The following is a 187,571-nucleotide window of genomic DNA, read 5'->3' as shown; positions in this document are numbered from 1 at the left end:
GCTCCGCACTTCCTCCCCACACTCGGTCGCCCTGATGCAGTTGCGCTTCGCTTCGTTCGCTGTGATCAACTTACGGGAGGACTTGCACCTCCGGGAGTGCGCCCATGCTGGGCGCACCATGAAAAAAGCCCCGCATCGCGGGGCTTCCTGTTTGCAGCAGCGGGCTGCCGCTCAGAGCTTCTGCGAAGCCATGAAGCTGTCGAAGCGGTTCTCCGCGAAGCGGAACCACAGCACCTGGTCGCGCTGGAAGGCGCGCATGTCTTCGTAGATCTTCTTCCACTCGGGGCTCTTGGCGTCGTTCTCGGCGAACACTTCCATCGAAGCCTTGAACGACGCTTCCAGCACGGCCTGCGAGAAGGGCAGCACCTTGGTCTTGGCGCCCACCAGTTGCTTGAGCGCGGTCGGGTTCAGCGCGTCGTACTTGGCCAGCATGTCCACGCTTGCCGCCGCCGATGCGGCATCGACGATGGCCTTGTTCTCGGCCGACAGCGAATCGAAGGCCTTCTGGTTGATGTAGAAGTCCACTTCCGGACCGCCTTCCCACCAGCCAGGGTAGTAGTAGAAGGGCGCCACCTTGTTGAAGCCGAGCTTCTGGTCGTCGTACGGGCCCACCCACTCGGCCGCGTCGATCGTGCCCTTCTCGAGCGACTGGTAGATCTCGCCGCCCGGGATGCTTTGCGGCACCGCGCCCAGCTTGATCATCACGTCGCCGATCAGACCGCCGCCCAGGCGCATCTTCAGGCCCTTGAAGTCGGCCGCCGACTTGATTTCCTTGCGGAACCAGCCGCCCATCTGGCAGCCCGTATTGCCGCCGGCGAAGCTCACGATGTTGTACTTGGCGTAGAACTCGTTCATGAGCTTGCGTCCGTTGCCGTGCTTCATCCATGCCGTCATCTGGCGTGCATTGAGGCCGAAGGGCACGGCCGAGCCCAGGGCGAAGGCCGGGTTCTTGCCATAGAAGTAATACGGCACCGTGTGCGCCATCTCGACGGAGCCGTTCTGCACGCCATCCACGACGCCGAAGGGCGGCATCAGTTCGCCACCGGCGTGCACGGAGATTTCGAACTTGCCGCCCGACATGGCCTTGACCGCGTTGGCGAAGACCTCGGCACCACCGTAGATGGTGTCCAGCGACTTCGGAAAGCTCGAGGCAAGACGCCAGCGCACCGCGGCCTGCGCATGGACTGCGGGCGCGATGCCGGCAGCGAGGACGCCGGCAATGCCTGCGTTTTTGATGAGGGAACGACGATCCATTAGATAAAGACTCCTTGGTGCGTGGAATGACACGATCGCGGCTCGTGGCCACGTCGACGACCTCGTGGGTGGGTCGCCCGGGATTGTAAAAAATGCTTACAAGGCCCCGGGGCGGGTTTTCCCTGCGGCTTCAGCACAACCGAATCGATGCGTGATCGATTGCTGGATGCCCGCTGCATCGAGGCCGATGCCGGCCAGCAACTTGACCGGGTCGCCGTGCTCGATGAAGCGGTCGGGCAGCCCGAGCTGGAGCACGGCCTTCTGGACCTTCGCGGCCTGCAGGGCCTCCAGCACCGCGCTGCCCGCGCCGCCCATGATCGCACCCTCCTCGATCGTCACGATCGCATCGTGCGTGGCCGCGACCCGCAGCAGGAGTTCGACGTCGAGCGGCTTGGCCCAGCGCATGTTGACGACCGTCGCATCGAGCGCTTCCCCGGCTGCGAGCGCGGGATAGAGCAAGGTGCCGAAGGCGAGGATGGCGATGCGCTTGCCTTCGCGGCGGATCTCGCCCTTGCCGAAGGGCAGCGCGTCAAGCCCGGGCTTGGGTGCGACGCCCGCGCCCGCGCCGCGGGGATAGCGGACCGCCACCGGGTGGTTCTGCTCGAAGGCGCTGCTCAGCAGTTGCCGGCATTCCGCCTCGTCGGCCGGGCATGCGACGCTCATGTTCGGAATGCAGCGCAGGAAGGCGATGTCGTAGGCACCCGCGTGCGTGGCGCCGTCGGCGCCCACCAGACCCGCGCGGTCGAGCGCGAACACCACCGGCAGGTTCTGGATCGCGACGTCGTGAATGACCTGGTCGTACGCGCGTTGCAGAAAGGTCGAGTAGATCGCCACCACCGGCTTCAGGCCCTCGCACGCCAGGCCGGCGGCGAAGGTGACCGAATGCTGCTCCGCGATGCCGACGTCGTAATAGCGATCGGGAAAGCGCTGCTCGAACTCGACCAGCCCCGAACCTTCGCGCATCGCCGGCGTGATGCCGACCAGGCGGCTGTCCTGCGCCGCCATGTCGCACAGCCAGCTGCCGAACACCTGCGTGAAGGTCTGCTTCGGCGCGGTCGCCGGCTTGACCAGGCCCACGGCCGGATCGAACTTGGAAGGCCCGTGGTAGGCCACCGGATCGGCCTCGGCCAGCTTGTAGCCCTGGCCCTTCTTCGTGACCACGTGCAGGAACTGCGGACCGCTCAGGTGCTTGAGGTTCTCCAGCGTGGGCACCAGCGAGTCGAGATCGTGGCCGTCGATCGGGCCGACGTAGTTGAAGCCGAACTGCTCGAACAGCGTGGCCGGCACCACCATGCCCTTGGCATGCTGCTCGAAGCGCTTGGCCAGCTCGAAGAGCGGCGGCGCGGCACGCAGCACGCTCTTGCCCACCTGCTTGGCCGCGGCGTAGAAATTGCCGCTCATGAGCTGCGCGAGGTAGCGGTTGAGCGCGCCGACCGGCGGACTGATCGACATGTCGTTGTCGTTCAGGATCACCAGCAGCTTGCAGTCGCAGACGCCCGCGTTGTTGAGCGCCTCGAAGGCCATGCCGGCCGTCAATGCGCCGTCGCCGATGATCGCGACCGCGTGCCGATCCTCGCCTTTCTGCTTGGCCGCCATGGCCATGCCGAGCGCGGCCGAGATGCTGGTGGAGGAATGCGCGGTGCCGAAGGTGTCGTATTCGCTTTCGGTGCGCTGCGGGAAGCCCGAGATGCCGCCGATCTGGCGCAGGGTCGGCATGCGCTCGCGCCGGCCGGTCAGGATCTTGTGCGGATAGGTCTGGTGACCCACATCCCACACCAGGCGGTCGTGCGGCGTGTTGAAGACGTGGTGCAGCGCGATCGTGAGTTCGACCGTCCCGAGGTTCGAACTCAGGTGGCCGCCGGTGCGCGACACGTTGTCGAGCACGCAGCTGCGCACCTCGTCGGCCAGTTGCTTGAGCTGGGCGCGGTCGAAGTGGCGCAGGGCGGAGGGATCGTGAATGGTGGGAAGCAGCGGAGCCATGGGCTGTGTTGTAGTTATCGGTCGCGGTCCACGACCATGTGGGCCAGCGCCCGCAGCGCGCCGGTATCGGCCAGCGTGCTGCGCTCCAGCGCGGCGAGCGACTGGGCCAGGAGTTCGCGGGCCCGGGTCCGCGCGCCATCGAGGCCGAGGAGGGAAACGTAGGTCGGCTTGTCGCTCGCGGCGTCCTTGCCGGCGGTCTTGCCGAGCGTCTGCGAATCGGCGATGACGTCGAGGATGTCGTCGACCACCTGGAAGGCGAGCCCCAGGGCCGCGCCGTAGTCACGCAGTGCCGCGAGGGCGGCGGGTGCCAGCGCGCCACCGCAGGCCGCCCCCATCTCGACGCTGCCCTGCAGCAAGGCGCCGGTCTTCATGCGGTGCATCTCGCGCAGTTGCGCCTCGTCGAGCGCGAGGCCGACGCTGGCGAGGTCGATCGCCTGGCCTCCCGCCATGCCCTGGCTGCCGGCCGCGCGCGCCAGCAGGCGGCACAGGCTGGCCTGGACGGCGGGCGCCACGTCGCCGCCGGCGGGCGTGAGCAATTCGAAGGCCAGTGCCTGCAATGCGTCGCCGGCCAGCAGCGCGTCGGCTTCGCCGAACTTGACATGCACGGTGGGCTTGCCGCGACGCAGCACGTCGTTGTCCATGCATGGCAGGTCGTCGTGGACCAGCGAATAGGCGTGGATCAGTTCGACCGAGCAGGCCGCGCGCAATGCGGCTTCCTCGGCGCCGCCCGCGGCCTCGCGGGCCGCGAAGACCAGCAGCGGACGCAGCCGCTTGCCGCCGTCGAGCACGGCGTAGCGCATCGCGTCGCCGAGCTGGACCGGCGCATCGACGCCGACCCATCGCGACAACGCGGCCTCCACGCGCGCGAGGTGCGGCTCGCTCCACGCGGCAAGCCGCGCGGCGTCCCAGCGCAAGGTGTCGGCGACCGTCATTCGGCCGCCCAGACCTTGAGGCTGCCCGCATCGAGCACCTTGATCTGGTCTTCGACGGCCGCGAGCCGCTCGCGGCAGAACGCGAGCAGCGCCGCGCCCCGCTGGTAGCTGCCGAGCAACTGGTCGAGCGGCAACTGGCCCGATTCGAGTTCGGTCACCAATTGTTCGAGTTCCTGAAGCCCGGCTTCGTAAGTGGCGGGCAGCGCGCCGGTGTCGGGCGCGGCCGGCGTGGAAGAGGTAGGCACCTTGGGCATTCGGCGATCGTGGATGAAACCGCCCATTTTAGGGCGGGGGCATAAAAGCACCCCGGCGGGTACAATCGCCCCTCTTCCAGGCCGGCCCCCACCGGCGAAGTTCCTCCGGCCGCCGCGCTTGTCCTGACGGCGCCTTCCTTTCTTTTTTCTTTCTCTCCCTGTGGGGAGCTTGGTCAGGTCACCCATGTCTGATTTAAGTCTTCAACTGCAGCAGGCTTCGAGCCAACTCCCGGTTTCCGCGTACTTCGACGAGGCGCTCTATGCCCGCGAGCTGCACACGCTCTTCGCCGCCGGCCCGCGCTACGTCGGCCACCGCCTGGCCGTCCCCGAGCCAGGCAACTACCACACGCTGCCCCAGGAGCAGCAGGGGCGCGCGCTGGTGCACACGCCCAAGGGCGTGGAACTGATCTCCAATGTGTGCCGCCACCGGCAGGCCCTGATCCTGCAGGGTCGCGGCGAGCTCGAATCGCAGGCCGGCGGCAACATCGTCTGCCCGCTGCACCGCTGGACCTACGCCGCCTCCGACCCGCGCACCACCGGCACGCTCATCGGCGCGCCGCACTTCGAGCAGGACCCCTGCCTCAACCTGCACAACTACCCGCTCACGGAGTGGAACGGCCTGCTGTTCGAGAAGAATGCCGGCGGCAAGGGCCGCGACATCGCGGCCGACCTCGCCAACCTCGGCGCCCGCGCGGACCTGGATTTCGAGGGCTATGCGCTCGACCGCGTCGAGCTGCACGAGTGCAACTACAACTGGAAGACCTTCATCGAGGTCTACCTCGAGGACTACCACGTCGGGCCCTTCCACCCCGGGCTGGGCAGCTTCGTCACCTGCGAAGACCTGCGCTGGGAGTTCAACCGGCATTTCTCGGTGCAGACGGTCGGCGTCGCCAACCGGCTCGGCCGCGCCGGCAGCCCGGTCTACCAGAAGTGGCAGGAGCAGTTGCTGAAGTATCGCGAAGGCAAGCCGCCCAAGTACGGCGCCATCTGGCTCACCTACTACCCTCACGTGATGATCGAGTGGTATCCGCACGTGCTCACGGTCTCGACGCTGCATCCGGTCGGCCCGCGCAAGACGCTCAACATGGTCGAGTTCTTCTACCCCGAGGAGATCGTCGCCTTCGAGCGCGAATTCGTCGAGGCGCAGCAGGCCGCCTACATGGAGACCTGCGTGGAGGACGACGAGATCGCCGAGCGCATGGACGCCGGCCGCCGCGCGCTGATGCTGCGCGGCGACGACGAGAGCGGCCCCTACCAGAGCCCCATGGAAGACGGCATGCAGCACTTCCACGAGTGGTACCGCCGCGAGATGCAGCGCTGAATGCAGGCGCTGTGGATGGTGCTGGGCGCACTGATCTTCGCCTCGATGGGCGTGTGCGTGAAGTTCGCCTCGGCCTGGTTCTCCAGCGCCGAACTGGTGCTCTACCGCGGCCTCATCGGCATCGCCTTCCTGTGGCTCTTCGCCAAGAGCCGCGGCGTGTCGCTGGCCACGCGCTACCCGGGCATGCATGCCTGGCGCAGCTCGATCGGCGTGCTGTCCCTGGGCGCCTGGTTCTACGCCATCGCGCACATGCCGCTGGCCACCGCGATGACGCTCAACTACATGAGCAGCGTGTGGATCGCGGCCTTCCTGATCGGCGGAACCTTGCTGGCCTGGGTGCCGATGCCCGGCCGCGACGGCAGCGTGCCGCGCCCGCCCGTGCAGGGGCCGCTGGTGCTGACCGTGCTGGCGGGCTTCGGCGGCGTGGTGCTGATGCTCAAGCCCACCGTCGGCGACAACCAGGGCTTCGCCGGCATGATGGGCCTGCTGTCCGGCCTGACGGCCGCCTTCGCCTACATGCAGGTCGTGGCGCTCTCGCGGATCGGCGAGCCGGAAGCGCGCACGGTGTTCTATTTCGCGCTCGGCTCGGCCGTCGCGGGCGGCGTGGCCACGCTGCTGGGCGAATCGACGCCATGGGCGGACTGGACCTGGGTCCACGCCCTGTGGCTGCTGCCCGTGGGCGTGCTGGCGGCGCTCGGCCAGCTTTGCATGACGCGCGCCTACGCCAGCGCCAGGACCGAAAGCGGTACGCTACTGGTCGCCAACCTGCAGTATTCGGGCATCGTCTTTGCCGCGGCGTACAGCGTGCTGCTCTTTGGCGACCGCATCGACGCCTCGGGCTGGGCCGGCATGGCGCTGATCGTCGCCAGCGGGATCGCCGCCACCGTGCTGCGTCAACGCTCCCTGCCGCGGGCGCCGGCCGAGGAACATTGAAGGAATCCGCATGTACACGACCCTGATCTCCGTCGAAGAGCTGAAGTCCCTGCAGGCCGCCGATGCGCCGCTGATGGTGTTCGACTGCACCTTCGAACTCATGAACCCCGAAGCCGGCCCGCAGCAGTATCGCGCCGCGCACATCCCCGGCGCGGTCTACGCCAATCTCGACACCGACCTCAGCGCCAGGCACGGCGCTCCCGGCGCGCGCGGCGAAGTCGTGGTGGCGCAGGACGACGACGGCCAGCCCGCCTCGGGCGGCCGCCACCCCTTGCCGAGCCGCGAGAAATTCGCGATCTGGCTGTCCAGCGTCGGCTTCACCAACGGGATGCAGGCGGTGGTCTACGACCGCAACGGCGCCAACTACTGCGGCCGGCTCTGGTGGATGCTGAAGTGGGCGGGCCATGAGGCCGTGGCCGTGCTCGATGGCGGATTGCAGGCCTGGCAAGCCGCGGGCGGCGAAGTTACCGGGCGCGAAGAGCCCGCGCATTTCCAGTCGAACTTCGTCACCGGCGCCCCCCTGGCGGCACTCGTCGACACGCGGACCGTGGCCTCGCGGCTCGATCAGCCCGGCCAGACCTTGATCGACGCGCGCGCCGGCGCGCGCTACCGCGGGGAGGTGGAACCCCTGGACCCGATCGCCGGTCACATTCCCGGGGCGCTGAACCGGCCTTTCACGGAGAACATCGGCCCCGACGGCAGGTTCAAGCCGGCCGCGCAACTGCGCGCCGAGTTCGAGACCCTGCTGGCCGGTCGCGATCCGGCCACCGTCGTCCACCATTGCGGCAGCGGCGTGAGCGCCCTGCCCAACCTGCTCGCCATGCAGATCGCGGGCCTCGGCCCGAGCGCGCTCTATGCCGGCAGCTGGAGCGAGTGGAGCAACACACCGGGGCTGCCGACCCGGCAAGGCGCACAGGCATGAATCTCAAGCGGGCTCTCCTCCTCGCGCTGTCGGCGACGCCGATGGCGGTGCCGTTCGCGGCCTCGGCGCAGGCGGCCCAGCACGCGCACGTTCACGGGCAGGTCAAGCTCGATGTCGCGATCGAAGGCCCGACGGTCGTCATCGAGATGCAGTCCCCGCTCGACAATTTCGTCGGCTTCGAGCGCGCGCCCAGGACCGACGACGAGAAGAAGCGGGCGCAAGATGCCATCGCACAACTGCGCGCGGCCGACCAGCTCTTCTCGATCGACCCCTCCGCCAATTGCAAGCTCGGCCCGGTAACCCTGCGCTCCGCCGCGCTGGGCCTGGGCAAGGCGGCGCCGGACGCCAGCGAAGGCCACGCGGACCTGGACGGGACCTTCGCCTTCAATTGCACGAACGCCGCGGCCACCAAGTTCATCGAGCTTGCGCTGTTCGCCGCCTTCAAGAACACGCGCCAGATCGAGGTACAGATCGCCGCGCCACAGGGCCAGTTCAAGCGCACGCTGAAGCGGCCCGCCACACGGCTGACCTGGGGCCAGTGATTCTTCCGTGACGCCGGTTCTTTCCGCCGAGTCGCTGCGCTTCGCGTGGCCCGGCGCCGCGGCGCCTTGCATCGACATCGAGCGGCTCGATGTGGCGGCCGGCGAAGCCGTGTTCCTCCATGGCCCGAGCGGCTGCGGCAAGAGCACGCTGCTGTCCCTGCTTGCCGGCGTGCTGGTGGCCGATTCGGGCCGCGTCACCCTGTTGGGCCACGACTGGGCGGCGCTCTCCGGCGCGGCGCGCGACCGCGGCCGCGTGGCGCATGTCGGCTACATCTTCCAGCAGTTCAATCTGCTGCCCTACCTCAGCGTGCTCGACAACGTGCTGCTGCCCTGCCGCTTCTCGGCCGCGCGCATGGAACGGGCGTCGCGCGAGGGCCCGGCGCGACTGCAAGCCGAACAACTCCTCGACCGCATGGGCCTGGATGCCGGCCTCTGGCGACGCCAGGCCATGCAGCTGTCGGTCGGCCAGCAGCAGCGCGTGGCGGCCGCGCGCGCGCTCATCGGCCAGCCCGAAGTCGTGATCGCCGACGAGCCGACCTCGGCGCTCGACGAGGACCGGCGCGAGGCCTTTCTCGACGTGCTGCTCGCGGCCTGCGAGGCCAGCCACAGCGCGCTGGTGTTCGTGAGCCATGACCGGCGCATCGCCGCGCGCTTCTCGCGGCAGGTGCTGCTGCCTCTGATCAATCGCGCGGCCGGGGTTGCGCCATGAAGGCGCTCTTCGGCATTGCGTGGCGCAGCGCCTGGAACCGGCGCTTCACGCTCACGCTCACCGTGCTGTCCATCGCGCTCTCGACCTTCCTGCTGCTGGGCGTCGAGCGCATCCGCACCGAATTGCGCGAGAACTTCTCGTCCTCCGTCTCGGGCACGGACCTGATCGTCGGCGCGCGCACCGGCTCGACGCAATTGCTGCTGTATGCCGTGTTCCGCATCGGTGCGGCCACCAACAACGTGAAGTGGAAGAGCGTGCAGGCGCTCGCGGCGAACCCGGCCGTCGCCTGGGTGGTGCCGCTCTCGCTCGGGGACTCGCATCGCGGCTTCGCGGTGCTGGCGACCACGCCCCAGTACTTCGAGCGCTTCCGCTACGGCGAGCGCCAGTCGCTGCGGATGCGCGAAGGCAGGCCCTTCGGCGATCTCTTCGACGCCGTGGTCGGCGCCGAAGTGGCCGACAGGCTGGGCTACCACGTCGGCCAGCGCATCACGCTGGCACATGGCAGCGGCGAACTCGATGTCGCCGAGCATGCGGACAAGCCCTTCACCGTGGTGGGCGTGCTCGCGCGCACGGGCACGCCGGTCGATCGCACGGTGCACATCGGACTGGCGGCGATGGAGGCGATCCACCTCGAATGGGTGGGCGGCGCGCCGATGCCGGGCGTGAAGATTCCGGCCGAGCAGGTGCGCAAGTTCGACCTCACGCCGAAGAACGTGACGGCGGCGCTGGTCGGCCTGAAGAACCGCTCGGCGGTGTTCGCTGTGCAGCGCTGGGTCTCCAGCTACGCCGACGAGCCGCTGATGGCCATCCTGCCGGGCGTCGCGCTCGACGAGCTGTGGAGCGTGGTCGGCATCGGCGAAAACGCACTGCTGCTGATGTCCGCGCTGGTCGCGGTGGTCAGCCTCGCCGGCCTCGTGTCGGTGGTGATGGCGAGCCTGAACGAACGCAGGCGCGAGTTGGCCGTGCTGCGCGCCGTCGGCGCCAGCCTGCGCCACCTGCTCGCGCTGCTGGCGCTGGAAGGGGCGCTGGTCACGCTGCTGGGCGTGCTCGTCGGCATTGTCTTCGCGGTCCTCGGGATCGCCCTGCTTTCGCCATGGCTCCAATCGCAGTTTGGGCTGGCGCTGCGGCTGTCGGAACCTACACTCGACGAATGGGCGCTGATCGCGAGCTTGCTCGCGGCCGGCTGGCTGGCGAGCCTGCTGCCCGGCGTACGCGCTTATCGGCTCTCGCTCGCAGATGGTCTATCACCCCGACTATGACAATATGGCTCACACATTGGCTTACTCGCTTCGCGTAGACACCCACCCCCTCGCAGGGGGCAACGCCATCGGCCCGGCGAAGCCGCGGCGTTTCCGGAGTCTCTGGCGTGGGATGGTGGTCGCTGTGCTGGCGGGGAACGCGTTCGCTGCGGAGCCGGCGCCACAGGCGACGTCGCCGGGCAGCCCGCTGGGGGGCAAGGTGGCGGAAGCGAAGGCCGTCCCCGGCCAGCCCCGGCTGATCTCATGGGAAGACCTGGTGCCCAAGGACTGGAACCCGTCGAAGGCGTTCAAGGACGTCGACCTGAGCACGCTCGAGGACGGCGATCCGCGCGCGAACGAGCTGCTGATGAAGATGCAGCAGGCCTCGGACAACGCACCGACCAATCCGGCAATGAACGGCGTCGAGGTACGCATTCCCGGCTTCATCGTGCCGCTCGAGGAGAACAAGGGCGAGATCACCGAGTTCCTGCTGGTGCCCTACTTCGGGGCCTGCATCCACACGCCACCACCGCCGGCCAACCAGATCCTGCACGTGCGCCCGCAGAAGGGCGCGAAGTTCCGCGCCATGGACACGGTGTGGGTCACCGGCAAGCTGGAGACGCTGCGCAACGACTCGATGATGGGCGTGAGCGGCTATCACGTCACGGCCCAGAGCGTGACCAAGTACACCGGCGGCGCCAGGTAACGCGAGGCAGCGCCCGCGGACCCGCCCGAAAGTAGTAGCGGGCGCGGCGCCGGCGCTCACGGCACCCGCCATACGGTGGATGCGCGGGCGCGCGGCAAGACCTACAGTGGATTTTTCCGCCCCCCCAAGGGCGGAGGTCGCAACCTGCAGGAGGTCGCCATGCGGATGCTGCCGATGCTCTTGATCATGGCGCTGTCGAGCGGCGCCTGGCCGCAGAACCAGCGCATGAACACCATGCGGGAGCAGCCGAGCCACGAGCGGGCCGCACTGGAGCGCGAAAGGCCGACGCCACCCCGCGTGGAGCAAGGCGGCCCGCCCACGGACCGCCCGGCAGCGGGAGCGATGCAGCGCCCGGCCCTGGGCATCTTCAAAGGACGCCAGGTACCCGCCGCGAAGCTGCCGACGCCACCCGTGGCGGCGTCCGCGGGCGCGGTGGTGCGCAACCCCGTCGCGGGCGCGGCGCTGGGCGCCGCCGCGGGCGCCTCCCTCGCCATGACAGAGGCCGGCCGGCACAACATGACCATCGAAGCCGATCGCAGCAGCCAGGCGCGAGCCCAGGCGTCCCAATTGCCTGACAGCGTCTACCGCCGCCGCAACGATGCCAGCCTGCATCGCGAACTCCTGACACGCGTCGACGACACGGCCCGGCTGGTTGCGCAGCGCGCCAATGCGCTGCCGCCACGGGACCTGGCGCTGTCGCGCTACTACATCAGCAGCGCCAACGCCGAGGCACGGCGCGTGAACCAGCTGGCAAGCCAGCGCAGCATCGGCAGCGAGGACCTCGAGCGCCTGCGCAGCACGGTGGAGCCGGTGAGGGCCATGCAGGCGCGGCTGGCTCGTGGCGAGACGCCGTTCGAGCGGCGCCAGGTGACGGTCACCGTGCGCAATGCCGACGGGGGCCAACCCGCCCCGCCGCTGCGCGTGTACGTGCTGCCGGCCGGGCTGATCGACAACCCGGACGAGCCCGCCCTGATCCGTGAACTGCTCGGCGAACTCAGCTTCGAGCGCCTGACCTCGCCTTCGACGGGCACCGTGCCCGGCGGCGAGATGCGCCTGTGGGTCGGACCGGACTTCCAGTACGACGCGATGGCAAAGATGGTGGTCGAGCGCCGCCTGACGCGCTACACGCCGGTGCACGGCCATCTCAGCACCGAACCCGATCCGAATCTGCTGTTCGTGGCGCCCGGCGGGGTCACGTTTCCAGGGCCGTAGCGGCGCCGCTTCATGGCCGCCGCTTCACAGCCCTTCGCGAGCCTCGCCGGCATCATCGCGTCCGCCGCCAGCGCGGTCGGCGCCACGCTCCTGCTCTTCAACTCCTTCCTGAAGGAACTGGTCCCGCCGATCGATGGCGCGCAAGAGGCGATCGGCATGGTCTCCTTCGCCACCACGATCGTCCTGCTCGCGCTGAGCCTGCTGATCCGCAAGCGGATCACCGCGCTGCGGCAGCAGCGGCTCGCGATCCTGAGCCTGGTGATGCTCGCCCTCGCCTTCGGAACCTTCCTCGTCTATCGCGACGTGGTGCGCACCTATGTGTTCCAGTATCCGCCCGATGCCCCGTCCGACGAGCGCCGCAGCTACATCCGCGGCGAGCTGCATGCCCAGGGGCAGGAGCGCGCCCGGGGCAAGAGCATCGCCGAAGCGGTGAAGCGCTATGGCGACCCGGCCTTCGTGGCCGAGCACGAGCTGCTCTGGACCGAGGCCTCGCAGCAGGCCGTGGAGCGCCGTCTGGAGAACTGGTACCTGGCGCTCTCCATGCTGCTCACCGTGGCGCTCTTCGTGGTGGCGATCACGGTTTGGCGGGCGTCCTCGTCACGCTCGCGCGAGGCCGCCAAGTAGCACAGGCGATCCACGCCGCCGTCGTGCCCGTCCTACGCGCAACCGATGCCAGCCCCGACAAGCGCCGCGCGGCGCGATTCCTACCGTCGCTCCTGACGCAGCGCGCGAAGGCGCCTGCCGCCGCAACCCATCCCACGATCTCACTCCTTGAAGGAATCAAGACCATGAGCAAAGCCCCTCCCAAGAAGAACGATGCCGTCGACCTGCTGGACGCGGACCACATCGCGGTGAAGAAGCTGTTCCAGGAATTCAACAAGCTGGCCGAATCCAAGGCGCCGGCGGACCAGCGCAAGATGCTGGCCGACCAGATCTGCCGCGAGCTGACCGTTCACGCCCGGATCGAGGAAGAGATCTTCTATCCCGCCGCGCGCGCCGCCATTCACGATGACCCGCTGCTCGACGAAGCGACCGTGGAGCACGGGACGGCGAAGGACCTGATCGCGCAGCTCGAATCGATGGGCGCCGACGAGCCGCTCTTCGATGCCAAGGTCATCGTGCTCGGCGAGTACATCGACCACCACGTGAAGGAAGAGCGCGAGCAGATGTTCGAGAAGGCGCGCAAGTCGAGCATGGACCTGGTGGAGATCAAGGCGCAACTGGCGGCTCGCAAGGAAGAACTCGTGGCGCAACAAGAGGCGACGGCCTGAGGGGCCCGTCGAACGACCCGATCGCGGGTTTCAACCGAGACGCTGGATCCCGCCCGCCTGCCACCATGGCGCGGTTTCCATCGCGAAACCGCGCCTCTTTCTCTGTCTTCAATGTCTCAGGAGAACGCCATGTCCGATCACGTCTACAAGCTCCTTGAACTCACCGGCTCCTCGCCCACGAGCAGCGACGATGCCGTGAGACGGGCGATCGCGAAAGCGAGCGAATCGGTCCGCAACATCCAATGGTTCCAGGTGACCGAAACGCGCGGCCATGTGGCCGACGGCAAGGTGGCGCACTGGCAGGTGACGCTGAAGGTGGGCTTCACCCTCGAGGGCTGATCCCATCGAATCGAACAGCCCGGCTTCGGCCTAGTCCGGGGCCTGCATGACGCGGTCGAACTCCTCGTCGTTCGGCACGTTGTCGGCGTCGAGATCGCTGGCGTCGGTGAGGTCGATGCCGGTTTCCTCGGAGAGTTCGTCCGTGGCCTCGGGCTCGTCCTCCTCGGTGGCCGCATCCGCGTCGTCTTCAGACAGCGCTTCGTCCGGCTCGTCGTCCGCGGGTTCTTCCACAGGCTCTCTGGAACGCGGGGGTGGAACGGCGCTGGTCATGATCTGGCTCCTTGCGATGGATCGCTCTGTGATTCGCTACATGCACTCCGGAGTGCGCGCCTCGAGCGCAGGATGCGCCTCAGCCGTGCGACACCAAGCGTGTCAGAAAGCGCGCCTCGTGTCCATCAATGATCGATCAATGCTTGTGGTCGGCGCTTTCCTGGGCGTGATCGGGCCCGGCGTCGCCGTGCGCGTGCTCGCCGTGCGCCAGCCGGCTCACCACCGTGACGAGCACGATGCCCCCCACCAGCCAGACGATCTGCAGGGCGGTCTGCCGCGCGGGCAGGCGCTTCTGTAGCTGCGGGATCAGGTCCGCCAGCGCAACGTACACGAAGCTGCTGGCGGCCAGCACCAGGAAATAGGGCAGCCAGCCATGGAGCTGGTCGACCAGCCACCAGCCGGCCACCCCGCCGAGCGCGGTCATGGTGCCGGCCAGCGAGACCTTGACCAGCGCGGCGCGCTGGTTGCTCGAACTCTGGCGCAGCACGACCAGATCGCCGATGTGGTGCGGCACCTCGTGCGCGAGCACCGCGATCGCCGCCACCAGGCCCAGGCGCAGGTCGGCAACGAAGGCGGAGGCGATCAGGATGCCGTCGCCGAAGCAGTGAACGCTGTCGCCCGTGAGCACGGCCCAGCCGCCGCTCTTGCGGCCGTGCGCGTGGGCATGTCCATGGTCGTGTCCGTGATCATGTCCCGCATGATCGCCGCCATCATCGGCCTCGCCGTGATGGTGCTCGTGGCCGTGATGCCACAGCTCCGCCTTGTCGAGCAGGAAGAAGAAGACCAGTCCGAACAGCAGCACGCCGAAGAGCAGGCCCGGTTCGATGCGGCTTTCGAAGGCTTCCGGCAGCAGGTGCATGAAGGCAGTTGCCAGCAGGGCCCCGGCCGCGAGGCTCAGAAGGTGCTGCGGATTCACCCCACCGTGGTTGCCGCGCACGCCCACGCGCAACAGCAGCGCGGCGATCCACACGCTTCCGATGCCGGCGACCAGCGTCGCGGCGATGATGGCAAACAGGTTCATGGCAGCTTGCGAATGTGAGCAGATAGTGGACAAAAAGCAAAAGCCGTCCAGGGGACGGCTTTCGATGGAAAGCGGCTCGCGGCTGCGGCTAAGCGACGCCGTTGGCCTTGAACCAGGCCAGCGCGCGATCCCACCCGTCCTCGGCTGCCTGCCTGACATAGCTGGGCCGGTAGTCGGCATGGAACGCATGGCCCGCTTCGGGGTACACGACGAACCGTGAGGCCTTGGCTTGCGGGGTGCCGGTCGCCAAGACCGATTTCATCTTATCAAGCGTGTCAAGGGGGATGCCCTGGTCCTTGCCACCGTAGAGGCCCAGCACGGGCGCCTGAAGGCCGGCGGCCACATCGACGGGATTCCGGGGCGCCAGCTCACTGGGATGGCCGACCAGGCGCCCATACCAGGCGACGCCCGCCTTCACCTTGCCCGTGGCCGCGTAGAGCCAGACGAAGCGCCCGCCCCAGCAGAAGCCGGTGACGCCGGCCTTGCCCGGATCGCCGCCATGGGCGCCCGCGAACTTCAGGGCGCCGTCGAGGTCGGCGAGCACCTGGGCATCCGGCACCTTGCTGACGATGTCCGCCATCAGTTTCGGAATGTCGGTGTAGCTCTTCGCATCGCCCTGCCGCGCATAAAGGTCGGGCGCGATCGCCAGGTAGCCCAATTGGGCGAAGCGGCGGCAGATGTCGGCGATGTATTCGTGCACGCCGAAGATCTCCTGGATCACCAGCACCACCGGCAGGCCGCTCCCGCCGGCCGGCGAGGCGGCATAGGCGGGTACGTCGAAGCCGTCGACCTTGTACTTCACGAAGCCGGCGTTGAGGCCTTCGGCGGACGTGTGGATGGCGGTCTGCGCCATGACCGGCAAGGTCGCGGCGGCATAGCCGATGCCGATGGCGGCCTTGAGCGCGCCGCGGCGGGTGGCGCCCCGCGCCGTGGCATCCCCTGGACGCAGCGAGTCGAAATCGGCCTGCAGCCCGGAGGAGGTCTCGTGTCGAGGCATGGGGCTGACTCCTGAATGATTCGGGGAACAAGGATGACCGGCGCGCGAAGCGCTGGCCGCAATGTAGGCGATCAGGCGAGAGCGTGCGCGGCGGGCACCGATACCCCGCCATAGGCGCGGGTCGCCAGCGCGGATGCGAGCACCTCGGCCGGATCGACCAGCGAGACGCCCGCGACCGCCGGCGAAGCGCGCAGGCCGAGCGGGATCTCGGTGCAGCCCATGACGAGGGTGACCGGCCCGTGGCGATGCACGAGGCGCGCCGCGACCTCGCCGAAGCAGTCCTGCGCGAGGCGCATGTCGCCCGCCTTGACGCCGTCGTAGATGCCGCGCATCAGCATCCGGCGCTCCTCGGCAAGCGGGAGGTGGCACGACACGCGCGCGTCGGCGAGGGCCTGCTCGTAGAGGCCGACACGGTAAGTGCCTGCCGTGGCCATCAGCGCCGCGTCGCGCACGCCCCGCGCCGACAGGTGCGATGCGACTTCGCGTGCCACGTGCAGCAGTTCGAGCCGTGGAAAGCGCGCCTGCAGCGCGGGGTGCCACGCGTGCGCGGTGTTGCACGCGATGGCGACCGCCCGGCAGCCGAGCGCCGACAGCTTGCCCAGCGCGTTCAGCATCGGCTCCAGCGGCTGCGCGGCGCCGGGGGCATCGGATTCGAGCGCGCGGGTGCGGTCGGGCACGGGAACCTGTGCAAGCCAATGCTCCGGATAGCCCTGGTCATGCACCGCCTCGCCGCGCGCGCGCATGCGCCGGGCGCAAGCTTCGACGAAGAGCCGGATGAAGTCGGCTCCCGCGGCGGGCCCCATGCCCCCGAGGATGCCGACGGGCTGCGGCGATGCGAAGGCGTTCATGCGGACCGAGTTTAGGAACGTTCGCGCGCGCGTCACAATTCCTTTTGCACCAGCGGCCATGACCAAAAGTTATGGGGCATTGCCATGCCGGGCATGTGCCTTGGCTATGGCCCGTGAGGGTATTGGCATGGCCCGCCGTTGCAAGGCCGCCCTAGAGTGACGCCATGCCAACCAACAACAGGGGATGCGTCATGCATGTGTGTGTGCTGGGTGCCGGCGTCGTGGGTCTGGCCACAGCCTGGCAGCTCAACCGAGAGGGCTTCGAAGTCAGCGTGATCGACCGCGCGATGCCCGGCGCGGGCGCCAGCGGCGGCAATGGCGCGCAGTTGAGCTACTCGTACGTCCAGCCGCTGGCGGACCCGGCGATCTGGCGGCAGCTGCCCAAGCTGCTGCTCTCGCCCTCCTCCCCGCTCAAGCTGCGACCGCGGCTCGATCCGCTGCAATGGCGCTGGGGCATGGCCTTCCTGGCGGCCTGCAAGGCAGCCACCTCGCACGAGACCACAGCGCGGCTGCTGGCGCTGGCCGCGCTCAGCCGCGAGGCCTTCGACGAGATGCGCGCCGATGTCGCGCCGGACTGCGATTTCTCCGCGACCGGCAAGCTGGTGCTCTACGACAGCGCGAGCGCTCTCGATGGCGCTCGCAGGCAGCTCGAGTTGCAGCGGACGATGGGCAGCGAGCAGCGCCTGGTGACGCCCGAGGAGTGCACGGCCATCGAGCCCGCGCTGGCGAGCTATCGAGGGCGGATCGCGGGCGCCATCCACACGCCGAGCGAATGCGCCGCCGACTGCCTCAAGGTCTGCACCGAACTCGAACGGGTGTTGCGCGCGCGCGGTGTGCGCTTCATGCTCGGCACCGATGTGCGCGGCTTCGACGCGCGAGAAGGCCGTGTCGCCGCGGCGCGGACGGAGGCCGGCGATGTCGAGGCCGATGCCTTCGTCCTGGCGCTCGGCGCGGCCTCGCACCGCCTCGGGCGCCAGCTCGGCGCCGACCTGCCGGTCTATCCGCTCAAGGGCTACAGCATCACGGTCGACGTGGACGCGGCACCGGGCGCGGCGCCGACGGTGAGCGTGACCGACAGCGCCCGCAAGGTGGTGTTCGCCCGCATCGGATCGCGCCTGCGCATCGCGGGCATGGCAGAACTCGTGGGGCACGATGCGAGCATTCCGGCCACGCGCATCGAGGCACTGGTCGAGGCGACGCGCAACGTGTTCCCCGGCGCCAGTCGCCTCGAAGCGCTGCACCCCTGGACCGGCATGCGGCCGGCGACGCCGACCGGCGGCGTATGTTTACCTTGTAAATTCGGGTTCGTTTACTACCATGTAACGCATGTACATCGAGACCGTCCCCAACCGCCACTCCCCACCCGCCGTCCTGCTGCGCGAGGGCTATCGCGAAGGCGGCAAGATCGTCAAGCGCACCCTGGCCAACCTGTCGCACTGGGACGCGCAATTGGTGGAGCACTTTCGTCTCCTGCTCAAGGGCGGCGTGGCCGTGGAGTCGCTCGACGCGGTCATGACCATCGAGCGCAGCTTGCCCCACGGCCATGTGGCCGCCGTGCTCGGTGCAGCGCGCGCCTGCGGGGCCGAGAAGTGGTTTGCCAGCGCGCCCGAGGAGTTGCGATCGGTGCTGCTGGCCATGCTGTGCGCGCGCGTGCTGGGGCCCGCTTCCAAGCTGGCCACCCATCGCATGCTGCATGACGACACCGCCACCAACTCGCTGGGGCGCGTGCTGGGGGTGGGCCAATGCCAGGCCGACGATCTGTACCGCGCCCTGGACTGGCTGCATGAGGCACAGCCCACCCTGGAGCGCGCCTTGGCGCGCAAGCACCTGGTGGGCAGCACGCTGGTGCTTTACGACCTCACCTCGACCTGGCTGACGGGGCACTGCTGCGAGCTGGCCGCCCGGGGCCATTCGCGCGACGGCAAGCGTGACGACCCGCAGATCGTCTTCGGGCTCGTGTGCACGGCCACCGGAGTGCCCATCGCGGTGGAGGTGTTCGCGGGCAATACGGCCGACCCGAGCACCGTGGCCCCCCAGGTGAGCAAGCTCAAGGAACGATTCGGCATCGAGCGCATGGCCTGGGTGGGTGACCGCGGCATGCTGACYTCCGCGCGCATCGAGCAGGTGCTGCGTCCTCAGGCGCAGGACTGGATCACCAGCCTGCGCGCACCCCACATCGCGCAGCTGGCTGCCGAGCACGGCCCCTTCCAGCCGTCGTTGTTCGACGAGCGCAACCTCATCGAACTCACCAGCGGGCAGTTCCCCGGTGAGCGCCTCGTCGTGTGCCGCAATCCGCTGCTGGCCACCGAGCGGGCACGCAAGCGCGGCGAGTTGCTCGCGGCCACCGAGCTGGACCTGGCCAAGATCGCTGCGGCCACCCAGCGCGCGCGCCGTGCGCTGCGCGGCCAGCAGGTCATCGCCTTGCGCGTGGGCCGTGTCATCAATCGCTTTCACATGGCCAAGCACTTCGAGCTGAGCATCACCGACACCACGCTAAGTTGGACGCGCAAGACCGACGCGATCGCCGCCGAGGCGGCGCTGGACGGCCTGTACGTGATCCGCACGAGTCTGGGCGCAGACCAGCTCGACGCCGCGGCCACCGTGGCCGCCTACAAGAGCCTGGCCCATGTCGAGCGGGCCTTCCGCTGCATGAAGACGATCGACCTGCATGTGCGCCCGGTCTTCCACTACAACGCCGAGCGCGTGCGCGCCCACGTCTTGCTGTGCATGCTGGCCTACTACGTCGAGTGGCACATGCGCGAGTGCTTGAAGCCCATCGTCATCACCACCCGCCCCACGCCCATCCAGGCCAAAGCCTTCAAGCTGCTCGGCGTGAACCCCGTCTGTTCCCAGTAGCGCACCCGCACATTTCAAGAATGTCTCGACGAATCAAGGGCTTGTGTGCAGCACTCTTCAAAGCTCGGCCTAATCCATCTCCTCGATCGCCTCCCGCATGAAGCGCGTGATGCTGCGCACGGCCACGGAGTCCGGCTTGCCGGCGAAGCGAAGCGCGCGGATCGGCACGGGAATGTGCGGCTCCAGCGTCAGCACGTCCACCTTGCCCGGATCGGCCGAGCTCGCCGTGCAGGCATCGACCAGCGCGACGCCCAGCCCGTGGTGCGCCATCGCCAGCGCCGCGTGGTAGGTCTGCACCGTGACCACGGCTTGCTGGAAGCCCACGCCGGCCTGCCGGCAGGCCTGGCTCAGGCTGGTGCCGACAGGGTCGCGGCTGTCGAGCCCGACCACCGGTACGCTGACGAGGTCATGCAGCGCCACGGAACCGTTGCGCAGCAGCGCGCGCGGCAGCATGCCCTTGGGCGCGACGCACACCATGCGGCTGTCCGCCAGCGCCTCCTGCGTGAGGGACGGATGCACCGCCGGACTGAAGGCAAAGCCGACGTCGGCCTCCTGCAGCAGCAGCGCCGACATGATCTGCGGCGAATGCAGAGACTCCACCGTGACGGCCACCGCCGGATGCGTCTGGCGGAACTTCTTGAGCGCGCGCGGCAGCACTTCATAGCTGAGCGCGAGCACGGTGAGAATGCGCAGCTCGCCGGCATCGCTGGCCGTGCGCAGGTTGGCCGCGAGGCGCTGCACCTCGTCGAGCTGCGCGAACAGCCGCTCGATGTGCGGATACAGCGCCAGCGCCTCGGTGGTCGGCGCGAGCCGGCCCTTGGCGCGCTGGAACAGCGGAAAGCCGAGCTGGATCTCGGCGTGCTGCAGGGTCCGGCTGACCGCGGGCTGCGTGATGTTGATGAGGCGCGCCGCCGCGCTCACGCTGCCGGTGAGCATGATGGCGTTGAAGACCTCGATGTGACGCAGGCGCATCGCGGGTGCCGAATGATGAATGCGGCTACTGGCTGGCCGCCTTGCCGACCTTGCCCCGGGCGATGTCCATGATCAGCTGGGTCGACAAATAAAGCCGCGGCTCGATCGAATCGAGCAGCACGTACTCGGCATCGGCCGAATGCGCGCCGAAACCCTGCAGCCCGAAGCGCTCGACCACCGCCGCGCGGGTCTTCAGGGCGGCGAAGGCGGCGTCGGTGCCGCCGCCGGCGGCCTTGTCGTCGGCGCCCAGTTCCCGCCCCAGGTCCTTGTAGATCGCCTGCGCGTGCCGGGCCAGCACCAGCGATGCCTCATTGGCTTCCAGCGGCGGACGACGGCGCTCGAACTTCATCTCGACCTTGGCCTGCGGCACGAGCTGCGTCTTCACGCGCTCCTGCACCTGCTTCTCGATGCGGTCGTAGTCGCTCACCTTCAGCACGCGGATGTCGGCGCCGGCGGTGGCTGAGGCCGGGATCACGTTGCGGTTGGTGCCCGCGCGTGCGATGGTCCAGTTCATCTTGAGGCCGGTCGCGGGGTCCGACAGGTCACGCATCTGCAAGACCTGGTACGAGAGCTCGTAGAGCGCGTTCACGCCCAGTTCCGGCGACGAGCCGGCATGCGAGGCCTTGCCCGTGACGTTGAGCGTGACGGACGCGATGCCGGCCGTGGCGAGCGAGAGCTTGTCGCCCCGGATGGGGGCGCCTTCGTAAGACATCACCACGTCGTGCTCGCCGCCCAGGCGCGTGATGAGGTTGCGCGCGCCAGGCGAGCTGATCTCCTCGTCGCCATTGATCAGCACGGTGAGGGTGCCGTATTCCTTGAAGTCCAGCGCCTTGAGCATTGCCACGGTGTGCGCGATGACCGCGATGCCCTGCTTGTCGTCCGCGATGCCCAGGCCGTAGGCCTTGTCGCCTTCGATCCGGAAGGGCTGCCGGTTCAGCATGCCGATCTGGTAGACCGTGTCCATGTGCGCGATCATCATGATCTTCGCGGTGCCCGTGCCCTTGAAGGTGGCGCGCACGATCTTGCCGATCTTCTCCGGCGTGTCCTCCATGCGGTAGGCATCGGCGGAGGGATCGATCAGCTCGACCTGCCCGCCCAGCGCCCTGAACTTCTCGGCCACCAGGTTGGCGATCTTGTCGAGGCCGTCGAGGTCGCGGCTGCCCGACTCGACCGAGACCAGCTGGCTCAGCGTCTCGAGCAGCGCGGGTTTCTCCTTCGCGGCGAGCGAAGCGATGCGCGGATCGGGCGCGGCAAGGGCGCCCGCGCAGGCGGTGGCGAGCACGGCGACCAGGAAGGCCGCGCGGGTCAAAGCGTTCGCAGTAGTCAATTCAGCTCCAGTCGTTCCAAGTCTCGGTTCCAGAAACACCGCGGAGCCGGCTCAGCCGGTCCGCCGGTGTTGCCCCCGGCGAGGGGGAAGGCGAAGCGACACGAAGTGCGCGCGGCCTGGGGGAGAGTTCATCAATGTGCCTTGTCCCAATTGGGACCGAAGCCGATCTCGGCGAGCAGCGGCACCTTCAGATCGGCCACGCCGGCCATCAGCCGCGGGATCTCGGTGCGAACCCACTCGACCTCGTCCTCGGGCACCTCGAACACCAGTTCGTCGTGCACCTGCATGATCATCTTCGTGCGCCGCTTCTCGGCGTCGAGCACATCCTGCACCTTCACCATGCTCAGCTTGATCAGGTCGGCCGCCGTGCCCTGCATCGGCGCGTTGATGGCCGCGCGCTCGGCGCCGCCGCGGCGCGGGCCGTTGGGCGAATTGATCTCGGGCAGGTAGAGACGCCGGCCGAACACGGTCTCGACGTAGCCCTGCCGCTTGGCCAGCGCCTTGGTCTCGTCCATGTAGATCTTCACGCCGGGATAGCGGGCGAAATAGCGATCGATGTAGGAGGCCGCGGCCTTGGTCTCGATGCCGAGGTTGCGCGCCAGGCCGAAGCTGCTCATGCCGTAGATCAGCCCGAAGTTGATCACCTTCGCATAACGGCGCTGCTCGCTCGACACCTGCTCCACCGCCACGCCGAAGACCTCCGCCGCCGTCGCCCGGTGCACGTCGATGCCTTCCTTGAAAGCGCGCAGCAGCGACTCGTCGCCGCTGATGTGGGCCATGATGCGCAGCTCGATCTGCGAATAGTCCGAGCTGGCGATCACGCTGCCCGAGGGCGCCACGAAGGCCTCGCGCACGCGCCGGCCCTCCGCCGTGCGGATGGGGATGTTCTGCAGGTTCGGGTCGTTGCTCGACAGGCGCCCCGTCACCGCGACCGCCTGCGCATAGTGCGTGTGCACGCGCCCGCTGCGCGGATTGGCCAGCTGGCCGAGCTTGTCGGTGTAGGTGCCCTTGAGCTTGGAGAGGCCGCGGTGCTCGAGGATCTTGGCCGGCAGCGGATAGTCTTCGGCCAGCTTCTCCAGCACTTCCTCGTCGGTGCTCGGCGCGCCGCTCGGCGTCTTCTTGACGACCGGCAGGCCGAGCTTGGTGAAGAAGATCTCGGCGATCTGCTTGGGTGAACCGAGGTTGAAGGGCTGGCCGGCGATGTCATAGGCCTCCTGCTCCAGCTCCATGATCCGCTTGCCGAGCTCGTGGCTTTGCGCGGCCAGCGTGGGCGCGTCGATCAGCACGCCGTTGCGCTCGATGCGATAGAGCGTCTCGCTCGAAGCCATCTCGAGCTCGTAGACGAAGCGCAGCTTGTCGTCGGCTTCCAGCCGGGGCCAGAGCGCCAGGTGGACGTCGAGCGTCTGGTCGGAGTCCTCGCACGAATATTCGGCGGCCTTGTCGATGGAGACCTGGCTGAAGGAGATCTGGTGCGCGCCCTTGCCGCACAGGTCTTCGTAGTCGATGCCGCTGCGGCCCAGATGCCGCTCTGCCAGGCTGGCGAGCCCGTGCGGCTTGTGCACTTCGAGCACGTAGCTCTGCAGCATGGTGTCGTGCGCGTAACCCTGCACCTCGATGCCGTGATTGGCGAACACATGACGGTCGTACTTGACATGCTGGCCGAGCTTCTTCCTCGATCCGTCCTCCAGCCAGGGCTTGAGCCTGGCCAGCACCTCATCGAGGGGCAACTGGGCAGGCGCGTCGGCGTAGTTGTGGGCGAGCGGAATGTAGGCCGCCTCGCCGGGCTTCACGCTGAAGCTCAGGCCCACGATCGTCGCGCGCATTTCGTCGAGCGAGGTGGTTTCCGTGTCGACCGCGACGAGCTCCGCCGCCTGGATCTTCGCGAGCCAGGCGTCGAAGGCTTCCCAGGTCATCACGGTGTCGTAGGCCAGGTTGGAGGCCTTGGCCACCGCCTCGAAGCCCGGATCGTCGAACAGGCCGGTGCCGCCCTCGGTTCCCCCCTTCTTCCTGTTCGCCTCGATCATCTCGGGCGACACCTCGTGGGCCTCCAGCGTCTTCACGAGGCTCTTGAAGCCGTACTGCTCGTAGAAGGACTTGAGCGCATCGATCTGCTGCGCCCCGATGGCAATCCCCTCCAGCGCCGGCAGGCCCTCCACGTGGGCGTCGAGATCGCAATCGGTGCGGATGGTCACGAGGCGCCTGCTGAGCGGCAGGCGGTCGAGCGCCTTGCGCAGGTTTTCGCCGGCCTGGCCCTTGACCTCGCCGGCGCGCTCCATCAGCGCGTCGAGCGAACCGTATTCGAGCAGCCACTTGGCCGCCGTCTTCGGCCCCACCTTCTCGACGCCCGGCACGTTGTCGACGACGTCGCCGACGAGCGTCTGGTAGTCGATCATGAGATTCGGCGGCACGCCGAACTCGGCCGTCACGCCGGCGACATCGCGCTTCTTGCCGTTCATCGTGTCGATGATGGTGATGTGCTCGTCCACCAGCTGGCTCATGTCCTTGTCGCCGCTGGAGACGATCACCTCGACGCCCTGTCGCGCGGCCGTGCAGGCGAGCGTGCCGATCACGTCGTCGGCCTCGATCTCCGGCACGCACAGCACCGGCCAGCCGAGGAGGCGGACCACCTGGTGGATCGGCTCGACCTGGCTGCGCAGGTCGTCGGGCATGGGCGAGCGGTTCGCCTTGTACTGCGGGTACCAGTCGTCGCGGAAGGTCTTGCCCGGCGCGTCGAAGACGCAGGCCGCGTAGTCGGCCCGGACCTCGCGGCGCAGCGCCTGCATCATGTTGATCATGCCGCGGATGGCGCCGGTGGCGGGGCTGCTGGCATCCCCCGGAACGGCGCGCAGATCGGGCATGGCGTGGAAGGCGCGGTAGAGGTAGCTCGATCCGTCGACGAGCAGCAGCGTTTTCTTGTCGGTCATCGATGCATTTTGCCGTGCCGCGAACGCGTTCCCGCGCGACGGCAAAGATCGTTCCCCGCTTACACGCGAGATGAAGGACGGCACCTACAATCCAGATCATGTCCTCCATTCAACTCCAGCCCGTTCGCCGCGCCCGCCTGGCTGCCTTGGCTGTCCTGGCATTGGCCTGCGCGGCGCCCATTGCCGTCGTCCACGCCCAAAGCGCGCCTCAGCCCGCGCCATCGGGTCCGGATCCGCAGGAGCGCGCGCAGGAACGCGCGGAAGGCCGAAAAAACCAGAAGATCGAGCATATCCACGTCGAGGACGGCGGGGCGAGCGTCGACGAATTGCGTGTCGGCGGCCGGACGCAGAGCATCACCGTGCAGCCGAAGGCCAAGGTGCCCGCCTACGAGGTGCGGCCGAGCGGCGAAGGCAATGGCACCGACCGCCAGGGACCGGCCGAGACGGGCACCAACGGCAATGGCCCGCGGGTCTGGAACGTCATGAAGTTCTGAGCGGCGGTGGCGGTTTTTACTGAAGTCGGGTTCGACGAGGCCGATGCGCTGGTGCAGCGCCTCGGCCTGGGCCCGCTGCGCGCGCTTCGCGGCATCGAAGGCGGCATCGAGAACACCAACTACTTCGCGACCACGGAGTCGGGCGAATTCGTCCTGACGCTGTTCGAGCGCCTGGGCGCGGAGCAGCTTCCTTACTACCTTTGCCTGATGAAGCACCTCGCGGGGCAAGGCCTGCCGGTGCCCGAGCCTGTGGCGGACCCGGCGGTCGCACCGCCCAAGGGGCATGCGCTCTCCATTCCCCCCAACGCGCCCTGCGAGCTGCTGCACACGGTGGCCGGGAAGCCGGCGGCGGTGGTGCAAAGGCTCAGTGGCAAGAGCGAACTGGCGCCCACGACGGCGCATTGCGCCGAACTGGGCCGGCTGCTGGCCCGCATGCATCTTGCCGGCCGCAACTTCCCGCGGCTCCAGCAGAATCTGCGCGGGCTGTCGTGGTGGAACGACACCGCCCCCGTGGTGCTGCCGCACCTGGATGCCTCGCAGGCGGCGCTGCTTCGCGCCGAGCTGGCCTACCAGAACCACGTGGCCCAGTCTTCGGCCTATGCCGCGCTGCCGCGCGGCCCCGTCCATGCCGACCTGTTCCGCGACAACGCGATGTTCGCCCTCGACGCCGAGAGCCATGCGCCGCGGCTGACCGGCGTATTCGATTTCTACTTCGCCGGCACCGACACATGGCTTTTCGACCTGGCCGTTTGCCTCAACGACTGGGCCATCGACCTGAAGAGCGGGCGGCACGATGCCGACCGCGCCGAGGCCCTGCTTGCCGCCTATGCCACCGTGCGGCCCCTGATCGGCGCCGAGCGGGCCCTCCTGCCGGCCATGCTCCGGGCGGCGGCGCTGCGCTTCTGGATCTCGCGGCTGTGGGACTTCCACCTGCCTCGGGAAGCGAGCATGCTCAAGCCCCATGACCCGACCCACTTCGAGCGCGTGCTGCGCGAACGCGCCCGGGCGAAGCGCTCGCCCTTCGCGCCTTTCGCGGCTACCGCCTCTCCCATGCCCGAGCGCGCCACCGAAACGCTGGCCGAGCAAACTCCCCGATGAAACTCAATCTCGTGCCCGCGCGCACCGGCGTGCTGTGGGTCCGCACCGGGCTCAAGGCCTTCGCACGGCAGCCCTTCGCCTTCATTTCCCTGTTCTTCTTCTTCATGGCGCTGGTGTCGATCGCCTCGCAGATCCCCCTGGTGGGCAGCATCCTCGCGCTGATGCTGTTGCCCACGATGACCCTGGGCCTGATGGCTGCCACCGCGCAGGCGGCGGGCCCCGAGAAACCGCCCGCCGGCACGGTCTTCCTGGCGGCGGTGAACGCGGTGCGCGCCGATGCGCGGCCGATGCTGGTGCTGGGGGCCCTCTACGCGGGGCTGTTCCTGCTGGTGATGGCGATCTCCGCGCTGGCCGATGGCGGGCAGTTCGCCCGCGCCTACCTGTTCGGCGGTCCCCTCACGCGCGAACTGGCGGAGACCACCGAGTTCCAGGTGGCGCTCTGGATCACGATGGCCCTCTACCTGCCGTTGTCCCTGGCGTTCTGGCATGCGCCGGCGCTGGTGCATTGGCACAAGATTCCACCGGCCAAGAGCCTTTTCTTCAGCTTCGTGGCCTGCTTCAGGAATTTCGGCGCGCTCACCGTTTTCGGCCTGGTCTGGGTCGGCGTGTGCATGGCGACCGGCATTGTGCTGAGCCTGGTCGCGAGCCTGCTGGTCGCTGTCGGCGCGATGGGCGCGGGCGACGGGGCATCGGCCGCCGGCGGCGCGGTGATGATCGGTGGCGCGCTGGTGATGGCGGCGATGTTCTTCACCAGCACCTGGTTCACGTTCCGGGACAGTTTCAACGCGGATTGATGCAGGCGCCTGCGGGCGAACGCGAACCCGCGACGCGGGCTAGACCGGCGTCAGCTTCGCCACAGACAGCGCCAGCCACTTCACCCCATGGCGCGGGAAATTCACCTGCGCGCGCGCATCGTCTCCAGAGCCTTCGAGCGCGAGCACCGTGCCTTCGCCGAACTTGTTGTGGAACACCTGCATGCCCGAACGCAGGCCATGCGAGGGCGCGGCCTTCTGCGGCGGCACCGGCGGGCTGGCGAAGCTGTCCTTGGAATAACCGCCACCACCCCCGCCGCGTGTGGTCGCATAGCCGCCGCCGTAGCCGAAGGCCGAGGGCGTGAAGCCCTGGTTCTTCGGCGTCAGCCACTTGAGCGCAGCTTCCGGGAGTTCGTCGAAGAAACGGCTCTTGACGTTGTAGCGCGTCTGGCCGTGCAGCATGCGGGTCTGCGAATGGCTCAGGTAGAGGCGCTGGCGGGCGCGCGTGATGGCCACATACATCAGCCGGCGCTCTTCCTCCAGGCTTTCGTTGTCGCTCATCGAGTTCTCATGGGGGAACAGACCCTCCTCCATGCCGGTGATGAACACGCAATCGAATTCGAGTCCCTTGGCCGCATGCACCGTCATCAATTGCACGGCATCCTGACCGGCCTGCGCCTGGTTGTCGCCCGACTCCAGCGCGGCGTGCGTGAGGAAGGCGGCCAGAGGACTCAAGGTTTCGCCCGTTTCCGCGTCGGGCGCCAGCGGCTCGTCGCTGAGGGGGAGATTCGGGTCGATGCCCTGGCTCGCCGGCGACTGCCGCAGCTCGTCGACCGGCAGCGCCACCGCATCGCGGCCGAAGCCCTCCTGCGTGACGAAGCTCTCCGCCGCGTTCACCAGTTCTTCCAGGTTCTCGACGCGATCGGCGCCCTCGCGGTCGGCCTTGTAGTGCTCGATGAGGCCGCTGTGATCGAGCACCAGCTCGATGATCTCGCGCAGCGACATGCCCTGCGTCTGCTCGCGCAGCACGTCGATCTTGGCGACGAAGCCGGAGAGATTGGTGCCGGCCTTGCCGCCCACCGCGCTCACCGCGTCGTGCAGCGAGCGGCCGGCGGCGCGGGCCGCGTCCTGCAGTTGCTCGATGCTGCGCGCGCCGATGCCGCGCGGCGGGAAGTTGACGATCCGCATGAAGCTGGTGTCGTCGTCCTTGTTCTCCAGCAGGCGCAGATAGGCCAGGGCGTGCTTGATTTCGGCGCGCTCGAAGAAGCGCAGGCCGCCGTACACCCGGTACGGCACCGCCGCATTGAAGAGCGCCGTTTCGATCACCCGGCTCTGCGCGTTGCTGCGGTAGAGCACGGCCATCTCCTTGCGCTCGATGCCCTCGCGCACGAGCTGGCGCATCTCCTCGACCATCCACTGCGCCTCGGCGAAATCGCTCGTCGACTCATAGACGCGCACCGGCTCGCCCGGGCCCTGGTCGGTGCGAAGGTTCTTGCCGAGCCGCTTCGTGTTGTGGCTGATCAGCGCGTTGGCGGAGTCGAGGATGTTGCTGAAGCTGCGGTAGTTCTGCTCCAGCTTGATCTGGTGCGTCACCTGGAACTCCTGCACGAAGTCGGCCATGTTGCCCACGCGCGCGCCGCGGAACGCATAGATGCTCTGGTCGTCGTCGCCGACGGCGATCACGCTGTTGTGGCCCGGCACGAAACGGCCTTCGACGGTCGTGCCCGAGAGCATCTTGATCCATGCGTACTGCAGGCGATTGGTGTCCTGGAATTCGTCGATCAGGATGTGGCGGAAGCGCCGCTGGTAGTGCTCGCGCACCGGGTCGTTGTCGCGCAGGAGCTCGAAGCTGCGCAGCATCAGTTCGCCGAAGTCGACCACGCCCTCGCGCTGGCATTGCTCTTCATAGAGCTGGTAGAGCTCGACCTTCTTGCGGTCGTCCTCGCTGCGGATCTCGATGTCGCGCGGGCGCAGGCCGTCTTCCTTGGCGCCCGAGATGAAATACTGGGTCTGCTTGGCCGGGAAGCGCTCGTCGTCGACGTTGTACTGCTTCATCAGCCGCTTGATCGCCGAAAGCTGGTCTTGCGTGTCCAGGATCTGGAAGGTGGACGGCAGGTTGGCCAGCTTCCAGTGCGCGCGCAGGAGACGGTTGCACAGGCCGTGGAAGGTGCCGATCCACATGCCGCGCACGTTGACGGGGAGCATCGCGCCCAGCCGCGTCATCATTTCCTTGGCCGCCTTGTTGGTGAAGGTGACGGCCAGAATGCCGCCGGGCGAGACCTGGCCGGTCTGCAACAGCCAGGCGATGCGGGTGGTCAGCACCCGCGTCTTGCCCGAGCCGGCGCCCGCGAGGATCAGCGCATTGCCGGCGGGCAGCGCGACGGCGGCGCGCTGCTCCGGGTTGAGGTTTTGAAGCAGCGGCGAATCTGCGGCGGCCGCGAGGTCTGTGAACATCCGTCGATTGTAGAAAGCATGGCGTATGCGGGTTATATGAAGCCGCGGAATGCGGCCGGGAGGCCGGGCGCGTAAACTCAGTCACCGGGCCCAAGTTTCTTGCGTCCGGTTTTTTGTGCGCGTTTTCCGTTGCGAAAACGCCCGAAAGAGCCGGCCGGACCAAGCGCTCGACACCCCGTTTCCACGGGGGCCTTCAGTTCAACAGGAGCTTGGTTCTCATGCAGATATTCGACTACGACAACATCCTTCTGCTGCCGCGCAAGTGCGTGGTGGAAAGCCGTTCGGAATGCGACGCCAGCATCACGCTGGGCAGCCGCAGCTTCCGCATCCCCGTCGTGCCGGCCAACATGAAGACCGTGGTCGACGAGACCATCTGCACCTGGCTCGCGCAGAACGGCTACTTCTACGTGATGCACCGCTTCGACCTCGACAACGTGAAGTTCGTGAAGGACATGCATGCCAAGGGCGTGTTCGCCTCGATCTCGCTGGGCGTGAAGAAGCCGGACTACGACACGGTGGACCAGCTCGTCGAAGCCGGCCTGACGCCCGAATACATCACGATCGACATCGCGCACGGGCATGCCGACACCGTGAAGAACATGATCGCCTGCCTGAAGCAGAAGCTGCCGAAGGCTTTCGTGATCGCGGGCAATGTGGGCACGCCCGAGGCCGTCATCGACCTGGAGAACTGGGGCGCGGATGCGACCAAGGTCGGCATCGGCCCGGGCAAGGTCTGCATCACCAAGCTCAAGACCGGCTTCGGCACGGGCGGCTGGCAGCTGTCGGCGCTCAAGTGGTGCGCGCGCGTGGCGACCAAGCCGATCATTGCCGACGGCGGCATCCGCGACCACGGCGACATCGCCAAGAGCGTGCGCTTCGGCGCCTCGATGGTGATGATCGGATCGCTCTTCGCCGGTCACGAGGAATCGCCGGGCAAGACGGTGGAAGTCGACGGCGTTCTCTACAAGGAGTACTACGGCTCTGCCAGCGACTTCAACAAGGGCGAGTACAAGCACGTCGAGGGCAAACGCATCCTCGAGCCGATCAAGGGCCAGCTGGCCGACACGCTGGTGGAGATGGAGCAGGACATCCAGAGCTCCATCAGCTATGCCGGCGGCCGCAAGCTCATGGACGTCCGCAAGGTCAACTACGTCATGCTCGGTGGCGACAACGCGGGCGAACATCTGCTGATGTGACGCCGCACGGCGCGGCCGCGCTCAGGCTTCGAGGAGTTGCACGGCGTGAGCGTGAAGCCGGTGCGAGGGATCGGCCAGCGCATCGACGATGCTGAAATGGTGCAGCCCCGGCAGCACCTCGCAGACCGGTACCGCGTTGCGGCCCCAGGCCTGGCGGATCGAGGCGTTGTGCCGGATGAACTCCTCGCTCTCGTCCCCGCCCGCCACCGCATAGAGCTGGCCGCGCCGCGGCGCCTGCCACAGCGCGGGGCTGGCGCGCAAGATGTCCGCGTCGGTCAGGCGAAGCACCTTCTCCAGGAAGGGCGTGCGCTGCAAGGGCCGCAGATCGTAGAGGCCCGAGATCGACAAGGCGTTGCGCACCAGGTGCGCCGGCAGATCGGGCGCGACAGCCTTCCAGTCGCAAGCCAGCAGCATCGCCGCCATGTGGCCGCCCGCCGAATGGCCGGCGACGGTGATGCGCGAAGGGTCGCCGCCGTATGCCGCGACATGGCGCCAGGTCCACTCGAGGGCGCGCACCATCTGCAGGACGATACCGGGGACGGTCACGGGCCGGTCGGCGGTGCCGGGGCACAGGTCGTAGTTGGGCACCACCACACACATGCCGCGATCGTTGAACACGGGCGCGACGAAGGAATGGTCGCTCTTGTCCAGCGCGCGCCAGTAGCCGCCGTGGATGAACACCAGCACGGGCGCGTCCGGCACCGGCGCCGGGAAGATGTCGAGCGTTTCCTTCGGCCCGCCGCCGTAGCGCTCGTCGAGCCGGCACGGCACGCTGGCGCGCGCCGCGGCCGAGTCGCGCGCCCAGCGCTGCAGGTAGGCCGGATGGTCCGACACGCGCGCCATGTTGTTGTACATCTCTTCCAGCCAGGCGGGGTCGTGAGAGGCCATGCGCTTGTTCCTTGGATCGAAAGGCGCGCATCTTGGCATGACGGCGTGCGCCGACGCGCCGGTTCCGGTTAAAATTCGACCTGCGTTGGGGGGGTAGCTCAGCTGGGAGAGCGCCGCGTTCGCAATGCGGAGGTCGTGAGTTCGATCCTCATCCTCTCCACCAACACTTCGTCAAAAGGCCTCGGCACCCGCCGGGGCCTTTTCTTTTTCCGGCCTCAGGCGTCGAGCGTCAGATGCTGGCCGTGCAGCGCGGCGGCAGCCGGCGAGGCCAGGAAACCGATAGTCTGCGCCGCCACTGCCGTCGACACCCATTGCGCCGGATTCGCGCCGGGCATGGCCTGGCGGTTGGCCGGCGTGTCGAGCACGCTGGGAGCGACGCTGTTCACGTTGATGCCGTGCGGCGCCAGTTCGACGGCGGATGCCTCGACCAGGCGTTGCAAGGCGCTTTTCGATGCGATGTAGGCTGCCATGGCGGCGGCTCCGCGCGCGGCGGTCTTGGCGGTCACGGCGATCACGCTGCCGGACTTGCGCTCGATCATCGACGGGACCAGCGCCTGCGTCACCGCGACGAAGGACCAGGCGTTGAGGTTCATCATCCGGTCCCAGGACTCGCGGCTCATGGCATGCACCTGCTCGCCCATCTCGAAGCCGCCCGCGATGTGCACCAGCGCGTCGACCTGCTTGAACGCGCCAAGAATACGCTGCGCCGCGTCGGCCATCGATGGCAAGGACGTCACGTCGGCTTGCACAAGCAGATGCTGCGAGTTGTCCAGGCCCGGGAAGGCGCTGAGGAGGTGCTCCATCCGGTGATCGAGCAAGGCGAGGCGGGCGCCCTGCTCGAGAAAATGCTGCACGACGGCGCGGCCGAGCGCGCCGGCCGCGCCTGTCACGACGACGTGCCGGGGCATGATGGCTTCGGTCATTGGATACTCCTGGGTTGGACAGGCATCCTAACGCTCGCGTCAGTGCCGACCGCCCCTGTGCGGCTCGTGAAGATGCGCAACGCGATCCGGAAATCTCGCGCATTTTTGAGCGGGTCCACGGAAAGCCCCCTGACCTGTGGCTATAATCGTGGGATTGCCTGAATGACAGTAATGTGAATCAGGGGCTCTTAGCTCAGTTGGTAGAGCAGCGGACTCTTAATCCGTAGGTCGAGTGTTCGAGTCACTCAGGGCCCACCAGCAATCTCGTATCCAGCATAGGAACGGCGCTATCGATTTCGGTAGCGCCGTTTTCTTTTGCGCGTCTCACGGCCATGGCGTTTCCCGGCCATTGAGCGGGCCACTGTGTGTGCACCGCCGCCTCGCCCGCCTCCTCTTCGAATCCGCAAGCCGCCCGGCGACGCGGTGAACTCGCCAAATCAATTGCCCATTCCGACACCGGACCCGCAATCGATCTATTGAGCGCATCAGCAATCCGAGTTGAATGCATGCACCCAATCGCCTGCAGATGCCAATAGTCCAAATGGACTGCCGGATAGAAAAGTCGGCGCAACGCCAATTAGTTCATGTCGGCACACCCCCGCGCGTGGGGTCTCGCGGAGCTGAATACCAGGTCATTGCAGCGCCTCATGGTCCAGATCCACAGGCCTCATGACGCCAGCGTGACGACCCGCTTCACGGTGTGCCGCACTGTTGCTTCATCACGACTCGCGCCGGCACCGCATTCAATTGAATTAATGCTTTAGATTTAACCAATTGAAGTTACAAGTCAAAGGGTTCGCAATAATTGTAAATAGATGCATACTGCGCTCCGTTCCGGTAACTCGCGCAGTTCTGCGCCGCGTCCCCACCTCGACGAACCACCGGTCCTTCAACCTTTTTCCAGTCAATTCAATCCTTTTCTGAGAGCAAAAAATGTCGAATAGCTTGCAAAAATGGGTCGGACGTAATCGTCCTCCGCGCGTCCAGATCACGTATGACGTCGAGATCGGTGACGCTGTCGAAAAGAAGGAACTCCCGCTGGTTGTCGGCCTCCTGGCCGACCTGTCGGGCCAGCCGGCCCAGCCGCTGCCCAAGCTCAAGGAACGCCGCTTCGTCGAAGTCGATCGCGACAATTTCGACGAAGTCCTGGGCAACATCGCTCCCCGGCTCGACCTGTCGGTGCCCGACACGATGAAGGGCGAGGGCAATCTGAAGATCGAGCTGAACTTCAATGAGTTCGGCGACTTCCATCCCGAATCCATCGTCCGCCAGGTGCCGCGCCTGGCCAAGCTCCTCGAGGCTCGCCAGCAATTGCGCGACCTGCTCGCCAAGCTCGACGGCAATGACGAACTCGACGATCTGCTCGAAAGCGTCGTGCAGAACAGCGAAGACCTCAAGACGGTTCAAAGCCAGGCCAAGGCCGACACGGGCAACGCGGCCGCGGAAGCCCCCGCCGACGTCAAGTCGTCCTCCGAAGCCGAAACCCCGGCAGCGTAATCAACCTGTCGGCCGCTCCGATGGGCGTCCGATACTTTTTTGAATGGTGATAGAGATGGCCACGAAATCCAAAGCCGCCGACGCCGGCGGCACAACAACCGTCACGACCAGCGACATGGGCTTGCTGGACAAGATCGTCTTCGAGGGCAACATGGTGACCGAGCCTTCGCAGAGCCCCTATGCGAAGAAGCTGATCGGCCAGCTGGCTTCGCAGATCCTCGACGAAGGCATGAAGACCAGCCCCGACAAGGGCGTGGTCACGCTGATCAACGAGCGCGTCGCGGAGATCGACCGCCTGCTCACCGACCAGCTCAACGCGATCCTGCATGCGCCCGAGTTCCAGGCGCTCGAAGCCTCCTGGCGCGGCCTGCGCGACCTCGTGGTCGGCACCGAGACCGGCACGGGCCTGAAGCTGCGCCTGCTCAATGTGAGCAAGAAGGACCTGCTCAAGGATCTGGAGACCGCCGTCGACCACGACACCAGCGTGCTCTTCAAGAAGATCTACGAAGAGGAATACGGCACCTTCGGCGGCCACCCCTACTCGCTGCTGATCGGCGACTACTACTTCGGCCGCCATCCGCAGGACATCGCCCTGCTCGAGCGCATCTCCCGCGTGGCCGCCGCCGCGCACGCGCCCTTCATCGCCGCCGCCGCCCCGAGCCTGTTCGACTTCAAGTCCTTCACCGAGCTCGGCGTTCCGCGCGACCTGTCCAAGACTTTCGAGAGCGCCGAACTCGCCGCCTGGCGCGGTTTCCGCGAATCGGAAGACTCGCGCTATGTGTCGCTGGTGCTGCCCAGCTATGCGGCACGCCTGCCCTACGGCGCCAAGACCATCCCCGTGGAGAACTTCAACTACGAGGAAGACGTCGACGGCTCCGACCACTCCAAGTACCTCTGGGCCAACGCGGCCTACCAGCTCGGCCTGCGCATCACGGATGCCTACGCCAAGTACGGCTGGACCACGGCCATCCGCGGCGTCGAAGGCGGCGGCAAGGTCGAAGGCATGGTGGCGCACGCCTACAAGACCGATGAAGGCGACATCGCACTGAAGCCGCCGACGGAAGTCACGATCACCGATCGCCGCGAAAAGGAGCTCAGCGACCTCGGCTTCATCGCCATCGTCAATTCCAAGGGCTCGAACTCGGCGGCCTTCTTCGGCGGCCAGACCGTGAACAAGCCCAAGGTCTACGACAAGGACAGCGCCAACGCCAACGCGTCGGTGTCGGCCCGCCTGCCCTACGTGCTCGCGGCCTCGCGCTTCGCGCACTACCTCAAGGTCATCGTGCGCGACAAGGTCGGCAGCTTCCAGACCCAGGGCGACCTGCAGAAGTACCTCAACAACTGGGTTGCCAACTACGTGCTGCTGAGCCCGTCGGCGCCGCAATCGCTCAAGGCCCAGTATCCGCTGAGCCAGGCGCGCGTGGACGTGACGGAAGTGCCGGGCAAGCCGGGCTCGTACCGCGCCATCGCCTTCCTCAAGCCGCACTTCCAGCTCGAGGAACTGAGCGCCTCCATCCGCCTCGTGGCAGACCTGCCCGCCTCCGCCGCCTGAGCGGCCTGAACCCACACAACATCGACTGACATGAGCAACTTCGCCCTCATCAAGATCCCGACCATCGTCGGCCAGACCACCATCGAAGGCTACAAGGACAACCTCGAAGTGCTGTCCTACAGCCATGGTGTCGCCATGCAGGTCACGCACGGCGTGTCCAACTCGGAACGCACGGCCGGGCGGCCGAACTTCCAGGACTTCACTATCACGCGCTACTCCGACTCGGCCACGCCGCAGTTGATGCAGGCATGCGCGGGCGGCACGACCCTCAAGGGCGACACCGTCTTCACCATCGCTCGCAACGACGAGTCGGCCGCGGTGCTGCCGCTGATCGTCATCACGCTGGCCAATGTCGTGATCACCAGCATCAGCATGTCCGGCGGCGGCGACATGCCGGTGGAAACGGTCACCCTCAACTTCACCCACATGAAGCTGGACTACACGGTGCAGAAGGCCGAAGGCGGCAAGGAAGGCGTCACGCCTTTCGTGTTCAACCTCGCGACGAACAAGGCGGCCTGAGCGCCGTTTCGCATCATCCAGCGGCAGATTCCACGCCATGTCTGAACTCGTCAAGGGCGTGGCCGCCCCCCTGTTCGACCGGTTGGCATCGGACCCGCCGGAGCAGGGCGGTGGCAAGCTCGAAACGATGGAAGCCCTGCAGGCCTCCATCGGCCGCGAGCTCCACCGGCTCCTGAATACCCGTTCCCGCCTCGGCCTCGGCGGCTACGCACAGGGCGATGGCTCGGTGCTCGAATACGGCGTGCCCGATTTTTCGGCGCTCAGCGCGCAAAGCGCCGCCGACATGGGCCACCTGCAAACCGCATTGCGCCTGGCGGTCGAACGCTACGAACCGCGGCTCGCCGATGTGACGGTGGAGGTCGAGGCCTCGCCGCGCGCCCATGAGATCGCGCTCATCCGCATCGGCGCGCAGGCCAGGGTGGGCATCGAAGTGCGCCGCGTGGACTTCGAAATGCTGCTCGGTGCGCCCGACAGCTTCATGAGAGTCGAGTGACAGTGTCCGACATCCAGCACAGTGACCTGCTTCAGTACTACAAGCGCGAACTGTCCTATCTGAGGGGGCAAGGCGCCGATTTCGCGCGCCGCTACCCCAAGGTCGCCTCGCGTCTCGCGCTGCACGGCGGCGAATCGCTCGACCCGCATACCGAACGGCTGATCGAATCCGTGGCCTTTCTTTCGGCGCGCGTGCACCGGGACCTGGACCAGGAGTTCCCCGACATCGCCTACGCCCTGCTGGACAACCTCTGCCCTTCGCTGGTCCAGCCCCTGCCCTCGATGTCGGTGGCGCAGTTCGAGCTCGACCCGACCCAGGGCAAGGTCACGGCCGGCTTTCGCGTCGCGCGCCACACGATGCTGCACGCGCGCACCACCCAATCCCAGGAATGCCGCTTCCGCACCGCGTGGGAGACCGTGCTCTGGCCCCTGCGCATCACGCAGGCCGCCATCGACACCGACGCCGTGCTTCGCCTCACGCTCGAATGCGGCCCGGAGATGGATTTCTCCCAGCTCGAGATCGACAGCCTGCGCATCCACCTGCAGGGCGACTGGATGACCACCATGCCGCTCTACGACGCCCTGGTCTCCGGCGTGCGCTCGGTGAGCGTGGCGCCCGAAGGCGGCGCCCCGCAGATGCTCCCGGCCGACGCCTGGCGCGAAGTCGGCTATGCCGAGGGCCAGGAGGTGCTGCCGCAGCCCGCCAACGCGCAGCCCGCCTATGGCCTGCTGCAGGAGTACTTCGCGTTCCCGCGCAAGTTCCACTTCTTCGATCTGCATCACCTGCGTTCGCGCCTCGGCCGTGGCCGGCGCTGCGAGCTGGTGTTCCAGCTCGACCGTCCCGCCCGCGCCCTGCGGCACGTCGACGCCGACAACTTCCAGCTCGGCTGCACGCCGATCGTGAACCTGTTCCCGCGCGTGAGCGAGCCCATCGTGATGGACCAGCGCCACTACGAATACCTGCTGACGCCCGATCGCCAGCGCGAGGCCTTCACCGAAGTGCATTCCATCGTCTCGGTCGTCGCCTCCGACCCCGACGCCGACAAGCCCATCGACGTGCCGGGCTTCGCCGCGCTGGGCCACATCGACGCCGACAGCGGCTCGGTGTTCTGGACCTCGCGGCGCGAGACCAGCCTGCGCGACAACATCCCGGGCACCGACGTCTTCCTGTCCTTCGTCGACCCCACCCGCGAACCGCGCCAGCCCGCGCAGCCGGTGGTCTATGCCCACCTGCTGTGCACCAACCGGCGCCTGGCCGAGCAAGTGCCGGTGGGTGCGCGCCTCGTCGCCGAAGGGGCGCCCCAGCCCACGCACGTGCGCTGCCTCTACGAGCCCACGGCGCAGCGCGATCCGCCGCTGGGCAGCGAGACGCTGTGGCGCCTGGTGTCGCTGCTCACCCTGAACCACCAGTCGCTGGTCGACGGCTCGACCGGCCGCGAGCAGCTGCGCGAGATGCTGCTGCTGTTCGCCTCGGACGGCCGGCGCGACCACGCGCAGATCCGCGGCATCGCGGGGCTCTCTGCCCGCAGCATCACCGCCCACATGGGCACCGAAGGCTGGCGCGGCTACTGCCGCGGCACGCAGGTCACGCTCGAGTTCGAGGAGGATGCCTTCGTCGGCGGCTCCCCGCTCCTGATGTCGGCCGTGCTCGCGCGCTTCTTCGCGATGTACACCTCGGTCAATTCATTCGTTCGCCTGGTGGTCCGCCAGGGCGATGAAGTGAGGAAGCAATGGGAGCCGATGACCGGCCGCCAGGTCGTGCTGTGATCGACCAGCTCAGCGCCCGTCCGCAGGGCTTCAACCTGTTCCAGGCGATCAGCCTGCTCGAGCGCGCCGCGCCCGAGGCGGTGGCCGTGGGGCGCTCGCAAGGCCCGCGCGAACGCGAGGCCGTCCGGCTGCACGCCTTCGTCTCGCTGGCTTTCGAGGCCAGCGACGTGCGCGCGGTCGGGGGCGAGGCGCAGACCGGGGAGCCCTTCACGCTCAGCACCTCCGCGCTTTCGCTGGCGGGCACCGGCGGCCCGATGCCGCTGTCGTTCACCGAACTCCTGCTGGAGCGCCGCGCGCGCCGCGACCACGCCACCGCCGACTTCCTCGACATCTTCAACCATCGCTTCCTGGCCTTTCTCTACCGCAGCCGGCGCAAGCATCACGTGGCGCTCAGTCCCCGCTCGCCCACGCAGTCCACCCTCGCCACGACGCTCGATGCCGCCAGCGCGCTCGGGCTGCACTCGGGCGTGCGGGCGCCGGACGGCAGCGCCCTGTGGCTGCGCCATGCGGGCCTGCTGGGCGGCGCGCCGCGTTCCATGACCGGGCTGCTGGCCATGCTGCGCGACCGCCTCGGCGTCCAGGTGCAGGGCACGCAGTTCCGCGGCGGCTGGCGCACGCTGGAGCCCGACGCCTGCGCGCGCCTGGGCACGGGCACGCGGCTGGGACAGACGCAGAGCCAGCCCGCCGTGCTCGGCAAGCGCGTCTGGGACCAGGGCGCCGGCGTGCGCCTGGCCTTCAGCGGGCTGAGCCGGCAAGGCCTGCGCGGCCTGCTGCCCGGCGGCGCCGAGCACGCGCTCGCGCAATGGCTGGTGCGCCGCTTCGTGCCGCAGGACCTCGACGTCGAGATGGAACTGAGCCTCGCGCCCACCGAAGTGCGCAGCAGCGTCCTGGGCGCCGCCAACCCGATGCGCCTGGGCTGGACCTCCTGGGTCGCGGGACCGGGCTTCCGCGGCAGCCTGCCCCCCGTTCAACGCAAGCTGGCGGACGCAAGCGCCGCCGGCGCCTGAATTGCATATCCCTTATGGAAATCGACATCCGCACCCTGCTCGGCCGGCTCAATCCGGAATGCAAGCGCGCCATGGAGCAAGCCGCCGAACTGTGCGTGCAGCAGACCCACTACAACGTCGACCTGGAGCACCTGCTGCTGCGCCTGGTGGAGAACGAGGCGCCGGACCTGCTGCTGATCTTCGGCCGCTTCTCCATCCGCCCCGACGCGGTACAGACCCAGTTGCAGAAGTCGCTCGACAGCTTCAAGCGCGGCAACGGCCGCACGCCGACGCTGGCGCCCGACTTCGCGCCGCTGTTCCAGGAAGCCTGGCTGATGAGCTCCATGCTGCTGGGCCAGCAGCACATCCGCTCCGGCACGCTGATCCTCGCGCTGCTCGAGGTGGACCGCCTGCGCGGGCGCCTCGTGGACGCCGCGCCCGCGCTGCTGCAGATCCCGCGCGGCGCGCTGCGCGAGGAACTCGCGGGCCTGCTGCAGTCCTCGCCCGAGGACACGGCCGCGGCCGCGCTGGCCGCGACGCCGGTCGCGCCCGGCTCCACGCCGCGCACCACCGGGGCCTCGCCCGCGCCCGCCGCGGCCGAGCCCGGCGCGCCCGCGCTTCAGATGCCCACGGCACGGCGGGGCGGCTCCTCCACACCCTCGCTGGACCAGTACACGATCGACATGACCCAGCTCGCGCGCGACGGCGCGATCGATCCGATCCGCGGCCGCGACGGCGAGATCCGCCAGATCATCGACGTGCTGCTGCGCCGGCGCCAGAACAACCCCATCCTCACCGGTGAAGCCGGCGTCGGCAAGACCGCGGTCGTCGAGGGCTTCGCCCAGCGCGTCGTGCAGGGCGAGGTGCCGCCCGCGCTGCGCCAGGTGTCGGTGCGCTCGCTCGATCTCGCGCTGCTGCAGGCCGGCGCCGGCGTGAAGGGCGAGTTCGAGAACCGGCTCAAGTCCGTCATCGCCGAAGTCAAGGCCTCGCCCACGCCGATCATCCTGTTCATCGACGAGGCGCACCAGCTCATCGGCGCCGGCGGCGCCGAGGGCCAGGGCGACGCGGCCAACCTGCTCAAGCCCGCGCTCGCGCGCGGCGAGCTGCGCACCATCGCCGCGACCACCTGGGCCGAATACAAGAAATACGTCGAGCGCGATCCGGCGCTGGCGCGGCGCTTCCAGGTCGTGAAGGTCGAGGAGCCGAGCGAAGACGTCGCCATCGACATGCTGCGCGGCATGGTCGAGACGCTGGAGAAGCACCACGGCGTCGAGATCATCGACGACGCCGTTCGCGAGGCGGTCAAGCTCTCGCACCGCTACATCACCGGCCGCCAGCTGCCCGACAAGGCCATCAGCGTCCTCGACACCGCCTGCGCCCGCGTCGCCATCGGCCAGAACGGGCTGCCGGCCGAGCTGGAGTCCGCCGCGCGCGACATCGCCAACGCCGAGAGCGAACTGCGCGTGCTGCGCCACGAGAGCGCCACCGGCGGCGACCACCAGGACGCGATCGTCGCGCTGACCGCCCGCCTGGCCGACCTGCGCCAGAAACAGAAGCGGCTGGCCGACAAGATCGACGAGGAGAAGCGCGCCGTGATGGAGATCGTCGCGCTGCGCCGCAAGATCGCCGCCAGCCTGCGCGAGGACGCGCCGCCGCCCGACGAGGAGAACGAGCCCGCGCTGCTCACCTCCACGCTGCGCCGCCTCGAGAAGGGCCTGGAGGCGCTGCAGAACGACGAGCCCATGGTGCCGGTCTGCGTCGACGGCGGCGTGGTGGCCGAAGTCATCTCGGGCTGGACGGGCATTCCCGTCGGCAAGATGATGACCGACGAGCTGCACACCGTGCTCAACCTCAAGGAGAAGCTCGCCGAGCGCGTCGTCGGCCAGGACCAGGCGCTCGACGCCATCGCGCGGCGCGTGCGCACCTTCCGCGCCGACCTCGACGACCCGGGCAAGCCCGTGGGCGTGTTCATGCTCGTGGGCCCCAGCGGCGTGGGCAAGACCGAAACCGCCTTCGCGCTGGCCGACCTGCTCTACGGCGGCGAGCGCAACGTCATCACCGTCAACATGTCGGAGTTTCAGGAGGCGCACACCGTCTCCAGCCTCAAGGGCGCACCGCCCGGCTACGTGGGCTACGGGCGCGGCGGCGTGCTCACCGAGGCGGTGCGCCGCCGGCCCTACAGCGTGGTGCTGCTCGACGAGATGGAGAAGGCCCACCCCGACGTGCTGGAGCTTTTCTTCCAGGTCTTCGACAAGGGCACGATGGAAGACGGCGAAGGCGTGCAGATCGACTTCAAGAACACGCTGATCCTGCTGACCTCCAACGCCGCGCAGGACGTGATCACCCAGGCCTCGCAGGGCGGGCGCCGGCCCGACCCGGAGGAACTCGTGGAGCGGCTGCGTCCCGAACTGCTCAAGCAGTTCAGCCCCGCCTTCCTGGGCCGCCTGGCGCTGGTGCCCTACCACCACCTCGGCGACGAGCAGATCCGCTCCATCGTCAGGCTCAAGCTCGGCAAGCTGACCCGGCGCTTCGCGCAGAACCACCACGCCAGCTTCACCTGGGACCCGGAGGTCGAGGAGCTGATCACCGCGCGCTGCACCGAGGTGGACAGCGGCGCGCGCAACATCGACCACATCCTGGCCCACGCCGTGCTGCCCGAACTCTCGCGCCAGGTGCTGGAACGCATCTCGATGGCGGCCCCCTTCGACGCCGTCCACATGGGGCTGGACGGCGACGGTGCATTCGCCTTCCGCTTCGACCCGGTGGCGCTGAGCGGATGACGATGCGAAGCGGCTACAGCCAGGACAACGCCTTCCTGTCCGTGCGCACCGCGCTCGGGCCGGACGCGCTGCTGCTCGACGCCTTCCAGGGCAGCGAGGGCCTGTCGCAGCTCTTCGCCTACACGCTCACGCTGCGTTCCGAATCCAACACGCTGAAGGCGGCCGACATCATCGGCACCTCGGCCACGGCCGTGCTGCAATGGGCGGGCGGGCCCGCCCGCTACTTCAACGGCATCGTCTCGCGCTTCACCTACCTCGGCAGCACCAACACCTTCGCGCTCTACACCCTGGAACTCGTGCCGCGCCTGTGGCTTCTCACGCTGGGGCGCGACCGTGTCATCTACCAGAACCTGAGCGCGGCGGACATCGTGCAGAAGGTGCTCGGCGATTTCGGCGTCGTCTTCGACGCCAGGCTCACCGGCACCTACGCGGCGCGCGAATACTGCGTGCGCTATGACGAGACGGCCTTCGACTTCGTCTCGCGCCTGATGGAAGAGGAAGGCATCTTCTACTTCTTCACCTATGCCGACGGCGCACACACCATGGTGTTGGCCGACAGCAGCTCGGTGTATGAGCCCTGTGCCGACGCGGCGACGCTCGAGATGGGCAGCGAGCTCGCCGGCGGCAGGCGCGTCCTCGCGGTCTCGCGCTTCGAGGTCGAGGCGCGCCTGGTGGCCAAGTCGCACGCTGTGGACGACTACAACTTCCTGACGCCCAGCGCGAGCCTGCTCGCGCAGAACGACGGCAGCGACGGCCGCGGGCTCGACTACGAGTACCCCGGCGGCCACCTGGCGATGGCCGCGGGCACGGCGCGCGCGCGCATCCGCGTGGAGGAGCACCACGCCGAGAGCCTGGCCGGCCACGGCGAAAGCCACTGCCACCACCTTGTGCCGGGCACCACCTTCACGCTCGGCGGCCATCCGCGCGAGGAGCTCAACGCCTCCCACGCGCTGCGCCGCGTGCGCCACCACGCCGAAGGCGAGAGCTACAGCAACAGCTTCGACACCGTGCCCCCGACAGTGCCCTTCCGCGCGCCGCGCCTGACGCCGCGCCCGCTCGTCGCGGGCAGCCACACGGCAACGGTCGTGGGGCCCGCCGGCGAGGAGATCTGGACCGACCAGCACGGCCGCATCAAGGTGCAGTTCCCATGGGACCGCATCGGGACGAAGGACGACAAGAGCTCCTGCTGGATCCGCGTCTCGCAGATCTGGGCCGGCGAAGGCTGGGGCGCGCTCTTCCTGCCGCGCATCGGGCAGGAGGTGGTGGTCAGCTACGTCGACGGCGACCCCGACCGGCCGCTGGTCGCGGGCAGCGTCTACAACGGCACGCAGACCACGCCGGTCGGACTGCCGTCGAGCTCCACGCAGAGCACGATCCGCTCGCGCTCGACCAAGAGCGGCACCGCCGGCAACGAGATGCGCTTCGAGGACAAGAAGGACGCCGAGGAGCTCTACCTGCACGCCCAGAAGGACATGCGCGTGGAGATCGAGAACGACCTGGGCACCACGGTGATGGCCGGCAACGAGACCCACACCGTCAGCAAGGGCGACCGCACCGTCAAGGTCGACACCGGCAAGGAAATCCACTCGGTCAAGGGCACGCGCGCGCTGGAGATCACCGGCAACGAGACGCACGTCAACAAGGCCGACTTCACGCAGACGGTCACGGGCAACTACGAGCTCAAGGTCACGGGCAACCTGGTGATCGACGTGACCGGCACCCTCCTCATCAAGTCGGCCCAGACGGTCGACCTGAACGCGGGCACCGATCTCGGCATCAAGGCCACCGCCAACCTCAAGAGCGAGGCCGGCGCCGCCTGGTCGGGCAAGGGCGGCGCCACGCTCTCCAGCGAGGCGCCCTCGATCAGCAGCAAAGCATCGGGCATGCACAGCGTCGAAGGCGGCGGCATGCTCACGCTCAAGGGCGGACTGGTCAAGATCAATTGAACGCCATGGCCCTGCCCACTCCACCCCTCCAGGCCCTGGCCGCCGCGCCGCGGGCCGTGGTGCGCGAAGCCTTCGGCGAAGGCGGCCAGCTGGCCGCGCGCGCCTCCTTCGTCGGCGAGCTGGCGCACGGCCCGATGGAGGTCTTCGGCCCGAACGGCAAGCCCGCGATGGAAGCCGCCTACCAGGCCGGACTGCCCCACGGCCCGATGCGCCTGTTCGACGAGCGCGGCCAGCTGCTGCAGGAGACGCAGCGCCGCGGCGGACTCGCCGAGGGCGTGAGCAAGACCTACTACCCGAGCGGCAAGCTCATGCAGGAGCAGCGCCATGCCGGCGGTCTGCTGCATGGCGAGACGGTCGCCTATGCCGAGTCGGGCGACGCGACGGCCCGGCTGCCCTATGTGGCCGGCCGCCTCGAAGGCGATGCGAGCTATTTCAACGAAGGCCGCCTCGTGCGGCGCGAACGCTACCGCGCCGGGCTGCTCGACGGCGAAGTCCTGGACTACATGCCGCGCGGCGGCCCGGCCCAGTCCGCCACCTACCGCGCCAACCTGCTGCACGGGCCGCTCAAGCGCTTCTGGCCCAACGGCCAGCTCATGGAAGAGATCGCCTACCGCAACGGCAAGCCCCAGGGCAGCCCGCGCCGCTTCGACGAGGCCGGCCGCGAAGTCGTGGCCTCCGCATCCCCCCCCGGCTTCATGAAGAGCCTGGAAAAACTCGTGAAGGGGGCCTGAGGCATGGGCTGCCACGTCTGCATGGGTGCGATGCTGCAATGCAGCTTCGGGGCCGCGCCTTCGAGCCTCGTCGTGCTGCCCGCCAGCGGCGTGATGACGAGCAGCATGCCCGCGGCCAACATCATGGACAACAAGCCCATGGCGAACATCATGCCCTTCGGCATGTGCAACAGCATGGCCAACCCGATGGTGGCCGCCGCCACCGCCGCCGCGCTCGGCGCGTTGACGCCCATGCCCTGCATCCCCGTGACCGCCGCGCCCTGGGCGCCGGGTTCGCCGACGGTGCTGGTCGCCAACATGCCCGGCCTGCAGGACAGCTCCAAGCTCATGTGCAACTGGGGCGGCGTGATCCAGGTGGTCGCGCCCGGGCAGTTCACCGAAATGATTCCCTGACCCTCCAGACCATGTCGCAATACGTCTTCACCATGACATCCCGGATGGTCGCGATCACCGCGACCTGCCTGCTGCTGCTGTGCGTCCTTCTCTTCCTCATGGGCCTGCAGATCGGCAAGCTGCTGGCGCCGCCCGCGGCGACGGCGCCGCTCATGACCCCGCCTGTATCCGCCGCGTCGGGGCCTGCTCCCGCCGCCGCACAGGCGCCCACCGCCTCCACCCAATGACCCACGTGACACTCCGCATGTCGAACGAACGACCCTCCCCCACCCGCCGTCCGGCGCCGGCCGCCGCGCGCGGCGCGCTGCGCCGCCTCCTCCTGCCTTCCCTGCTGGCACTGGCGAGCCTCGCGGGCGGCATCGCCCACGCGGCCGGGCCGATGGCGCAAGGCGCGCTCGCGGCACCCGCGGCGCAGGCCGTGCCGGCCATGCCCGCCGACCCGACCGCGCCCCGGCCTGCCGCGGCCACGGTCCCCAACGGCCTCGTGCGCGTGGCCGACGGGCGCCTGCTGGCACCCGACATCGCCCGCATCGTGAACCGCGGCGAGCTCGTCGTCGCCATGCTCAAGGTCGACACGCCGCCCTTCTTCTTCTTCGACGACAGCGGCCACTGGACCGGCCTGGAGGTCAGCCTGGCCGAGTCCCTGGCCAGGGAACTGGGCGTCAAGCTGCGCATCAACCGCGATGCCGGCACCTTCAATGCCGTGGTCGACCTGCTGGCCAACGGCCAGGCCGACCTTGCCATCAGCAAGCTCTCGCGCACGCTGGCGCGCTCGCAGACCATCGCCTTCAGCGACGCCTACCTCACGCTCAATCATTCGCTGATCCTCAACCGCGTGAAGTTCGCGCAGCTCGCGCACGGGCGGCCGCTGCCGGAGGTGATCCGCAATTTCAACGGCAGCATCGGCGTGATCGCCAAGTCGTCCTTCGCCGACTACGCCCGCACCAACTTCCCCAAGGCGAAGGTCGAGGAGTTCCCCTCCTGGAACGACGTCCTCGCGGCGCTCTACAAGGGCACCATCGTGAGCGCCTACCGCGACGAGTTCGAGGTCAAGCGCGTGCTCAAGGCCGACCCCACCGTCTCCCTCGTGCTGCGCACCGTGACGCTCAAGGACCTGGAGGACACGCTGGGCGTCGGCGTGGCCGTCAGCGACCCGACCCTGCTGGCCTTCGTCAACCAGTACCTCGCCCAGCGCACCGAAAAGCTGGACATCAACAAGGTCCTGCAAGCGCTCGACCGCTGAGCACGCCGGAGCACGCACCCCCATGAATTTCAACAAGTTCTACGCCTTCGTCCTCAACCCCTGGGTCGTGATCGGCAGCCTCGCGGCCGGCGTGGCCTTCGGCATGCTCGCGCCCGCGCCGGCCGTGGGCCTGGGCTTCGTCGGCGACATCTACGTCGACCTGCTGAAGATGATCACGCTGCCCTTCATGGTGTCGGCCGTCATCTTCAGCCTGCAGCGGCTGTTTCGCGACGGCGGCACCGGCAGCCTGCTCGGCCGCGTGGCCCTGGTCTTCCTCGCCTTCTCGGCCTTCGTCGCCATTGCCGGCGCCGCCACCCTGCTGATCCTGCGCCCCGGAGAGAACCTGCCGACCAGCACCATGCAGACCTTCGGCCAGATCGTCGGCGGCGACCTGAGCGCCAGCGACACGGCCATGAACCTGCGCGGCGTCGACGAGGTCAAGAAGACCACGAGCTTCTCCGACGTGCTGGTGAGCCTGGTGCCCGCGAACATCTTCTCGGCGCTGGCCAACGGCGACACGCTCAAGACGCTGGTCTTCGCGCTGCTCTTCGGCCTGGCCGTCGGCCATGTGCCCGCGCGCATCTCCGACGGGCTCACGCAGGCGCTGGAGACGGTCTACCACGCCTGCCAGACGCTCATGCACTGGCTGAGCTTCCCGCTGCCCATCGTGCTGTTCTGCATGAGCGCGGCGCAGTTGAGCAAGACCGGCATCGAGCCCTTGCGCGCCATGGGGCAGTTCGTGCTCGCCTTCCTCGTGGTCTCGCTGATCCTGCTGGCGGTGGCGGCCTTCATCATCTGGAAGCGCTCCAACGGCACGCTGGGGCAGACGCTCAATGCGCTGCGCGGCCCCTTCGCGCTCGCGCTGGCCACGCGCAGCAGCGCCACCTGCATGCCCATCATGATCGAGAGCCTGGTGGAGCGCCTGGGCTTCGCCCGCTCGCGCGTGGAGCTGCTGGTGCCGCTCACCGTGTCGCTGCTGCGCATCGGGCCGGTGGTGTACTACGTCTGCGCCACGCTCTTCATCGCGCAGATCTACGGGCGATCGCTGTCGCCGGTCGAGATCGGCATCGTGCTCATGTCCTCGGTGCTCGCGGGCTTTGCCTCGGCGGGCATGACGGGGCTGGTCACGGTCTCGCTGATCGGCATGACCTGCACCTACCTGGGCCTGCCCTTCGAGGCCGCCTTCATCCTCTTCCTGGCGGTGGACCCGGTGTGCGACATGCTGCGCACGCTGGTGCTGGTCATCGGCAACACCGCCGCCGTCGCGGTGGTGTGCCCACGGCCTCTCAAGATCTAGGCATCGCCATGTCTCGCATCGGCGTTCTCGGCGGCATGGGTCCATCGGCCACGGTGGACTTCATGGACAAGATCATCCGGCTCACGCCCGCCACGCGCGACCAGGATCACCTGCCGGTGATCGTGGCCAGCCTGCCGCACGTGCCCGACCGCTCCAGCGCCATCCTGGGCACCGGCGCGGACCCGCTGGCCGCGCTGCTCGCGGGCATCGGCGTGCTCAACGACATCGGCGTGGGCGTGGTCGCCATTCCGTGCAACTCCTCGCACCACTGGTACCCGCAGATGGCGGCGCGCAGCCAGGCGCCGGTCCTCCACATCGCGCAGGCCTGCGTCGCGGCCGTGCCGGCGGCGACGCATGCGAAGGTGGCCGTGCTCGCCACTCGCGGCGCGCTGGTCTCCGGCTTCTACCAGGCCGCGCTGCGCGAGCGCGGCATCGACTTCCTCGTGCCCGACAGCGCCAGCGGCCAGGACCACGTGGACGCCTGCATCCGCGCCGTCAAGGGCGGCGACGTGGCGGCGGGCACGGCCGCGCTCGACCAGGCCCTCGCGGCCATCGCCGCGACCGGCGCCACGGCGGTGATCATGGGCTGCACCGAGATCCCGATCGCCGCCCGGGCCGCCGCGCCCACGCCGCTCGCGCTCATCGACAGCTCGCTGGAGCTCGCACGCGCCACGGTCGCGTTCGCGCTCGCGAAGGGGTGGAACAAGCCGACATGGGTTTCCTGACGCGCATGTCCCACAGCCTGCTCGCGTTGCTGCTCTGCATGGCGGCGGGCAGCATCGCGGGCGTGTACGCGCCCGCCCTCGGGGATGTGGCCTACGTCGCGGGCCAGGTCTACCTGTCGATCGTGAGCATGGCGGCCATTCCGCTGCTCGTGGTCGCCACCTTCTTCGGCCTGCGCCAGACCATGGCGCTGCCCTTCCCGGGACGGCGCATGCTCATGATCGCCGGCCTGGCCCTGCTGCTGGTGGTGCTGTGCGCCGGCACCGGCCTGGCGCTGGGCTGGATGGACGCGCCCGGCGCGCACCTGGACGGCGAATCCCGCGCCCACCTGGGCGCGCTGGTGCAGCAGGCCGGCGGCGACGGCGGCGACATCGAAATGCGGCTGCAGGGCGACCAGACCGAGGCCACCGCGAGCCCGGAGCACGGCTGGTCCACCCTGCTGCCCGACAACTTCTTCCGCGTGCTGGCCGAGGGACGCGCGCTGGGCATCCTGTCGTGCGCGATCCTGTTCGGCCTGGGCTTCGCCGCGCTCGCCCGCGCGCAGAACAACGCGCTCAACCACCTGTTCGAGGGCGTCTACCGCACGCTGGAGCTCATCATCGCGCGCGCCAACATCCTGCTGCCGATCGTGGCCTTCGGCATGGCCGCGCACATCCTCTCGCAAACCGAGCTCGCGACCATCCGCGCCATGAGCGGCTTCCTGCTGCACTTCTTCGCGCTGGTGCTGCTGCTGTCGGCGGCGGCCATCGCGCTGATCCACAGGCGCGGCAGGCAGCCGCTCGCGGAGGTGCTGCAGCACCTGAAGACGCCGATGCTCGTGAGCCTGGTGTCGTCGAGCACGACCGCCAGCATTCCCCACACCATCGAGGCCATGAGCGCGCGCCTGGGCTTCAGCCGCGGCATCGTGGAGCTGGTCGTGCCCACGGCCTCGGTCTTCCTGCGCGCGGGCTCGGCGCTCTACTACGTGCTGCTCGCCCTGTTCGTGGCGAACCTCTATGATCGCTCGCTCAGCGCGGCCGACATCGGGATGATCTGCGCGGGCGCCACCCTGGCGGCATTCGCATCGGCGGGCAACAACAGCCTGACCAACGTGGGCTACGCCGGCATCGTGCTGTCCCTGCTGCAGTTGCCCATCGAGGCGGCGCTGGCGCTGTTCCTCGCGATCGACCTGATCTGCGAAGGCCCCCGCAACCTCCTGACCCTGCTTGCCACCTGCGTGCTGATCGCCATCGTCTCGGCCGGCCTGCCTTCCGAGCGCGTGACAGCGCCCGACGCGGGCGCGCTGCCCGCCAAGCCCCAGCCGCTGCGCCTGGTGCTCACGCGCGCGCACATCGCCGTGCTGGCGGGCGGCAGCGTGCTGGCCGCGCTGCTGATCGTGCTGATGGGCGTCGCCGTCGGCGCACGGCAGGCCCAGCCCCCACCCACGGCCCTGACCCGCACCGTTGCGTCCCAGGCCGCCCCGTCCTCCGGAGTTTCGCGATGAATCGACAAGCAATCTTGAAATGGATCGCCGCCGCGCTGCTGCTCGCGCAGCTGGCGGGCTGCGCGATGCCGGGCTTCCTGAGCTTCAAGGGAACGCGCGTGGACTGGAGCGAGGTCACGCTCTCGGCCGTTCCCGGCGCCAACCGGAACAGCCCGGTGGCGGTCGACGTCGTGATGGTGCTCGACGAGGCCATGCTCGCGCGCCTGAGCGAGCTCGGCGCGGCCAAGTGGTTCGGCGCGCGCGCCGATCTGCAGAAGACCTTCCCGCAGAGCCTGTCCTACCGCTCGTGGGAGCTGGTGCCCGGCCAGACCCTGCGCGTGCCCGGCAGCAGCTTCGGCTCGCCGCGCGTCGCGGCCGTGCTCGTCTACGCCAACTACGCGACGCCCGGCGCCAACCGGGTGCGCGTGGAAGACCTCAAGGGCGCGATCCTCGCCCGCTTCGACATCCAGAGTTTCGACGTCTCCAGCACGCCATGATGAACAACCTTCCTTCCCCCCGCGCAGGAGACCGCCATGTCTGACATCTCCAGGGCCGCGCCCGTCACCGACCGCATCGAATGGCACGAAGGCATGCTGCTGTCGCCGCAGCACTTCCAGCAGTTCTCCGCCCGCCTCGATTCCCTCATGGCCTGGCAGACCCTGGCGGCCGCGCCCTTCAGCTGGGGCGTGCGCCGCCTGGTGTTCGACCACGGCCTGCTGCCCGCCGGCCTGCTGCGCGTGCTGGAACTCGAGGCCATCCTGCCGGACGGCACGGCCGTCCAGTATTCCGCCGCCGACGCCGAGCACGGCACGCTGGAGCTTTCGCTCGCGCCCTACGCCGAGCAGCTCGCCAACGAAGCCGTCGACGTCTACCTGACGCTGCCGGTGTCCGGCCCCGCGCGCCATCGCAGCGCCACCGTGCGCTTCCGCTCGGTGGCCGGCGCGCCGGTCGAGGACGCGGTGTCCGACGCCGAGCCCGCCGACATTCCCCGCCTGCTGCCCCGGCTGGCGCTCAGCGCGGGCGGCGTGCCGCCCGGCACGCACGTGCACCTGCGCATCGGCAACGTCTTCAAGGACAACGAGGTGATGAAGCTCGGCGACGCCATGCCCCCGCTGCTGGAAGTGGCGCGCGACAACCCGCTGTGGACCACCACCGCGGGGCTGCTCGGGCAACTGCGCGGCAAGGCCGCCTTCGTCGCCAAGCAGACCGCCGTGCCCTCCTCGCGCGTGGACGACCGCCTGGCCCACCTCGAACTCAAGGACCGCCTGCGCAGCCTGCTGTCGGGCCTGCCGCATGCCGAGGCCGTGCTGCGAACGCCGCACCTGCACCCGCTGCCGCTGTACTGGGCGCTGTGCTCGCTGCTGGCCTCGCTCAGCCTGCTGCGCCCCGGCGGCCTGCCGCCCGTGCCGCTGGACTACGACCATGCCGACCCCTCTCTGGTCTTCAAGCCCCTGCTGCTGGCCCTGCAGGAGGCGGTGTCGGAAGTGAGCCAGGAATACCGCGAGCACAAGTTCGAGTTCCGCCAGGGCGCCTTCGAGACCGCCCTGCAGCCCGGCTGGCTCGCCGGCACCCGCCTCGTGGTGGGCCTGCGCGGCCAGTCGGACAAGGACCTCATGGCCTGGATGGACAGCGCCATCGTCGGCGCGCAGTCGGCCTACCCCTCGCTGCGCGAGCGCCGCGTGCTGGGCGCGGTCCGCGCGCAGATCGATTCGGCCGACGAGCTCGGCGTGCGGCCGGGCTCGGGCTACCTGCTCTACGCCATCCAGACCAGCGCGACGCTCACCGTGCCCGGCGAGCGGCTGGTCATCGCCAACGCCAACGAAGGCGCCACCGCGCAGCCTCCGCAGGAAATCGTGCTCTTCATCAAAGACTGACGCACCCAAGCACCCGCTCCACCATGGCACGCCAACTTCCCGACCTCGCGGTCGACGACCACATCACGAGGCAGTTCCGCGCCTTCTACGACGAGATCGTGAAAGCGCGCGACCGCACGGCCGAAAGCCGCGAGACCGATCCCGACGCGGTGGCCCGCGCGCTCTCGCGGCACCTGGAGAACCTGCTCGAACTGCAGACCCTGGAGTCGCGCCGCGAGAGCACGCGCTTCGAGCTCGAGAACGTGGCGGACGCGCGCTACCTCAAGGCCGCGCTCGCCGACGAGATCCTGCTGAACACGCCCTGGATCGGCCGCGAGTACTGGACCCGCCACCTGCTGGAGTCCGCCCTGTTTCGCACCAACATCGCCGGCGACCTGGTGTTCGGCCGCATCGAGGAGCTGCTCTCCGGGCGCGAGCCTTCCCGCCGCGACATTGCGCGCCTCTATCTCTTCGCGCTGGCGCTGGGCTTCCAGGGCAAGTACCGGGGCAGCGGCGAAGATGCCCGGCTGCTCGGCTACCGCGAGGAGCTGTTCCAGTTCGTCTACCAGCGCCAGCGCGACTTCTCGGGCCGCGACCGCGTGGTCTCCGAGCGCGCCTACGCGAGCACGCTGTCGCACATCGCGCCGCGCAAGCTGCCCACGCTCAGCCGCTGGACCGTGCTGTTCCTGCTGAGCGCGGCCGCGCTGCTGGCCATCTCCGAGCTGCTGTGGCTGTGGCAATCCTGGCCGGTGCGCCAGGTGCTCCAGCCCGGCAGCGCCGATTCGTCGGGAGCCTCCCAGCGATGACTCTCTTTCGCCGCCCAACGAAGACGCCGCCATGCTGACGGACCAACTGTTCCTCATCTCCATCGCCGTACTGACGCTTGTCGTACTGCTCGTGCTGGGCATGGTGCTGTATTTCGCCGCCCGCCGCTCGCACGCCAAGCCCTCGAGCGACCCCAAGGTCGCGCGCATCCGCTTCGACTCGCTGCGCAGTTCCTTCCGCCAGGCGGTGGAGCTGATCGAAGGCAACATCGCCTCGCGCGCCGACCGCTACGGCATTCCATGGATCATGGTGCTCAACGAAGGCGACGACCACCGCCAGCTGCCCATCGAGCAGTCCGGCGTGGCCAGCGCGCTCAGCACCGAATCGGCTTCGGCCGCGGCCACGCAGGGCATCTCCTGGCACTTCTTCGACCGCGGCGTGGTCATCGACATCCAGGGCGCCTACCTCGGCTCGCCCGATGACCACGACGCCTCCGAGAAACCCTGGGACGAGTTCCTCGGCATGTGCCGGGCCTACCGGCCGCAGCGGCCTTTCGACTCGGTGGTCATCACCATTCCCGCCGCCCTGCTGCTCGACGACAGCGCCGACGGCCGGCTCGAACTCTCCAAGCGGGCCAAGCTCGCGCACCGGCGCCTGTGGCTGGCGCAGAACCGCTTCGCGATGCGCTTCGCGGTCTATGTGCTGGTCACCGGGGCGGAACAGCTCGAAGGCTTCAGCGCCTTCGCGCGCGCCCTGCCCGAGCCGCTGCGCGCCAGCATGCTCGGCTGGTCCTCGCCCTACGACCTGTCCACCACCTACCAGCCGGGCTGGGTCGACGAAGCCGTGGGCACCGTGGTGCGCTCGGTATCCGACGTGTCCGCCGAGCTCTTCGCCACCGGCACCGCAACCGAGGGCGCCGGCCCGCAGCTGCTGCTGCCCTCGCGCATCGAGGCCCTGCGGTCCCAGCTGCAGCTCTATGCCGACGAGCTGATGCGCCCGAGCGCCTACCACGAGCCCTTCTTCTTCCGCGGCATCTACCTCACCGGCGACAGCGGCGAATCCGCGCAGGCGATCGCCGTCATCGATGCCGAGCAGGACGTCTACGGCCGCCAGGAACCCGGCGGCGACCTGATCGCCCAACTGATGCGCCAGCCGGCCTTCCTGCGCGATCTGTTCGAGAAGAAGATCTTCCTCGAATACGGCCTCGCGCGGCCCTCGCGCACGCAGACGCTGGCGCGCCCGGTGCTGCACCGCGCGCTGCGCTGGACGGCGGTGATCTTCCTGTGCGGCTGGGGCCTGGGCCTGGCGGTGGCGAGCTGGCAATTGCACCAGCACAACAACGCCCTCGTCGCGGCGCTGTCGCAGCTGCAGCACGACGCGCAGTACCGCATGCGCGCGCTGCAGCGCGGCGAGACGGTGCCCTCGGCCTGGTACCGCAACAAGGCGCTCTCGCTGCTGGCGATGAACGAGCGGCTGCGCACCGATGGCACGCAGTCCTTCTTCATGCCCGGCTCGTGGCAGTTCTTCGATGACCTCAACGAACGCGTGATCGAGCGCATCGAGCGCGAGTTCGGCGACATCGCCGTGGGCACCCTGCGGCGCGAACTGCTGAGCCGCGTGAGCCAGCTGAGCGGCGTCGAGCAGGACGAGACGACGGGTGAATTCATCATCGGCGCCAACTGCAGCGTGCCGCCGAGCTTCAAGACCATCGGCGACGCGCCGCGCAAGAACGGCCTGCTGGTGGAAGACCAGCCCGAGTTCGGCGCGCTGCAGCGCTACCTGGCCTCGGTCGACCAGCTGGACGCCGCCTTGCAGGCGGTCGAGCGCCTGCGCCAGCCGGCAGCCAGCAACGCGGAGGACCTGCGCGTGGCGGTGCGCTACGCCCTGGGCGCGGAGCTGCCGGCCGACCTCGGGCGCAGCATGCGCTACTTCCGCCAGGCCGCCGCCGAAGGCAACGCGCTGTCGATCCCGCTGGCGCCCTTGCAGGCCGCGCTGCGCTGCGCGCTGGACAAGGGCACGGCCCAACTCGACGCGCGCCTCTTCGCCAACAACGAGCTGCTGGTGTCCGAGCAGACGCTGGCGCGCCAGTGGCCGGTGCTCGCCGGGGCCGGCAGCTTCGCCGGGACCACGGCCGGCTACCGTGGCGTGATCGCCGCCATCAAGGACCAGGAAGACCTCGTGGCTTCCGGCAAGGGCGGCTGGATGCGCCAGCCCGCGCTCGCGCTGGGCGTCTCCTACGACCGCACCCTCGCGCGCATCGAGCAGGACCGCCTGCTGGGCCAGGAGGCCGCCGAGCAGGTGCGCGGCCGCGCGCAGGACGCCTTCCAGAAGTTCCGCACCGAGTTCAACCTGCGCTTCGGCGGCGCGCAGCCGGGCATCGTCTGGCAGGACAAGGAGGGGCGCTTCGCCCTCGCGCCGGAACGCATCGCGCTGCGCGACGCGCTCACCTCGCTGCTGAGCCAGCCTTTCATGGCTGCCGCGCGCGACCGCGAGATCCCCGGTCCCGGCATCCGCGCGGTGGCTGCCTGGGACCTGCCGCGCCTGGACCAGGCGCTGGCGCTCGGCGAGGTCCGCAAGCGCTACATGAGCGAAGGCATGCCGGCCTTCCCGGCCTCGGTGCGCCCGGGCATCGAGAGCGCGCTGAATGCCCACTTCGCGCAGCTCGTGGTCGACCTGACGGCCGAGGCCGCGACCAGCGCCCCGGCCGATGGCCTGCGCGCATCGGCGACCGACACCCAGGCGGCGGCCTACGAGGCCTCCCGCCAGCGCCTGGTCAAGCTTCAGGCGCTCCTGACCGAACTGGGCGCCGGCCCGCGCGCCGAGGACCTGCGCGCACTGGTCTCGCGTGACGCGCTGGAGCGACTCGAAGGCGTGGACGAAGCCTTCGCCCAGTCGGAGCTCTACGCCATGCGCGGGCGCGACTTCCAGGCCTGGCGCGGCGAACGCGGCCCCGTGCTCGCGGCCTTCGGCGTGCCCGATGCCGCCTCGCTCGCGGCCTACCTCGGCCAGCAGTACAGCCGCGTGGAATCGCTCGGCAAGCTGGCCGACAGCTACATCGCGGCCATCGACGGCCCCGCCGCGGGCTCGGTGCTGGCGCTGCGCTGGCAGGCGATGAATCGCGACCTCGAACGCTACCGGCTGAAGAACCCCAACAGCAGCCTGCTGCTGCTCGAACAGTTCCTGGCCACCACCGGCGCCGAGATCGACCGCGAGACCTGCGCCGCCAAACTGGCCGGCAAGGCACCCGCGGCCCGTGTCGGCGACTACTTCGCCGAGCGCCACGGCCAGATCTACAGCGCGCTGCTCGCGCGCTGCTTCGAGCTGCACTTCGGCGACCAGCAGGAGCTGTGGACCCAGTTCTCGGCGCGCTTCAATCGCTCGCTCGCCGGCCGCGCGCCCTTCGGCACCGCGACGGGCCGCGGCTTCGAACTGGCGGACCCGGCCGACGTGAGCGACCTGCTGCGGGCCTTCGATCCGCTGGACAAGGCGCTGAAGGACAACAAGGTGGAAAGCAACACCCGCTTCGTGCTGCCGGGCCAGGCGGCGCGCCGCTTCGCCGACCAGTTCGGGCGCGTGCGCGACTTCCTCGGGCCGCTGTTCCCCGGCGAGGACGGTGCCGCGCCCGGCTACGACGTGGGCGTGGAATTCCGCGTCAACACCGCCGCGGAGATCGAGGGCAGCCAGATCATCGACTGGTCGCTGGAGATCGGCGACCAGGTGCTCAGGCTGGCCGATCCGCCGCGCACGCTGCACTGGGAGTACGGCATGCCGGTGGCCCTGGTGCTGCGCATCGCGAAGAACTCTCCGCTGGCCGCGCGCGCCGACGCGCAGCAGCCCGCGCTGCTGACCGACGGCCAGACCGTGAGCTACCGCTTCACCGACCCGTGGGCCCTGCTCACGCTGGCGCAGCGCCAGCGCGACCCGGAGTCCTCGCAGCGGCAGGACGGCCGCTCGCAGCTGCTGAAGTTCGAATTCCCGGTGACAGCCGCAGCGGCCGGCGATGCGGCGCTGACGCCGACCGGCGGACGCGCGCGCGTCTTCCTGCGCATCAGCGCGAGCGCCGGGGGCAAGAAGACGCCCGTGCTCTGGCCTGCCGTCTTCCCCGCGCGCGCGCCCGAATGGAACAGTCCCTGATGGCCAGCCTTCCGACACCGGGTTTCGACCCCGATCTCTCTGCTCTGCTTGCGCCGCTGGAGGCCGACGGGCCCGCGGGCCTGTCGCTGCGCTACGACGCCGCCTACGCCCGCATCCGCGACGCCCGTTCGGAGGACGACGCCAGCCTGCCCATGGGCGAATGGACGCGTCCACTCAAGAAGGCCGACTGGCGCGCCGCCGACACGCTGTGCACCGAGGTGCTGCAGCGGCGCAGCAAGGACCTGCAGGTGGCCGCGTGGCTGACCGAGGCCTGGGTGCACCGCCATGCGCTCGACGGCTTCGTCGCGGGCGTGCGGCTGCTCGAAGGCCTGGCCCGCGGCTTCTGGGACAGCGTGCATCCGCGCATGGAGGATGGCGACGCCGACATCCGCGCGGCGGTCTTCATCTGGGCCAACGATACGCTGGCGCAGACGCTGCTGCTGCACGTTCCGCTGGTGCATTGGACGGAGCTCGCGCCGCCCTTCATCAATCTCAACGACTGGCGGCGCGCGCTCACGACCGAATTCGGCACCGGCGCGCGGGCGAATGCGGCCAGCGCGCAGGCGACGTCCGGCGCGCCCGCCACGCCCGCCGCTTCGCGCCAGGACATCCTCGACCAGGCCGGGCGCGACCTGCACGCGCTGGTGGCGATCGACGACCAGCTGGCGCGGGCCGCCGCCGCCTGGGACGATCTGGCGGCGCTGCTCGACGATCGCCTGGGCGAAGCTGCACCCAGCCTGGCCAAGGTCGCGGAGACCCTGGCGCAGATGCGCCAGGCGGTGCGCAGCCTGTTGCACGAACGCGATCCGCGCAACCAGGAACCCGCGGCGCCCGCGCAGCCGCCGGCCGAAGGCGCCGCCGCCGGGACGACGGCGACCGCGACATCGAAGGACGACGACATGAGCGAAGAAGCGCTTCCATCCCCCTCCTCCCCGGCCTCTGCTTCGCAGCCGCTGCCGCACGCCGCAGCGAGCGGGCGCATCGGCAGCCGCGCCGAGGCCTACCAGCTGCTCGAGCTGGCCGCGGCCTACCTGCAGCGCACGGAGCCCCACAGCCCGACGCCGTATCTCGTCAAGCGCGCGGTAACCTGGGGCCGCATGCCCTTGCCGGAACTGATGCAGGAAGTGCTGCGCGAGGAAGGCGATCTCAACCGCTACTTCTCGATGCTGGGCGTGAAGCCCGCGTGAGAGCGGGCCAGCCCCGCGTCGCCTCAGCCGGGCTCGCGCCGGCAGAAGGCCTGGGCTGATTTCGCCAGGGGGTCGTCGCAGAACGCCCGCACCAGCCGCTTGCTCGCGGGCGCCACATAGCCCACGCTCGGCATGAGCTCGAGCAGGTCCTGGAACGAGGACGAGCCCTCGGGGTCCATGCTGGCGAGATCGGCCTTGGGAAAGGTCAGCTCCAGCACGCGCTCGGAGGTCGCGAACCTCTCGCGGCCCTTCACCGGCAGGCGGGCGACGAATCGAACGGAGGTGTTGCCGACGTCGGGAAAGAAGGTCTGCAGCCCCTTCGAGATGAAAAGCGCATCCTTCGCCAGGTCCGTCACCACGCTTGCCTCGTAGAGAGGCGCTCTCAGGTCGAGGCCGATTTCCAGCGCCCCGTCGCGAGCCGCCTTGGGGTCGACCCAGCCGATGTCCCTGTGCAGCTCGGCAATGGATCTCGGGTTCTCTGGAAGCGCTTCCTCTGCGTCCTGCCTTGGCAGCCTCCATGCCGCGCAACACGTCAGGAACACGGCGCCCATCGCCAGCGTGGCCAGGATATCGGCGCGCTTCTGCTTGCGCGCGAAGGGTTCGGCGGTGGCCACGGCGGTCGCGGCTCAGCGCACCCAGCCCAGCCAGAGCGCACGCGCGGCCACGCCGGAGGGCACCTTCTGCCCGATCTTCATGCGGTCCGAGATCTTCCTGGCCAATGCATTGCGTCCCAGTTCCATGCCCGCGGCCAGCGAGCTGCCATCCGCCGGCGACAGGGGCGCGATGCCCAGCGGCGCGAGCGTGCGCGCGTTGAAGTTCTGGATCACCGTCTGGCACTTGCGGCCATAGGCCCTGACGTCGCGCAGATGAATGCCGAACACGTCCTGCCAGGCCCGGATGTTCCGGCCGTACATGAAGCCGGCATCGCTGGCGGTGGGGTCGAGGTTGTCGTAGCCCAGCGCGCGGTTGATGCTGCCGTTGGCCTCTTCCTGGAAGATCATGTTGCCCGCGTTGCCGATGACGCCGACGTTGAAGTCGATGCGGTCGTTGTTGCCCACGAACAGGTCCGCGGCGGTGATCGCGCCCATGCTCAGCCAGGCCTTGGAGTTGTTGCGCAGCTTCAGGATCAGGCTGTTGAGCCTGCTCTTGTCCTTGTCCGAGAGGCTGAGCTCGGATGCCTTGCCGAGAGTGGTGAAGCCCGCGTTGTGCGCCATCTTGAGCATGACCTTCTGGCCGCTCTGCACCAGCGCGAGCCACATCGCCAGTTCCGCCGGGCTCGCCCGGAAGGCGGCGACGGCGGCCACTTCGAGCTCGCTCAGGGGAACGCTGTCGACGCCCGCGCTCACCGTTCCCATGATGTCGTTGATGACGCCGATGTTGTGGCGGGTCATGGGCTTGAGATCGAGTCCGTCGATGGACGATGCATGGTCCTCGACCTTGATGACCAGTTTCGTGGCGCTGTTGCCCAGCGTGACGAGGAACACCGGGTGCCCCGGGGAAATCGCATCGATGGCGCTGATCTGGCTGGTGAGGAGTTCGGGAAGCGCGCTGCCGGTCGCGGGCGCCGGGCCGGAAGCCACGGGGGTCGCGGCCACCGCCGCCGGATGCGGCGGCAAGACCATCGGCGGCGGCGCCGAGCCGGACATCGCGCCCCTGCGCGGGCGGTTCACGATGGCGGTGCTGGGGCGCGAAACGGCGCCGGGGACCCAGGTTTGGTTGTCAGGCATGGAGCTTTCTCTTTTCCTTCCGGTCGGTCGCGCCTTCGGCGCGAGAGGTGCACGAGAAGTGGAGTCTCTCACGCCCTTACACTTTGTAGCACGCCATTGTTGCGCATTGGCCTCGGGGGCCGAGGGGCGCCCAAGCACGTAAATCGCATACGCTGCCTTGGTTTTGTTCGTTGGGCATCGCATGACCCGGCGGTAGCCTTCTTTCATCCCGGCCCGGCATCACGCGGGGCCCATGAATGGAGAGCGCTTCCGCAATGTCCCAGGTCTTTCACAGCCTGCCCGTGCCCGTGGCCGCGAAGGTCGCCACGCCGGCCGAACCCATCGCGCGGCCGGCTCGTGCGCCATCGCCCCCGGCGCCCGAGCCCGGCACGCCGTGGCGGCCCCGCAAGCTTCTCCTGCTGTCGTGGCTGGTGCCGCTGGTGGTCCTGGCGGCGTGGGAGCTGTCCGCGCGCGCGGGCTATCTCTCGCCGCATGTGCTGCCGGCGCCGAGCAAGGTGGCCGCCACCGCATGGCGCCTGGTCCTCGAAGGCCGCCTGGTCAGCGACATGGGCACCAGCCTGCTGCGCGCGGCGACCGGCTTCTTCATCGGCGGCTCGATCGGCTTCGCGCTCGGCACCATCGTGGGCTTCTCGCGCCTGGCCGAAGCGCTGTTCGACCGCAGCATCCAGATGGTTCGCGCCATCCCCTTTCTCGCCATGCTGCCGCTGGTGATCGTCTGGTTCGGCGTGGATGAAGGCGGAAAGATCTTCCTGGTGTCGCTCGGCGTGATGTTCCCCATCTACATCAACACGGTGCTCGGCATCCGTCAGGTGGACCCGAAGCTGCTCGAACTCGGCCGCGTCACGGGCCTCGGCAATGCGGCGCTGATCCGCCGCATCATTCTCCCCGGGGCCCTGCCCTCGATCCTGGCAGGCGTGCGCTACGCACTCGCGGTCGCATGGCTGGCGCTGGTGGTCGCCGAGACGATCGCGACCAGCTCCGGCATCGGCTATCTGGCGATGGACGCGCGCGAGTTCCTGCGCACCGATGTCATCGTGCTGACGATCGTGGTGTATGCGGCCATCGGCGTCGCCTCCGACGCGGTGGCCCGGCTGCTGGAGCGCCGGCTGCTCGCGTGGCACCCGAACTTCGGCGCGGCGGTCAAGCGATGAGCGCGGCGGAGTCTCTTCTGGCGAGCGAGGCACCGGCCGTCGTCGTGCGCGGCCTGCAACGCCGCTACGGCGATCGGATCGTCATCGGCGGACTGGACCTGCGCATCGCGCGCGGCGAGTTCGTCGCGCTGCTGGGCGAAAGCGGTTGCGGCAAGACGACCCTGCTGCGCGCGCTGGCGCGGCTGGATGCCATCGATGGCGGGCTTATCGACGGTCCGCGCCAGCCCGCGGTGGTGTTCCAGGAGCATCGACTTCTGCCCTGGGATTCACTCTGGCGCAATGTGTCTCTGGGCCTCGAAGAAACGCGGGGCAAGGCGCTCGCCCATGCGGCGCTGACGGAAGTCGGGCTCGGGGACAGGATCGACGACTGGCCGCGCAATCTCTCGGGCGGCCAGGCCTCGCGCGTGGCGCTCGCGCGCGCGCTGGTGCGCGAACCGCGCCTGCTCCTGCTCGACGAGCCCTTCGCGGCACTCGACGCCCTCACGCGCATCCGCATGCATGGCCTGGTGAAGGAACTGGTACGACGCCACCGGCCCGGCGTGCTTCTGGTGACGCACGATGTGGATGAAGCCATCGCGCTGGCGGACCGCGTTCTGGTCATGCGCAACGGGGCCATCGCCAGCGAACACCGGGTCTCGCCCGAGGCCAACGCAAGGCGCACGCACCCCGATTCGGCCGCGCTGCGCGAATCCCTGCTGGGCGAGCTCGGCGTGGCGGCCGAAGCTGCGGACACCTGACACCCTTCCCTCATTCCTTTCACTCGAAACTGCCCATGACCTCTTCTTCTCCGGCGGCCTCGCGCCGCAGCTTTCTGCAAACCGCACTGCTGGGCACGGGCGCGATCGCCTCGGCCCTCGCCCATGCGCAACCGGCACCCACTGCCAGGGCGAGCCGCAACACAGACACCGTGCGGCTGACCTGGGGACGCGGCGGGCTGCCGGCGCTTGCAAAGAACCGCGGCGAGTTCGAGAAACTGCTGGCCAGGGACGGCATCAAGGTCCAATGGATCGGCCCCTTCCCGAACCACGCGCCCTCGCTGCAGGCCGTGACCGGCGGCAGCGCCGATTTCGGCTTCGGCGGCAGTACCACGCCGGCCCTGGCCGCCATGCTGGCTGGCTCGCCGCTCGTGTTCACGCAGTTCGCCATCGTCGAGCCGCGCAGCACCGCCATCATCGCGAAGGACGGCTCGGGCATCGACAAGGTGCAGGACCTGGTGGGCAAGTCGGTGGCGGTCAATCGTTCGGGCCTGGGTGAGTTCCTCCTCGTCGCCGCGCTGGAGAAGCACGGCATCGACCGCAACAAGGTGAAGTTTGTCTACCTGAATCCACCGGATGCGGGCCCCGCCTTCGCGCAAGGAAAGATCGACGCCTGGTCGATGTGGAGCCCCGGCGTGGACATCGCGCGCAGCGAATACAAGGCGCACGACATCTTCTTCGAAGGCCGCGACCTCGAGTTCCTGATCGACTTCAATTCCTTCGTCACGCACCGCAGATTTGCCGAGGACAACCTGGCCATCGTGCGGGCCGTGAACGCGGCCTACGCGGCCGAAGCGAAGTGGGTGACCGAGCATGCGGTCGAGGCCGAGACGCTGAACCAGAAGGACGCCGGCTACAGTGACGCGGTGCGCGACACCCTGGTCAGGCTGCAGCGCCGATGGGACGTCCACGGCGTGCAGGACACGAAGTTCATCCAGCAATTCCAGCAGGCCGCCGACTGGCTGTCGGAGCGCAAGATCCTGCCGCAGAAGCTCAGGGTCGGCGACTATCTCGCGCGGACCTGAGCCAGGGCAATCAGCTGCACGCCTTGTTGTGCGAGGCGTGCATGCCCTTGCTCTTGGCATCGGCCTCGCTCATGTACTCGCCCTTCTTCGTCTTGCCGTAGAACTTGTCGCCCATGCAGTGGTAGACGTTGGTGCTGGTATTGGCCCAGACCTTGCCGGCGCCGCCGCCGGGCGCGGCGGCCGTTGGCGCGGCGTCGGTCTTGGCAGGCGCCTTGGCGGCGGGAGCAGCCGCAGGCGCGGCGGCAGCCGGCGTTGCGGGTGCCGCGGCAGCCGCGGTCTTGCCATACCAGGTCTTGATTCCCTTGTGGCCGCGGCAGGCGCCCGACTTGCTGTCCGGCGACGCATAGGTGTCGTCCTTGCACTGGACGGTGGTACCGGGGGGCGCGTCGGCCGGCACCTGCGCCGAGGCGGCAAGCGAGAAGAGGCCGAAGGCGCACGCGGCGAGCAGGGGGCGAAGGGAAAGCTTCATGGGGTGGGGGTTCCGTGGTGGTGCAACACGAGAAGCATTGGTGCGCAATACCAGCAGCAGCTGACTGCGGCCCCGGAACCCTGGTTCGACGCTCGGTCGCCCGGCCCTCCCGGACCTAGCGCCCGAGGTACGGACCTGCGCTGCCGAAATCCAGGAATGCCGTGGAAGCGAAGCCGGTTTCGGCGTCCTCGGCCGGCTCGGCCTGGGGTTGCGGCTGGAGTTCCATGAAGTCCGTGGGCGCAAAGCTGACGTCGCGCCGGGCCCGGGGTTGCGCATGCCGCTCCTTCGCGCTTTCGCGCAGCCGGGCGAGATCGGCCCTGACCTCTTCCAGTGAACGCACCCTCTTCAGTGAGGCCGCCGGCTCCGCCACGGGGACGGGAAGGGCTTGCACGCTTTCAAGAACAGGCTGCAGGGTCAGCAGGGGACTCTTCGGCACTTCGGGTGCGACCGGAATCGACAGCCGGGCGAGCGGCCGCTCGACGGCCGCGACGGTGCCTGGCTGTCTGGGGGCGCGGGGCGGCAAGTCGACCGTTGCCCCGGAGAGGGCCAGGATGCGCGGTGTCGGCATGGTGATGGGCTTGCACAGAAGCGCCCGAAGGCTACCCTGGATTCGAAGGAAGGTGGCGACGAAACGAGATGCGTCCATGACATGCGGGCCCGAAGTTTGGCGCGATTGTGGGACGGGGTCGACGCGACCCGCACGGAACTCGGCGCTCGATATGCCGGCTTCTGCACACAATTGCGCAAACGGCGCGTGTTGTTCCAGACGCCCGCAACTGCGACACTGCCCGCACGATGCGACCGAATCCCCGATCCCTCCCGACCGGGCGGCGAACGTTCCGCCTCTCGAACAGCGTCTCCTCGTGGGGCGCGGTGGCCATGTTCTTTCACTGGCTCGTCGCCGCGCTGATCTTCATCCAGTTCGCGCTCGGATGGCTCGCCACCGGCTGGCGGCTTTCGCCGACGAAACTCGATCTCTTCGTCTGGCACAAGTCCACCGGCATGCTGGTGCTGGCACTGGTCGTCGCGCGCCTGCTGTGGCGCCTGGCAGGCCCGGCACCGGCACTTCCCGCGGACATGGCCCCCTGGGAGCGCACCGCGGCGCGCCTGAGCCATGCGCTGCTCTATGTCATCATGATCGCCATGCCTCTTACCGGCTGGATCATCAACTCCGCGCAGGGTGTGCCGTTTCGCATCTTCTGGCGCATTCCGCTGCCGGCCCTGGGCGCGCCGGACAAGCACACGGAGGCACTCGCCTCGCTCGCGCATTTCTCGCTGTTCGTCGCCCTTGCCGCGTTGCTGGTGCTCCACATCGGCGCCGCGCTGCGTCACCACTTCGTCAAGCGCAACGATGTGCTGACGCGAATGTTGCCGTCGACCGGCGCGCCGGAATGAAGAAGCTCGCCTGTCTTGCCATGCTGCTCGCCGGCGCCTCGGCCCCGCTCGCTCGCGCGGCCGAGTGGAAGATGGACACGGCGGGCAGCCGGCTCGAGTTCGTCGCCGATTTCGAGAGATCGCCGGCGCCGGGCGTCTTCAAGGACTTCGACGTCCGCCTGGGCTTCGACCCGCAGAAGCCGGAGGGCGGCCACCTGGATGTGACCATTCGGGTGGCGAGCGCGGACATGACGAGCGCGGACATCAACAAGGCGATCGCGGGGATCGAATGGTTCGATTTCGCTCGGCACCCGCAAGCCGAGTTCCACGCGACCGACATCCGCCGGGCCCAGGCGCAGGCGAATGCGCCGGCCGGCGGCTACCTCGCGCGCGGCACGCTGGCCCTGAAGGGTGTGCAGCAGCCGGTGGAGGTGCCGTTCACCTGGAACGCCGGGGCCGCGGGCGCGACGATGGAGGGCCAGTTCACCGTCAAGCGCGGACCGTTCGGCATCGGCACCGGCGAGTGGGCGGCGACGGACGTGATCGGCCCCGAGGTCACGGTGAAGTTCCGGGTGCGGCTGCGTGAGACTCCCTGAGGCCGAAATGCCGCGCGCCGCGCCCCTGCTCGCCGCTCTCGCGCTGATGCTCGCGGGGTGCGCGCCGCCGATCCGCGCGCCGGTGCCGCCGCCGGCGCCCACGACCGCGCAGGGACCGGCGGACTTTCCGCGTGGCGACTACGCGCGCGCGGCGGCCCAGGGGCAGCCGGTCTATCGCATCGATCCGGCGCGCTCGCTGATCGCCATCACGGTGCGCCGCGGCGGGTCGCTCGCGCGCCTGGGGCACGATCACATCATCGCCAGTCATCAGGCGCAGGGCTACATCGCGCCGGAACAAGGCCGCGCCGACCTGTACGTACCGCTGGCCGAACTGTCGGTCGACGAGCCGGCGCTTCGCGCCGAGGCCGGGCTGGACACGCAGCCCAGCGATGCCGACATCGCCGGCACGCGCACCAACATGCGCGACAGGGTGCTCGAGACGCAGCGCTTCCCGTTCGCGCTCATCCGCGTGAACGGCGTCGAGAAGATGCCCGCGGGCGCGCGGCTCGATGCCGCCATCACGCTGCACGGGACGACCCGGAGCTTCCAGGTGCCGGTGCGGATGGAGACCGCGGCCGGCGAGATGAGCGTCGCCGGATCGATCGAATTCAAGCAGAGCGATTTCGGCATCACGCCCCTGTCGATCCTGGGGGGATCGATCCAGGTGCAGGACGGCCTGAGTCTGCGGTTCAGCATTCGCGCTGTGCGCGACGCGTCGGCGCCATGACCGGCGCTTCGCGCCTGCGTGCGGCAGCCACGGCCTTGATGCTGGCCTGGGCGCTGTGCGCGCCCTTCGCCGCGACAGCGCAACAGATCAGCGTCGAGACGTCCGGGCACGGAGACTTCATCACGGTGACGGCATTCGCCGACATGCGCGTGGACCCGCACACCGTATGGAACGTGATTTCCGACTACGACCACCTCGCCGAATTCATCCCGGACATGCGCACCTCGCGCGTGATTCAGCGCGATGGCGACAAGCTGGTCGTCGAGCAGACGGGGAGGTTCGCCTTCCTGTTCTTCCATCAGCAGATCGAGGTCAAGCTGTCGGTGGTCGAATCCCCGCAGCGGCGGATCGCGGCGCGCGCGGTGGGCGGAAACCTCCGGGAAATGGAGGGCCTCTACGCGCTGGAGACCCTGCCCACGGGTGAAGTGCGACTCTCTTATTCGGGGCGGCTGATCCCCGAGTTCCCGATGCCGCCCATCGTCGGCAAGATGGTGGTGCGCAGCGTGATGGCCCGGCAGTTCACCGCCATGGTGAAGGAAATCCTGCGTCGCGACGCATCTGCGCGGGATGCGGCCCGGCGCCCATAGATGTCCCGCCGCGCCCGGGCATCGGTCTCTACAATTTCCGCCACACATGGCCAAGCACCGCAAGAACACATCATCCACGCCCTTCATCAGGGTCGCGCCCAGCGGGGTCCATGGCCTCGGCGCCTTCGCCACGCGGGACTTGCCCGCCTTCGCGTTCCTGGGTCTCTACGAAGGCCGGCGCTACTCGCAGCAGGAGATCGCGGAAAAGGCCTGGAACGACCAGCTCACGTACCTGTTCACCCTGTCCAACCAGGAGACGATCGACGGCGCCAAGGGAGGCAACGCCACCCGCCATCTCAACCACGCCTGCGAGCCCAATTGCGAGGCGGTCGAGGAGTACGACGATGCGGGGCGGCTCGTGCTGAAGTTCCAGACGATCGCGAACGTGGATGCGGGCGACGAGCTGTTCATCGACTACTGCCTGACAGCCGACGATGGCTCGCCGGCCTCGGCCTATCCCTGCCATTGCGGCTCGCCGAACTGCCGCGGCACCATGCTGGCGCCCGTCGAAGCCTGCTGAGGCCACGCATGCCCCCGCTCATCGATCGAGCGCAATGGCCAGGCTCTCCTTGATCTCTTCCATGACGATATAGCTGTGCGACTCGGCCGCCACCGGCAGCTTCTTCAGGATGTCGCCCAGCAGGTGGCGGTACTCGCTCATTCCGCGCAGGCGGGCCTTGACCAGGTAGTCGAAGCTACCCGAAACGAGGTGGCATTCCTGCACTTCCGGCACGTGGAGCAGCTCGTTGCGCACCTGGTCGAAAACGTCCCCGGACTTCGACGCCAGCTTGATTTCCACGAACACAAGCAAGCTCTTTCCCAGCGCCTCGGGCGAGAGATGGGCGTGGTAGCCGGTGATGACGCCCTCGCGCTCCATGCGCTTGACGCGCTCGGAACAAGGCGAGGTCGAAAGGCCGATCTGCTCGGCCAACTCGGTCATCGAGATCCGCCCCTGGCGTTGAAGGATGTCGAGGATCTTGCGATCGATGCGGTCGAGGTCGGTCATTTCACTTTCCCAGGTGTCGAAGCGCCAGCAAAACAGGAGAAATCACTGCGGTCTCCCCTAAATTCGAGCGAATTTACTGGATGTTTGGCCATAAATTTAAGGAAATCCACTTCACTTGATGGTTTCCCAATGAAAGTCATTGTTCTGGGCGGCGGCGTCATCGGTACCAGCACGGCCTACTACCTGGCCCGCTCCGGCGCGCAGGTCACTCTGCTCGACCGCCAGGAGGGCCCGGCCCTCGAGACCAGCTTCGCGAACGCGGGCCAGGTGTCGCCAGGCTACTCCACGCCATGGGCGGCGCCGGGGATTCCTCTCAAGGCCATCAAGTGGATGTTCCAGAAGCACGCGCCACTCGCCGTGCGCCTCGACGGCAGCCTGGCCCAGTTGCGCTGGATGGCCCAGATGCTGCGCAACTGCTCGGCCGAGCGCTACGCGATCAACAAGGAACGCATGATGCGCGTGGCGGAGTACAGCCGCAGCTGCCTGCAGCAATTGCGCGCCGACACCGGCATCCAGTACGAGCAGCGCACCGGCGGCACGCTGCAGCTCTTTCGCACGCAGGCCCAGCTCGATGCGGTGCAGCGCGACATCAAGGTGCTGCAGGAATGCAACGTGCCCTACGAGTTGCTCACCCGTGACCAGCTCGCGCAAGCAGAGCCCGGCCTCGCACAGGCCCGCGACCGCCTGGCCGGCGGCCTGCGGCTGCCCAACGATGAAACCGGCGACTGCCACCTCTTCACGACCGCGCTGGCCGGCATCGCGCGCACCATGGGTGTGGACTTCCGCTTCGGCCAGTCGGTCGAAGGTCTGGTGACCGAAGGCGGTCGCATTGCCGGCGTTCGCTCGGGCGGCCAGGTGCTCACAGCCGACCGCTATGTGCTGGCCTTCGGCAGCTATTCGCGCGACTTCCTGGCGCCGCTGGGTCTTGACCTGCCGGTGTATCCCGTCAAGGGCTACTCGCTGACCGTGCCGCTGGTCGACCCGTCGCTCGCACCGCAGTCGACCGTGCTCGACGAGACCTACAAGATCGCCGTGACGCGCTTCGACGACCGCATCCGCGTCGGCGGCATGGCCGAGCTCGGGGGCTACGACCTGCGGCTCGACCCGCGCCGCCGCGCCACGCTCGAGATGGTGGTGAACGACCTGTTCCCCGGTGGCGACGTCTCGCGTGCCACCTTCTGGACCGGCCTGCGCCCGATGACACCCGATGGCACGCCCGTCATCGGCGCGACGCGCTACCCCAACCTGTTCCTCAACACCGGGCACGGAACGCTCGGCTGGACGATGGCTTGCGGCTCCGCCAGGCTGATCGCCGACGCGGTCACCGGCCAGCGCCCTGAGATCAGCACCGACGGCCTGGCGCTCGAGCGCTACGCGCGCAAGCCGGCACGCGGCGTGCGCGGCTCTCCGGCCCCTGCGGCCGCATGAGCCGGCCGTCACGCGCCCGCGTGGACCTTGGCGCGCTGCGCCACAACTACGCGCTGGCGAAGCGGGTGCACGGGGGGCGCGCCCTCGCGGTGCTCAAGTCCGATGCCTATGGCCATGGCGCGCTGCGCTGCGCGCAGGCGCTGGAAGACCTGGCCGACGGCTTCGCGGTCGCCTTCACGGAAGAAGCGCTGGCCCTGCGCGCGGGCGGAGTCGCCGCGCCGATTCTGGTGCTCGAAGGCGTCTTTGCCGCAGACGAACTGAAGGATGTGGCCGCGCAAGGCCTCTGGACCGTCGTCCACCACGAGGCGCAGCTGCGCATGATCGAACAGGCCGCCGACATGCGCCCGATCAAGGTCTGGCTCAAGGGCGACTCGGGCATGGGGCGTGCCGGCTTTGCCTTGGCGGACTTGCCATCCGCCCATGCGCGCCTGGCGGCGAGCGCCAAGGTGGCCGAGATCACGCTCATGACGCACTTCTCGCGCGCGGACGAGCCTGAGCACCCGGCAACCGCACGCCAGCTCACGGCTTTCGACGCCGCCACCGCCGACCTGCCCGGCCCGCGCAGCCTCTGCAATTCGGCCGGCGTGCTGGGCTGGCCCGCCGCGCGGCGCGACTGGGCACGCCCGGGCATCCTGCTCTACGGGGCCGACCCGATGCCGCACGGCGGCAACGGTCTGAAGCCGGTCATGACGCTGGAGAGCGAAGTCTTCGCGGTGCGCACGCTGCAGCCCGGCGACGCACTCGGCTATGGCGGCGCCTTCGTCGCGCCGCAGAGCACCCGCGTCGGGCTGGTGGCGATCGGCTACGCCGACGGATACCCGCGCACCGCGCCGACCGGCACGCCGTTGGCGATCGACGGCAAGCTGTCGCGTCTCCTGGGGCGTGTCTCCATGGACATGCTCTCGGTCGACCTGAGCACCCTGCCCGATGCGGGCATCGGCAGTCGCGTCGAACTCTGGGGCCCGCAGGTCAGCGTCAATGACGTGGCCCGCGGCGCGGGCACGCTGGCTTATGAACTGCTGTGCAACGTGAAGCGAGTCCCGCGGGTCTACCAGGAAGCGCTCAACGGCTGGACGGGAAGCTGAACACCGCCCCCTCGCGGACGCCGGCGGACGGCCAGCGCTGGGTGATGGTCTTGCGCTTCGTATAGAAGCGCACGGCATCCGGTCCATAGGCGTGCAGGTCGCCGAACAGCGAACGCTTCCAGCCGCCGAAGGAGTGATAGGCCACCGGCACCGGCAGCGGCACGTTGATTCCGACCATCCCGACCTGGATGTTGTCGCTGAAGTAGCGCGCCGATTCGCCGTCGCGCGTGAACAGGCAGGTGCCGTTGCCGTACTCGTGCGCGTCGATCATGTCCATCGCCTCCTGCAGCGTTCCCGCGCGAACGACGCCGAGCACCGGGCCGAAGATCTCTTCCTGGTAGATGCTCATGCCGGGCTTGACGTTGTCGAACAGGCACGGCCCGAGGTAGTACCCGCCCTCATGTCCGGGCACCTTGACGCCCCGGCCGTCGACGACGAGCCTGGCGTTCGCCGCCACGCCCGCGTCGACGAAGGCCTTGACCATGTCGAAGTGCGGCTGGGTGACGAGCGGGCCCATGTCGTTGCCGTTGTCCCGGCCGGGTCCGACCTTCATCCTGGCGATCTCGGCGACAAGACCCGCGACCACCGCATCGGCGGTGGGGTCGCCGATGGCGACGACCAGCGGGATGGCCATGCAACGTTCGCCGCACGAGCCATAGGCCGCACCCATCAGCGCGCTCACGGCGTTGCCGATGTCGGCGTCGGGCATGACCACCGCGAAGTTCTTGGCGCCGCCGAGTGCCTGCACGCGCTTGCCGTTCGCGCAGCCGGTGGTGTAGATGTACTCGGCGATGGCTGTCGAACCGACGAAGCTCACGGCCTTGACGCGTGGGTCGGTGAGCAGGACGTCCACCGCTTCCTTGTCGCCGTTGACGATGTTCAGCACGCCCGGCGGAAGACCGGCTTCGAGGGCAAGCTCGGCCACCAGCAGGGTCGACGAAGGGGTGCGCTCGGATGGCTTCAGCACGAAGGTGTTGCCGCAGGCGACCGCCATCGGCCACATCCACAACGGGACCATCACCGGGAAGTTGAAGGGCGTGATGCCGGCGGCGACCCCCAGGGGCTGGAACTCGCTCCAGGAGTCGATGGCGGGCCCGACGTTCTTGCTGTGTTCGCCCTTGAGCAACTCCGGCGCGTAGCTCGCGTATTCGACGTTCTCGATGCCCCGCTGCAGTTCGCCATGGGCGTCGGAGAGCACCTTTCCGTGCTCGGCGGTGATCAGTTCCGCGATGCGATCGGCATTGGCTTCGAGCAGGGTCTTGAGTTTGCCCATGATGCGAGCCCGCTTGAGCGGCGGCGTGCTGCGCCACGCGGGGAAGGCGGCTTGCGCCGAGGCGATCGCCTGCTGCGTCGTCAGCCTGTCGGCAAGCGCGACGCTCCTGGCGGACAGGCCCGTCGCCGGGTCGAACACCGGCTGAACCCGCTCGCCGCCCGTGACGCGCTTGCCGTCGATCAGGTGGCCGATGGTGTCGGTGACTTTCTTGTCGTGTTGCATGTTGGTATCGATGGATTCGCAGGAAGGCGGGATGAAGGTGCGGCTTGCGCTAGGCCGTTTCGGCCAGCGCGTCGCCCAGGCCGTTGACCAGGCGATCGATCTCGGACTTCTCCGCGATGAAGGGTGGCGCGAGCTGGATCGTGTCGCCCCCGTAGCGCACGTAGAAGCCCTTCTTCCAGCAAGCCATGGCGATCTCGTAGGGGCGGCGCGCGGGCTCGCCGGGCAGCGATGCGATGGTGATGCCGGCCGCGAGCCCGTAGTTGCGGATATCGGCCACGTGCCTGGACCCCTTGAGGCTGTGCACCGCGTTCTCGAAATGCGGCGCCAATGCCTTCGCGCGGCCGATCATGTCTTCCGACTGCAGAAGGTCGAGCGCGGCGATGCCGGCGGCACATGCCACGGGGTGCGCGGAGTAGGTGTAGCCGTGCGGAAATTCGACCATGTAGTCCGGGCCACCGACGGCCATGAAGGTCTCGTAGATCTCGCTTTTCGCAATGACGGCGCCCAGGGGCTGCGCGCCATTGGTCACCTGCTTGGCGACGTTCATGATGTCCGGCACGACGCCGAAGGCATCGGCGCCGGTCAGCGCGCCGCAGCGCCCGAAGCCCGTGATGACCTCGTCGAAGATCAGCAGGATGCCGTTGGCGGTGCAGATGTCGCGAAGCCGTTGCAGGTAGCCCTGCGGCGGGACGATGACGCCGGCCGAGCCGGACAGAGGCTCGACGATCACGGCCGCGATGTTGGAAGCATCGTGCAGCGCGATCAGGTCCAGCAGGCGGTCCGCCAGGTCGGCGCCCTGCGCGGGCATGCCCCGTGTGAATGCGTTCGACGCGAGCTGGGTGTGCGGCAGATGATCCGCCTCCACCGCCTGGCCGAAGACCTTCCGGTTCCCGCCGATGCCGCCCACGGAGATGCCGCCGAAGTTGACGCCGTGATAGCCCTTCTCGCGGCCGATGAGGCGGGTCTTGCTGGCCTGCCCCTTGGCGCGCCAATAGGCACGCGCCATCTTGAGCGAGGTGTCCGCGGCTTCCGAACCGGAGCCCGTGAAGAACACATGGTCCAGCCCCGCCGGCGTCAGCTCCTTCAGCTTGCTGGCCAGTTCGAAGGAGAGCGGATGACCGAACTGGAAAGCCGGCGAGTAGTCGAGCTTGGCGATCTGACGGCTCACGGCCTCGGTGATCTCGGCACGGCCGTGCCCCAGGCCCGTGCACCAGAGCCCGGACAGGCCATCGAACACCTTGCGGCCCTCGCTGTCGGTGAAATAGGCGCCCTTGGCCTCCACGATCATGCGCGGATCGGCCTTGAAGTTGCGGTTCCCGGTGAAGGGCATCCAGTGCGCATCGAGCCATGCCGCGTCGGTGCGCGGGGCCTTGGGTCGAGCTTGGGCGGTCAGGACGGACATGGATGTCCCGCGTTTCGGGCGGGCCTCGGCGTGTGGAGATGGCGCATTGTTCGCGGCGGCGTCAGTCTTGAAAATGCTGCAATATCGAACTTCACTTGACGATTCATGCAAGTAAAAATGAACGAAAAAACGCGCGCGGTCCTCGGCCAGATCAGCGACATGGACCTGCGCCTGCTCAAGGTGTTCAAGAGCGTCGTCGAATGCGGAGGCATGGCGGCGGCGGAGCTGGAGCTCAACATCGGAACCTCGACGGTGAGCCGCCACATCAAGGATCTTGAAACGCGGATGGCGCTGGTCCTGTGCCGACGAGGGCGCTCGGGCTTCGCGCTCACCCCCGAGGGCCAGCGGGTGTACGAGGAGACGCTCCGCCTGCTGGCCTCGGTGGACGCATTTCGCGGCAGCATCGACGACATCCACCACCGCATGGGCGGCCAGCTGGAGGTGGCGGTGTTCGACAAGACGGCGAGCAACCCTCAGGCCCGCATCGGCGAGGCCATCGCGCGCTTCTCCGAGCAGGCGCCCGACGTCGGCCTGAACATGCACGTGAGCTCCATCAATGCCATCGAGCGGGGCATCATCGATGGCAGCGTCCACGTCGGGATCATCCCGGCCCACCGCAATTCCAGAAGCCTCGCCTACGCCGAGCTGTTCGGCGAAACGATGCTTCTCTACTGTGGCGCGCAGCATCCGCTTTTCGGCGCGTCACATGGCGGACTCACCTGGGACAAGCTCAGGGCCTATTCATTCGCGGGCCTGGGCTACCACTCGCCCAACATGGAGCTCAGCCACAAGGCGCGCCTCACCCGCAAGGCCACCGGCTTCGACCAGGAGGCGATCGCGACGCTGGTGCTTTCGGGCCGGTACCTGGGCTTTCTTCCGGACCACTACGCCGAGAGCTTCGAACGCAAGGGCCAGATGCAGGCGGTGTCGCCGAAGCGATTTCGCTACGCCTGCAGCTTCGTCAGTCTGCTGCGGCGCTCGCCGGAACCCTCGCGGGCGGCGCAGCTATTCGCGGATTGCCTGGTCGCTTCTCACGGCATTCCATCGGCGGGTCGGGTCAGCTGCAGTCCACGATCCTGAACTCGACCCGACGATCCAGCGCGTCGACCGCGTCGTCGGTGCCGGTACCGACGATGTTCTCGCGAAAGCCCCTGCCGCTGGGCGTGGTGCGCTCACGCAGGACCGTGGCTTCGCCGATCAGCCGCTGGCGGATGTAGCGCGCGCGCTGCATCGACAGCGCGTCGTTGTAGGCCAGCGAGCCCGTGCGGCTGGTGTGGCCGATGATGTCCATGCAGACCTTGGCATCGGCGCTGACCTTGGCGATCTCGCGCAGCCACATCGGGTAAGGGCCGCTGATGCGCGGCTCGGACCAGAACACGGTGCCGCCCGGATTGAACAGGAACTTCACGCCCAGCTGCTGGTTGGCGATGCCATAGGCCACGATCCTGCCGAAGGCCTGCTCGGCCTCTTCCGTGCGGCCCAGCTTCGCCGAACTCAGATAGATGCCGTTGAGCACGCGCAGCTGCTCGCCGGGAGGAGTGCCGCCGGCGGCGTTGTACTGCGCCAGCGCGTCCTGGTAGCGCTCGGCGTTGTAGAGCGTGGTGGCTTCCTTGATCACGGGCGCCACCGATATGCGCTCCATGTAGTACGGGTCGGCCGGCTGGCCGGGCCGGGTGGCGGTGGTGCGCACGTAGCTCTCGATGACCAGGTCCCGAGTGGGCACGGGCGTGTCCTGGTAATAGGGCAGCGGCGTGTGGTCCAGGCCCTCGTCGCGCGCCACGGCCGAGGATTGGGCGGCCACGTCGCGGCTGCCGAGGTCCGTCAGCGCGAGGTTGATTTCCAACGGGCCGCCCGGCTCGCCGACCGACAGGCGCGTCATCGTGCCGGTCAGCAGGTAGCGGGCCTTGGCCAGGTTCGCACTCTGGAAGGGCAGGATGTCGACGGCGTCGTCCCTGGCTTTCATGCGCTCGACGACGCGGTCCTGCAGCATTTGCGTCGCCACGGTCTGCTGCGCGCTGCCGGCATCGATCATCGGGTCGAGCACCACGCCGGACCGGGCACCGATGCCGGCCAGGAATCCTGTCTGCTTCCGGGCCTGCATCTGCATCACAAGACGGTCGGTGGCCTGCGCGGCGGCTTGCTCGAAAGGCAGCGCGGCCTGGGACGCGGCCGGGGGCGGCGGCGTGGCGCAGCCGGCCAGCCCCAGGACAATCCAAGTGACGGCCCAGAATAGCGGCGCCTGCGGCCGGCGAGCCAATGTCGCGATCATCGTTCACACCCCTTCCTCAGGAAGGCGGCTTCACCCGACGTCAGGGGCTCGAGCGAGGCGCGTTGAAGGATGTCGGTGCATCGGCTCTGGCCTTGCGCAATCGCGGTCGGCGCCAGGCGTTCAAGGGCCGGCGGCGCCGCTGCTTCGCTCGCCGTCCGGCGGGCCTCGCGGCGAGGGGCGGGACCGGCGGCATGCACCGTCTTCCTTCGGACCGGCTGCGCCACAACCGGCGCGGGCGCGGGTTCGGGCGCCGACGGCACATCCACGGCACTCGGCAGAGGCGGTGCTTCGGCGGCCTGATCGAGCTCCGGGATGTCGAGCGGCGCTGGCGTCGACTCGGCCTTGGGCACGGCAACCGGCACGTCGACCGGCCGCGCCGCCGGCGCAGGCAATGGCGCAGGCGACGGCCCGGGTTCGGCGGGCGGCGCGGAAAACGCCACGGAGGGGAACGGCGACACCAGGACCGGATCGGGGACGCGGTGATGGCCGACAGCCGCGATGCTCGCCGCGCCCACGGTCGCTGCCAGGAGGGCAAGCTTCGTCCGGATGTCGCGTCGCTGCGCGCGCTCCGGCGTCAGGTTCAGTGGCAATAGTGTGTCGAGGACGGCGGGGCCCGCGGCCGGCGCGGATTCCACCGGTGGCGAGGCTTCCGCCGCCGAGGCCTCACTGCTCAGCCGCGTCCAGAACTCGGCCACGCTCTGGGGTCGATCCTGCGGATACAGCGAGAGTGCGGCGTCGATGGCCGCCAGGAAGGGCGCGCTGTAGCGGCCGCGCGCCAGTTCCGAAAACGGCCGCATCTGGTCGCCCATCAAGCGTTCGACCGCCGGTGGCGGCGGCTGTCCGATGACGGCCGCGTAGACCACGCCGGCCAGCGCGTACAGGTCGGTCCAGGCGCCCTGCTTCATCGAGGCGACGTGGCCATACTGCTCGATCGGAGCGAAACCGGGCTTGAAAACCACCGTCGGCGACGGCCCCATGCCATCGAGCATGCGCCGCGCCGCGCCGAGGTCCAGCAGCACGGGCCCGCTGTCGGTGAGCAGGATGTTGTCGGGCGCGATGTCGCGGTGCAGGCAGCTGACGGCATGCATGGCGCCGAGCGCATCCAGCAGCGGGCGCAACCAGCCCTTGAGTTCGGCTTCGTCGGGCGCTCGTCCGAGTTTCTCCAGCGCGAGCGCAAGTGTCGGTCCCGCGTAGTACGGCATCGCCATGTAGGCCGTGCCGTTGTCCTCCCAGAAGTGCAGCACCTTGACCAGCGAGGGATGATCGAAGCGCGCCAGCATCCGCGCTTCATTGAGAAAGCTGCGCATGCCGACGCGGAAGCTGTCCGCATGGCGCCGCGACTTGACGACGATCGCGGGGGAGACGCTGGCGCGCGAAGCCAGGATGGTCGGCAGGTATTCCTTGATCGCGACGTGCTGCTCCAGCCGATGGTCCCATGCGAGATACACGATGCCGAATCCGCCCTCGCCGATCGGTGCGACGATCTCGTAGTCGAGCAGCCGCCTGCCTTCGGGCAGCGTGTGCGCGGTGTCCGGGGCGATGTCGGCCCAGTCCGGCGTCAGCGTTCGGCATGCGCCGCGGCCGGTCACGGGGCCGGGCGCGGTACGCATGTCGAGGCTGGCCACGCTGTTCATCGAACTTCAAGGCATGCCGACCGGCCGCCTGCCTTTCTTCCAAGCCGTGTACAGCACGAAAAGAACCTGCATCGCCATCATGGGAGACCCCCTGTCCTGGCACCCACTCTACTGCGCCGCGAGCGCGAATTCATTCACCGGAAGCACTAGCCGAACGCCGTACCTCACAGTGGGTGCGTTCGGCGCGAAGCTTCGCCGAGTGCTTGAGCGCCATACGCGGTCTGGCGCTTCTCTGTAGCATTCGGCGCTCACTCCACGCTCACGCCCCAGCCGCCCTTGTGTCGCGCCGGGCACGCTCATCACCCCCGACATGACCTCCAGTTCCAGAACAACAAATCGTCCGCTGGTCATTGTCTCGGTCATGGCTTCCATGGCGATGGTGGCGATCGAGGCCACCATCGTCTCGACCGTCATGCCGCAGATCGCGTCCCAGCTCGGGGGCCTGCATCTCTACAGCTGGGTATTCGCTTCCTTCCTGCTGGCACAGACAGCGATGACGGTCGTGTTCGGCAAGCTCTCCGACCTTTACGGGCGCAAGCCGGTGATGTTCGCGGGCATCGCCGTCTTTCTCATCGGCTCGGTGCTCGCCGGTTTCGCATGGTCGATGCCGGCCATGATCTGCTTCCGCCTGATCCAGGGCATGGGCGCCGGCGCCATTCAGCCGGTCTCGCTCACGATCGTGGCGGACCTCTATCCGGCGCGCGAACGCGGCAAGGTGCAGGGCTATCTCGCCAGCGTCTGGGCCGTCTCGGCAGTGCTGGGGCCGATGATCGGCGCCCTGATCGTGCAGAAGCTGTCGTGGAGCTGGATCTTCTGGATCAACGTGCCCATCGGGCTCGCGGCCGCGACGGGCTTCTGGCTGTTCCTTCGCGAAGCGCCCACCGCGCGGCGTGCATCGATCGACTTCGCCGGCGCCTTCCTCTTCACCTTCGGCATTGCAGCATTGATGATCTCGCTGACGGAATTCGGCGTCGGTCACGACGCGGGCGCCTCGGCCTGGGCCCTCGTCTTCGTTGTCACGCTGGTGCTCTTCCTCGCGCAGGAGCGCCGCGCCGCGGACCCGATGGTCTCGTTCCGTCTCTGGGGCGCACGCGTCATCGCCACGGTGAACGGCGCGGCCATGCTTTCCGGCATGGCGCTGATCGGCATCACGACCTTTCTTCCCATGTTCGTGCAGGTGGTGCTCGGGCGCTCATCGGTCGTCGCGGGTCTGACGCTCACCATGGTGATGCTCGGGTGGCCCATCGGCGCGACGCTCACGTCCCGGATCTTTCACCGCTTCGGCCTGTGGCGCCTGGTGCTCACCGGTGCCGTCCTGATTCCGCTGGGAGCCAGCGCCTTCGCGCTGCTTTCGTCCGAAAGCTCGCCGCTGGTTGCCGCCGTCGGCTCCTTCGTCATCGGCCTCGGCATGGGCATTCTCAGTCTCAGCTCGCTGATCCTCATCCAGGAGTCCGTCGAACTCTTGCAACGGGGGAGCGCCACGGCGTCGAACCTCTTCTCACGCAATCTCGGAAGCGCGCTGGGCGCAACCTTTTTCGGCGCGGTCTTCAACTTCGGGCTCACGCGCCGCGATGGCGGAGTGGCGTTCACGGAGGATCAGCTTCGCCAGCTCCTGCAGGAGGGCTCGGCCCCGGCAATCGGCGAGGCAGGTCTGCGCGCGGCCCTGGGCGGTTCGCTGCATCTCACCTTCGTGGCGATGCTGGTCATCAGCCTGGCGATCGTCGCTCTCGCGCTGCTCCTGCCGAAGGAAGGCCTGGAGCGCGAGCGGGTCACTCCGACTTGAGGATGGTCTCGCCCTTGAGCGCGCCCATGTCGCGGATGTTGAAGCGGTGCTGCTTCCAGCCGAGCATGGTGCGGCGCAAGTTGACCACCGAGATCGCGTAGTAGAGCACCTTGAACATGCGCAGCGCGTGCCACATCGGTGTGCTGCCGTAGATGTCGCCGGCCAGCAAGGACATCAGCGCCTCCTTCACGCGCATCGGATTGCCCGGGTGCATGAACATGTCGCGGATCGTGGGGTTGGTCACGCGGTAGATGAACCAGGAATACTCGCGCGGTCCCTTGCGCATCATGGCTTCGAAGGCCTTGCGGGCACGCGCCATCTCTTCCGGCCGATCCAGCGCCGTGGCCACCACGTCCGCGCCGTCGAAGGCGCTGTGCATGGCCAGGTAGACACCGGAGGAGAACATCGGATCGATGAAGGTGAATGCGTCTCCCAGCATCAGGTAGCGGTCGCCGGTGGCATGCGTGCTTGAATAGGAGAAATTGCCGGTCGCGTGCACCGCATCGTCGACCAGCGTGGCATTCTTCAGCCGCTCGACGAGTTCCGGGCACAGTGCGATGGTGTCGGCGAAGAAGTCCTTGAGCGGCTTGTCGCGCGTCTTCAGGTAATAGGGCCAGCAGACCGCGCCCACGCTGGTCGTGCCGTCGGCCAGCGGAATGAACCAGAACCAGCCGTGCGGGAACCAGCAGATGCTGATGTTGCCTTCCTTCTTTCCTTCGAGCCGCTGCGCGTTGGTGAAGTGGCCGAAGAGCGCGGTGCTGTTGTGGGCCTCGTTCTTCTGCTTGCAGCGGAATTTGTTGGCCAGGAAGGTGTCGCGGCCGGTGGCGTCGACCACGAAGCGCGCGCGCCAGCCGCGGCGTTCGGTCCCGGCGCCGTTGTCGAGTTCGGCTTGCACGGTCGCTCCTTCGGCATCGAAGGCCACTTCGCGAACCTTGCAGCCTTCGAGCGCCCGGGCGCCGCGCGTGGCGGCATTGCGAAACAGCAACTCGTCAAGCTCGGAGCGACGCACCTGCCAGGCCGAGGGCATCGTCTTGTCCCAGGCCTCGGAAAACTCGACGTAGCTGCGATGTTCGTGCTCGGGCGACACGAACTCGATGCCGAACTTGGGCATGCCGATCCTGTCGACCTGGTCGCGCACGCCGAGCTTGTCGAACAAGGCCACATTGGCGGGCAGCAGCGATTCGCCGATATGGAATCGCGGATGGTGCGCCTTTTCGAGCAGCACGACATCGCGCCCTTGCTGGGCGAGCAAGGCGGCAATGGTGGAGCCGGCAGGCCCGCCGCCGATCACCAGGACGTCACAGGAATCGACCGCATCGGAGGGCTTGGCTTGGGGGGCTTGTGGGAGAGGCATGCGGCGCAGCATACCGTGCCCGGGAGGCAGCCCACCGGACTGCCGGGCGATCAGTCGCTAGCCGGCCACGCTGATCAATCCGCTCTGCTCGAGCGATCGGCGGGCCGCGTTCCGCGGGTCCGGGCGCCAGCGCATCGAGGGCAGCGCGAACGCCAGGCCGAGCAACGCGCCCGCCAGGACGTCGAGCACGACGTGCTGCTTGACCGAAAGCGTCGAATAGGCAATGGCCAGGAACCAGAGCCAATTGAAAATGCGCAGGAACAGGGGCGTCCTCGCGCGGCGCAGGACGTCGCCGATGTGGACCGCCGTGAACATCGCCGCCGCCACGTGCATCGAAGGACACGCGTTCTGCGGCGCATCGACGCCGTGAAGCAGCGCGAAGCCGGGGAAGCCCGGCAGGTAGGGCACGATCGGCGGCACCTGGGTCGGCCAGAAGTAGAAGAAACCGAGCCCGGCCATGCACAGCGCCCCGATCCAGAGGGAATAGACGAGCAGTTCGCGAAAACTCAATTGCAGGCCCGGCCCCACGCCCACGTACAGCCACAACGAGAAATAGGCGATCAGCGTCTGCGGCTGAAAAGGGATCCACCGGTCGAGCCAGGTCAAGGGCATGAGCGTGACCGCATGAGGCGAGTGACGCAGCACATGGAAATAGCCGATGAAGAAGATCCAGGTGCCGATGGTCGTGCCGACGAGCTTGAGGAGGAAGTGCCTGCGCATGCGCAGGCCCACCTCGGCCGTCCAGCTCAATGGGGCAGACGCGGGCATGCGCGGGCCGCGATCTGAGAAGCCTGCCTGACGTCGAATGGAAGAGGCGCCATGATGAGTTCCTGGTTTTCCGCCGAAGGAGCATCTCGAAAAAGTCAGCTCCCGGGTGCCCACTTTAACTGGGCTGCTCGCCAAGTGGTCATCAGGGCCGTCCGGGAGCGGTCTTGGCGCACCGACGCTTCGGGCGAGGGCTGTCTACGGGAATACCAGCGGGTGCGCTGGTCGAGCCATTGAGGTCGCAAGAAGTCTGGCGCAACCGCCTGCGTGCGCGACAATTCCGCGATGCCAAACGCTCCAGCGACAACGAGCCCCCAGAACTCGTGCGGCCCCCTGCGCCAACAGACCCTGAGCGACGCCGATTTCCGGCTCATGGTCGAGGCTGTCACCGACTACGCGATCTTTTTCCTGAACCCGGATGGCCTGATACAGAGCTGGAATTCGGGCGCGCGCAAGATCAAGGGCTATGAAGCCGCGGAGGTGCTCGGTCGTCACTTCTCGATGTTCTACCCGCAGGAGTTGCTGGACCGCCACTGGCCAGAGCACGAACTCAGTATGGCGCGCGAGATGGGTCGATTCGAGGACGAAGGCTGGCGCATCCGCAAGGACGGCACCCGCTTCTGGGCCGACATCGTCCTCACGAGGCTGTCGGGGCCCGACGGCGAACTGCGCGGCTTTGCCAAGATCACGAGAGACCTGAGCGAGCGGCGACGCCAGGACGAGCTGCTGCGGATGAGCGAAGAGCGCTTCCGCCTGCTGGTCGAGGGCGTGAAGGACTATGCGATCTTCATGCTCGATCCCAGCGGATACGTCGTGAGCTGGAACGCCGGCGCGCAGAAGAACAAGGGATATGAAGCGTCCGAAATCATCGGCAAGCACTTTTCCGTGTTCTATCCCCAGGACGTCGCGGCCAGTGGCTGGCCCGACGAGGAGCTTCGGATCGCCGTCCGGGAAGGTCGCTTCGAGGACGAGGGATGGCGCGTTCGCAAGGACGGCAGCCGCTTCTGGGCCAGCGTCGTCATCACGTCCCTGGTCGATTCAGCGGGGCGGCATCGCGGCTTCGCCAAGGTCACGCGCGACCTGACGGAGCGGCGCCGGGTCACGGCGCTGGAGGATGAAGGGCGCCGCATCACGACCTTCCTGGCGATGCTGGGCCACGAACTGCGCAACCCCCTGGCACCGATCTCCAACGCCGTGGCGATCCTGGAGCGCGAGACGCTCGAATCCAAGGCGCTGCGTTCCTCGCGCGACATCATCGGGCGCCAACTCAAGCAATTGACGCGGCTGGTGGACGACCTCCTGGAAATCGGTCGCATCACCAGCGGGAAGCTGCATCTGGAAACCAAGCCGGTGAGGCTTCGCGACGCCCTCGAGGAGGCGGTCGAGGCAGTGCGACCCCTGGTGGAAAGCAAGTCGCAGGAACTGGCGATCGATGCCGAAGACGCCGATCCCTGGGTCATGGGCGATCGCGCACGCATCATCCAGATCTTCTGCAATCTGCTCAACAACGCTGCGAAGTTCACGCCGCGCCGCGGCCACCTCAGCATGCGGCTGTCAGCCGCCGCGACGCACGCGGAGCTCAGTGTGCGAGACGACGGCCCCGGCATCCCTCCCTGGGACTTGCAGCGCGTCTTCGAGCTGTTTGCCCAAGGCGACCAGGATGCCGCGCGCTCCCAGGGTGGGTTGGGCCTCGGACTCAGCCTGGTTCAGCAACTGGTGGCGCTCCACGGCGGAGAAGTCAGCGCGTTCAGCAACGGCATGCCTGGCGAGGGTTGCGAGTTCATCGTCCAGTTGCCGACCATCCCCGCTCCGATGGATCATGCCGCCACCGGGATCGGCCGCGCGCGAACCAATAGAGTGCTCGTGGTCGACGACAACCGCGATGCGGCCGAGACCATGTCCCTGTTGCTGGATGCCATGGGCTACAGCCCGAGTGTGGTTCACGACGGACTGGCCGCGGTCGAAGCCATCAAGGCCGATCGGCCCGATGTCGTCCTGCTGGACATTGGCTTGCCCGGGTTGAGCGGCATCGAGGTTGCCAAGCGGATCCGCGCGGAGGTTGTGAACCCTCCGGCGCTCATCGCGGTGACGGGCTACGGGCAGGAAACGGACCGCCAGATCAGCTTCGATGCCGGCTTCTACGCCCACATGACGAAGCCCGTCGACGTCGATCAACTGTCCGCGCTCCTCGAGCGGCTGCTTGGGGCACAGGCGCCGCCGGACCAAGCCTAGCCGAACGCGCAAAGAAAAAGCCCGCGTTCCGGAGAAGCGCGGGCTTGTTTTCCCTTGGAGCCAGGCGGCCGGTCGGCCGCCGTTGCTCAACGCGTCGGCTTGAAGGCGCGGGGCTTTTGTGCGTCGCGCGGCACAAACACCTTGCCGCCACCGCCATGGGCGCCGCCGCCATTGCCGCGGGGCGCGAAGCCCTCGCCACGGCCCACGCCTGCACCGCCGCGCGGACCGTTGTCGCCCCAGCCCGGCTTGCGGCCAAAGCCGCCGCCCTCTTCGCGTGCGCCGCCGAATCCCGCGTTGCGCGGAGCCGGCGCGCCGGGACCGCCACGGGAGGGGCCGCGGTCGTTGAAACCGCTGGCACCGGCGTAACCGCCGCCACCACCACCGCCGCCGAAGCCACCCGTGTTGCCAGCGCGATGGCCGGCGCCGCCACCGAACTTGCGGTCGCGCGAGTGGTTGTCACGGCTGTCGCGGCCGCGGCCGCCGAAGTCGCCTTGCGGCGGACGGGATTGCGGGGACCGCTGTTGCGGTTCGAGTCCGGGGATCACCTCGGCCTTGAACTGCTGGCGGCTGTACGACTCGATGTCGAAGATCTTGCGGCGATCGCGGAACTCGGCAAAGGTAATCGCCAGGCCGTCGCGCCCCGCCCGGCCCGTACGGCCGATGCGGTGGGTGTAATCCTCGGCCTTCATCGGAAGACCGAAATTGAAGACGTGAGTGATGGTCGGCACGTCGATGCCGCGCGCGGCCACATCGGTCGCGACAAGGATCTGCACTTGACCCTGGCGCAGCGCCATCAGGCGGCGGTTGCGCAGGCCCTGGCTCAAGGCGCCATGCAGGGCAACGGCGCTGAAGCCCTCTTGCTGCAGGTCGTTGGCAAGACCGTCGCATTCGACCTGCGTGCTGGCGAACACGATGGCCTGATTGATGGTCGTGTCACGCAGCCAGTGGTCGAGCAGCTTGCGCTTGTGCTGGGTGTTGTCCGCCCAGAACAGCACCTGCTTGATGTTGGCGTGCTTTTCCTGCGGGCTGTCGATGGTCACGCGCTGCGGCTCGCGCATCACGCGCTGCGCAAGCTGCTGGATGCGGGGCGCGAAGGTCGCGCTGAACATCATCGTCTGCTGGCGCTCGATGGTGAGCTGATTGACTTCGGCAAGGTCGTCCGAGAAGCCGAGGTCGAGCATGCGGTCGGCCTCGTCCACGACGAGAAACTTGACCTGGTCGAGCTTGATCTGCATGGAGCGCTGCAGATCGAGCAGGCGACCCGGCGTGGCGACCACGAGGTCGGCATTCTGCAGCTTGGCGATCTGCAACTGGTAAGGCATGCCGCCCACCACATTGGCGATGCGCAAGCCGCGGCAATGCTTGACCAGTTCGATGGCGTCGTGCGCCACCTGCTGCGCGAGTTCGCGCGTCGGGCACAGGATCAACGCGCCGGGGGTGGCCGCCTTGAAATGGCGCGAGTTGGTCGGGTCCTTGCGCTTGGGCTTCTTCAGCGGCGTTTCGCCGCGAGCGGCGGCTTCCGCAGCCTGGCGCTGGAATTCGGCCTTGGCAGCCGCTTCTGCTTCCGCTTGGCGCTGCAGCAAGGTGTGCAGCACGGGCAGCAGGAAGGCGGCCGTCTTGCCACTGCCGGTCTGGCTGGACACCATCAGGTCGACAAAGCGCGTGGCACCGTCCGCATTGGCACTGGCGGACATGGCGAGCGGAATCACCTGCTGCTGCACAGTGGTCGGCTGGGTGAAGCCCAGGTCTTCGACGGCGGCGATCAGTTCGGGGGCGAGGCCGAGCTTGATGAAGCCGTTGGGCGCCTTCGGTTGCTCGACTGCCTCGACCGCGTCAAGTGCCTCGAACGCGAGTTCAACGGTGGAAGAAGAAATGGAATCGCCGGCTTCACTGGCAATAGCAACAGCGAATTCGTCGGATTGCACAGGCGCGAACTCGCCCTGCGCTACAAAAGCGTCGGTCATTGAATGTCTCATACGCGAGCGCTGCCGTAAGCGGCGCTCCGTCGGGTGGTGAAAAACATCAACCATCCAACGACGTTCAGCCGGGGCTTTCGCCCTTGCTGCGGCCCGTTCAATCGGGCGCGATGTGCAAGATAGGGAGATGCAAGAAACGCTGCCTGACGAGGAACCCCGGCAGCGAAGCCAGCGATTATGGCACGGCTCCGGGTTTTTACCTAATCTTGCAAGCGAAGAAAGGTTTCACGGTAGTGCGCGAGTTCTTCGATGGACTCATGGACATCCGCCAGCGCCGTATGGGCCTGCTGCTTCTTGAAGGCGTTGTAGGCGGCTGGCTTCCAGCGCTTGGCCAGTTCCTTGAGCGTGCTGACGTCGAGATTGCGGTAGTGGAAGTAAGCCTCCAGCCTGGGCATGTACTTGACGAGGAAGCGGCGGTCCTGACCGATGGTGTTGCCGCACATCGGAGAGCCGCTCTTGGGGATGTAGCGCGCAATGAACTCGATCAGTTGCTGCTCGGCGGTGAGCTCGTCCAGCGTCGAGGCCTTCACCTTGTCGATCAGCCCGCTGCGGCCATGCGTCCCCTTGTTCCAGGCATCCATGGCATCGAGCAATTCGTCGCTCTGGTGGATGACGAGAACGGGACCGTCGATGCGCGGCGTCAGGTCGGGTCCTGTGACGACGACGGCGATTTCGAGCAGGCGCTCCTTCTCGGGGTCGAGGCCACTCATTTCGCAGTCCAGCCAGACAAGGTTCTGGTCGCTCTTCTTGAGCGTAGGGGTCGGCGTGGCTGCGGTCAGGGCGGTGGATTCGGGCATCAGGCGATTGTCGTCGATGACCCTGAGTCCGAACGGGTGAGCGTGCGGGCTAAACTCAGTTCGCCATGCCCGCCTCCGCCATCTTCACCTATGCCTTTGCCTTCGCGCTGATCGCGGGCCTGCTCGTCAAATTCTGGCTCGCCTCGCGGCAGGTGCGTCACGTGGCGCGGCATCGCAATGCGGTGCCGGCAGTCTTCCAGGAAGCGATCACACTCTCGGCGCACCAGAAGGCGGCCGACTACACGGCGGCGAAGACCCGTTTCGGCCTGCTCGAGATGGCCTGGGGTGCGGCCCTGCTGATCGGCTGGACCCTGCTCGGTGGCCTCGACCTGCTCAACAGGATTCTGCTCGGCTGGATGGGCGGCGGCATGCTGCAGCAACTCGCCCTGCTCGCCGCCTTCGCACTGATCGGCGGACTGCTCGAGCTTCCCTTCACGCTCTGGCAGACATTCAGGCTCGAGGAGCGCTTCGGCTTCAACAAGATGACCTGGCGGCTCTGGCTGCTGGACGCGGCCAAGGCCGTCTTGCTGGGTGCGGTGATCGGCCTGCCGATCGCCGCGCTCATTCTCTGGCTCATGGGTGCGGCCGGCACATTCTGGTGGCTTTGGGCGTGGGCCGCCTGGATGGGCTTCAACATCTTGTTGATGCTCGTCTATCCGACTTTCATCGCGCCGCTCTTCAACAAGTTCAAGCCGCTGGACGACGACGCGCTGAAATCCCGCGTCAACGCGCTGATGCAGCGCTGCGGCTTCGCGGCCAAGGGGCTGTTCGTGATGGACGGCAGCACCCGCAGCGCGCATGCAAACGCCTATTTCACGGGCTTCGGCGCCAGCAAGCGCGTCGTCTTCTACGACACCCTGCTGCGTCAGCTCAATGCCGGCGAAGTAGAGGCAGTGCTGGCGCACGAGCTGGGCCATTTCAAGCATCGGCACGTCGCGAAGCGGATGGCGGCGATGTTCGCGCTGAGCCTGGCCGGGTTCGCGCTGCTGGGCTGGCTCTCTGGCCATTCATGGTTCTACACGGGCCTGGGCGTCCAGCCCAACATGACGGCGCCCAATGACGCGCTGGCGCTGCTTGCCTTCATGCTCGTGGTGCCTGTATTTGGCTTCTTCGTCGCCCCGCTGCCGGTGCGCATCTCCCGCAAGCACGAGTTCGAGGCAGACGCCTACGCCATCGCGCAGACCAGCGGCGCCGACCTTTCGGCGGCATTGCTCAAGCTGTACCAGGACAACGCCTCGACGTTGACGCCCGACCCGGTCTTCGTCAAGTTCTACTATTCGCACCCACCCGCTTCCGAGCGCCTTGCGCGCATGGCGGCCGCCTGACAGACACTGAAAGCCGACGATGAGCAGCATGCTGAAGCCCAGAGACTGGAAGACCGAAACGCGCCGCGCGTTGAGCGCGACGGAGATCGTCGCGAGCCTCGCCCGGCTGGAGGACTGGAAGCTCACCGGCGATGGCGCCGAGGTCGCGATCGAGAAGACCTTCACCTTCGCGAACTACTTCGAGACCATGGCCTTTGTGAATGCTCTCGCGCTCATTGCCCACAAGCAGGACCATCACCCCGATCTCTCGGTGCACTACAACCGCTGTGTCGTGCGCTTCAGCACGCACGACGTGGGCGGCATCTCGGCAACGGATTTCGAGTGCGCGACGCAGGCGGATGCCCTGCTGGCAGCCTGACCCGATGGAACGCTTCCTTGGCTAAGCAGCAACACGGCGGCGCGGCCGGCGTTGAGTTGCGCGATGGGCTCGTCATCGCGAGTCACGGTCGCCACTGCCTCGTCGAAACGCCCGAGGGTGATCGCCGGATCTGCCATCCGCGCGGCAAGAAAAGCCAGGCGGTCGTCGGTGACCGCGTGCAGTGGCAGGCCAGCGAAGACGAAGGGACGATCGAGAAGGTGCTGACCCGAAAGAACCTCTTCTATCGGCAGGACGAGATTCGCACCAAGTCTTTCGCGGCCAACCTGGATCAGGTCCTGATCCTGATTGCGGCCGAGCCGGAGTTCTCTGAGACACAGCTGGCGCGGGCGCTGATAGCCGCCGCGGCCGAGCGCATCACGCCTGTGATTGCATTGAACAAGAGCGACTTGGCGGGGCCCTTCGAGCGAGCATGGGGAAGACTGGCACCCTACCGCCGCATGAACTACGAAGTGCTGCCGCTCGCGCTCACCGCGTCCGGTGAAGCCGATCGCGCCACGCTGACGACGCTGCTTTCGGCAAAGACCACCCTGGTGCTCGGCCCCTCGGGCGCGGGCAAGAGCACGCTCATCAACCTTCTGGTGCCCGGCGCCCTGGCCTTGACGGGCGAGATCTCGCAGGCCCTCAACTCCGGCAAGCACACCACGACCAGCACGACCTGGTATTGGGTGGATGCGCAGCGGACGACGGGGCTCATCGATTCCCCGGGCTTCCAGGAATTCGGTCTGCACCACATCAAGCCCATGCAGCTCGCGCATCTGATGCCCGACATCGCCGCACACGCGAACGATTGCAAGTTCTACAACTGCACGCACTTGCACGAGCCGGGCTGCGGGGTGATCGCGCAGGTGGAGTCTCCCACCCATGCCGGCGACATCAGCGCGTCGCGCTACAGGATCTACGGCGAACTCTTCGCGGAACTGAGCCAGACGCGCTACTAAGAAACTCATGCCATCGAACGCCGAATTTGACTGTGGCCCCGGTTTCATGCCCCGGGGTCAGGCCTGCCTGATGGCGAACTACTGAGGCTGACCCAGAATGACGCCGAGCGCGTCGACCAGCGCCGTGCATTGCTCGCGCGTGCCGATGCTGATGCGCAGGTACTGGGAGATGCGCGGCTGCCGGAAATGCCGCACCAGCACCCCCCGCTGCCGGAGCGACGCCGCGAGTTCGCCGGCATCGCGCGCCGGGTGCCGCGCGAAAACGAAGTTGGCCTGCGAGGGCAGCACCTCGAAACCGAGATCTTCCAGTTGCAACATCAGCCCTTCCCGCGTGTCGATGACGGCGGCGCAGGTCTTGGCAAACCATGCCTCGTCTTCGAGCGCGGCGACGGCGCCCGCGGTCGCGAGCCTGTCGAGCGGATAGGAGTTGAAACTGTTCTTGACGCGCTCGAGCGCCTCGATCAAATGGGCGTGCCCGCAGGCAAATCCGACGCGCAGTCCAGCGAGGGAGCGCGACTTGGACATGGTTTGCACCACCAGCAGATTCGGATGGCGGGAGATCAGCGGCAGCGCGCTCTCTCCGCCGAAGTCGACGTAGGCTTCATCCACCAGCACCACGCGGTCGGGACACGCCTTGAGCAGGCGTTCGATGGTCGCCAGCGGCATGCCGATCCCGGTCGGCGCGTTCGGGTTCGCGATCACGACACCGCCGCACCCCGTCAGCGCCCGCGCTGCGAGGGCCTCGGCGTCGATGCGCAATCCCTCGTCCACCGGTTGGAGCACGCACGCGATGCCGTAGAGCTGCGCATAGACGCGGTAGAAGCTGTAGCTCACGTCCGGCATCAGCAGGGGCTCAGCCTGCTGGAAGAAGGCGAAGAAGGCGTGCGCCAACACTTCGTCGGAGCCATTGCCGGCGAACACCTGTGCGCGCTCCAGGCCGTACCGCGCCGCTATCGCTTCGCGCAGGACGCCCGATTCAGGGTCTGGATAGAGTTCGAGCCCCCGTTCAGCCGCCTCGTGGATGGCGTCGAGCACCCGCGACGACGGAGGATACGGATTCTCGTTGGTGTTGAGCTTGACGAGATTCGGGATGCGCGGCTGTTCGCCCGGTACATAGGGCTCCAAGGCCGCGATGCGGGGGCTCCAGAACGGCGGAACGGTGCTCAAAGCCAGCCCAGCCCGCCTCAACCCAGCAAGCGTGCCAGCGTGAGCAACGCGAGCAGCACCATCCACATCACGACCGAACGCCAGACGAGGCCGACGACGCTGCGCAGATGCGCCGGTTCAGGGTCGCGCCCTGGCGTGCTGCCGCTGTCGAGCCCGCCCCCGCCAGCGAGCGAGTCACCGGCTTGTGCGCGTGGCAGCGGGTCGGTCAGCGGCACCACGCGCAGCGAGCCCCCACCCAGCCTCACGTTCAGCGCCCCCGACGTGGCCGCGAGGATCACACCGTCGTTCTCGCTCGGAAAGCGCCGTGCATCGTTGCGCCAGCAATCGATTGCTTCCTCGAAGCTGCCTACCACGGCGAATCCCAGGGCAGTGATGCGCGCGGGTAGCCAGTCGATCAGCTTCCACGCCCGATCCGCTGCCTGCTGAACCCAGACGCTGGACGGTTGCGTGGACGCGCCGTTCTTGTGGGCCCAGTAGCGCGAGACAAACTCGCTCATGCGATAGAACACCGCGCCGGCGGGACCCAGACCCGCGGCCGCGAGGATCGAGAACCAGGCGAGCACGCCGAACACATGCCGGTGCGCCGCGATCACCGAATGTTCGATGACGTGCCGCACGATCTCGCTACGGGGCAGATCGGCGGCGTCGACGTGCTGCCAATGGGCGAGCAAGGAGCGCGCAAGCGGCTCGTCACCTTCGTCGAGCGCGTCGCGAATGCCCGTGAAATGATGGCTGAACTGCCGGAAGCCCAGCGTGACATAGAGCACCGCGATGCTCCACAGCACGGCAAACGGAAGTCCCAGCGTGAGAATCAACAGCCAATGGATGCCGAGCGCCCCCAGGGTCGGCACCAGCACCGCGAGACACCAGGCCACCCACCCATGGTGCGGCTTCCCGGCGTCGAAGTTGCGGCTGGTCCAGCGCGTCCAGGCGAGCACGGCGCCATACACAGGGTTGTGATACGCAAGCGGCCGCACCTGCTCGATCAGCAACGCGCACAGGATCGCAAAGAAGCTCATCCGCCGATGATAGCGAGTGGCTTCATCGCACTCGCCCCGGCGATCAAGCGGAAAGAAAACGGTAGAGGTTGCGCAGCATGCCCGCGGTCGCGCCCCAAACATAGCGCTCGTGGGTGCCGTCCTGGTACGGGATCGAATACCACTCGCGCGTCTGGTGATCGTCGCCCACGAGCGCGTGGCGCCGATGGTTGGCGGGATTCATGAGATACGAGAAGGGCACCTCGAAGGCGTCCGCCACTTCGTAGGGATTGATCGTGAGCTCGAAGTCCGGACGCACGAGCGCAACCACGGGCGTCACGATGAAGGACGTGACAGTGGTGTAGGTGGGCAGGTTGCCCAGGATCTCGATGTGTTCGGCCGACAGGCCGACTTCTTCCCACGCCTCGCGCAAAGCCGCGGCGGCGATATTTGCATCCTCAGGGTCGACACGGCCGCCAGGAAAGGCAACCTGCCCCGAATGCGTCGACAGATGGGCGGTCCTCTCCGTCAACAGGATGGTGGGCTCATCCCTCATCACGATGGGGACCAGCACCGCGGCCTGCGCGGGCGCACGGTCCGTCATTCGGGGTTCACGGCGCAATTCTGGCGACCAGACCGGGGGCACGGCGAAGCGCGTCCGCAAGGCGCGCGCGGTGAGTTGCTCGGGTGCGATTCTTGGCAGTCCGGTATCCACGCCGATCACCGGCACCTCACGCGGATCGAACGACCGCAGCGCCGTCGGCAGAACAGCGTTGATGGTTTCGACGGGAGATGGGTGCATGGCGGATGGTGAGGTCAAAAATAACTTGGTGTCTTGGTTGAGTAAAGCGCAAAAACCGAGCCAGCGTGATGCGTGCAGCAACAACAAAAGTCACGATTTCTTCGCCGGATGGCGGCACGAATGCAAAAAGCCGCCTGGAACGGCGGCTTTTTGCATGGGATAGGCGCTCTTTTTATTGAGCGGCCGCTGCCGATGACTTGCCGGGGAGCTTTTCCTTGATGCGTGCCGAACGCCCGCTGCGCTCACGCAGATAGTAGAGCTTGGCGCGGCGGACATCACCGCGGCGCTTGACTTCGATGGCGGCGATCAAGGGGCTGTAGGTCTGGAACGTACGCTCCACGCCTTCGCCGCTGGAGATCTTGCGCACCGTGAAGCCGCTGTTGAGGCCGCGATTGCGCTTGGCGATCACGACGCCTTCGTAGGCCTGCACGCGCTTGCGGGTGCCTTCGACGACGCTCACGCTGACGATGACGGTGTCACCAGGCATGAAATCGGGGATCTTCTTGCCGAGCCGGGCGATTTCTTCCTGCTCGAGGGTTTCGATGAGGTTCATGATTTCCTGAATTCGATCTTGCGCGCGCTACACAAAAGGCGTCTTCTCGAGGTTCAGCAATGCTGACGATGGAGGCGACGCGGCCGGCAGAGGATCGGGGAGCCGAAGATTATAGCTTTTTCTGCAGCGCCTTCTCGTCCGCAGCGCTCAGGCGGCCTGCGGATCGGGCGGCAACGATCAGCTCAGGCCGCTCCCGGCTCGTGATGGCAAGGCGCTGATCGCGCCGCCAGCGTTCAATCTGGACGTGATGGCCTGACAGGAGCACCGGCGGAACGCCTGCGCCGTGCCACTGCTCGGGCCGCGTGTAGTGCGGACAATCGAGCAAACCATCGAGCGCCGGATTGAAGCTGTCCTGCGCATGGCTGGCCTCGTCTCCCAGCACGCCGGGCTGCAGCCGCGCCACAGCGTCCAGCAAGGCCATGGCAGCCACCTCGCCACCCGAGAGCACGAAGTCGCCGAGACTGATCTGATGTGTGACCTTCGCGTCGATGAAGCGCTGATCGATACCCTCATAACGGCCGCAGACCAGTACGGCGCCCTGGCTGGCCGACCAGCGCTCGACCGCTTCGTGCCGAAGCGTTTCGCCGATCGGCGAAAACAGGACCACCGGTGCCGGGCCGCCACGGGCCGCCAATGCAGCGTCGAGACAGGCCGACAAAGGCTCGGCCATCATCACCATGCCCGGACCGCCACCAAAGGGCCGGTCGTCGACGCGCCGATAGTTGCCTTCGGCGCAGTCGCGCGGATTCCATAAGACGACCTCAACCTGCTTCGACTCATAGGCGCGGCGCGTCACGCCGGCCGCAAGAAAGGGCGCGAACAGTTCCGGAAACAGAGTGATGACGTCGAAGCGCATGGCGGCACGGAGCCGGTCCCGGCTCAGTAGTCGGGTTGCCAGTCGACCGTGATCAGCCGGCCGGCCAGGTCGACCGCATCGACGAAAGCCGAGACAAAGGGAACCATGCGTTCGACGGACTTGCCGTCCTCCTGGGCTTCCAGCACCAGCGTGGTCTGAGAGCCGCCGGCGAGCAACTCGCGCACTGTGCCGAGCGCGACGCCCTCGCGGTTCACAACTGCGAGGCCGATCAGGTCGACCCAGTAGTACTCGTCGTCGCCCGCCGTCGGGAAACTGGAACGCGGAACGAAGACCCGCGCGCCCCGCAATGCCTCGGCCGCATTGCGGTCGGGCACGTCCTCAGAGGTCGCGACGATGCAGTCGGAATGTTCTTTGGCTTCGCGGATGGCGAGCCTGAATGCACTGCGTGAAGCTGCGCCCGGGGGCTGCAGAAACCAGCGCTTGGAGGAAAAAAGCGCCTCGGGCTGGGCGCTGTGGGGCAAGACCTTGAACCAGCCTTTGATGCCCCAGGCATCAGCGATGCGCGCCACTTCGATCGCATCCGCCGGAAGATCAGCGGCTTCGAGGGTCGGCAGCATCACCGTGCCGGCGGCCTAGGCGGCCGCCTTGGGAGCCGCGTCAGCGGCTTGCTTGATCAGCCGGTTGACCGTGGGCGAGGCCTGCGCGCCGACGCTCTTCCAGTAGGTCAGGCGGTCCTGGGCGATGCGGATGCTTTCTTCGTTTTCCTTGGCCGTAGGGTTGTAGAAGCCCAGGCGTTCGATGAAACGGCCATCGCGGCGAACGCGCTTGTCCGATACGACGATATTGAAGAATGGACGACCTTTGGAGCCGCCGCGGGAGAGTCGAATGACGACCATGATTTATCCTTGGGGTGGTGCAGCAAACCCGCAAGGTTCGCCCACAGTGTTCCTCCAGCGTCGAGACACGCGACATGGCCACCCGGCCAGCGACACGCTGAAAAGCCTGCGATTATAGCCCGCCCGATTTCCTAAGTTCCCCTGGCATCACCAGGCCCCCTCCGATGACAATCATCCGCCCCAGCCGCGACGAAGACATCCCGGCGATCACAGCCATCTATGCCCACCATGTTCTCCATGGGACTGGCACCTTCGAAACGGAGCCGCCCACACCCGGCGACATGGCCGCGCGCCGGGTCGACGTGCTATCGAAAGACCTCCCCTACCTGGTGGCGGAGCGCGACGGCGTGTTGCTCGGCTTCGCCTACTGCAACTGGTTCAAGCCGCGCCCTGCCTATCGGTTCTCGGCGGAAGACTCGATCTACCTCGCCGAAAGCGCGCGGGGCCAGGGCCTGGGCGCGCAACTCCTGGCCGCGCTGTCGCAGGCTGCCGAATCGGTCGGCGTGCGCAAGCTGATCGCGGTGATCGGTGATTCGGCCAATGCCGGCTCGATCGGCGTTCACCGCGCACAAGGCTTCACCCACGTCGGGGTCCTGAAGGACTGCGGCTGGAAGTTCGGCGAATGGCGCGATGTGGTCCTCATGGAAAAAGTACTGGGCGAAGGCAGCTCGACGAAGCCCGAATGAAAAACAAGACATTGGCCGCCTGGCTCGCATTTCTCGGGGGCCCTTTCGGCCTGCATTGCTTCTATCTGCGCGGTTTCGGCAGCGTGCTCGGCTGGCTGCTCCCGATTCCGACCGTCCTTGGCTTGTACGGCATCGAGCGCGTGCGCATGTACGGCATGGACGACTTCTGGAGCTGGGTGCTGATCCCGCTGCTCGGCTTCACCATCGCCGGCTGCGCCCTCACCGCCATCGTCTACGGACTGATGACCGAGGAAAAATGGAACGCCCGCTACAACGCCGGCGCCCCGCTCGATGCGCTTCCCGGGCGGACGGGCTGGCTCACGATCGGCGCGGTCGTGCTGGCGCTGGCCTTCGGCACCACGATCCTCATGGCGAGCATTGCATTCAGCTTCCAGCGCTTCTTCGAGAACCAGGTCGAAGAAGGCCGAAAGATGTCGCAGTGACGATCAGCGCCCCGGTGCTTGATCAGAAGACCTGGATCCCGATCCAGTAGGCGATCGCGGCGACAAAGGCAGACGCGGGAATGGTGAAGATCCAGGCCCACACGATGGTTCCCGCCACGCCCCAGCGCACCGCGCTCGCCCGCTGCACGGAACCCACGCCCACGATTGCGCCCGTGATCGTGTGCGTCGTGGATACTGGAATGCCCAATGCCGTTGCCAGGAACAAGGTCAAGGCGCCGCCGGTTTCAGCGCAGAAGCCGCCCACCGGTTTGAGCTTGGTGATCTTCTGGCCCATGGTCTTGACGATGCGCCAGCCGCCGAACATCGTGCCCAGCGCAATAGCCGTGTAGCAACTCACGATCGTCCAGGTGGGGGGAGTATCCGCACCCGCTGACGCGTAGCCGGTCGCGATCAGCAGCATCCAGATGATGCCGATCGTCTTCTGTGCATCGTTGCCGCCGTGCCCCAGGCTGTAGGCACCCGCCGAAAACAGTTGCAGTGTCCGGAACCAGCGGTCCACGCGCGACGGCGTCGAGCGCCTGAACAGCCAGGCGACCAGGATCATCATGAAAGACCCCAGCAGGAAGCCCAGCAACGGGGAAACGAAGATGAAGGCCACGGTCTTCCAGATGCCGGAGGCGACCAGTGCGCTCGAACCTGCCTTGGCGATGACAGCACCCACGATGCCACCGATGAGCGCGTGCGACGAGCTGCTGGGGATGCCGTAGTACCAGGTGACCAGATTCCAGCTGATGGCGCCGACCAGCGCGCCAAACACCACATGCACGTCAACGACGTCGGGATGCACGATGCCCTTGCCGATGGTGGCCGCCACGCTCAGGTGGAACACGAAGATCGCGACCAGGTTGAAGAAAGCCGCGAATACGACGGCCTGCCCCGGTTTGAGAACCCCGGTGGACACGACGGTGGCAATCGAATTAGCCGCGTCGTGGAAACCGTTCATGAAGTCGAATGCGATGGCCAACGCGACCAGCGCCACCACCACCCAGAGGGCGACTTGAGCTGTTGCCATTCCCAGCCCGCGTTCAGGAGTTCTCGAGGACGATGCCCTCGATCACATTCGCAACGTCCTCGCACTTGTCGGTGATCGTTTCGAGCAGTTCGTAGATGGCCTTGAGCTTGATGACCTCGCGCACGTCGGGTTCTTCGCGGAAGAGCTTGCTCATCGCGCTGCGCATCACACGATCGGCATCGGATTCGAGCCGGTCGATCTCCTCGCAGGTCTTGAGAGTGGCTTCGGCGACGGCCGGGTCGGTGATCTTGCCGAGGAACTTGACCGCGTCCTTGACGCGTTCGCAGCACTTCACGCTGAGCGTGGTGAGACGAGTGATCTCCTCGGTCATGTGGCGCACGTCGTAGAGCGCCATGGTTTCGGCCGAATCCTGGATCAGGTCGGCCACGTCGTCCATCGTGTTGATCAGCTTGTGGATCTGCTCACGGTCGATCGGCGTGATGAATGTCTTGTGGATCAGCCGGTTGACGTCATGCGTCACCCTGTCCGCGGCACGCTCGGCATTGTCGACGTCGCGGTTGTACTGCTCCCGCAGGTGCAGGTCGTTGTAGTTGGCCACCAGATGCTCGAAGGCGCGCGCGGCTTCGACGATCCGATCGGCGTGCTGATTGAACATCTCGAAAAAATTCCCCTCGCGGGGCAGCAGCTTGCCGAACATGGCGGTCTCCTGGAGTTTTGGCTATCACAGTCCTGTGACACCGTCGTGAAAAACCGCGCAAGTGTAATGGCGCGCCCGAATGCGGCGTTCAGAGCCGTTCGATGGGCTGATCCGAAACCCGGGAAAGCTGGGCAGGCGTGACCTGGTCCGGCGCGATCTCCGCCAGCGGCACGAGCACGAACGCGCGCTGCGTCATGCGGGGGTGCGGCAGCGTCAGCGTGTTTGAATCCATCACGACCCTCCCGTGTGTCAACAAGTCGAGATCGAGCGTACGCGGTGCATTGCGGTAGGGGCGTTCGCGGCCCGCGCCGCGTTCGAGTCGATGGAGTTCGTCGAGCAGGGCTTGCGGCTCGAGCGCCGTCTGGAGTTCGACAACAGCATTGATGAAGGCGGGCCCCGACGCATCAATGGGCGCACTTCGATAGAGCGAGGAACACGAGACAACGCGCGTTTCAGGCAGGGCATCGAGATCGCGCATCGCCTGCCCCACCGTCGCACGCGCGTCGCCAAGATTGGCACCGATCGCGACGTAGGCCCGTGCAGTCATTCGACGGAGGCGGCACCGGCCTCGCCGCCGCCACCGCTGCGCGGCTTGCGCCGCCGGCGGCGCTTGCGTGGCGCGCTCGCTTCGCCGTCGGGCGGGAGCTCGGATGCACCCGCTTGCGCCGCCGCAGCTTCGGCTGGCGAACGCGCCGGGGCTGACGCGGGCACGCGCTGGCGCGTGCGCTTGTGCTGCTCGTCTCGCACCTGGTCCATCAAGTCCTGCCGGCGCACATCATCGGCCGTGCTGAACTCCTGCCACCACTCCCCGATCGCCTCGCTGACTTCGCCCACATCGGCGCGCAGGCGCATGAAATCGAAGGCGGCGCGGAAACGCGCTTGCTCCACCAGGCTGTACGGCGTCGCGCCGCTGCGCTTTTCGAATCGCGGCTGCATCATCCAGATCTCACGCATGTCGGCCGCGAGCTTGCCGCGGCCCGACACGTCGCCGATGCGCGCATTGAACACATCGTCGATGGCGTCCTGAAGCGCCGGAAACGAGGTTTGCGAGCGTTGGCCGTGGCGGCCCTCGATGCGCTGTGTCCAGCCGTCGCGCACATCCGCCCACAGCACGCAAGCCAGCAGAAAACTCGGCGCCACCGGCTTGCCTTCGCCGACCCGGCGGTCGGTGTCCAGCAGCGCCGCCTTCACGAAGGGCTGATCCGCACGCTCGACAACCACGTCGAGCAGCGGATAGATTCCCTTCGACAGACCGAGCTTGCGCAGTTGCTCGACCGTCGCCACCGCATGGCCGGTCTGCAGCAGCTTGAGCATTTCGTCGAACAGGCGGCTCTGCGGCACGTCCGCCAGGAGCTTGCTGGATTCGATCAACGGTGCCGCCGTCTTGGGCTCCATCTTGAAGCCCAGCGCGGCCAGCTTGGCCGAGAAGCGGATGGCGCGGATGATTCGAACCGGATCTTCCCGGTAACGGGTGATCGGGTCGCCGATCATGCGCAGCGTGAGCTTCTTCGCGTCCTTGATGCCGTTGTGATAATCGACCACGATCTCGCTGGCCGGGTCGTAGTACATCGCGTTGACCGTGAAGTCGCGACGCGCGGCGTCCTCTTCCTGCGGGCCCCACACGTTGTCGCGCAGGACGCGGCCGCTGGCATCCACCGCATGCTTCATTCCAGCGAGTTCGCCTTTGCTGGTGCGTTCATTGCCGGCCACCTGCTCGGCACCGGCGCTGTCCATGTAGGCGCGAAAGGTGGAGACTTCGATCACCTCGTGCTCGCGCCCTCGGCCGTACACCACGTGCACGATGCGAAAGCGGCGGCCGATGATGAAGGCGCGGCGGAACAGGCCCTTCACCTGTTCCGGCGTGGCATTGGTCGCGACATCGAAGTCCTTGGGGCGCAGGCCAAGCAGCAGATCCCGCACCGCGCCGCCGACGACGTAAGCCTCGAACCCCGCATCCTGCAGTGTCGTCACCACGTTCTTCGCGCGCTCATCCACCAGCGCGGGGTCGATGCCGTGCACGGAGGCCGCCACCTCCTGGCGTTTGCCGAAACGGGCTTTGGTGCTGGTGGTGTCGCCGGACTTGCCGAGGAGTTTGTCGATGAATTTCTTGATCATTGGAGAGGTTCGGCGCGGAGAGCGTCCTTATTCATTTTCGAGCATTGACCGGATCAGGGGGATCGTGATCGCGCGCTGGGTCTGCAAGGCATAGCCGTCGAGTTGGACGAGAAGCTCCATCAGGCTGCCGAGGTCGCGGCTGAAACGATGCAGCATGTAGTCCAGCACTTCGTCCGACAGCATGACGCCCCGGCCGTCCGCGGCCTGACGCAGCACGGCACGCCGCTCGGACTCGCTCAGCACCTGCAAGTGGAACACGTGGCCCCAGCCGAGGCGTGTGCGCAGGTCCTCGCGCAACGGCAGGTCGGCCGGCGGCACGGCGCCCGCCGCCACCACCCCGCGTTGCAGGCTCTGCGCATTCACGAACCAGTTGAAGGCGGCGTGTTGCTGGACGGCCGTGTAGAGATGGACATCATCGAAGACCACGGCACCCCAGCGCTCGTCGAATTCGGGTGGATCCATCAACCCGGCGTGCAACCAGCCGACGCTGGCGCCCTGCTCCCGCATGGCGCTGCGCACCGCCTCCAGAAGGTGCGTCTTGCCGCTTCCACCCTCGCCCCACAGATAGGTCGGCACCGGCGAATGGAGGGTCGGCGAGCGCGCGTCACCAACCCACAGCATCAGGTGCCGCAGTGCCGGCTCATTGGGTCCCGCGAAGAAGCCCGCGAGCGTGGGCCCGCTCGAAATACCGATGTCGAGCGCAAGCTGCTTCATGCCATTGCCGCTGCGAGCGGCCGGAGGGGCGCGGATGACGCGAAAGAAGGGTTCATGGGACAGGGCATGTGCCGCCCTTAAAATCGTGGCGAATTCTATCGGCCCGACTGCTTCGGTTGCCGGCGTCATTGTCCTCCTCCTTTCCAGCCCATGAACTCCACCTCGCCCACCCCGCTCAGCTACAAGGACGCCGGCGTCGATATCGACGCCGGAGACGCGCTGGTCGATCGCATCAAGCCCCTCGCAAAGAAGACGATGCGCGAAGGTGTGCTTGCCGGGATCGGCGGCTTCGGCGCCCTGTTCGAGGTGCCCAAGCGCTACAAGGAGCCCGTGCTGGTGAGCGGCACCGACGGCGTGGGGACCAAGCTCAAGCTCGCCTTCGAATGGAACATGCACGACACCGTCGGCATCGACCTGGTGGCCATGAGCGTGAACGACGTCCTGGTGCAGGGCGCGGAGCCGCTCTTCTTCCTCGATTACTTCGCCTGCGGCAAGCTCGATGTGGACACTGCCGCCGCCGTCGTCGGGGGCATCGCCCGCGGCTGCGAGCTCAGCGGCTGCGCGCTGATCGGCGGAGAGACAGCCGAAATGCCCGGCATGTACCCGCCCGGCGAGTACGACCTTGCCGGATTCGCGGTCGGCGTCGTCGAGAAGTCGCTGATCCTCACCGGCCAGAACGTCAAGCCCGGCGACGTCGTCCTTGGCCTGGCGTCTTCGGGCGTCCATTCCAATGGCTTCAGCCTGGTGCGCAAGGTGATCGAGCGCGCGGCCGACGACCTCCCCTCGTCGCTCGACGGCCAGCCTTTCCGCGAAGCCGTGATGGCGCCGACTCGGCTGTACGTCAAGCCGGTGCTCGAAGCCCTGGCGAGGCACCCTGCTTCGACGGGTTCGTCACAGGGCATCAAGGCGCTCGCGCACATCACCGGCGGCGGCCTGCTCGAGAACATCCCGCGCGTCCTGCCCGAAGGCATGGCCGCGCATCTGAAGAAGGGCAGTTGGCCGCAGACCGAGCTGTTCGCCTGGCTGCAGAAGGTGGCCGGCATCGACGACATCGAGATGAACCGCACCTTCAACAACGGCATCGGCATGGTGGTGGTGGTCGATGCGGCCGAAGCGTCCGCATGCACGGCGACGCTGCGAGCCGCGGGCGAGACGGTGCATGAGATCGGCGTCATCGCCGAACGCGGCAGCGGTGCGTCCGTTGTCGTGGCCTGAATGACCCGCGCCGAGTGAGCGAACCCACAGCCACCCCTTCGCGGTCTTTGGTCACGGCGAGTTACCTGCTCATGGCCGGCGCCTTGCTGCTGGTCATGTTGCAGGGGCTGTTGCCCGGCTTGCTCTGCATATGCATCGGCTTTCTGAGCACGCGCTGGATTGCCCGGGTGCTCCATGCGGGCTTCCGGCGCAAGCGAAAGATCAGCGCGAATGACCCGGCCTGGGCCCGGTCGCGCTCGTTCTTCCAGGTCTGCGCCTCGGCACTGGTCATGCTGGCGCCTCTGGGGCTTCTGATCTTGGCTTTCTCGGAAGCCCGTGATTTCGTGCTGAACGCACCGGAGCAGTACAAGGAACTGCTCGACTACATCGCTCGCACAGTGTTGGAACTGCGGCTCAAGCTGCCGCCGGACATCGGTGCCTATCTGCCGGAGGGCTCGGCGGAGGTGCAGCGCATCATCGCCGGCTACCTGCGCGCGCAGGCCGGCTCTCTCGCGTTGACGGGCCGCGCCTGGCTCGGCGGCTTGCTGTTCGCCTATGTCGGACTGATCGTCGGTGCGTTGGCAGCGGTCGCCGCTCATCCGTCCTCGCAGGGCCCCTTGGCCCATCAGCTGAAGCGTCGCGTCACCCTTTTCGGCGAAGCCTTCGGCCAGATCGTGGCCGCCCAGTTCTGGATCGCGGCCTTCAATACCTTCCTGACAGCCGTGTTCCTGCTGTTCCTGCTGCCCATCTGGAAGCTCGAGTTGCCCTATACGCCGGCGCTGATCACGCTGACTTTCGTCGCGGGACTGGTCCCGATCGTGGGCAACCTGGTCTGCAACACCGTGATCACGCTGGTCGGCCTGTCGGTATCGCCGATCACAGCCCTCGCCTGCCTGGTCTTCCTGATCCTGATCCATAAGGCCGAATACCTCATCAACGCCAAGGTGGTCGGAAGCCGCACGCAGATGAGGGTATGGGAGCTGCTGGTCGTGATGTTCGTCGCAGAAGCGGTGTTTGGCCCCGCAGGACTGGTGGCGGCGCCGCTGTTCTATGCCTACCTCAAGAAAGAATTGCAGGCTGCGCGGCTCGTCTGAAGACAATCATGTCCTGAATTGATCGATTCCTGTCCCGGGCAGGGCGGACGGAATCCGGAGAAGCGGCAAAAATGCGTCGCATCATCCACTCGAGAACAAAGTGAGCGCCACCCATGAAAACCTGTCTGATAGTGATCGATGCGCAGGAATCGTTCCGCCATCGCCCCTACTTTGCCCAACGCGAGTTCGAACCTTACATCGCCAGCCAGAATGCCCTCATCCGAGGTTGTGCCGCCGCCGGCATCCCCATCGTTCGGATCTTTCACGTCGATGGACCCGCCACCGCGAGCAATCCATTCGCGGTCGAGTCGGGTCATGTGCGTCCGCTCCAGGAGCTTGCCGGATTCGACGCCGCCGCCACCTTCACCAAGCATCGGCATAGCGCGCTGGTCAACAGCGGGCTCGACGTCTGGCTCACGGAAAACGGCATCGGCCGGTTGATCGTGAGCGGCATTCGCACCGAACAATGCTGCGAAACCACGACGCGCCACGCATCTGACCTGGGCTGGCAGGTCGACTACGTGACCGATGCAACACTGACTTTCGACATGGTCCAACCTGACGGCCGCCCGTTGTCCGCCGCCGATATCAAGGCGCGGACGGCTACCGTACTCGACGGCCGTTTCGCCAAGGTGTGCGGCGTGGAGCAGGCACTGGAGCGCGCAGGCGCACTCGCTGCCGCCTGAAGACCAGGCCGCACGATGAATGGTTCGCCCATCCGCGTGGTCTTCGTGCTGCCGCCGAACAGTCTCGTGCTGGACTGGGCCGGGCCGGCCGAGGCCTTGCGCATTGCCAACCAGCAATTGCGCAGCGCCGGATCGCCCGAGCGCTTCTCGATCGAGTTTGCCTCTCCGAACGCAGTTTCGGTTGGGTCGGTGGGCGTGACGCTTTCCGGCCTGGCGCCCTTGCCGACGCAGTGGGACGGCCCCGCGTGGATCGTGCTGGTGGGGCTGCCTGGCAACAGGATCTCGACGGCCAACCCCGAAATGCAGGCCGTTCTGCAGTGGCTACGCGGCCAACGCCTCGAGCGCGGCCGGCTCGAACTTGTGACCATCTGTGCGGGCGCCCTGCTCGCGGCCCATGCGGGAGTCCTGGCAGGCCGACGGGTGACCACGCACCACCACCACCTGGACGAACTGCGCCAGGTCGAGCCGCGTTGCGAAGTCGTCGCCAATCGCGTATTCGTGATCGATCCCCCGTTCTACAGCAGTGCCGGCGTCACGACCGGCATTGACCTCATCCTTCACCGCATTGCCGAGACCTGTGGCGAGGTCCTGGCGGCACAGGTCGCGCAGATCATGGTGGTGGCGCTGCGGCGCGGCCCGCAGGACCCCGAGCTTTCGCCGTTTCTCGCTTACCGCAGCCACCTGCACGCGGCCCTGCACCGCGTGCAGGACGCGGTCAGCGAGCAGCCGCAGGCCGACTGGACGGTGCCTCGCATGGCTGCGGTCGCGCACACATCGGCGCGGCATCTCACGCGCCTGTTCGTCGAACACTCGGGCGTCGCGCCCCTGGCCTACCTACGTCGACTGCGGCTCGCGACCGCGCAACTGGCGCTGCAGTCGGGCGCCAACGTCACGCGGGCAGCCGAGCTGTCGGGCTTTGGTTCGGACACGCAGCTTCGCCGCGCCTGGCATCAATTCGGCTTGGCGGGCTCGCCGGCAGACGCTCAAAGGTAGCCGCAAAAGCGCAGGATGTGCCCATCGGGCTCGCGGATCGCAAACTCGCGCAGACCCCAGGGCTGTGACACCGGCTGCTCGATGACCGTGACACCGCGCTTCACATAGGCGGCGTGCAGGCCATCCAGGTCCTGGCCCACATGGATCACGATTTCGCCGCGCCAGGGATCGGCCTCGCGCCGGCCGCATTGCCAAAGCCGGATGTAGACCGGATCACCGTAACTACGGTCACCCTTCTTCACCCGGGCATAGCTCGGAGGTTCACCGGCGATGAAATCAAGTTCGAAGCCGAGCACATCGCAAAAATAGCGCGCCGCGCGTGCCGCGTCCGCGACAGGCAGCACCGGCTGGATGCCGTGGAACTCGTGTCGCGTCCCGAGGTCAGCCGCCATGGCCTTGATCTGGCCCATCAGCTTCTCGCGCGGCGCAACGTGGCCACACGTTCCGCGATCGCATCGATGTCGAGCGCGTCTTCGGCGTGCATGAGATAGGTCTCGAGGTCGCGCACCGCGAGTACCGTATTGCCTTGCTCCGCGTGCGCCAGGCCACGGTCGCGGTGCTCGCCCCAGGCTTCGGGAAACAAGGCGACCAACCGGTCCTGCACCGCGATGGCACGCTGCCAGTCTTCCTGGGAGCGGTGGACTTCCTTCAGGTTGCGCAGCATGCGCCCGATGATTTCGCGTGGCGTCGCAGGCTGCAGGTAAAGGCCCAGCGGCACGTCGAAATCGCCGATCAGCCCGTTGCTGCGCTTGTAGGGTTCGAGCCTCTCGCTCAACTCCTCGCGCGACAGCGACTTGCCGTTGAACGGATCGATCACCACCTGCCCCTTCGGCAGAGTGACCTTGAGCATGAAGTGGCCCGGAAAACCCACGCCGCGCGCCTGCAGCCCGAGGCCCTGCGCCAATTCCATCCACAGCACGGCGAGCGAGATCGGAATGCCGCGGCGGGTCCGCAACACGGCGTTCAGGTAGCTGTTGTCGGGGTCGTAGTAGTCGTTGACGTTACCGCCGAAGCTCAGGTCGTGAAAAAAGAACTGATTGAGCGCACGCAGGCGCTGCAGGGGTGCGGCGTCCGCCGGCAGGCGCCGCTTGAGGCGAGCCAGCAACTGGTCGACGTCGCCCAGCACCTGCTGCACGTCGAGCTCGGGGTATTCATCCTGCGCGAGGCTCGCCGCTGCTTCGAGCAACGGGAATTGCTCGTCGCTCTTGACGAGCGAATCGAAATATTCGAGCGCCGTCGGCGTCGGGAAGCTGAACGTCATGTGGCTTTGTAGAGGAGCGAGCGAGGACCGTCAAGGCGGCAGCGACTCAGCGACGAATAAAACTGCGCAACCTGACACCAGCCAACGCAAGCACGGCGAAGTAGAGCGCGGCGGCTCCCGCGATGAGCGCGGCCAGCAACCCGATGCGATACAGGCGGTGTGCACGCAGGCCGATCCAGTCGAAATGTCCCGCCCCCCAAACCAGCAATGCCGCGAGCACCAGAGCGCCAGCGAGAATCTGCAGGATGAATTTGCCCCAGCCTGGCTCTGGCTTGTAGCTGCCGCGCCGGATGAGGCCCACCAGCAGCCATATCGAATTCACCAGGAATCCGATGCCGATCGTGAGTGTCAGCGCCGCATGCTGCAGCACGGGCACCAGGAAGAAATTGAGCACCTGCGTCAGCACCAGCACACCCACCGCTATCTGCATCGGGGTGCGCATGTCGTGTCTGGCGTAGTACCCCGGCGCGAGCACCTTGATGGCGACGGAGCCGATCAGTCCGACTCCGTAACCCATGAGTGCCGCGGTGGTACGCTGAACGTCGAGGTCGCTGAAGGCACCATTGTGGAACAGCACGGCGACCAGAGGCTTGGAGAAGGCAAGCAAGGCGACAGCGCAGGGAACCGAGAGCAGCACGACGAGGCGAAGGCCCCAGTCGAGAAGGGACGAATAGCGCAGGTCATCCTTCGCAGCCCGCGCGGCCGCGAGCTGCGGCATGAGAACGACGCCCAGGGCCACGCCCAGCATGGCGGTCGGAAATTCCATCAGGCGGTCGGCATAAGTCACCCAGGTCACGCTGCCTGGTGCCAGATGCGAGGCGATCTGGGTGTTGATGAGTAGCGAGATCTGCGCCGCGCTCACACCAATGAGCGCCGGCAGCATCAGCTTCGTGATCTTGCGCGTGGTCGGATCGGCCCATGCCGCGCGCATTGCCCGGAAACTCGCGCCGATGCGAGGAAGCATTCCGAGCCCGCGCAGCGCCGGCAACTGGAGCGCGAGCTGCAGCACGCCACCCACCATCACGCCCACGCATTGCGCATAGATTGGCTCGATGCCGTGGCGCCTAAACAAAGGCGCGCCCACGACGATCGACAGGATGAGCGCGACGTTCAGAAGCACAGGCGACGCCGCCGGCACCGCGAACCGGCGCCAGGTGTTGAGGATGCCGCCCGCCAGCGCCACCAGCGACATGAAGCCGATGTAGGGGAACATCCAGCGCGTCATGACGACAGCCGCGTCGAAGCCCTGGGCGGTTTGCTTCAGGCCGCTGGCCATCGCCCAGACCATCAGCGGCGCACCGATCACGCCCGCGACGCACAGCAGCACCAGCGTCCAGGTCAGCAGCGTCGCGACGTGGTCGACCAGCGCTCGCGCGCCGGCGTCGCCGTGCTCGGTCCGGGTGGCTGAGAGCACGGGCACGAAGGCCTGGCTGAACGCGCCCTCGCCGAACACGCGACGGAACAGGTTGGGAATGCGAAAAGCGACGTTGAAGGCATCGGTCAGGGCGCTGACGCCAAAGACCGAGGCCATGAGCAGGTCGCGGATCAGGCCAGTGATCCGCGAAGCGAGCGTCAAGAGGGAAACTGTGGAGGCGGATTTGAGCAGGGACACACCGAGAAGTGTATGTGGACACGCGACTTCTCTCCCGGCCCGGCGACGCCGATGCGGCTGTCGCCTATAATGGAAGGCTTTGCTGCATCATCCCCAGACACCAAGGAACCACATATATGGCATCCGCCAAGCCCAAGAAAAAGAACCCGCGCCTCGCGTCGGGCCGTAAACGCGTCCGCCAGGACGTCAAACTCAACGCTGCGAATACTTCGCTGCGCTCCAAGTACCGCACCGCCGTGAAGAATGTCGAGAAGGCCGTTCTGGCCGGCGACAAGACCAAGGCAGCGGAACTCTTCGCGAAGGCCCAGAGCATCGTCGACACCGTCGCCGACAAGGGCATCTTCCACAAGAACAAGGCTGCTCGCGACAAGAGCCGCCTGTCAGCCAAGGTCAAGAACCTCGCCCTCGCCCCTGAAAAGGCCGCCGCCTGACGTATTCAGGCATTAAGCCCGGACCGGTCCGCCAGTCCGCCGTTTGATCGGGGTGCGCTGCAGCAAAGTGAACAAACCGCCTTCGGGCGGTTTTTTCATGGCTGGCCGTCCTTCCGGCTTGTGGTGGGCGGGGGGCTTATGGCGCCGGCGGCACGTCGGGCACCAGGCAAGCCTCCGCCACTTGCAGACCATTGTCCTTGGCGAAGTTCATGCAGAAGTCCCAGGCCATCGGCTCGGCTTCGCGCAATTGCCTGTTGACGACCACGCATTTCACGCCGTTGACGACCGTGGGCACGCACCAGGGTGAATAGTTCAGGTGGCTCCCCGGCTGGGGTCCGCCCGGACGGAATGAGCACATCACACCCGCCAGCCGCTCTGCCCAATCGCTGGGGCGAAACGTCCGGCCATCGTTCGTGATGCCCTGGATGAAGACTTCTTTGGCGCTGGGAGAAACCATCGGTTGGCGGGAGGAAGGCGCAGATTCGTGTTGCGCCGCACAACGATTCTATCCGGCGGCCCGAGCACCGAAACGCGGCGGGGCATTGCAGTGATGCGCAATCCTCACCCAGAGTGTCAAATCAGCCGCCTAGAATCCGCGTTCCCTTTTTTGGAGTTCGCATGAGCGCCATCGCCGCACCTTCGTCGCCCCACGTCATGAACACCTATGGACGCCTGCCGATCGCGCTGTCGCACGGCCAGGGCTGCCGAGTGTGGGACACCAATGGGCGAGCCTATCTCGACGGACTGGGCGGCATTGCCGTCAACACACTGGGCCACAACCATCCTGAGCTGGTCCCTGCCCTGCAGGACCAGATCGCCAAGCTGATCCACAGCTCCAACTACTACTTCGTCCCGGGTCAGGAGCAACTGGCGGCCAAGCTGACCGAGCTCTCCGGGCTCACCAATGTCTTCTTCTGCTGCACCGGCCTGGAAGCCAACGAAGCGGCGCTGAAGCTCGCGCGCAAGTTCGGCCATGACAAGGGCATCGAACGCCCGGAAATCGTGGTCTACGAGGGTGCCTTCCACGGGCGCAGCATCGCCACGCTGTCAGCCACCGGCAATCCGAAGGTCCAGAAGGGCTTCGGGCCGCTGGTCGAGGGCTTCATCCGCGTGCCGCTCAACGACATTGATGCGCTCAAGAAGGCGACTGAAGGCAATCCGAACGTCGTGGCCGTCTTCCTTGAGACCATCCAGGGCGAAGGCGGCATCAACCCGATGCGCTGGGAATACCTGCGCCAGGTGCGCCAGTTGTGCGACGAGCGCGACTGGCTCATGATGATCGACGAGGTCCAGTGCGGCATGGGCCGCACGGGCAAGTGGTTTGCGCACCAGTGGGCTGGGATCAAGCCAGACGTGATGCCTCTCGCCAAGGGCCTGGGTTCGGGCGTGCCGGTCGGCGCGGTCGTGGCCGGCCCGCGCGCCGCCAACATCTTCGGCCCGGGCAACCACGGCACGACCTTCGGCGGGAACCCCCTCGCGATGCGGGCGGGCATCGAGACGATCCGCATCATGGAAGAGCAACATTTGCTGGAGAACACAGCCAAGGTCGGCGCCCATCTCAAGGCAGCGCTGGAGCGCGAGTTGGGCGGCTTGCCGGGCGTAAAGGACATTCGCGGCCAGGGCCTGATGCTTGGCATCGAACTCGCTCGGCCCTGCGGCGTGATCCTGAACCGCGCCTGCGACGCCGGCCTGTTGCTCAGCGTGACGGCCGACAGCGTGATACGCCTCGTCCCGCCCCTGATTCTCAGCATCGCGGAAGCCGACGAGATCGTCGCCATCCTGGCGCCGATCGTGAAGACCTTTCTAGCGGAGCCTCAGCCATGAGCGACGCGCCCACCATCCGTCACTACCTTCAGTTTTCCGACCTCGGCGCCGACGAATATGCGCACCTCTTCGCCCGCGCGGCGCTGATCAAGAAGAAGTTCAAGGCCTACGAGCGGCATCAGCCCCTGGTCGACCGCACACTCGCCATGATCTTCGAGAAGGCGTCGACGCGCACGCGCGTCAGCTTCGAAGCCGGCATGTACCAGATGGGCGGCAGCGTGGTGCACCTCACCACGGGCGACAGCCAGCTCGGGCGTGCCGAGCCCATCGAGGACAGCGCCAAGGTCATCAGCCGGATGGTCGACCTGGTCATGATCCGCACGTACGAGCAGACCAAGATCGAGGCCTTCGCCGCGCATTCGCGCGTGCCGGTCATCAACGGACTGACCAACGAATTCCACCCCTGCCAGATCCTGGCCGATATCTTCACCTTCATCGAGCACCGCGGCTCGATCGCGGGGAAGACGGTGGCGTGGGTCGGCGACGGCAACAACATGGCCAACACCTGGCTGCAGGCCAGCGAGATCCTGGGCTTCAAGGTGCATGTGAGCACGCCGAGCGGCTATGAGGTCGACCAGTCGATAGCCGGCATCCGGTCCGCTGACAGCTACAAGGTCTTCAAGGACCCCATGGAAGCCTGTCGGGGCGCAGACCTGGTGACCACCGACGTCTGGACCAGCATGGGCTACGAAGCCGAGAACGAAGCCCGCCGCGCGGCCTTCGCCGACTGGCGTGTCGACGCGGAGATGATGCGGACCGCGCAGCCCGATGCCATCTTCATGCATTGCCTGCCCGCGCACCGCGGAGAGGAAGTCGAAGCCGATGTGATCGACGGGCCGCAGTCGGTCGTCTGGGACGAAGCCGAGAACAGGATGCACGTGCAGAAGGCGCTGATGGAATACCTGCTGCTCGGCCGCCAGGTCTGAAGATCCGAAATCCGGCGGTCCGTGTTTCATATCTGTTGGAAATAACCGACACCACGACCCCGCTCGCGGCGCTAACTTTGCGCCATGAATCAACGAATCTGGGACATCTCGCCGCCGGTGCATGAAGGCGCCCCGGTTTTTCCCGGCGACACACCCTACCAGCAGCGCTGGGCCGCGTCCATCGGACCGGCCTGCCCGGTCAATGTCAGCGAGATCACGCTATCACCGCACGTTGGCGCGCACGCGGATGCACCGCTGCACTATGACCCGGCTGGCGCGACCGTCGGCGACCTCGATCTTGCGCCCTACCTCGGCCCCTGCCGGGTGATCCACGCGATCGCGCGCGGACCCTTGATCGAATGGCAACACATCGCCCATGCCGTCGACCGACTGCCGCCGCGCGTGCTGGTGCGAACTTACGAGCGTGCGCCGGTCGCCCGTTGGGACGGCGCACTCGCCGCCTTTGCGCCCGCCACCATCGAGCGCCTCGCGACCCTGGGCGTGAAGCTCATCGGCATCGACACCGCCAGCATCGATCCGGCAGACAGCAAGACGCTCGACAGCCACCAAACCATTCGCCGCCTCGGCCTGCGCGTGCTCGAGAACCTCGTGCTCGATGAAGTGCCTGAGGGCGACTACGAGCTCATCGCGCTGCCGCTCAAGCTCGTGAGTGCCGACGCTTCCCCCGTTCGCGCGGTTCTGCGTGAACTCCAACCCGCCCGACCATGACACTCGACGATTGCCAGCGCCTCGACGCGCAAGACCCCCTCGCCGCCCTGCGCCACCAGTTCATGCTGCCCGAAGGCGTGATCTACCTCGACGGCAACTCCCTGGGCGTGCTGCCCAAGGCCTCGCCTGCTCGAATCGCCGAAGTAGTCGCCAGGGAGTGGGGAGAGGGCCTGATCCGCTCATGGAACAGTGCCGGCTGGTTCGACCTGCCGCAGCGACTCGGCGACAAGGTGGCGCGGCTGATCGGCGCAGCGCCGGGCGAGGTCGTTTGCACCGACAGCACCTCCGTCAATCTCTACAAGGTGCTGTTCGCGGCGCTGAGCCAGGTGCGGCAGAACGCCTCGCCCGAGCGCCGTGTCGTGATCAGCGAGCGCAGCAACTTCCCGACCGACCTCTACATCGCCGAGTCACTGTGCCGCGAACGCGGCTTCACGCTCAAGCTGATCGACGAGAAGGAGCTACCCGCCGTGCTCACCGACGAGGTGGCGGTGCTGATGCTCACGCACGTCAACTACCGCACCGGCGCCATGCATGACATGAAGTCCCTCACGGCCGCCGCGCACGCCGCGGGCGCGCTCACGGTCTGGGACCTCGCGCACAGCGCCGGAGCGGTGCCCGTGGCGCTCAACGACAGCAATGCCGACTTCGCCATCGGCTGCGGCTACAAGTACCTGAATGGTGGCCCCGGGTCGCCGGCCTTCATCTGGGTTCACGCGCGCCACTCGAACCAGTTCGAGCAGCCCCTGTCGGGCTGGTGGGGGCATGCGGCGCCCTTCGAATTCACTCCGCATTACCGGCCCGCGGCCGGCGTGGCGCGCTACCTGTGCGGCACGCAGCCGATCATCGCGCTGGCCGCGCTCGAATGCGGGCTGGACACGGTACTCTCGGCCGAGCCCCTCTCCGCCGGAGAGGACAGCATGGCGATGCTGCGAACCAAGTCGCTGGCGCTGACCGACGCGTTCATTGCGCTGGTGGAGAGGCGCTGCAGGGGGCGCTTCTCGCTCGTGACTCCACGCGAGCATGAGAAGCGCGGCTCGCAGGTTTGCCTTGCGATGAGCGACGGTGGCCCGGCTGCCTACGCCATCGTGCAGGCGTTGATCGCCCGCGGCGTGATCGGCGATTTTCGCGCGGGCGACACCCAGATGCCCGACATCCTGCGTTTCGGCTTCACGCCGCTCTACCTCGGTTTCGAGGACGTATGGAACGCAGTCGAACACCTCGTCCAGGTGCTGGACAACGAAGAGTGGAAACGCCCCGAGTTCAATGAGAAGCTTGCAGTGACCTGAAAGACGCCCATGAGTTCCGAAAAGATCGTCCACGACGAAAAGGCCCAGCTCGATTTCAGTGCCTCGATGAGCTACAGCGATTACCTGAGCCTCGACCAGATCCTGAACGCCCAGCATCCACGCTCGCCGGCGCACGACGAAATGCTTTTCATCGTGCAGCATCAGACCAGCGAGCTGTGGATGAAGCTCATGTTGCACGAGTTGCGCGCCGCCATCCGCTGCGTCGCCGAGGACGACCTCTCCAGCGCCTTCAAGATGCTCGCGCGCGTTTCACGCATCATGGAGCAGCTGGTGCATGCGTGGGACGTACTGGCCACCATGACGCCGCCCGAGTACAGCGCGATCCGGCCCTACCTGGGCAGCTCCAGCGGCTTCCAGAGCTGGCAATACCGCTGCATCGAATTCGCGCTCGGCAACAAGAACGCCGCCATGCTCAAGCCGCACGCGCACCGGCCCGAGTTGCTGGCCGAAGTCGAACAGGCGTGGCGGGCGCCTTCGCTCTACGACGAGTCGCTTCGCCTTCTGGCGCGCCGGGGACTGGACATCCCCGGCAGTCACATCGAGCGCGACTGGACGAAGCCCTACGAACTCAGCGACGCCGTCGAGCAGGCGTGGCTCGTCGCCTACCGCGACCCCAAGAACCACTGGGACATCTATCAACTCGGGGAGGAACTGACCGACCTCGAAGACGCCTTTCGGCTCTGGCGCTTCCGCCACGTGACAACGGTCGAACGCGTCATCGGGTTCAAGCGCGGCACGGGAGGCACCGGCGGCGTAAGCTATCTGCGCAAGATGCTCGATGTGGTGCTGTTCCCGGAGATATGGAAGTTGCGCACCGATCTCTAGGACCCCACGTCGGCGACAAACCGGAGGACGAAGCGATGACCGATTTCTTTGGCGACGACGAACTCGACCTTTTGCGCGAGCATGGCATCGTGCTTTTCGCGAGGCGCGTGATCTTCGATGCCCGGCCACCGATGCCGGAGGATGAGATCGCCTCGGTTCAGAGCCGCTGCGCCGGCCCCATTCCGCCGGAGCTGCTGGCGCTGTGGCGACTGGCGGGCGGCGGCCGCATCGACTACGACCTCCATCTGCGCATGAACGGCAATGAGGAATCGATCAGCTGGACCGAACTGTTCGGCGATGGCACCGACACCTTTCACGACCTGCAAGGCTGGATCGACCACGAGGTGGAACTCGCGGAAGAAGCCGCCGAAAGCGGCCAGCCCTGGGACGGCAAGCTCACCACCCTCCCCTTCGGGGGTTTCGAGTACACGGACCGCCTCTACGCCGTGGTCGAACCCGGCGCGGACTACGGCCACATCCTGGCCTGGAAGCATGGCTTGCCGCCTGCCTGGCCCCATGCGCTTCACGAAGACGGGTTGACCACGGTGGCTCACGACCTGTGCGCCGCTTTCGAGGTCCTGCACCTGGACGAGGATCCACTGGCGCCGGCCGGGGACTACTTCACCGGGCAGTCGCTGCTCGAATATCTCGACCAGCGGCATCAGGAACACGGACTGTCCATCGAGCTGTCAGACAAGGTCGTGGCGTTCTACCGCCGCGCCATCGTCGACTGGCGGACGCCGCTGGCCGAGGGCACGCTGGGCCAGAATGGTCCGCTCTCGCGCATCGCACTGCGCCACGCCATCGCCACCGACGACGCAGCGCTCATTGCCCAATTGGCCGCCGCCGATGTCGCGCTGGACGGGCCGCTGCAGGGCAGCGCCATGGCCACGGACCTGGCGCTGAGCCACGGCGCTCACGAAGCCGCCGCCGCGCTGGCGAAAGCGGGCGCGCCTGTGTCGAGCGACGCTCTCGATTTCATCGACAGCGCGGTATCGCCCGAACTCGTCAGCTTGTTGCTGGCGCGCGGGGCCAAGCCCAGCGCTACCGCCATCGCCGAGTGCGTCGCCTGTGGCGCGCCGCTTGCCGCGCGGCTGATCGCCAGCGCCTATGCGGAAACCCACGACGACCTGCCGACCGCCTACGACGCGGTCAAGAACAGCATGCTCGCCGAACTCGAAAGCTCACTGGTCGACGTGCGCGCCGGCAAGCTCAGCCATTACCTCGGCGTTCACGGGCTGGTCCAGCGCGTCGATCATCTCCAGAGCTTCAGCCTGTAGAGCGCGCGATCTTCAAGCACCGTAGAGCCACGGCACGTCGAGCAGACGCGCGCCCAGCATGCGCAAAGCCGCATCGCGGCCCATGCGCACGAGACCTGTCGCGTGAAAGATCTCACCATTGCGCCGCGCCCGCGCCTGGACCTGCGCATTGCGCTGCCAGCGCGCTTCGGCGTAGCGCGCCAGCGCGGCCGGCACGACGTCGGCTGCGCCTCCATCCAGCGCATCTGCGAGCGCGACCGCATCTTCGATCGCCATGCCTGCGCCCTGCGCCAGATAGGGCAACATCGGATGCGCCGCGTCGCCAGCCAGTGCCACGCGCTCGTCAGCCATCTCCTGCGGTCCGGTGAGCGGCGGTCGGTCCGACAGCGTCCACGAGCGCCACGACGGCATGGCCTCAAGCAGCGCCTGCAGGCTCGGGCTGCAACGGCCGGTCGCAGCCTGAAGCGCAGCCAGGCTCGTCGCCTGGTCCCAGTCCTGCGCATCGCCACTGCGAGCGGCCTCCGCCAGCACCACGACATTGAGCGCCGCCCCGTGGCGCACTGGATAGGCCACGGCATGCAAACGTGGCCCGAGCCAGACGCTGACCTGCGCGCTGCGCAGGGGCGCCGGCAAGGTCGACTGCTCGACCAGAGCGCGCCAAGCCATGTGGCCGGTCGCGCGGGGCGGCTGCGAGTTCTCCACCACGCTCGGCCGCACTGCGCTCCAGAGGCCATCGGCGCCGACAAGAGCATCGCCTTCCCAGGCGCGCGCATCGGTGGTCGACGCGCAGACTCGCCCGCCGCGCGCCACCACATCCGCGATACACGCGCCGGTGGTGAGCGTGACGGCCCCGCTCGCGCGTACTGCCGCCAGCAGCAGCGCCTGCAGGTCGGCGCGGTGCACGCAAAGGTAGGGCGAGCCGTAGCTCCGTAGCATGGCGTTGCCAAGTGGCATGCGGGCGATTTCGTGGCCCCGGGTGGCGCTTCGCACGACCAGTGCCTCGGGTCGGGCAGCGACGCGGTTGAGCGCTTCCCAAAGCCCCATCGCCTGCAGGCGCCGCGTCACGTTGGGACCGAGCTGAATGCCCGCACCGACTTCGCCGAAGACCACGGCCTGTTCGAGCAAATCGATGCGATGGCAGCGGCGACCCAGCGCGAGTGCGCTCGCGAGGCCCGCAATGCCCCCGCCTGCAATCAGGATGTGGGCGGACATCGGGCGCTCAGCGCGAGCGCGTCAGGGACATGTCGCCCTTCTTGTCCGTCTTGGACCCGGTGCCCGTCGCGCAACTGCCGCAGCTGTCGCACGAGCCGCAGCCGGAGGTCTTGGCGAGCGAGTCGGCCAATGCCTGCGCACGCTCCGCATCGACCAGCCCGGCACGCCGCGACCCTGCCGCCAGGCCGGCTGCCGCCGAACGCCGCCACTGCGCAGGCATCCAGCGCCAGACAGCGTAGACCGCTGCCATCACGACGATCAATCCGACGATGATCTCTTGTGTCATCTCACCCTCCTGTGAATGCCAGGGCCACACGATAAGTGATCCAGCACGCAATGTAGGCGAGCGCGAACAAATAACCAGCCATGATCCATACATAGCGCCACGAGCCGGTCTCCCGCTTGACCGCGGCCAGGGTCGAAACGCACTGCGGCGCGAACACGTACCAGACCAACAGCGACAGCGCCGTCGCGAGCGACCAGCTCTGGGCGATCAACGGCTGAAGTTGTCCAGCCACATCCTCGCCCGTGGCCGAAAGTGCATACACCGTGCCGAGCGCCCCAACGGCCACTTCGCGCGCCGCCATGCCCGGCACCAGCGCGATCGAGATCTGCCAGTTGAAGCCGATGGGCGCGAAGACATGCTCCAGCCCGCGGCCGATCATGCCGGCCAGACTGTAGTGGATCGCCGGGCCGGTCGCACCTGCCGGCGGCGAAGGAAAGGTCGAGAGGAACCACAGCAGGATCGTCAGCGTCAGGATGATCGTGCCGACACGCTGGATGAAGATCCATGCGCGCTCGTACAGCCCGAGCGCCAGATTGCGCACGCTGGGCCAGCGGTAGGCCGGCAGTTCCATCATCAGCGGCGAATGCTGCTTGTTGTCGCGAAAGCGCTTCATCACCCACGCCACGGCCATCGCCGAGACGATGCCGAAGATGTAGAGCGCAAACAGGACAACGCCCTGCAAATTGAATACGCCAGCCACGGGGCGGGCAGGAATAAAGGCCGCGATCAGCAATGCGTAGACCGGCAGGCGCGCCGAGCAGGTCATGAGCGGAGCAATCATGATCGTGGTGATCCTGTCGCGCCAGTTGCTGATCGTGCGCGTGGCCATCACGCCCGGGATGGCGCACGCGAAGCTCGACAGCAAGGGAATGAAGGATCGGCCCGACAGGCCCACCGTGCCCATCACGCGGTCGAGCAGGAACGCGGCCCGGGGCAGGTAGCCCGAATCCTCGAGCGCGAGGATGAAGAGAAAGAGGATCAGGATCTGCGGCAGGAAGACGATCACGCCGCCCACGCCGGCGATGATGCCGTCGACCAGCAGACTCCGCAGCATGCCCTCGGGCATGAAATGCATGAGGAGTTCGCCAAGCGCGGTCGTGGCGTTCTTGATCGCGTCCATCGGCACGTTGGCCCAGCTGAATACGGCCTGGAACATCAGGAACATCGTGACCGCGAGGACCAACATGCCCCATACCGGATGCATCACGACGCGGTCGATGCGGTCGCTGGCGGCGAGGCTGCCAACCGGCTCTCGCACCGCCAGGCCCAGGATGCGGCGCACCTCCCGTTGCGTGGCCAGCACATCTTCCAACTCGGGCGCCTGCCAGGGCCTCGCCACCGCGACAGCCACCGGCACATCGAGCGCTTCGAGCAGGCCCTGCGCGCCGCCGGTGTGCACGCCGACGGTCTCGATCACCGGCACGCCGAGTTCGCGCGACAACACGGCCGCATCGACAGCAATGCCCTGCTTCTTCGCCATGTCGGTCATGTTGAGCGCGACCACCATCGGCAGGCCGAGGCGCTTGGCTTCCAGCACCAGCCGCAGGTTGAGGCGCAGGTTGGTGGCGTCGGTGACACACACCAGCAGGTCAGGCAGCGCCTCGTCGCTCTTGCCCGTGACCACGTCGCGCGTGACGGCCTCGTCGGCCGAAAGCGCGTTGAGGCTGTAGGCGCCCGGCAGATCCAGCACGAAGACGCGACGACCGGCGGCCGTGCGAAGCGTGCCCTCCTTGCGCTCGACTGTCACGCCCGCGTAGTTGGCGACCTTCTGCCGGCTGCCGGTGAGCAGGTTGAACAGCGCGGTCTTGCCGCAGTTGGGGTTGCCCAGCAGCGCGATGCGTCCCGGCGGAGTCGTCGATACGGCGGCGCCTGGTTGAAAGGTCAAGGTGGCTTCAACCATGTTGCATGGCCCCCGGCGTGACGCGGATGAACGAGGCCTCGTGTCGACGCAGCGCAAAGGTGGTGTGACCCAGCCGAACGGCCAGAGGCTCACGTCCCGGCACGCCGGATGCCACGATGCGGACCGCCTCGCCCGGGACGAAACCGATTTCGGTCAGCCGCAGCACCAGTTCGCGATCTTCCTGCGCCTCAGGCCGCAGCACGTCGAGCACCGTCGCCCACAGGTTGTTGGGAAGCTGGTCGAGGCTGATGGCAGCCGAAGCTGCGCCGGTCATTGTGGTCACCCGGGAAGTCCAAGTCGTCAAAATGAGAATTATTCTCGAAAACTCGCGCGAAGGCGAGTCGGAAACGACTTAACCCTCTGCGGCCTTCTGACAAAAATCAAGAAAGCCGGTGCGCGCGCCGGCTTTTCTACATGAAGCCGAGTGTCAGGCGGCCAGCAATTGCCGCAAGACGAAGGGAAGGATCCCGCCGTGCTTGTAGTAATCGACCTCGATCGGCGTGTCGATGCGCAACCGAACCGTCACTTCCTGGTGCGTGCCGTCGGCCCGGCGGATCACCAGCTTGACATCCATCTGCGGCTTGAGTTCGCCGCCGATCACCACGTCGACTTCCTCGTCGCCCGTGAGGTTCAGCGCCTGCCAGGAATCCGCCCCGCGGAATTGCAGCGGCAGCACGCCCATGCCGACCAGGTTCGCACGGTGGATGCGCTCGAAGCTGCGCGCCACCACCGCCTTGATGCCGAGCAACTGCGTGCCCTTCGCGGCCCAGTCTCGCGACGACCCGGTGCCGTACTCCTCGCCGCCGAACACCACGGTCGGCACGCCTTCTTCCATGTACTTCATGGCGGCGTCGTAGATGAACATCTTTTGGTTGCCCGGCTGGAAGAGCGTGTAGCCGCCCTCTTCCTGTGTGCCATTGGCATCGGGAGGGAGCATCAGGTTCTTGATGCGCACGTTGGCGAAGGTGCCACGCATCATGACTTCATGGTTGCCCCGGCGCGAGCCGTAGCTGTTGAAGTCGGCCTTCGGCACCCCGTGCGCCTTGAGCCAGATGCCCGCGGGCGAGTCTTCCTTGATCGAACCGGCCGGCGAGATGTGGTCAGTGGTGATGGAGTCGCCGAAAAGCGCCATGACTCGCGCCCCGGTGATACCGGCGTCGGTGGCAGCCGGTTTCATCTTGAATCCCTCGAAGAAGGGCGGCTCGGCGATGTAGGTCGAGGTCGGCCAGTCATACACCTGGCCGGTCGTACCCTTGATGCTGCTCCAGAACTTGCCGGGCTCGCTTTTCACCTTCTCGTAGTTGCTGCGGAAGGACTTGGCGTTCATCGCGTAGCGCAGGTTCTCGTCGATCTCCTTCGTGCTCGGCCAGATGTCGCCGAGGTAGACATCCTTGCCGTGCTTGCCCTTGCCCACCGGCTGGGTCATGAGGTCGACCATCACGTTGCCCGCGATCGCAAAGGCCACGACCAATGGCGGCGAGGCCAGGAAGTTGGCCTTGAGGTTCGGGTGGATCCGCGCCTCGAAATTGCGGTTGCCCGACAGCACGGCTGCGCCGACCAGATCGTTCTTCGTGATGACCTCGTTGATCTCGGGCGTCAAATCGCCGGCGTTGCCGATGCAAGTCGTGCAGCCGTAGCCGGCCAGATAGAAACCGAGCTTTTCGAGGTAGGGCAGAAGACCGGCCTTTTCAAGGTATTCGGTCACGATGCGCGATCCGGGCGCGAGAGAAGTCTTGACGTGCGGCTTGACTGTCAGGCCCGCTTCCACCGCCTTCTTCGCCAGCAGGCCGGCCGCCAGCATCACGCTGGGATTGGAAGTATTGGTGCAGGAAGTGATGGCCGCAATCAGCACGTCGCCGTTCCCGATGGTGACCTGGCCCTTGGGCGCAGGCGGCGCCGTTGCCCCCACATGCGCCGCGGCCTTGGTGGAGCGATTGGCCACCATCTCGACCTCGGCGCGCGGAGCGCCAGGCTTCGGCGGCGCGGCCTCGTCCTCGCCGGACTGACCATGGCCCACCAGCGCATGGCGCAACATCAGCTTGTCGGCCGGCTGATTGAAGCCATTGGCCTCGTTCGGCTTGCTGTACAGCTCGGAGAACTTGGTAGAGAGATGGCCGAGGTCAATGCGATCCTGCGGCCGCTTCGGGCCGGCAAGGCTGGGCGACACCGTGCCCAGATCGAGCTTGACAACCTTCGTGTAGTCAATGTCGCCCGGGTTCGGCATGCCGAACAGGCCCTGGGCCTTGTAATAGGCCTCGAACAGTTCGATCTCGGCCTGCGTGCGGCCCGTGCCCTTGAAGTAGGCGATGGTCATTTCATCGACGGGGAAGAAGCCCATCGTGGCGCCGTACTCGGGCGCCATATTGCCGATGGTCGCGCGATCGGGCACCGCGATAGACGCCGCGCCGGGGCCGAAGAACTCGACGAACTTGCCGACCACCTTTTCGCTGCGCAGGATGGCCGTGACGTACAGCACCAGGTCGGTGGCCGTGACGCCTTCCCGCAACTTGCCGCTGAGTTCGAAGCCGACCACGTCCGGCGTCAGCATGTAGACCGGCTGGCCGAGCATCGCGGCCTCGGCCTCGATGCCGCCCACACCCCAGCCGACGACGCCGATCCCGTTGATCATGGTGGTGTGGCTGTCGGTCCCGACCAGCGAGTCGGGGTAGTAGACGGGCGGGTCGCCCTTGTCATTCGGGCTCTTGTAGACGCCGCGAGCGAAATATTCGAGATTGACCTGGTGCACGATGCCGAAGCCCGGCGGCACGACGCCGAAGGTGTCGAAGGCCTGCATGCCCCACTTCATGAACTGGTAACGCTCGTTGTTGCGCTGGAACTCCAGCTTCATGTTGAGATCGAGCGCCTTGGGCGTGCCGTAATAGTCCACCATGACGGAGTGGTCGACCACCAGATCCACCGGCACCAATGGTTCGATGGTCTTGGGCGACTTGCCCAGGGACTGTGCAACGCTGCGCATGGCCGCAAGGTCGGCCAGCAGCGGTACGCCGGTGAAATCCTGCAGCACCACGCGCGTCACGACGAAAGGGATCTCGTCGGTGCGCTCCGAATTGGGCAACCAATGGGCAAGCTCCTCGACGTGCTTGGCCGACACCTTCTGACCATCGCAATTGCGCAGGACGGATTCGAGCACGATCCGGATCGAGACCGGCAACCGCTCGACCGTGGGGTATTGCTTGGCGAGTTCCTTCAGGGACCAGTACTTGCCGGCCTTCCCCGACGCGGTCTTGAACGTCTTGAGCGTGGAGGCGAATGCGTGTGCCGGTGCTTTGGCCATGAGGGAAACTCCTGTGATTCGTGGAAGCTCCTCAAAGATAGCAGGGTTCGACGACATCGGTCGAGAGTCTCGCTCGACCGATGGCCTCAAACCCGGCCCCGAGGGGTCGGGACGCGATGACGTGCGAGGTCATGGCCGAGGCACCGTGCATCACTACGATGGCGCCATGACCCTCACGAGCACACCACCGACCGCGGCCGACCCGTTCGGCGCCCATCTTCGCCACTGGCGCCAGCATCGGCGCCTGAGCCAGCTCGACCTGGCGAACGAAGCGCAGGTGTCCACGCGCCACCTGAGCTATGTCGAGACCGGCCGCGCCGAACCCAGCCGCGAAATGGTGCTGCGGCTCGCCGAGCGGCTCGAGGTACCGCTGCGCGAGCGCAATGCACTCCTGGTGGCCGCGGGCTATGCGCCCATGTACCGCCAGCGCTCACTGGATGATCCGGCGCTGGCGTCGGCGCGCCATGCGGTCGACCTCGTGCTCAAGGGGCACGAGCCCTTCCCCGCGCTGGCGGTCGATCGCCACTGGAATCTGGTGGCGCACAACGCCCTGGTGCCGCTCCTGATGGAGGGCGCAGCACCGGAACTCGTGGCGCCGCCCGTCAATGTGCTGCGCCTGAGCCTGCATCCGGATGGCCTGGCATCGCGCATCGCGAACCTGGCCCGATGGCGGGCGCATCTGCTCGAACGCCTGCAGCAGCAGATCGCAGCCACGGGCGACACGGTGCTGAGCGCATTGCACGATGAACTGGCGGCCTACCCCGCGCCGAACGTCAGCCACGACACGGCAGCGGCCGGCAATGAACTGTCCGGGGTGGCCGTGCCCTTCCAGCTGGTCACGCCCCAGGGCGTGCTGAGCTTCATCAGCACCACGACGATCTTCGGCACGCCGGTCGACGTCACGCTGCAGGAGCTTGCGGTGGAATCCTTCTTTCCGGCCGACGCGCAGACCGCCGCAGCCCTCGCGGCGCTCGCGGCCGAGCCCCGCGAATCTCGCATCAAATGACAAACGGCCCGCAAGAGCGGGCCGTTTGTCATGAGCGCAATGGGTCTCAGGCGGCAACCGTATCCGCGACGACCTTGTAGTCCTCGATCTTGTCGAAGTTCAGGTACTGGTAGATCTGGCCGCTGGAGGCATCCAGCACGCCGACGCCGGCCATGTACTCTTCCTTCGTCGGAATGCGGCCAATGCGCGAGCAGATCGCGGCGAGTTCGGCGCTGCCCAGGTACACATTGGTGTTCTTGCCCAGGCGATTCGGGAAGTTGCGCGTGCTGGTCGACATCACGGTCGCGCCTTCGCGCACCTGGGCCTGGTTGCCCATGCACAGCGAACAACCGGGCATCTCGGTGCGGGCGCCCGCGTTGCCGAACACGCCGTAGTGACCTTCTTCGGTCAATTGCTGCGCATCCATCTTGGTCGGCGGCGCGATCCACAGCTTGACCGGAATGTCGCGCTTGCCTTCGAGCAGCTTGGAGGCCGCGCGGAAGTGACCGATGTTCGTCATGCAGGAGCCGATGAACACCTCGTCGATGGCGGCGCCAGCCACGTCGCTCAGGGTCTTGACATCATCCGGGTCGTTCGGGCAGGCCACGATCGGCTCATGGATGTCGGCCAGGTCGATCTCGATCACGGCAGCGTAGTCGGCGTCGGCGTCGCCCTTGAGCAATTGCGGATCCTTGAGCCAGGCTTCCTGCGCCGCGATGCGGCGGGCCAGCGTGCGGCCGTCGGCATAACCTTCGGAAATCATCCAGCGCATCAGCGTGATGTTGCTGTTGATGTACTCGATGATCGGTTCCTTGTTCAGGTGCACCGTGCAGCCGGCGGCCGAGCGTTCGGCCGAGGCGTCGCTCAGTTCGAAGGCTTGCTCGACCTTCAGGTCCGGCAGGCCTTCGATCTCGAGGATGCGGCCCGAGAAGATGTTCTTCTTGCCCTTCTTCTCGACGGTCAGCAGGCCTGACTTGATGGCATACAGCGGAATCGCATTCACCAGGTCGCGCAGCGTGACGCCCGGCTGCATCGTGCCCTTGAAGCGCACGAGCACCGATTCCGGCATGTCGAGCGGCATCACGCCGGTCGCGGCCGCGAAGGCCACAAGGCCGGAGCCCGCGGGGAAGCTGATGCCGATCGGGAAGCGCGTGTGGCTGTCGCCGCCGGTGCCAACGGTGTCGGGCGTCAGCAGGCGGTTGAGCCAGGAATGGATGACGCCATCGCCCGGGCGCAGCGACACGCCGCCGCGGGTGCTCATGAAGTCAGGCAGTTCGTGGTGCATCTTGACGTCGACCTTCTTCGGGTACGCCGCCGTGTGGCAGAAGGACTGCATCACGAGGTCGGCGCTGAAGCCGAGGCAGGCCAGATCCTTCAGTTCGTCGCGGGTCATCGGGCCGGTCGTGTCCTGCGAGCCCACGCTCGTCATCTTCGGCTCGCAGTAGGTGCCGGGACGCACGCCCATGCCTTCGGGCAGTCCGCAGGCGCGGCCGACCATCTTCTGCGCGAGCGAGTAGCCCTTCTTGGTGTCGACGGGGCTGACCGGCAGGCGGAACAGCGTCGACACGGGCAGGCCGAGGGCCTCGCGGGCCTTGGCGGTCAGGCCGCGGCCGATGATGAGTGGAATACGGCCGCCGGCGCGCACTTCGTCGAAGAGGACGTCGCTCTTGACCTTGAACTCGGCAATCACCTTGCCGTCCTTCAGGGCCTTGCCTTCGTAGGGGCGCAGTTCGACCACGTCGCCCATGTTCATCTGGCTCACGTCAAGCTCGATCGGCAGCGCACCGGAGTCTTCCATCGTGTTGTAGAAGATCGGCGCGATCTTGCCGCCCAAGCAGACGCCGCCGAAGCGCTTGTTCGGAACAAAGGGAATGTCTTCGCCGGTGAACCACAGCACCGAGTTGGTCGCGCTCTTGCGCGACGAGCCGGTACCGACCACATCACCGACATAGGCCACGAGGTGCCCGCGCGCGCGCAAGTCCTCGATGAACTTGACCGGACCGCGCTTGCCTTCTTCTTCCGGCGTGATGCCGGGGCGTGCGTTCTTGTGCATCGCAAGTGCGTGCATCGGAATGTCGGGTCGGCTCCACGCATCCGGCGCGGGAGAGAGGTCGTCGGTGTTGATCTCGCCGGCCACCTTGAAGATGCTGACCGTGATGCTCTTCGGCACTTCGGGCCGGCTGGTGAACCATTCGGCATCGGCCCAGCTTTGCAGCACGGCCTTCGCGTTCGCATTGCCCTTGTCGGCCTTTTCCTTGACGTCGTGGAACTGATCGAACATCAGGAGAGTGTTCTTCAGGCCGGCCGCCGCGGTGGCGCCCACCTCGGCGTCGTCCAGCAGGTCGACCAGCGGGCTGATGTTGTAGCCGCCGAGCATGGTGCCGAGGAGCTCGGTCGCACGCGCGCGAGTGAGCAACAGGCTCTTCTCGGTGCCATGCGCCACGGCCGCCAGATAGCTCGCCTTGACCTTGGCCGCGTCGTCCACCCCGGCCGGCACGCGGTGCGTCAGCAGGTTCAGCAGGAAGTCGGCTTCGGCAATTGCCGGCGTCTTCATGAGCTCGATCAGCTCAGCGGTCTGCTTGGCAGTGAGCGGCAGCGGCGGAATGCCGAGCGCAGCGCGCTCGGCGACATGGTCAACGTAGGCTTGCAACATCTATTTTTCTCCGGGGTCGGGTACGACTGGCGGCCGAAGCAAAAGGCGGGCCGCCTGCGCCTTGATTTACTTGGTGGCGGGCTTGGCGTCCGTGCCTTCGAACAGGCTCTTCGGCGGGTTCTTCTTCAGTTCCTCGGCGGCCGCCACCTGCGCCGGTGCCTGGCATTCATCGGCCAGACGCAGGCCCTGCTTCTGGTTCATCAGCATCGACTTGTTGGCGATCTGCAGCCACATGGCGCCGGCGCGGGGATCTTCGAGGCGGATGGCTCCGGTGCGGCTTTCGACAGGGTGCATGCGGTAGTGCACGTTCTTGGTCGAAACGGTGAAGAAACCGGCCTTCTTCTCATCCGCGGTGACGGTGACGTCGGCACCCAGTTCGCACTGGATCTTGCCGGTCAGGACGCGCTTCGCGACGGCCAGGTCGGCCTCGCTCAAGGTGACATCGCCTTCGTCGCTGATCGGCGTTACTTCCTCGACGGCCTTGGCAGCACGGCGCGTGACCTGGTGCTTCTTGGCCGGGGTCTTGCCGGCTGTCTTCGCGGGGGCCTTGGCCGCAGGCTTTGCGGCGTTGTCGCCTTGAGCGGTTGCGGCGAGCGGCAAGGCCAGCGCGATGGCGGCGGCGAGCAGGAGTGTCTTCATGATGTGTTTTCCTTTGCGGGATCGTGGTGGTCAGGGGGCGCCGGGGGCAAACCAAACTTGCGCCTCGGTCGGCAGCACACGCCCGGTGGCGTGCGCACGCGAAAGTACGTGCCAAAAATGACGATAGCTGGCGCGGTCGTGCAATGTGCCATCAAAACTGACCGGCGCCCAACCCGCGCTGGCTCCCATCGCTATGATTTTTGTAGCAAATTGAATCTGCCGCTCATCGGGGGCGAAAGCCTCCAGGATGGGACGGATCTGGTTGGGGTGGATGCTCCACATGCGTGTATAGCCGAATTCGCTGGCCGCCTTCTTCGCGGCGGCGCGCATCGCGCCCATGTCACTGAACTCGGTCACCACGCAGTGCGAGGGCACCTTGCCGTAGGCGTGCGCGGCCGAGGCGATGTCGAGCTTGGCGCGCACCACGAGGGGGTGCGTGAACTGGCCGGTCGCACCCATGCCATCGGCGGGAATCGCGCCGCCATGCGCCGAGACGAAATCCATGAGTCCGAAGCTCAGCGACTGCACGCGGGGATGGGCGGCAATGGAGAAGGCGTGATGCACGGCCAGCGGGGACTCGATAAGAACGTGCAATGGCAGCGATTCGGCACCGGCCATGTCGAGTGCCTCCACGGCCTGCTTCACGTCATCGACCGACTCGACCTTGGGAACCATCAGATGACTCAGACGATGACCGGCGCGGCCGGCAATGGTGATCACGTCGCCGACAAAGGCGGGATGGCCGACCGGGTGCACCCGAACGCCCACGCGCATGCCGGCTGCCGCGCCCAATGCGAGCTCGCTGACCAATGCCGCGTGCTCGGCCTCGCCGCCGACAGGAGCGCCGTCCTCGCAGTCGAGCGTGACGTCGAACACGCAGGCACCGAATTCCGCGGCCATCTCGACCTGCAATGCGAGACTCTTGCGCATGCGCGCCTCGACGCCGCTGTAGTGATCGCACACGGGAAGCACGACGGCGCCGCCCTGCGCGCCCAGCAATACATCACGCGGATGGGCAACGCTGCTCACGGCTTGCGCTGCGCGACGATGAACATGCGCGGAAATGCCAGCAGCAGCCGGCCATCGGCGCGCTTGGGATAGGCGGTCGCCACACGGCGCTCGTATTCGGACAGGTAGCTGCCCTGCAGATCGGGCGGGAGACGGTCGACGAAGGGCTTGAGCCCGGTGCCGCGTACCCATTCGACGATCGCAGCCGCACTGGCCATCGGATGCTGGTAGGCGGTGCGCCAGACATCGATCTTCGCGGCAGCAGAATCGCCAGCCAGGAGGTCGTAGTAGCCTTCGATTCCCAGCAACTGCGTGCGCAGCCTGTCCGCATCGCCGATCGCCTGCGCCCAGGGCGCCTCGGCGGCGACTTCGCGCATCAGACGATGCGTGGGTTCGTTGCGGTTGTCAGGCATCTGGACCGCGAGCACGCCGCCCGGTGCCAGCGCGGCGAACAGGCGGGGGATCAACGCCTCATGGTCGGGCACCCACTGCAGCGAGGCGTTGGCATAGATGAGGTCGGGCTGCCGTTCAGGCCGCCACGTCGAGATGTCGCTGAGTTCGAAGCGGGCTTGCGGCAGGCGCTCTCGCGCGCTGAGCAGCATCGCTTCGGAGTTGTCGGTGCCGACGACGACCGCACCTGCGAAGCGCTGCACGAGCAGCTCGGTGGAGTTGCCCGGTCCGCAACCGAGGTCGACCACGTGGGCCGCCCCGGTCAGCGGAACTCGAGCAAGGAGTTCCTGTGCCGGACGCGTGCGCTCGTCCTCGTAGCGACGGTAGAGCGCGGGATTCCAGTCGAGCATGAAGACGTGCGCTTGCGTGGCTGTCGCTTGGATCAGAGCAGGTGCGAGACGCCAGCCTGCTCGTCCTGCAGCTCCTTCAGCGTCTTGTTGATGCGCTCCTGGCTGAAGGCGTCGATCTCGAGGCCCTCGACCAGCTTGTATTCGCCGTTCTCGGTGGTGACCGGGAAGCCGAAGATCACGTCCTTCGCAATGCCGTACTGGCCGTCCGAGGGGATACCCATGGTCACCCACTTGCCGTTGGAGCCCAGGGCCCAGTCGCGCATGTGGTCGATGGCTGCATTGGCGGCCGAAGCGGCGGAGGACAGACCGCGCGCTTCGATGATCGCGGCGCCGCGCTTGCCGACGGTCGGCAGAAAGGTATCGGCATTCCAGACCTGGTCGTTGATCAGGTCCTTCACGCTCTTGCCACCGACGGTGGCGAAGCGGTAATCGGCATACATGGTGGGCGAGTGGTTGCCCCAGACGATGAGCTTCTCAATGTCGCCCACGGCCGTGCCGGTCTTGGCCGCGATCTGGCTCGCGGCGCGGTTGTGATCGAGGCGCAGCATGGCGGTGAAGTTCTTGCGCGGCAGGCTGGGCGCGCTCTTCATGGCGATGTAGGCGTTGGTATTGGCCGGGTTGCCCACGACGAGCACCTTGACGTTGCGGCTTGCGACCTGGTCGAGCGCCTTGCCCTGGGCCGTGAAGATCTGGGCGTTGGCGGCCAGCAGGTCGGCGCGCTCCATGCCGGGGCCGCGCGGACGGGCACCGACCAGCAGTGCGTAGTCGGCATCCTTGAATGCGACCAGCGGGTCACCCGTGGGCACCACGCCGGCCAGCAGCGGAAAGGCGCAGTCTTCGAGCTCCATGATCACGCCCTTGAGGGCCTTCTGCGCTTTCTCGTCCGGAATCTCGAGCAGCTGCAGGATGACCGGCTGATCCTTGCCGAGCATTTCGCCTGAGGCGATGCGGAACAACAGGGCGTAACCGATTTGGCCAGCGGCACCGGTGACGGCAACGCGAACAGGCTTCTTGCTCATGGGAAAACTCCAGGAAATGATGAGAACGGGGCACAGCCGCAGAGTGCGGCCGCAAGATCGGGCCGGGTGATGATGCCCGGGCTCGAGGCCGTCTGCGATTTTATGCCGATTTGCGCGTCGGATGGCGCCTGTCTTATGTCTTATATAAGATGTCGACCGGAAGGCACGCTCCGCGTGTGCCGATCGAATCAATGTCCACCTTTCCAACTGTCTTCGCCGAGCCCGTGACGCCCTCGTTCAGCCCGCTCTACCAGCAGATCAAATCGCTGATCCTGCAGAGCCTGCACGAAGGCGAATGGAAGCCGGGCGAGCCCATCCCCAGCGAATTCGAACTCGCGGCGCGCTTCCGCGTGAGCCAGGGCACCGTGCGCAAGGCGATCGATGAACTGGCGGCGGAGAACCTCGTGGTACGTCGCCAGGGCAAGGGCACCTTCGTCGCGACCCATGCCGAGCAGCATGTGCAATACCGCTTCCTGAAGCTGGTGCCGGACGGCAACGACGCCGACAGCGAAGGCCCGGCCGAGCGCACGATCGTCGATTGCAAGCGCCTGCGCGCGAGCGCCGATGTGGCGCGACTGTTGGCGCTTCGCACGGGAGACGCCGTGCTGCAAGTGCGTCGCGTGCTCGCCTACCGGGGCACGCCCACCATTCTGGAAGACCTCTGGCTGCCGGGAACCCCCTTCAGGGGCCTGACGGCGGAGCGACTCGCTGCATGGCGCGGGCCGATGTACGCGCTCTTCGAGACCGAGTTCGGCGTGCGCATGGTGCGCGCCGAGGAAAAGATCCGGGCGGTGCTGCCCGACGCGGCGCAAGCCGCGCTCCTCTCCGTGTCCACCGCGACGCCGCTGTTGAGCGTGGAGCGCGTGGCCCATACCTACCACGACACACCCATGGAACTTCGCCGCGGCCTCTATCGCACAGACACCCACCACTATCGGAACGAACTGGGATAAGCGTGCGCATCACTCCCGCGAATCGAGAGCATCCGAGCAACGCAGTGCGATGACTTGATACCTCCCGCAGCCCGATGGTGCATTGCAATACAATTTTTCGTTGTTTGCATTTCCGCCAAAGAACAAAGCCGCCCCTCGAAAAAATATCCGAAAGCCCACATGACAGAGCTGGCCAAACCCACCCGACCACCGCGGCGCGAGTTCCGCAACATCAACGCCTTCACCGATCTGACCACCTACCGGCTACCCCCGGCGGGCATCGTCTCGATCCTCCATCGAGTGAGTGGCGCGCTGATGTTCCTGCTGCTGCCTTTCATCATCTGGATGTTCGACACTTCGGTCTCGTCCGAGATTTCCTATGCCCGCTTCACCTCCGCCTTCAACAGCGGCGTCGGCTTCGTTCCGGGTTGGTTCCTCAAGCTGGTGGCGCTCGCCCTGATCTGGGCATTTCTGCATCACCTGATCGCCGGTCTGCGCCATTTGTGGATGGACATCAGCCACGCAGCCGTCAACAAGGAATTCGGCCAAAGCTCGGCACTCGCCACGCTGGCCATCAGCATTCTGCTGACCGTCGTCCTCGGCGCCAAGCTGTTCGGCCTGTACTGAAAAGGAGCCAAGAAATGTCTGTGAACTACGGCTCCAAGCGCATCGTCGTCGGCGCTCATTACGGCTTGCGCGACTGGCTCAGCCAGCGCATCACCGGCGCCCTGATGGCGCTCTTCACCCTCGTCCTGCTCGCCCAGGTGTTGCTCACGAGCGGGCCGATCGGCTACGACAAGTGGGCCGGCATCTTCGCTTCGCAGTGGATGAAAGTGCTTACCTTCGTCGTGATTGCCTCTCTGCTGTATCACGTGTGGGTCGGCATGCGCGACATCTGGATGGACTACGTCCAGCCGGTCGCGATCCGCCTCGTCCTGCAAGTTTTCACCATCGTCTGGCTTGTGGCGTGCGCGGGTTGGGCCATTCAAGTGCTCTGGAGAATCTGACCCCCATGACCTACACAAAAGACCAAATCACCAAGCGCCGGTTCGACGTCGTCATCATCGGCGCCGGCGGCTCCGGCATGCGCGCGTCGCTGCAGCTCGCGCGCGCGGGACTCAATGTGGCCGTGCTGTCCAAGGTGTTCCCGACCCGGTCGCACACCGTCGCGGCCCAGGGCGGCGTGGGCGCCTCGCTCGGCAACATGAGCGAGGACAACTGGCACTACCACTTCTACGACACGATCAAGGGCTCCGACTGGCTCGGAGACCAGGACGCGATCGAGTTCATGTGCCGTGAAGCGCCCAAGGTCGTCTACGAGCTCGAGCACTTCGGCATGCCATTCGACCGCAACCCGGACGGCACCATCTACCAGCGCCCCTTCGGCGGCCACACGGCCAACTACGGTGAAAAGCCCGTACAGCGCGCCTGCGCCGCGGCCGACCGCACCGGCCATGCGATGCTGCACACGCTCTATCAGAAGAACGTCGAAGCGCGCACGCAGTTCTTCGTCGAATGGATGGCACTGGACCTGATCCGCGATGCCGAAGGCGATGTGGTCGGCGTGACCGCGCTCGAGATGGAAACCGGCGATCTGCACATCCTGCAGGCCAAGACCGTGCTGCTGGCGACCGGTGGCGCGGGCCGCATCTTCGCGGCTTCGACCAACGCCTTCATCAACACCGGCGATGGCCTGGGCATGGCCGCGCGCGCCGGCATTCCGCTGCAGGACATGGAGTTCTGGCAGTTCCACCCGACCGGCGTGGCCGGTGCCGGCGTGCTGCTGACCGAGGGCTGCCGCGGCGAAGGCGCGATCCTGCTCAACAGCAATGGCGAACGCTTCATGGAGCGCTACGCGCCCACCTTGAAGGACCTGGCGCCGCGCGACTTCGTCTCACGCTCGATGGACCAGGAAATCAAGGAAGGACGCGGCTGTGGTCCCAACAAGGACTACGTGCTGCTGAAGCTCGATCACCTGGGCGCCGAGACCATCCACAAGCGCCTGCCCTCGGTGTACGAGATCGGCGTCAACTTCGCCAATGTCGACATCACGAAGGAGCCGATCCCCGTTGTGCCCACCATCCATTACCAGATGGGCGGCATCCCGACCAACATCAACGGCCAGGTCGTCATCCAGAAGGGTGAGGAAAACAGCGCCGTGGTCAACGGACTCTACGCGGTCGGCGAATGCTCCTGCGTGAGCGTGCACGGCGCCAATCGCCTGGGCACGAACTCGCTGCTCGATCTGCTGGTGTTCGGCCGCGCGGCGGGCAACCATATCGTCGAGTTCAACGACAAGCTGAAGGAACACAAGCCCCTGCCTGCGGACGCGGCGGATCGCACGCTCGAACGCCTGAACCAGCTCGAGTCGTCGACTTCGGGTGAATATGCGCAGGACGTGGCCGGAGAGATCCGAGCCGTCATGCAGCAGCATGCGGCCGTGTTCCGCAAGCAGGCATCCATGGACGAAGGCGTGAAGAAGATCGCCGCCGTGCGCGAACGCGTCGCCGCGGTCACGCTCAAGGACAAGTCGCGCATCTTCAACACCGCCCGCATCGAAGCGCTGGAAGTCGACAACCTGATCGAAGTGGCACAGGCGACGATGGTTTCGGCTGCCGCGCGCAAGGAGTGCCGTGGCGCCCACACGGTCGAGGACTACGAGCGCCCGGCCGACGACCCCGTCGCGCCGCTCGGCCGCGATGACGTCAACTGGATGAAGCACACGCTCTGGTACAGCAAGGACAACCGCCTGTCCTATAAGCCCGTCAAGCTGCAGCCGCTGACGGTGGCCTCCGTGCCGCCCAAGGTCCGGACGTTCTAAGGTCCCAGAGAAATCAGCATCACAAGGTCACCACGATGAAGCGCACATTTCAAATCTACCGCTACGACCCGGACAAGGACACCAAGCCTTACATGCAGACCGTCGAGATCGAACTCGATGGTCACGAGCGCATGCTGCTCGACGCACTGATGAAGCTCAAGGCACAGGATCCCACGCTTTCGTTTCGCCGCTCGTGCCGCGAAGGCGTCTGCGGCTCGGACGCGATGAACATCAACGGCAAGAACGGTCTGGCTTGCCTGACCAACATGCTCACGCTGAAGGGCACCATCGTGCTCAAGCCACTGCCCGGCCTGCCGGTGATTCGCGACCTGATCGTGGACATGACGCAGTTCTTCAAGCAGTACAACTCCATCAAGCCGTATCTGCAGAACGACAGCGTGCCGCCCGAAAAGGAACGCCTGCAGTCGCCGGAGGAGCGCGACGAACTCAATGGCCTGTATGAATGCATCCTGTGCGCGAGTTGCTCCACGAGTTGCCCGAGCTTCTGGTGGAACCCTGACAAGTTCGTCGGCCCGGCGGGCCTGCTGCAGGCCTACCGTTTCATTGCCGACAGCCGCGATGAAGCCACCGCCGACCGCCTGGACAACCTCGAGGATCCGTATCGCCTGTTCCGCTGCCACACGATCATGAATTGCGTCGACGTGTGTCCGAAGAACCTCAATCCGACCAAGGCGATCGGCAAGATCAAGGAACTCATGGTGCGCCGCGCCATATAAGCATTTATGACCCCCACGATCGGTACCGGCGTGTTCTCCCAGGCCCCCGCGGCAGTCGCGGGGGAACTCGTCACCGAACGCGCGCTGAGCAAGCTGAAATGGCGTTGCCGGCGCGGCTTGCTCGAAAACGACCTGTTCATTGCCCGTTTCTTCCAACGGCATGAGGCAAACCTGACCCGTGGGCAGGCGCAGGCGCTGGAGACGTTGATGGATCTGTCGGACAACGATCTGCTGGACCTGCTGCTTCGGAGGAAGGAGCCCGAGTCCGGATGGGCCGGGGCCGAGGTGGTCGAATTGCTGCATCTAATGCGCACCGATGGCGCACAAACCTTATCTCCCTGAACAATCCCCTTTGAAAGAGACCCGAAATGAAAGCATCCGAGACCAAGGCAACTCTGTCGTTCAGTAACGGCGGACAGAACGTGGAGCTTCCGATCTACAAGGGCACGATGGGCCCCGACGTGATCGACATCCGCAAGCTCTATGCCCAGACCGGGATGTTCACCTACGATCCGGGCTTCATGTCGACGGCGTCCTGCCAGTCCGCCATCACCTACATCGATGGCGACAAGGGCGAACTGCTCTATCGCGGCTACCCCATCGAGCAACTCGCGACCAACTGCGACTTCCTCGAAACCTGTCACTTGCTGCTGTACGGAGAACTGCCCAACGAATCCGAGAAGGCCAACTTCACCAAGCTCGTGACCAATCACACGATGGTCAACGAGCAGATGCAGTTCTTCCTGCGCGGCTTCCGCCGCGACGCGCACCCGATGGCGATCATGACCGGCCTGGTGGGCGCCCTGTCGGCCTTCTATCACGACAGCACGGACATCAACAATCCGAAGCACCGCGAAATAGCCGCGATCCGCCTGATCGCGAAGATGCCCACGCTGGTAGCCATGGCGTACAAGTACACGGTGGGCCAGCCCTACATGTACCCGAAGAACGACCTCAGCTACGCGGGCAACTTCCTGCACATGATGTTCGCCACGCCATGCGAGGAGTACAAGGTGAGCCCGGTGCTCGAGCGCGCGCTCGATCGCATCTTCATCCTGCACGCCGATCACGAGCAGAACGCTTCGACTTCGACAGTTCGCCTGTGCGGCTCGTCCGGAACCAATCCCTTCGCGGCGATCGCAGCCGGCGTGGCCTGCCTCTGGGGTCCTGCCCACGGTGGCGCCAACGAGGCGGCGCTCAACATGCTGTATGACATCCAGAAGGCCGGCGGCGTCGACAAGATCGGCGAGTTCATCAAGCAGGTCAAGGACAAGAACTCCAACGTCAAGCTGATGGGCTTCGGGCACCGCGTCTACAAGAACTACGATCCTCGCGCAAAGCTGATGCAGGAAACCTGCAAGGAAGTGCTGGGCGAGCTGGGCCTGGAAAACGATCCGCTCTTCAAGCTCGCCATGGCACTCGAGAAGATCGCCCTCGAAGACGAATACTTCGTCTCCCGCAAGCTCTACCCGAACGTCGACTTCTACTCCGGCATCGTTCAACGCGCGATCGGCATCCCGGTGCCGTTGTTCACCGCCGTCTTTGCGCTCGCGCGCACGGTGGGCTGGATCGCCCAGCTCAACGAGATGATCGGCGACCCGGAGTACAAGATCGGCCGCCCACGCCAGCTGTTCGAAGGTTCGCCGACCCGCAGCGTGAAGCCCATCGGCCAGCGCTGATCGATTCGATGTCCTGAACCGCGTTCAGGCGTTCAGACAGGAAAGCTGCCTTCGGGCAGCTTTTTTGCGTCTTGGCTGACAAGGCGCTCAGGCTCGCGCGAATAGCTTGGAACCGTCATTCAAACGAAGGAGTTCCACCATGAAGAAGCTTGCAGCCTTGATCGCCGTCGCCTTTGCCTTTGCCGTGCCTCTCGCCGGCTGCAACACCGTGAAGGGCGCTGGTCAGGATATCCAGAAGGGCGGCCAGAAGATGGAAGATGCCGCGACGAAGAAGCAGTAACCAAGGGACCGTGGCGCTCATCGCGCCACGGCAGCAAAGTCATCGCGCATCGCGATGACCAGGCAGCAGAAACGGAGGGAGAATACGAGGCTCCATCTCGAATTGAGATGCCAAACCCCGTATGACCGCCTCCGAACGCAGTTTCGCCCGACGCATCGATCTCACCTCGTTGCAGCTGTTCGTGGCCGTCTGCGAGCTTGGCAGCATCGGACGTGCCGCAGAGCGAGAATTCATCGCCGCTTCGGCCATCAGCAAACGCCTGTCAGACCTCGAAGGCACCCTCGGCACTCCCCTCCTCTATCGCCATGCGCGCGGAGTCGATCTGACACCGGCGGGCGAAAGTCTGCTGCATCACGCGCGCTCGGTGCTCTACAGCCTCGAGAAGATGCAGGGCGAACTCAGCGAGTATGCCGACGGCGTGCGCGGTCATGTGCGCGTCCACGCGAACATCTCGGCCATCGTGCAATTCCTGCCCGAAGACCTCGGCGCCTTCACCCGCGAACACGACGCGATCAAGATCGACCTTGAAGAACACCTCAGCAGCGAAGTGGTGCGCGCGGTGCAGGAAGGCGCCGCCGACCTCGGCGTCTGCCATCTGCCCGAAGGCACGGGCGAACTGCAGAGCCTGCCGTATCGCGACGATGCGCTCGCGCTCATCGTGCCCGCCGGACACGCACTGGCGGCGCGTGATGCGATCGAATTCGCGGCCTCGCTGGACTTCGATCATGTAGGCCTGCACACCAACAGCTCGATCTACGTCGCGATGCACCAGGCGGCGCTGGCCGCCAACCGCACAATCAAGCTGCGCATCCACGTCACCGGCCTCGATGCGATGTGCCGCATGATCGAGAACGGACTCGGCATCGGCGTGATGCCGCTACGCGCCTTCGAACTCATGAAGGGTGGCATCGGACACAGCCTGAAGAGCGTGGCGCTGAACGATGCCTGGGCCGCCCGCCATATCCGCCTGATCGCACGCGACTTCTCGACGCTGCCCGTGGCCGCGCGCATGCTCGTCAAGCACCTGCACACGCCAACGGCGGCGCCCGACCAGCTCGCCGCATAGTCAAGACAATCACCTCCCCACGAAAGAGACCACCATGGCACGCACGCTCTACGACAAGCTCTGGGACGAACACGTCGTCCACACCGAAGAGGACGGCAGCGCGATCCTCTACATCGACCGCCACCTCGTTCACGAGGTGACCAGCCCGCAGGCTTTCGAAGGACTGCGCGAAGCCGGTCGTAAGCTGTGGCGCATCAGCTCGGTGGTCGCCACGGCCGACCACAACACGCCGACCACGAACTGGGAACTGGGCTACGACGGCATCACCGACCCGATCAGCAAGGAACAGATCACCACGCTGGACAGCAACATCAAGGAATTCGGCGCGGCGGCGTTCTTTCCTTTCCTGAGCAAGCGTCAGGGGATCGTTCACGTGATCGGTCCCGAGTCGGGCGCGACACTGCCGGGAATGACGGTGGTGTGCGGTGACTCGCACACGTCCACGCACGGCGCCTTCGGCGCGCTCGCGCACGGCATCGGCACGAGCGAAGTCGAGCACGTGATGGCCACGCAGACGCTGCTCGCGAAGAAGGCGAAGAACCTGCTCGTGAAGGTCGAAGGCAAGCTGCCGCTGGGCTGCACCGCCAAGGACATCGTGCTGGCCATCATCGGCAAGATCGGCACCGCCGGCGGCACGGGCTACACGATCGAATTCGCCGGCGCAGCCATCCGCGACCTCAGCATGGAAGGCCGCATGACAGTGTGCAACATGGCCATCGAGGCCGGCGCGCGCGCCGGGCTGGTCGCCGTGGATGAAAAGACCATCGCCTACATCAAGGGCCGCCCGCTCGCACCGACAGGCGTCGAATGGGACCAGGCCGTGGCCTACTGGCGCACGCTCCAATCGGACGCCGGCGCGCACTTCGACGCCGTTGTCGAACTCGACGCGGCGCAGATCAAGCCACAGGTGACCTGGGGAACCTCGCCCGAAATGGTGGTGCCGGTGGACGGTCGCGTGCCCGACCCGGACAAGGAAAAGGACGCCAACAAGCGCGGCGCCATCGAGCGCGCACTGGTCTACATGGGACTGGAGCCCAACAAGCCGATCAACGACATCCTCATCGATAAGGTGTTCATCGGCTCCTGCACCAACAGCCGCATCGAGGACATGCGCGAAGCCGCGGCCATGGTCAAGAAGCTGGGCCAGAAAGTTGCCAGGAACGTGAAGCTGGCGATGGTGGTTCCAGGCTCCGGCCTCGTGAAGGAACAGGCCGAGCGCGAAGGGCTCGACCTGATCTTCAAGGCGGCGGGCTTTGAGTGGCGCGAGCCAGGCTGCTCGATGTGTCTGGCGATGAATGCCGATCGGCTGGAACCGGGCGAGCGCTGCGCCTCGACCAGCAACCGCAATTTCGAGGGTCGGCAGGGCGCAGGCGGCCGCACCCACCTGGTGAGCCCGGCCATGGCCGCGGCTGCCGCCGTGCACGGCCACTTCGTCGACGTTCGCCAATTCGCTTGAAACCAAGAGCCCCCTGGAGCCAGACATCATGCAAAAATTCACCGTGCACAAGGGCCTCGTGGCGCCGATGGACCGCGAGAACGTCGACACCGACGCCATCATTCCCAAGCAATTCCTGAAATCGATCCGCAAGACCGGCTTCGGCCCGAACCTGTTCGACGCCTGGCGCTACGTGGACCCGGGCGAGCCCGGCCAGGACCCGAAGACGCGCAAGCCGAACCCGGACTTCGTCCTGAACCAGCCACGCTATGCCGGCGCTTCCGTGCTGCTGGCACGCAGGAATTTCGGCTGCGGTTCGTCGCGCGAGCATGCGCCCTGGGCGCTCGACCAGTACGGCTTCCGAGCCATCATCGCGCCGAGCTATGCCGACATCTTCTTCAACAACAGCTTCAAGAATGGCCTGTTGCCGATCGTGCTGAGCGAGTCGCAGGTGGCACAGCTCTTCGACGAGGCCAACGCCTTCCCGGGCTACAGCCTGACCGTCGATCTCGAGCGGCAGGTGGTCGTCAAGCCGGACGGGACGGAGCTGCCCTTCGAAGTGCCGGGCTTCCGCAAGTACTGCCTGATCAATGGCCTGGACGACATCGGCCTGACGCTGCGCCACAAGGACAAGATCAAGGCCTTCGAGGCTGAACGTCTGGCCCAGAAGCCCTGGCTCACGCATCAGCTGATCGCCTGACCTTTTCTCTCCACCATTCGAACAGAGCTATTCATGAAAATCGCAGTACTTCCCGGTGATGGCATCGGCACCGAAATCGTCGCGGAGGCCATTCGCGTGCTCGACGCGCTGGATCTTTCCTTTGAAATGGAGTCGGCGCTCGTCGGCGGTGCCGCCTACGAAGCCCACGGCCACCCGCTGCCCGAAGCGACACTGAAACTGGCCAAGGAAGCCGATGCCGTCCTGTTCGGCGCGGTCGGCGACTGGAAGTACGACACGCTCGAACGTTCGCTGCGGCCCGAACAGGCCATCCTGGGCCTGCGCAAGAACCTCGGCCTGTTCGCCAACTTTCGTCCCGCGATCTGCTACGAGCAACTGGTCGATGCATCCAGCCTGAAGCCCGAACTGATCGCGGGCCTGGACATCCTGATCATCCGCGAGCTGACGGGCGACATCTATTTCGGTCAGCCGCGCGGCCGTCGCACCGCGGTCGATGGCCATTTTCCGGGCGCCGAGGAAGCCTTCGACACGATGCGCTACTCGCGGCCCGAGGTCGAACGCATCGCCCACGTCGCCTTCCAGGCGGCCCGCAAGCGCAGCAAGCGCGTGACCAGTGTCGACAAGGCCAACGTGCTCGAGACCTTCCAGTTCTGGAAGGACATCGTGACGGAGGTCGGCAAACAGTACCCGGACATCGAACTCGACCACATGTACGTCGACAACGCCGCGATGCAACTGGTCAAGGCGCCCAAGAAGTTCGACGTGGTCGTCACCGGCAACATGTTCGGCGACATCCTCTCCGACGAAGCGGCGATGCTGACGGGCTCGATCGGCATGCTGCCCTCGGCCTCGCTGAATGCGAGCAACCAGGGTCTCTACGAGCCGAGCCACGGGAGTGCCCCCGACATTGCGGGCAAAGGGGTCGCCAACCCTTTGGCTACAATACTGTCCGCTGCCATGATGCTCCGCTTTTCCCTGAACCAGCCCGAGGCCGCCGACCGTATCGAGTCGGCTGTCAAGCACGTGCTGGCGCAAGGTCTTCGCACGGCAGACATCTGGTCCGCGGGTACGACCAAGGTCGGCACCCGCGAGATGGGCGATGCGGTGGTGGCCGCGCTCTCCTCGATCACCAAAAAGACGATTACCGGCTAACCGCAGCCCGATTCGTCACGCCCCTCCCCGGCTCTGACGAGCCGGGCGCAAAGAGAAGACAACTTTCTTTTTTCACAAGGGCAACTTGAAATGGCGAACGCAACTCTCCCCCTGGTCGGCCTCGTAGGCTGGCGCGGCATGGTCGGCTCGGTCTTGATGGACCGCATGCAGGCCGAAGGCGACTTCGGACTCATCGAGCCGATGTTCTTCTCGACCTCCAACGCCGGCGGCAAGGCCCCGGCGATGGCGAAGAACGAGACCACGCTGAAGGACGCGCACGACATCGATGCCCTCAGGAAGTGCGACATCGTCATCACCGCCCAGGGCGGCGACTACACCAGCGAAGTGTTCCCCAAGCTGCGCGCGGCCGGCTGGAGTGGCCACTGGATCGACGCAGCCTCGACCTTGCGCATGAACGACGACGCGATCATCGTGCTCGACCCGGTCAACCTCCCCGTGATTCAGAACGCGCTCTCCAAGGGCGGCAAGAACTGGATCGGCGGCAACTGCACCGTGAGTTGCATGCTGATGGGCGTGGGCGCGCTCTACAAGGCCGGCCTGGTCGAGTGGATGACCAGCATGACCTACCAGGCGGCGTCGGGCGGCGGCGCGCAGCACATGCGCGAGCTGCTGACCCAGTTCGGCACCATCAACGGCGAAGTACGCGCGCTTCTTGACGATCCCAAGTCCGCAATCCTCGAAATCGACCGCAAGGTGCTTGCGAAGCAGCAGTCGCTGAGCGCCATGGAAACGGCGAACTTCGGTGTGCCGCTCGGTGGCAGCCTGATCCCCTGGATCGACAAGGATCTGGGTGGCGGCATGAGCAAGGAAGAGTGGAAGGGCGGCGCCGAGACCAACAAGATCCTCGGCCAGGGCGCGGGATTCGGAACGGCGGCGACGCCGGTGGACGGCTTCTGCGTGCGCATCGGCGCCATGCGCTGCCATAGCCAGGCGCTGACCTTCAAGCTCAAGAAGGATGTTCCTGTGGCCGACATCGAGGCGCTGATCGCGGCCGACAATGAATGGGTCAAGGTAGTGCCGAACAACCGTGAGGCCACGATGAACGACCTGACACCGGTCGCCGTCACCGGAACCATGACCATCCCCGTCGGCCGGCTACGCAAGCTGGCGATGGGGCCGGAGTACCTCGGCGCCTTCACCGTCGGCGACCAACTGCTGTGGGGTGCCGCGGAACCGTTGCGTCGCATGTTGCGCATCCTGCTCGAAGCCTGAATACGTCCTGGGCGGCCTTCAGGGTCGCCCGACGTTGCTGTGCCGCAACGAAGGATGCCATCCGAAGTTGGTGCGCACTGGGTAGTTAAGCCCTGTTGCCTTGTCAGTGCAGGGTGATGATGTTAACGTCCCCTTACACTTTGGGCCGAGCTGCCCCTCTACCAGCATGACACGACATCCGTTGCCTGCGGCCCGCCTTTCGGCCACCTCCCCGACGCTTTCCGGTCGGCTGCAGCTTTCCCTTCTCAGTACTGCCGTCGCCGTGGCCTTGGGCGCCGTCAGCGCCGATGCATCGGCCTTGGCGCTAGGGCGGCTCAATGTTCAGTCCGCCTTGGGCGAGCCTTTGCGCGCCGAGATCGAAGTCACCGAAATCAGCGCGGCTGAAGCCGACGGACTCAAGGTCGGCATTGCTTCGGCCGAAGCCTTCCGCGCCGCGGGCGTGCCGTACAACTCGGCCCTGTCCGATGTGCGGACCCATCTGCAGCGACGTGCGGACGGCCGCTACGTCGTGCGGCTCACCAGCAGCCGGTTGCTGAGCGAACCCTTCATCGACCTGCTGCTGGAAGCCAACTGGAACACCGGCCGGATCGTGCGCGACTACACCGTGCTGCTCGATCCGCCAAGCAGCCGCCAGGCAGCCGCCGCGCCGATCGCGCCCATTGCGCCGCAGATCAGCGCCCCCGCTTCGCAACGCTCGCTTCCAGCCGTGGCAGCGCAGCCCCGGCGCCAGCGTGCGCCCGCGCCAGTGGTCGCGGAAGAGAGCCCTCCCGCGCGCAGTGCCGGGAGCGCCGGCAGCCCCAGTGGCACCGAACAGCAAGTCACCGTGCAGGCCGGCGATACTGCAAGCAAGATCGCAGGCGCATACAAGGCTGCCGATGTGTCGCTCGACCAGATGCTCGTCGCACTGTTGCGCGCCAATCCCGATGCCTTCATCGGCGGAAACGTCAATCGCATCAAGGCTGGCGCGGTTCTCAACGTGCCCGACGCCTCCCAAGTGAACACCGTGCCGGCGCCCGAAGCCCGCCGCACGGTCACCGCCCAAAGCCGCGATTTCGGGGAGTACCGTCGCCGCCTGGCTGAAAATGCCCCCACCTCGCGCGTCGCCGATGCCGACCGCAGGGCATCCGGCAAGCTGGAGGCGAACGTCCAGGACCGCAATGCTGCAAATGCAGCGGCTGACAAGCTCAAGATCACGCAAGGCGGTGTTGCAGGGCCGTCGACCGAAGACCAGATCGCGCAAGCCCGCCAGGCGCAAGAGAGCAAGGCCCGTGTGGCCGAGCTGTCGAAGAACATCAAGGATCTGAACCAACTGCAGGCCTCGAGCGGCGCGACCCCGCCGGTGAGCGCTGCCCCCGCGCCAGCCGCGCCGGTTGCCCCTGCAACAAACACGCCGGCGAGTCCGGCTGCGGCATCGGGCACCGGGTCCCCGGCGCCCGATGCGGGCCCGAGCCTGCCGGCCGGCGCAGCGCCCGCCGCGATAGCAGCGGCGACGCCATCCCCTGCGGCCCCACCTGCTGCGGCCGCCCCGGCCACGGCGCCTGTAGCCGCTCCGGCTCTGGCCGCTGCAAAGGCCTCTGCGCCCGCCCCGGTGGAACGCGGCTTCTTTGCGGAACTGCTTGACAACCCGATCATGCTCGGCGGCGCGGCACTGATTGCACTGCTGGTCGCATTCCTGCTCTACCGGGTGCTGGGTCGCAAGCGCCGCGATGCGGGTGACAGCGTGTTCCTCGAGAGCCGCATGCCCAAGGACTCCTTCTTTGGCGCCAGCGGCGGGGAATCCGTTGACACCAAGAACCGTGGCAATTCGGTGGTGTCCTCGCTGTCGTACTCGCCCAGCCAGTTGGACGCCGGGGATGTCGATCCGGTTGCCGAGGCTGACGTCTACCTGGCCTACGGCCGCGATCTGCAGGCCGAGGAAATCCTGCGCGAAGCATTGCGAGTCAATCCTGAGCGCACCGCCATTCACTTGAAACTGCTCGAAATCCACGCCAAGCGCCGCGACCTGCGCGCTTATGAAGCACTTGCGGCTGACGTGCACAAGCTGACGGGCGGTACCGGTACCGACTGGAACCGTGTCGTGGAACTGGGCAAGGACCTGGATCCGAGCAATCCCCTGTATGAGGCGGGCGGCCGCGGCGTCTCGGCCGCAGAGGCGGCCGCCTTCGCTGGAACACTCGCTGCGGCGATTGCTCCCCCAGCCGCGCCGGTCGCGAGTCCTGTGGCGGCGTCGGTCGTCGCAGTGCCGCCACCGGCCTTCGTGCCCTCGGTTGCGCCGTTGGATTTCGATCTGGACCTGAGCAAGCCACCGGCACCCGCGCCAGTCAGCGCCAGTCTGCCCGCGGCGACGCAAGACTCTTCTGCCGTGCGCCCAGTGCCCAAGGCACCAGTTCCGAGTCAGCCCAGCCCCAGCGCCCGGCTCGATCTTGACCACGATTTCGACACCGCGCCCGCCGCGCTCGAGCAGACGACGGAACGCGCACCTCTGCTGCAGGACAACGAACGCACACAGCCTGCGACGCTGCGCGCCAACCTGCCTGGCGACTCCGGCTTCATCGAATTCGACATGAGTTCTCTGGCCGGCCTGGGCAACCGCAGCCCTGCCGATACAGAGCGCGGCCGCCTGGAGCCACTCGAGGAAAGCGGCGAAAGCCCGCACGCGATCAAGCTCTCGCTGGCGCGCGAACTGAAGGCGCTCGGCGACGTCGAAGGCGCCCGCTCGCTGGTCGAAGAGGTCGCCGCCGAAAGCTCCGGCGACGTCAAGGCCGAAGCCAAGCAACTGCTCGGCCAGTTGCGCTGAGCGGCCATGCGGCTGCCGATCCCGCTGTGAGGCTGGCCCTCGGCGTCCGCTACAACGGCCAGGCGTACGAAGGCTGGCAAAGCCAGCTTTCGGGCCGGACCGTGCAGGACAAGCTGGAGGCAGCGCTCGCGAAGTTCGCCGCACAGCCGATCTCCACGCTTTGCGCGGGGCGCACCGACACCGGCGTGCACGCACTGATGCAGGTGGTGCACTTCGACACCGCCGTCGAACGCGCGCCCTTCTCCTGGGTGCGCGGCACCAATCGCTTCCTTCCCGACGACATTGCCGTGCAATGGGCCCAGCCGGTGCCCGACCAGTTCCACTGCCGCGCAAGTGCCCTGACGCGCCGCTACCTCTACGTGCTCTCTCAGTCGCCCGTGCGCCCGAGCCTCGATGCCGGACGCGTCGGTTGGTCCATCTACGCGCTCGACGGCGACGCCATGCGTGCCGCCGCGGCCATGCTGATGGGTGAACACGATTTCAGCTCCTTCCGGGCCTCCGCCTGCCAGGCGCGCTCACCGGTGAAAGAGCTGCGGCGCATCTTGATCACGCGTCATGGCGAAACCGATCGCTGCCGCTGGCACTTCGAATTCGAAGCCAACGCCTTCCTCCACCACATGATCCGCAACATCATGGGCTGCCTCGTTCGTATCGGCCGAGGGGATGAGCGCCCCGAATGGATGCGCGAGGTGCTTGAAGCACGCAGCCGCCTCGTCGCCGCACCGACCTTCTCGCCAAACGGCCTCTACTTCCTCGGTCCGCTCTACGACGCTGGCTGGGGTTTGCCGGCCGAGGCGACGCTGGGGTCTGCGAGCGCTGCGTATGATGGCCCGCCATGACCACTGCCGCACCCCGAGCCCGTACGCGAATCAAGATCTGCGGACTGACGCGCGAGCAGGACGTGGATGCCGCTGTCGCGGCAGGCGTCGATGCAGTGGGTTTCGTGCTCTATCCGCTCAGCCCCCGTGCCGTGACGGCGGAGCGCGCGGCGCAGCTTGCCTCGAGGTTGCCGCCCTTCATGACGCCTGTGCTCCTGTTCGTCAATGAATCCGCCGCGAAAGCCAGGGATGCCCTCTCCCGAGTCGCAGGCGCGATGGCTCAGTTTCATGGCGACGAATCTCCCGACCAGTGCCTGGAAGCCTCCGGCCATGGCGCTCACCGTTTCATGCGCGCGGCCCGCATTCCCCTTGGCGCAGCCGGCGCCGGCTTTGACCTCGTAAAATACGCGTCCGATTACTCCCGCGCCCACGCCATCCTGCTCGATGCTCATGTCGAAGCGTATGGCGGTGGCGGCAAGGCATTCGATTGGTCACTTCTTCCAACCGCCGTCGACGCTCACCTCGTCTTGAGTGGTGGGCTCACACCTGCAAACGTGGGCGATGGCATTCGCCACTTGCGAACGGCAGGCAAGTCGCTGTCCGTTGACGTGAGTTCCGGCGTCGAGGCCTCCAAGGGCATCAAGGACGCTGTGAAGATCCGAGAATTCGTGGCCGCCGTGCGTGCGGCCGACGCCCTTTCCTAGCTGGCCGCCCGCCTCGATCGTCTGGCGCGGCCAGCTCACCGATCGACATCATGAATACCTACCAGCAACCCGACGCCAGCGGCCATTTCGGTATCTACGGCGGCACTTTCGCCAGCGAAACGTTGACCCATGCGATCAACGAACTGCGCGACGCCTACGCCAAGTACAAGAATGACCCCGAATTTCTGGCCGAATTCCACTACGAACTCGCCCACTTCGTGGGTCGACCCTCGCCGATCTATCACGCCGCGCGCACCAGCCGGGAGATGGGCGGCGCGCAGATCTATCTGAAGCGCGAGGACCTGAACCACACAGGCGCCCACAAGGTGAACAACACCATCGGCCAGGCCATGCTCGCCAGACGCATGGGCAAGCCACGCGTCATCGCCGAGACCGGCGCTGGCCAGCACGGCGTGGCGACCGCCACCATCTGCGCGCGCTACGGGCTTGAATGCGTGGTCTACATGGGCAGCCAGGACGTCAAGCGGCAAAGTCCGAACGTCTATCGCATGAACCTGCTGGGCGCGACCGTGGTGCCGGTCGAATCGGGTAGCAAGACCTTGAAGGACGCGCTGAACGAGGCGATGCGCGACTGGGTGACCAATGTCGAGAACACCTTCTACATCATTGGCACGGTCGCAGGTCCGCACCCCTACCCGACCATGGTGCGCGACTTCCAGAGCGTCATCGGCACCGAGTGCATCCAGCAGATGCCTGCAATGCTCGCCGCCCAGGGCATCGCCGGCGAGGCCGAGAGCCGGCAACCGGACGTCGTCGTGGCCTGCGTGGGCGGTGGCAGCAATGCAATGGGCATCTTCCATCCCTACATTCCCTTCGCGGGCACGCGCCTGATCGGCGTCGAGGCGGCAGGCGAAGGCCTGGACAGCGGCAAGCACTCGGCCTCCATCTTGCGCGGCAGCCCCGGCGTGCTCCACGGCAACCGGACCTACCTGCTGCAGAACGAGGATGGGCAGGTGACCGAAACCCACAGCATCAGCGCCGGCCTCGACTACCCCGGCGTCGGCCCCGAGCACGCCTACCTCGCCGACATCGGCCGCGCCGAGTATGTCGGCATCACCGATACGGAGGCACTCAAAGCGTTCCACTACCTGTGCCGAACCGAAGGCATCATTCCCGCACTCGAGTCAAGCCACGCGATGGCCTATGCCATGAAGCTCGCGAAGACCATGCGCCCTGACCAATCGATCCTGGTCAATCTCTCGGGCCGTGGCGACAAGGACATCGGCACGGTGGCCGATCTCTCGGGCGTCGACTTCTACGATCGGCCGTCGATGCGCGGCCTCAGCGTGAAGGGAGGCCGCGCATGAGCCGCATCGCCGCCACCTTCGAAGCCCTGCAAAAGGAGGGCCGCAAGGCGCTGATCCCTTACGTCACCGCAGGCTTTCCCTTCGCCGACATCACGCCCGAACTCATGCACGGCATGGTCGAGGCGGGCGCCAACGTGATCGAACTGGGCGTGCCTTTTTCCGACCCCATGGCCGACGGCCCGGTGATCCAGCGTGCCGGAGAAGCCGCGCTGGCGCTGGGCATCGGCATGAAGCAGGTGCTGGCCATGGTCGCCGCCTTCCGCCAGAAGGACGACGTGACACCGGTCGTGCTGATGGGATACGCGAACCCCGTCGAACGCTACGACCTGGTGCACGGCAAGGATGCCTTCGTCCGAGACGCGGCCGCCGCAGGCGTCGATGGCCTGTTGGTGGTCGACTATCCCCCGGAAGAGTGCGAAGCCTTCGCCGCCACCCTTCAGGCACACGACATCGACCTGATCTTCCTGCTGGCGCCCACCAGTACCAGCGAACGCATGGCCCAGGTCGCCCGCATCGCCACCGGCTATGTCTACTACGTCTCTCTCAAGGGCGTGACAGGTGCTGGCAACCTCGATACCGAGGCGGTCGGGCGCATGATCCCGCGCATTCGCGAGCATGTGAACCTGCCCGTGGGCGTGGGTTTCGGCATTCGCGACGCCCGAACTGCGCAAGCCGTCGGATCGGCGGCGGATGCGGTCGTGATCGGCACGCGCATCATCCAGCTGATCGAGGAACAGCCGCGAGAGGCCGTGGTTCCGCGGGTGCGCGAATTTCTCGCCGAAATCCGCCAGGCGCTCGACGCCTTGCCCTCCACGACGGCCAAGAACGCGGCTGGCCGATAATCCTTCCAACACAAGGAGCCCCCATGAGCTGGCTTGAAAAACTGCTGCCCCCAAAGATTGCGCCCACGGACCCCAGTGAGCGCCGCCAGATGCCCGAAGGCCTCTGGATCAAATGCCCGAGCTGCGAGACCGTGCTCTACAAGACCGATCTGGAGCACAACCAGAACGTCTGCCCGAGTTGCGGCCATCACCACCGCATCGGCGCGCGCGCGCGGCTCGATGCCTTCCTCGACTCCGAAGGCCGCTACGAAGTCGGCCAGGAAGTCCTGCCGGTCGACGCGCTCAAGTTCAAGGACAGCCGAAAGTACCCCGAGAGGCTCAAGGAAGCGCTCGAGAACACCGGCGAGACCGACGCACTCGTCGTGATGGGCGGTTCGGTGCACAGCATCAACGTGGTGGTCGCCTGCTTCGAGTTCGATTTCATGGGCGGCAGCATGGGCAGCGTGGTGGGCGAGCGTTTCGTGCGCGGCGTCGAAACCGCGATCGAGCAGAAGGTGCCCTTCATCTGCTTCACCGCCACGGGTGGCGCACGCATGCAGGAAGGCTTGCTCTCCCTGATGCAGATGGCAAAGACCAATGCGTCGCTCACCCGCCTCGCCAAGAAACACCTGCCGTACATCAGCGTGCTCACGGACCCCACGATGGGCGGTGTGAGCGCGGGCTTTGCGTTCCTCGGCGACGTTGTGATTGCCGAGCCCAAGGCGCTGATCGGGTTCGCGGGACCGCGCGTGATTGAGTCGACGGTGCGCGTGACGCTGCCGGAAGGCTTCCAGCGCGCCGAGTTCCTTCAAACCAAAGGCGCGATCGACTTCATCTGCGACCGGCGCGAACTGCGCAAGACCGTCGCAAGCACGCTCGCAATGCTGCTGCGTCAACCGGCCGACGCGGTCGTCTGACGCTCCCGACGCCAGCGGCGTTCAGCCTCCGAGGCTGAACGCCGTAGCCATCAGGCTACCCAGGATGATCGCGACGACCTGGAGCAGCACGATGGCGGCGAGCGGCGAGAGATCGACGCCACCCACCAGCGGGATCAGGCGGCGAAACGGACGCACCAGGGGCTCCGCCAGCCGGCCAATGAGGTCGAGCAGCACGGACGACGCCCCCGGCACCCACGACAGCACCGCATAGACGAGCAGCAAGGCAGTGAGGCCCGACACGGCAAGTTGCAGCAGTCCGATGAGCGACACCAGTGGCAGCACGGCCCAACGCCCCAGACCACCTATCAAGAGCCACAGCAGCACGAATTTGACCAGCACCAGCAGCCAGGCCGCGACAGCACTGGCAATGTCCCAACGCCTGACCGGCGGGATGATGCGCCGCAGCGGCATCACGATCCAGTCGGTCACGGCAAACACGAAGCGACCCAGCGGATTGCCGAACGGCACGCGGTGATACTGCATGTAGAGACGCAGGAGGCAGGCGCCGCCCAGGAGGCCGACGATGACATCGAGCAGGAACGAAGGGATCTGGTAGAGCATGGGGCGCTGTCGTGGACGGAATGCGATGATAGCCATGCAAAGGTTCATCGATGACGACACACCCCCTTCTGCGTGCCATTCCCTTGTTTCCGCTGGGCGCGGTGCTGTTTCCCGTGGGCCTGCTCCCTCTTCGCATCTTCGAGGTCCGCTACCTCGACATGATCGGCAAATGCCACAAGGCCGGCATGCCCTTCGGCGTGGTCAGCCTGACGCAGGGGGCGGAAGTCCGCAAACCCGGCGCGGTCGCGGAAAGCTTCGCGCCGGTCGGCACCCTCGCCATGATCCGCGAGTTCGTGGCACCGCAGGCGGGGCTGATGCAGATCGAATGCATCGGCACGCATCGCTTCCGCATTCAATCGAGCGAACGCCAGAAGAATGGCTTGTGGACGGCCGATGTCGAAGACGTGGCAGACGACCTCCCTCTCGAGGTGCCCGAGGATCTTCGGCATACGGCCGAGGCGCTGCGCCGACTGGTCGGCGCGCTGGAGGAGCGGCGGCGCATGGAGGGCGATGACAGGGTTCGCCTGCCAATTCCGCAGCCCTACCGTTTCGAAGATTGCGGCTGGGTTGCAAACCGCTGGTGCGAACTGCTGCCGATTCCAACGGAACTCAAGCAACGCCTGATGGAACTCGACAGCCCGCTCATGCGCCTCGAACTGGTCGACGATCTGCTCGCACGCACCGGCGTCCTTAAGTAGCCTGCTCCGTTTTTCATAGCATTTGATGCAGCGTCGGCGCGCTTAGGAGATCGGTCTCCGGCGAATGGCGGGCAGCTAAAATGGCGGGTTGCGCGCGCGTCCGCCCGCGTCCCAACGCTTCTCTCATGTCCGACCATCTGATCCCTTCCGTTCCCACTGCCGCTTCGACGCCCTCCTCGACCGCGGCCCCCGCCGTCGACGACAACCAGTTGATTGCCGAACGACGCGAAAAGCTCAAGGCGCTGCGCGTCGCGCAGGCCGAGGGCAAAGGGGTCGCGTTTCCCAATGACTTCAAGCCCGGCCATCGAGCGGCGGCGCTCCTCGCAGCATACGGCGAGACCGAGCCCGAAGCGCTCGAAGCCACACCGATCGCCGTCAGCGTGGCGGGCCGGATGATGCTCAAGCGCGTCATGGGCAAGGCCAGCTTCGCAACGCTCCAGGACGCTACCGGCCGAATTCAGCTCTACGTCACGCGCGACGCCGTCGGTGAGGATACCTATGCCCAGTTCAAGCATTGGGATCTGGGGGACATCGTCGGCGCCGAGGGCTCTGCCTTCAAGACCAAGACCGGCGAGCTCTCTGTCAAGGTGACCAAGCTGCGCCTGCTGACCAAGAGCCTGCGGCCTTTGCCGGACAAGTTCCACGGCATGGCCGACCAGGAGCAGAAGTATCGCCAGCGCTATGTCGACCTGATCACCGACTGTGCGGCGCGCGATCGCTTCACCGCCCGCAGCCGCGCGGTCAGCGCGTTGCGCGAGTTCATGGTAGCCAACGACTTCCTTGAGGTCGAGACACCCATGCTGCATCCGATCCCGGGGGGTGCCAACGCCAAGCCCTTCAAGACGCACCACAACGCGCTGGACCAGGAGATGTTCCTGCGCATCGCGCCCGAACTCTATCTGAAGCGCTTGATCGTCGGCGGCTTCGAGCGCGTCTTCGAGATCAACCGGAGCTACCGCAACGAAGGCATCTCGGTACGGCACAACCCCGAATTCACCATGATGGAGTTCTACGCGGCCTACTGGAACTACCGCGACCTGATGGACTTCACCGAGACGCTGATTCGCACGATCGCGGACAAGACGGTCGGCACGCAGGTGTTGACCTATCAAGGCAAGGAAGTCGACCTGAGCCAGCCTTTCGAGCGCCTCACGATCCGCGAGGCAATCCTCAAGCACACGGAGGCGGGCGCCAACGTGGACGACAGCACGTGGCTCGTGAACGCCTTGCGCAAGCTCGGCATGAGCGAGGAAAAGGACAAGCTCTCGCAGCGCAGCCTCGCCAGCCTGCAGGTGATGTACTTCGAGGAGACGGTGGAAGAAAAGCTCTGGCAGCCGACCTTCATCATGGAGCACCCGACCGAGATCTCTCCGCTGGCGCGCGCCAACGACGAACGCCCCGAGGTGACGGAGCGCTTCGAGCTCTACATCACAGGTCGCGAGTTCGGCAACGGTTTCAGCGAGCTCAACGATGCTGAGGATCAGGCCGCGCGCTTCAACGCGCAGGTTGCGGCCAAGGACAGCGGCGACGACGAAGCGATGTTCTTCGACCACGACTTCGTGCGCGCGCTGGAATACGGCATGCCGCCCACGGGAGGCTGCGGCATCGGCATCGACCGGTTGATGATGCTTCTGACCGACTCACCGAGCATTCGCGACGTGATCCTCTTTCCTGCGCTGCGCCGGGAATCTTGAGCACGCCGTCCCCCGCGATCGGTATCGACTTCGGCACCTCGAATTCCGCGGTCGGGTGCGCCGTCGACGGCGGCGAGGCACGCCTGCTACCACTCGAAGGCGCGGCCACGACCCTGCCGACAGCCGTGTTCTTCAACGCGGAGGAACGCAGCACCCACTTCGGTCGCGAAGCGATCGCACTCTATCTGGCCGGCACCGAAGGGCGATTGATGCGATCGCTCAAGAGCTTGCTGGGCAGCACGCTGATGCAGGAGAAGACCGCCATCCACGAAGGTCTGGTGAGCTTCGAGGACATCATTGCGCGCTTCCTTCATGAGATTGCCACGCGCGCGGCGCGTGAACTCGGCCAGCGACCGGAGCGCGTCGTCATCGGCCGGCCGGTTCACTTCGTCGACGAGGACCCGAAGCGCGATCACCGTGCAGAGGAAAGCCTGCGCCACGCGGCACGCGCGGCCGGCTTCCGTGACATCGCCTTTCAGTTGGAGCCGATCGCCGCAGCCTTCGACTATGAACGGCGCGTTACCCGCGAATCGCTGATTCTTATCGCCGACATCGGTGGCGGCACCTCGGATTTCACGGTCGTGCGCGTCGGACCGGACCGCATGGCCCGCGGCGACCGTGGCGATGCTCGTGCCGACGATGTGCTCGCCACCAACGGCGTCCACATCGGCGGCACGGACTTCGACCAGCGCCTCAACCTCGATCGGGTGATGCCGCAGCTTGGCTTTCGCCACACAGGTGTGCAAGGGCGTGAAGTGCCGAGCAAGGTCTTCTTCGAGCTGTCGTCCTGGCACTTGATCAACTGGCTCTATGCGCCGAAGGCGATCCGCCAGGCGCAGGAGCTACGCACCAGCTATGGCGATATGCGCCTGCACGACCGTCTAATGACCGTGCTCGAGGAAAGGCACGGGCACCGCATTGCGGCCGAAGTTGAGCAGGCGAAGATCGATGCTTCGGTGGCGAATGCGGAGGTGGCCATCGATCTCTCATGCGCCGAGCCGGGCCTTTGCGCGAATCTTTCGCCCACAGACATGGAACAGCAGCTTGCGCCGCTGCTCGAGAGCGTGGTCGCCTGTGCGCATGCTTGCGTCAAGCGCGCGGGCCTGCGCAGCAGCGACCTCGACACGATCTACCTCACGGGCGGTTCCTCGGCGCTGCGCCCGTTTCAGCAGGCCTTGCGCAAGAGCTTCGCCGGCGTGCCGCTGGCGGAGGGCGACCTTTTCGGTGGCGTGGCTGCCGGATTGGCTTACGCGGCACGCTCCTCGTGAAATACCTCGCGGGCTATGCGCCCGCCTTGCGGGAACAGGTGCGACAGCTCATCGCAAACGACGGTCTCGGCGCGCTGCTACGCAATCGCTACACCGAGCCGCATGGCATCCGCACCGACCGCGCCCTGTACGACTACGTCGCGGGCCTCAAGGCCGAGTACTTGCGCAATGCGGAGCCGCTCGCCAAGGTCGCTTTCGACAACAAGCTGCACGTCATCCGGAATGCGCTTGGCACCCACACCACCGTCTCGCGCGTGCAGGGCAGCAAGCTCAAGGCCAAGCGCGAGATTCGAGTTGCCAGCCTGTTCAAGGAAGTGCCACTCGGCTGGCTGCGCATGATCGTGGTGCACGAGCTGGCACACATGAAGGAGCGCGATCATGACAAGGCCTTTTATGCCTTGTGCACGTACATGGAGCCGAATTACCACCAGTTAGAGCTCGATCTGCGGCTGTACATGACGCACCTGGACGTGGGAGGCCAGCGGCTGTGGGTGGCGGGGCCGCGAACGGCCGGCGACGGGGCGCCGTGATCGTCAGGTCGTCAGCGCATCGAGCGCGTGACGGTAGGCGGACGAGTTCATCAACCACTCCCACGCCTTGGGCGGCGTGGCCGGCAGCAACGCACGGCGACGGGCTTCGCAGGCCGGATCGGGCTTCCATCGCCCATCGAGCCGCGCAGCGCTGAAGCCTTCGAGGAGTTCGTCCAGGGCGGAGCCCGCGCCGACGCTCTGGTTGCACAGCAGCGCGAGGTCGCAGCCCGCCTCGAGGGCGGCCAACGCGGCATCGGTGTAGCTCAGCAGTTGCCCATCGATGCGGCGCGCGGCTTCCATGCTGAGGTCATCACTGAAGATCGCGCCGTCGAAACCCAGCTTGCCCCGCAGGATCTCCCGCAGCCACTTTGATGAAAACCCAGCCGGCCGGGCGTCCACCTTGGGGTAGATGACATGCGCCGGCATGACCGCCGTCAGGGCTCCGGCGAGCCATTGGTAAGGACGCGCGTCGTCGGCCAGGATCGACTTGAGGCCGCGCCGATCCACGGGTACGGCCACGTGCGAGTCGGCCTTCACGAAGCCATGTCCCGGGAAATGCTTGCCACAGTTCGCCATGCCCGCCAGCAGCAATCCGTGCATCAGGCTCTTGGCGAGCAGCGCCACGACGCGCGGATCGCGATGGAAGCTGCGATCGCCAATGACGCTGCTCTCGCCGTAGTCCAGGTCGAGCACCGGCGTGAAGCTGAAATCGACGCCGCAGCTTCGCAGCTCGGCCGCGAGCACGTAGCCACAAGCGGTGGCCATCTGCGTGGCGCGTAGCGGGTCCTTCATCCACCGTTCGCCGAGCGCGCGCATCGAAGGAAGCCGTGTGAAGCCGTCGGAGCGAAAACGCTGGACGCGGCCGCCCTCGTGGTCGACGCCGATCAGCATGTCGGGACGCATCGCCTTGATCTCTGCGTTGAGGGCGCTCATCTGCGCGCGGTCCTGCCAGTTGCGTGCGAAGTGAATCACGCCGCCCACCAGCGGATCGACGAGACGGCGGCGATCGGCCGCGTTCAGTTCGGGGCCCGCGACGTCGACGATCAGCGGAGCATGCAATGTCTTGTCGGTCATTCCTTGCGCTCCACCACCACGAAGCTCGCCGCGTAGTCGGTTTCATCGGTGACGCTCACGTGGGCGCTCAGACCCTGCGCCTCGAACCAATCCTTGAGGTCGCCGTGCAGCACGATCACCGGCTTGCCGCTCTTGAGGTTGGCGACCTCGCAGAGCCGCCAGCTCATCGGCATTCGCATCCCCATGCCGACGGCCTTGCTGAAGGCCTCCTTGGCCGAGAAACGCGTGGCCAGGTAGCGCAAGCCACGCTTCGGCCAGCGCGCGCTGCGGGCCTGCCAGATGGCGAATTCAGCGTCGCTCAGGACTCTCTGTGCAAAGCGTTCGCCCTGCCGTTCGAAGGTCGCCGCGATGCGCCGGATGTCGCAGATGTCGGTGCCGATGCCGTAGATCACCTGAGCGCTCGCTACTTGGCTTCGGCGATACGGCTGAGGTATTCACGCGTGGCTGCCGCGTAGCCGAGCTCCAGCGCGTCCGAGATGAAGGCGTGGCCGATCGACACCTCGCGCACGCCCGGAACGGCGCGCAGGAACTCGGTCAGATTGTCGCGGTTCAGGTCGTGGCCGGCATTGACCTCGAGCCCGGCAGCCTGGGCGGCGCGCGCCGCTTCCACGTAGAGCCGCAGGACAGATCCGGCCCGGGAGGTGTCGCGCGATGCGGCGTAGCCCTCGGTATAGAGCTCGACCCGGTCGGCGCCGACCGCTTTCGCGGCCGCCATCATGTCCGGCTCCGGATCCATGAACAGGCTCACGCGCACGCCGAGCGCGCGCGTCTCGGCGATCAGCGGCCGCAAACGCTCCGCGTCCTCGGGAAAGCTCCACCCGTGGTCGCTGGTTGACTGAGATTCGCTGTCGGGAACGAAAGTGGCTTGGTGCGGACGCAGTTCACGCACGAAATCCATCAGGTTGTGGAAGGGGTTGCCTTCGATGTTGAACTCGGCTTGCGGCCAATCCTTCGCAAGCAGCGCAGACAGGTCGTGCACATCCTGCGGTCGGATGTGGCGCTGGTCGGGCCGGGGGTGCACCGTGATGCCATGTGCCCCGGCGTCCAGGCAAAGCGCCGCGGCGAACAGCACGCTCGGAATGCCGAGCGGACGCGTGTTGCGTACCAGCGCGACTTTGTTGAGATTGACCGACAGGGCGGTGGAAATCGAAGAACTCATAAGGCTTGCAGGTCCCGCATCATCTGCCGCGTACGCAGCGTTGCAACGCCGCAATGGTAGTTGAGCAAGGTGCGCAACTGGGCGCGAAGTGCGCCATTGACACCGGCGCACACCCGAAGGGTGGCCGCAAAAGGCGCGCGATCGTCGAGCGCGAGCTGCAGTGCCTGCCAGTTTGCCCCCTCCATGGCAGCCTCTTCCTCGGCGGCTTCGCGCAGGCCGGCCTCGGGCACCAACGCATAGCGCACCTGTGGCGCCAGCGCGGCCAGCGTGGCGGTCTGGGCATCGAGTGCCGGCAGCAGACCCACTTCGCGCAGCACCAGCAACTCGAAGGCACGCAACGCGGCCGATTGCGTAGCGGCCTGGGCACCCGCGTGCTCGGTGGCAAGCACCTGAACCACGGCGGCATAGGCGTCGAACAATGCCTCGTGCGGGTCGTCACGCGCCAGCAAGCGCAGCAGCAGCTCATTGATGTAGTAGCCGGAGAGCAGCGCCTCGCCGGTCGGCATGACATGGCCGCCCATCCATTCGGCGCCCTTCAGCGTCCGGATCTCGGCTTCCCCGCTGAAGTTCAGCTGCAGCGGCTGCAGCGGCAGCAGCACCGGACGAAAGTTGGAACTTGGCCGCTTCGCACCCTTGGCAACGATCGCGATGCGGCCATGATGGCGCGTGAAGGTTTCGAGGATCAGGCTCGACTCGCTCCAGTCGTAGCGGTGCAGCACATAAGCCGGCTCGTGAGAAATGCGCTTCGCGGCCACGTCACCACCCCGCGCCGAGAAAGAGGCGCAACCCGCAGGATGCCGCACATCCGGCTCCGCCGGTTCGCAGGCATCGCCCCCTAAAGGGGGGTAGCCGGCTAGGCGCAGCGAGCAAGCCTGGGGGTGTACTCATTCATACCCGAAAGAGCGCACGCGCGCCTCGTCGTCCGCCCAACCCGAGCGCACCTTGACCCAGAGTTCGATGAAGACCTTGGCGTCCATCAGCTTTTCGAGTTCCTGGCGCGTCTCCATGCCGATGCGCTTGATACGCTCGCCCTTGTCGCCGATCACCATCGCCTTGTGGCCGTCGCGCTCGACCACGATCGTCACGGCGATCTTGAGCAGACGCTTCTGGCCCTTGCGCGCCGGAGGCTCCTCCTCGAACTTGTCGACAACGACGGTCGAGGTGTAGGGGAGTTCGTCGCCCGTGAGGCGGAACAGCTTCTCACGCACCATCTCGCTGGCCATGAATTGCTCGCTGCGGTCGGTGAGCTCATCCTCGGCATACCACCAAGCCTGTTCGGGCAGGTATTTCTCGCAGATGCCGAACAGACGCTCGACGTCCTTCGAATTCTTGGCCGACATCGGGACGAATTCGGCGAAGGCGTGCTTCTGCTGCATGGTCTGCAACCACGGGGCGATATCGCCCCGGCGATGCACGTTGTCGAGCTTGTTTGCGATCAGAATGGTCGGAATGCCCTTGCCGAGCAGCCTCAGAACTCGCTCGTCCGCCGGGGTGAAGCTGCCTGCCTCGACCACGAAGAGGATGAGGTCGACATCCGACACCGCGCCGACGACGGTCTTGTTCAGAGAGCGGTTCAGCGCGTTGGCATGCAGGGTCTGGAAGCCCGGCGTGTCGACAAAGACGAACTGCGTGGCGCCCAGCGTGCGCATGCCCGTGATCCGATGCCGGGTGGTCTGCGCCTTGCGCGAGGTGATGCTGATCTTCTGCCCCACCAGCGCATTGAGCAGCGTCGACTTCCCGACGTTGGGTTTGCCGACGATGGCCACCAGGCCGCAGCGGCGTGGCGCGCTCGAAGTGTTCGCAGCCTCGTCGCCGGAGGCGTCTTCGGGTGTTGTCGCAGGGGAGTCGATGTCGTTCATTGGGATGCCTTCGCGCCGCGCGCCTTGAGCCTGAGCAGCATGGCCGCCGCGGCGGCTTGCTCACCGGCGCGGCGCGAGCCGCCGATGCCGCGTTCGCGCAATCCCAGGTCGGGAATCTCGCATTCGACATCGAAAGTCTGTTTGTGGGCCGCCCCAAGCGTTCCGACGACGCGGTAGACGGGAAGCTTCATTTTGTGGCCCTGCAGCCATTCCTGCAATTCGGTTTTTGGATCCTTCGCCGCCGCGTCCATGCGCGGGTTGATCTCGACGGAGTCATAGAGCCGGTGCACAAGCGCCTGCGCGGCGCCATAGCCGGCATCAAGGTAGACGGCACCGATCAGCGCCTCGAGCGCGTCCGCGAGGATCGATGGCCGGCTGGGGCCGCCCGAACGCGCCTCGCCCTCGCCAAGCCGCAGCAGCGGGGACAGCGCGAGCTTGAGCGCGAGTTGATGCAGCGTGTCCTGCTTGACCAAATTGGCGCGCACCCGCGAGAGATCGCCTTCGGGCAATGCCGACAGGCGCACATACAGCAGATGCGAGACGGCCAGATTGAGCACCGAATCGCCCAGAAACTCCAGCCGCTCATTGTGATCGGCCGAAAAGCTGCGGTGAGTCAGCGCCTGCTGAAGCAGCCGGGCATCCGAGAACGAATGCTGAAGGCGCGCCTGGAGCGCGACGAGACCGCCTTCCGTCACGGATGTCAGCGCGATTCGCCCCGGTATTTCAGCAGGAGATAAGCCGGGCCGAAGAGATGGATTTCGCGGTCATAGGCAAACGACACCACCACCTTTTCTCCGACCTTGCGGACGTCGAGATCCTTGCCGCTGATGGACTGGAAGTCGTCGATCGCCTGGGCCCTGTCGAAGATCGCGCGCACCTCGGGCACGGTCGTGCCTTCCTTGGCCTTATTGGCAGCCTTCGTGATCGCCTGGTATTCGATCAAGGTGGGGATGACTTGCGCTACCACCACACCCACGCAGGCAACGATCACGGCCGCGAACAACAACCCAATAAACGAGATGCCGCGCTGCTTCTGTCCGGTTTGAATTGCTCTCATGCCCTCTTCCCTCGAATGAAAAGCTTGAATACTTATTGGAAAGCGCCGATGCGCTTGAGGTCGCCGAAATTCATCCAGACGAAGAATGCCTTGCCCACGATGTTCTGGTCCGGGACGAAACCCCAATAGCGCGAGTCGAGGGAATTGTCCCGGTTATCGCCCATCATGAAATAGTGCCCCGCTGGCACCTTGCAGACGACGCCTTCGACACTGTAGCGGCAATTTTCCTGGTTCGGAAACGCCATGATTTCAGCTTCGGAGAGGCCCGCGCGCCGCGTGTCGTCGTTGAGCAACTTGTGTTGTTTTCCGCCCAGGTTCTCGGTGTACTGCTTGAGGTAGCGCATCGTGTCCTCGTCGAAGTACTCAGGGACCGGGTCCTTGCTCACAGGCTGGCCGTTGATCGTGAGCTTCTTGTTGAGGTAGGCCACCTCGTCGCCCGGCAGTCCGACCACGCGCTTGATGTAATCCATGCTGGGCTTCGGCGGATAACGAAACACCATCACGTCACCCCGCGCGGGCGGCGTGCCATCAGTGATCTTGGTGTTGATGACCGGCAACCGCAGCCCGTAGGTGAATTTGTTGACCAGTATCAGGTCGCCGGTCAGCAGTGTCGGCATCATCGAGCCGGAGGGGATCTTGAAGGGCTCGAAAAGAAACGAGCGCAGCAGGAAGACCGCCAAGATGACCGGGAACAAGCCAGCAGTCCAGTCCAGCCACCATGGCTGCATCACAAGGCGTTCGCGTGCCTTGTGATCAACCGTGTCGACCTCGGTGATGCCTTGGCGAGCCAGTTCGGCACGCCGCTGCGCCAGCGAGGCATCGAGCGTCTCGGCCGCGCGTCGGCGCTTCGGCAGGAAGTAGAACCGCTCCGCCAGCCAGTAGACACCGGTCACCACAGTAGCCAGGAACAACAGCAGCGCGAAGTTGCCTTCGACCGCGCCGAAATACCAGGCGCCGATATAGCCGGCAAAGGCCGCGAGGATGAGGGAAGTGAGGATTGCCATCGTTAGTCTTCGACCTGCAGGATGGCGAGGAAGGCCTCTTGCGGGACCTCGACCGAGCCGATCTGCTTCATTCGTTTTTTGCCCGCTTTTTGTTTCTCGAGCAGTTTCTTCTTGCGGGTGATGTCGCCGCCGTAGCACTTGGCGATCACGTTCTTGCGCAGGGCCTTGATTGTCTCACGCGCAATGATGTTCACCCCGATGGCGGCCTGGATTGCGACGTCGAACATCTGGCGAGAGATGATCTCGCGCATCTTGGCCACGACGGCGCGGCCGCGGTATTGGCTTTGGCTGCGGTGGACGATGATCGACAGCGCATCGACCTTTTCGCCGTTGAGCAGGATGTCGACCTTGACGACGTCGGAGGCCCGGTACTCCTTGAACTCGTAGTCCATCGAGGCATAACCCCGGCTCACCGACTTCAGCTTGTCGAAGAAGTCCAGCACGATCTCCCCGAGCGGCATCTCGTAGGTGAGCATGACCTGCCGACCATGGTAGGCCATGTTCATCTGCACGCCGCGCTTCTGGTTGGCGAGCGTCATCACCGCGCCGACGTATTCCTGCGGCATGTAGAGGTGAACCGTCACGATCGGCTCACGGATCTCCGACATCCTGCCGACGTCCGGCATCTTCGAAGGGTTCTCGACCATCATCACTTCCCCATCGCTCTTCACGACCTGGTAGACGACGCTGGGGGCAGTGGTGATCAGGTCTTGATCAAATTCGCGCTCCAGCCGCTCCTGCACGATCTCCATGTGCAGCAGACCGAGGAAGCCACAGCGGAATCCGAAACCGAGCGCCTGGGAAACCTCGGGCTCGTAGTGCAGAGAGGAGTCATTGAGCTTGAGCTTCTCGAGCGCGTCGCGCAGCGAGTCGTACTCGCTCGCTTCTGTTGGATAGAGGCCGGCGAAGACCTGCGGCTGGATCTCCTTGAAACCCGGCAAGGCTTCGGTGGCCGTGGCCGCCGCGCCGCCGGTCCCCGGCTTGATCAACGTCACCGTGTCGCCGACCTTCGCCGCTTGCAGTTCCTTGATGCCGGCGATGATGAAACCTACCTCGCCGGCTTCCAGCGATTGCCGCACCTCGGGCGCAGGGGTGAATACGCCGAGGTTGTCGGCGTTGTACATGGCGCCCGATGCCATCATCTTGATGCGCTCGCCTTTGGCGAGGCGGCCATCGACCACGCGCACGAGCATCACGACGCCCACGTAGGCGTCGAACCAGCTGTCGATGATCATCGCGCGGAGCGCGGCATTGGGGTTGCCCCGCGGCGCTGGCACCTTCGCCACGATAGCCTCGAGAATCTCATCGATGCCCATGCCTGTCTTTGCCGAGCAGGGGATCGCATCGGTCGCGTCGATGCCGATCACGTCTTCGATTTCAGACTTGGCGTTCTCGGGATCGGCCTGCGGCAGATCCATCTTGTTGAGCACGGGTACGACCTCGACACCGAGGTCGAGTGCGGTGTAGCAGTTGGCGACGGTTTGCGCCTCGACGCCTTGGCTCGCATCGACGACAAGCAGTGCGCCTTCGCATGCCGAGAGCGAGCGACTCACTTCATACGAGAAGTCGACGTGACCCGGCGTGTCAATCAGATTGAGGTTGTAGATCTGCCCATCGCGTGCCTTGTAGTGCAGTGCGGCGGTCTGTGCCTTGATGGTTATCCCACGCTCTTTCTCGATGTCCATCGAGTCGAGAACCTGCGCCTCCATGTCGCGATCAGCAAGGCCACCGCAACGCTGGATCAAGCGGTCTGCGAGCGTCGACTTGCCATGATCGATGTGCGCAATGATCGAAAAATTTCTGATGTGATTCATCAACGGGAACGCTTAAGTACTTGAAATGGCTTGTGCCCAGAAGCCGACAGGCAAGAAAAAAGGGCGCGTCTGAAAGAGACGCGCCCTGAACCAACAAGCAATGGCAACTGCAGTAGTTGGAACTTCATTGTAGGCAAAAAGGGGGGCGCGTACAGCCGGACCAGTGGTCCGGAATGGTCGTTGCAGGTCAGCAACATGGAACTTATGAACAACTTATCCACAGGATCGGTGGACCGATGACTTAACAACTTGTGGGCGATCTGTGGAGCGCCGGTGGACGGAGGGCGGGTATCTCGCATCGTGAAGCACCTCATCCTGCTTATACGTCTTGTGCCGCCTCAAGGAGGCCTATTCTACCAAAATCCATCGTTAGACATCCAGAAAGTTAGTGACCGCAAACAGCCACGCCGTGCCGTCGGCCTCCAAGATTTTTTTTACATCGGCCTGGTCGTTGCGCGAAAGCTCCAAAAAAAGGCCCCAAACCCGACTGCCGGGTGGGGCCACTTGACGCCGGCGGCCGGATCAGCGTGAAGGCCGGATCAGTGCGTATTGCGCCCAGTCGCCGCGGCGAAACAACACACTGACCGGCTTGCTCTTGTCCGCCTTCGCCAGCACACCTTCGAATTCCTTGACGCTCGCCACTTCCACGTTATTGACGGCCAAGACGATGTCTCCTTCGTTGAGGCCGGCGCGGGCTGCTGCGTCGCTTGCCACATCGATCTTGACGCCGCCCTTGAGCTTCAACTCCTTCTTCTGTGCCTCGGTGAGATCGCTGACCGCAAGTCCGAAGGACTTGGCGGCGACCGAGGCGGAAGGCTTGGAAGCCGGCTCATCCCGATCGGAACTGCGCAGGGCAGGCTTTTCGGGCTCGATCTCGGCGATCGTCACATTGAGATCGCGCGAAGCGCCACGCCGGAAGACCGTGATCAAGCTCTTGGTGCCGGGCTTGGTGTTGCCCACGAGACGTGGGAGGTCGCTGGGCTTCTCGATGGGTCTGCCATCGAACTTGGTGATGATGTCGCCGGGCTCGATGCCGGCCTTTTCGCCCGGCGAACCCGCCTCGACTCCGCGCACGAGAGCGCCCTGTGCCTTGCCAAGCCCGATCGACTCGGCCACATCCTTTGTGACCTGGTCTATCTGCACGCCAATACGCCCGCGCGACACACGACCGGTCGCACGCAGCTGTTCGCTGACGCGGATGGCTTCATCGATGGGGATCGAGAAAGAGATACCCATGAAGCCGCCAGAGCGCGAATAGATTTGGCTGTTGATGCCCACCACCTCGCCCCGCATGTTGATCAGCGGCCCGCCGGAATTGCCTGGATTGATGGCGACGTCGGTCTGGATCAAAGGCAGATAGTCGCCGGTGTCGCGCTGCTTGGCGCTCACGATGCCCGCCGTCACCGTGTTTTCAAGGCCGAACGGCGATCCAATGGCTATCACCCATTCGCCGACGCGCAACCTAGAGACGTCACCGACCTTGACCGCTGGCAAGCCGGTGGCTTCGATCTTGACGACGGCAACATCGGTACGCTTGTCGGCGCCGACCAGCTTCGCCTTGAATTCACGCTTGTCAGTCAGCGTCACCAACACCTCGGACGCACCGTCGACCACATGCGCGTTGGTCATCACGAAACCATCGGGCGTCAGGATGAACCCCGAACCCACCCCGCGCGGCCGCTCTTCCTCCTGCGGCTGCTGAGGCCGGTTCGGCCGCGGTCCCTGGCGCGGAACCCCCGGCATCGGCTGGCCGAAGAAGCGCCGGAAGAACTCCTGCATGTCCTCGTCCATATCGCCGCTGCCACCCCGCTGAGTGACTTTCTCTACCGTGCGGATATTGACGACAGCTGGTCCCACCTGGTCCACAAGATCCGTGAAATCAGGAAGCGCCCTTGCCTGGGCGTTCGCGGGCGTGACAGGCAGCAGCGCCACAGTGGAAGCCATCGCTAGCGCACAGGCCATCAGGTACGAACGGATCTTGTTCCCCTCGATCTTGAACATCATCGGTTTCTTTCGTTTGAGAGACAAAGACAAAGAAAAAGACATGACCTATGAACGCACACCGGCGGATTGGTTCAGCCCGAACACCGGCGTGCCGGCCTTCAACGCACGCGAGCCAGGCTCTGCGCAAACGCATCGAGCGTTTGAGGAGGCACTTCGCCAACCGCGGTCAACCACCAGTCGCCGTCCTTGTCGACCAGGCGCCGCGTGAGCGTATAAGTGGCGCCCAGCGCGAGCACGACCTCCTGGGGCTGACGTTGCGCATCGTAAGGTTCGACGAACAGCGAAACAGATGCAAGGCCATCGGAGAAGGTCCACTGCATCGTATGGCCAGGCGCCACACTGTCCACGCCCATGGACCGCCGGTAGCAACTCACAGGCTTGAACCCGGCAATGGGCTTGCGGAGAGACCAGCCTTCTTTCGACGCCGAGGTGCGTTCGAGTTCAGACTTCTCGACGCGGTAGCCCGCCGTGCTGCGCATCATTTGCGCCAGGGCATGCGCGTTGACCGGCGCATCGAGCTGAAGTTCGGAAAACGCGGATTGCTCGATCACCCGCATGTCGCCATCGACGGTCTGCAGCTTCACCACCAAGCCCGAACGCCTTTCGCTCCAGACGCGGTAGCCGAAGCGGAGGCCGTCGCGCGGCTCCAACTGCACCACATCGGTATCGAAACCCGCGACGCGATCCTTGCCGATGACACGTACGTCATAGAAATCCCCAATGGAAGAATCGGGGGCACCAAGCAGATTGGGAAAGAGTTCGAGACTCTCCCGCTTCTCGGTCTTGACGACCTTCGAATCCGGCAGGAAGGTCACGACCTGGTCGTTACGCCTGAAGGTCGAACGCGGCGGACCCGAGAGGACTTCGATGCGCTCCAGTTGAAGATCACCTTCACAGACATGCCAGATTCGGGCGCTCGAGAGATTGCCGGCGGCTGCAGAAACGACGAAGGTGCCCACGTAGCTGCGCTGCCGGGAGGCCAAATGCATTCGCTGCAACCATTCGACGACACTCAATGTCGGCGTCTCCCCGATGGAAGCATTGACTGGCCCCCTCACGGATGGCGAGGGCACTCGACTCTGCGCAACGGCGGCCTGGGCGACGGCCAGCGCCGCGACCAGTGACAGGAGTCCACGCGCAAGGATCGACATCGGAACAATCATTTGTAGTGGATTTAGACCCGCGATCAGCGCGACTGTCCTTCGAAGGTGGCATTGCGCAGGAAACTGGACGGCATTTGCGTAGCCCCGCCGGCCTGCCGATGTGCCTCGAGCAATTGGTCGAGCCGCGGATCGCGCAGCATCACTTGCGCACTACCATTTCCGATCAGGACCCGTGTGCTGGCGAGTGAGTGCGCAGCAGTTGGAGTCTCGGGCGGCGGGCTCGACGCGGCCAGGATCTGGCTCGAACTCTGCTGCGTTTGCGCCAACTGGGCGCCTGCAGGTCCAGACGCGGGGGCGACCCAACTCCACCCAATGGCCGCCGCGGCTGCAAGCGACGCGACGCCGGCAACAAGCTTCCAGCGGAACACCGGCTCATTGGCGGCTTCGAGACGTCGCAGGGGAGGAGCCGCTTCGAAGAGAACCTTCGGAAAGGACGGCTCGGCCGCAAGGCGCTGCTGGAATCGAGAAAGGAACGCCGAGCTGTCCCTGCATGGGGTGTGCTCCCCGGCACGCAGCACATCGCCCACCAAGTGGTAGGTATGCCAGGTCGCGCGCAATTCATCGTCCGCGCAGATCGCGCCTACCACTCGCGCGAACTCCTTGTCGTCCAAGTAACCATCGGCCAGCGCGGAAACTTGCTCATGGGCTGTGTTCATGTGGTTCATTCCATTCACCTGCTTACCAACGCTTGCCGGACTGGTTGTCCAGCAGCGGCTTGACCCTTGTCGAAATGGCTTCGCGAGCCCGGAAGATCCGCGACCGCACCGTCCCGATGGGGCAGTTCATCACCTCGGCGATCTCTTCATAGCTCATGCCCTCGATCTCGCGCAACGTCACCGCCTGCCGCAATTCGGCCGGCAGGGCTTCCATGGCTGCTTCGACGGCGGCCGCAATCTCATTGGCCGCCATCACCGATTCGGGAGTCTCGTCGCTGATTGGTTCGTTTCCCGGCCGGTAAGTTTCATCGTCGTCCTCAGAAGACGAGCGCAAGGCACTTTCCGAGACGGTGGGGTCGCGCTTCATGTCGACCAGGGCTTTTTTGGCCGTATTGACTGCAATGCGGTAGAGCCACGTATAAAACTGGGCCTCGCCGCGGAACTGGTGCAGAGCGCGGTATGCGCGGATGAAGGTCTCCTGCGCGATGTCTTCGACCAGATCCACGTCGCGAACCATGCGGCCGATGAGCCGCTCGATCCGACGCTGATACTTGATGACCAGCAGCTCAAAAGCCTTCTGATCGCCCGCGACCGTGCGTTGGACCAGTTGAAAATCGACTTCTCCCGGCCTCGCCCCGGCAACAGGCGCGTCAGTGAGACCGCTGTCCGGTGGCACGGGTGGTGGAGACGATGTCATGAAAAGTGACGGTGCGCACCGGCCGGCGCCGGGTGCAGGGAGTCGGGAGCCGGGGCGCGCGAATATAACGCACGGCGCAGATCCCGCCAGCGAGCCGGCATGGCACGCCGTTCAAGCCAGAGCCAGTGCCTCGGCCCGCCGGGCTCTGCGACGCGGACCAGCAGCAAAGACTGCAGGTCGACAGCAACACTCGCCCGAGAGTTTCCGGACTTTCCAGGAGTACGCCGGCCCCAGACCGTCCAATACCGGCCATCAAAGCTCAAACTGGCCACGGCAGCGCTTCGGAGGCTACCGATCCTCGCAAGCACGCCTGTCGCAGCAACGCTCAGCATCGACGCACTCTCCCGCCAATAGCTGCCGTCGAATCGCCAGCAAACAGCGATCGCACAGCAGGCGCCAAGAATCCAGATGGTCAGCAACAGCCGCTCCGCATAGCGCGAGCGCCCCACCGGGTAGTTCACCGATGGGGCGCTGCGCATGGATATAAGGGGATCAAACGCGTTTGAACACGAGCGTGCCGTTGGTCCCGCCAAACCCGAAATTGTTCTTGACCGCGACGTCGATCTTGAGATCGCGCGCCTCGTTGGCGCAGACGTCGAGATCGCAATCCGGATCCTGATCGAAGATGTTGATCGTCGGGGGACTCTTCTGGTGATGCAGCGCAAGGACCGTGAACACCGACTCAATGCCGCCAGCGCCGCCCAGCAGGTGGCCGGTCATCGATTTGGTCGAGTTGACGACCAGCTTCTTGGCGTGCGCCCCAAATGCATTCTTGATGGCGTTGGTTTCGTTGATGTCGCCAATCTGCGTCGAGGTGCCATGTGCATTCACGTACTGAACCTCATCGGCGTTGACTCCAGCATTGCTCAAGGCCATCACCATCGAACGACGAGGCCCATCCACATCAGGCGCAGTCATGTGAAATGCATCGGCGCTCATGCCGAAACCGGACACTTCCGCGTAGATCTTGGCGCCCCGCGCCTTCGCATGCTCGTATTCCTCCAGTACCAAGACGCCAGCGCCTTCCCCGAGGACAAAACCGTCGCGCCCCTTGTCCCACGGACGAGACGCGGTCTTTGGATCATCGTTGCGCGTCGACAAGGCGCGGGCGGCGGCGAAGCCACCGATGCCAAGCGGCGATACCGTCGACTCGGAGCCGCCGGCGACCATGACGTCTGCGTCGCCATACTCAATCATGCGCGCTGAAAGGCCGATCGCATGCAGCCCCGTGGTGCACGCGGTCACAACGGCGATGTTCGGCCCCTTGAAGCCATACTTGATCGACACATGACCGGAGATCATGTTGATGATCGATGCCGGCACGAAGAACGGCGAAACTCGGCGCGGGCCACGGTTGACCAACTCAGCATGCGTATCTTCGATCAAGGGCAGCCCCCCGATTCCCGAACCGATGTTGCACCCGATGCGAACTGCGTCTTCGTATGACAGCTTATCGCCGGTGGGCAATCCGCTGTCCTTCACCGCCTGCATCGCGGCCGCGAGCCCGAGATGGATGAAGCGGTCCATATGACGCGCGTCCTTCTCGGGGATGTACTGCTTGATGTCGAAACCCTTGACTTCGCCTGCAAACTTGCAGGCGAAGGCACTCACATCGAACTTGGTGATCGTGTCGATCCCCGACTTCCCGGCCAGAAGATTGGCCCAGGATTCGGCGACGGTATTTCCGACAGGAGCGAGGCAACCGAGCCCGGTCACTACGACGCGGCGTTTGGTCATGCCGGCAAACCTTTCTGGGAGCACTGAGGCCTTTGCATGAGTGCGCGAGCGCGATGGCTGCGAACCGAACAGGGACTCAGAATGGCCTTTCAGGCCTTTTGATTCTTGGTGGCGTAGTCGACGGCGTTCTGCACTGTCGTGATCTTCTCGGCATCTTCATCCGGAATCTCGATGCCGAATTCGTCTTCGAGCGCCATCACGAGTTCGACCGTGTCGAGCGAGTCCGCGCCGAGATCGGCAACGAAAGCCTTTTCGTTGGTAACTTGAGACTCTTCAACGCCGAGTTGTTCGGCAATGATTTTCTTGACACGTGCTTCGATATCGCTCATTTGGTTCCCTCTGAGGGTTGTAGGTAATCGGTGGATTTTAGCCGGGCGCATGATGGCATATGCCGCACGGCCAGACGGGAAAGTATTACGCGAGTGCGCTTACATGTGCATGCCGCCATTGACGTGCATTTCCTGGCCCGTCACGTACGCGGCCTGCGGTGAGGCAAGGTAAGTGACGGCATGTGCGATATCGGCGGGCTTGCCGAGATGCCCGAGCGGGATCTGCGAGAGCAGCGCTTGCTGCTGAGCCTCCGGGAGGCTGGCGGTCATGTCGGTTTCGATGAAGCCGGGCGCCACGCAATTGACGGTGATATTCCTGCTGCCGAGTTCGCGCGCGAGCGCGCGTGTCATGCCAGCCACGCCGGCTTTCGCCGCCGCATAGTTGGCCTGACCCGCATTGCCGGACGCGCCGACGACGCTGGTGATATTGATGATGCGGCCATAACGCTGCTTCATCATGGGGCGAATCACGGCCCGGGAAAGCTTGAACACGGCCCTGAGGTTGGTGTCGAGCACCGCGTCCCAATCCTCGTCCTTCATTCGCATCGCAAGCGTATCCCGGGTGATGCCGGCATTGTTCACGAGCACGTGGATGGCGCCGTAGGCCTTGACGATCTCGTCGATCAGCGCTTCGACGGCCTTTGCATCATTGACGTCGAGCGCGCGCCCGCGGCCGTCATACGCACTGAGTGCGGCGGTGATCTTGGCCGCGCCCTCTTCCGTCGTGCCGGTCCCGATGACCTTGAGACCGTGCTGGGCCAGTTCCAGCGCAATGGCCGCTCCGATGCCGCGCGACGCACCAGTGACCAGCGCCACCTGGCCTTCGAATCTTGGAGTACTCATGTGAAAGATCTCGGAGCCCGGCGTTCAGCCACCGAGCAGTTGTTGGGTGTCGGAGAGTGTCGCCGGGTCGTAGACCGACGTCGCGGCGAGTTCCGGCGCAATGCGCTTGGCCATGCCGGCCAGAACCCTGCCAGGGCCGCACTCGACGATGACGTCCACGCCGCGGCCCTTCAAGGCCTCCACGGTCTCGACCCACCGCACAGGGCCTGCCGCCTGACGCACCAGTGCGTCACGAATCCGATCAGGATCGGTTTCGACAGCCACGTCGATGTTGTTGACGACTGGAATCTTGGGAGCGGCGAGACTGACCGACATCAATCGCTCACGCAGCGCCTCGGCGGCCGGTTTCATCAGACTCGAATGGAAGGGCGCAGAAACCGGCAACGGCAGCGCGCGCTTGGCACCTGCCGCCTTCAACAGCTCGCATGCCTTGTCGACGGCCGCCTTGCTGCCCGCAATCACCGTCTGCATCGGGTCATTGAAGTTCACCGCCTCCACAACCTCGACGCTTCCGGGACCGAAGGCTGCCATCGCTTCTGAGCAACCAGTTATCACTTTGTCGGAGCTCATGCCAAGAATCGCCGCCATGGCGCCAACACCAACCGGGACCGCCTGCTGCATGGCCTGGGCGCGGAACCGCACAAGCGGCGCCGCCTGCGCGAGGGTGAGAACACCGGAGGCCACCAATGCCGAGTATTCACCCAAAGAGTGACCCGCGACGATCGAAGGCATGCTCCCCCCCTCCGCTAGCCAGGCGCGCCACGCAGCAATGCCCGCGATCAGCATCACGGGTTGGGTGTTGGTCGTGAGGGCCAGCAATTCCTTGGGGCCACTATGAATCAATCGCGCGACATCCTCGTCCAGTGCGTCGGACGCTTCGCGCAGCGTTTCGGCCACTGCGGGGTGATCTCCCCACGCGTCGAGCATGCCGACAGCCTGCGAACCCTGGCCGGGAAAGACAAAAGCGAAGGACTTCATTTATTCATATCTCCAATGGCGCCGCTGCCCTCCTGGGGCAACACACCGCGTCAATAGGTCAAGAGCACCGAGCCCCAAGTGAAGCCGCCGCCGACGCCCTCAAGCATCAAGGTATCGCCCTTCTTCACCTTGCCCGAGCGCACGGCCTCGTCCAGCGCCAACGGGATGGAGGCCGCCGACGTATTCCCGTGTTCGCCCACCGTCACCACCAGTTTGTCAAGCGGCAGCTTCAGCTTCTTGGCGGTGCCCTCCATGATGCGGATGTTGGCTTGGTGAGGAATCAGCCAGTCGATATCGGCTTCTGTCTTGCCCGCCTTTCGCAGCGTCGTGCGCGCAGACTCTTCCAGTACGCGAACTGCCAGCTTGAACACGGCCTGTCCGTCCATATGGAGCAAAGGCGTGCCGATCGCATCGCCGCCTGACACATGGCCCGGCACACAAAGGATCCCGACATGCTTGCCATCGGCATGCAGATCGCTTGCAAGAATCCCAGGTTCGTTGCTTGCCTCGAGCACGACAGCCCCGGCACCATCGCCAAAAAGGACGCAAGTGGTGCGATCGTTGAAGTCCAAGATGCGCGAGAAGACCTCCGCACCAACGACCAGCGCACACTTGGCGCTACCCGTACGAATCATCGCGTCAGCCACTGTCAGCGCATAGACGAATCCGCTGCACACCGCCTGCAGGTCGAACACAGGGCACCCCGCGATGCCCAACTTGTGCTGAAGAATGGCCGCTGACGAGGGAAACACCATGTCGGGCGTCGAGGTAGCCACGATGATCAGGTCCAGATCGCCCGCGCTACGACCAGACGATTCCAGTGCGTGTCTTGCGGCTTGCAATGCCAGATCGCTGGCCGTGACATCGGGTGCGGCGAAATGCCGGGCACGGATACCGGTCCGTTCGATGATCCATTGATCAGAAGTCTCGATGCCGCGCGTGGCGAGTTCTCGCGCGAGGTCGTCATTGGTTACTCGGCGCGGCGGCAGATAGCTGCCGGTGCCTGTAATACGGGAATAAAGGGTCATCAATCTTGGAGCGCCGCCGTGTCGACCGGCGTCGCCGGTTGCTGCCGCGCAAGCAAGGGCGCGGCATGGGCGATGCGGGCCTGCACGCGATCGAGCAGGTTGTTTCGAGCGGCATCATAAGCGCGATCCAGCGCGTGACCGAAAGCCACGTCATCAGCCGAACCATGACTCTTGAAAACAAGTCCACGCAGTCCGAGCAGGGCCGCGCCGTTGTAACGACGATGATCTAGCCGGCGCTTAAGCGCTTTTAGAACGGGATAGGAGACGATCGCAGCAAATTTGCTGAATAGCCCATTCGAATATTCAATACGCAGGAAGTCAACGATCATTGAAGCCACCCCCTCGGTGGCCTTCAATGTCACATTTCCGACGAACCCGTCACAAACGACGATGTCTGTCGTTCCTTTGAAGATGTCGTTGCCTTCCACATTGCCGTAAAAATTAAGATCGTGCGAGTTAGCCGCTTTTCGAAGCAATTGGCTCGCTTTTTTTATGACTTCGCTGCCTTTGATGGCTTCCTCACCCACGTTGAGCAAGCCCACGGTGGGAGATTCATTCCCCGTCAGCGCGGACACGAGGGCGGACCCGAGGACGGCAAACTGCAGCAGGTCTTCCGCGTCACAGTCCACGTTGGCCCCCAGATCAAGTACCGTCGTGGCGCCACCCTTGCGATTGGGGAGTTGAGGGGCAATCGCCGGGCGATCGATGCCATCGAGAGTTTTCAGGAGATAGCGCGCGATAGCCATCAATGCGCCCGTGTTGCCGGCAGAAATAGCGGCCTGCGCGGATCCATCCTTGACCTGCTGAATGGCGACGCGCATCGAAGAATCCTTCTTCTTGCGCAACGCAATCTCGATGGGATCGTCCATGCCCACCACCTCGCTCGCCGCCACGATCTTCGCTCGAGGATGCGAGAAGCCGGCCAGCGCTGCAGGAGCTCCGACCAGCAGCAAGGAGGCTTCGACATGCCGCTCAAGAAATGCGCGGCAGGCGGCCAGCGTGACGCCCGGCCCATGGTCTCCGCCCATGCAGTCAACGGCGAGCGTGATCACAGGGCGCGCGGGAGCGAGTTGGGGAGACGTGGCCATCAAAACAAAGGCCCGACGCTACGGCAAAGGTAGCCTCGGGCCTCGGCCTTGAAATTGAACTCAGGCTTCAGACTTGGTCTTGAGCACCTTGCGCCCACGATAGAAGCCATTGGGGCTGATATGGTGGCGCAGATGTGTTTCGCCGGTGGTGGGCTCGACGGCAATGCCGGGCACGTCCAACGCGTTGTGGGAACGATGCATGCCGCGCTTCGACGGCGACTTCTTGTTTTGCTGGACGGCCATGCTGGCTCCTGGAAGTAATCTGTTGAGTTGGTGTGCATGCGGGGCGGCGGTGACGCTCGAAGAGCATCAACGGCGGCGCGCGCGAAGCCCATGATTATAGCTGAAGCCTCGCAGCAGGCGCCAGAGGTCACAGCGCGCACCTTACTTTGGCTTACTCGAGCGCAATGCGTCGAGCATGGCGAAGGGGTTCGCTCGCGCCGCCTCGGCCGCGTCGAAGTCAGGATCGACGGCTGACAGTTGAACCGGCTCCGGGCAAACCTCGTGCCGAGGCGTGATGGGGACTTCCATGAGCAACTCATCCTCGATCAGGGCGTGCAGATCGAAATCGCGACTGGACACCAGCACGTCCTCTTCGGACTCCTCGTCTTCGGCAGCTGCACTGGTCTCATCGACTGCGAAGCGAAACCAGCGGTCCACCCGCAGGTCCACATCGACCGGTGCCAGGCACCGCTGGCAGGTCAGTGGCACCCGGGTCTGCGCGCTCAGGTGCAACCACGGCACCGCGCCACCAGATGCACCGCCGCGCGTTGCGCCAGCAGCTTGCCAATTCACGCTCGAATCCAGCGCGGGCCCCGCCAACTCGGTGCTCAGGCGCGGGTAGGTCAGGAGGGGGTCGCTTCCGGCAAGGACGGCCGCAGCCTCGGCAAAGCCATTCACGTCGAGTCGACCTGGAACAAATTCTCTCGTCATCTGCATCAGTCTAAACGGCTCACGCACAATCACGGCTCATGCAACGCAAAGTCATCCTTGCCTCGACCTCTCGCTACAGGCGCGAACTGCTCGCGCGCTTGAGACTACCGTTCGACGTCCACGCGCCGGAAGTCGATGAAACACCAATGACCCACGAAGCGCCCAGCGCACTCGCAGAACGACTCGCGCTGGAGAAGGCGAGGGCCGTCGCTCGCAGATTTCCAGAGGCTGTCGTCATCGGATCCGATCAGGTTGCGGATCTGGCCGGCGAGCCGCTTGGCAAGCCCGGTAACCATACGCGCGCGACGGCCCAGTTGCGGCGCATGCGCGGGCAGACACTGCTCTTCCAGACGGCTGTCGCGGTTGTCTGCCAAGCCACGGGCTTCGCGCAGTGCGAAGTCGCCCCCGTGCGAGTGGTCTTCCGCAAGCTCAGCGACGACGCAATAGAAAGCTACCTGCGCGCGGAAGAGCCCTATGACTGCGCCGGGAGCGCCAAGAGCGAAGGTCTGGGCATCGCCCTGCTCGAGGCGATCGACAGCGATGACCCAACCGCCCTGGTGGGATTGCCGCTCATCCGAACCGCCCGGATGCTCAGGGCGGCAGGGGTCGATCTGCTGTGAGCGCACTGAACCGCGGGACGCTGTACCTCGTGCCAGCGCCACTCGACTTTGGCTGTGACACGCAGGTACCACTGCAGGACGTCATGCCCCTGGGTACGCTGCAAGCCGCTGCGAGCATCACGCAGTGGATCTGCGAAAACGCCAAGACAGCGCGCGCCTATCTGAAGCGGATCGATGCCGTCGCGCCGCTCGCGGCACCCCTGCAGGCCCAGCAGATCCACGAGCTCCCCCGGGAGGTGCACAAGAAAGGCGACCACTCGGGGCAATTCGACGCGCGTCCACTCCTCGCCGCCGCCCTCGAAGGGCATGACATCGGGCTGCTGAGCGAAGCCGGCATGCCGGCCGTAGCAGACCCCGGCTCATCGGTCGCACGCGCCGCGCATGATCTGGGCATTCCGGTCGTCCCTCTCGTCGGCCCGGTGTCGTTGCTGCTCGCACTTGCGGCCAGCGGACTCAACGGCCAGAATTTCGCATTCGTCGGCTACTTGCCGCAGGACGCCGACGCCCGAGTGCAGCGCATCCGGGAACTCGAAGCTCTTGCGCTCAAGACGGGCCAGACGCAAATCTTCATCGAGACGCCCTACCGCAATACTGCCTTGCTCCAGGCACTGACGCAGACGCTGCAGCACAACACCCGGCTCGCGGTGGCTCGTGGGCTTACGCTCGCGGCCGCGAACGTACGAAGCGAAACTGTGAAAGGGTGGCGCGCGAAACCGGTGCCAAGCGATGAACGCGCGCCGGCGGTGTTCGCCATCGGGCGTTGACAGTGCCCGGCACGGCAACCCCGGTCTCCGGCCGCATGCGCTGGGCGTCGCGCGCGCAGTTCTTCGGATCGGGCTTTGTTTTTGCGACCTGGGGCGTACATATCCCTTCCGTCAAGGCCCACTACGGTGTGGACGAGGCCCAACTCGGCCTTGCCATGCTTGCGGGAGGTGTCGGCGCCCTGCTCGGCTTGACGCAGGCCAGCCTCTGGATCGGCCGCTGCGGCGCACGTCGCATGGCCGGCCTTTGCGGTGCAATCTACGCGTCGCTGTTGGCCGGCCTGCTCGTGATGCCGGGCTATGCCGCACTGCTTTGCTTGCTCGGGGTATTCGGCGTCGTCACGAGCGTGTTCGACGTAGCGATCAATACTGAGGCGACACAGCTCGAACTGCGCGACGGCCAGCCCCTGATGAGCGGCATGCACGGGATGTTCAGCCTGGGCGGGATGATGGGAGCGGTCACCGGCGGGGCGACACTTGCAGCCGGCATTGCGCCACAGCGGCACCTTGTTCTGGTCTCTGCGGCGATGGCGGTCTCGATCGCCCTTTCGGCCAGATGGATGCTGCCAAGGGAGGCGACCGCATTCGACAGCGAAGGCGGGAAATTCCGCCTGCCCCGGGGGGCGCTCGCCGTCCTCGGGCTCATGGCAGCCCTCGGACTCATCGCCGAGGGCGCGATCTATGACTGGAGCGTCCTCTATCTCCAGCAGGAACTGGGCAGCCCCCAGCAGCAAGCGGCCATGGCCTATGCGAGTTTCTCAGCTGCAATGGCGGCGGCGCGTTTTGCCGGCGATGCAATGAGGGCACGCTTCTCACCGTCGGTGTTGTTACGCGGCAGTGCCTTGCTCGCGGTCGCTTCCATGACGCTGGTGTTGGTCACCCATGCACCCTGGCTCGCCTTGGTCGGCTTCGCTGGCGTGGGGATTGGCTTCGCCAACGTGGTGCCGATCCTGTTCGCGGCATCCGCACGTGTTCCAGGCGTAGAGCCCACCCGCGGCATCGCTGCGGTTTCGGCGGCAGCCTACCTGGGATTCATGGCTGGACCGCCATTGATCGGCCTTCTGGCCAAGACCGGCTCGCTGACCTCGGCGCTCTACATGGTCGTGGCCTTTGCCGCGGCTCTTGCGGCGTCGGCTCGCTACGTCAAGTCTCGCTGACTCAGCGCAGCGTCGGCACCGTCTGCATCGCCCGGACAGAGGCATCGCCCAGAGCTGCGCCGAACTTCTTCGCGAGCTTCTCCGCCACGTTTTCCCGTCGCGTGTAGTCGATGACTTCCTCGGCCTTGATCACTTCGCGCGCGACGAAATCGACATTGCCGAGTTGATCGGCAAGACCCAGATCCACCGCCTGCTGCCCGCTCCAGAACAGACCGCTGAACAGGCCAGGCGCATCGACCTTCAGCCGATCGCCCCGGCCCTTCTTGACCGCATCGATGAACTGCGAGTGGATCTGGTTCAGCATCTCCTGCGCATGAGCGCGCTGAGAGTCGCTCATCGGGCTGAAGGGATCCAGAAAACCCTTGTTCTCACCTGCCGTCAAGAGCCTGCGCTCCACGCCGACCTTGTCCATGAGTCCGGTGAAACCGAAACCGTCCATCAGAACGCCGATGCTTCCGACAATGCTCGCCTTGTCGACGTAGACCTTGTCGGTTGCGGCAGCGATGTAGTACGCGGCCGAAGCACAGGTCTCCTCGACCACCGCATAAATCGGCTTGTTGTGCTTGGCACGCAGACGCTTGATCTCATCGTAGATGATGCCGGCCTGCACCGGGCTGCCACCGGGAGAGTTGATCAGAAGGACGACGCCCTTGGCGCCTTCATCCTCGAACGCGGTCTTCATGGCCGCCACCACGAACTCCGCGCTCGCATCGGCCCCATTGGCGATTTCTCCCTTGATCTCGACCACCGCGGTATGAGAGGTGGTCTTGGCCGTGGTTGGCGTGCCGCGTGACATGGCAAACCAGACCAGGAAGATGAAGAAGACAAGCCAGCTCAGGCGCACAAAGGTCTTCCAGCGGCGCGTAGCCCTCTGCTCGCGCAACGAGGCAAAGGCCAGCTTCTCGAGGGTCGCCCTCTCCCAGCCGGGCTGTTGCGTTGGATCGATTCTTGACATGTTTCTGGTGGCGTCTGGTGCGGAGGGGATGGGTGCGGCGCGCTCGAAGGGCTCAAAACCCTCGGGTTCCGTGCGGTTGGAATCGGTCATTTCAGAAGGCCAAGGGCTGAAGGTTCCAGGCAGTATGCCAGTGGACCACGCCATCCCGTTCGCTGAGAGCAATCTTCACCAGGCCTCCGCGGCAAGGACCTCCGGCGCACTCGCCGGTATCCGGCCTGTAGACCGCGCCGTGCGTTGCGCAAAGCAGCCACTGGCCGCTATCGTCGAAGAAGCGGTCCGGCTGGAAATCGAGCTCCATCGCCACATGGCTGCAACGGTTCAGGTACGCATGCGGAAGGCCCTCGTAGCGCACCGCAAAGGCGCGACAGGTCTCGCCGCCGTACACCACATCGAATGGCACGGCCCGCCCGCCCTCGACGAGGTCAGCCGCATTGCACAGGGGAATGCGTTCGCTCACGGCCGGATCTTCACGCGTTATCGAGCAGCCATCCAGCCAGCCCGGGAACCGAGTGCGCCACGTGCAGCGGCGCCAGCACGTCGAAGGTGTCCGGCTCGTGCGCCCCATAGCTCACACCCACGCTTGCGCAGCCAGCATTGATCGCGAGTTGCAGGTCGTGCGTGGTGTCGCCGATCATCAGCGTGCGGGCGGCGGGCACTTCCAGTTCTTCCATCAGCTCCAGCAGCATGCGCGGATGCGGTTTGCCGAAGGTTTCGTCCGCGGTGCGGGAGGCATCGAAACGATCGCGCAGCGCGACAGTGGCAAGCGCCTCGTTCAAGCCCCGACGCGACTTTCCGGTAGCGACGGCCAGCTTGTGCCCTCGAGCGCGAAGCGCATCGAGCATGGAAAGCACGCCGTCGAACAGCACCAGATCGTCCTGGTGCTGCAGATAGTGGTAGCGATAGCGGGCGCCGAGTTCGGCGTACTTCTCCTTCGGCACGTCGGGCGCCGCGCGCGCGAGCGCTTCAGCCAGCCCGAGGCCGATCACCCAGGCTGCGTCGTCTTCGCTCGGCCTTGCACCGCCGACGTCGACCACCGCGGCCTGGATGCAACGCACGATCAGGCGTGTCGAGTCGTAGAGAGTGCCATCCCAATCGAAGGCGATCAGGTCGAAACGGCGGGGGCGTGTGTCAGTCATGATGAGTCACGTAAGGGTGGGACGAGAGCGCATCGAACGCAAGCCCGGGCATCAGCGCCCGCAACTCCGGGGGCAGATCGGCCTGCAGCGCGATGCGTTCACCGCTCGCGGGGTGGGTGAACTGCAGGCGCCAGGCGTGCAGAAACATGCGTTTGAGCCCGAGCTTCTGCCATGCGCGGTTGCGCTCGAAATCCCCGTACTTGTCGTCGCCGACGATGGCATGGCCGCTCGACGCAAGATGAACACGGATCTGGTGAGTGCGGCCGGTCTTGATGGTGACGGCGAGCAGCGACAGCGGGGCAGTGTCCGCGGGAAGCGTGACACGGGCCAGCACCTTCACAAGCGTCACGGCGCGCATCGCATCGGGGTGGTCCTTGGCGACCACGCGCACACGCCGTTCACCCGGATCGGACGAGCCCGGCTGGCTTGGCAGCAAGTACTTGGCGAGCGATGCATCGAGCACCTTCTTGTTCGCCGGCCAGTTGCCCTCCACCAGGGCGAGATAGGTCTTGCCTGTCTCGCGTTCCCGAAACTGGTCTTGCAGCGCCGTCAAGGCGCTGCGCTTCTTGGCGACCAGGAGAATACCGGACGTCTCACGATCCAGGCGGTGGACCAGTTCCAGGAAGCGCGCGTCAGGCCGCGCGCTGCGCAATTGTTCGATGACGCCGAAGCTCACGCCGCTGCCCCCGTGCACGGCGACGCCCGCGGGCTTGTCGATTGCAAGCAATGCGTCGTCTTCGAGCAGAAGTGGGAATTCGCGTCCAGGCGGAGGCGGCAGCGTGGCTGCTTCCGACCTGGCCGAGACACGCACGGGCGGCAGCCGCAGCAGATCGCCGGCTTCTAGGCGCGTCTCCGCATGGGCGCGCCCTTTGTTGACGCGCACCTCACCCGACCGAATGATTCGGTAGACGTGGGTCTTCGGGACCCCTTTCAGGTGCCGGAACAGAAAATTGTCGAGCCTCTGACCGGCAGATTCCCCGTCGACTGTCAGAAAACGAACTTCTGCTGCCGCGGAGCTTGGCTTCGCACCTATAATGTTTTTCACCAGCGCGGTCGTGTAAGTGCTTGATTAATCAGAAGTTTAGAGCACTGCCGGGCGCACTGTGAGGTCGATGCCGCTTTGACGTCGAGTCCGCAGGCCACGCGCAAATGCGCAAGGCGGCGAACCCTGCATCCAAGTCAAGCCGACGCCCACGAAACACCGATACGGAATACCCCAGCCGGCAGGCTACAAGCGGCCGGCGGATCGAAGCGAGTACCTTGTGTTGATGCTGATGATTCAACTTTGCCTGCGCTGGCTGATGCCAGCGGCTTCGGGTATTGAATCGCCAGCAGTGCGCGCCATCCTTGCGCCAACCGCTATGAAAAACGTAGCGTTTCAACACCGTCTAGGGCTCGCGCCCATCCACGCGCCCCCACCCCGACTGACATTGAGTTGACATTCGATGCTGGTTGTCTGTCCTCGCGCGGCAACCACGGCAGTCAGGGTACAGCGGCAATTCCCTCGTTTCGCGACGCGTCGTCCGTGCATCGTTAGGTCCGTCATGGACCGGTAGAACGATACGAACAGATAGAAGGACAACGCTCATGAAGCGGATGCTGATCAACGCCACGCAGCCTGAAGAACGCCGCCTGGCCATCGTCGACGGGCAGAAGCTCCTCGACTACGAAATCGAGATCGAAGGGCGCGAACAGCGCAAGGGCAACATCTACAAGGCCGTCGTGACGCGCGTCGAGCCGTCTCTCGAGGCCTGTTTCGTCGACTACGGCGAAGACCGCCATGGCTTCCTGCCATTCAAGGAAATCTCGAAGCAATACTTCGCCGAAGGGGTCTCGGCAAGCCAGGCGCGGATCCAGGACGCGATCAGGGAAGGCCAGGAGCTTGTCGTTCAGGTCGAAAAGGAAGAGCGCGGCAACAAGGGCGCGGCCCTGACCACCTTCATCTCGCTGGCGGGCCGCTATGTCGTGCTCATGCCGAACAACCCTCGCGGTGGCGGCGTCAGTCGGCGCATCGAGGGTGATGACCGCGCGGAACTCAAGGAGGCGATGGATCAGCTCGAGTACCCCAAGGGGATGAGCATCATCGCGCGCACCGCCGGCATCGGCCGCGCCGCGCCCGAACTCCAGTGGGACCTGAACTACCTGCTCAAGCTGTGGACCGCCATCGACGGCGCCGCGAAGGGCGGCAAGGGCGCGTTCTTGATCTACCAGGAGTCCTCGCTGGTGATTCGCGCCATCCGCGACTACTTCAACCACGACATCGGCGACATCCTGATCGACACCGACGACATCTACGACCAGGCGCAGCAGTTCATGGCGCACGTAATGCCGGAGCATGCGGCGCGCGTCAAGCGCTATCGTGACGACGCGGCCCTGTTCAGCCGTTTCCAGATCGAACACCAGATCGAGTCGGCCTACGCCCGCACGGTTCAGTTGCCCAGCGGCGGCGCCATCGTCATAGACCACACAGAGGCGCTTGTCTCCGTCGACGTGAACTCGGCACGCGCCATCAAAGGCGGCGACATCGAAGAGACTGCCACCCGCACCAACCTCGAAGCCGCGGATGAGGTCGCGCGACAGATGCGTCTGCGCGACCTTGGCGGCCTGATCGTCATCGACTTCATCGACATGGACGAGTCGAAGAACCGTCGCGAAGTCGAGAGCCGACTGCGTGACGCGCTGCGCCAGGACCGGGCGCGCGTTCAATTCGGCTCGATCAGCAAGTTTGGCCTCATGGAAATGAGCCGCCAGCGCCTGAAGCCAGCACTGAGCGAGGGATCGTCGATCCCCTGCCCTCGTTGCGGCGGTTCGGGTCATATCCGGGACACCGAATCGAGCGCGCTGCAGATCCTGCGCATCATTCAGGAAGAGTGCCTCAAGGACAACACGGCGGCCGTGCACGTTCAGGTTCCGGTCGAAGTGGCATCCTTCCTGCTGAACGAGAAGCGCCCCGAGATCGCGAAGATCGAACTCAAGCAGCGCGTCACCGTGCTGATGGTGCCTAACAAGACGCTCGAAACACCCAACTACAAGCTGGAGCGGCTCAAGCACGACGACCCGCGCCTCGACCACATCGAGGCCAGCTACAAGATGGCCGAAGAGATCGAGGACCCGACCTCGGTCACGCGCCGCTCGCAGGAGCCGACGAACAAGCAGACGCCGGTGATCAAGGGCGTGCTTCCGGATGCCCCCGCCCCCGTGGCGGCACCGAAGCCCGAACCCGTGCGCGCACCGGTGGCCGCTTCGGCCCCCGCCGCGACCGCACCTGCCGCGGCCGAAGCAGGCAAATCTGGCGAATCGGGCCTGATCCGGTGGATCAAGAGCCTTTTCGGCGCCACGCCGGCGCCCGTGGCCGCGCCTCCCGCCATTCCCGTTGAAGCGCCAAAGCCGCGCCGCGAGGCTCGCGGCCCACGTGACGGCGAAGCCCGCGCTTCCCGCGACGGCGAACAGCGCCGAGGCGGACGAGGCGGCGAAGGACGCGCCGGCCGCGAGGGCGAACGCCGAGGCGGTCGCTCCGGCGAGCGTCGGGATGGCGAGCGCCGCGAGGGACGCGAAGTCCGCGGCGAGGCACGCACCGACAACCAGGTACGGGAAGCGCGAGAGCCGAGGGAGCCACGCGAACAGCGCGAACCTCGCGAAGCACGTGCGCCGCGCGACGGTGAGCGTCGCGGACGCGGTGAGCGCCGCGAGGGTGACGCACGCCCGGCCCCGTCCGAAGTCAACGACGTCCAGGTCGATTCGCAGACGGTCACACTGAATGGTTTCGCCGGCGAAGAAAGCCTGGCACCGACGGAGCAACGCGCGCCACGGGGACGTGGCGAACGTCGCGAGCGTGGCGATCGCGGCGCTGACGCGGCTCGCGAACGCAATGGCGAGGCGCCGCGCGAAGCCAACAGCGAAGCGGCACCCGGGGGCGTCCCCGCCGATCGTGGCCAACGAAATGGCCGTGAAGATCGCGCACCTCGCGAGGAACGCGCACCTCGCGGTGAGCGCAGCGACAGTCGTCGAGAACGACGTGGCGAAGGCGATGGCTCCCGGCCGCCGGTGGAGGCTTCCGTCGCCGAGGCGCAGGCGCTCCAGGCGCCCAGCCCACAGGCCGCCGACATCGGCGCAGCCGTCGACGCAGAACCTCGCCGCGAGGGCGACGAACGTCGTGGCCGCTCACGCGACCGTTACGGTCGTGACCGCCGCGAGCGCGCTCCGCGCGAGGAGAGCGATGCCAACGCACCCGCACCAGCGCCTGTCGAAGCGGTGGAAGAAGGCGTTCAGGCCGAGGCCCCCCAGGTGATCCGCACCGAACGGCCCCCCGTCGCTGCGCCAGTGGCCCCGATCGTGGTCGACACCAAGGGTCCGTCTTCGCGCGCGCTTCCCAAGGTTCAGCCCTTCGAACTGCCTCTGGATGAACTCGCGCAGGTGGCGGAAGGCTCCGGACTTCATTGGGTGAACTCCGATGCCGAGCGTGTGGCCGAGGTTCGCGCCGCGATCGCCGCGGAGCCCCGGCCGGTTCACGTCCCGCGTGAGCGTCCGCCGGCGATCGTGATCGACGAAGGTCCGCTGGTCCTGGTCGAAACCCGTCGCGATCTGGGCAGCATGGTGCTCCCGTTCGAACAGCCCGGGCGAGACGGCGGCGCTGCTCACTAGAGCGAAGCGAAAGCCCGAAAACAGAAGGGAGGCCAATCGGCCTCCCTTTTTTTGTCTCCAAAGCCCGCGGGTGTCAGTGCAGCATATTCACGCGCGGCGAGAACGTACCATTGCGTTACAACGGAAGTAACCCATTGGTACTAAGTCACAAATTGCCAAACGGCGTGTGTAAACAACACTCGAATGGCTACGGCGGTTAACATCTTGTCATACAAAAGGACTACACTTGCGACAAGGATGCTGCGGTGCACCAAGTAACTAATCCTGACTTCCTCAAGAGGGAGAGCATACCGCCGTTAAGCGGAAGATGTACGGCTTTAGTTGACACGACAAGCGCTGCAGCATATGTTCAAATTCTTGCCAATAGTAGTAAAGCGTTACACTGCCACGCTGATTGATTGAGCAGAGCCCGTTACGGGGGAATTTCAAATGTTTCGTTCCGATTCGACTGCACACGGCAACGTGGTACGACGTTTTACCCCGGACGGCGGAGGCCCTGCTTCCCCCCCGACGTTCATGCAGCCACGCAAGCTCACTTCCTTCGAACGCGCCGCGAAACGCACGCTCGATATCGTGGGTGCACTGGTGTTCTTCATGTTCTTCGGACCGCTTTACCTGCTTGTCGCGCTCATCGTGCGCATCAGCATGGGACATCCGGTGCATTTCTGGCAGAACCGCCTTGGCGAGCGAGGCCAGAGGTTCCGCTTCTACAAGTTCCGCTCCATGGTCCACAACTCGGATCACGTCCTGGACGAATTCCTCAGCCGCAACGACATGGCCCGCACCGAGTGGGACACGTTTCAGAAGCTCGAAAAAGATCCACGGATTACACCGATCGGCCAGTTCATCCGCAAACTGAGCCTCGATGAATTGCCGCAATTCTGGAATGTGCTCAAGGGCGACATGAGCCTCGTGGGTCCCCGCCCCTGCATGGAGCGCCAGCGCAGCCTCTACGGCAAGGGCTGGGAACACTATTGCGCGATGCGTCCCGGCATCACGGGGCTGTGGCAGGTCAGCGGACGCAACCGTCTTTCCTATGCAAGGCGCGTCGAACTCGACGTCGAATACGTCAGCAACTGGTCGCTCTGGCTCGATATCAAGATCCTCTTCAAGACCATCCGCACAGTCATTACGAGTGAAGGTTCGAGATGAATTCGATCCAGCCTGTCGTCCTTTGCGGCGGCAGCGGCACCCGCCTCTGGCCGCTGTCGAGAAAGACCCTGCCCAAGCAGTTCGTTCCGCTGATCGACAGCAAGAACCTTCTGGTCCTGACGCTGGAGCGCCTGCGGCGCCTCAACCCAGAAGTCACCTGCGTGGCGGCAGAAGAGCATCGCTTCCTGGTCCAGGAGAGCATCGAAGCAGCCGACGTCCGCGGCAAGCAGTTGCTTGAGCCGGTGGCGCGCAACACAGCCGCAGCCATGTGCGCGGTGGCACTTCTGGCAGACCCGGAGCGCCTGCTGCTCTTCGCACCGGCCGACCATCACATACCCGACGCGGACCGGTTTGTCGCCACGGTTCAGAAAGGCGTCCCCGCCGCGTTGGCCGGCTACCTCGTGACCTTCGGTGTGGAGCCCACGTTTCCCAGCACGGCCTATGGCTACATCCGTCAGGGTGAAAGGCTGGAGCAAGCCTTGGGTGCCGACGCAGGCCATGCCGTGGCCGCGTTCATCGAGAAGCCGGCCGCGGCTCATGCGGAGCAACTGCTGCTGACCGGAGACCATCTCTGGAATGCCGGCATTCTGCTGGTCCAGGCCAAGGTGCTGATCGCAGCGCTTCAGGAACACGCGCCCGACATCCTGGAAAGTTGCAGGGCGGCTACTTCGGTGATCGAAACCGACGGCGACTTCCTGCGCATGGATGGCGCCGCTTTCGGGCGCTGCCGCAGCCAGAGCATCGACTATGCGGTGCTCGAGAAGTGCGATTGCGTCGCGGTCCTTCCCTTCCAGGGCCGGTGGAGCGACGTCGGGAGCTGGAATGCCGTCGCGGAACTGCATGACGAGGACGCCAACGGCAACCGCATCAGTGGCCAGGGTTTCGCGATGAACGCACAGAACACGTTCATCTATGCGCCCAACCGGCCCGTCGTGGCGCTCGGCACCAAGGACCTGCTCGTGGTCGACACGCCCGACGCACTTCTGGTCGTGCATGCCGATTGCGCCGAGCAAGTCAAGGACGTCGTCTCACTGCTCACCACCAAGGGCCACAGCCAGGCCATCCGCCATCGCCGCATCCCGAGGCCATGGGGAGCCTACGACAGCATCGATGACGGCGAACGCTTTGCCGTCAAGCGTCTCACGGTGAAGCCGGCCGCGCATCTTGCGCTGCGCATGCATCACCACCGATCGGAGCACTGGGTCGTCGTTCAGGGAACCGCGCGCGTGACGTGCGACGGCAAGGCTCAACTCGTCAAGGAAAACGAATCCATCTACATCCCAGTCGGTGCCGTGTATCGTCTGGAGAACGCAGGCAAGACGACGCTCGAGGTGATCGAAGTCCAGACCGGCAGCTACCTCGGCGAAGACGACATCGTGCGCTTCGAAGACAGCCCGTCGGGCTTCAACGGCAAGCAGAAGCTGGCCTGACTCCTTCAAATCTGATCCAACAACGCTCCGGCGGCGGTACTTCAATGAACGAGTTTCAAAAACGGATCTTCGTGGCGGGACATCGCGGCATGGTCGGCAGCGCGATCGTGYGCTGCCTGAAGAACCAAGGCTACGACAACATCATTTCCAGAAGCCACGCCGAACTCGACCTGACGGACCAGGCGCAGGTCCGGACCTTCTTCGCCGAGCAGAAGCCCCAGGAGGTTTATGTCGCCGCCGCGAAGGTGGGCGGCATCCATGCCAACAACACCTATCCGGCGGAGTTCATCTACTCGAACCTGATGGTCGAGGCGAATCTCATTCATGAATCCTGGCGCACGGGCGTGAGCAAGCTGCTCTTTCTGGGCTCGAGCTGCATCTATCCGCGTCTCGCCGCACAGCCCATGGCCGAGGACGCCCTGCTGACCGGCAAGCTGGAACCCACCAACGAGCCCTATGCCATCGCCAAGATTGCCGGCATCAAGCTTTGCGAAAGCTACAACCGCCAATACGGATGCGACTTCCGCAGCGTGATGCCGACCAATCTCTATGGGCCGGGCGACAACTATCATCCCGAGAACAGCCATGTACTGCCCGCGATGATTCGACGCTTCCATGAGGCCAAGCTGTCCGACGCGCCCGCCGTCGTCATCTGGGGCACGGGCACGCCGAAGCGGGAGTTCCTGTACGTCGACGACATGGCAAGCGCCTGCGTCCATGTGATGGGCCTCCCCCGTGCCACCTATGCAGCCCACACGGACGTCATGGCCAGCCATATCAACGTCGGCACCGGCGAGGATCTGTCGATCGCGGAACTCGCCCAACTGGTAAGCGAAGTCGTAGGGTATCGCGGTGCCATCCGCTGCGACGCGACCAAGCCGGATGGTGCGCCGCGCAAGCTGCTCGACATCACCCGGATTCGCCAACTCGGCTGGAAACCCGGCGTGAGCCTGCGCGCAGGCATTGAACGCGCCTATGAAGACTTCTGCAGCGAAGAACTCGTAGCCTGAGGGTTCTGTCCCCTGTGTCGGTGTCAGGCATGAACGCTTCTTCCGTTTCCATCATTCCACCAGGCACCGGCGGCGTGCGGGACTACGCGACCATGCTCAGCGATTCGCTGGGGGCGCCCCTGTTCGAACTGGCGCCCCACACCGACACTGCCGGAGTTTCAGGCGATCTGCTCTTCCTGCATTTCAGCGGCTATGGCTTCCAGAAGCGCGGTGTCCCCACCTGGCTCGTCCAGACCCTCAGGGACATGCGGCCGCGCTTCAACAAGGTCGGCATCGTCTTCCACGAACTCTTCGCGCCCTACGGCCCGCCGTGGGGTTCGGCGTTCTGGCTGGCGGGCATCCAGAAGCGCATCGCGCGCGAGTTGTTGATGCTGGCCGACTTCTGGGTGACCAACCGGGAAGGTTCCGCACGCTGGCTCTGTCAGTACTCAGACACCGCGCCGCACAAGGTGCTGCCCGTGTTCTCGAATGTCGGCGAACTCGACGCCTTCGAACCCACCCCTCGCCAGAACAGGATGGTGGTCTTCGGCAGCTCCGGCGTGCGGACGAACGTCTATCAGTGGGGCAACGGCGAGATCTTCCGCTGCGCCGCGCGAAACGGCCTGGAGATCCATGACATCGGCCCGCGGATCCAGGAGCCTGCGCTGCAGGCCCAGATGGCCCAGGCGGAAGTGGTGGTGCGCGGCAAGCTGCCTGCCGAGGAGGTGAGCGCCGCGCTCGCCGAAGCCAGCTACGGAGCCCTTGCCTATCCGGTCGACTACGTGGCAAAGAGCGGTGTGTTCGCCGCGTACTGCGCGCATGGCATGTGCCCCATACTGCTGTCGCGCGACTACGAAACCCACGACGGCCTCGTCGCACATCGGCACTACGCTCCTGGCTTCGACATGCTCAATGACACGGCAATCCAACCAACCCTGATCGGCCGGGAAGCCCACGCCTGGTACGCACCACATCGCGTGTCGGCGACGCAGGCCGCCGTCAAGGCCTTGGCCGAGGAGACCCGCCGATGAGCGATTTCCTCTACCTGTGGAGCCACCGCGAACAACCGCCGCTGTTCTCGAAACGCTGGCTTGTCGTCTGGGCGAAACGCACGCTGCAGTTCCGCGCCCTCCTGACCATCCTGCTCAGGCGCCGCAGCTTTCGCGCGCGCGGTGTCCAGGTCGGCCAACTGTCGATCCTCGACCGCTTCGAACTCAAGGGCCCCCCCGGCAACCTCAAGGTCGGCGAGCATTGCTTCATCTCCGGCTCAGCCGAGATGGTCGTGCTCGATACGATCACCATCGGCTCCCGCGTGGTCATCAATGACCGCGTCACCCTCCTGACGGCCAGCCACCACGTCGGAGACCCCGGCTGGCGTCAGTTCCAGAAGCCGATCCAGATCGACGACTATGCATGGATCGCCGTCGGTGCGACGATCCTCCCCGGCGTGAAGATCGGATACGGTGCCGTAGTCGGGGCCGGGGCGGTGGTTGCCAAGGATGTTCCACCCCTGGCCGTGGCCACGGGCAATCCGGCATCGATCCGCCTCGACGCCCGGCCGCCCGAGCTCCGCTACGATCCGGTGGCATTCCTGCCGGCCTATGAAGCATGGATCGGCCGCAATCGCGAGGAGCCTCTTTCGACACCTGCTACAACCGCGCCCCTGCACCGCGCCGACACGACGCAACCATGAAATCCATTCTCGTGACCCATCCGGGGCTCCAGCACTCTCACCAGTTGGCCCTGGCACTGCACGAAAGAGCGCTGCTCCAGTCGTTCTGGTCCGGCGTCCCCGTGGCCGCGGACGGCGAAGCCCCGCCGTGGTGGCTGCCGGCGAGCTACCGGATGAGGGTCCGGCAAGTCAACATTCCGGGCCCGATGCGGCGTCATCCCGTCCGCTTCCAGATTGCCATGCGGGCAGCGCACTCGGTCAACACGGGCCGCCCGAAGTCCGACCTCACGCATCGCATCTTCCACTGGTTCGATGCCTGGGCTGCGCGACAGATCTACCAGTCCAAGCCGAAAGTCGTCGTGGCCTACGAAAACGCGGCGTACCACACCTTCAAGGCAGCCAAGGCGGTCGGCGCGCGTTGCGTGCTCGATGCCGCAGCCTTTCACCATCGCACCGCCGCAGAACTGATAGGCGCCGACGACACACCCTATACGCCCGAGGTCAACAGGCGCAAGGACGAGGAAGTCAGGCTGGCCGATCTGATTCTCACCTGCTCGCCACTGGCCGCGGAAAGCTACGCGGCGAATGGCGTACCCGCGCAAAAGCTGCACCCCTTGCTGCTGGGAGCGGAGCCGCCAACGAACATGCCGGCCTGGAAGCGCTCGGAAGGCCCCTTAAGGTTTGTCTTTGCGGGCACGCTCTGCCGCCGCAAGTCGGTCGACCTGATCATCGAGGCCTTCCAGCGCCTGCACGCCGAGGGTCTGCCCTACGACCTCGAATTCGTCGGCGGGACTCCCGACAGCGCGCTTCTCGGCGCGGTCCTCGCAACCCCGAATGCGCGCCACACGCCCAACCTGCCCCAGCAGATGATGTACGCGGTGCTCGCGCAGGCGGATTGCCTGCTGCTGCCCTCGCGCTCCGATTCCTTCGGCATGGTCGTCGCCGAAGCCATGGCATGCGGAACGCCGGCGATCGTGTCCACCCAGACCGGGGCCAAGGCGATGGTCGAGGACTACCCGGGCAGCGGCTGGATCGTGGAGCCCGATGCGGACGGCATCTATGCGGCGGCGCGCATGCTCATCGAGAATCCGGCCCTGGCATTCGAGGCACGCGCCTCGGCCATGCGCTCCGGCCAGGCTTTTTCCTGGGCCAGCTACCGCTCCCGCGCCGGCCAGGTGCTGGAGGATTTTCTTTAATGAACACCTCGGTGGCCTCATTGCCCTTCGCGGCCAGCAAACCCGCTGTGCTGACCAGGGCGGGCTATGCGTTCATCGGCGTCCTGCTGGTCGTCGTGCTCGAAGGCGCGGTCCGCAAGTGGGCCTTCTCGGGCGCCACCCTTCCGCTCATCCTGCTGCGCGACCTTCTCGCGACCTACGTCATCTTCTACGCGTGGTCGAACGGCTCGCTCCGGCGACAGGGAATGGTCACCAAGGTCCTTCTCGTGTGGTCATGCATGGTCGTCGGTTGGGGCCTGCTGCAGCTGGTCAGCGGAGAAAGCTCGCCGATCGTGCTCGTGATCGGCCTGCGCTTCTGGCTGCTCTATATCTGGTTCGGCGTCGCCGCGGCGGCGACGCTCAACGAAGCCGACTACCGCGCCGCCGTCATGGTCACCGTCGGCCTCCTGCTGCTGATGGGCCCGCTCGCCGTGGTGCAACACTTCGCGCCGCCAGGAGCCCGCATCAACACCCAGATCGATGGCGATGAGGAGAGCGTATTCGTCGCGGTCGCCGGCGTTGTGCGAACCACCGGCACCTTCAGTTTCACACTCGGGTACGCCACCTATCTCGCCTTGGTCGCGCCGCTCGTCTTCGCCGTCGTCGCGGCGAAGAAGAGAACAAGAATCCAGTCCCTGTTCGTCCTGGCTGCCTTCGGCTTCTTCATCGTCGGCAGCGTCGTCAGCGGCTCGCGCACCGCCATCATCTATTCAACCGTGATGCTGATGACCTACTTCGCCGGCCGACTCTGGCTGTCGAAGGGCAAGGCCAAGGTCAGGGCGGCGATCGCCGTGCTTGCGGGGATCGCGATGGTCGCGGTGCTGCTCTTCGTGTTCAGCGATGCCCTGCTGGTCACCAACGAGCGCTTCGAGCAGGCCGCGGCGTCCGAAGACTTCTGGACCCGGGTGCTCACCATCTTCTTTGGCGAACCCTACACCTACGACATGATCACCTGGATCGGTCACGGACTGGGCCTTGGATCCAACCTCGCGACCTACGTGCGCACAGGCGGCGCCCAGGTCTTCGCCCTCGCCGAAGTCGAAGCCAGCCGCATCCTGCTGGAAGGCGGCCTGCTGGGCTATGCCTTCACCGCGCTCAAGGTCGTCGTCATCGTCGTCGGTGTCGGCAAGGCCCTGCGTCTGGCCTACAAGTCGCGCTCCGTCTTTCCCATCCTCCTGTGGATGACGGTGTCTTTCGCCATCCTCACCTGGT

Annotated in this window: 179 protein-coding genes, 2 tRNA genes and 1 pseudogene (1 of these 182 only partly in view); 103 read left to right on the top strand and 79 right to left on the bottom strand. The window is 66.2% G+C overall.

The annotated features are described in order from the left end of the window. Positions 1 to 171 precede the first annotated feature (171 nt). From AC1DNF_RS03990 to xseB, 4 genes are all read right to left on the bottom strand, one after another. Complete coding sequence (locus AC1DNF_RS03990) at positions 172 to 1,254, bottom strand: TRAP transporter substrate-binding protein (protein WP_478147240.1); 1,083 nt, start codon at positions 1,252 to 1,254, stop codon at positions 172 to 174. 96 nt (positions 1,255 to 1,350) lie between these two features. After that, positions 1,351 to 3,234, bottom strand: coding sequence for a 1-deoxy-D-xylulose-5-phosphate synthase (gene dxs, locus AC1DNF_RS03985; RefSeq protein ID WP_478147239.1), 1,884 nt, complete (start codon positions 3,232 to 3,234; stop codon positions 1,351 to 1,353). Positions 3,235 to 3,248: 14 nt separating this feature from the next. Beyond that, the gene (locus tag AC1DNF_RS03980; RefSeq protein WP_478147238.1) at positions 3,249 to 4,166 is read right to left on the bottom strand and encodes a polyprenyl synthetase family protein; all 918 of its coding nucleotides are present in this window, start codon (positions 4,164 to 4,166) and stop codon (positions 3,249 to 3,251) included. Next, positions 4,163 to 4,420 carry an exodeoxyribonuclease VII small subunit gene (gene xseB, locus AC1DNF_RS03975; RefSeq protein WP_478147237.1) on the bottom strand — a complete coding sequence of 86 codons (258 nt, stop codon included), beginning with the start codon at positions 4,418 to 4,420 and terminating at the stop codon, positions 4,163 to 4,165. Before xseB ends, AC1DNF_RS03980 begins: the two co-directional genes overlap by 4 nt. A gap of 184 nt (positions 4,421 to 4,604) precedes the next feature. Here xseB and AC1DNF_RS03970 point away from each other — a divergent pair, with 184 nt between their 5' ends. The 11 genes from AC1DNF_RS03970 (at position 4,605) to AC1DNF_RS03920 (ending at position 13,613) form a co-directional block, all read left to right on the top strand. Beyond that, a complete protein-coding gene (locus AC1DNF_RS03970; protein ID WP_478147236.1) occupies positions 4,605 to 5,741 on the top strand; it encodes an aromatic ring-hydroxylating oxygenase subunit alpha in 1,137 nt (378 codons plus the stop codon). After that, positions 5,742 to 6,674: a DMT family transporter gene (locus tag AC1DNF_RS03965; RefSeq protein ID WP_478147235.1), complete on the top strand. Its 933-nt coding sequence runs from the start codon at positions 5,742 to 5,744 to the stop codon at positions 6,672 to 6,674. It begins immediately after the preceding gene. Positions 6,675 to 6,684: 10 nt separating this feature from the next. Beyond that, complete coding sequence (locus AC1DNF_RS03960) at positions 6,685 to 7,596, top strand: sulfurtransferase (protein WP_478147234.1); 912 nt, start codon at positions 6,685 to 6,687, stop codon at positions 7,594 to 7,596. After that, on the top strand, positions 7,593 to 8,138 hold the full coding sequence (locus AC1DNF_RS03955) for a DUF2796 domain-containing protein (RefSeq protein ID WP_478147233.1): 546 nt from the start codon (positions 7,593 to 7,595) through the stop codon (positions 8,136 to 8,138). Before AC1DNF_RS03960 ends, AC1DNF_RS03955 begins: the two co-directional genes overlap by 4 nt. A 7-nt stretch (positions 8,139 to 8,145) precedes the next feature. Further along, a complete protein-coding gene (locus tag AC1DNF_RS03950) occupies positions 8,146 to 8,847 on the top strand; it encodes an ABC transporter ATP-binding protein (RefSeq protein ID WP_478147232.1) in 702 nt (233 codons plus the stop codon). Then, entirely contained in the window at positions 8,844 to 10,106 is a 1,263-nt protein-coding gene (locus tag AC1DNF_RS03945) for an ABC transporter permease (RefSeq protein WP_478147231.1), read from the top strand. The genes AC1DNF_RS03950 and AC1DNF_RS03945 overlap by 4 nt, the downstream gene beginning before the upstream one ends. Before the next feature lie 112 nt (positions 10,107 to 10,218). After that, positions 10,219 to 10,791, top strand: a complete 573-nt coding sequence (locus AC1DNF_RS03940) for a DUF3299 domain-containing protein (protein ID WP_478147230.1) — start codon at positions 10,219 to 10,221, stop codon at positions 10,789 to 10,791. Between the two features lie 159 nt (positions 10,792 to 10,950). Next, positions 10,951 to 12,003: a hypothetical protein gene (locus AC1DNF_RS03935; RefSeq protein ID WP_478147229.1), complete on the top strand. Its 1,053-nt coding sequence runs from the start codon at positions 10,951 to 10,953 to the stop codon at positions 12,001 to 12,003. Between the two features lie 12 nt (positions 12,004 to 12,015). Then, positions 12,016 to 12,627 carry a hypothetical protein gene (locus AC1DNF_RS03930; protein ID WP_478147228.1) on the top strand — a complete coding sequence of 204 codons (612 nt, stop codon included), beginning with the start codon at positions 12,016 to 12,018 and terminating at the stop codon, positions 12,625 to 12,627. Between the two features lie 164 nt (positions 12,628 to 12,791). After that, on the top strand, positions 12,792 to 13,274 hold the full coding sequence (locus tag AC1DNF_RS03925; protein WP_478147227.1) for a hemerythrin domain-containing protein: 483 nt from the start codon (positions 12,792 to 12,794) through the stop codon (positions 13,272 to 13,274). 129 nt (positions 13,275 to 13,403) lie between these two features. After that, positions 13,404 to 13,613 (top strand): dodecin, encoded by a 210-nt coding sequence (locus tag AC1DNF_RS03920; RefSeq protein WP_477925385.1) that lies wholly within the window; start codon positions 13,404 to 13,406, stop codon positions 13,611 to 13,613. 30 nt (positions 13,614 to 13,643) lie between these two features. Here AC1DNF_RS03920 and AC1DNF_RS03915 read toward each other — a convergent pair whose 3' ends face one another. The 4 genes from AC1DNF_RS03915 to AC1DNF_RS03900 form a co-directional block, all read right to left on the bottom strand. After that, positions 13,644 to 13,883, bottom strand: a complete 240-nt coding sequence (locus tag AC1DNF_RS03915; protein WP_478147226.1) for a hypothetical protein — start codon at positions 13,881 to 13,883, stop codon at positions 13,644 to 13,646. Positions 13,884 to 14,019: 136 nt separating this feature from the next. Beyond that, positions 14,020 to 14,904, bottom strand: a complete 885-nt coding sequence (locus AC1DNF_RS03910) for a ZIP family metal transporter (RefSeq protein WP_478147225.1) — start codon at positions 14,902 to 14,904, stop codon at positions 14,020 to 14,022. Between the two features lie 88 nt (positions 14,905 to 14,992). Beyond that, positions 14,993 to 15,901 carry a dienelactone hydrolase family protein gene (locus AC1DNF_RS03905; RefSeq protein ID WP_478147224.1) on the bottom strand — a complete coding sequence of 303 codons (909 nt, stop codon included), beginning with the start codon at positions 15,899 to 15,901 and terminating at the stop codon, positions 14,993 to 14,995. Positions 15,902 to 15,972: 71 nt separating this feature from the next. Next, positions 15,973 to 16,749, bottom strand: coding sequence for an aspartate/glutamate racemase family protein (locus tag AC1DNF_RS03900; protein ID WP_478147223.1), 777 nt, complete (start codon positions 16,747 to 16,749; stop codon positions 15,973 to 15,975). Positions 16,750 to 16,940: 191 nt separating this feature from the next. Here AC1DNF_RS03900 and AC1DNF_RS03895 point away from each other — a divergent pair. After that, positions 16,941 to 18,026: pseudogene (locus AC1DNF_RS03895) on the top strand (FAD-dependent oxidoreductase); the annotation flags it as partial. A 49-nt stretch (positions 18,027 to 18,075) separates the two neighbouring features. Beyond that, a complete protein-coding gene (locus AC1DNF_RS03890; RefSeq protein ID WP_478147222.1) occupies positions 18,076 to 19,605 on the top strand; it encodes an IS1634 family transposase in 1,530 nt (509 codons plus the stop codon). 69 nt (positions 19,606 to 19,674) lie between these two features. Here AC1DNF_RS03890 and AC1DNF_RS03885 read toward each other — a convergent pair whose 3' ends face one another. The 3 genes from AC1DNF_RS03885 to polA all read right to left on the bottom strand — a co-directional run bounded on the left by AC1DNF_RS03885 (position 19,675) and on the right by polA (position 24,828). Next, entirely contained in the window at positions 19,675 to 20,577 is a 903-nt protein-coding gene (locus tag AC1DNF_RS03885; protein ID WP_478147221.1) for a LysR family transcriptional regulator, read from the bottom strand. Between the two features lie 25 nt (positions 20,578 to 20,602). After that, entirely contained in the window at positions 20,603 to 21,904 is a 1,302-nt protein-coding gene (locus AC1DNF_RS03880; protein WP_478147220.1) for a M20/M25/M40 family metallo-hydrolase, read from the bottom strand. Positions 21,905 to 22,035: 131 nt separating this feature from the next. Beyond that, a complete protein-coding gene (gene polA, locus AC1DNF_RS03875; protein ID WP_478147219.1) occupies positions 22,036 to 24,828 on the bottom strand; it encodes a DNA polymerase I in 2,793 nt (930 codons plus the stop codon). Positions 24,829 to 24,926: 98 nt separating this feature from the next. Here polA and AC1DNF_RS03870 point away from each other — a divergent pair, with 98 nt between their 5' ends. The 3 genes from AC1DNF_RS03870 to AC1DNF_RS03860 are packed head-to-tail and all read left to right on the top strand — an operon-like array spanning position 24,927 to position 27,214. Further along, positions 24,927 to 25,322, top strand: coding sequence for a hypothetical protein (locus AC1DNF_RS03870; protein ID WP_478147218.1), 396 nt, complete (start codon positions 24,927 to 24,929; stop codon positions 25,320 to 25,322). 6 nt (positions 25,323 to 25,328) lie between these two features. Further along, positions 25,329 to 26,420, top strand: coding sequence for a homoserine kinase (locus AC1DNF_RS03865; protein ID WP_478147217.1), 1,092 nt, complete (start codon positions 25,329 to 25,331; stop codon positions 26,418 to 26,420). After that, positions 26,417 to 27,214 carry a BPSS1780 family membrane protein gene (locus AC1DNF_RS03860; protein WP_478147216.1) on the top strand — a complete coding sequence of 266 codons (798 nt, stop codon included), beginning with the start codon at positions 26,417 to 26,419 and terminating at the stop codon, positions 27,212 to 27,214. Before AC1DNF_RS03865 ends, AC1DNF_RS03860 begins: the two co-directional genes overlap by 4 nt. A gap of 39 nt (positions 27,215 to 27,253) precedes the next feature. Here the strand turns inward: AC1DNF_RS03860 and AC1DNF_RS03855 are convergent, their stop codons facing one another. Beyond that, positions 27,254 to 29,626: a UvrD-helicase domain-containing protein gene (locus AC1DNF_RS03855; protein WP_478147215.1), complete on the bottom strand. Its 2,373-nt coding sequence runs from the start codon at positions 29,624 to 29,626 to the stop codon at positions 27,254 to 27,256. 218 nt (positions 29,627 to 29,844) lie between these two features. On the opposite strand from AC1DNF_RS03855, the gene AC1DNF_RS03850 reads away from it, so the two are divergent. Further along, positions 29,845 to 30,822 carry a GMP reductase gene (locus AC1DNF_RS03850; RefSeq protein ID WP_478147214.1) on the top strand — a complete coding sequence of 326 codons (978 nt, stop codon included), beginning with the start codon at positions 29,845 to 29,847 and terminating at the stop codon, positions 30,820 to 30,822. Between the two features lie 21 nt (positions 30,823 to 30,843). On the opposite strand, the gene AC1DNF_RS03845 is transcribed toward AC1DNF_RS03850, so the two are convergent. Beyond that, complete coding sequence (locus AC1DNF_RS03845; RefSeq protein WP_478147213.1) at positions 30,844 to 31,710, bottom strand: alpha/beta hydrolase; 867 nt, start codon at positions 31,708 to 31,710, stop codon at positions 30,844 to 30,846. A gap of 87 nt (positions 31,711 to 31,797) precedes the next feature. Here AC1DNF_RS03845 and AC1DNF_RS03840 point away from each other — a divergent pair. Continuing rightward, positions 31,798 to 31,873 (top strand) — tRNA-Ala (locus AC1DNF_RS03840). Between the two features lie 52 nt (positions 31,874 to 31,925). Here the strand turns inward: AC1DNF_RS03840 and AC1DNF_RS03835 are convergent. Beyond that, positions 31,926 to 32,633, bottom strand: coding sequence for an SDR family NAD(P)-dependent oxidoreductase (locus AC1DNF_RS03835; RefSeq protein ID WP_478147212.1), 708 nt, complete (start codon positions 32,631 to 32,633; stop codon positions 31,926 to 31,928). A gap of 182 nt (positions 32,634 to 32,815) precedes the next feature. Between AC1DNF_RS03835 and AC1DNF_RS03830 the strand changes: the two genes are divergently transcribed. From AC1DNF_RS03830 to tssA, 21 genes are all read left to right on the top strand, one after another. Next, a tRNA-Lys gene (locus AC1DNF_RS03830) sits at positions 32,816 to 32,891 on the top strand. A 675-nt stretch (positions 32,892 to 33,566) separates the two neighbouring features. Further along, the gene (gene tssB, locus AC1DNF_RS03825) at positions 33,567 to 34,130 is read left to right on the top strand and encodes a type VI secretion system contractile sheath small subunit (protein WP_478147211.1); all 564 of its coding nucleotides are present in this window, start codon (positions 33,567 to 33,569) and stop codon (positions 34,128 to 34,130) included. A gap of 55 nt (positions 34,131 to 34,185) precedes the next feature. Next, positions 34,186 to 35,682: a type VI secretion system contractile sheath large subunit gene (gene tssC / locus AC1DNF_RS03820; protein WP_478147210.1), complete on the top strand. Its 1,497-nt coding sequence runs from the start codon at positions 34,186 to 34,188 to the stop codon at positions 35,680 to 35,682. Positions 35,683 to 35,712: 30 nt separating this feature from the next. Further along, positions 35,713 to 36,201, top strand: coding sequence for an Hcp family type VI secretion system effector (locus tag AC1DNF_RS03815; protein ID WP_478147209.1), 489 nt, complete (start codon positions 35,713 to 35,715; stop codon positions 36,199 to 36,201). Between the two features lie 37 nt (positions 36,202 to 36,238). Continuing rightward, entirely contained in the window at positions 36,239 to 36,694 is a 456-nt protein-coding gene (gene tssE, locus AC1DNF_RS03810; protein ID WP_478147208.1) for a type VI secretion system baseplate subunit TssE, read from the top strand. A gap of 2 nt (positions 36,695 to 36,696) precedes the next feature. After that, positions 36,697 to 38,460, top strand: a complete 1,764-nt coding sequence (tssF, locus tag AC1DNF_RS03805; protein WP_478147250.1) for a type VI secretion system baseplate subunit TssF — start codon at positions 36,697 to 36,699, stop codon at positions 38,458 to 38,460. Next, complete coding sequence (gene tssG / locus AC1DNF_RS03800) at positions 38,424 to 39,467, top strand: type VI secretion system baseplate subunit TssG (protein ID WP_478147207.1); 1,044 nt, start codon at positions 38,424 to 38,426, stop codon at positions 39,465 to 39,467. Before tssF ends, tssG begins: the two co-directional genes overlap by 37 nt. Before the next feature lie 14 nt (positions 39,468 to 39,481). Then, a complete protein-coding gene (gene tssH, locus AC1DNF_RS03795; protein WP_478147206.1) occupies positions 39,482 to 42,226 on the top strand; it encodes a type VI secretion system ATPase TssH in 2,745 nt (914 codons plus the stop codon). Continuing rightward, positions 42,223 to 44,172, top strand: coding sequence for a type VI secretion system Vgr family protein (locus tag AC1DNF_RS03790; RefSeq protein WP_478147205.1), 1,950 nt, complete (start codon positions 42,223 to 42,225; stop codon positions 44,170 to 44,172). The genes tssH and AC1DNF_RS03790 overlap by 4 nt, the downstream gene beginning before the upstream one ends. Positions 44,173 to 44,177: 5 nt before the next feature. Continuing rightward, positions 44,178 to 44,903: a toxin-antitoxin system YwqK family antitoxin gene (locus AC1DNF_RS03785; RefSeq protein WP_478147204.1), complete on the top strand. Its 726-nt coding sequence runs from the start codon at positions 44,178 to 44,180 to the stop codon at positions 44,901 to 44,903. A gap of 3 nt (positions 44,904 to 44,906) precedes the next feature. Then, complete coding sequence (locus AC1DNF_RS03780; RefSeq protein WP_478147203.1) at positions 44,907 to 45,296, top strand: DUF4280 domain-containing protein; 390 nt, start codon at positions 44,907 to 44,909, stop codon at positions 45,294 to 45,296. Positions 45,297 to 45,307: 11 nt separating this feature from the next. After that, complete coding sequence (locus AC1DNF_RS03775; protein ID WP_478147202.1) at positions 45,308 to 45,523, top strand: hypothetical protein; 216 nt, start codon at positions 45,308 to 45,310, stop codon at positions 45,521 to 45,523. 17 nt (positions 45,524 to 45,540) lie between these two features. Further along, a complete protein-coding gene (locus AC1DNF_RS03770) occupies positions 45,541 to 46,539 on the top strand; it encodes a substrate-binding periplasmic protein (protein ID WP_478147201.1) in 999 nt (332 codons plus the stop codon). Positions 46,540 to 46,561: 22 nt separating this feature from the next. Next, positions 46,562 to 47,836 carry a dicarboxylate/amino acid:cation symporter gene (locus AC1DNF_RS03765; RefSeq protein ID WP_478147200.1) on the top strand — a complete coding sequence of 425 codons (1,275 nt, stop codon included), beginning with the start codon at positions 46,562 to 46,564 and terminating at the stop codon, positions 47,834 to 47,836. An 8-nt stretch (positions 47,837 to 47,844) separates the two neighbouring features. Continuing rightward, positions 47,845 to 48,561, top strand: coding sequence for a cysteate racemase (gene cuyB / locus AC1DNF_RS03760; protein WP_478147199.1), 717 nt, complete (start codon positions 47,845 to 47,847; stop codon positions 48,559 to 48,561). Next, positions 48,549 to 50,042, top strand: a complete 1,494-nt coding sequence (locus tag AC1DNF_RS03755) for a dicarboxylate/amino acid:cation symporter (RefSeq protein WP_478147198.1) — start codon at positions 48,549 to 48,551, stop codon at positions 50,040 to 50,042. The genes cuyB and AC1DNF_RS03755 overlap by 13 nt, the downstream gene beginning before the upstream one ends. Further along, the gene (locus AC1DNF_RS03750) at positions 50,039 to 50,518 is read left to right on the top strand and encodes a hypothetical protein (RefSeq protein WP_478147197.1); all 480 of its coding nucleotides are present in this window, start codon (positions 50,039 to 50,041) and stop codon (positions 50,516 to 50,518) included. Before AC1DNF_RS03755 ends, AC1DNF_RS03750 begins: the two co-directional genes overlap by 4 nt. A gap of 36 nt (positions 50,519 to 50,554) precedes the next feature. Next, complete coding sequence (gene tssK / locus AC1DNF_RS03745) at positions 50,555 to 51,895, top strand: type VI secretion system baseplate subunit TssK (protein ID WP_478147196.1); 1,341 nt, start codon at positions 50,555 to 50,557, stop codon at positions 51,893 to 51,895. A 23-nt stretch (positions 51,896 to 51,918) separates the two neighbouring features. Continuing rightward, positions 51,919 to 52,680, top strand: a complete 762-nt coding sequence (locus tag AC1DNF_RS03740; RefSeq protein ID WP_478147195.1) for a DotU family type IV/VI secretion system protein — start codon at positions 51,919 to 51,921, stop codon at positions 52,678 to 52,680. 31 nt (positions 52,681 to 52,711) lie between these two features. Further along, on the top strand, positions 52,712 to 56,773 hold the full coding sequence (locus AC1DNF_RS03735; RefSeq protein WP_478147194.1) for a type VI secretion system protein: 4,062 nt from the start codon (positions 52,712 to 52,714) through the stop codon (positions 56,771 to 56,773). After that, complete coding sequence (gene tssA / locus AC1DNF_RS03730) at positions 56,773 to 57,960, top strand: type VI secretion system protein TssA (RefSeq protein ID WP_478147193.1); 1,188 nt, start codon at positions 56,773 to 56,775, stop codon at positions 57,958 to 57,960. The genes AC1DNF_RS03735 and tssA overlap by 1 nt, the downstream gene beginning before the upstream one ends. A gap of 23 nt (positions 57,961 to 57,983) precedes the next feature. Here the strand turns inward: tssA and AC1DNF_RS03725 are convergent, their stop codons facing one another. Both AC1DNF_RS03725 and AC1DNF_RS03720 read right to left on the bottom strand, forming a co-directional pair. Continuing rightward, complete coding sequence (locus AC1DNF_RS03725; protein WP_478147192.1) at positions 57,984 to 58,574, bottom strand: hypothetical protein; 591 nt, start codon at positions 58,572 to 58,574, stop codon at positions 57,984 to 57,986. Between the two features lie 12 nt (positions 58,575 to 58,586). Then, the gene (locus tag AC1DNF_RS03720; protein WP_478147191.1) at positions 58,587 to 59,687 is read right to left on the bottom strand and encodes a hypothetical protein; all 1,101 of its coding nucleotides are present in this window, start codon (positions 59,685 to 59,687) and stop codon (positions 58,587 to 58,589) included. Positions 59,688 to 59,941: 254 nt separating this feature from the next. Between AC1DNF_RS03720 and AC1DNF_RS03715 the strand changes: the two genes are divergently transcribed. The 3 genes from AC1DNF_RS03715 to AC1DNF_RS03705 are packed head-to-tail and all read left to right on the top strand — an operon-like array spanning position 59,942 to position 62,618. Continuing rightward, positions 59,942 to 60,838, top strand: a complete 897-nt coding sequence (locus AC1DNF_RS03715) for an ABC transporter permease subunit (RefSeq protein WP_478147190.1) — start codon at positions 59,942 to 59,944, stop codon at positions 60,836 to 60,838. Further along, complete coding sequence (locus tag AC1DNF_RS03710) at positions 60,835 to 61,575, top strand: ABC transporter ATP-binding protein (RefSeq protein WP_478147189.1); 741 nt, start codon at positions 60,835 to 60,837, stop codon at positions 61,573 to 61,575. Before AC1DNF_RS03715 ends, AC1DNF_RS03710 begins: the two co-directional genes overlap by 4 nt. Before the next feature lie 35 nt (positions 61,576 to 61,610). Then, positions 61,611 to 62,618: an NrtA/SsuA/CpmA family ABC transporter substrate-binding protein gene (locus AC1DNF_RS03705; RefSeq protein WP_478147188.1), complete on the top strand. Its 1,008-nt coding sequence runs from the start codon at positions 61,611 to 61,613 to the stop codon at positions 62,616 to 62,618. Between the two features lie 10 nt (positions 62,619 to 62,628). On the opposite strand, the gene AC1DNF_RS03700 is transcribed toward AC1DNF_RS03705, so the two are convergent. Next, positions 62,629 to 63,087 (bottom strand): DUF3761 domain-containing protein, encoded by a 459-nt coding sequence (locus AC1DNF_RS03700; protein ID WP_478147187.1) that lies wholly within the window; start codon positions 63,085 to 63,087, stop codon positions 62,629 to 62,631. Between the two features lie 115 nt (positions 63,088 to 63,202). Continuing rightward, positions 63,203 to 63,655: a hypothetical protein gene (locus AC1DNF_RS03695; protein WP_478147186.1), complete on the bottom strand. Its 453-nt coding sequence runs from the start codon at positions 63,653 to 63,655 to the stop codon at positions 63,203 to 63,205. A 227-nt stretch (positions 63,656 to 63,882) separates the two neighbouring features. On the opposite strand from AC1DNF_RS03695, the gene AC1DNF_RS03690 reads away from it, so the two are divergent. The 5 genes from AC1DNF_RS03690 to AC1DNF_RS03670 are packed head-to-tail and all read left to right on the top strand — an operon-like array spanning position 63,883 to position 66,891. Then, positions 63,883 to 64,482 carry a cytochrome b gene (locus tag AC1DNF_RS03690; RefSeq protein WP_478147185.1) on the top strand — a complete coding sequence of 200 codons (600 nt, stop codon included), beginning with the start codon at positions 63,883 to 63,885 and terminating at the stop codon, positions 64,480 to 64,482. Further along, positions 64,479 to 65,057 (top strand): YceI family protein, encoded by a 579-nt coding sequence (locus AC1DNF_RS03685; protein WP_478147184.1) that lies wholly within the window; start codon positions 64,479 to 64,481, stop codon positions 65,055 to 65,057. The genes AC1DNF_RS03690 and AC1DNF_RS03685 overlap by 4 nt, the downstream gene beginning before the upstream one ends. Continuing rightward, positions 65,044 to 65,784 carry a YceI family protein gene (locus AC1DNF_RS03680; RefSeq protein ID WP_478147183.1) on the top strand — a complete coding sequence of 247 codons (741 nt, stop codon included), beginning with the start codon at positions 65,044 to 65,046 and terminating at the stop codon, positions 65,782 to 65,784. The genes AC1DNF_RS03685 and AC1DNF_RS03680 overlap by 14 nt, the downstream gene beginning before the upstream one ends. After that, positions 65,781 to 66,371 (top strand): SRPBCC family protein, encoded by a 591-nt coding sequence (locus tag AC1DNF_RS03675; protein ID WP_478147182.1) that lies wholly within the window; start codon positions 65,781 to 65,783, stop codon positions 66,369 to 66,371. Before AC1DNF_RS03680 ends, AC1DNF_RS03675 begins: the two co-directional genes overlap by 4 nt. A 46-nt stretch (positions 66,372 to 66,417) precedes the next feature. Continuing rightward, positions 66,418 to 66,891: an SET domain-containing protein gene (locus tag AC1DNF_RS03670; protein ID WP_478147181.1), complete on the top strand. Its 474-nt coding sequence runs from the start codon at positions 66,418 to 66,420 to the stop codon at positions 66,889 to 66,891. Between the two features lie 18 nt (positions 66,892 to 66,909). On the opposite strand, the gene AC1DNF_RS03665 is transcribed toward AC1DNF_RS03670, so the two are convergent. Continuing rightward, positions 66,910 to 67,377: a winged helix-turn-helix transcriptional regulator gene (locus tag AC1DNF_RS03665; protein WP_478147180.1), complete on the bottom strand. Its 468-nt coding sequence runs from the start codon at positions 67,375 to 67,377 to the stop codon at positions 66,910 to 66,912. 129 nt (positions 67,378 to 67,506) lie between these two features. Here AC1DNF_RS03665 and AC1DNF_RS03660 point away from each other — a divergent pair, with 129 nt between their 5' ends. Beyond that, positions 67,507 to 68,805 (top strand): D-amino acid dehydrogenase, encoded by a 1,299-nt coding sequence (locus AC1DNF_RS03660; RefSeq protein ID WP_478147179.1) that lies wholly within the window; start codon positions 67,507 to 67,509, stop codon positions 68,803 to 68,805. After that, the gene (gene alr, locus AC1DNF_RS03655; RefSeq protein ID WP_478147178.1) at positions 68,802 to 69,890 is read left to right on the top strand and encodes an alanine racemase; all 1,089 of its coding nucleotides are present in this window, start codon (positions 68,802 to 68,804) and stop codon (positions 69,888 to 69,890) included. Before AC1DNF_RS03660 ends, alr begins: the two co-directional genes overlap by 4 nt. On the opposite strand, the gene AC1DNF_RS03650 is transcribed toward alr, so the two are convergent. Beyond that, positions 69,868 to 71,385, bottom strand: a complete 1,518-nt coding sequence (locus AC1DNF_RS03650; protein WP_478147177.1) for a CoA-acylating methylmalonate-semialdehyde dehydrogenase — start codon at positions 71,383 to 71,385, stop codon at positions 69,868 to 69,870. The genes alr and AC1DNF_RS03650 overlap by 23 nt on opposite strands. A 49-nt stretch (positions 71,386 to 71,434) precedes the next feature. Further along, entirely contained in the window at positions 71,435 to 72,787 is a 1,353-nt protein-coding gene (gene aptA / locus AC1DNF_RS03645; RefSeq protein WP_478147176.1) for an omega-aminotransferase AptA, read from the bottom strand. Positions 72,788 to 72,892: 105 nt separating this feature from the next. On the opposite strand from aptA, the gene AC1DNF_RS03640 reads away from it, so the two are divergent. Next, positions 72,893 to 73,867: a LysR family transcriptional regulator gene (locus tag AC1DNF_RS03640; protein WP_478147175.1), complete on the top strand. Its 975-nt coding sequence runs from the start codon at positions 72,893 to 72,895 to the stop codon at positions 73,865 to 73,867. On the opposite strand, the gene AC1DNF_RS03635 is transcribed toward AC1DNF_RS03640, so the two are convergent. Together AC1DNF_RS03635 and AC1DNF_RS03630 are read right to left on the bottom strand one after the other, a co-directional pair. Continuing rightward, positions 73,845 to 75,056 (bottom strand): OmpA family protein, encoded by a 1,212-nt coding sequence (locus AC1DNF_RS03635; RefSeq protein WP_478147174.1) that lies wholly within the window; start codon positions 75,054 to 75,056, stop codon positions 73,845 to 73,847. The genes AC1DNF_RS03640 and AC1DNF_RS03635 overlap by 23 nt on opposite strands. Then, positions 75,053 to 76,690, bottom strand: a complete 1,638-nt coding sequence (locus tag AC1DNF_RS03630; protein ID WP_478147173.1) for a serine/threonine protein kinase — start codon at positions 76,688 to 76,690, stop codon at positions 75,053 to 75,055. The genes AC1DNF_RS03635 and AC1DNF_RS03630 overlap by 4 nt, the downstream gene beginning before the upstream one ends. A gap of 310 nt (positions 76,691 to 77,000) precedes the next feature. Between AC1DNF_RS03630 and AC1DNF_RS03625 the strand changes: the two genes are divergently transcribed. Continuing rightward, on the top strand, positions 77,001 to 78,473 hold the full coding sequence (locus AC1DNF_RS03625) for an MDR family MFS transporter (RefSeq protein ID WP_478147172.1): 1,473 nt from the start codon (positions 77,001 to 77,003) through the stop codon (positions 78,471 to 78,473). Here AC1DNF_RS03625 and AC1DNF_RS03620 read toward each other — a convergent pair. Both AC1DNF_RS03620 and AC1DNF_RS03615 read right to left on the bottom strand, forming a co-directional pair. Further along, the gene (locus AC1DNF_RS03620) at positions 78,460 to 79,827 is read right to left on the bottom strand and encodes an NAD(P)/FAD-dependent oxidoreductase (protein ID WP_478147171.1); all 1,368 of its coding nucleotides are present in this window, start codon (positions 79,825 to 79,827) and stop codon (positions 78,460 to 78,462) included. The two genes, AC1DNF_RS03625 and AC1DNF_RS03620, sit on opposite strands and share 14 nt — an antisense overlap. A 57-nt stretch (positions 79,828 to 79,884) precedes the next feature. After that, positions 79,885 to 80,595, bottom strand: coding sequence for a phosphatase PAP2 family protein (locus AC1DNF_RS03615; RefSeq protein WP_478147170.1), 711 nt, complete (start codon positions 80,593 to 80,595; stop codon positions 79,885 to 79,887). 282 nt (positions 80,596 to 80,877) lie between these two features. Here AC1DNF_RS03615 and AC1DNF_RS03610 point away from each other — a divergent pair, with 282 nt between their 5' ends. Further along, positions 80,878 to 82,824, top strand: coding sequence for a PAS domain-containing hybrid sensor histidine kinase/response regulator (locus tag AC1DNF_RS03610; protein ID WP_478147169.1), 1,947 nt, complete (start codon positions 80,878 to 80,880; stop codon positions 82,822 to 82,824). Positions 82,825 to 82,910: 86 nt separating this feature from the next. On the opposite strand, the gene AC1DNF_RS03605 is transcribed toward AC1DNF_RS03610, so the two are convergent. Next, positions 82,911 to 84,788 carry a DEAD/DEAH box helicase gene (locus AC1DNF_RS03605; protein ID WP_478147168.1) on the bottom strand — a complete coding sequence of 626 codons (1,878 nt, stop codon included), beginning with the start codon at positions 84,786 to 84,788 and terminating at the stop codon, positions 82,911 to 82,913. Positions 84,789 to 85,000: 212 nt separating this feature from the next. After that, on the bottom strand, positions 85,001 to 85,597 hold the full coding sequence (gene orn / locus AC1DNF_RS03600; protein WP_478147167.1) for an oligoribonuclease: 597 nt from the start codon (positions 85,595 to 85,597) through the stop codon (positions 85,001 to 85,003). A gap of 65 nt (positions 85,598 to 85,662) precedes the next feature. On the opposite strand from orn, the gene AC1DNF_RS03595 reads away from it, so the two are divergent. The 3 genes from AC1DNF_RS03595 to rsgA are packed head-to-tail and all read left to right on the top strand — an operon-like array spanning position 85,663 to position 88,239. Beyond that, the gene (locus AC1DNF_RS03595) at positions 85,663 to 86,922 is read left to right on the top strand and encodes a M48 family metallopeptidase (RefSeq protein WP_478147166.1); all 1,260 of its coding nucleotides are present in this window, start codon (positions 85,663 to 85,665) and stop codon (positions 86,920 to 86,922) included. Between the two features lie 19 nt (positions 86,923 to 86,941). Beyond that, positions 86,942 to 87,280: a 4a-hydroxytetrahydrobiopterin dehydratase gene (locus tag AC1DNF_RS03590; protein ID WP_478147165.1), complete on the top strand. Its 339-nt coding sequence runs from the start codon at positions 86,942 to 86,944 to the stop codon at positions 87,278 to 87,280. A 17-nt stretch (positions 87,281 to 87,297) separates the two neighbouring features. Beyond that, positions 87,298 to 88,239 (top strand): ribosome small subunit-dependent GTPase A, encoded by a 942-nt coding sequence (gene rsgA, locus AC1DNF_RS03585; protein WP_478147164.1) that lies wholly within the window; start codon positions 87,298 to 87,300, stop codon positions 88,237 to 88,239. A 78-nt stretch (positions 88,240 to 88,317) separates the two neighbouring features. Here the strand turns inward: rsgA and hisC are convergent, their stop codons facing one another. From hisC to rpsP, 7 genes are all read right to left on the bottom strand, one after another. After that, positions 88,318 to 89,406, bottom strand: a complete 1,089-nt coding sequence (gene hisC / locus AC1DNF_RS03580) for a histidinol-phosphate transaminase (protein WP_478147163.1) — start codon at positions 89,404 to 89,406, stop codon at positions 88,318 to 88,320. 17 nt (positions 89,407 to 89,423) lie between these two features. Further along, a complete protein-coding gene (locus AC1DNF_RS03575) occupies positions 89,424 to 90,425 on the bottom strand; it encodes a CobD/CbiB family protein (protein WP_478147162.1) in 1,002 nt (333 codons plus the stop codon). A gap of 43 nt (positions 90,426 to 90,468) precedes the next feature. After that, positions 90,469 to 91,185: a CoA pyrophosphatase gene (locus AC1DNF_RS03570; RefSeq protein WP_478147249.1), complete on the bottom strand. Its 717-nt coding sequence runs from the start codon at positions 91,183 to 91,185 to the stop codon at positions 90,469 to 90,471. 172 nt (positions 91,186 to 91,357) lie between these two features. Next, positions 91,358 to 91,738: a 50S ribosomal protein L19 gene (rplS, locus tag AC1DNF_RS03565; protein WP_478147161.1), complete on the bottom strand. Its 381-nt coding sequence runs from the start codon at positions 91,736 to 91,738 to the stop codon at positions 91,358 to 91,360. A gap of 109 nt (positions 91,739 to 91,847) precedes the next feature. Continuing rightward, on the bottom strand, positions 91,848 to 92,594 hold the full coding sequence (gene trmD, locus AC1DNF_RS03560; protein WP_478147160.1) for a tRNA (guanosine(37)-N1)-methyltransferase TrmD: 747 nt from the start codon (positions 92,592 to 92,594) through the stop codon (positions 91,848 to 91,850). A gap of 23 nt (positions 92,595 to 92,617) precedes the next feature. Beyond that, positions 92,618 to 93,172, bottom strand: a complete 555-nt coding sequence (gene rimM / locus AC1DNF_RS03555) for a ribosome maturation factor RimM (RefSeq protein ID WP_478147159.1) — start codon at positions 93,170 to 93,172, stop codon at positions 92,618 to 92,620. Between the two features lie 15 nt (positions 93,173 to 93,187). Further along, positions 93,188 to 93,451, bottom strand: a complete 264-nt coding sequence (rpsP, locus tag AC1DNF_RS03550; RefSeq protein ID WP_478147158.1) for a 30S ribosomal protein S16 — start codon at positions 93,449 to 93,451, stop codon at positions 93,188 to 93,190. 164 nt (positions 93,452 to 93,615) lie between these two features. Between rpsP and AC1DNF_RS03545 the strand changes: the two genes are divergently transcribed. Then, positions 93,616 to 94,137 (top strand): N-acetyltransferase family protein, encoded by a 522-nt coding sequence (locus AC1DNF_RS03545; RefSeq protein ID WP_478147157.1) that lies wholly within the window; start codon positions 93,616 to 93,618, stop codon positions 94,135 to 94,137. Further along, complete coding sequence (locus tag AC1DNF_RS03540) at positions 94,134 to 94,580, top strand: TM2 domain-containing protein (protein ID WP_478147156.1); 447 nt, start codon at positions 94,134 to 94,136, stop codon at positions 94,578 to 94,580. The genes AC1DNF_RS03545 and AC1DNF_RS03540 overlap by 4 nt, the downstream gene beginning before the upstream one ends. 22 nt (positions 94,581 to 94,602) lie before the next feature. Here the strand turns inward: AC1DNF_RS03540 and AC1DNF_RS03535 are convergent, their stop codons facing one another. From AC1DNF_RS03535 to hda, 5 genes are all read right to left on the bottom strand, one after another. After that, positions 94,603 to 95,613, bottom strand: a complete 1,011-nt coding sequence (locus tag AC1DNF_RS03535; RefSeq protein ID WP_478147155.1) for an inorganic phosphate transporter — start codon at positions 95,611 to 95,613, stop codon at positions 94,603 to 94,605. 13 nt (positions 95,614 to 95,626) lie between these two features. Next, positions 95,627 to 96,271 carry a DUF47 domain-containing protein gene (locus AC1DNF_RS03530; protein WP_478147154.1) on the bottom strand — a complete coding sequence of 215 codons (645 nt, stop codon included), beginning with the start codon at positions 96,269 to 96,271 and terminating at the stop codon, positions 95,627 to 95,629. Between the two features lie 88 nt (positions 96,272 to 96,359). Then, on the bottom strand, positions 96,360 to 96,749 hold the full coding sequence (gene folK / locus AC1DNF_RS03525) for a 2-amino-4-hydroxy-6-hydroxymethyldihydropteridine diphosphokinase (protein WP_478147153.1): 390 nt from the start codon (positions 96,747 to 96,749) through the stop codon (positions 96,360 to 96,362). A gap of 65 nt (positions 96,750 to 96,814) precedes the next feature. Continuing rightward, positions 96,815 to 98,386: a polynucleotide adenylyltransferase PcnB gene (pcnB, locus tag AC1DNF_RS03520; RefSeq protein ID WP_478147152.1), complete on the bottom strand. Its 1,572-nt coding sequence runs from the start codon at positions 98,384 to 98,386 to the stop codon at positions 96,815 to 96,817. Positions 98,387 to 98,413: 27 nt separating this feature from the next. Further along, positions 98,414 to 99,100 (bottom strand): DnaA regulatory inactivator Hda, encoded by a 687-nt coding sequence (gene hda, locus AC1DNF_RS03515; RefSeq protein WP_478147248.1) that lies wholly within the window; start codon positions 99,098 to 99,100, stop codon positions 98,414 to 98,416. 150 nt (positions 99,101 to 99,250) lie between these two features. Between hda and purM the strand changes: the two genes are divergently transcribed. The 4 genes from purM to AC1DNF_RS03495 all read left to right on the top strand — a co-directional run bounded on the left by purM (position 99,251) and on the right by AC1DNF_RS03495 (position 103,067). Next, positions 99,251 to 100,315, top strand: a complete 1,065-nt coding sequence (purM, locus tag AC1DNF_RS03510) for a phosphoribosylformylglycinamidine cyclo-ligase (RefSeq protein ID WP_478147151.1) — start codon at positions 99,251 to 99,253, stop codon at positions 100,313 to 100,315. 71 nt (positions 100,316 to 100,386) lie between these two features. Next, positions 100,387 to 101,388, top strand: coding sequence for an AI-2E family transporter (locus tag AC1DNF_RS03505; protein WP_478147247.1), 1,002 nt, complete (start codon positions 100,387 to 100,389; stop codon positions 101,386 to 101,388). 113 nt (positions 101,389 to 101,501) lie between these two features. Continuing rightward, a complete protein-coding gene (locus tag AC1DNF_RS03500) occupies positions 101,502 to 102,074 on the top strand; it encodes an isochorismatase family protein (protein ID WP_478147150.1) in 573 nt (190 codons plus the stop codon). 15 nt (positions 102,075 to 102,089) lie between these two features. Continuing rightward, positions 102,090 to 103,067 (top strand): GlxA family transcriptional regulator, encoded by a 978-nt coding sequence (locus AC1DNF_RS03495; protein WP_478147149.1) that lies wholly within the window; start codon positions 102,090 to 102,092, stop codon positions 103,065 to 103,067. Here the strand turns inward: AC1DNF_RS03495 and AC1DNF_RS03490 are convergent. The 3 genes from AC1DNF_RS03490 to murJ are packed head-to-tail and all read right to left on the bottom strand — an operon-like array spanning position 103,058 to position 105,940. Further along, positions 103,058 to 103,477 (bottom strand): bleomycin resistance protein, encoded by a 420-nt coding sequence (locus tag AC1DNF_RS03490; RefSeq protein WP_478147148.1) that lies wholly within the window; start codon positions 103,475 to 103,477, stop codon positions 103,058 to 103,060. The two genes, AC1DNF_RS03495 and AC1DNF_RS03490, sit on opposite strands and share 10 nt — an antisense overlap. Beyond that, entirely contained in the window at positions 103,477 to 104,328 is an 852-nt protein-coding gene (locus tag AC1DNF_RS03485; protein WP_478147147.1) for a SirB1 family protein, read from the bottom strand. The genes AC1DNF_RS03490 and AC1DNF_RS03485 overlap by 1 nt, the downstream gene beginning before the upstream one ends. Positions 104,329 to 104,374: 46 nt before the next feature. Further along, positions 104,375 to 105,940: a murein biosynthesis integral membrane protein MurJ gene (gene murJ / locus AC1DNF_RS03480; RefSeq protein ID WP_478147146.1), complete on the bottom strand. Its 1,566-nt coding sequence runs from the start codon at positions 105,938 to 105,940 to the stop codon at positions 104,375 to 104,377. A 116-nt stretch (positions 105,941 to 106,056) separates the two neighbouring features. Between murJ and rpsT the strand changes: the two genes are divergently transcribed. After that, a complete protein-coding gene (gene rpsT, locus AC1DNF_RS03475) occupies positions 106,057 to 106,371 on the top strand; it encodes a 30S ribosomal protein S20 (RefSeq protein ID WP_162568816.1) in 315 nt (104 codons plus the stop codon). 136 nt (positions 106,372 to 106,507) lie between these two features. Here rpsT and AC1DNF_RS03470 read toward each other — a convergent pair whose 3' ends face one another. After that, entirely contained in the window at positions 106,508 to 106,828 is a 321-nt protein-coding gene (locus AC1DNF_RS03470; protein ID WP_478147145.1) for a DUF3579 domain-containing protein, read from the bottom strand. Between the two features lie 161 nt (positions 106,829 to 106,989). Between AC1DNF_RS03470 and AC1DNF_RS03465 the strand changes: the two genes are divergently transcribed. From AC1DNF_RS03465 to AC1DNF_RS03440, 6 genes are all read left to right on the top strand, one after another. Further along, positions 106,990 to 108,195 (top strand): acetylornithine/succinylornithine family transaminase, encoded by a 1,206-nt coding sequence (locus tag AC1DNF_RS03465; protein WP_478147144.1) that lies wholly within the window; start codon positions 106,990 to 106,992, stop codon positions 108,193 to 108,195. Continuing rightward, positions 108,192 to 109,121: an ornithine carbamoyltransferase gene (argF, locus tag AC1DNF_RS03460; RefSeq protein ID WP_478147143.1), complete on the top strand. Its 930-nt coding sequence runs from the start codon at positions 108,192 to 108,194 to the stop codon at positions 109,119 to 109,121. Before AC1DNF_RS03465 ends, argF begins: the two co-directional genes overlap by 4 nt. Positions 109,122 to 109,205: 84 nt before the next feature. After that, entirely contained in the window at positions 109,206 to 109,850 is a 645-nt protein-coding gene (gene kynB / locus AC1DNF_RS03455) for an arylformamidase (RefSeq protein WP_478147142.1), read from the top strand. Then, on the top strand, positions 109,847 to 111,136 hold the full coding sequence (gene kynU / locus AC1DNF_RS03450) for a kynureninase (RefSeq protein ID WP_478147141.1): 1,290 nt from the start codon (positions 109,847 to 109,849) through the stop codon (positions 111,134 to 111,136). Before kynB ends, kynU begins: the two co-directional genes overlap by 4 nt. Positions 111,137 to 111,145: 9 nt before the next feature. Further along, the gene (gene kynA / locus AC1DNF_RS03445) at positions 111,146 to 111,982 is read left to right on the top strand and encodes a tryptophan 2,3-dioxygenase (protein ID WP_478147140.1); all 837 of its coding nucleotides are present in this window, start codon (positions 111,146 to 111,148) and stop codon (positions 111,980 to 111,982) included. Between the two features lie 35 nt (positions 111,983 to 112,017). Then, positions 112,018 to 113,262: an SMI1/KNR4 family protein gene (locus tag AC1DNF_RS03440; protein WP_478147139.1), complete on the top strand. Its 1,245-nt coding sequence runs from the start codon at positions 112,018 to 112,020 to the stop codon at positions 113,260 to 113,262. Positions 113,263 to 113,274: 12 nt separating this feature from the next. Here the strand turns inward: AC1DNF_RS03440 and AC1DNF_RS03435 are convergent, their stop codons facing one another. The 5 genes from AC1DNF_RS03435 to AC1DNF_RS03415 all read right to left on the bottom strand — a co-directional run bounded on the left by AC1DNF_RS03435 (position 113,275) and on the right by AC1DNF_RS03415 (position 119,934). Continuing rightward, a complete protein-coding gene (locus AC1DNF_RS03435; RefSeq protein ID WP_478147138.1) occupies positions 113,275 to 114,453 on the bottom strand; it encodes an FAD-dependent monooxygenase in 1,179 nt (392 codons plus the stop codon). Positions 114,454 to 114,460: 7 nt separating this feature from the next. After that, the gene (locus AC1DNF_RS03430) at positions 114,461 to 114,739 is read right to left on the bottom strand and encodes a DUF6587 family protein (RefSeq protein ID WP_478147137.1); all 279 of its coding nucleotides are present in this window, start codon (positions 114,737 to 114,739) and stop codon (positions 114,461 to 114,463) included. Between the two features lies 1 nt (position 114,740). Continuing rightward, complete coding sequence (feoB, locus tag AC1DNF_RS03425) at positions 114,741 to 116,639, bottom strand: ferrous iron transporter B (protein ID WP_478147136.1); 1,899 nt, start codon at positions 116,637 to 116,639, stop codon at positions 114,741 to 114,743. Next, positions 116,632 to 116,913, bottom strand: a complete 282-nt coding sequence (locus tag AC1DNF_RS03420) for a FeoA family protein (RefSeq protein ID WP_478147135.1) — start codon at positions 116,911 to 116,913, stop codon at positions 116,632 to 116,634. The genes feoB and AC1DNF_RS03420 overlap by 8 nt, the downstream gene beginning before the upstream one ends. Before the next feature lie 153 nt (positions 116,914 to 117,066). Then, positions 117,067 to 119,934 (bottom strand): aconitate hydratase, encoded by a 2,868-nt coding sequence (locus AC1DNF_RS03415; RefSeq protein WP_478147134.1) that lies wholly within the window; start codon positions 119,932 to 119,934, stop codon positions 117,067 to 117,069. 166 nt (positions 119,935 to 120,100) lie between these two features. Here AC1DNF_RS03415 and AC1DNF_RS03410 point away from each other — a divergent pair, with 166 nt between their 5' ends. Further along, positions 120,101 to 120,940 carry a helix-turn-helix domain-containing protein gene (locus AC1DNF_RS03410; protein ID WP_478147133.1) on the top strand — a complete coding sequence of 280 codons (840 nt, stop codon included), beginning with the start codon at positions 120,101 to 120,103 and terminating at the stop codon, positions 120,938 to 120,940. Positions 120,941 to 120,986: 46 nt separating this feature from the next. Here AC1DNF_RS03410 and AC1DNF_RS03405 read toward each other — a convergent pair whose 3' ends face one another. The 5 genes from AC1DNF_RS03405 to AC1DNF_RS03385 form a co-directional block, all read right to left on the bottom strand. Continuing rightward, entirely contained in the window at positions 120,987 to 123,572 is a 2,586-nt protein-coding gene (locus AC1DNF_RS03405) for a bifunctional aconitate hydratase 2/2-methylisocitrate dehydratase (RefSeq protein WP_478147132.1), read from the bottom strand. A gap of 66 nt (positions 123,573 to 123,638) precedes the next feature. Beyond that, the gene (locus AC1DNF_RS03400) at positions 123,639 to 124,211 is read right to left on the bottom strand and encodes a hypothetical protein (RefSeq protein ID WP_478147131.1); all 573 of its coding nucleotides are present in this window, start codon (positions 124,209 to 124,211) and stop codon (positions 123,639 to 123,641) included. Between the two features lie 30 nt (positions 124,212 to 124,241). Next, positions 124,242 to 125,240: an HpcH/HpaI aldolase/citrate lyase family protein gene (locus AC1DNF_RS03395; protein ID WP_478147130.1), complete on the bottom strand. Its 999-nt coding sequence runs from the start codon at positions 125,238 to 125,240 to the stop codon at positions 124,242 to 124,244. Further along, positions 125,237 to 126,019: a trans-aconitate 2-methyltransferase gene (tam, locus tag AC1DNF_RS03390; protein ID WP_478147129.1), complete on the bottom strand. Its 783-nt coding sequence runs from the start codon at positions 126,017 to 126,019 to the stop codon at positions 125,237 to 125,239. Before tam ends, AC1DNF_RS03395 begins: the two co-directional genes overlap by 4 nt. Positions 126,020 to 126,051: 32 nt before the next feature. Beyond that, positions 126,052 to 127,038: a malate dehydrogenase gene (locus AC1DNF_RS03385; protein WP_478147128.1), complete on the bottom strand. Its 987-nt coding sequence runs from the start codon at positions 127,036 to 127,038 to the stop codon at positions 126,052 to 126,054. A gap of 191 nt (positions 127,039 to 127,229) precedes the next feature. Between AC1DNF_RS03385 and AC1DNF_RS03380 the strand changes: the two genes are divergently transcribed. The 19 genes from AC1DNF_RS03380 (at position 127,230) to accD (ending at position 146,437) form a co-directional block, all read left to right on the top strand. Further along, positions 127,230 to 127,991, top strand: a complete 762-nt coding sequence (locus tag AC1DNF_RS03380) for a GntR family transcriptional regulator (protein ID WP_478147127.1) — start codon at positions 127,230 to 127,232, stop codon at positions 127,989 to 127,991. A 159-nt stretch (positions 127,992 to 128,150) separates the two neighbouring features. Further along, the gene (sdhC, locus tag AC1DNF_RS03375) at positions 128,151 to 128,597 is read left to right on the top strand and encodes a succinate dehydrogenase, cytochrome b556 subunit (protein WP_478147126.1); all 447 of its coding nucleotides are present in this window, start codon (positions 128,151 to 128,153) and stop codon (positions 128,595 to 128,597) included. 14 nt (positions 128,598 to 128,611) lie between these two features. Further along, positions 128,612 to 128,977, top strand: a complete 366-nt coding sequence (gene sdhD / locus AC1DNF_RS03370) for a succinate dehydrogenase, hydrophobic membrane anchor protein (RefSeq protein ID WP_478147125.1) — start codon at positions 128,612 to 128,614, stop codon at positions 128,975 to 128,977. A 5-nt stretch (positions 128,978 to 128,982) separates the two neighbouring features. Continuing rightward, positions 128,983 to 130,791, top strand: a complete 1,809-nt coding sequence (sdhA, locus tag AC1DNF_RS03365) for a succinate dehydrogenase flavoprotein subunit (protein WP_478147124.1) — start codon at positions 128,983 to 128,985, stop codon at positions 130,789 to 130,791. Positions 130,792 to 130,826: 35 nt separating this feature from the next. Then, positions 130,827 to 131,528: a succinate dehydrogenase iron-sulfur subunit gene (locus AC1DNF_RS03360; protein WP_478147123.1), complete on the top strand. Its 702-nt coding sequence runs from the start codon at positions 130,827 to 130,829 to the stop codon at positions 131,526 to 131,528. A gap of 6 nt (positions 131,529 to 131,534) precedes the next feature. Then, positions 131,535 to 131,870 (top strand): FAD assembly factor SdhE, encoded by a 336-nt coding sequence (locus AC1DNF_RS03355; protein ID WP_478147122.1) that lies wholly within the window; start codon positions 131,535 to 131,537, stop codon positions 131,868 to 131,870. A gap of 26 nt (positions 131,871 to 131,896) precedes the next feature. Next, positions 131,897 to 133,207 carry a citrate synthase gene (gene gltA, locus AC1DNF_RS03350; RefSeq protein WP_478147121.1) on the top strand — a complete coding sequence of 437 codons (1,311 nt, stop codon included), beginning with the start codon at positions 131,897 to 131,899 and terminating at the stop codon, positions 133,205 to 133,207. A 139-nt stretch (positions 133,208 to 133,346) separates the two neighbouring features. Further along, positions 133,347 to 133,487, top strand: coding sequence for an entericidin A/B family lipoprotein (locus tag AC1DNF_RS03345; protein ID WP_478147120.1), 141 nt, complete (start codon positions 133,347 to 133,349; stop codon positions 133,485 to 133,487). A 121-nt stretch (positions 133,488 to 133,608) separates the two neighbouring features. Next, a complete protein-coding gene (locus AC1DNF_RS03340) occupies positions 133,609 to 134,553 on the top strand; it encodes a LysR substrate-binding domain-containing protein (protein ID WP_478147119.1) in 945 nt (314 codons plus the stop codon). 34 nt (positions 134,554 to 134,587) lie between these two features. Continuing rightward, a complete protein-coding gene (leuC, locus tag AC1DNF_RS03335; RefSeq protein WP_478147118.1) occupies positions 134,588 to 136,009 on the top strand; it encodes a 3-isopropylmalate dehydratase large subunit in 1,422 nt (473 codons plus the stop codon). Positions 136,010 to 136,037: 28 nt separating this feature from the next. Then, positions 136,038 to 136,688, top strand: a complete 651-nt coding sequence (gene leuD / locus AC1DNF_RS03330) for a 3-isopropylmalate dehydratase small subunit (RefSeq protein ID WP_478147117.1) — start codon at positions 136,038 to 136,040, stop codon at positions 136,686 to 136,688. Between the two features lie 33 nt (positions 136,689 to 136,721). Further along, complete coding sequence (gene leuB / locus AC1DNF_RS03325; protein WP_478147116.1) at positions 136,722 to 137,819, top strand: 3-isopropylmalate dehydrogenase; 1,098 nt, start codon at positions 136,722 to 136,724, stop codon at positions 137,817 to 137,819. 90 nt (positions 137,820 to 137,909) lie between these two features. Continuing rightward, on the top strand, positions 137,910 to 139,052 hold the full coding sequence (gene asd, locus AC1DNF_RS03320; protein WP_478147115.1) for an aspartate-semialdehyde dehydrogenase: 1,143 nt from the start codon (positions 137,910 to 137,912) through the stop codon (positions 139,050 to 139,052). A 106-nt stretch (positions 139,053 to 139,158) separates the two neighbouring features. Next, positions 139,159 to 141,849 carry a motility hub landmark protein FimV gene (locus AC1DNF_RS03315; protein ID WP_478147246.1) on the top strand — a complete coding sequence of 897 codons (2,691 nt, stop codon included), beginning with the start codon at positions 139,159 to 139,161 and terminating at the stop codon, positions 141,847 to 141,849. A 26-nt stretch (positions 141,850 to 141,875) separates the two neighbouring features. Continuing rightward, on the top strand, positions 141,876 to 142,688 hold the full coding sequence (gene truA, locus AC1DNF_RS03310) for a tRNA pseudouridine(38-40) synthase TruA (RefSeq protein WP_478147114.1): 813 nt from the start codon (positions 141,876 to 141,878) through the stop codon (positions 142,686 to 142,688). Further along, positions 142,685 to 143,371, top strand: a complete 687-nt coding sequence (locus tag AC1DNF_RS03305; protein ID WP_478147113.1) for a phosphoribosylanthranilate isomerase — start codon at positions 142,685 to 142,687, stop codon at positions 143,369 to 143,371. The genes truA and AC1DNF_RS03305 overlap by 4 nt, the downstream gene beginning before the upstream one ends. A gap of 50 nt (positions 143,372 to 143,421) precedes the next feature. Continuing rightward, positions 143,422 to 144,699, top strand: coding sequence for a tryptophan synthase subunit beta (trpB, locus tag AC1DNF_RS03300; RefSeq protein WP_478147112.1), 1,278 nt, complete (start codon positions 143,422 to 143,424; stop codon positions 144,697 to 144,699). Next, complete coding sequence (gene trpA / locus AC1DNF_RS03295) at positions 144,696 to 145,541, top strand: tryptophan synthase subunit alpha (RefSeq protein ID WP_478147111.1); 846 nt, start codon at positions 144,696 to 144,698, stop codon at positions 145,539 to 145,541. Before trpB ends, trpA begins: the two co-directional genes overlap by 4 nt. A gap of 23 nt (positions 145,542 to 145,564) precedes the next feature. After that, positions 145,565 to 146,437, top strand: coding sequence for an acetyl-CoA carboxylase, carboxyltransferase subunit beta (gene accD / locus AC1DNF_RS03290; RefSeq protein WP_478147110.1), 873 nt, complete (start codon positions 145,565 to 145,567; stop codon positions 146,435 to 146,437). A 21-nt stretch (positions 146,438 to 146,458) separates the two neighbouring features. Here the strand turns inward: accD and AC1DNF_RS03285 are convergent, their stop codons facing one another. Further along, positions 146,459 to 147,019 (bottom strand): YggT family protein, encoded by a 561-nt coding sequence (locus AC1DNF_RS03285; RefSeq protein ID WP_478147109.1) that lies wholly within the window; start codon positions 147,017 to 147,019, stop codon positions 146,459 to 146,461. 50 nt (positions 147,020 to 147,069) lie between these two features. On the opposite strand from AC1DNF_RS03285, the gene AC1DNF_RS03280 reads away from it, so the two are divergent. The 4 genes from AC1DNF_RS03280 (at position 147,070) to AC1DNF_RS03265 (ending at position 151,209) form a co-directional block, all read left to right on the top strand. After that, a complete protein-coding gene (locus tag AC1DNF_RS03280) occupies positions 147,070 to 147,717 on the top strand; it encodes an LON peptidase substrate-binding domain-containing protein (protein WP_478147108.1) in 648 nt (215 codons plus the stop codon). Positions 147,718 to 147,842: 125 nt separating this feature from the next. Beyond that, on the top strand, positions 147,843 to 149,411 hold the full coding sequence (gene lysS / locus AC1DNF_RS03275) for a lysine--tRNA ligase (RefSeq protein ID WP_478147107.1): 1,569 nt from the start codon (positions 147,843 to 147,845) through the stop codon (positions 149,409 to 149,411). Then, positions 149,405 to 150,679 (top strand): Hsp70 family protein, encoded by a 1,275-nt coding sequence (locus tag AC1DNF_RS03270; protein WP_478147245.1) that lies wholly within the window; start codon positions 149,405 to 149,407, stop codon positions 150,677 to 150,679. Before lysS ends, AC1DNF_RS03270 begins: the two co-directional genes overlap by 7 nt. Next, complete coding sequence (locus AC1DNF_RS03265) at positions 150,676 to 151,209, top strand: YgjP-like metallopeptidase domain-containing protein (RefSeq protein ID WP_478147106.1); 534 nt, start codon at positions 150,676 to 150,678, stop codon at positions 151,207 to 151,209. Before AC1DNF_RS03270 ends, AC1DNF_RS03265 begins: the two co-directional genes overlap by 4 nt. Positions 151,210 to 151,212: 3 nt before the next feature. Here the strand turns inward: AC1DNF_RS03265 and nagZ are convergent, their stop codons facing one another. The 21 genes from nagZ to AC1DNF_RS03160 all read right to left on the bottom strand — a co-directional run bounded on the left by nagZ (position 151,213) and on the right by AC1DNF_RS03160 (position 170,632). Continuing rightward, positions 151,213 to 152,283, bottom strand: a complete 1,071-nt coding sequence (nagZ, locus tag AC1DNF_RS03260) for a beta-N-acetylhexosaminidase (protein WP_478147105.1) — start codon at positions 152,281 to 152,283, stop codon at positions 151,213 to 151,215. Beyond that, on the bottom strand, positions 152,280 to 152,675 hold the full coding sequence (gene acpS, locus AC1DNF_RS03255; RefSeq protein ID WP_478147104.1) for a holo-ACP synthase: 396 nt from the start codon (positions 152,673 to 152,675) through the stop codon (positions 152,280 to 152,282). The genes nagZ and acpS overlap by 4 nt, the downstream gene beginning before the upstream one ends. 11 nt (positions 152,676 to 152,686) lie before the next feature. Further along, on the bottom strand, positions 152,687 to 153,442 hold the full coding sequence (locus tag AC1DNF_RS03250; protein WP_478147103.1) for a pyridoxine 5'-phosphate synthase: 756 nt from the start codon (positions 153,440 to 153,442) through the stop codon (positions 152,687 to 152,689). After that, positions 153,439 to 154,197 (bottom strand): DNA repair protein RecO, encoded by a 759-nt coding sequence (gene recO, locus AC1DNF_RS03245; RefSeq protein ID WP_478147102.1) that lies wholly within the window; start codon positions 154,195 to 154,197, stop codon positions 153,439 to 153,441. Before recO ends, AC1DNF_RS03250 begins: the two co-directional genes overlap by 4 nt. 129 nt (positions 154,198 to 154,326) lie before the next feature. Continuing rightward, a complete protein-coding gene (gene era, locus AC1DNF_RS03240; RefSeq protein WP_478147101.1) occupies positions 154,327 to 155,301 on the bottom strand; it encodes a GTPase Era in 975 nt (324 codons plus the stop codon). Further along, on the bottom strand, positions 155,298 to 155,996 hold the full coding sequence (gene rnc, locus AC1DNF_RS03235) for a ribonuclease III (RefSeq protein WP_478147100.1): 699 nt from the start codon (positions 155,994 to 155,996) through the stop codon (positions 155,298 to 155,300). Before rnc ends, era begins: the two co-directional genes overlap by 4 nt. Positions 155,997 to 156,001: 5 nt before the next feature. Then, a complete protein-coding gene (locus AC1DNF_RS03230) occupies positions 156,002 to 156,358 on the bottom strand; it encodes a DUF4845 domain-containing protein (protein ID WP_478147099.1) in 357 nt (118 codons plus the stop codon). Positions 156,359 to 156,390: 32 nt separating this feature from the next. After that, positions 156,391 to 157,362, bottom strand: coding sequence for a signal peptidase I (gene lepB / locus AC1DNF_RS03225; protein ID WP_478147098.1), 972 nt, complete (start codon positions 157,360 to 157,362; stop codon positions 156,391 to 156,393). Between the two features lie 2 nt (positions 157,363 to 157,364). Further along, a complete protein-coding gene (gene lepA, locus AC1DNF_RS03220) occupies positions 157,365 to 159,176 on the bottom strand; it encodes a translation elongation factor 4 (RefSeq protein WP_478147097.1) in 1,812 nt (603 codons plus the stop codon). A gap of 522 nt (positions 159,177 to 159,698) precedes the next feature. Further along, a complete protein-coding gene (locus AC1DNF_RS03215) occupies positions 159,699 to 161,180 on the bottom strand; it encodes a DegQ family serine endoprotease (RefSeq protein WP_478147096.1) in 1,482 nt (493 codons plus the stop codon). 98 nt (positions 161,181 to 161,278) lie between these two features. Beyond that, positions 161,279 to 162,343, bottom strand: coding sequence for a MucB/RseB C-terminal domain-containing protein (locus AC1DNF_RS03210; protein WP_478147095.1), 1,065 nt, complete (start codon positions 162,341 to 162,343; stop codon positions 161,279 to 161,281). 23 nt (positions 162,344 to 162,366) lie between these two features. After that, positions 162,367 to 163,008 (bottom strand): sigma-E factor negative regulatory protein, encoded by a 642-nt coding sequence (locus tag AC1DNF_RS03205; protein WP_478147094.1) that lies wholly within the window; start codon positions 163,006 to 163,008, stop codon positions 162,367 to 162,369. 13 nt (positions 163,009 to 163,021) lie between these two features. Continuing rightward, positions 163,022 to 163,696: an RNA polymerase sigma factor RpoE gene (gene rpoE / locus AC1DNF_RS03200; RefSeq protein WP_478147093.1), complete on the bottom strand. Its 675-nt coding sequence runs from the start codon at positions 163,694 to 163,696 to the stop codon at positions 163,022 to 163,024. A 492-nt stretch (positions 163,697 to 164,188) separates the two neighbouring features. Further along, positions 164,189 to 165,433 (bottom strand): beta-ketoacyl-ACP synthase II, encoded by a 1,245-nt coding sequence (gene fabF, locus AC1DNF_RS03195; protein ID WP_478147092.1) that lies wholly within the window; start codon positions 165,431 to 165,433, stop codon positions 164,189 to 164,191. An 89-nt stretch (positions 165,434 to 165,522) separates the two neighbouring features. Beyond that, complete coding sequence (gene acpP / locus AC1DNF_RS03190; RefSeq protein WP_007830471.1) at positions 165,523 to 165,762, bottom strand: acyl carrier protein; 240 nt, start codon at positions 165,760 to 165,762, stop codon at positions 165,523 to 165,525. Positions 165,763 to 165,861: 99 nt separating this feature from the next. Further along, complete coding sequence (gene fabG / locus AC1DNF_RS03185) at positions 165,862 to 166,605, bottom strand: 3-oxoacyl-ACP reductase FabG (RefSeq protein WP_478147091.1); 744 nt, start codon at positions 166,603 to 166,605, stop codon at positions 165,862 to 165,864. Positions 166,606 to 166,629: 24 nt separating this feature from the next. Next, a complete protein-coding gene (gene fabD, locus AC1DNF_RS03180) occupies positions 166,630 to 167,583 on the bottom strand; it encodes an ACP S-malonyltransferase (RefSeq protein WP_478147090.1) in 954 nt (317 codons plus the stop codon). A 50-nt stretch (positions 167,584 to 167,633) separates the two neighbouring features. Then, positions 167,634 to 168,611 (bottom strand): beta-ketoacyl-ACP synthase III, encoded by a 978-nt coding sequence (locus tag AC1DNF_RS03175; RefSeq protein WP_478147089.1) that lies wholly within the window; start codon positions 168,609 to 168,611, stop codon positions 167,634 to 167,636. Beyond that, positions 168,611 to 169,663: a phosphate acyltransferase PlsX gene (plsX, locus tag AC1DNF_RS03170; protein WP_478147088.1), complete on the bottom strand. Its 1,053-nt coding sequence runs from the start codon at positions 169,661 to 169,663 to the stop codon at positions 168,611 to 168,613. The genes AC1DNF_RS03175 and plsX overlap by 1 nt, the downstream gene beginning before the upstream one ends. A gap of 96 nt (positions 169,664 to 169,759) precedes the next feature. After that, positions 169,760 to 169,942, bottom strand: a complete 183-nt coding sequence (gene rpmF / locus AC1DNF_RS03165) for a 50S ribosomal protein L32 (RefSeq protein ID WP_213959550.1) — start codon at positions 169,940 to 169,942, stop codon at positions 169,760 to 169,762. A 141-nt stretch (positions 169,943 to 170,083) separates the two neighbouring features. Continuing rightward, on the bottom strand, positions 170,084 to 170,632 hold the full coding sequence (locus AC1DNF_RS03160; RefSeq protein ID WP_478147244.1) for a YceD family protein: 549 nt from the start codon (positions 170,630 to 170,632) through the stop codon (positions 170,084 to 170,086). A gap of 38 nt (positions 170,633 to 170,670) precedes the next feature. Between AC1DNF_RS03160 and AC1DNF_RS03155 the strand changes: the two genes are divergently transcribed. Genes AC1DNF_RS03155 through AC1DNF_RS03145 form a run of 3 tightly spaced genes read left to right on the top strand, consistent with a single transcriptional unit; the run spans position 170,671 to position 173,170 of the window. Continuing rightward, positions 170,671 to 171,252: a Maf family nucleotide pyrophosphatase gene (locus AC1DNF_RS03155; RefSeq protein WP_478147087.1), complete on the top strand. Its 582-nt coding sequence runs from the start codon at positions 170,671 to 170,673 to the stop codon at positions 171,250 to 171,252. 5 nt (positions 171,253 to 171,257) lie between these two features. Next, entirely contained in the window at positions 171,258 to 172,016 is a 759-nt protein-coding gene (locus tag AC1DNF_RS03150) for an SAM-dependent methyltransferase (RefSeq protein WP_478147243.1), read from the top strand. A gap of 2 nt (positions 172,017 to 172,018) precedes the next feature. Next, complete coding sequence (locus tag AC1DNF_RS03145) at positions 172,019 to 173,170, top strand: MFS transporter (protein ID WP_478147242.1); 1,152 nt, start codon at positions 172,019 to 172,021, stop codon at positions 173,168 to 173,170. 1 nt (position 173,171) lies between these two features. Here AC1DNF_RS03145 and AC1DNF_RS03140 read toward each other — a convergent pair whose 3' ends face one another. Genes AC1DNF_RS03140 through AC1DNF_RS03125 form a run of 4 tightly spaced genes read right to left on the bottom strand, consistent with a single transcriptional unit; the run spans position 173,172 to position 176,306 of the window. Then, positions 173,172 to 174,215, bottom strand: a complete 1,044-nt coding sequence (locus tag AC1DNF_RS03140; RefSeq protein WP_478147086.1) for a S49 family peptidase — start codon at positions 174,213 to 174,215, stop codon at positions 173,172 to 173,174. Position 174,216: 1 nt separating this feature from the next. Then, positions 174,217 to 174,582: a Rieske (2Fe-2S) protein gene (locus AC1DNF_RS03135; protein ID WP_478147085.1), complete on the bottom strand. Its 366-nt coding sequence runs from the start codon at positions 174,580 to 174,582 to the stop codon at positions 174,217 to 174,219. Between the two features lie 10 nt (positions 174,583 to 174,592). After that, the gene (locus tag AC1DNF_RS03130) at positions 174,593 to 175,261 is read right to left on the bottom strand and encodes an HAD-IIIA family hydrolase (RefSeq protein WP_478147084.1); all 669 of its coding nucleotides are present in this window, start codon (positions 175,259 to 175,261) and stop codon (positions 174,593 to 174,595) included. Beyond that, a complete protein-coding gene (locus AC1DNF_RS03125; protein ID WP_478147083.1) occupies positions 175,254 to 176,306 on the bottom strand; it encodes an RluA family pseudouridine synthase in 1,053 nt (350 codons plus the stop codon). Before AC1DNF_RS03125 ends, AC1DNF_RS03130 begins: the two co-directional genes overlap by 8 nt. A 542-nt stretch (positions 176,307 to 176,848) precedes the next feature. On the opposite strand from AC1DNF_RS03125, the gene AC1DNF_RS03120 reads away from it, so the two are divergent. The 8 genes from AC1DNF_RS03120 to AC1DNF_RS03085 form a co-directional block, all read left to right on the top strand. Further along, complete coding sequence (locus AC1DNF_RS03120) at positions 176,849 to 179,902, top strand: Rne/Rng family ribonuclease (RefSeq protein WP_478147082.1); 3,054 nt, start codon at positions 176,849 to 176,851, stop codon at positions 179,900 to 179,902. Between the two features lie 516 nt (positions 179,903 to 180,418). Then, positions 180,419 to 181,054, top strand: coding sequence for a sugar transferase (locus tag AC1DNF_RS03115; protein ID WP_478147081.1), 636 nt, complete (start codon positions 180,419 to 180,421; stop codon positions 181,052 to 181,054). Then, positions 181,051 to 182,484 (top strand): mannose-1-phosphate guanylyltransferase/mannose-6-phosphate isomerase, encoded by a 1,434-nt coding sequence (locus tag AC1DNF_RS03110; RefSeq protein ID WP_478147080.1) that lies wholly within the window; start codon positions 181,051 to 181,053, stop codon positions 182,482 to 182,484. Before AC1DNF_RS03115 ends, AC1DNF_RS03110 begins: the two co-directional genes overlap by 4 nt. 44 nt (positions 182,485 to 182,528) lie before the next feature. Then, entirely contained in the window at positions 182,529 to 183,494 is a 966-nt protein-coding gene (gene fcl, locus AC1DNF_RS03105) for a GDP-L-fucose synthase (RefSeq protein WP_478147079.1), read from the top strand. A 29-nt stretch (positions 183,495 to 183,523) separates the two neighbouring features. After that, positions 183,524 to 184,504, top strand: coding sequence for a hypothetical protein (locus AC1DNF_RS03100; RefSeq protein ID WP_478147078.1), 981 nt, complete (start codon positions 183,524 to 183,526; stop codon positions 184,502 to 184,504). Further along, positions 184,501 to 185,166 carry an acyltransferase gene (locus AC1DNF_RS03095; protein ID WP_478147077.1) on the top strand — a complete coding sequence of 222 codons (666 nt, stop codon included), beginning with the start codon at positions 184,501 to 184,503 and terminating at the stop codon, positions 185,164 to 185,166. The genes AC1DNF_RS03100 and AC1DNF_RS03095 overlap by 4 nt, the downstream gene beginning before the upstream one ends. Further along, positions 185,163 to 186,341: a glycosyltransferase family 4 protein gene (locus AC1DNF_RS03090; protein ID WP_478147076.1), complete on the top strand. Its 1,179-nt coding sequence runs from the start codon at positions 185,163 to 185,165 to the stop codon at positions 186,339 to 186,341. Before AC1DNF_RS03095 ends, AC1DNF_RS03090 begins: the two co-directional genes overlap by 4 nt. After that, positions 186,341 to 187,571 carry the 5' portion of a hypothetical protein gene (locus AC1DNF_RS03085; protein ID WP_478147075.1) on the top strand. It continues 116 nt past the right edge of the window, so the window shows 1,231 of its 1,347 coding nt (coding positions 1-1,231); the start codon lies at positions 186,341 to 186,343; its stop codon lies off the right edge, out of view. Before AC1DNF_RS03090 ends, AC1DNF_RS03085 begins: the two co-directional genes overlap by 1 nt.

The sequence above is a fragment of the Variovorax sp. 01T432 genome, assembly GCF_056398605.1.
This window is presented reverse-complemented; position numbering and strand designations above follow the sequence as displayed.

Coding starts and splice junctions, on each gene's coding strand:
- AC1DNF_RS03990 (WP_478147240.1), bottom strand. CDS start 1,254: ATGGATCGTCGTTCCCTCATCAAAAACGCAGGCATTGCCGGCGTCCTC.
- dxs (WP_478147239.1), bottom strand. CDS start 3,234: ATGGCTCCGCTGCTTCCCACCATTCACGATCCCTCCGCCCTGCGCCAC.
- AC1DNF_RS03980 (WP_478147238.1), bottom strand. CDS start 4,166: ATGACGGTCGCCGACACCTTGCGCTGGGACGCCGCGCGGCTTGCCGCG.
- xseB (WP_478147237.1), bottom strand. CDS start 4,420: ATGCCCAAGGTGCCTACCTCTTCCACGCCGGCCGCGCCCGACACCGGC.
- AC1DNF_RS03970 (WP_478147236.1), top strand. CDS start 4,605: ATGTCTGATTTAAGTCTTCAACTGCAGCAGGCTTCGAGCCAACTCCCG.
- AC1DNF_RS03965 (WP_478147235.1), top strand. CDS start 5,742: ATGCAGGCGCTGTGGATGGTGCTGGGCGCACTGATCTTCGCCTCGATG.
- AC1DNF_RS03960 (WP_478147234.1), top strand. CDS start 6,685: ATGTACACGACCCTGATCTCCGTCGAAGAGCTGAAGTCCCTGCAGGCC.
- AC1DNF_RS03955 (WP_478147233.1), top strand. CDS start 7,593: ATGAATCTCAAGCGGGCTCTCCTCCTCGCGCTGTCGGCGACGCCGATG.
- AC1DNF_RS03945 (WP_478147231.1), top strand. CDS start 8,844: ATGAAGGCGCTCTTCGGCATTGCGTGGCGCAGCGCCTGGAACCGGCGC.
- AC1DNF_RS03940 (WP_478147230.1), top strand. CDS start 10,219: ATGGTGGTCGCTGTGCTGGCGGGGAACGCGTTCGCTGCGGAGCCGGCG.
- AC1DNF_RS03935 (WP_478147229.1), top strand. CDS start 10,951: ATGCGGATGCTGCCGATGCTCTTGATCATGGCGCTGTCGAGCGGCGCC.
- AC1DNF_RS03930 (WP_478147228.1), top strand. CDS start 12,016: ATGGCCGCCGCTTCACAGCCCTTCGCGAGCCTCGCCGGCATCATCGCG.
- AC1DNF_RS03925 (WP_478147227.1), top strand. CDS start 12,792: ATGAGCAAAGCCCCTCCCAAGAAGAACGATGCCGTCGACCTGCTGGAC.
- AC1DNF_RS03920 (WP_477925385.1), top strand. CDS start 13,404: ATGTCCGATCACGTCTACAAGCTCCTTGAACTCACCGGCTCCTCGCCC.
- AC1DNF_RS03915 (WP_478147226.1), bottom strand. CDS start 13,883: ATGACCAGCGCCGTTCCACCCCCGCGTTCCAGAGAGCCTGTGGAAGAA.
- AC1DNF_RS03910 (WP_478147225.1), bottom strand. CDS start 14,904: ATGAACCTGTTTGCCATCATCGCCGCGACGCTGGTCGCCGGCATCGGA.
- AC1DNF_RS03905 (WP_478147224.1), bottom strand. CDS start 15,901: ATGCCTCGACACGAGACCTCCTCCGGGCTGCAGGCCGATTTCGACTCG.
- AC1DNF_RS03900 (WP_478147223.1), bottom strand. CDS start 16,749: ATGAACGCCTTCGCATCGCCGCAGCCCGTCGGCATCCTCGGGGGCATG.
- AC1DNF_RS03885 (WP_478147221.1), bottom strand. CDS start 20,577: ATGCGCCTGCGTCACATCGAGGTCTTCAACGCCATCATGCTCACCGGC.
- polA (WP_478147219.1), bottom strand. CDS start 24,828: ATGACCGACAAGAAAACGCTGCTGCTCGTCGACGGATCGAGCTACCTC.
- AC1DNF_RS03870 (WP_478147218.1), top strand. CDS start 24,927: ATGTCCTCCATTCAACTCCAGCCCGTTCGCCGCGCCCGCCTGGCTGCC.
- AC1DNF_RS03860 (WP_478147216.1), top strand. CDS start 26,417: ATGAAACTCAATCTCGTGCCCGCGCGCACCGGCGTGCTGTGGGTCCGC.
- AC1DNF_RS03855 (WP_478147215.1), bottom strand. CDS start 29,626: ATGTTCACAGACCTCGCGGCCGCCGCAGATTCGCCGCTGCTTCAAAAC.
- AC1DNF_RS03850 (WP_478147214.1), top strand. CDS start 29,845: ATGCAGATATTCGACTACGACAACATCCTTCTGCTGCCGCGCAAGTGC.
- AC1DNF_RS03845 (WP_478147213.1), bottom strand. CDS start 31,710: ATGGCCTCTCACGACCCCGCCTGGCTGGAAGAGATGTACAACAACATG.
- AC1DNF_RS03835 (WP_478147212.1), bottom strand. CDS start 32,633: ATGACCGAAGCCATCATGCCCCGGCACGTCGTCGTGACAGGCGCGGCC.
- tssB (WP_478147211.1), top strand. CDS start 33,567: ATGTCGAATAGCTTGCAAAAATGGGTCGGACGTAATCGTCCTCCGCGC.
- tssC (WP_478147210.1), top strand. CDS start 34,186: ATGGCCACGAAATCCAAAGCCGCCGACGCCGGCGGCACAACAACCGTC.
- AC1DNF_RS03815 (WP_478147209.1), top strand. CDS start 35,713: ATGAGCAACTTCGCCCTCATCAAGATCCCGACCATCGTCGGCCAGACC.
- tssE (WP_478147208.1), top strand. CDS start 36,239: ATGTCTGAACTCGTCAAGGGCGTGGCCGCCCCCCTGTTCGACCGGTTG.
- tssG (WP_478147207.1), top strand. CDS start 38,424: ATGGGAGCCGATGACCGGCCGCCAGGTCGTGCTGTGATCGACCAGCTC.
- tssH (WP_478147206.1), top strand. CDS start 39,482: ATGGAAATCGACATCCGCACCCTGCTCGGCCGGCTCAATCCGGAATGC.
- AC1DNF_RS03790 (WP_478147205.1), top strand. CDS start 42,223: ATGACGATGCGAAGCGGCTACAGCCAGGACAACGCCTTCCTGTCCGTG.
- AC1DNF_RS03785 (WP_478147204.1), top strand. CDS start 44,178: ATGGCCCTGCCCACTCCACCCCTCCAGGCCCTGGCCGCCGCGCCGCGG.
- AC1DNF_RS03780 (WP_478147203.1), top strand. CDS start 44,907: ATGGGCTGCCACGTCTGCATGGGTGCGATGCTGCAATGCAGCTTCGGG.
- AC1DNF_RS03775 (WP_478147202.1), top strand. CDS start 45,308: ATGTCGCAATACGTCTTCACCATGACATCCCGGATGGTCGCGATCACC.
- AC1DNF_RS03770 (WP_478147201.1), top strand. CDS start 45,541: ATGTCGAACGAACGACCCTCCCCCACCCGCCGTCCGGCGCCGGCCGCC.
- AC1DNF_RS03765 (WP_478147200.1), top strand. CDS start 46,562: ATGAATTTCAACAAGTTCTACGCCTTCGTCCTCAACCCCTGGGTCGTG.
- cuyB (WP_478147199.1), top strand. CDS start 47,845: ATGTCTCGCATCGGCGTTCTCGGCGGCATGGGTCCATCGGCCACGGTG.
- AC1DNF_RS03755 (WP_478147198.1), top strand. CDS start 48,549: ATGGGTTTCCTGACGCGCATGTCCCACAGCCTGCTCGCGTTGCTGCTC.
- AC1DNF_RS03750 (WP_478147197.1), top strand. CDS start 50,039: ATGAATCGACAAGCAATCTTGAAATGGATCGCCGCCGCGCTGCTGCTC.
- tssK (WP_478147196.1), top strand. CDS start 50,555: ATGTCTGACATCTCCAGGGCCGCGCCCGTCACCGACCGCATCGAATGG.
- AC1DNF_RS03740 (WP_478147195.1), top strand. CDS start 51,919: ATGGCACGCCAACTTCCCGACCTCGCGGTCGACGACCACATCACGAGG.
- AC1DNF_RS03735 (WP_478147194.1), top strand. CDS start 52,712: ATGCTGACGGACCAACTGTTCCTCATCTCCATCGCCGTACTGACGCTT.
- tssA (WP_478147193.1), top strand. CDS start 56,773: ATGGCCAGCCTTCCGACACCGGGTTTCGACCCCGATCTCTCTGCTCTG.
- AC1DNF_RS03720 (WP_478147191.1), bottom strand. CDS start 59,687: ATGCCTGACAACCAAACCTGGGTCCCCGGCGCCGTTTCGCGCCCCAGC.
- AC1DNF_RS03715 (WP_478147190.1), top strand. CDS start 59,942: ATGTCCCAGGTCTTTCACAGCCTGCCCGTGCCCGTGGCCGCGAAGGTC.
- AC1DNF_RS03710 (WP_478147189.1), top strand. CDS start 60,835: ATGAGCGCGGCGGAGTCTCTTCTGGCGAGCGAGGCACCGGCCGTCGTC.
- AC1DNF_RS03705 (WP_478147188.1), top strand. CDS start 61,611: ATGACCTCTTCTTCTCCGGCGGCCTCGCGCCGCAGCTTTCTGCAAACC.
- AC1DNF_RS03700 (WP_478147187.1), bottom strand. CDS start 63,087: ATGAAGCTTTCCCTTCGCCCCCTGCTCGCCGCGTGCGCCTTCGGCCTC.
- AC1DNF_RS03695 (WP_478147186.1), bottom strand. CDS start 63,655: ATGCCGACACCGCGCATCCTGGCCCTCTCCGGGGCAACGGTCGACTTG.
- AC1DNF_RS03690 (WP_478147185.1), top strand. CDS start 63,883: ATGCGACCGAATCCCCGATCCCTCCCGACCGGGCGGCGAACGTTCCGC.
- AC1DNF_RS03685 (WP_478147184.1), top strand. CDS start 64,479: ATGAAGAAGCTCGCCTGTCTTGCCATGCTGCTCGCCGGCGCCTCGGCC.
- AC1DNF_RS03675 (WP_478147182.1), top strand. CDS start 65,781: ATGACCGGCGCTTCGCGCCTGCGTGCGGCAGCCACGGCCTTGATGCTG.
- AC1DNF_RS03670 (WP_478147181.1), top strand. CDS start 66,418: ATGGCCAAGCACCGCAAGAACACATCATCCACGCCCTTCATCAGGGTC.
- AC1DNF_RS03665 (WP_478147180.1), bottom strand. CDS start 67,377: ATGACCGACCTCGACCGCATCGATCGCAAGATCCTCGACATCCTTCAA.
- AC1DNF_RS03660 (WP_478147179.1), top strand. CDS start 67,507: ATGAAAGTCATTGTTCTGGGCGGCGGCGTCATCGGTACCAGCACGGCC.
- alr (WP_478147178.1), top strand. CDS start 68,802: ATGAGCCGGCCGTCACGCGCCCGCGTGGACCTTGGCGCGCTGCGCCAC.
- AC1DNF_RS03650 (WP_478147177.1), bottom strand. CDS start 71,385: ATGCAACACGACAAGAAAGTCACCGACACCATCGGCCACCTGATCGAC.
- aptA (WP_478147176.1), bottom strand. CDS start 72,787: ATGTCCGTCCTGACCGCCCAAGCTCGACCCAAGGCCCCGCGCACCGAC.
- AC1DNF_RS03640 (WP_478147175.1), top strand. CDS start 72,893: ATGCAAGTAAAAATGAACGAAAAAACGCGCGCGGTCCTCGGCCAGATC.
- AC1DNF_RS03635 (WP_478147174.1), bottom strand. CDS start 75,056: ATGATCGCGACATTGGCTCGCCGGCCGCAGGCGCCGCTATTCTGGGCC.
- AC1DNF_RS03630 (WP_478147173.1), bottom strand. CDS start 76,690: ATGAACAGCGTGGCCAGCCTCGACATGCGTACCGCGCCCGGCCCCGTG.
- AC1DNF_RS03625 (WP_478147172.1), top strand. CDS start 77,001: ATGACCTCCAGTTCCAGAACAACAAATCGTCCGCTGGTCATTGTCTCG.
- AC1DNF_RS03620 (WP_478147171.1), bottom strand. CDS start 79,827: ATGCCTCTCCCACAAGCCCCCCAAGCCAAGCCCTCCGATGCGGTCGAT.
- AC1DNF_RS03615 (WP_478147170.1), bottom strand. CDS start 80,595: ATGCCCGCGTCTGCCCCATTGAGCTGGACGGCCGAGGTGGGCCTGCGC.
- AC1DNF_RS03610 (WP_478147169.1), top strand. CDS start 80,878: ATGCCAAACGCTCCAGCGACAACGAGCCCCCAGAACTCGTGCGGCCCC.
- AC1DNF_RS03605 (WP_478147168.1), bottom strand. CDS start 84,788: ATGACCGACGCTTTTGTAGCGCAGGGCGAGTTCGCGCCTGTGCAATCC.
- orn (WP_478147167.1), bottom strand. CDS start 85,597: ATGCCCGAATCCACCGCCCTGACCGCAGCCACGCCGACCCCTACGCTC.
- AC1DNF_RS03595 (WP_478147166.1), top strand. CDS start 85,663: ATGCCCGCCTCCGCCATCTTCACCTATGCCTTTGCCTTCGCGCTGATC.
- AC1DNF_RS03590 (WP_478147165.1), top strand. CDS start 86,942: ATGAGCAGCATGCTGAAGCCCAGAGACTGGAAGACCGAAACGCGCCGC.
- AC1DNF_RS03575 (WP_478147162.1), bottom strand. CDS start 90,425: ATGAGCTTCTTTGCGATCCTGTGCGCGTTGCTGATCGAGCAGGTGCGG.
- AC1DNF_RS03570 (WP_478147249.1), bottom strand. CDS start 91,185: ATGCACCCATCTCCCGTCGAAACCATCAACGCTGTTCTGCCGACGGCG.
- rplS (WP_478147161.1), bottom strand. CDS start 91,738: ATGAACCTCATCGAAACCCTCGAGCAGGAAGAAATCGCCCGGCTCGGC.
- trmD (WP_478147160.1), bottom strand. CDS start 92,594: ATGCGCTTCGACGTCATCACTCTGTTTCCGGAACTGTTCGCGCCCTTT.
- rimM (WP_478147159.1), bottom strand. CDS start 93,172: ATGCTGCCGACCCTCGAAGCCGCTGATCTTCCGGCGGATGCGATCGAA.
- rpsP (WP_478147158.1), bottom strand. CDS start 93,451: ATGGTCGTCATTCGACTCTCCCGCGGCGGCTCCAAAGGTCGTCCATTC.
- AC1DNF_RS03545 (WP_478147157.1), top strand. CDS start 93,616: ATGACAATCATCCGCCCCAGCCGCGACGAAGACATCCCGGCGATCACA.
- AC1DNF_RS03540 (WP_478147156.1), top strand. CDS start 94,134: ATGAAAAACAAGACATTGGCCGCCTGGCTCGCATTTCTCGGGGGCCCT.
- AC1DNF_RS03535 (WP_478147155.1), bottom strand. CDS start 95,613: ATGGCAACAGCTCAAGTCGCCCTCTGGGTGGTGGTGGCGCTGGTCGCG.
- AC1DNF_RS03530 (WP_478147154.1), bottom strand. CDS start 96,271: ATGTTCGGCAAGCTGCTGCCCCGCGAGGGGAATTTTTTCGAGATGTTC.
- folK (WP_478147153.1), bottom strand. CDS start 96,749: ATGCGCGATCTCGATGCCCTGCCTGAAACGCGCGTTGTCTCGTGTTCC.
- pcnB (WP_478147152.1), bottom strand. CDS start 98,386: ATGATCAAGAAATTCATCGACAAACTCCTCGGCAAGTCCGGCGACACC.
- hda (WP_478147248.1), bottom strand. CDS start 99,100: ATGAAGCAGCTTGCGCTCGACATCGGTATTTCGAGCGGGCCCACGCTC.
- purM (WP_478147151.1), top strand. CDS start 99,251: ATGAACTCCACCTCGCCCACCCCGCTCAGCTACAAGGACGCCGGCGTC.
- AC1DNF_RS03505 (WP_478147247.1), top strand. CDS start 100,387: ATGGCCGGCGCCTTGCTGCTGGTCATGTTGCAGGGGCTGTTGCCCGGC.
- AC1DNF_RS03500 (WP_478147150.1), top strand. CDS start 101,502: ATGAAAACCTGTCTGATAGTGATCGATGCGCAGGAATCGTTCCGCCAT.
- AC1DNF_RS03495 (WP_478147149.1), top strand. CDS start 102,090: ATGAATGGTTCGCCCATCCGCGTGGTCTTCGTGCTGCCGCCGAACAGT.
- AC1DNF_RS03490 (WP_478147148.1), bottom strand. CDS start 103,477: ATGGGCCAGATCAAGGCCATGGCGGCTGACCTCGGGACGCGACACGAG.
- AC1DNF_RS03485 (WP_478147147.1), bottom strand. CDS start 104,328: ATGACGTTCAGCTTCCCGACGCCGACGGCGCTCGAATATTTCGATTCG.
- rpsT (WP_162568816.1), top strand. CDS start 106,057: ATGGCATCCGCCAAGCCCAAGAAAAAGAACCCGCGCCTCGCGTCGGGC.
- AC1DNF_RS03470 (WP_478147145.1), bottom strand. CDS start 106,828: ATGGTTTCTCCCAGCGCCAAAGAAGTCTTCATCCAGGGCATCACGAAC.
- AC1DNF_RS03465 (WP_478147144.1), top strand. CDS start 106,990: ATGAGCGCCATCGCCGCACCTTCGTCGCCCCACGTCATGAACACCTAT.
- argF (WP_478147143.1), top strand. CDS start 108,192: ATGAGCGACGCGCCCACCATCCGTCACTACCTTCAGTTTTCCGACCTC.
- kynB (WP_478147142.1), top strand. CDS start 109,206: ATGAATCAACGAATCTGGGACATCTCGCCGCCGGTGCATGAAGGCGCC.
- kynU (WP_478147141.1), top strand. CDS start 109,847: ATGACACTCGACGATTGCCAGCGCCTCGACGCGCAAGACCCCCTCGCC.
- kynA (WP_478147140.1), top strand. CDS start 111,146: ATGAGTTCCGAAAAGATCGTCCACGACGAAAAGGCCCAGCTCGATTTC.
- AC1DNF_RS03440 (WP_478147139.1), top strand. CDS start 112,018: ATGACCGATTTCTTTGGCGACGACGAACTCGACCTTTTGCGCGAGCAT.
- AC1DNF_RS03435 (WP_478147138.1), bottom strand. CDS start 114,453: ATGTCCGCCCACATCCTGATTGCAGGCGGGGGCATTGCGGGCCTCGCG.
- AC1DNF_RS03430 (WP_478147137.1), bottom strand. CDS start 114,739: ATGACACAAGAGATCATCGTCGGATTGATCGTCGTGATGGCAGCGGTC.
- feoB (WP_478147136.1), bottom strand. CDS start 116,639: ATGGTTGAAGCCACCTTGACCTTTCAACCAGGCGCCGCCGTATCGACG.
- AC1DNF_RS03420 (WP_478147135.1), bottom strand. CDS start 116,913: ATGACCGGCGCAGCTTCGGCTGCCATCAGCCTCGACCAGCTTCCCAAC.
- AC1DNF_RS03415 (WP_478147134.1), bottom strand. CDS start 119,934: ATGGCCAAAGCACCGGCACACGCATTCGCCTCCACGCTCAAGACGTTC.
- AC1DNF_RS03410 (WP_478147133.1), top strand. CDS start 120,101: ATGACCCTCACGAGCACACCACCGACCGCGGCCGACCCGTTCGGCGCC.
- AC1DNF_RS03405 (WP_478147132.1), bottom strand. CDS start 123,572: ATGTTGCAAGCCTACGTTGACCATGTCGCCGAGCGCGCTGCGCTCGGC.
- AC1DNF_RS03400 (WP_478147131.1), bottom strand. CDS start 124,211: ATGAAGACACTCCTGCTCGCCGCCGCCATCGCGCTGGCCTTGCCGCTC.
- tam (WP_478147129.1), bottom strand. CDS start 126,019: ATGCTCGACTGGAATCCCGCGCTCTACCGTCGCTACGAGGACGAGCGC.
- AC1DNF_RS03385 (WP_478147128.1), bottom strand. CDS start 127,038: ATGAGCAAGAAGCCTGTTCGCGTTGCCGTCACCGGTGCCGCTGGCCAA.
- AC1DNF_RS03380 (WP_478147127.1), top strand. CDS start 127,230: ATGTCCACCTTTCCAACTGTCTTCGCCGAGCCCGTGACGCCCTCGTTC.
- sdhC (WP_478147126.1), top strand. CDS start 128,151: ATGACAGAGCTGGCCAAACCCACCCGACCACCGCGGCGCGAGTTCCGC.
- sdhD (WP_478147125.1), top strand. CDS start 128,612: ATGTCTGTGAACTACGGCTCCAAGCGCATCGTCGTCGGCGCTCATTAC.
- sdhA (WP_478147124.1), top strand. CDS start 128,983: ATGACCTACACAAAAGACCAAATCACCAAGCGCCGGTTCGACGTCGTC.
- AC1DNF_RS03360 (WP_478147123.1), top strand. CDS start 130,827: ATGAAGCGCACATTTCAAATCTACCGCTACGACCCGGACAAGGACACC.
- AC1DNF_RS03355 (WP_478147122.1), top strand. CDS start 131,535: ATGACCCCCACGATCGGTACCGGCGTGTTCTCCCAGGCCCCCGCGGCA.
- gltA (WP_478147121.1), top strand. CDS start 131,897: ATGAAAGCATCCGAGACCAAGGCAACTCTGTCGTTCAGTAACGGCGGA.
- AC1DNF_RS03345 (WP_478147120.1), top strand. CDS start 133,347: ATGAAGAAGCTTGCAGCCTTGATCGCCGTCGCCTTTGCCTTTGCCGTG.
- AC1DNF_RS03340 (WP_478147119.1), top strand. CDS start 133,609: ATGACCGCCTCCGAACGCAGTTTCGCCCGACGCATCGATCTCACCTCG.
- leuC (WP_478147118.1), top strand. CDS start 134,588: ATGGCACGCACGCTCTACGACAAGCTCTGGGACGAACACGTCGTCCAC.
- leuD (WP_478147117.1), top strand. CDS start 136,038: ATGCAAAAATTCACCGTGCACAAGGGCCTCGTGGCGCCGATGGACCGC.
- leuB (WP_478147116.1), top strand. CDS start 136,722: ATGAAAATCGCAGTACTTCCCGGTGATGGCATCGGCACCGAAATCGTC.
- asd (WP_478147115.1), top strand. CDS start 137,910: ATGGCGAACGCAACTCTCCCCCTGGTCGGCCTCGTAGGCTGGCGCGGC.
- AC1DNF_RS03305 (WP_478147113.1), top strand. CDS start 142,685: ATGACCACTGCCGCACCCCGAGCCCGTACGCGAATCAAGATCTGCGGA.
- trpB (WP_478147112.1), top strand. CDS start 143,422: ATGAATACCTACCAGCAACCCGACGCCAGCGGCCATTTCGGTATCTAC.
- trpA (WP_478147111.1), top strand. CDS start 144,696: ATGAGCCGCATCGCCGCCACCTTCGAAGCCCTGCAAAAGGAGGGCCGC.
- accD (WP_478147110.1), top strand. CDS start 145,565: ATGAGCTGGCTTGAAAAACTGCTGCCCCCAAAGATTGCGCCCACGGAC.
- AC1DNF_RS03285 (WP_478147109.1), bottom strand. CDS start 147,019: ATGCTCTACCAGATCCCTTCGTTCCTGCTCGATGTCATCGTCGGCCTC.
- AC1DNF_RS03280 (WP_478147108.1), top strand. CDS start 147,070: ATGACGACACACCCCCTTCTGCGTGCCATTCCCTTGTTTCCGCTGGGC.
- lysS (WP_478147107.1), top strand. CDS start 147,843: ATGTCCGACCATCTGATCCCTTCCGTTCCCACTGCCGCTTCGACGCCC.
- nagZ (WP_478147105.1), bottom strand. CDS start 152,283: ATGACCGACAAGACATTGCATGCTCCGCTGATCGTCGACGTCGCGGGC.
- AC1DNF_RS03250 (WP_478147103.1), bottom strand. CDS start 153,442: ATGAGTTCTTCGATTTCCACCGCCCTGTCGGTCAATCTCAACAAAGTC.
- era (WP_478147101.1), bottom strand. CDS start 155,301: ATGAACGACATCGACTCCCCTGCGACAACACCCGAAGACGCCTCCGGC.
- AC1DNF_RS03230 (WP_478147099.1), bottom strand. CDS start 156,358: ATGAGAGCAATTCAAACCGGACAGAAGCAGCGCGGCATCTCGTTTATT.
- lepB (WP_478147098.1), bottom strand. CDS start 157,362: ATGGCAATCCTCACTTCCCTCATCCTCGCGGCCTTTGCCGGCTATATC.
- lepA (WP_478147097.1), bottom strand. CDS start 159,176: ATGAATCACATCAGAAATTTTTCGATCATTGCGCACATCGATCATGGC.
- AC1DNF_RS03215 (WP_478147096.1), bottom strand. CDS start 161,180: ATGATGTTCAAGATCGAGGGGAACAAGATCCGTTCGTACCTGATGGCC.
- AC1DNF_RS03210 (WP_478147095.1), bottom strand. CDS start 162,343: ATGATTGTTCCGATGTCGATCCTTGCGCGTGGACTCCTGTCACTGGTC.
- AC1DNF_RS03205 (WP_478147094.1), bottom strand. CDS start 163,008: ATGAACCACATGAACACAGCCCATGAGCAAGTTTCCGCGCTGGCCGAT.
- rpoE (WP_478147093.1), bottom strand. CDS start 163,696: ATGACATCGTCTCCACCACCCGTGCCACCGGACAGCGGTCTCACTGAC.
- fabF (WP_478147092.1), bottom strand. CDS start 165,433: ATGACCAAACGCCGCGTCGTAGTGACCGGGCTCGGTTGCCTCGCTCCT.
- acpP (WP_007830471.1), bottom strand. CDS start 165,762: ATGAGCGATATCGAAGCACGTGTCAAGAAAATCATTGCCGAACAACTC.
- fabG (WP_478147091.1), bottom strand. CDS start 166,605: ATGAGTACTCCAAGATTCGAAGGCCAGGTGGCGCTGGTCACTGGTGCG.
- fabD (WP_478147090.1), bottom strand. CDS start 167,583: ATGAAGTCCTTCGCTTTTGTCTTTCCCGGCCAGGGTTCGCAGGCTGTC.
- AC1DNF_RS03175 (WP_478147089.1), bottom strand. CDS start 168,611: ATGACCCTTTATTCCCGTATTACAGGCACCGGCAGCTATCTGCCGCCG.
- rpmF (WP_213959550.1), bottom strand. CDS start 169,942: ATGGCCGTCCAGCAAAACAAGAAGTCGCCGTCGAAGCGCGGCATGCAT.
- AC1DNF_RS03160 (WP_478147244.1), bottom strand. CDS start 170,632: ATGACGAGAGAATTTGTTCCAGGTCGACTCGACGTGAATGGCTTTGCC.
- AC1DNF_RS03155 (WP_478147087.1), top strand. CDS start 170,671: ATGCAACGCAAAGTCATCCTTGCCTCGACCTCTCGCTACAGGCGCGAA.
- AC1DNF_RS03140 (WP_478147086.1), bottom strand. CDS start 174,215: ATGACCGATTCCAACCGCACGGAACCCGAGGGTTTTGAGCCCTTCGAG.
- AC1DNF_RS03130 (WP_478147084.1), bottom strand. CDS start 175,261: ATGACTGACACACGCCCCCGCCGTTTCGACCTGATCGCCTTCGATTGG.
- AC1DNF_RS03120 (WP_478147082.1), top strand. CDS start 176,849: ATGAAGCGGATGCTGATCAACGCCACGCAGCCTGAAGAACGCCGCCTG.
- AC1DNF_RS03115 (WP_478147081.1), top strand. CDS start 180,419: ATGCAGCCACGCAAGCTCACTTCCTTCGAACGCGCCGCGAAACGCACG.
- AC1DNF_RS03110 (WP_478147080.1), top strand. CDS start 181,051: ATGAATTCGATCCAGCCTGTCGTCCTTTGCGGCGGCAGCGGCACCCGC.
- AC1DNF_RS03100 (WP_478147078.1), top strand. CDS start 183,524: ATGAACGCTTCTTCCGTTTCCATCATTCCACCAGGCACCGGCGGCGTG.
- AC1DNF_RS03095 (WP_478147077.1), top strand. CDS start 184,501: ATGAGCGATTTCCTCTACCTGTGGAGCCACCGCGAACAACCGCCGCTG.
- AC1DNF_RS03090 (WP_478147076.1), top strand. CDS start 185,163: ATGAAATCCATTCTCGTGACCCATCCGGGGCTCCAGCACTCTCACCAG.